Raw genomic sequence first — 222,953 nt, forward strand, 5'->3', positions numbered from 1 at the left:
GCCGGGTCCGGAGCGGCCGCCCCGGACCCGGCATCGCCATCTGCGGCGACACAACAATCCTAACCAACTTCAAACAGACAATTGCGAGGAGGCCGCAAGGCCGACGCGGCAATCCATCGGACGTTGGCGTTCATTTGGATGCGCTCGCTGAACACGCAGCCGTCACCCCGGCCCCCGAGCCGGGCCTATTGCCCCCATCTGCACGGTATGTCGTTCACAGTCGGAATGATGCCCGGCCGAGGGTCAACACCCGCAAAAAGAACCGCGCAGGGCTACCGTTGTCGATGGGGGCAATGGGTCCCGGCTCTCCGCTACGCTCCGGCCGGGATGACGACGGTGTGTGACGCCGGGACAATCGAGCCCAACGGGCTCGCAAGGCCGAACGGCCGCCCGAGCGGATGCGAGGCCCGTCGGAGGCCAGTGAGCGTCGGCGAACGCTCGGCCGTGAGACAAAAAACTCGCCGCCCTCGCGGAGCCATGAACAAAGCGAACCGAGTGCAACATCGAAGCCGTCAGGCTTCGCAAGGCCGAACGGCCGCCGGCGCTGATGCGCCGCCCCCGCGGAGGCTAGCGAGCGAAAACAAGTCCCCCTAATCCCGCTCCATCCGCCGGAACGGGTGGGCCGGGTAGACGCCGAGAATCTTCATGTGGCTGGAGAAGAACTGAGCCTCCTCCAGGGCGAGCGCGACACTGCGCTCGTCGGGGTGGCCCTCGATGTCGGCGTAGAACTGGGTGGCGTTGAAGGTGCCGCCGACCATGTAGCTTTCCAGCTTGACCATGTTGACGCCGTTGGTGGCGAAGCCGCCCATGGCCTTGTAGAGCGCGGCCGGCACGTTGCGGACCCGGAAGAAGAAGGTGGTGATCGCCGGCCCGTTGAGGGAATCGGCCTCGATCTTCTGGCGCGACAGGATCAGGAACCGGGTGGTGTTGTGTTCGGCGTCCTCGATGTTGCGAGCAAGGATCTCAAGGCCGTATTCCGCCGCCGCCAGTTCCGAGCCGATGGCGCCTTCGGTGGGGTTGCCCTGTTCCGCGATCAGCGCCGCCGAGCCGGCCGTGTCGGCATGGATCAGCGCCTTCAGCCCGTGCTTCTTGAGGAATTTGCGGCACTGGCCGAGCGCCACGGTGTGGCTGTGCACGGCCTTCAGGTCTTTCAGCGTCGCGCCCTTCGGCGCCATCAATTGCAGGCGGATGCGCACGAAATGCTCGCCGATGATGTAGAGGCCCGATTCCGGCAGCAGGTGGTGCACGTCGGCGACCCGTCCGTAGAGCGAATTGTCGACCGGGATCATCGCCCGCTTCGCCGTGCCCTGCTTGACCGCCTGGAAGGCGTCCTCGAAGGTCGCGCAGGGCAACACCTCCATGCCCGGAAACACCTCCTCGCAGGCCTGGTGGGAAAAGGCGCCGAGTTCGCCCTGGAAGGCGATGCAGTCGTTGCTGTCGAGGGAAGTGTCGTTGGTCATGGCGGGTCTTTCGTTGCGGGCGGGGGCCGTCAGCCGAGCGCGGCGCGGGCGCGCTCCAGGTCGGCGGGAGTATCTACGCCGAGCGGCACCGTATCGACAAGGGCAACGTCGATCCGCATGCCATCTTCCAGGGCCCGGAGCTGTTCCAGCTTCTCGCGCTTTTCCAAAGTGCTCTGCGGCAACGAGACGAACCGCTCCAGCGCCGCGCGGCGATAAGTATAGAGGCCGATATGGTGGTAGAGCGGGCCCTCGCCATGGGGTGCGGTGGCCCTGGTGAAATAGAGCGCGCGCATGCGCCCGGGCGCCACCTCCGTGCCGACCATCTTGACGACGTTCGGATTGTCGCGCTCCTCGGCGACGGTGATTTCGGTGGCGAGCGTCGCGATGTCCACCTCCGGCGTCTCCAGCGGCCGGAAACAGGCCCGGATCGCCTCCGGCTCGATGGTCGGCAGGTCGCCCTGGACGTTGACGATAACGGAATGCCGGCCCTCCGGATCGACCTTGCCGATCGCCTCGAAGATGCGGTCGGAGCCGGACTGGTGGCCGGGATCGGTCAGCACGGCCTTTCCGCCCGCGGCCGTCACCGCCTCAAGGATGCGGACGTCATCGCAGGCGACCACGACCGGGCCGATCTCCGCCTCCATTGCCCGCCGCCAGACCTGGACGATCATCGGCTGGCCGGCAATGTCGGCGAGCGGTTTGCCCGGCAGCCGCGTGGAACTCATGCGGGCCGGAACGAGGACGAGCGCGGATGCAGACATTAAATAATCCGAATATGTTGTTTTTCCGTGACAGTCCCGCCGTTTATACTATGGACAAGCTTCGGGCAAAGCCTGTAGTTTCCGGCTGCGCAAAAACGCGTACCGCCACGCCATCGCCTGTCCGAAGGCTGCGTAAAACAAATAAGTGACGCTAGGGGAAACAGTAGCGGTCGAGCTCAGCGGCCGCCGACTGGAGCGAAGAATTCATGGACTCATTCACAATCAACAAGGTCATCGGCAGCCTGCTGGCGACGCTGTTCGTGCTGTTCGGACTGTCGTTCATCGCCGAGTTTATCTTCCACGAGCCGGCGCCGGAAACGCCGGGCTACGCCATTGCGGTGCCGGAGCCCAGCGACGAACCGGCCGCCCCTGCCGAGGAGGCGCCGAAGGCGGACGTGCTGGCGATGATCGCCGATGCCGATCCGGCCGCCGGCGAGAAGGTCGCCAAGAAATGCGCGGCCTGCCACACCTTCGAGGAGGGCGGCGACAACAAGGTCGGGCCGAACCTTTACGGCATCGTCGGCCGCAAGCCCGGCGCCCATGAAGGCTTTTCCTACTCCAACGCCGTCCACGACTACGGCGCGGAGCATGACTGGACCTACGCCAACCTCAATGCCTATCTGCACAATCCGAAGGAAGCGGTGCCCGGCAACAAGATGTCCTTTGCCGGCCTGAAGAAGCCCGAGGACCGGGCGGATATCCTCGCCTATCTGCGCACGCTCGCGGCAACGCCGGCGCCGCTGCCGGAAGTGGCGAGCGACGAAGCACCGGCAGAAGAGCCGGCCGCCGAGGGCGCGTCAGAAGAGGCCGCACCGGCAGCCGACAGCGCTTCCGAGACCCCGGCCGATGAGCCCGCCGCGGCGGAGAGTTCCGACGCCCCGGCAGAGCAGCCCGCGGCCGAGGAAAGCTCCCCCGACAGCTCCCCTGATAGCTCCTCCGATAGCTCCGGGGAGACGTCCGGTGAGGCGGCTGGCGACGGCGATGCCCCGGCCGCGGAAGAAAAGACCGAATAGGCCGGGCGCCTTTTCGACAAGAATCGATCGAAGGCCGGGCCTCTGTGTCCGGCCTTTGTCGTTTCATGGACCCGAACCGGCAGCCTGACGGCGTCGAGGCGAGCCTCGCGCGCCCGTTTCGCCTTAATTTTTCGTCATTTTGCGATTTCCCGGTGTCCTTTGGCGGCACCGGTTTCTATCTTAGCTTTCAGAATCCGGCCCTTTGGGTCGGCAAAGCCATTGGAAGGACCGGGTGCATTCATGACGTTGTCACGGGCTCTCACTGCCGCTCTCGTCGGGTTTCTCGCGATCGGGGCGGCGACCGCCCCTGCCGACACCGCCCATGCCGACGACGCCCAATCCGGTAAGGCCCCGCCCTGGCGCCACGCAACGGCGCTGATCGGGGAGCCGAAGCGGCCCGAAGGCTTCAAGCAGTTCGACTACGTCAATCCGGATGCGCCCAAGGGCGGCATCGTCCGGCTCTCCTCCATCGGCTCCTTCGACAGCTTCAACCCGATCCTGTCCAAGGGCGATGCCGCGCCCGGCATCCTTCTGATCTACGAATCCCTCGCCGCGACCGCCCTCGACGAGGCCGACACCTCGACCATGTACGGCCAAATCGCCGAGGCGCTGCAATATCCGGACGACTATGCCTGGGTGAAATACCGCCTGCGCCCCGAGGCGCGCTGGCATGACGGCAAGCCGATCACGCCGGAGGACGTGGTCTGGAGCTTCGAGAAGACCATCGAGCTCAATCCCGGCCAGCGCTTCTACTACAGCCACGTCACAAAGGCCGAGGTGACCGGCGAGCACGAGGTGACCTTCACCTTCGACCAGACCGGAAACCGCGAGCTGCCGCATATCGTCGGCCAGCTCACCGTGCTGCCGAAGCACTGGTGGACGGGTACCGACGCCAACGGCAACACGCGCGATATCTCCAAGACCACCCTTGAGCCGCCGGTCGGCTCCGGCCCCTACAGGATCGGCACATTCGATGCCGGGCGCTCGATTACCTACCAGCGCGTCGACGACTACTGGGGCAAGGACCTGCCCTTCGGCATCGGCCAGAACAATTTCGACGAGATCCGCTACGAGGTGTTCCTCGACCGCACCGTCCTCCTGGAAGCCTTCAAGGGCGACCAGTACGACTGGCGCAGCGAGAACTCGGCGAAGGCCTGGGCCACCGGCTACGACTTCCCGGCGGTGCGCGACGGCCGGGTCGTGCTGGAGAAATTCCCGGACAAGGCCTCGGGCATCATGCAGGCCTTCGTGCCGAATCTCCGGCTGGAAAAGTTTTCTGACTGGCGGGTGCGCCGCGCCCTCAATCTCGCCTGGGACTTCGAGACCGCGAACCGGACCCTTTTCTATAACGAGTACAAGCGCATCGATTCCTATTTCGCGGGCACCAAGCTCGCCTCCTCCGGCGTGCCGGAGGGCCGCGAGCTGGAGATCCTGGAGGAGGTGCGCGGGCTCGTGCCGGACGAGCTCTTCACCGAGCCCTACAGCAATCCGGTGGCGGGCGATCCGACGAAGCTGCGGCAGAACCTGCGCGAAGCCTTGCGGCTCCTGAAGGAGGCCGGCTGGGAGTTCAAGGGGCGCCAGCTCGTCAATACCAAGACCGGCGAGCCCTTCACGATCGAATATCTCGGCATCGATCCGGACTTTGAACGCATCGTCCTGCCCTATGCCCAGAACCTGAAGAAGATCGGCATCGAGCTGAAGATGCGCATCGTCGACACCTCGCAATACATCAACCGGCTGCGCTCCTTCGATTTCGAGATGATCACCTTCTCCTGGCCGGAGAGTCTGTCGCCCGGCAACGAGCAGCGCGACTTCTGGGGCTCTGAGGCGGCAAGCAACCCGGCCTCGCGCAACTTCGCCGGCATCAAGGACGAGGCCGTCGACAAGATGATCGAGCGGGTGATCTTCGCCAAGGACCGCGCGGACCTGGTCGCCGCGACCCACGCCCTCGACCGCGTGCTCCTGTGGAACAACTTCATGACGCCGCAATACTATGTCGACTACGACCGCACCGCCCGCTGGGACCGGTTCGGCCGGCCGCAGACCCTGCCGGAATTCACCCACGGCTTTCCGACCATCTGGTGGTACGACGAGGAAAAGGCCGAAAAGACGGGCAAGCCCTCGTGAGCGGCGCCAGGACGACCCGCGCCACGCCCGGCATGCCCGGCATCGACCGCCGCACCCTGATGAAGCTGACGGCGGGCACGGCTGTCGCTGCGTTGTTGCCAGCCGGTGCCAGAGCCGCCGGGGCAGCGGAGGCGACCGGCCTGCACGGCCTCTCGGTCTTCGGCGACCTTGGCTATCCGCCGGATTTTGCCCATTTCACCTATGTCCGCCCGGACGCGCCGAAGGGCGGAAGGATGAGCTTCCGCCCGCCCTCCTGGGCCTACAACCAGAACCCCCAGACCTTCAACACGCTGCATTCCTTCGTGCTGAAGGGCGATGCGCCACCGCGCATGGAGATGACCTTCACCCGGCTGATGACCCGGGCCTATGACGAGCCGGACGCGGTCTATGGCGAGCTCGCCGAGACCGTCGACATCCTGGAGGACGGCAATCTCTACCGCTTCCATCTGAGGCCGAATGCCATCCACCACGACGGCAGCCCGCTCACGGCCGAGGACGTCGCCTTTTCCCTCAACATCCTGAAGGAAAAGGGCCATCCGCTGGTCAGCCAGACCATCGAGGAGATGGCGAGCGTGGAGGCCGAGGACGAACTGACGACCCTTGTCCGCTTTTCCGGCAAGCAGACCCGCAAGCTGCCGCTGATCGTCGCCGATCTGCCGATCTTCTCAAAGGCCTGGTGGGACGGCCGCGATTTCACCGCCTCGACCCTCGACGTGCCGCTCGGCTGCGGGCCCTACAAGGTCGGCGACTTCCAGGCCGGCCGCTATATCGAATATGAGCGGGTCAGGGACTGGTGGGGCAACGACGCGCCGTCGGCCGTCGGCCACAACAATTTCGACCGCATCCGCGTCGACTTCTATCGCGACCGCACGGTCGCCTTCGAGGCCTTCAAGAAGGGCAACACGCGCATCTTCGAGACCTTCATCGCCAAGACCTGGGCGACCGGCTTCGATTTTCCGGCCTTCCACGCCAAGAAGGTGATCAAGAAGGAGTTCCCGGACCTGACGCCGGCGGGCGCCCAGGGCTGGTTCTTCAACACCCGGCGCGAAAAATTCGCCGATCCGCGCACCCGCGAGGCGATCGGCCTTGCCTTCGATTTCGAATGGACCAACGCCAACCTCTTTTACGGCAGCTATGTGCGCACCGAGTCCTTCTTCGAGAATTCGCCGATGAAGGCGGAGGGCCCGCCGTCCGCCGAAGAACTGGAACTCCTGGAGCCGTTCCGCGACAGCCTGCCGGAAGAGGTCTTCGGCGAGCCCTGGATGCCGCCGGTCACCGACGGCTCCGGCCGCGACCGCTCGCTGCTGCGCCGGGCGGTTCAGCTCCTCACTGACGCCGGCTGGACCCGCCGCGACGGCGCGCTCGTCGACAAGGACGGCAATGCGCTCACCATCGAGTTCATGACCAACGCGCCGACCTTCGAGCGCGTACTGCAGCCCTATGTGGACAATCTCCGCCTCATCGGCGTTCCGGCCTCTATCCGCCTCGTCGATGCGGCCCAGTACCAGGCCCGCCTCGACGGCTTCGATTTCGACGCGGTCGGCCGGCGCTTCACCCTTGAGGCGACGCCGGGCGAGGGCATCCGCCAGATGTTTTCCTCGCGCTCGGCGATGGTCGACGGCTCCAACAACCTTGCCGGCATCCGCCAGCCGGCCGTTGATGCGCTGGTCGAAAAGCTGATCCATGCGAAGAGCCGCGAGGCGATGACGACCGCAGCCCGCGCCCTCGACCGGGTCTTGCGCGCCGGCCGCTACTGGGTGCCGAACTGGTACAAGCCCGTCCACACCGTCGCCCTGTGGGACGAATATGGCTGGCCGGAAACCAAACCCCGTTACGAGTTTCCCGTCGAGACCACCTGGTGGTACGACGAGGAAAAGGCCGCAAGGCTTGATTCGCAATAAAGATCACCGCACCGGAAACGGACGAACGGCAACGTAATGGGCGCCTATATCCTCCGCCGACTGCTGCTGATGATCCCGACCATCCTCGGGATCATGCTGGTCAGCTTCCTCGTCATCCAGTTCGCCCCCGGCGGTCCGGTCGAAAAGGTCATCGCCCAGCTCACCGGCACCGACGTTTCCGCCACCGCGCGTTTCGGTGGCGGGGCGGGCGGCGATTTCGGCGGCGCCCAGCCGGGCTCCCAGGCCGGCGGCGAGGCGGTGACGTCGAAATATCGCGGCGCCCAGGGGCTCGATCCGGAATTCATCAAGGAGCTGGAAAAGCAGTTCGGCTTCGACAAGCCGGCCTATGAGCGCTTCGGCCTGATGATCTGGAACTACGCCCGCTTCGATTTCGGCGACAGCTATTTCCGGGACGTTTCCGTCATCGACCTGATCCTGGAAAAGATGCCGGTCTCCATCTCCCTCGGGCTGTGGATGACGCTCTTGTCCTATTCCATCTCGATCCCGCTCGGCATCGCCAAGGCGGTGCGGGACGGCACCCGGTTCGACATCTGGACGAGCGCCGTCGTCATCGTCGGCTACGCCATCCCCGGCTTCCTCTTTGCCGTCTTGCTGATCGTGCTCTTTGCCGGCGGCTCCTTCTTCGACTGGTTCCCCTTAAGGGGCCTCACCTCGGAGAACTGGGAGGAATTGAGCTGGCCGGCGCGCATCCTCGACTATTTCTGGCACCTCGTCCTGCCGCTGACGGCCCTGGCGCTGTCGGCCTTTGCAACGACGACGCTCCTGACCAAGAACTCGTTCCTCGACGAGATCCGCAAGCAATACGTCATGACGGCGCGGGCCAAGGGCCTGACCGAGCGCCAGGTGCTCTACGGCCACGTCTTCAGGAACGCCATGCTGATCGTCATCGCCGGCTTTCCCGGCGCCTTCATCAGTGCCTTCTTCGCCGGTTCGCTGCTGATCGAGCAGATCTTCTCGTTGGACGGCCTGGGGCTGCTCGGCTTTGAATCGGTGATCAACCGCGACTACCCGATCGTCTTTGCCACCCTCTACATCTTCTCGCTGATGGGGCTTCTGGTGAACCTTCTCACCGACCTGATCTACACGGTCATCGATCCCAGGATCGATTTCGAAAGCCGGGAGGTCTGAGGGCGATGGACGCAACGACCCCGGAACAGACCGCACCGGCCGTGGAGGCGCAAAAGGGCCGCTTTCAGCTCTCGCCGCTGAACGCCCGGCGCTGGTCCAACTTCAAGGCCCACAAGCGGGGCTACTGGTCGCTCTGGATTTTCCTCGTCCTCTTCGTCCTGACGCTGCTCGCCGAATTCATCGCCAACGACCGCCCGCTCCTCGTCTATTTCAAGGGCGAGGTGCTGGCGCCGGTGTTGTTCGATTACCCGGAGGACATGTTCGGCGGCTTTTACGCGATTGCGGACTACCGCGATCCCTACATCCAGAACAACATCAAGGCCGAAGGCTGGATACTCTGGCCGCCGATCCGCTACTCCTACCGCACGGTGAACAACGAGATTCCGGTGCCGGCACCCTCGCCGCCGGCGATCTTCCTCGACCGCAAGGAGCTCTGCCAGAAATATCCGAAGGGCGTGGAAGACCCCAACTGCACCTTCGGCAACTTCAACTGGGCCGGCACGGACGACCAGGGCCGCGACGTGGTCGCGCGGCTGATCTACGGCTTTAGGATATCGGTCCTCTTCGGCCTGGTGCTGACCATCTGCTCCTCGGTGATCGGCGTTGCCGCCGGCGCGGTCCAGGGCTATTTCGGCGGCTGGACGGACCTTTTGTTCCAGCGCTTCATCGAGATATGGACCTCGATTCCGTCCCTCTACCTGCTGCTGATCATTTCCAGCGTGCTGGTGCCGAGCTTCTGGGTGCTGCTCGGGATCCTCCTGCTGTTCTCCTGGGTGGCGCTGGTCGGCGTGGTGCGCGCGGAGTTCCTGCGCGGCCGCAATTTCGAATACATCAACGCCGCCCGCGCCCTCGGCGTCTCCAACGCCACCATCATGTGGCGCCACCTGCTGCCGAACGCCATGGTCGCGACCCTGACCTTCATGCCGTTCATCCTCAACGGCTCGATCACCACGCTGACCTCGCTCGACTTCCTCGGCTTCGGCCTGCCCCCCGGCTCGCCCTCGCTCGGCGAACTCCTCGCCCAGGGCAAGCGCAACATCGAGGCCCCCTGGCTCGGGCTGATGGGCTTTTTCGTGATATCCTTGATGCTGTCGCTCCTCATCTTCGTCGGCGAAGCCGTCCGCGACGCCTTCGATCCGCGCAAGACGTTCATTTGAGGGGCGGGAGGAAGTCTCATGAACAGGATCGTCCACAAGGACCACTATCCCGTCGACAAGCTGCCCGACGACCTGAAGCCGGACCTGCCGGCCGGAAGCCATGTCAGGATCACCGTCGAGGCGGAAGAGCCAAAGCCGAAACCGACCATGACTCTCGAGGAACTATTCACCGCTGTTCCGCCGGAGGAGCGTCTGTCGCGCGAAGAGATTGACGAGCATATCCGCAGGGAACGGGATGCCTGGGATGACTGAGGGCGTGGAGCCTCCGATCTACCTCGACACCAACGTCTTCATCTATGCTCTGGAAGGTGCCGGAGACGCTGCTGTTCCGGCCCAACGTCTCATTGAATATCTGAGGGAAAACGAAGGCCGCGGAGTGACAAGTGAACTGACCTTAGCCGAAGCCGCATTTTCCAAAAGATTGACGCCGCGCGAAATCGAGCGGCAGCGACAGGAGGGCAAGCCGCCTCGACGATTCGCCGGAAAGCGCTCCTACTATGAGCTTCTGCTCTCCAGCGGTGTGGTCACCCTTGAACCTGTTTCGCGGGCGGTCCTTGAAGAGACGATCGAACTGCGTCAGGCGCAAAGCGCGAAGGTGAAACTTCCCGATGCCATCCACCTTGCGACTGCGGTGCTCAGCCGATGCCGCTATTTCGTTACCGGCGACAAGCAAATCCGCGTCCCGGGCCAGATGACGAAGCTCGATGTCTTCGGTGAATTGAGCGAGATGATCGAGAGAGATTTCCATTGAGTTCCGACCCCCTCCTTTCCATCCAGGACCTGTCGGTCAACTTCTCCCAGTCCGGGCGGGTGACGGAGGCCGTCAGGCACGTCTCCTTCGACATCGCCAAGGGCGAGACCGTGGCGCTGGTCGGCGAATCCGGCTCCGGCAAGTCGGTGACGGCGCTCTCCATCCTGAAGCTGTTGCCCTATCCCTCCGCGTCGCATCCGAATGGAAAGATCCTCTTCCGCGGCGAGGACATCCTCGACAATGACGAGCGGGACCTGAGACGCGTGCGCGGCGACGACATCGCGATGATCTTCCAGGAGCCGATGACCTCGCTCAATCCGCTGCACACGGTGGAGCGCCAGGTCGGCGAGATCCTGAAAATCCACCGCGGTATGAGCGACCGCGCCGCCCGCGAGCGGGTGCTGCAGCTCCTCCACCAGGTCCGCATCAAGGACCCGGAATCCCGCCTTGGCGCCTATCCGCACCAGCTCTCCGGCGGCCAGCGCCAGCGCGTCATGATCGCCATGGCGCTCGCCAACGAGCCGGACCTCCTGATCGCCGACGAGCCGACGACGGCGCTGGACGTTACCGTGCAGGCCGAAATCCTCGCTCTCCTGAAGGAGTTGCAGGAAAAGCGCGGCATGGCGATGCTGTTCATCACCCACGATCTCGGCATCGTCCGCAAGGTCTCGGACCGGGTCTGCGTCATGACCGGCGGCGAGATCGTGGAGGAAAACCCGGTCGAGGAGATCTTCGAGCGCCCGCAGCACCCCTATACCAGGCACCTGCTCGCCGCCGAACCGAAGGGCCGCCCGCCGGCCCGCGACGATCACGCGCCCATCGTCGTCGAAGCGGACGACGTCAAGGTCTGGTTCCCGATCCGGCGTGGCCTGATGCGCAAGACCGTCGGCCACATCAAGGCCGTCGACGGCATCGACGTCACCGTCCGCGAGGGCCAGACGCTCGGCGTCGTCGGCGAATCCGGCTCCGGCAAGACGACGCTGGGCCTGGCGCTGCTGCGCCTCATCTCCTCCGAAGGCCGCGTCGTCTTCCTCGGCCGCGACATCCAGGGCTGGAACTGGAAGAAGATGCGGCCCCTGCGGCGCGACATGCAGATCGTCTTCCAGGACCCCTACGGCTCGCTCAGCCCGCGGCTACCGGTCGGCGACATCGTCGCCGAGGGCCTTGCCATCCACGCCCCGCACCTCTCCGCCGCCGAACGCGACGCCAAGGTCGCGAGCGTCCTCAAGGAGGTCGGCCTCGACCCGTCGACCCGCCACCGCTATCCGCACGAATTCTCCGGCGGCCAGCGCCAGCGCATCTCGATCGCAAGGGCGATGGTGCTGGAGCCCAAATTCGTCATGCTCGACGAGCCGACCTCGGCGCTCGACATGAGCGTCCAGGCCCAGGTCGTCGACCTGCTGCGCACGCTCCAGGAGCGCCACAGCCTCGCCTATCTGTTCATCTCCCACGACCTGAAGGTGGTCCGCGCGCTCGCCAATGACGTTATCGTCATGCGCGCCGGCGAGGTGGTGGAGTCGGGTCCGGCCGAGGAGATTTTCGACCGGCCGCAAACCGACTATACCAAGACGCTGATGGCCGCCGCCTTCCACCTGGAAACGGCCGACGGCCGCGTACATGTGGAGTAGGCGTCGAAAATGACCTTTTCCAAGGAAGAGCTGGAGCGCTACGCGCGCCATATCGTGCTGGCCGATGTCGGCGGGCCGGGCCAGCAGAAGCTCGCCGCGAGCAAGGTGCTGGTGGTCGGCGCCGGCGGGTTGGGGGCCCCGGTTCTGGTCTATCTGGCGGCGGCCGGCATCGGAACGCTCGGCACGGTCGACGACGACGTGGTCTCGCTCTCCAATCTGCAGCGCCAGGTGATCCACGACACCGACGCCGTCGGCATTAAGAAGGTGGAAAGCGCCGCAAGGTCGATCGCCCGCATCAATCCGAACGTCGCGGTCGAGACCCATCCGCTGCGCCTTGAGGACGCCAACGCCGACGACATCATCGGTGCCTACGACATCGTCGTCGACGGCACCGACAATTTCGCCACCCGCTACCGCCTGGCCGACCGCTGCGAAGCGCTGGAAAAGCCGCTGGTGACGGCGGCCGTCGGCACCTTCGACGGCTCCATCACCACGCTCGTGCCGTTCATGGACGGCCCGGACGGCGGCAAGAACCCGCGCTACCGGGATCTCTTCCCGTCACCGCCGCCGGACGGGCTGCTGCCGACTTGCGCTGAGGCCGGCGTCCTCGGCGCGCTCACCGGCGTCATCGGATCGCTGCAGGCGCTGGAAGTCATCAAGCTGATCGCCGGCGTCGGCGAGCCGCTCATCGGCAAGCTCCTCCTGTTCGACGCCCGCTCCATGCGGTTCGAGACCATCGGCTATGCCCGCGCGCCCGAAAAGGCCGGCGCCTCCTCCCGATAGGCCCGCGGGGCGCGGACGGCAGAGCCCCGGGCATTTTCCGGCGCCATGGCACCCGTCCGCGCGTATAAACATTATCCTTACGTACACGGAATTTCTTTTGCCGCTTTTAAGAACTCGTTAACCGAACGCCCGCCAACATGCTCCATCGGCCTCGCCAACGGTCCGCGATATCCCGCCTCCTCCCAGGCCGGGATGGGTCGCCGACCAAGGGTTGAAAGCGAGGCGACATGCGAACCGAGGAGACCGCCATGCTCTCGATACTGGCGAACCGGTTCGGCATCTGCGCGCTCGCTGCCGCGTTTGTATCCCTGTCTTCGGCGGCCATCGCTCAAGGTGTCGTTCCCTGCGGCGACCGGGAAACGGTCGTCGGAATGCTGGCCAAACGCTACCAGGAGACGCCGCGCGCCATGGGCCTTGCCTCGCGCTCCGGCGTCATGGAGATCTACGTCTCCAAGACAGGATCCTGGACGGTGCTGATGACCAATACGTCGGGCCGTACCTGCATGATCGCCGTCGGCGAGAATTGGGAAGACCTGAAGCGCATAAGCCTCGATCCGGCTGCCTGAGGGCGGCCGGACGCCCGGCGGCGCCGGTCCCGGAAAAGTGGTAACCTTGATGCCGTTCGGGGCGCGGCGAATAGCGGCTATGCGGGCGTGCGCCTTGCATGGCGCCGGCAAAGGGTCTATCGGTGCAGCCAGCGTCGCGGCCTCTCCCGGCCGCGCCGTGCCCGCCATGTTGCCGATACCCGGAGCCCGTTACGGTGAGTGAAGGCCTGCCGCTTATGCCGACCGTGGCCGAGCGCTACGATGCGCTCGTGCGGGCCGGCGAAATCGAGCGCGACGCGGCCCAGGCCGCCCTGGTCGCCCGGTTCGACAAGCTCTGCGAAGACCTCGCCGAGAGCCGCCTTGCCACCAAGAAGAGCGCGCTCGGCTGGCTGTTCGGCCGCACCGCGCCGAAGGCGTCCACGGTGCACGGGGTTTACGTATGGGGAAAGGTCGGGCGCGGCAAGACCATGCTCATGGACCTTCTGTTCGACCTCGCCCCGGTCAAGCGCAAGCGGCGCAGCCATTTCCACGAGTTCATGGCCGACATCCACGAGCGCGTCCATGCCTTCCGCCAGAAGGTCAAGGATGGCGCGGTCAAGGATGCCGATCCGATCCCGCCGATCGCCGATGCCATTGCCGAAGACACGCGGCTGCTGTGCTTCGACGAATTCTCCGTCACCGACATCGCCGATGCGATGATCCTGCGCCGGCTTTTCACCGACCTGTTCGAGCGCGGCGTTGTCGTGGTCGCCACCTCCAACGTCGATCCTGACGACCTCTACAGGGACGGCCTCAACCGCCAGTTCTTCGAGCCCTTCATCCCGCTCCTCAAGGAGCATGTGGACGTCGTCCGGCTCGATTCGCGCACCGACTACCGGCTGGAGATGATGTCCGGCGAGCCGATCTACTTCACGCCGCTCGGCGAGGAAGCGGATGCGGCCATGGACCATATGTGGCAGCGCCTGTCCGGCGGTGGCCACGAGCGGGCCGAGCGGCTGGAAAACAAGGGCCGCTGGATCGAAATCCCCCGGGTCTCCCACGGCATCGCCCGCATCCCCTTCGCCGACCTCTGCGAAAAGCCGCTCGGCGCGGCCGACTATCTGCGGCTCGCCCACGCCTACCACACGGTTTTTCTTGAGAACGTGCCGGTGCTGCCGGCGGCCAAGCGCAACGAGGCCAAGCGTTTCATCATGCTGGTCGACGCGCTCTATGACGCCCGCGTCAAGCTGGTGGTCTCGGCCGCCGCCGAGCCGACGGAGCTCTACAGGGCGGCGACGGGCACGGAAGCCTTCGAGTTCGACCGCACCGTCTCGCGCCTCATAGAGATGCGCTCGGCCGACTACATCGCCCTGCCGCACAGCGCCGTCGAAGAGGCGGTCGACGCCGCTTCCTGATACGGCAGGCCGCCGGCGCGGGCCTGCGGCGCCCCGCCGCGGCAATGGTCGTAAACTTAAGAAAAACCGAATATTCATCGAATGGGCACGGAACCGCCGCCGGCCCATGATTCTTTCGTTATTTTGCCGCGTCTTCACTTGAACCGACTGCCCATTCGGAGTAGGGACACCTGAAGAGTGAAAGTTTACGCTATATCTACTTTACGTAAAGGGAAGCAAACGACAATGGCGCGCAACAAGATTGCTCTTATCGGCTCGGGTATGATCGGCGGAACGCTGGCTCACCTGGCCGGGTTGAAGGACCTGGGCGACGTCGTCCTGTTCGACATCGCCGAGGGAATGCCCCAGGGCAAGGCCCTCGACCTCGCCGAATCCTCGCCCGTCGAAGGCTTCGACGCAGCGCTCTCCGGCACCCAGGACTATTCCGGGATCGCCGGCGCCGACGTCGTCATCGTCACCGCCGGCGTGCCGCGCAAGCCCGGCATGAGCCGCGACGACCTCCTTGGAATTAACCTGAAGGTCATGGCCTCGGTCGGCGCCGGCATCAAGGAGCACGCCCCCGACGCCTTCGTCGTCTGCATCACCAACCCGCTCGATGCCATGGTCTGGGCGCTGCAGAAGTTCTCGGGCCTGCCCAAGAACATGGTCGTCGGCATGGCCGGCGTGCTGGACTCCGCCCGCTTCCGCTATTTCCTCGCCGAGGAGTTCGGCGTTTCCGTGGAAGACGTCACCGCCTTCGTCCTCGGCGGCCACGGCGACACCATGGTGCCGCTGCCGCGCTACTCCACCGTCGCCGGCATTCCGCTGCCGGACCTCATCAAGATGGGCTGGACCACCGAGGAGAAGCTGGAAGAGATCGTCCAGCGCACCCGCGACGGCGGCGCCGAGATCGTCGGCCTGTTGAAGACCGGCTCGGCCTTCTACGCCCCGGCCGCCTCCGGCATCGCCATGGCCGAAGCTTACCTTAAGGACAAGAAGCGCGTCCTGCCCTGCGCCGCCTATTGCAGCGGCCAGTACGGCGTCGACGGCGTCTATGTCGGCGTGCCGATCGTCATCGGTGCCGGCGGCGTCGAAAAGATCGTCGAGATCGAGCTTCAGGGCGCCGAGCAGGAAGGCTTCGACAAGTCGGTCAATGCGGTGAAGGGCCTGATCGAGGCCTGCCAGCAGATCGAGCCGTCGCTCGCCTGACGGGTTTTCGCAGACAACCAGAACACACTTCCGCAAGAGGGAGCGAACGGATGAATATCCACGAATACCAGGCCAAGGCCCTGTTGAAGGGTTTTGGGGCGCCGGTGGCAAGCGGCGTGCCGATCTTCACGCCCGGTGAGGCGGAGGCCGCCGCCAACACGCTCGGCGGCCCGCTCTGGGTGGTCAAGAGCCAGATCCATGCCGGCGGCCGCGGCAAGGGCAAGTTCAAGGAAGCCTCGGCCGGCGACAAGGGCGGCGTACGGCTCGCCAAGTCGGTCGAGGAGGTCAGGGAATTCGCCGGCCAGATGCTCGGCGCGACCCTCGTCACCAAGCAGACCGGCCCGGCCGGCAAGGTCGTCAACCGCCTCTATATCGAGGACGGCGCCGACATCGCCACCGAGCTCTACCTCTCGCTCCTCGTCGACCGCACCGTCGGCCGCGTCGCCTTCGTCGCCTCGACGGAAGGCGGCATGGACATCGAGACCGTCGCCGAGGAGACCCCGGACAAGATCCACACCATCCCGATCGACCCGGAAGCTGGCGTCACCGACGCCGATGCCGAAAAGGTCGCCGACGCGCTCGGCCTTGAGGGCGTCGCCAAGACCGAGGGCAAGGAGCTTGCCGGCATCCTCTACAAGGCCTTCACCGAGAAGGACATGAGCCTCTTGGAGATCAATCCGTTGATCGTCATGAAGGATGGCCATATCCGGGTGCTCGATGCCAAGGTCTCCTTCGACGGCAACGCGCTGTTCCGCCATGACGACGTCATGGAGCTGCGCGACCTCACCGAAGAGGACGACAAGGAGATCGAAGCCTCCAAGCACGATCTCGCCTATGTGGCGCTCGACGGCAATATCGGCTGCATGGTCAACGGCGCCGGCCTGGCCATGGCGACCATGGACATCATCAAGCTCTACGGCGCCGAGCCGGCGAACTTCCTCGATGTCGGCGGCGGCGCCTCGGCCGAAAAGGTCACCGCGGCGTTCAAGATCATCACCGCCGATCCCAACGTGAAGGGCATCCTGGTCAACATCTTCGGCGGCATCATGCGCTGCGACGTGATCGCCGAGGGCGTCATCAAGGCGGTCAAGGAAGTCGGCCTCAAGGTGCCGCTGGTCGTTCGCCTGGAAGGCACCAACGTGGAAAAGGGCAAGGAGATCCTCAACGGCTCCGGCCTCGACGTCATCGCCGCCGACGACCTCGACGACGCGGCAAAGAAAATCGTCAAAGCCGTGGAGGGGACTGCGTAATGTCCATTCTCGTCGACAAGAACACCAAGGTCCTGGTCCAGGGCCTGACCGGCAAGACCGGCACCTTCCACACCGAGCAGGCGCTCGCCTATTACGGCACCCAGATGGTCGGCGGCATCCACCCCAAGAAGGGTGGCCAGACCTGGGGCGACGTTGAGGGCGGCGCCGAGCTGCCGATCTTCGCCTCCGTTGCCGAGGGCAAGGAAAAGACCGGCGCCAACGCCACGGTCGTCTATGTGCCGCCGGCGGGCGCCGGTGCCGCGATCATCGAGGCCATCGAGGCCGAGATCCCGCTCATCGTCTGCATCACCGAGGGCATCCCGGTGATGGACATGGTCAAGGTCAAGGCCCGGCTCGACCGCTCCAGCTCCCGGCTCCTCGGCCCGAACTGCCCGGGCGTGCTGACGCCGGAAGAGTGCAAGATCGGCATCATGCCGGGCTCGATCTTCAAGAAGGGCAATGTCGGCATCGTCTCGCGCTCCGGCACGCTGACCTATGAGGCCGTGTTCCAGACCACCAATGAGGGCCTCGGCCAGACCACGGCCGTCGGCATCGGCGGCGACCCGGTCAAGGGCACCGAGTTCATCGACATGCTGGAGATGTTCCTCGCCGACGACGAGACCCAGTCCATCGTCATGATCGGCGAGATCGGCGGCTCGGCCGAAGAGGACGCCGCCCAGTTCATCGCCGACGAGGCCAAGAAGGGCCGCAGTAAGCCGATGGTCGGCTTCATCGCCGGCCGCACGGCGCCTCCGGGCCGCACCATGGGCCATGCCGGCGCCGTCATCTCCGGCGGCAAGGGCGGCGCAGAAGACAAGATCGCGGCGATGGAAGCGGCCGGCATCCGCATCTCCCCGTCGCCGGCACAGCTCGGCACGACGCTGGTCGACCTGCTGAAAGGCTAAAAAAAACAACGAGCCGGGCTTTTTCAAAAGAAAAGCCCGGCCATATACCAAATGTCTAGGATTGTTCCAGGAAACTGCCGGACCGCCCGATGGTCCGGAGGACACGTCCGGGGCAGGAGGCAACTCAAGGAGGGAGACGCGGCATGGGGCCGCGTCGACGAGCATACGGAGCGGGCATCCCCGCATCAGCCATGGCACGCCAGGACGCGAACAAGGCCTTCGCACAGACGTCGTTTCTCTATGGCGGCAACGCCGCCTATCTGGAAGATCTTTACGCCCGCTATCAGGAAGAGCCCGCAACGCTCGACGATGCCTGGCAGGATTTCTTCGAAGACCTCAAGGACGAGCGCCAGAACGTCCTGAAGGAGGCCAAGGGCGCCTCCTGGAAACGGGGCGACTGGCCGGTGCCGCTGAACGGCGAGCTGGTCTCGGCCCTCGACGGCGACTGGGCCCCGGCCCAGCAGCGCATCGAGACCAAGGTCAAGGAAGCGGCGCACAAGCGCGGCGTGGAACTGACCGACGCCGACGTCTACCAGACGACGCGCGATTCCATCCGCGCCCTGATGATGATCCGCGCCTACCGCATCCGCGGCCATCTCCATGCCGACCTCGATCCCCTCGGCCTCCAGGTCCGTCCCGACCACGAGGAGCTCGACCCGCGCTCCTACGGGCTGATGGAGGAGGACTGGGACCGCAAGATCTTCCTCGACTACGTGCTCGGCCTGGAATTCGCCACCGTCCGCGAGATGATGGCGATCCTGAAGCGCACCTACTGCTCGACCTTCGCCGTTGAGTTCATGCACATCTCCGTGCCGGAGCAGAAGGGCTGGATCCAGGAGCGCATCGAGGGTCCGGACAAGGGCGTCGCCTTCACCGACATGGGCAAGGTGGCGATCCTCAACAAGCTGATCGAGGCCGAAGGCTTCGAGCGCTTCATCGACGTCAAATACACCGGCACCAAGCGCTTCGGCCTCGACGGCGGCGAATCCGTCGTCCCGGCGCTGGAACAGATCATCAAGCGCGGCGGCCACCTGGGCGTCCGCGAGATCGTCCTCGGCATGGCCCATCGCGGCCGTCTCAACGTGCTCGCCCAGGTCATGGGCAAGCCGCACCGGGCGATCTTCCACGAGTTCAAGGGCGGCTCGATCCACCCCGACGACGTCGAGGGGTCCGGTGACGTCAAGTACCACCTCGGCGCCTCCTCGGACCGCGAGTTCGACGGTAACCGGGTGCACCTGTCGCTGACCGCCAACCCCTCGCACCTTGAGATCGTCGACCCGGTGGTGCTCGGCAAGGTCCGCGCCAAGCAGGACCAGTACGCCGACCAGCCGCGCGGCGAGACCGTGCCGCTGGAACAGCGCGCCCGCGTCATGCCGCTCCTCATCCACGGCGATGCGGCCTTCGCCGGCCAGGGCGTCGTGCCGGAATCCCTCGGCCTGTCGGCCCTGAAGGGCCACCGCACCGCCGGCTCGATCCACGTCATCATCAACAACCAGATCGGCTTCACCACCAATCCGCGCTTCTCGCGCTCCTCGCCGTACCCCTCGGACGTCGCCAAGATGGTCGAGGCGCCGATCTTCCACGTCAATGGCGACGACCCGGAAGCGGTGGTCTACGCCGCCAAGGTGGCGACGGAATTCCGCCAGCTCTTCAAGAAGCCGGTCGTCATCGACATGTTCTGCTACCGGCGCCACGGCCACAATGAGGGCGACGAGCCGTCCTTCACCCAGCCGCTGATGTACCGCAAGATCCGCGAGCATCCGCGCACCACGGACATCTATTCCGAAAAGCTCGTGTCCGAGGGCCTCGTCACCACCGACGAGGTCGAGGGCATGCGGGCCCGCTGGCGCGAGCATCTCGATGCGGAGTTCGAGGCCGGCAGCTCCTACCGCCCGAACAAGGCCGACTGGCTCGACGGCCGCTGGACCGGCATCAAGCAGGCCCAGGCGATCGACGATCCGCGCCGCGGCAAGACCGGCGTCGTCAAGGACGAGCTGCGCGAGATCGGCGAGAAGATCACCGAGATCCCGGAGGGCTTCAAGGCCCACCGCACTATCCAGCGGTTCCTAAACAACCGCCGCAAGGCGCTGGAATCCGGCGAGAACATCGACTGGGCGACCGCCGAGGCACTGGCCTTTGCCTCCCTCGTCAAGGAGGGCCACCCGGTGCGCCTGTCCGGCCAGGACGTGGAGCGCGGCACCTTTTCCCAGCGCCATTCGGTGATCTACGACCAGGAGACCGAGGAGCGCTACAGCCCGCTGTCGGCCTTCGACGAGGGAGGCGCCCGCTACGAGGTCATCAACTCGATGCTCTCCGAGGAAGCGGTGCTCGGCTTCGAATACGGCTATTCGCTGGCCGAGCCGAACGCGCTGACCCTCTGGGAGGCCCAGTTCGGCGACTTCGCCAACGGCGCCCAGGTCGTCATCGACCAGTTCCTGTCGTCGGGCGAGCGCAAATGGCTGCGCATGTCGGGCCTCGCCCTGCTGTTGCCGCACGGCTATGAGGGCCAGGGCCCGGAACACTCCTCGGCCCGCCTGGAGCGCTACCTGCAGCTCTGCGCCGAAGACAACATGCAGGTTGCCGCCTGTACGACGCCGGCCAACTACTTCCACATCCTGCGCCGCCAGCTCAACCGCGACTTCCGCAAGCCGCTGGTGCTGATGACGCCGAAGTCGCTGCTGCGCCACAAGCGCTGCGTCTCGCGGCTCGACGAGATGGCCGACGATTCCACCTTCCACCGCCTCCTGTGGGACGATGCCGAGCTGCACCCCGGGGAATCGGTCAAGCTCGCCGCCGACGACAAGATGCGCCGCGTCGTGCTGTCCTCCGGCAAGGTCTATTACGACCTCTTTGAGGAGCGCGAGCGGCGCGGCATCGACGACGTCTACCTGTTGCGCGTCGAGCAGCTCTATCCGTTCCCGACCAAGGCGCTGCTGCAGGAGCTTTCCCGCTTCCCGCAGGCGGAGGTGATCTGGTGCCAGGAAGAGCCCAAGAACATGGGCTCCTGGTACTTTATCCAGCCCTATGTGGAATGGGTTTTGAGCCAGATCGATGCCAAGCACCCGCGGCCGCGCTATGTCGGGCGCGCAGCGTCGGCGGCAACCGCCACCGGCCTGATGTCCAAGCACCTCGCCCAGCTCCAGGCATTCCTTGACGAGGCTTTTGCGGAATAGCGCGGCAGCCGCTGAATTCTGCCGACGCCATCCTTACCGAAGAAAAGAGACGAGACGAAAATGGCCACCGAAATCCGCGTACCGACCCTTGGCGAATCGGTCACCGAAGCGACGATTGCCCAGTGGTTCAAGAAACCCGGCGACGCGATTTCCGCCGACGAGCCGCTGGTCGAGCTTGAGACCGACAAAGTGACGATCGAGGTGCCGGCGCCCACGGCCGGCGTCCTCGGCGAGATCCTCGTCACCGACGGCGAGACCGTCGAGGTCGGCGCGCTCCTCGGCACCATCGGCGAAGGCGACGGCACTGCTGCCAAGGCCAAGCCGGCCGACAAGAAGGCCGAAGCGCAGAAAAGCTCCGAGCCCGCCAAGGCCGCCGAGCCCGCGAAAAAGGACGACGGCAAGGACGATGGGGCCATGCCGCCGTCGCCGGCCGCCAAGAAGCTGATGGAGGAAAAGGGCCTGTCCGCCTCCGACGTGGAAGGCTCCGGCAAGCGCGGCCAGATCCTGAAGGAAGACGTGCTGGCCGCCGCCGACAAGCCGGCCAAATCCGCGCCGGCTTCCACGCCGCAGACCAGCGCGCCGGCTCCGGAGCCGGTTTCCCTTCGCGTCACCCCGCCTGAGGACGATGAGGCCCGCGAGGAGCGGGTGCGGATGACCAAGCTGCGCCAGACCATCGCAAGGCGCCTCAAGGACGCCCAGAACACGGCGGCGATGCTGACCACCTTCAACGAGGTCGACATGGCCCCGGTGATGGCGCTCCGCAAGGAATACAAGGACCTCTTTGAGAAGAAGCACGGCGTCAAGCTCGGCTTCATGGGCTTCTTCGTGAAGGCCGTCTGCCACGCCCTGAAGGAGATCCCGGCAGTCAACGGCGAGATCGACGGCACCGACCTCGTCTACAAGAACTACTACCACGTCGGCGTTGCCGTCGGCACGGACAAGGGCCTGGTGGTCCCGGTGGTGCGCGATGCTGATCGGCTGTCGATCGCCGGCATCGAGCAGTCCATCGGCGACTTCGGCCGCCGCGCCAGGGACGGCAAGCTCGGCATCGAGGACATGCAGGGCGGCACCTTCACCATCTCCAATGGCGGCGTCTACGGCTCGCTGATGTCGACGCCGATCCTCAACGCGCCCCAGTCCGGCATCCTCGGCATGCACAAGATCCAGGAGCGGCCGATGGTCGTCGGCGGCCAGGTCGTGGTGCGGCCGATGATGTATCTGGCGCTCTCCTACGACCACCGCATCGTCGACGGCAAGGAAGCCGTCACCTTCCTGGTGCGGGTCAAGGAATCCATCGAGGATCCGCAGCGCCTGATCCTCGACCTCTAGACCCTGCCGGCGCGGCGCGATGGTCGCCGCCGCGCCGCGCCGGTCGCCTGTCGCCGGCGCCACACCTCCGTTGCGCCGGAAAAGTCTGTTAGCATTGATCTGACCATGCGGGCCGGACGGCCCGCCAAGCCGAAGGATTGCTTGGGATGACCTACGATCTCGTCGTCATCGGAACCGGCCCGGGGGGCTATGTCTGCGCGATCCGCGCCGCGCAACTGGGCATGAAGGTGGCCGTCGTCGAAAAGCGCGCCACCCATGGCGGCACCTGCCTCAATGTCGGCTGCATTCCCTCAAAGGCGATGCTGCACACCTCCGAACTGTTCGAGGAGGCGGCGCATTCCTTTGCCGGCTTCGGCATCAAGGTCGCCAAGCCGAAGCTCGACCTGCCGGCGATGATGAAGCACAAGCAGGAGACCATCGACGGCAATGTCGGCGGCATCGAATTCCTGTTCAAGAAGAACAAGATCACGGCCTTCCACGGCACCGGCCGCATCCTTTCCGCCGGCAAGGTCGAGGTCGCCCATGAGGACGGCTCGACCGAGATCGTGGAGACCCGCAACATCGTCATCGCCACCGGTTCCGACGTCGCCCGCCTGCCGGGCATCGAGATCGACGAGGAACAGGTGGTGTCCTCGACCGGAGCGCTGGCGCTCGACAAGGTGCCCGGCAAGATGATCGTCGTCGGCGCCGGCGTCATCGGCCTGGAGCTCGGCTCGGTCTGGCGCCGCCTCGGCGCCGAGGTCACGGTCGTGGAATTCCTCGACCGCATCCTGCCGGGCATGGACGGCGACGTCGCCAAGAACTTCCAGCGCATGCTGAAGAAGCAGGGCATGAAGTTCATGCTCTCTTCCAAGCTCGACGGCATCGACAAGAAGGGCAAGAAGCTCGTCGCCACCATCGAGCCGGCGGCCGGCGAGGCCGCGGCCGAGACCATCGAAGCCGACGTCATCCTCGTTGCCATCGGCCGGCGGCCCTACACCGAAGGCCTCGGCCTCGACGATGTCGGTGTTGCCCTCGACGACAAGGGCCGGGTCAAGACCGACGGCCACTTCAAGACCTCGGTCGACGGCATCTATGCCATCGGCGACGTGATCGCCGGTCCGATGCTCGCCCACAAGGCCGAGGACGAGGGCATCGCGCTCGCCGAACAGCTTTCCGGCCAGGCCGGCCACGTGAACTACGAGGTGATTCCGGCCGTCGTCTACACCATGCCGGAGGTCGCCTCGGTCGGGAAAACCGAAGAGGAGCTGAAGGAGGCCGGCACCGCCTATTCCGTCGGCAAGTTCCCGTTCAGCGCCAATGGTCGCGCCAAGGCCATGGCCCAGACCGAAGGCTTCGTGAAGGTGCTCGCCGACCAGAAGACCGACCGCGTCCTCGGCGTCCACATCGTCGGCGCCGGCGCCGGCGAGATGATCCACGAGGCGGCCGTCCTGATGGAGTTCGGTGGTTCCGCCGAGGACCTCGGCCGCACCTGCCACGCCCACCCGACCATGTCCGAAGCAGTCAAGGAAGCGGCACTCGCCGTCGACAACCGTCCGATCCACATGTGACGCGGCCCGGCGCGACCGTTGCGCCTGACCAACGGGCATTGATGTCCCCTCGGCCAACAAAAGCGCATTGACGACCTTCGGACCCACCGGCTCGGGGGATTTGGAAATCAGGGCGTTCCCGCGCGCACCATCGGCCCGGTCAATGCGCGTCCCTACAAAAAAAGCCGGGCCGTCGTTCGACGGCCCGGCTCTTTTTTCGGGACAGACTTTGGTTCAGGAGAAAGCGGACGCGGCCTGTTATTCGGCCGTCGGCGTCACGTCGCTGGTCGCCAGCGAATCCGACTTGGCGCCCTTGGAGCTCGGAAGCGGCGTGATCTGGGCCGACTTCATCGACTTGCCCTCATAGGACGCCGTGGTGTCGGTCTTGGAGTAGGGGCACGCAAGGGCGATCGAGGCGCTGAGCGCGAAAGCCGAAGCGGCGAGAAGCGTGGTGGTGGTGCGGATCATGGCAGTGCCTCCTGTCATGTGCCGGCCTGGAAGATGAAGCGCGCGGTCGGGGGGCGCAGACGAATTGCCGGACTGCGTCAAAAAGTATCATGACGCATCTTTGGGCGACAAATCACAGATTGTTTAGCTGCCGGCCGGGCCTCGCCATCCGGGCATGGGCAGCGGTCCCGCCCGCGCGGATCGATCAGTCCCGTTCCAGCACCACCCTGTAGTGCTCGTCGGCCTTGCGCGTGTCGTGATAGGTGACCATCACGTCGACCTGCATGCGGTGGCCGTAGGCATGCAGCGTCACGTAGCGGGTGCCGAAGAATACCTCGAAGGCGGCGTAGAGCCGTGCCTGGTCGAGTCGCTGACCCGGCGCCCAGCCCCAGGTGCAGTCGCGGGGCGAGCACTCGCTCTTGGCCCGGACGCGCCAGTTGCCCTCAAAGCGGCCCCGGACGCATTCATATTCGACTTCGATGGAGGAGATCACGCCGACCCGCGGCCGCGGGTGGACCCAGGTACCGACTTCCGGCGGCATCTCGCAGTCCTTGGCTTCGGCGCTGGCCGGCATCGCCACCGGCAGGGCCAGCAGGGCGGCGGCGAACATCGCGCTCTTTGCAAATGGTGTCATCGGTCTGTCCCCGACGGAGCGTCCCGGCCTCCCCCACCTTGGGCCGGAAAAAGACCCGTCCTTTCGTTGTCAGGCCCGCGGATGTGCCTTCTGGTAGATGTCGAGGAGCCTGTCGCTTTCGACCGCGGTGTAGATCTGGGTGGTCGACAGGCTGGCGTGGCCGAGCAGTTCCTGGATTGCCCGGAGGTCTCCGCCGGCGCTGAGAAGATGCGTGGCGAAGGAGTGGCGAAGGGCATGCGGCGTCGCGGTCTCGGCAAGGCCGAGCGCGCCGCGCAGCCGCTGGACGGCGATCTGGATGATGCGCGGCGACAGCGGCCCGCCGCGCGCACCGACAAAGAGCGGCCCGTCCTCGGCAAGCGCATAGGGGCAGAGCTTCAGATAGGCCGCAACCGCCTCGCGCGTTGCGGCGAGCACCGGCACCAGGCGGGTCTTGCCGCCCTTGCCGGTCACCCGCAGCGACTCGACGGTATCGACCGGCGCCTCGGCGCGGGAAAGGCCGAGGGCTTCGGAGATGCGCAGGCCCGAGCCGTAGAGCAGCGACAGAACGGCCGCGTTGCGCACGGCGATCCAGGGCTCCTCGTCGAGCGCCTCGTCGGCATCGACCATGCGCCGCGCCGAGGCCGCCGCGATCGGCTTGGGCAACGTCTTGGGCTGTTTCGGCGTGCGGATCGCCTTCAGTGCCGCGGCGTTGGCAAGGCCCTTCCGCTCCAGGAAGGAAAAGAACGAGCGCACGCCGGCAAGCGCCCGGCCCATGGAGCGCGGACCCGCCCCGGCGCGCCGCCGGTCGGCGAGGAAGCCGCGGAAATCGGCCGGTTTCAGGTCGGCAATGTCGGCAATGCCCGGCGCGCCGCCGAGATGCAGCGTCAGGAAGGAGAGGAGCTGGCGGACGTCGCGCTCATAGGCCTCGACCGTCTTTGCCGCAAGCCGCCGCGTGCCGGCGAGGTGGGCGAGCCAGGCGGTCACCTCCGCAGCAAGGTCGGGTCTGGCGGTGATCAGCGGCGCTGCCATGTCTCCTTCCGCAGTTTTATACCAAGTATACAATCAAGACGGGCACGTTGGCGCGTCTACGCCTTTGCAGATCAAGAGGTTACACCAGCAACATTGACAATTCGTCACCAGTTTACTCCGTATTTAATTCCAAGGTGCAACAACGGCGCGGCCGATCATGCCGGAAAATGCTGGATTTATCTAACGCCGTCGGCAAGGAGGCTTTATCCCGCCGGGCCGCCCGCTATCCTCCGGTGTCGTCCCGGCCGGCTGAGTCGCCGTCGGGCATCCAACGTCGCCGACTGCCGGAGCCTGCGTGGCCAACCAGACCGCCTCCCTGCCGGGCCTTGAGCCGGCCCCCGAAGAGCCTGCCGCCACCGTTCCGGTGCTGGTGCCGGTCGCCGTGGAGACGGCCTACAGCTACCGGGTCCCGGCGGGAATGCACCTTGGGCCCGGAACCGTCGTCCAGATACCGCTCGGCAACCGGCAGGTCGTCGGCGCGGTCTGGGAGCCCGGCATCTGGGAGGGCGGCGGCGCAAAGCCGGTCGATCCGTCGAAGCTGCGCGAGATCCTCCACGTCTTCGACGTCCCGTCCATCGATGAGCGCATGCGCCGCTTCATCGACTGGGTCGCCCGCTGGACCATGGCGCCGCCCGGCATGGTGCTGCGCATGGTCCTCCGGGTGCCGGAGGCGCTGGAGCCCGAACCGCCGCTGAAAGGCGTCCGCCTTGCCGGGGCGCCGCCCGAGCGGATGACCAAGGCCCGCGCCCGCGTGCTCGACCTCTTTGAGGAAAACCCCTCCTGGTCGAAGACGGGCCTTGCGACCGCCGCCGGCGTCAGCCCCGGCGTCGTCGACGGCCTCATCGGCGCTGGCACGCTCCAGATCGTGCCGCTGCCGGCGGCCCCGCCGGCGCCCATGCCGGAGGCCGACTGGAACCGCCGCGACCTGAGCCCTGCCCAGGACAAGGCGGCAGAGGAGATCACGGCGACCGTCGCCGAGCGGCGTTTCTCCGTCACGCTGCTGGACGGCGTTACCGGCGCCGGCAAGACCGAGGTGTATTTCGAGGCCGTGGCCGAAGCCCTGCGCCGCGGCCGCCAGGCGCTGGTGCTGTTGCCGGAGATCGCGCTCACCTCGGAATTCCTGCAGCGCTTCGAGGAGCGTTTCGGCTGCCGCCCCGGCGAGTGGCATTCGGATGTGCCGCCGAAGCAGCGGGTGCGGCTCTGGCGCGGCGTCATCGACGGTTCGGTCCGGGTCGTCGTCGGCGCCCGCTCCGCGCTGTTCCTGCCCTTTCCCGAACTCGGCCTCATCGTCGTCGACGAGGAGCACGACCCGGCCTACAAGCAGGACGACCGCGTCGCCTACCACGCCCGCGACATGGCGGTGGTGCGCGGCCACATCGCCGGCTTTCCGGTAATCCTGTCGTCGGCAACGCCCTCCATCGAGACAAGGCACAACGCCGATACCGGCCGCTACCGCCGCATCGAGCTGCCGGACCGGGCCTCCGGCGCCGCGCTGCCGGACATCCACGCCATCGACATGCGCCGGGGTGGCCCGGCCCGCGGCCGCTGGCTGGCCCCGGCGCTGACCCGCGCCGTCGGCGAGGCGCTCGCCCGCGGCGACCAGGCGCTCCTCTTCCTCAATCGCCGCGGCTATGCGCCGCTGACCCTCTGCCGCTCCTGCGGCCACCGCTTCGAATGCCCGGATTGCAGCGCCTGGCTGGTGGAGCACCGGTTCCGCAGCGTGCTCACCTGCCACCATTGCGGCTTTTCCATGCCGACGCCGGAGGCGTGCCCGTCCTGCGGCGACGTCGATTCGCTGACCGCCTGCGGGCCGGGCGTCGAACGCATCGCCGAGGAAGCCGCGGCCGACTTTCCCGATGCCCGCATCATCGTCTTGTCCTCCGACATGCCCGGCGGCACCAGGCGGCTGCGGGCCGAACTGAAGGCGATCGCGGGCGGCGAGGGCGACATCATCATCGGCACCCAGCTCGTCGCCAAGGGTCACAACTTCCCCAAGCTCAAGGTCGTCGGCGTCGTCGATGCCGATCTCGGCCTTTCCACCGCAGACCCGCGCGCGGCGGAGCGCACCTTCCAGCTCATCTCCCAGGTGACGGGCCGCGCCGGGCGCCGCGACGGCGCCGGCGTCGGCTACTTGCAGACCTACATGCCGGACCATCCGGTGATGCGGGCGCTGGTCTCCGGTGACCGCGAGAGCTTCTATGCGACCGAGCTGGAGGCGCGCGAGCGGTCCGCCATGCCGCCCTTTGCACGGCTGGCGAGCCTCCTCGTCACCGGCCCGGACCGGCCCCTGACGGAAGGCTTCGCCCGCGAGCTTGCCCGCGCCGCGCCCCACCAGGACGGTGTCCACGTGCTGGGTCCGGCCGACCCGCCGCTTGCCGTCATCCGCGGCCGCCACCGCCAGCGCCTCCTCGTCCATGCCGACCGGTCGGCGGACATCCAGGCCTATCTGCACCGCTGGCTGGCGGCCGGCCCGGTGCCGAAGAAGGGCGTCCGCCTCGCCATCGACATCGAGCCGCTCAGCTTCATGTGAGCCCCTATCCCGGCAAGGCACTCTTTATATGGGAGGGGGCATTCGCGCCGGACCTGTGCCATGATCGTCGGAACGAAAACACCGACAGGGAGGACCGGGGAATGGTCAGGACAGGGACGATCGTTGCCGCAATGGCCGGTGCCATACTTCTTGCCGGTCCCGGCGCCGGCCGTGCCGCCGGCACGGACATGCTGTTTTCCATCGGCGTCATGACCGGCGGCGACGCCACACAGTACTGCAACTTCATGACGCCGGCCGATGCGGCCGCCTTCAGCTTCGACGACGAGGCGACCTGGCGCTTCGTCTTCGTCTCCGACTACCCGCAGCCCGAAGGGGAGAGCGAGGAAAAGGGTCCGCGCGCCCGCGCCGTCGTCAACGGCAGGCTGCAGACCTTCGTCTTCCGCGGCGAAAAGACCGACGGGGCGGGCATGCTGGTGCGCCGCTATCGCGGCCTTGACGACAGCGACCTGCGTATGGTCGCGCGCCTCAAGCCGGGAACGAAGGGGATGGAAAGCCAGAACTTCGAAGGCCGGATTGTGATCCGCCGCGGCGACTGGCGCGCCGGCGTCGCGGTCAAGGGCGATTGCGGCGTGTGATGCAAACCGGTCGTTGCAGGCGGGCGGCCCGGCCACAGGTCGTATTTTTTCGCCCGAAAAGCGGGAACAATGCACCCCCTTTACGACCAAGGAATGAAATGGCGATGTTGCGTGCCCCTCACCCATGTGCTATGCGAAGCCCGGCTTTCGGGGCACAATCCTGCCAATCGTTTTTGCGGTCGGAAAAAGTCTTCTCTTGCAAGACTTTAGCGATGAGCTTTGGAAGTCGTCAGTGACGATCCGCGTGAGAGACAGAGCCCTTGACTGAGAGTTCATCGACAGTTCCGACGGTTGCGCAGAGATACGCCACTGCTCTGTTCGAGCTGGCCGAAGATGCCAAGGCCATTGAAACGGTTGAGAAAGACCTCGACCGGCTCGATTCCATGATCGATGAGAGCGCCGACCTGAAGCGCCTGATCCGCAGCCCGGTCTATTCCTCCGAGGAGCAGGCCAGGGCGCTGGCCGCGGTATTCAGCCGCGCCGGGATCTCCGGTCTGGTGTCCAACATCGGTGGACTTCTGGCACGCAATCGGCGCCTTTTCGTTCTTCCCGACGTCATCCGCGGCTACCGCGCGCTTGCCGCCGCCCACCGCGGCGAGATGACCGCGGACGTCGTCTCCGCCGAGCCGCTCACCGACGATCAGGCCGCCGCCCTCGGCGATGCCCTGAAGGAGTCGACCGGCAAGGACGTCAAACTGAGCCGGAAGGTCGATCCCGCCCTGATTGGCGGCCTCGTCGTCAGACTGGGCAGCCGCATGATCGACACTTCCCTTCGCACCAAACTCAATTCCCTTAAGATCGCACTCAAAGAGGTCGGCTGATGGACATTCGGGCCGCGGAAATTTCCGCAATCCTCAAGGAGCAGATTAAGAACTTCGGCAAGGAAGCCGAAGTCTCCGAAGTCGGCCAGGTGCTGTCCGTCGGTGACGGCATTGCACGCGTTTACGGTCTGGACAACGTCCAGGCCGGTGAGATGGTGGAGTTCCCGAACGGGATCCGCGGCATGGCGCTGAACCTCGAGGTCGACAATGTCGGCGTCGTGATCTTCGGCGACGACCGCGCCATCAAGGAAGGCGACACGGTCAAGCGCACCGGCGCCATCGTCGAGGTACCGGTCGGCAAGGGCCTGCTCGGCCGCGTCGTCGACGGCCTCGGCAACCCGATCGACGGCAAGGGCCCGATCGAATCCGACGAGATGCGCCTCGTCGACGTCAAGGCGCCCGGCATCATCCCGCGCAAATCGGTGCACGAGCCGATGTCGACGGGCCTCAAGGCCGTCGACGCGCTGATCCCGATCGGCCGCGGCCAGCGCGAGTTGATCATCGGCGACCGCCAGACCGGCAAGTCGTCGCTGATCCTCGACGCCATTCTCAACCAGCGCCCGATCAACGAGAGCGGCGACGAGAGCCAGAAGCTCTATTGCATCTACGTCGCCGTCGGCCAGAAGCGCTCCACCGTCGCCCAGTTCGTCAAGGCGCTGGAAGACAACGGCGCCCTGGAATATTCGATCATCGTCGCCGCCACGGCGTCCGATCCGGCGCCGATGCAGTTCATCGCCCCGTTCGCCGGTTGCGCCATGGGCGAGTTCTTCCGCGACAACGGCATGCACGCCGTGATCGCCTATGACGACCTGTCCAAGCAGGCCGTGGCCTACCGCCAGATGTCCCTGCTGCTGCGCCGCCCGCCGGGGCGCGAGGCCTATCCGGGCGACGTCTTCTACCTGCACTCCCGCCTGCTGGAGCGCGCGGCGAAGCTGAACGAGGACAACGGCCTCGGCTCGCTGACGGCGCTGCCGGTCATCGAGACCCAGGCCAACGACGTCTCCGCCTACATCCCGACCAACGTGATCTCGATCACCGACGGCCAGATCTTCCTGGAGACGGACCTCTTCTACCAGGGCATCCGCCCGGCCGTGAATGTCGGCCTGTCGGTGTCGCGCGTCGGCTCGGCCGCCCAGGTCAAGGCCATGAAGCAGGTCGCCGGTACCATTAAGGGCGAGCTCGCCCAGTACCGCGAGATGGCGGCCTTCGCCCAGTTCGGCTCCGACCTCGACGCCACCACCCAGCGCCTGCTCAATCGCGGCGCGCGCCTCACGGAACTCCTGAAGCAGCCGCAATATTCGCCGCTGAAGACGGAAGAGCAGGTGGCGGTGATCTTCGCCGGCGTCAACGGCTATCTCGACGATCTGCCGGTCTCCAAGGTTGGCGACTTCGAGCAGGGCCTGCTTCTGTTCCTGCGCGATGAGCACAGCTCCCTGCTCGACGAGATCCGCGAGCGCAAGGAGCTCAACGACGAGCTCAAGGCCTCGCTGAAGAGCACCATCGACACCTTCGCCAAGACCTTCGCGTAACGTAGCGCGGGAAAAAACGACTAGCGCGGAACGAAAGCGGACATGCCGAGTCTCAAGGACCTCAGAAACCGCATCTCGTCGGTCAAGGCGACGCAGAAGATCACCAAGGCCATGCAGATGGTCGCGGCGGCCAAGCTGCGCAAGGCCCAGGAGCGGGCGGAAGCCGCCCGTCCCTATGCCGAGCGCATGGGCGCGGTGCTCTCCAACCTCGCCCGCTCGCTGGAAGGCCAGCCCGGCGCGCCGGAACTGATGGTCGGCAACGGCAAGGACGAGACCCACCTTCTGGTCGTGTGTACGGCCGACCGGGGCCTGTGCGGCGGCTTCAACTCCTCGATCGCCAAGCTTGCCCGCCAGCATGCGTTCCGGCTGATCAAGGAAGGCAAGACCGTCAAGATCCTGTGCGTCGGCCGCAAGGGCTTCGATGCCCTGAAGCGGGACCTCGGCAGCTATATGCTCGACGACAAGTTCGAGTTCCGCGGCGTCCGCCAGATCGGGTTCGAGCACGCCGCCGATATCGGCTCCAAGGTGATCTCCATGTTCGAGGAGGGCGAGTTCGACGTCGCCACCCTGTTCTATTCCCGCTTCCGCTCGGTGATCAGCCAGATCCCGACGGCGCAGCGGCTGATCCCGGCCGAGATCGACACCGAGGTGGAGATCGACACCGGCGGCGCGATCTACGAATACGAGCCGGACGAGAAGGAAATCCTCACCGACCTGTTGCCGCGCAACATTTCGGTGCAGGTCTTCCGCGCTCTTCTGGAGAACGGGGCGTCCGAACAGGGTGCCCGCATGAGTGCCATGGACAACGCCACGCGCAACGCGGGCGAGATGATCGACAAGCTGACGCTGAGCTACAACCGCCAGCGCCAGGCGCAGATCACCAAGGAACTCATCGAAATCATTTCCGGCGCCGAGGCGCTGTAACGGCTTAGCGACGAGGACGTAATTATGACCGATAAAATGGTTGGACGGGTCAGTCAGGTGATGGGCGCCGTCGTCGACGTGAAGTTCGACGAACACCTGCCGGAGATCATGAACGCGTTGACGACCGACAACCGCGGCAACCGCCTGGTCCTGGAGGTCGCCCAGCATCTCGGCGAGAACACCGTGCGCACGATCGCCATGGACTCCACCGAGGGCCTGGTGCGCGGCCAGGAGGTCACCGACACGGGCGACGCCATCACCGTTCCGGTCGGCGAGGGCACCCTCGGCCGCATCATGAACGTGATCGGCGATCCGGTCGATCTGGCCGGCGACATCGATTACAGCACCCGCCGTCCGATCCACGCGCCGGCCCCGGAATATGTCGACCAGTCGACGGAATCGGAAATCCTCGTCACCGGCATCAAGGTCGTCGACCTTCTGGCGCCGTACGCCAAGGGCGGCAAGATCGGCCTGTTCGGCGGCGCCGGCGTCGGCAAGACCGTGCTGATCATGGAGCTGATCAACAACATCGCCAAGGCGCATGGCGGCTACTCCGTGTTCGCCGGCGTCGGCGAGCGCACCCGCGAGGGCAACGACCTCTACTGGGAAATGATCGAATCCGGCGTCAACAAGCAGGGCGGCGGCGACGGCTCCAAATGCGCCCTGGTCTACGGCCAGATGAACGAGCCCCCGGGGGCCCGCGCCCGCGTCGGCCTCTCCGGCCTCACCGTCGCCGAGCATTTCCGCGACGAGGGCCAGGACGTTCTGTTCTTCGTCGACAACATCTTCCGCTTCACCCAGGCCGGCTCGGAAGTCTCCGCGCTTCTCGGCCGCATCCCCTCGGCGGTGGGCTACCAGCCGACGCTGGCGACCGACATGGGCGCCCTGCAGGAGCGCATCACCACCACCAACAAGGGCTCGATCACCTCGGTCCAGGCGATCTACGTGCCGGCCGACGACCTCACCGACCCGGCGCCGGCGACCTCCTTCGCCCACCTCGACGCCACCACGGTGCTGTCGCGCTCGATCGCGGAAAAGGGCATCTACCCGGCGGTCGACCCGCTCGACTCCACCTCGCGCATGCTCGACCCGCGCATCATCGGCGACGAGCATTACGAAGTGGCCCGCCGCGTCCAGGAGATCCTGCAGCGCTACAAGTCCCTGCAGGACATCATCGCCATTCTCGGCATGGACGAGCTGTCGGAAGAGGACAAGCTGACGGTGGCCCGCGCCCGCAAGATCGAGCGCTTCCTGTCGCAGCCGTTCCACGTCGCCGAGGTGTTCACCGGCTCGCCGGGCGTCCTCGTCGACCTCGCCGACACCATCAAGGGCTTCAAGGGCCTTTGCGACGGCGAATACGACCACCTGCCGGAAGCCGCCTTCTACATGGTCGGCACCATCGACTCCGCTGTCGAGAAGGCTCAGAAACTGGCCGCGGAAGCCGCGTAACGCATCACGCCCGGCGGGCCGGCAGCGCCGGCCCCCGTGTTGAAAGGATCGTCGCCAGATGGCCGAACCGTTTCAGTTCGAACTCGTCTCGCCGGAAAAGCTCTTGATTTCCGAGCCGGTCGAAGAGGTCGTGGTGCCGGGCGTCGAGGGTGACTTCGGTGTCCTCAAGGACCATGCGCCGTTCATGTCGACCATCCGGCCCGGCTACCTGACCGTCAAGAAGGTCGGCGGCGCGGTTGAGGAAATCTTCGTCTATGGCGGCTTTGCCGATACCGGTCCGGGCGGCCTGACGGTCCTCGCCGAGCACGCGGTTCCGGCCGCCGAGCTCGACCGCGAGGGCATCGCCCAGTCGATTCGCGACGCCGAGGAAGACGTCGCCGATGCCAAGGACGACGTCACCAAGGCGGCCCGCGCCCGCAAGCTGGAACAGCTCCGCGACATCGAGATGGCGCTGAAGAAGTAGCCGCCTGCCGCGTCGACGACCAAGAAACCAAACCGCCCGGCCGGACGCCCCGACCGGGCGGTTTCGTTTGTGGGGTATCCTGTGACGGCGCTTGGCCGGAAACGCCTCCGGCGGCGTGGCCGAAAAAGGGCGTTGACGACCGTCATGCCGAAACGCGCGGAGGGTCGGGAAAACGCCTTCGCTGCATTGACTTCTTCGGTCGCGGTCGATGCCCGTTTGTGTAAAGTTCGAAAAGGAAGCGGGCGGACGGGACAGAAGCTCGTCTGCCAATGCGTTGATGCCAGAGCGGGAAATCGGGAAAATCGTCTCCGTTCTCCGTACCGTCATGCCCGATTGACACGCCCGCTTCCAATTCACGGCATTAACGGGCCCGGCCCCGAAGAGGTTCCATGGATTCCGACAGCAGGGAGCATCTTTTCGAGAGGATCGAGGCGGCGCGCGACGACCTGGTGGCGCTGACCCGCGACCTCGTCCGCGTGCCGACGGTCAATCCGCCGGGCGATGCCTACGGCCCCTGCGCGGAACTGATCGGCGAGCGGATGCGCCGCCGCGGCTTTGAGATTTCCTACATCCGCGCCGAGGGAACGCCCGGCGACAGCGACCGCTACCCGCGCATCAACGTCGTCGCCCGCTACGAGACCGGCCGGCCCGGCCCGTGCCTCCACTTCAACGGCCATATCGACGTCGTCGATGTCGGCGAGGGCTGGACCGTCGACCCGTTCGCCGGCGAGGTCCGGGACGGCCGGCTCTATGGCCGCGGCACCGCCGACATGAAGGGCGGCCTGGCCGCGGCCGTCGTCGCCGTCGAGCAGCTCCTCGCCGCCGGCGTCCCGCTCGCCGGCGCGATCGAAATCTCCGGCACGGTCGATGAGGAGTCGGGCGGCTATGGCGGCGTCGGCTACCTGGCCGAACGCGGCTGGTTTTCTCCGCCCCGGGTCGACCACGTCATCATCCCCGAACCGCTCAATGTCGACCGGATCTGCATTGGCCACCGCGGCGTCTGGTGGGCCGAGGTCGAGACCCATGGCCGCACGGCGCACGGCTCCATGCCGTTCCTCGGCAATTGCGCCGTCCGCCACATGGGCGCGGTACTGGAGCGCATCGAAAACGACCTGCTGCCGCGGCTTTCCGCCCGCTCCACCGTCATGCCCGTGGTGCCGGAGGGCGCCCGCTCCTCGACCCTCAACATTAACGCCATCCATGGCGGCCAGGGCCTCGACTTTTCCGGCCTGCCGAGCCCGATGGTCCCGGACCGCTGCCGCATGGTGCTCGACCGGCGCTATCTGATCGAGGAAGACCCGGCCGAGGTCGAGGCGGAGATCCGCGCGCTCCTCGACGGGCTGGCCGAAACCCGCCCCGGCTTTTCCTACGATCTGCGCGAGGTGCTGGCCTTCGCCCCGACCATGACCGAGCCGGATGCGCCGGTGGCGCGCGCGGTGGCAAAAGGCATCGAGACGGTGCTCGGCCGGCCGGCGACCTCCGTCGTCTCGCCCGGCACCTACGACCAGAAGCACATCGTCAGAGCCGGAAAGCTGAAGGACTGCATCGCCTACGGCCCGGGCATCCTCGACCTCGCCCACCAGCCCGACGAATATGTGGTCATCGACGACATGGTCGCCTCGGCCAAGGTCATGGCGGATGCGGCGATAACCCTGCTCGCGCCGCCCGCCTGATCGTCCGCCATCCACGAAAAGGCCTTGAAGCGCGCGCCCGGATTGTCATCATGCGGGCCTGAAGATGGCAATGGGACCGAAAGACGGGGAGGCAACGTCATGATCATCACCGCAAGGGGGCTCGGCTCCCGCATCCTCGCCGCGGCCGCCCTCGGCGCGGCACTCACGGTCTCGGCAGCCGCAAAAGACACGCTGACGATGGGCATGGTGCTGGAGCCGCCCCATCTCGACCCGACGGCCGCTGCGGCCGCGGCCATCGACGAGGTGGTCTACGCCAACGTCTTCGAAGGCCTCACCCGCATCGACCGTAAGGGCGAGGTGAAGCCGGCACTGGCGGCAAGCTGGGAAATCGCGGAAGACGACGTCACCTACACCTTTCACCTGAGAAAGGGCGTCACCTTCCACGACGGCAGCGACTTCGATTGCGAGGACGTCGCCTTTACGCTGAACCGCGCCCGCGCCGAGGACTCCGTCAACGCCCAGAAGCGGCTCTTTGCCCCGATCGAAAGCGTCGACTGCCCCGACCCGTCGACCGCCGTCGTCAAGCTCAGCGCACCGACCGGCTCCTTCCTCTTCGACATGGGCTGGGGCGATGCGGTGATCGTGGCGCCGGAGACGGCCGACAGCAACAAGACCGACCCGGTCGGCACCGGTCCGTTCACCTTCAAGCGGTGGGTCAAGGGCGACCGGGTGGAACTTGTCCGCAACGAGAACTACTGGGGCGAACCGGTGCCCCTTTCCGCCGCCACCTTCAAGTTCATCGCCGACCCGTCGGCCGCCGCGGCCGCCCTGATGGCCGGCGATCTCGACGCCTTTGCCAATTTCCCGGCGCCGGAGCTGCTGCCGCAATTTGAGGCCGACCCCCGCTTCACCGTGGTCAGCGGCACCACAGAGGGCGAGACGATCCTCGCCTTGAACAACGCCAGGCCGCCGCTGAACGATATCCGCGTGCGCCGCGCCATCGCCCATGCGGTCGACAAACAGGCGATCATCGACGGTGCGATGTTCGGCCAGGGAACGCCGATCGGCTCCCACGTCGCACCGCACAATCCGGCCTATATCGACCTCACCGGCCGCTATCCCCACGACCCGGAAAAAGCGAAGGAACTGCTGAAAGAGGTGGGCGCGGAGACCCTCAAGCTGACGCTCCGCCTGCCGCCGCCGCCCTATGCCCGCCGCAGCGGAGAGATCGCCGCCGCCCAGTTGAAGGAGGTCGGCATCGACGTGGAGATCGTGCCGGTGGAATGGGCGCAATGGCTCGACCAGGTCTTCAAGCGCACCGACTACGACATGACCATCGTCTCCCACACCGAGCCGGCCGACATCGAGATCTACGCCCGCGACAGCTACTACTTCAACTACGAGAGCCGGCAATTCCGCGCCGCCTATCACGACTACGCAACGACGCTCGCCCCGGCGGAAGCCAAGGCCAAGCTCGGCCAGCTGCAGAAGATCCTCGCCGAGGACTGCGTCAACGTCTTCCTCTTCCAGCTCGCCAAGACCGGCGTCTGGAATGCCCATGTCGAGGGCATCTGGGAGAACAGCCCGGTCCAGGCCAACGACCTGACGGATGTGCGGTGGGTGGAGTAGGGGGAACGGCGATGAGGCTTGCGGGACGCGAAGCGGTGGCGGGATTGACCGGAGCGCAAAGGCTCACCGGCCGCGCCTCGGGTGGAGGGTCTGATACGTGCCTTGCCTCCTCCTACGCGTCACCACCGGGCTTGACCCGGTGGTCCATACGGACGCATGGCACAATCTGTACGATGAGACTTGCCCCCGGAAGCCGTCCGTCATTGCCCCTGGCATGGCCCGAACCCGATGACGTTGACGCAAGCGGCACTCGCATCATGGATCACCGGGTCAAGCCCGGTGATGACGCGGTGTGAGCGGCAAATCGGAACAAGGCTCGGCTGTGCTCGGGACACCTTGGCGCCACCCCCTCTTCCGTCACCCCGGGCTTGACCCGGGGCCTAATGTCCGTCTCGGCACGGTAGCCCGTTGCGACTTCTGTCGGAGGCAAGCACCCGCGCGACCGCCTGCTTCCGTCAACGAAGGGCATACCGGGTGGATGGGGGCATTGGGCCCCGGCTCGGGGGCCGGGGTGACGCAGGAGGTTTTGGCTGGTCGGAGCGATCCGTCGGCGAGTTCCGCTCACGCCCGGCCCGACTGTGCCGCCACCCGGCCCGCCCCATGACCCGGTTCCTCCTGCGCCGCCTTGCCGTCATGCTGGCGACGGTGCTGGTCGCCTCCCTCGTCGTCTTCACGGTGCTGGAGGTGCTGCCCGGCGATCCGGCGGAGGTCATGCTCGGCGTCGGGGCGGAGCCGGAGACCGTCGCCGCGCTGCGCCACGATCTCGGCCTCGACCGGCCCGCGCCGGAGCGCTACCTTTCCTGGATCGCCGGCATGGCGATCGGCGATTTCGGCACCAGCTACACCTATGGCGTCCCGGTCTCCGAGCTGATCCTGGAGCGCGCCGTCGTCAGCCTGCCGCTCGCGCTCCTCGCCATTCTTCTGTCCACGGCCATCGCCATCCCCCTCGGCGTAACGGCCGCCGCAAGGCGCGGCAGCGCGGTCGATGCCGCCGTCATGGGCTTTGCCCAGATCGGCGTCGCGGTGCCGAATTTCTGGCTCGGGCTCCTCTTCATCATGCTCTTTGCCGTGACCCTGCGCTGGCTGCCGGCCGGCGGCTTTGCCGGCTGGGAGGCGGGGCCAGGCCCGGCGCTCGCCTCGCTCACCCTGCCGGCCGTCGCGCTGGCGCTCCCCCAGGCGGCGATCCTTGCCCGCGTCACGCGCTCCGCCGTGCTTGAAACCCTCGGCGAGGACTATGTGCGCACGGCCCGCGCCAAGGGCCTGACGCGGCAGGCCGCGCTCTGGCGCCATGCGGTGCGCAACGCGCTCATTCCGGTCGTCACCATCATGGGCCTGCAGTTCTCCTTCCTCATCGCCGGCACCATCATCATCGAGAGCGTCTTCACGCTGCCGGGCCTCGGCCGGCTGATCTTCCAGGCGATCGCCCAGCGCGACCTCATCGTCGTCAAGAACGTCATCGTGCTGCTTGCGATCAGCGTCATCGTCGTCAATTTCCTCGTCGACCTCGCCTATGGCGCCCTCGACCCGCGCCTCCGGAGCCTCGTCGATGATCGTTGAGCGCGCGCGGGAACTGATCGCCGGCGCCTCCCAGAGCCGGTCCTTCCTCATCGGCGGCGCCATTACCTTGGCGCTGGCGCTGACAGCCGCCCTGTCGCTCCTGTGGACGCCCCATTCGGCAACGGCGATGGATATTGCGGGCCGGCTCGCCCCTGCGAGCGCGGACCACCTTCTCGGCACCGACCAGTTCGGCCGCGATGTCCTTTCCATGCTGATGGTCGGTGCGCGCAATTCCATCCTCGTCTCCGTCATCGCCGTCGGCATCGGCATTTTCATCGGCGTGCCGCTTGGAACGCTGGCGGCGGCCCGCGGCGGCTGGGTCGACGAGGCGGTGATGCGGCTCAACGATTTCGCCTTCGCGTTCCCAGCCCTGCTGACCGCCGTGATGATCACCGCGCTCGCCGGCCCCGGCGCGGTCAACGCCATGGTCGCCATAGGGCTCTTCAACATTCCGGTCTTTGCCCGACTGTCGCGCGGCGCGGCGCTCGGCGTCTGGAAGCGGGAGTTCGTGCTTGCCGCCCGCGCCGCCGCGCGCAGCCGGCTCGCGATTACGCTCGACCATGTGCTCCCCAACATTGCCGGGCTCCTGCTCGTCCAGGCGACGATCCAGTTCGCGCTCGCCATCCTTGCCGAAGCCGGGCTTTCCTATCTCGGCCTTGGCACCCAGCCGCCGAGCCCGAGCTGGGGTCGCATGCTGAACGAGGCCCAGACCTTCATCTATCTGGCGCCGCAGCTTGCCATCTATCCGGGGCTGGCGATCACGCTCTCGGTCCTCGGCCTCAATCTCCTCGGCGATGGCTTGCGCGATGCCCTCGATCCGCGCTTGCGGCGGGAGCGCTGACATGGCGTCGCTCCTCGATGTTCGCGACCTGACGGTGACCTTTCCGGGCAAGACCGGCCCGGCCCATGTCCTGGACGGCGTCTCGTTTGCCGTCGCGCCGGGCGAGGCGGTCGGCATCGTCGGCGAGTCGGGCTGCGGCAAGTCGATGACGGCGCTGGCGATCATGGGCCTCCTGCCACCAGGAGCATCCGTGCGCGGCCAACTCTGGCTCGGCTCTGACGATCTGCTGGTGCTGCCCGAGCCCGCCCTCTGCGACCTCCGCGGCCGTCGCATCGCGATGATCTTCCAGGAGCCGATGACGGCGCTCAATCCGGTCAGGACCATCGGCGACCAGATCGCCGAAGGGCTCGCCCTCCATCTCGGCCTCGGGCGCCGGGGGCGCGCCGACCGGGTGCGCGAGCTGCTGGACCGCGTCGGCCTGCCGTCCCCACGCTTTTCGCCGTCGTTCTATCCGCACGAACTCTCCGGCGGTCAGCGCCAGCGGGTGATGATCGCCATGGCCCTTGCCTGCGAGCCGGACCTTTTGATCGCCGACGAGCCGACGACGGCGCTGGACGTGACCACCGAGGCCCGCATCCTCGACCTCATTCTGGAGGTGACGGCGGCCTCCGGGATGGCCCTCCTGATGATCACCCACGACCTCGGCATCGTCGCGGAAACGGCCGAGCGAGTGCTCGTCATGTATGCCGGACGCGTGGTGGAGGAGGGAACGGCGGAACGGCTCTTCGCCGGCATGGCCCACCCCTATACCGCCGGCCTCTTCGCCGCCTCGCCCCATGCCGTGGCAATCGACCCGGGCGTGCGCCGCCCGCGCCTTGCCGCGATCCCCGGCACCGTGCCGGAGCCGGAAGAGCGCCCGACCGGCTGCCCCTTCGCCGAGCGCTGCTCGCGCCGCACACCGATGTGCATCGAACCTCCACCGCTCGCGGCCCTCGGCGAAGGCCACTGCGTCGCCTGCTTCCATCCGTTGGCAGTCGGGGAGGGGGTGTCATGAGCACAGCCCCGCTCCTTGCCGTCGAAGGTCTCGTCCGCGACTACGCCCTGCCGCGCGTGAAGCTCTTTGGCGAACGGCCGATGCTGCGGGCGCTCGCCGGCGTGGATCTGGCGGTGGAGCGCGGCCGCAGCCTCGGCATCGTCGGCGAATCCGGCTGCGGGAAGTCGACCCTCGCCCGGCTCATCCTGGCGCTGGAACGCCCGACCGCGGGCACTGTCCGGCTCGATGGAACGGATATCTTTGCCGCCTCAAACGACGAACTGAAGGCGCTGCGCCGCCACCTCCAGATCATCTTCCAGGACCCCTACGGCTCCCTCGATCCCCGCCAGAAGGTGGCGCGCATCGTCTCCGAGCCGCTGCGCTCGCTGGCGCCGGAGACGGACCGGGTCCGCCGCCGCATGCGGGTCGCCGAGGCGTTGCAGTCCGTCGGCCTGCCGGCCTCGGCGGCGGCGAAATATCCGCACGAGTTCTCCGGTGGCCAGCGCCAGCGCATCGCCATCGCCAGAGCCTTGGTGACAAGGCCCGACCTGATCGTCGCCGACGAGGCGGTCTCCGCCCTCGACGTCTCGGTCCAGGCCCAGGTGCTGAACCTGATGAACGACCTGCAGGCCGAATTCGGCCTTTCCTATGTGGTCATCAGCCACGACCTCAACGTGGTGCGCTGCGTCACCGACGACGTCGCGGTGATGTATCTCGGCCGCATCGTCGAGGAAGGCCCGAGCCCGGAGGTGTTTTCCCGGCCCCGCCATCCCTATACCCGCGCGCTGATCGAGGCTGTGCCGAAACCGGATCCGGCACGGCGCAAGGCCCGGCTTGCCGCAGCGGCGACGCGGGTGGCGGCCGCACCGCTGCCGCCGGAGAGCGGCTGTGCGTTCCGGCCGCGCTGCCCGCTGGCGTTCGAGCGCTGCATCGCCGAGGCCCCGCAATTGCGCCCCGTTTCCGGCGGGGTGAAGATTGCCTGCCACCGGGATCCGGAGGTCTGATCGACAAAACAAAAAACAATCAAAAGGGAGGACAAGACCATGAAACTGGAAGGAAAGATTGCCATCGTCACTGGCGCCGCATCGGGCTTCGGCGACGCGATCGCAAGGCGCTTCGCCGCAGAGGGCGCGCAAGTGATGATCTCCGACATCAACGAGGAGGCGGGGACGCGCGTTGCCGGAGAGATCGGCGCGGCTGCTGGCTTCTGCCGCGCCGACGTCTCGAAACCGGCCGATGTCGCCGCCATGGTCGACGCGACGGTCGAGGCCTTCGGCGGGCTCGACATCATCGTCAACAATGCCGGTACCACCCACCGCAACAGGCCGATGCTGGAGGTGGGCGAGGACGAGTTCGACCGCATCTACGCGGTCAACGTGAAGTCGATCTACAACGCGGCCATTGCCGGCGTGCCGGCCCTGAAAGCACGCGGCGGCGGCGTCATCCTCAACATCGCGTCGACGGCCGGCGTCCGCCCGCGGCCGGGCCTCGTCTGGTACAACGGCTCCAAGGGCGCGGCGATCACGCTGACCAAGGCGATGGCGGTGGAGCTTGCGCCGGACAACATCCGCGTCGTCGCCCTCAACCCGGTCGCCGGCGAGACGCCGATGCTCGCCCTCTTCATGGGCGAGGACACGGAGGAAAAGCGCGCCGCGTTCCGGGCGACCGTGCCGCTCGGCCGGCTGTCGACGCCTCAGGACATCGCTAACGCCGCGGCCTTCCTCGTCAGCGACGAGGCGAACTTCCTCACCGGCGTCTGCCTGGAGGTCGACGGCGGCAGGTGTATCTGAACCCCCAACGACCCTCAGAACCCTGCGCCGTCATCCTCCACATGCACCGTCGCCTTGTAGAGGTGCCAGGTGGTGTGCCCTAGCAGCGGCATGACGACAAGGAGGGCGAGGAAGGCGGTCAGCGTCGAGGCGGCCAGCGTCACCGCGACAAAGAAGCCGTAGCCGATCAGCGGCACCGGATTGGTCTTCACCGCCTTGACGCTGGTCATGATCGCCGTCACCGGATCGATGCCCCGGTCCATCAGCAGCGGATAGGACATGACGCTGATGGAAAACAGCATGACGGCGAAGAAGGCGCCGATGGCGTTGCCGACGACGAGGAACAGGAGCCCCGTCGGCGTCGTCAGGATGTCGATGAAGAGCTGCGGTATCTCCGGCGACTTGACGCCGAAGAAGATGGCATAGAGCGCGGCGGCGACGTCGAGCCAGATGATGAAGCCGAACAGCGTGATCATCGGCAGCCAGCTCAGCCGCTCGCGGCCCTTCTTCAGCGCGCCGCCGATGGTCTCGCCGAAGGGCGCGGGCCGCCCGGCCGCAAGCCGCATGCTGACCTCGTAAAGGACGGTGGCGGTGAACGGTCCGAGGAGGGCAAAGCCCGCCGCGGTCGGATAGGCGAGGTAGATCAGCCCGGCGAATTCCACCATGTAGAAGACGATCCAGCCGCCGGCGGCAAAGAACAGCCCGACGCTGGCGCCGACCAGCGGCGCGGCCCTGAAATCGCGAAAGCCCTTGGCGAGGGCCTGGCGCACGGTGGTGACGGTAATGTCGGCGACGACGAGCCGGCGCGTCGGATCGTCGAGCGCCGCGGCATCCTCAGCGGTCATGGTGTTCCCCCGGTTGGAAATGCGTCTCTGCGGACGTTTGTCGTTGCCGTTATATTAGAGCGTTTCGAGATAAAGGGGAAACGTTCCGGCCGCAGGAGAACCGGTCCTGCCGGTCGGCTCCGGCGGCGCCGTCCAGGTCCTCATATTCACCCGATGTTTTGCATGAAGCCTTGTTTTTTCGGCAGCAAACCGCTTTTTAAAGCTTCTACGCTCCAAATGGTCATCCAATGAACTAGATTGAGTGACGGAATGGGCTCCGGCCGCATTTTGCGGCGGCCGGTCCCGGCCACCTCTCCGGCAAGACTGACGCTAAATGGCGAAGATCAACCAGCGCATCCGCAACGGCAACGGCAACTCGCGCCGGGAGAACGGCTGGCTCGACCGCACCCGCCGGATGATCCGCTACAAGCTGCACATTCCGATGATCCGCAGCCCGCATCCGCCGGAGTTCACCGCCCGCGGCGTCATGATCGGCACGATCTGGGCCATGGTTCCGGTCTTCGGCCTGCAGATGCTTGCGGTCCTGATCACCTGGATCATCGCCGAACGGGTGCTGCGCTGGGAGTTCTCCCTGGTCAACGGCCTTGCCTGGACCTGGACCACCAACATCGTCACCATCATCCCGACCTATTACGTCTACTACGTCACCGGGCAGATCCTGCTCGGCCATTTCGACGACATCAGCGGCTATGACGGCTTCCACAAGCTGTTCACGACCACCACCTCGACCGATGCCGGCTTCTGGGTGAAGCTCCTCAACTGGTTCGAGACGCTGATCAGCGGCTGGGGCGTGCCGATCCTCATCGGCTCCATCCCCTGGACGATCCTGTGCGGCTGGCTCGCCTATGTGATCTCGCTGCGCTTCGTGCGCGAATACCAGCGCCGCCGCGCCGTGCGCATGCAGGACGCCCGCGACCGCAACAACCGCGCCCGCACGACGGCGACCGCCGACACGCCCTCTTCCGGGCAATAGGCGGAAGCCGTGCCGCCGTCAGTCGGCGATGCCGATCCTGGCGTAAAGCTCCTTGCGGAAATCCCCGTCGTCCCAGTCGAGCGGGCCGATATGGCGCCAGGTGACGGTGCCGGCCCTGTCGACGATCAGCGTCGCCGGATAGCCGAAGGTGCGAAAGGCGCTGCCGGTCTTGCGCTCCGCATCCTGCCAGGTCGTGAGCCCGAGGCCCAGTTCGGAGGACAGGAACTGCGCGATCCGGGCATAGGGAAACCGGTCGACGGAGACGACGAGGAGCCGGTCGCCATTTCCGGCCTTGTCGAGGTCGGCGGCGAAGCGGTCCACCGAGGGCAATTCCCTGCGGCAGGGAACGCACCACGTCGCCCAGAAATGGACGATGGTCGGGCCCTTCTCCGACAGCACCTCGCGGACCGGGCGGGCGCCGCCCTCGCCGTTGCGCAACAGGACGCCCTTCAGCGCGACGACGTCCTCGGCCGCCGAAGACGGCAGCGGGGCAACGGCAAGGACCATGAGGACGGCGGCGGCAAGACGGCAAAGGGTAGGGAACGCGGACAATGGGGCAGCCTTTCAAAGGGCAGGTGTGCCCGATGTCCTATCCCATTTTCGATCGATGCGAAAACGCGCGCCTGCCGCGCCGTCACTCTGCAGGCAATTCCGTCCCGGTTTCCGCAAAGCGCTTCGGCTGCGGCGTGCCGGCGATCTCCATGATCAGCTTGCGCCGCACCGCATCGGCAAAGGTCGGGGCGCTGTCGGCGGTGACGACGAAGGCGCCGGGCCCGCCGATGATCTTTTCGGCGAAGGCCGCCTCCAGGTCGTAGGAGATCGGCCGGCCGGAAATGCAGTGGCGGCAGAGGACGGCAAGGCCGTTGATGGTGATGCCGGCCGAGACCACAGTCGCCCGCGCCGATTCGATGCTCGGGCCCGACCATGAGTTGGCGCTGTCGGCGGAGATGTCGATAACCTTGCGGAAGCCCTCGATCTCGTTGTTCTCGATCAGCGCCATGCCGAGGAGGAGGGCCGTGCCGATGGCGTTGTAGCCATGCGCCCTGCGCGGCGGGATCATCAGCGCCTCGGCGAAGGCTGCGGCGCTCTCCGGGCCGTCGACGACGGTCCAGTCGACGACGATGTCCTGGGACTCCGCGTTGCCCCACTCCACATAGGTGACGGCGATCTGGCCGTGCGGCGTGTTGCGGATGGCGGTGATCACGGCCGGGTCGGTGATCGCCTCGGCATAGCCCTTTCGCTGGAAGCGGATCTCCTCGTTGTCGATCGAGCCGGTGGCATCGGCGAGGAGAACGAGCTCCAGCGCCACCTCGGTCGCGGCAGCCCGGGCGGGCGCCAGCGCGAGCGCTGCCAGGAACAGGAAACCGAGGCCCGTCCGGGCCAGTTGGGTGCATACCGACATCGTTGGCGACCTCGATCGCTGCGGCCGGTCCGTCCGGCCGACGGCAAAAGTAGACCATGGGTGGTGCCGGCCGACAACGCAGAGGGCCGTTGCAAATGCCTTCACGGCCGATTGAAGGAGCGCTGAAGGGGTTGATTCGATGGAGCGTTTCGCCGGTTCAGAATGGCAATCAAGATTTCTTGAAAGTCCAAATGCCGCAGACCGACCGTTGCACGAGTGGGTCGCAAGCGGCGCCGACGATGCCATCCAAGTCCGAGCGCGTCATCGGTTCAGCGGGCTCGTGTAACCGCACAAGCGACAACAGAAGGCCCTGGGCCGCAGCGATTTTCTCTCAACGGGCTTACCGTATGGAGAAGGGCAATGGGCCCCGGGTGTCCGCTGCGCGCCGCCCGGGGTGACGGCCATCATTGGAGCGACCGCCAAAACTCATACGAGCCCAATGGGCTCGCAAGGCCGACCGGCCGCCGGCGCCCATGCGCCGCCCCCGCGGAGCCGCGAACGAAGTGAGCTGGCGTGAGCGAAAACCGAAGCCGCAGGCTTCGCAAGCGCGACTGCGCGCCGGCGCCTATGCGCCGCCCCGTCGGAGGCTAGCGGGCGCAGCCCGCGCTCAGCCGCGAGACATGATTTTGAGAGATGGTGGAGCCAGGCGGAATCGAACCGCCGACCTCTTGAATGCCATTCAAGCGCTCTCCCAACTGAGCTATGGCCCCAATCTCTTTGACGAGCGTCTCTTGGGAAAGACGGTCTCTGAGGACCCGGCAGCGGCCGCGTGAAGCCGCGGGGTGCGCCGTCGAGTGGGCGGAAACTATGCGCCGCCCGCGCGATAATCAAGAGCCTTGTTTCAAAAAAACGACAGCCCCTTGCCGCGGCACTTCGGCGCCCGTTCAGCGCTCCTCGTCGTCCTTGGAGACGTCGGGAATGATGTCGTCGACGCTGTCGTCCTCGTCGTCTTCTTCCAGGAAGGTATCGTCGTCGTCATTGACGTCGACGTCGATGTCGGAGTCCTCGATCTCGGGGACCGCCTCGCCGTCATCCTCGTCGTCGTTGTCGACGGTCTCGCCCTCGTCTTCCTCGGCGTCTTCCAGGGAGACCAGCTCGGCGTCCTCGGTCTCCGCGTCCTCTTCCTCGGATTCCTCCGGGTCGGGGTCTTTCTTGGCGGTCGCTTTGCTCGCCTTGGCCGCAACAACGGTCTGCTCGAACACCGCGCCGCATTTCGGGCAGGTGATCGGGTTCCGGTTGAGATCGTAATATTTGGTGCCGCAATCGGCGCACAGCCGCTTTGTGCCGAGTTCCGGTTTGGTCACGTTAGAACCTCGTCGATATAACAGCGCACGTGCTTTAAGGTGCGAAACGATCTGTGTCAAAAACAAATCTTTGCTGTCCGCACAAGCGGGAAATGGCGCGAACCACGCTTTTTTTGTGCGACGATCCGGGCCGAACGCCTCACGGTCGCGTGACCTTCCCGCCTTCGCGTGATAGTCAGGCGCTCCGTCCAGCGCGAAATGCGCGCCCGCCAGAGGCCCGCCGAACGGCTTTTGCCGCGCCGTTACCACGATCAAAGCCATGACAGAACCCACCATGCGCCCGCTCACCGCCCGCTCCGGACCGGCCCTTTCCGGCCGCCTCGCCGTGCCCGGCGACAAGTCGATCTCGCACCGCGCGCTGATCTTCGGCGCCCTTTCCGTCGGCGAGACCGCGATCGAGGGCCTGTTGCAGTCCGAGGACGTGCTGTGCACGGCCGCCGCCATGCGCGCGCTCGGCGCAACGGTCGTCGCCGGCGAGGGCGGCGCCTACAAGGTCCACGGCGTTGGCGTCGGCGGCCTCCTGGAGCCGGCAACCCCGCTCGATTTCGGCAATTCCGGGACGGGTGCCCGGCTCGTCCTCGGCCTCGTCGGCACCCATCCGCTCGCCGCGATGTTCGTCGGCGATGCCTCCCTGTCGCGCCGGCCCATGGGCCGGGTGCTGGAGCCCCTGCGGGCGATGGGCACGGAGGTGATCGCCCGCGACGGCGACCGCCTGCCGCTCGCCGTGCGCGGCCCGAAGACGGCGATCCCGCTGGAATATCGCGTGCCGGTGCCGTCGGCCCAGGTGAAGTCGGCGGTGCTCCTTGCCGGCCTCAACGCGCCGGGCGTGACGACGGTGATCGAGCCGGTCGCCACCCGCGACCATACGGAGCGCATGCTGGAAGGCTTTGGCGCCGACCTCGACATCACCGTCGACGGCGAGGGCGCCCGCACCATCCGCCTCGTCGGCCAGCCGAAGCTGAAGCCGCAGCCGGTCACGGTGCCGGGCGATCCGAGTTCGGCCGCCTTTCCGATCGTCGCGGCCCTGATCGTGCCGGGCTCCGACGTCGTCATCGAAAACGTCATGCTCAACGAAAGCCGCACCGGCCTCTTCACCACGCTCGTCGAGATGGGCGCCGACCTGACCTTCGAGAACGAGCGGGTGTCCGGCGGCGAGACGATTGCCGACATCCATGTGCGCCACAGCAAGCTCAAGGGCGTCACCGTGCCGCCGGAGCGCGCGCCGTCGATGATCGACGAATATCCCGTGCTTTCCGTCGCTGCCGCCTTTGCGGACGGTCGAACGGTCATGGAAGGCCTTGCCGAACTCCGGGTAAAGGAGTCCGACCGCCTTGCCGCAGTTGCCGCCGGCCTTGCCGCCAACGGCATTGCCCACGAGGAGGGCACCGACTTCCTCGTCGTCACCGGCCGCACGGGCGACATCGGCGGCGGCACGGTCACGACCCATCTCGACCACCGCATCGCCATGAGCTTCCTTATCCTCGGCCTTGCCGCCGACCGGCCGGTGACGGTCGACGATGCCGGCGTCATCAACACCAGCTTTCCCGGCTTTGCCGATCTGATGGCCAGCCTCGGCGGCGATCTGCAGCCTGCCGGGGAGGCGCTGCAATGATCATCGCCATCGACGGGCCTGCCGCCTCCGGCAAGGGCACGCTGGCCCGGCGCCTTGCCAGCCACTACGGCCTCAACCACCTCGACACCGGCCTCACCTATCGCGCCGTTGCCGCAGCGCTTCTGAAGGATGGTCTGCCGCTCGACGACGAGGACACGGCAGCCCGTGTTGCCGGCGAGGTCGACCTCGGCGCCCTCGACCGCGAGGCCCTGTCGCTGCACGAGGTCGGCGAGGCGGCCTCGAAGATCGCCGTCATGGGCCGGGTGCGCACCGCGCTTGTCGAGGCCCAGCAGCGCTTTGCCCACCGCGATCCGGGCGCCGTCCTCGACGGGCGCGATATCGGCACGGTGGTCTGTCCCGATGCCGACGTGAAGCTCTTCGTGGAGGCCTCCGCAGAGGTCCGAGCCAGGCGCCGGACCGACGAGATGGCGGGGCGTGGGAAGCCCGCGGATTACGCCGAAGTGCTCGCCGATCTGGAGAAGCGCGACGCCCGCGACCGGGCCCGCGCCGTCGCGCCGCTGAAAAAGGCGGAAGATGCGCACTTGCTCGACACCAGCGATTTGGATATAGAGACCGCGTTCCGTAAGGCGGTTGAGCTGATCGACCGCGTGCGCAACGCCAATTGAGAAGGGAGCGCTGACCGGCGCGCCCTTATCGGCGTTATGTCATCGGGCGAGCGAAACGGGCCTCATGGTCCGGGCCGGTCACCGGTGCGGAGCGAGAATACGAATATCAATGGTCGCCCAGCGCCCGCAATTGCCGGCCCGCGTTTCAACGCGAATGCCCCGAATTGACTGGGGCCGGGTGCGCAGCGGCGACCGACGCAACGCCAACCGCCGGCATTTGAGGGCCAAAAGGCTCTGGGAGATTAGATGAACGCGACCAACCCCACCCGTGAGGATTTTGCCGCTCTTCTGGAAGAGTCCCTCTCGGCGACGGACATGCTCGAAGGCACCGTCGTTAAGGGCAAGATTGTCGGATTTGAGAAGGATCTGGCGGTTATCGACGTCGGCCTGAAGGTCGAGGGCCGTGTCCCCGCCAAGGAATTCGGCGCCCGCGCGCGCAATGGCGAGCTCAACGTCGGCGACGAAGTCGAGGTTTACCTGGAACGCATCGAAAACGCGCTCGGCGAGGCCGTGCTGTCCCGTGACAAGGCTCGTCGCGAGGAAAGCTGGGTCCGCCTGGAAGCCGCGTTCGAGAAGAACGAAAAGGTCACCGGCCAGATCTTCAACCAGGTCAAGGGCGGCTTCACCGTCGATCTGGATGGGGCCGTGGCCTTCCTGCCGCGCTCCCAGGTCGATATCCGCCCGGTGCGCGACGTCGGCCCGCTGATGCACACCCCGCAGCCGTTCCAGATCCTGAAGATGGACAAGCGCCGCGGCAACATCGTCGTCTCGCGCCGCGTCGTGCTTGAGGAAAGCCGCGCCGAGCAGCGCCAGGAACTGGTCCAGAGCCTGGAAGAGGGTCAGGTCATCGAGGGCGTCGTCAAGAACATCACCGACTACGGTGCGTTCGTCGACCTCGGCGGCATCGACGGCCTGCTGCACGTCACCGACATCGCCTGGCGCCGCATCAATCATCCCTCCGAGGTGCTGTCCATCGGCGAGACGGTCAAGGTGCAGATCATCCGCGTCAACCAGGAGACCCACCGCATCAGCCTCGGCATGAAGCAGCTCGAGGCCGACCCGTGGGATGGCATCGAGGCCAAGTATCCGGTCAACGCCAAGTTCACCGGCCGGGTCACCAACATCACCGACTACGGCGCGTTCGTGGAACTGGAGCCGGGCATCGAGGGCCTGATCCACGTCTCGGAGATGTCCTGGACCAAGAAGAACATCCATCCGGGCAAGATCGTCTCCACCAGCCAGGAAGTCGAAGTGATGATCCTGGAAGTGGATGCTACCAAGCGTCGCATCTCGCTCGGCCTCAAGCAGACCCTCGACAATCCGTGGTCGGTCTTCGCCGACGCCCATCCGGTCGGCAGCGTCGTCGAAGGCGAGGTCAAGAACAAGACCGAGTTCGGCCTGTTCATCGGCCTCGACGGCGACGTCGACGGCATGGTGCACCTGTCCGACCTGGACTGGAACCGTCCGGGCGAGCAGGTCATCGAGGAGTTCCGCAAGGGCGACATGGTCAAGGCCCAGGTCCTCGACGTCGATGTCGACAAGGAGCGCATCTCCCTCGGCATCAAGCAGCTCGGCGGCGATCCCTTCGCCGAGGCGAGCGGCGAGCTGCACCGCGGTGCGGTCGTCACCTGCGAGGTCACCGAGGTCAAGGAGAACGGCCTGGAAGTCAGCGTCGTCGGCTCCGACCTGTCGGCCTTCATCCGCCGCGGCGAACTGGCCCGCGACCGCTCCGAGCAGCGTCCGGAACGCTTCGCCGTCGGCGAGAAGTTCGACGCCCGCATCACCCAGTTCGACAAGAAGGCGCGCCGCATGGCCGTCTCCATCAAGGCCCTGGAAGTGGCCGAGGAGAAGGAGGCGATCGCGCAGTTCGGCTCCACCGACTCCGGCGCTTCGCTCGGCGACATCCTGGGTGCGGCCCTCAACAAGGCCCGTGAGGACAGCGACGAGGAATAGGTCCCGTCGTTGCCGGGTTGACCCCCGGATATTCAAGGAAACGATTAAAGGCCTGTTTCGACGGGCCTTTTTTCGTGTATGGTGGCGCCTTGTCATTGCAGGTCGCGGGCTGAGGTCGCCCGCGGCGTCTTACCGGTTCGGGATGCGGAACCCATGATCGATGCCGACCTGATCGTCGACCGCCGCCGTTTGCGGCGTAAGCTCGCCCTGTGGCGGGTGATCGGCGTCGTCGCGGTGGCCGCGCTCATCGCCGGCATCGTCGTCTATGCCACCGGCATCGGCGACGTCGCCGGCCGCAGCCGTTCCCATATCGCGCGCATTTCCATTTCCGGCCTGATCACCGACGACCGCGCCAAGCGCGAGCTGATCGAAAAGGTCGGCAAAAGCGATGCGGTGAAGGCGGTGATCGTCTCCATCAACAGCCCCGGCGGCACCACCGTCGGCGGCGAGGCGCTCTACGAGGCGCTGAGGAAGCTCGGCGAAAGGAAGCCGGTGGTCGCTCATATCGGCACCGTCGGCGCCTCGGCCGGCTATATGGTGGCGCTGGCAACGGACCACATCGTCGCCCGCCGCGCTGCGCTGACCGGCTCCATCGGCGTCATTATCCAGTTCGGCGAGGCCTCAAAGCTGCTCGATACGATCGGCATTTCCGTCGACGAGGTGAAGAGCTCACCGCTGAAGGCGACGCCCAACTTCTACAAGCCGGCGAGCGAGGAAGCGCGCCAGGTCCTGAAAGACGTCGTCGACGACAGCTATGACTGGTTCGTCGACCTGGTGCGCGAGCGCCGCAACATGACGCCTGCACGTGCAATCACGCTCGCCGACGGACGCATCTATTCCGGCGCCCAGGCCCGGGAAAACGGCCTCATCGATGCCATCGGCGGCGAGGACGTCGCCATTTCCTGGCTCGAGACGGACCGCAATGTCGCCCCGGATCTGCCGGTGCGCGACTGGAAAAAGGACGAGGGAATTAACGACCTTCCCTTTTCCGCCGCAGTTATGCAAAAGTTTGCATGGTTGCTCGGCGACACGGCAGCCGCAACGCTCGGACGCGAACTCGGGCTGTTCCGCGACGGTGCGCCGCTTGACGGCCTAATCTCCGTTTGGCAGCCTTCCACCACAACACAAAACAATGAAAGCCAGGGGGCACCTCGATGATCAAGTCGGAGCTGGTCCAGCGGATCGCCGCACAGAATCCGCACCTTTACCAGCGAGACGTGGAGAAGATCGTCAACGCGATCCTCGACGAGGTGGTCGAGGCGCTGATGCGCGGCGACCGCGTCGAATTGCGCGGCTTCGGGGCCTTTTCGGTCAAGAACCGGCCGGCCAGGGTCGGCCGCAATCCGCGCACCGGGGAAAAGGTGAGCGTTACCGAGAAATACGTGCCGTTCTTCAAGACCGGCAAGGAGATGCGGGAGCGTCTGAACGGCGGCTCGGCCGGGGACGAGTGAAGCCGCCCCTATTGTCCTGTTATCAAGATAAGGAACTGGTCCTTTGAAACGATTGCTGTGGCTCCTGGTGGCGATCCCGGTCGGCATCGTCGTCGTCGTGGTGGCTGTTGCCAACCGGCAATTGGTGACCCTGTCGCTCGATCCCTTCGCGACGGACGCTCCGGCGCTGGTCGTCACCCTCCCGCTTTACATGTATCTGTTTGCCGCGCTGTTCGCCGGCCTCATCCTTGGCGGCGTCGGCGCCTGGATGAAGCAGGGCCGCTGGCGCCGCGAGGCCCGCGAGCGCCGCTATGAGGCGGTGCACTGGCACAAGGAGGCCGACCAGCTCCGCGAGGAGAAGGAACGCGCCCGGCCGGGTCCGGCCCTGCCGTCTCCGTCAAATCGCCGGGCGGCCTGACCTGACCCGGGGCAACATGGCCCCGCGCGCTTGCGACAGGACATTTCTTGAAGGAACGGGCGCTCGCAATTGCCGCGAGCGTCCCTTTCGTCGCGTGCCGATGACGGCATAGCGCCGTCCGCGCGGCGCCAGGCGGCACGGCGAAATTGCAGCGCCGCGCGCTGCCACCGCTGTTCTTAATCAAAAAATCGCAAAGCCCGCCAAAGGCCGGTTCTTTTGGCGGAATAAACCGGCTAGGCTCCCTGCACTTCCGAAACACCCGGGTGGAGGGACCCTATGGTTGGCGTCGTTATCGGATTTCTGGCCCTTGGCGTGGGCATCTACCTCTTGTTTCGCGGTGGCGGATCGACGACCCAGCCAACCACCTCCCAGGGACGGCTCGGACGAACGCTTGCCGCCCTCGGGCGCCGCGGCCTCGGCATCGTGCTCGCCGCCGTCGGCCTCTTCCTCCTCGCCTCCACCTCCTTCGTCTATGTCGACCCGGACGGCGTCGGCCACCTGAAGCGCATCTATGCCTTCGAGGAGCTGCCGCGCGGCCGCATCGTCGCGCTGGAGGGCGAAAAGGGTCCCCAGGCGGATATCCTCGGCCCCGGCTTCCATTTCATCCCCTTCGTGCGCGTCCTCTACGACTATGAGGAATTCGAGGTCCTGACCGTCCCGGAGGGCTACTACGGGCAGATCAAGGCCAATGACGGCCTGCCGATGCCGAGCGGCATGTACATCGCGCCGGCCTTCCCGGACGACAAGACCGAGGGCATGCTGGACGCCAAGACGTTCCTGACCTCCGGCGGCTACAAGGGACCGCAGGAGACGGTCCTGAAGCCCGGCCGCTACCGCCTCAACCGCTACCTGTTCGACGTGCGCGTCACCGAGGCGACCGAGGCGACGATCATCCCCAAGGGGTTCGTCGGCGTCGTCAAGTCGAACGTCGCCGCGCCCGGCATCGATTGCCATGAGGAGGTGGTCGCGACCGACGCCGCCCGCGGCGCGCTGACCGTGCCGCTGGTGCCCCGCGGCTGCGTCGGCATCTGGAAGGAGCCGCTTCTCCCCGGCGCCTACTACCTCAACCGCCAGGCCTATGAGGTGACGCTGGTCGACGTGCGGGTCCAGACCTGGGAATACAAGGGCGGCTACGTCAAGCGCATCATCGACCTCTCCGTCGACCAGGAGGGCAACATCCAGCAGGTCGAGCGCCAGGTCACCGAGGCGATCCCGCCGAACGCCGCCGACAAGGCCGTCTTCGTCAAGGTCGAAGGCTGGGACATCCCGCTGGAGCTGCGCGCCCTCGTCCAGGTCAGCCCCGACCACGCGCCGATCGTCGTCGGCTCCGTCGGCGGTCTGGAAGAGATCGAGAACCGCATCCTGACGCCTGCGATCAGGTCCATCGTGCGCAACGTCGCCGGCTCCACCGTGCGCGTGCCGATCAAGGAGGAGGGCGGCGGCATCGCCGTGCCGATCGAATACGAGGTCCGGCCGACCCGCGTCCTCGACCTCATCGAGAACCGCGAGGCGCTGGAGGAGACGATCGAGGCCAAGATCAAGATCGAGGGCGACAAGGCTGGCGTCGACATCCGCGAGATCCGCCTCGGCGAGCCGGCGATCCCGCCGGAGCTCCTGGTCTCGCGCCTGCGGGTCCAGCTCGCCGACCAGCTCTCCAAGGCCTATGACCGCGAGACGGCGGCCCAGCAGAAGCGCATCGAGACCGAGCAGGCCCGCTCCACCGCCAACGAGCAGCCCCGCCTCGTCCAGGCCCAGATCGCCGTCAAGGTCGCCAACCAGCGCGAACAGGAGCGCGAGGCTTTGGGCCGCGCGGAACGCAAGTTCCTGGAAGAACTCGCCAAGGGCCAGATGGCCCAGGCCAACGTCCTCGGCCAGGACCGGGTTGCGCTCCTGCAGGCCCTCGACAAGGTGCTCGGCAGCCTGGAGAGGAAACCCGAACTCGTCCAGATCGTCGGCAAGCTTGTGCCGAACACGGTGGTCGGCAACTCATCGGGTTTGGCCGGCGCCGCCGCCATCTTCGGCTCCAATTTCGGACAGGCGACCAGGGAGATCCCGACCGGCGCCGGAGGACGGTGACCGGCCGAGAGTCGCCCAAACGACGTCATCGCGAGCGCAGCGAAGCGATCCAGTGCGGCGTTTGAGGGTGGTCCCGACGCTCACCACACCCTCCTCCGTCACCCCGGACTTGATCCGGGGCCTATTGCCCACCTCGATGCGGTAGCCCGTCGCGGTTCTTGATGTGACCCACGCCAAGGCCAAGTGCTCTCAACAAACGGCATACCGCGTTGGCAGGGGCAATAGGCCCCGGCTCGGGGGCCGGGGTGACGACTGAGTGTTGGGCACGCGGGGTGCGCCCCAAGCTAACACGGAGCCTGCTGCCGACGCCCTATGGATTGCCGCGTCGGCCTTACGGCCTCCTCGCAATGACGTTGAAAAAACGAGGAAAATCTCTCTACCGTCATTGCGAGTGCAGCGAAGCGATCCAGTGCGGCATTTGAGGAGTGACCCCGGTGACCGCCACACCCTCTTCCGTCACCCCGGACTTGATCCGGGGCCTATTGCCCACCTCGACGCGGTAGCCCGTCGCGGTTCTTGATGTGACGCACGCCAAGGCCAAGTGCTCTCAACAAACGGCATACCGCGTTGGCAGGGACAATAGGCCCCGGCTCGGGGGCCGGGGTGACGGCTGAGTGATGGGCACGCGGGGCACGCCCCAAGTTAACACGGAGCCCGCTGCCAACGCCCTATGGATTGCCGCGTCGGCCTGTCGGCCTCCTCGCAATGACGTTGAAAATACGAGGAAAATCTCTCTACCGTCATTGCGAGCGCAGCGAAGCAATCCAGTACGGCCTCGCCGCCATCGATCCGTTCAAGGAAAAAACAAAGGGCGCCGCGATTGCCGCAGCGCCCTTCTTGATCGAATAGGCCGAACGCCGGATCAGGCCATCTTGTCGACCGTCGCGCCGGGGCCGGCGGCCGACGGGCTCTCATTGGCCTCGCCGCTCTCCGGCGCACCGGCGTCGTTCGCTGCTTCCGCGGGGGCCTCGCTCGCTTCCGGCTTCGGCGCCTTGGGGCCGCCCTTGGCAACGCCGACCATCGCCGGGCGCAGCACGCGTTCGCCGATGACGTAGCCGGACTGCACGACCTGCACCACGGTGCCGCTCGGCACGTCGGGGTTCGGCACCTCGAACATCGCCTGGTGCAGGTTGGGATCGAACTTCTCGCCGGCCGGGTCGAGCTTCTTGACGCCATGCTTTTCCAGCGTCTTCAGCATGTCCCGTTCCGTCATCTCCACGCCCTCAAGCAGACCCGAGAACGCCGCATCGGCGCCCTCGCGCGCTTCCGCGCCGACGGCATCGAGCGCCCGGCGCAGGTTGTCGCTGACGGTCAGCATGTCGCGCGCAAAGCTGGAGGCGGCGTAGTCGCGCGCATCGCGCAGCTCCTTGCCGGTCCGCTTGCGCAGGTTCTCCATCTCCGCCAGGGTCCGAAGGAGCTGGTCCTTCAGCTTGGCGTTTTCCTCGCTGAGCGCTGCGGCCGGATCGGCCGCATCCGCCTCCGGCTGCGCGGCGGTGTCGTCCGCAGCCTCGGTCTCGGGGGTCTTTCCCGTCTCGTCACTCATTGCAGTCCTCTTCGGGGTCCGCGTCCGGAGCCCTCTTTAAGCGGTGTCGGCGTATGAGCCCGTCCGTTGTTGAATATCCGGGTCGCGATATGCGGTCTCGGCCCGCCTCCGTCAAGGTTTGGCCACAAAAAGACACGGCAAAACCCGGGTCGGCGGGCCGGCCCGGGCAGCGACAGGCTGAACTGGAAGCCGGGATCAGACGGCGCCGTTGATCCAGTCGAGGAGGCGGCCCTTCGGCTGGGCGCCGACCTGCATGGAGGCGGGCTCGCCGTCCTTGAACAGGATCAGCGTCGGGATGGAGCGCACCCCGTATTTGATCGCCGTGTTCGGGTTCTCGTCGATGTTCAGCTTCGCCACCTTGACCTTGCCGGCCATCTCGGTGGCGATTTCCTCAAGCGCCGGCGCGATCATCTTGCACGGGCCGCACCATTCGGCCCAGAAGTCGACGACAACCGGCTCCGACGATTTCAGGACGTCGGCCTCAAAGGTCGAATCGGTGATTTTTTCGGTCGTCATGGGTGTCCTTCTTTCATGGCTTGCATCATGCGCGAGGCATGTCGCTCATTAGTTGGTTCGAAAGTAAGAACGCCGGACCGGAGCGTCAAGCACGGGCATTTCCGAAAAAGCGCGATCTTCAGGAAAGGATTTCGCCGGATCCCCCGGCTCTGAGCCGCTGGAGCGCGGCATCGAGCCGCGCCGCCTCGAGTTCGACAAGCGCCGGACCGGCGGTCCACAGGAGCGCGGCGCGGACCGTGCGTCCCGGATAGAGCGCCGACAGCACATGCCGGTAGAGCGCGAGCTGGACCACATAGTCCTCCGGGATCGCCGAATCGCCCGGCACCTCCCGGTTGGTCTTGTAGTCGACGATGAGCACGGCGTTGTCCGTCGCAATCAAACGGTCGATCTGGCCGGAGATCGAGAGCGTCTCGCCGCCATCGGTCCGAAGCGTGCCGACGATGGCGACTTCGGCCCGTCCCTCGGACGCAAAGACGTGGCGGAAGTCGGGATGGTCGAGGACCGAAAAGACCTCCGCGATGAGCCCCGCCCGGTCGGACTCCCCGAGATCCGGCGCGAGTTTCTCGAGCATCTTTGCCGTCATCTCCGGCCGCCTTTCTTCGGCAGGCCCCGGCAGGTGCTGCAGCAGCAGATGGACCAGCCGGCCGCGCTGCAGCGCGTCGATGCCGGGCGAAAGCGCGGCCGCCATCGCTTCCTGGGAGAGCCTGTTCTCATCCGCGGGCGGCGCGGAGGTGCCGCCGAAGGCGCGCGAGGGCGCGAGCGGTCGGATGCGCGGCGGCGGCGGAGCGGGCGTCGTCAACCAGTCGGGCCGCGGCACGGCAGGCACTGCCTCCGCCTCGTCGCCGGTTGCTTCCCGGGGCGGCGCGTCAATCTTGCGCCAGCGCCAGGCGGTCACCGCGCCCTCGGTATCCCGGATCTCCTCGGCCTCCGGCGAGAGCGATGCCTCGATGACCCGGTGCCAGATGGTGTCCGGCGGCGTCCGCGTGCCGCGATAGCCGCAGACGATCAGCCGGTCGCGCGCGCGCGTCATCGCCACATAGAGGAGCCGGCGGTATTCGTCCTCCTGGTCGCCCTTGTAGGCATCGATGGCGGCCCGGTGCCAGTCCGTCGAAGCCGGTTTGCCGGGCGTCCACACCGGTGCCTCGATGCTGCGTCCGCCGACCGTCAGCTCGCGCTGGAGGATCTTCGGCGCGTGGGCATGGCTGAACGGCGCGGAAGCGGGATCGACGAGGAAGACGACCGGCGCCTCCAGCCCCTTGGCGCCGTGGACGGTCATGATCCGCACCTCGCGCGCGACAGAATCCTGCTGGCGCTTGATCTCGGTCGGCGTCAGCGACAGCCACGACAGGAACCCCTGAAGGCTCGGCGTCTGGGTTTCCTCGAAGGACAGCGCCAGCGCCAGGAACGCGTCGAGCACCTCGTCGACCTCTGCGCCGAGCCGGCCGCGGAATTTCGCCCGCCCGCCGAAGGGGCCGAGGATGTCGGCGAAGAACTCGTAAGGCGGCACCCGGTCGGCCCGGCCGATGGCGCGGGCAAGCAGCCCGTGGCCCGCGGCGAATTGCGGCTCCTTGCGCCGAGCGAACAGGGCCTCGGCAAGGCTCGCATCCCGGTCGTGGCCAAGGTCGAAGAGGGTCTCTTCGTCGAAGCCGACGAGCGGGCTTTTCAGCACCTCGGCAAGGGAAAGGTCGTCGGCCGGCAGGAGCGCGGCGCGGCCGAGCGAGATCAGGTCCATGACCGCGATGTGGTCGGTGACGGCAAGCCGGTCGGAGCCGGCGGCCGGCACCTGCCGGTCCTTCAGCGCCCGGTTCAGCGCATCGACGAAGGCCCCGCGCTTGCGCACAAGCACCAGCACGTCGCCGGGGGTAATCCGCCGTCCCGTGCCTTCCAGCCGCGCGCCGGAGGCGATCCAGCCGGCGACAGTGTCGGCGATGCGCTCGGCCAATCGCCGCGCCGGCTCCGCCGGGCCCTCATGGTCGAGCGGCTCGGTCCAGTCCTCCGGTTCGGTGACGGTCTCCGCCTCCATCAGCGGCCAGACCTCGACGAGGCCCGGATCGCCCCGCCGGATCGCCTCGTGGATCGGCGCGGCGGGCGGCTCCGATAGCCCTTCATGGTGTTCCGGCGCGGCAAAGACCGTATCGACGGCGGCGAGCACATCGGGCGAGGACCGGAACGACAGGTTCAGCCGCTCGTCATGGAAGGCGAGGCCGGCGTCCCGTGCCGCCCGCCCGAAGGCCTTGCGCTTTTCGCCGAAGAGGCGGGGGGCGGCGCCCTGGAACGAATAGATCGACTGCTTTTCGTCGCCGACGGCAAAGACCGTCGGCGGCCGCTCGCGCCGCCCTTCGCCGGAAAAGAAGTCGCCGACGAGCTGGGTGATGACGTCCCATTGCCGGGGGCTGGTGTCCTGGCCTTCGTCGACCAGCACGTGATCGAGGCCGAGGTCGAGCTTGTACTGCACCCAGCGCGCGGCCTCCGACGAGGAGAGGAGGTCGGCGGTGCGCGAGACGAGGTCATCGAAGTCGAGGAGCCCGAGGGCGGCCTTCCTGGCCTCGTAGCGGGCGATGACCGCCTCCGCGAGCCGGGAGATCGCGGCGGTCGCCTCCACCGTGATCGCGGCGCGATACCGGTCGAGGACGTCCCCCAGCCGCTCGCACTCGGCCCCCAGCCGCTCTTCCAGGTCGGGAAAGACGTCCTTGATCGCCTTGGTGGCGAATCCCCTTGCCGTGCGCGGGCTTTCGTTCTGCGTGAAAAAGACCTGCGTCCACGCTGCGAGTTTGGCTTCCGGATCGTGCTCGCCAAGGGCGGCCCTGAGGCGGTCCAGAAGCTTGGCATCGGTCGCCTTGTCGGAGGCTTCAAGCTCCGGCAATAGACCGGCGAGGAACCCGGACGAGAACGCCTGCGATTGGTCGGCCTCTGCCGCGATGGCGCGCGGCGTTTGGCCGGACTCAAGCCCGAAATCTGCGGCGAGCGCGGCGATCCCCGCGTCGAGCGAGCCGGACGCTGCGATGAAGCGCGACAGGGTCTCGCGTTTCGCCACAAGTTCGGCAATCGCCTCCTGAAAGCTCCAGTCGCTCGCCCGTGCCATCACCGTCTGCAGGGCGTCTGCCAGCCGGCCCTCGGGCTGCTCGGCTGTCCGGTGGAGGAGGGACGCCTGCGCCTCGGCCAGAAGCTCGGCCTGGCCGCGGTCGTCGAGCACCTCGAAATGGCCGGCGACGTTGGCTTCCAGCGGAAACTGGTGCAGCAGCGCCTCGCAAAACGCATGGATGGTCTGGATTTTCAGGCCGCCCGGCGTTTCCAGCGCCCGGGCAAAGAGGCGTCGAGCGCGGACCAGACCCTCGCGGCCGGGGCGCCGGCCTTCCAGTTTTTCGAGTTCTTCGGCAAGCGCTGCGTCGTCGAGCCGGGTCCAGCCGCTGAGCCGGTCGAAGACGCGGGTCGCCATTTCCGCCGCCGCGGCCTTGGTAAAGGTGAGGCAGAGGATGCGCCCCGGATCGATGCCGGCAAGGAGCAGCCGCACGACGCGCTGGGTCAGCACGAAGGTCTTGCCGGACCCGGCATTGGCGCCGACCCAGGCCGACGCGAAGGGGTCGCAGGCGCGGGCCTGGCGGGCAAGGGTGTCGGCGGGGATCGCGCTGGTCATGCCTCGTCCCCTCCGCCGAGCGACCATTCGGCGACCCGCGCCAGATGGTCGTAGTCGCCGGCAAAGCGCCGCTCGAACATCGGCCGCGCGCGAGAACGATAGCCGGTCGCCGGGTTCCGATAATGCGCGACGAGGGCGGCGAGTTGGGCGACGGCCTGTGCCGCGAGCGCTTCCGCATCGCCGTCCCGGCCGCGGGACTGGAAAAAGTCGACCGCCCGCGCGTCCTTCAGCGCTACATAGGCGATCTCCGCGACGGTTCCGGCGGGAAGGCCGTCGAACCCGCCGCGCTCGGCCATCGCCGCTTCCAGCGGCAATTGCGGGGAAAGCAGCGCATCGACCTGCTTGCCGGAGGGCAGGGTGCCGGTCTTGTAGTCCAGCAGCGCCAGCCGCCCGTCGGCAAGGACGTCGATCCGGTCGGCCCGGCCGCGCAACCGGAACGCGGCGTCCGGTAGCGCGATCTCCATAGAACCGCCGATCTCCACGAAGGAGCGGGCAAGCGTCGACGCCCGCGCGCGCTCCCAGTCGAGGAAGGCGCCGGCGATGCGCGAAAAGCGTGGCCACCAGAGGGCATGGATGTCGGGAAAGACTTCCAGCTCCGCAAAGTGCCGGCGCCCGATTTCCATCAACGCGTCCAAAGCCGTCCCATCGAGCGGCGTCGCCGCTACGCGGCTGCGGATGAAATCGGCGAAGATCGCATGCAGCACCGTACCGCGCTCGGCAAGGTCGGGGACTCCGCCGATCTCGTCCAGGGGATCGAGGCGGAGCACATGCCTTGCGTAGATCGCGTAGGGGTCGCGGATCAGCGTCTCGATCTCCGTGACCGAAAGACTGGCAGGCCGCGCGGCGAGCGGTGGCGCCGGCTCCGGCCGGACGACGGGCCTTGCGGCGTCCGAACTGCCGTCGAGGCCGCGCGCGAACGTCAGATACGTCTCTCCCCGCGCGGTCATCGCCGCGTCCGCCTCCTTGCCGACGACGGCGCGCAGCCGCTGCAGCCAGCGCGAGGCAACGCTCGGCGCGCCCTCCTTGCGCAGCGACCGGGAAAGGACCACGCGCGGCGCGCCGAAGCCTTGCGCGAAATCGTGGGCGGCCAGGCCGATCCGCCGCTCCGGCGCCTCCAGCCCGAGGTCGCGCCGCATCGGCCGCGACAGCCAGGGATCGGAGCGCGTCGCGGCCGGCCAGTCGCCCTCCACGAGCCCGCCAAGCACCAGCCGGTCGACGCTCTGCAGCCGCGCTTCCAGCGGCCCCCAGATGGATATGCGCGGGTCGGCCGGGATGTTGGGCCTGACAGCGATGCCGTCCATCAGCGCGCGCAAGAGCGCCGGCCAGTCGGAAGCAGCGACGGGAAAGTCGGTGACGTCGAGCTCTGAGAGCTCGGTGAGGAACCCGGCGAGCCGCGTGCCGGCGGCGGGATCTGCAAGCTGGGCAAGGGCGCCCGTGTCATCGCAAAGGACCCGGTTGAGGACCTGGATTTGCGCGGAGACGAGATCGCCGACGCTGACGGGGCCTTGGCCGAGCGCTTCCAAAGGCGACAGGGCCTCGGCGATGCGCGCGCCCAGATCGGCGATCCGGTCCCAGTCGGCATCGCAGAGCCGGCACACGGCGCGATGACGGTGTCGCTGTGGAGCCTCCCGCCCGGCTTTCAGGGCCGCGACGGCGGCGCAGAGGCCGGCACTGCCGTCGCGGGTGCGCGGGCCCCGCAGGACCGCGATTTCCAGCAGCCGCGTGCCATGCCTGAGGTCCTCCGCGGACAGCCCGAAGCGGGCAAGGGGGTGTTTTAAAACAGCAAGCAGCGTCACCGGATCGAAGCCGGAAAGGGCGAGGTCTGCGAGCAGCCGGGCCAGCACCGCCGGCGGCGTGCCGGAAAGCGGCCGGCCGGCGGAATCGTCGACGGAAATCTCCCAGCGCAGCAGGTGCCGCGCCACCCGGCGGGCCAGCACGCGGTCCGGCGTGACGAGCGCGGCGGTCTGCTTCTCCGCGACCGCCTCGCGAAGCGCGATGGCGACGGCGAGCGCCTCTTCCTCCTCGCCCCGCGCCTCGATAAGGGCAACGCCGGCAAAGGCATCGGCGATGTCCGCGTCGACAATTCCGAGGTCGCGCCAGCCTTCCGTCGCCTCGGCGGGTCGCAGCGCTTCGTTGACGAGCCGCATGCGCGTGGACCGATCCGCATCGCCGTTCTCCGGTCCGAGCGCCGCGACGTCTTCTCGCCTGATGCCGATGCGGGCAATCAGTTGCCGCATGCCGAATTGCGGATGGCTCGGGGCCGCGGCCTCCGCCTCCCGGTCGCCGATGGCCTCCCAGGCATCGTCCCCCAATCGCCGGTCGAGGCCGGGAAGCACCACGGCGCCGTTCGGCAGATGCGCGATGGCGGCAAGGAGATCTGCGGTCGCCGGCGCCGAACCGGTCGAGCCGGCGGCAATCACCGGACCCGTCGGGGGGTGGTCGCGCAGGCGCCGCGCGGCGGTCTCGATCGCCCGGTCGCGGTGCATTCCGGGATCGGCGAGCCCGCGCTCGGCGAGATAGGCCGGCCAGTGCTCGGTGACGATCTTCAAAAATTCCAGGCTGATCTGCCAGTAGCGGGCATAGTCCTCCGGCACCAGCGAGAACAGGCGATGCCAGTCGGCGCGCTCGGTCGCCACCTGGTCCATGAGCCGGATGAGGTCGTCGGCAAGCCGCGCGGCGTCGGCCGGCGAAGCCGGGATCGAGATCTCGCCCTCGATATGGGGCATCAGGTCCCGCGCGACCCGCTCGGTCCAGGAAAGCACCAGCCGGGAGACGACGAGGCGCCGTTCCAGATCGCCGATATTGGGTGGCAGGGCCGTCTCGTCGGCGAGCGTCGCCTCGTCGATGTCGTCCTCGCCGTCGACGTCGCCGATCGGCGTGATGCGCGGCAGGATAGCCGCCCGGCCGCCGAGCTCGGAGAGGAAGACACCCCGAAGCGCCCGCGCCGCGCGCCGGGTCGGCACGAAGATGCGCACATCGGCAAGCGCCAGCGGATCGTCGTCAAGCGTGAAGCCGGGAACCAGCTCGCCGGAGAAGAGCCCGCGCACCAGCGTCGGCAGGAACGGGGACTCGGGCGGGATCGTCAGGACGCGGGGCCTCGCTCCGCAGTCGCCGCCCGTCGGTCCCTGTTCTCCGGCCATGTCTGTCCCGTCCTTAGCTCATGGCAACCGCGCGGCGTCACGGTCGCCGAATCCCTCGCCGGATGGTACGCGCGCCAAGGGGCACACAAAAGGGGATAGCGATGGGGATGGAACGGGGATTCGGGAGGGATCGGCTGTGGATAGATTGTGGAATCGATGGGGACAAACCGGCGGCGCCTCTCACTCAGCCGTCACCCCGGGCGGAGCGAAGCGGAGACCCGGGGCCTATTGTCCCGATCCGCACGGTATGCCGCGTGGTGATGGAAGGGGAAGCCGCGCGAATGCTGGTCTGCGGCAAGACCCTCAACGGGCTGCCGTGTTGAGGTGGGCATTGGATACCGGGTCTGCGCTGCGCTCCGCCCGGCATGACGACAGAGTACCAACGCGATGTCATTGCGAGTGCGCGCAGCGCGCGTGGCAATCCAGGGGCCGAATACTCAGAGCAAGTGGCTCTGGATCGCCGCACTCGCTACGCTCGTTCGCGATGACGACAACCTCGGGGCCTAGCCGCCCCTACAGCGCGCTCTCCAGGATCGCGGCTTCGGCTTCGCGGATCGCCTTTGGCGTTCCCACATGCAGCCAGATGCCTTCCATGCGCACGCCGAAGAGGCGCTCCGCCTCGATGGCCTTGTCGAACAGGGTGTTGAGCGAGAACGGGCCGTCCGGCGCGCCCTCGAAGAGCCGCGGGTGGAGGATGGCGACGCCGGCATAGACGAAGGGGGCGACGGAGCGCTCCTTGCGCCGGCGCACTTCGGCGTTCGGCGTCATGAAGAAATCGCCATGGCCGTCATAGCCGAAGGCGTTGACCATGGGCGCGAGCAAGAGCAGCGCGTCCATGCGCGCCTCGTCCCAGGCCTCGATCAGGAGCTCCAGATTGGGCGTCGCCCCCTCGACCCAGAAGCTGTCGGAGTTCATCAGCAGGAACGGCTCCGGCCCAAGCATCGGCAGAGCCTTCTTGAGCCCGCCGCCGGTGTCGAGCAACTGCCGGCGCTCGTCGGAGATCACGGGCTTCGGCACGCTGCGGTGCGAGACGTGCACCTCGACGAAATCGGCCAGGTAATGGACGTTGACGACGACGTCGGTGATGCCTGCGGCTGCCATGCGGTCGAGCCCGTGGTCGATCAGCGCCTTGCCGGCGACCTCGATCAGCGGCTTCGGGGTGGTCGCGGTCAGCGGCCGCATGCGCTTGCCGAGACCGGCGGCAAGCATCATCGCCCGGGTCGGGCGAAACGGAGTGCTGGGGGACACCATTCTTTATGCTCTCAGGAACCGGAGGGGCCGTTCAGGTCCGATTGGAGGACGCTGTCATACCAGAGCCGCACGGCTGAGAGAACGGGGTGTTTGAGCGATCGTTTCAAATAGTTTTTCAAACGTGGAAAATGCTTCAGGTAGTCGGGCTTGCCGTCGCGGTCGTTGAGCCGGGCGAAGATGCCGAGCACCTTGGTCGCCCGCTGCGCCGCCGCGATCGCATGGGCGGTGCGGAACGCGGGCTCGTCGAAGCCGGGGTCCTGCTTCCGGCGCAGGGCGATGTAGCGGTCGAGGAGTGCGACCTCCAGCGCCTCCGGCACGGTGATGCGCGCGTCCTGGGTCAGCGAGGCGACGTCATAGGCGGCCGGACCGATCAGCGCGTCCTGGTAGTCGAGGAGGCCGATGTGGGCGATGCCCTTGCGCTGCGGCAGCCAGATCAGGTTGGGCGAATGGAAGTCGCGCAGCACCCAGCTCGACTCGGTCGCCTCCAGCGCGGCGAAGGGCTCTTCCCAGGCGGCAAAGAAGGCCTGGCGTGTCGCCGCGTCGGCCGGGGCGCCGGTGACATGGGGCAAGTACCAGTCGATGAGAAGGCTGATCTCGATGGTGAGCCCCCGTCGGTCGAAGGGCGGCACGCGATGGCTGGTGCCGTCGGCAAGCGCGATCTCCTCCGGCAAGTTGCGCCCGTGCAGAGCGGCGAGCACCTCGACGGCGGCCAGGTAGCGTTCCGGGATCGGGCCGGCCGCATCGATGACGCCCTCGGTGCCGAGGTCTTCAAGGAGCAAAAAACCGGCATCGAGGTCGGCGGCGAGCACCCTAGGTGCCGAAAACCCGGCATCGCGCAGCGTTTCGCCGACGGCAACGAACGGCCGGACGTCCTCGGCGAGATGGGCGATGCGGCTGTAGGGGAGGCCGTCCTGGACCGGCGGGCCGTCCGGCTGGGCGGGCGCGTTCATGGCAACGGCGTTTTGGCTATCGCGCCGGATGCGTTCGTAGCTGCGCGTCGAGGCATCGCCCTGCAGGAATCGGCGGACCGCTGCGGTCCAGCCGGCATCGTCGAGAAACCGGCGCAGGGAAAGACTGCGCTCCAGCCGCGTCTTCCAGCTTCCGGAGGGGGCCGAAAGGGTGACCATGCGGGCGTTCGGATCGTCGCGTTCTTCCAGGGAAAGCTCCAACCGGTCGACGGGCAGCCGCCCCTCGGCCCGGTCCGGCCATTCGATGAGCGCGGCCCCCGTCAGCATCGCCTCGTCGAGGCCGACCTCTTCCAGTTCGTCCGGATCGGCGAGCCGGTAGAGGTCGAAATGGGTGACGGTGAGCCGGCCGAAATCATAGCCTTGCGCCAGCGTGAAGGTCGGGCTCGGCACTTCAAGCTCCGGATCGTCGGCAAGGGCGCGCAGGACGTAGCGGGCAAAGGTCGTCTTGCCGGCGCCGAGATCGCCGGAAAGCGCGATCACGTCGCCCTTGCGGAGCGCCATGGCGACGTCCTCGGCAAGGAGACAAAGCGCCGCCTCGTCGGCAATGAGGATGGTGACGTCGTCGCTGTCCGCCATCGGCTCCTATCTTCGGTCAGGAGCGCCCGGCGCCGGCCGCCGGGACGCCGTTTGCCGCGGTTCCGTCCGGTGCCGCGATCGCCGCCGGGCTCGCATCGCCATGGCCGGGCGCCGGCTCAAAAGGGAACAGGCACGTCACCGTCGTTCCCTCGCCCTCGCGCGAGGCGATGTCGACGACGCCCCGGTGCGCCTCCACGAAGCTTTTGACGATGGCAAGCCCGAGGCCGGGTCCCCGCCGGCGGTTGCCGGTGGTGCGGCTGACGAAGCGGTCGAAGACGTTCGGCATGAAGTCCTGGGGGATGCCGCAGCCATGGTCGCGCACGGTCAGGCTGACGCCCTCGCCGCTGCGCCGGGCGATGATCTCGACCAGCCCGCCATGGTCGGAATAGACGATGGCGTTGGAGAGCAGATTGTAGAGCACCTGGCGGATGCGCTTTTCGTCGGCCGTGAAGTGGCCGATGTCGTCCGGGATGTCGGTCGTAATGCGGATCTCCGACTCCCGGATGCGGTCCTGCAGGCCCTCGATCGCGGCCGTCGCCGTCTCGCCGATGTCGACCTCGCCGAGGTGCAGTTCCATGATCCCGGCATCGAGCGTCGCCAGGTCGAGGATGTCGTTGATGATGGCCAGCAGCGCCGCCGACGAGGAGCGGATATAGTCGGTGTATTCCTGCTGCTTGTCATTGAGCTCGCCGAATTTCGGGTCATTGAGGAGCTGGGCGAAGCCGATGATGTTGGTCAGCGGCGAGCGCAGCTCGTAGGAGACGTGCTGGATGAAGGTGTTCTTCAGCTCGTCGGCCTGCTGCAGCGCCTCGTTCTTGTCGACGAGCGCCCGCTCCACATGGACGGTGTCGGTGACGTCGACGAACGTGACCAGCGTCGCCCCGTCCGGCAGCGGCAGGGTCGCGTAGTCGACGACGGTGCCGTCGCCGCGCTCCATGCGCCCGGCGATCGGGGTGCGGGTTTCGGCAAAGCCGGTGACGGTGGCGTTGAGCCGCTGCCAGGTCGGCGCGTCGTCATGGATGCGCCGGCACTGCTCGATCACCTGGGCGATGTGCGGGCGGTCCTCCAGCGTCGTCTCGTCGAGGCGCCAGATCGCCACGATCGACGGGTTCCAGAGCCGCAGCCGCCCGTTGGAGCCGAACACGGCGACGCCTTCCTGGAGATTGTCGAGGGTTTCCCGCTGCACCCGGATGAGGGCGTTGTAGCGGCTCTCCAGGTCGAGTTTTTCGGTGACGTTCTCATAGACATAGGTGACGCCGCCCTGCGGGTGCGGGTTGGCGACGACGCGCACCGTGCGCCCGTCCGGCAGGTGCCACCAGTGCTCGATCGCCCCGACCTCGCGATAGGCATCGAGGATCGACTTCTTCCAGGACCGGAAATCAGCCTGCTCCGGCAGTTTGCGGTCCTGGCGCAGCCGGTCGAGGATGGCGCTGTCCTCCGGCGCCGATTCCAGGAACGCCGGGTCGAGGCCCCACAGGTCGCGATAGGCGGCGTTGTAGAAGGTGAGCCGCCGGTCGGCGCCGAAGATGGCGACGGCGGTCGCCAGTTCGTCGAGGGTGCGGGCGTGGAAGTCGAGGGTGCGGCGCAGGTCCGCCTGCATCTTTTCCAGTTCGCTGACGTCGATGGCGATGCCCGCCTGGCCCTCGTCGCCGGCGACGTCGAGGACGTCGAACAGCTTGCGGTCGCCGGCGACCACCACCGGCAGCCGCTTGCGGAACACCGGGTCGGTGGCGTGGTGGCCCTCCATCAGCTTGCGCGCCGCACCGTCGAGGAGTTCGTTGCCGGCCCGCGCCGCCTGGACCTGGTTCGGCGCCTCCACGGCCTCGGCATAGGCCTCGTTGACCCACAGGAAGCTGCCGTCCGGATTGCGGATCCAGCACGGGTTCGGCATGGCGTCGAGCAGCGCCCGCATGGTCTCCACCATGCTGGTCAGCTTCTCGTGCTCGGCGACCATCAGCGCATGCGCCTGGCGCTCGCCGGTGAGGTCCCGGAAACGGGCGATGGCGCGGCCGCTGGCGGTGCGCCCGACGGCTTCCACGAGGCCGCCGCTGGTCGTCGTCACGGTGAGCGCGAAGCCTTCGCCGTCATCGCGCAGGTCGGCGAGCGCGTGCTCCAGCCGGGTGGCGGCATCGGGCGTCAGCCATGTGCCGAAGGCCAGGAAGGCGGCCGGGCTCTCCGGCGCGCCGGAGCCGCCGCCGAGGCTGCCGATCACGGTCGGCTTGCCGGTCGACCGGTGCCAGATGACGTTGCGCTGGTCGTCGGTGTCGAGCAGCGCCTCGGCCTGTTCGACGCTCGCCTGGAAGTCGGCGATGCCGCGCTCCAGGCGGGCGATATCCTCCTCGGCCCGGCGCCGGTTGCGGATCAGGATCGCCGCACTGAACACGGCGAAGGTCAGCGCACCGAGCAGCGAGACGATCCACAGCACTTCCAGCGAGCCGAGCTGGGTCGGAAAGCGCTGCGCCAGGTCCTGGGCCCTGGCGGCGGTTATCGGGAGAAAACAGGCTGCGAGCGGCAGGACCTTCAGGGCCGGGTGCGGTGACCCGGATTGTCGCGAGGAGTTCCCCCGACGCCTCCCGCCATGTTTCGGCATATGGAAAGACCTTTCGCCGCCTTCGGTCTTTGCAAGACGTGACACCTGATGAAACGAGCCGGCGCCCCAGCCTCAAGGCCGCCGATTCGATCCACCATAACCGGATTGGGAGGTCAGCCGTAAGAGTCCATAAGGAGAACGAAGGGCATTCTTTGCCGCGAATATGGCCGCGCCCGGAACGCAGCCGGCCGCGGCGATCGGGTGATGCCGCGGCCGGGGCCGGAAAAGCGTTTTGGTTTCAACGCAGAGCGGGCGTTGCCGCCGGAAACCCTAGTATTTGTAGTGATCGGATTTGAACGGACCGGACTTGCCGACGCCGATATAGGAGGCCTGTTCGTCGGTCAGTTCGGTCAGCGTGACGCCGAGCTTCTTCAGGTGCAGCCGGGCGACCTTCTCGTCGAGATCCTTCGGCAGCACATAGACCTGGTTCTCGTATTTGCCGTCATTGTTCCACAGCTCCATCTGCGCCAGCACCTGGTTGGCGAAGGAGGCGCTCATGACGAAGCTCGGATGGCCGGTGGCGTTGCCGAGATTGACCAGCCGGCCCTCCGACAGGAGGATCATGCGCTTGCCGTCCGGGAACTCGATCAGGTCGACCTGCGGCTTGATGTTGGTCCACTTGAAGTTCTTCAGGGAGGCGACCTGAATCTCGTTGTCGAAGTGGCCGATGTTGCAGACGATGGACATGTCCTTCATCGCCCGCATGTGGTCGATGGTGATGACGTCCTTGTTGCCGGTGGCGGTGACGAAGATGTCGGCCTGCGGCGCGGCATTCTCCAGGGTCTGCACGTCGAAGCCGTCCATCGAGGCCTGCAGGGCGCAGATCGGGTCGATCTCGGTGACGATGACCCGGGCGCCGGCGCCGCGCAGGCTCTGGGCCGAGCCCTTGCCGACGTCGCCATAGCCGCACACGACCGCGACCTTGCCGGCCATCATCACGTCGGTCGCCCGGCGGATGCCGTCGACGAGGCTCTCGCGGCAGCCATAGCGGTTGTCGAACTTCGACTTGGTGACGGAGTCGTTGACGTTGATGGCCGGGAACGGCAGCTCGCCGCGCTCCTGCATCTGGTAGAGCCGCATGACGCCGGTGGTCGTCTCCTCCGAGACGCCCTTGAGGGAGTCGCGGATCCTGGAGAACCAGCCCGGGTTCTTTTCAAGCCGCCGCTTGATGGTGGCGAAAAGGGCCTCCTCTTCCTCGTTCGACGGGTTGGCGAGGACGGACGGATCGTTCTCGGCCTTGGCGCCGAGGATGACCATCAGGGTCGCGTCGCCGCCGTCGTCGAGGATCATGTTGGCGGTCTCGCCATTGCCGAAGTCGAAGATCTTGTCGGCGTAGTCCCAGTACTCCTCCAGCGTCTCGCCCTTGACGGCGAAGACGGGCACGCCGGCTTCCGCGATCGCGGCGGCGGCATGGTCCTGGGTGGAGAAGATGTTGCACGAGGCCCAGCGCACGTCGGCGCCGAGCGCCTTCAGGGTCTCGATCAGCACCGCGGTCTGGATCGTCATGTGCAGCGAGCCGGCGATGCGGGCGCCCTTCAGCGGCTGCGCCGCGCCGTATTCCTCGCGGCAGGCCATCAGGCCCGGCATCTCGGTCTCGGCGATGGTGATCTCGGTGCGGCCCCACGGGGCGAGCGAAATGTCCTTGACGGTGTAGTCGGCGGTCATGAAGGGGATCTCCCGGTAATGGGTGTCGCTGGAGCCGGAGGTGCTCACGGTCCCGTCGGTCGGGCGCGGCGCCGGTGCTCCGTCATTGAGGCGAGCCGGATGCGGACGGCAGAAGCCGGCCGGCATCCCGTGCGCGGTCGAACCGGGTTATAGCCAAAACGCCCGCGGCATTCAATAAAGACATAAAGATTTCTTTATGCAGTAATGAATCATTCGTTTCCACAAGGGCTTGCGCCAGGAGAAGGGCCCGCGGAACGGCTCTTTGAAAGAAGGAAGCCGGGTCGGTCAGGCGAAATTGCCGCTATTCGGCCTCGTCGAACCGCCCTTCGACGAGCTGCACGAGCGCGTCCATGGCGGCCTCCGCATCGGCGCCTTCGGCGGTCACGGTGATGGTGGAGCCGGGGGCGGCCGCCAGCATCATCAGGCCCATGATGGAGGTTCCGGGCACTGACTGGCCGTCGCGGCTGACGATGATGTCGGCATCGAAGGTTTCCGCGCATTTGACGAATTTGGCCGAGGCGCGGGCGTGCAGTCCCCGCTTGTTGACGATGGGAAGGCACCGCGAAATCATTTCCGGCGGCGCTCCATGGACGTCACGCTCCTATTGCAGCCCGGCGAGCACCTGGCTCGCCACGCTGATATATTTGCGGCCGGACTCCCGGGCTTCGGTGATCGCGTCCGACAGCGACTTTTCGCCGCGCACCGAGACCAGCTTGATCAGCATGGGAAGATTGACGCCGGCGATCACTTCGACCGACTGCTCCTCCATCACCGAGATGGCGAGGTTGGAGGGGGTGCCGCCGAACATGTCTGTCAGCACGATGACGCCGGAGCCGTCGTCCGCGCCCTTGACCGCGTCGATGATGTCCTGGCGCCGCTTTTCCATGTCGTCGTCCGGCCCGATCGAAATCGCCGCCACCCGCTCCTGGGGTCCGACCACATGCTCAAGTGCAGCTTTGAATTCCTCGGCCAGCCGTCCGTGTGTGACGAGGACGAGTCCGATCATGGGTTCACTCGCTGTTTTTGGTCATTACGCGCCGGCGGCCCGATTGGATTGCCGGACCACTCGCGCTGTCGCGCCGTGAACTGACCATCTTGCGGTTTCGCTTTCGCAGCGCAACAGAAAAATGCGTGCCGCCGCAATTGTCTCCGGCGCTATGGCAGCGGTGCCACTCACGCCGCCGGAATGTCCTGCGGATCGAGGCCGTCAAGGGCCGCGCGGACCAGCCTCGTCGCCTCCGCGCCGCCGTCGCGGACCGGCTGGCGCGGCAGGCGGACGCCGCAAAGGACCGTCGTGAGCTCCGCCGGTTCCGGCATCCGCTCAAGCCCGTCCTTGCCGACGATGTCGACGACGAGCCGGATGACGCAGGCCGGCTCGTGGGCGATCTTCAGGATGCCGCGGCCGCGCAGTTCGATGAGGCCTGCAAGGGGCTTCGGCGCGCGCGCGATCAGACGGCCGTTGACGGCACTGACCTCCACCCGGTCGTCGGCGACGAGCGCTCCGAACAGGCCGTCGCCCGGCCGTTGCAGTAATGTCCAGGCGAGCAGCGACTTGCCGCTGCCCGACGCCCCGCGGATGAGGACACCGGATGGTCCGAGAAGGAGCGCCGTTGCGTGGGTCTGGAAGGGGGCTTCGGCCATGGGGTCATCCCATCCGGAGGCGCGGTTCACGCCGGCAGCCGGACGACCATGCGCGCCCCGGCGATCCGGCTCTCGCCCGTCTCCCGGTCGGTGGTCGTGCGGTTGCGGGCGCGGATGGTGCCGCCATAGGCCTCCACGATCTGCTTGGAGATCGACAGCCCGAGGCCGGAATTGTTGCCGAAGGCATCGCCGTCCGGCCGATCGGTGTAGAAGCGCTCGAAGATGCGGTCGGTGTTCTCCGCCCGGATGCCGGGGCCGTCGTCTTCCACGGCGATCTCCACCATCTCCTCCTTGCGCGACAGGATCACCCGGACGGTGCCGCTCTTCGGCGAGAAGGACTTGGCGTTGTCGATCAGATTGTTGAGCACTTGCGCCAGGCGCCCGTCGTGGCCGGTGACGACGAAGGCGCCCTTCATCGCCGGCTTCGGCTCGTTGACGATGAGGGCGACGACCGGTTCGCCCTCGTGGCGCACCTGGCCGGCCATGTGGACGACGGCGTGGGCGAGTTCGGCCATGTCGAAGGGTTCCGCGTCGACGCGCGAGAGTTCGGCATCGAGCCGCGAGGCATCGGCAATGTCGCTGATCAGGCGGTCGAGTCGGCGCACATCGTGCTCGATCACCTGCAAGAGCCGCTCGCGCGCCTCCGGCTTCTTGGCGAGCGGCAGCGTCTCCACGGCGCTGCGCAAGGAGGTCAGCGGGTTCTTCAGTTCGTGGGCGACGTCGGCGGCGAACTGCTCGATGGCGTCGATCCGGTTGTAGAGCGCGTTGGTCATGTTCCGAAGCGCCTGGGAGAGATTGCCGATCTCGTCCTGGCGGTCGGAAAAGTCCGGGATCTGCTGGCGCGCCGAGACGCCGCGGCGCACGCGCTTGGCCGCCGCCGCAAGCCGGCGCAGCGGCGCCGCAATGGTGCTGGCAAGCAGGACCGAGAGTACCAGCATGACGATGGAGGCGACGAGGAACACCCGGAAGATCGCCATCCGCTCGGCGCTGACGATGGCGTCGATGTCGCCGCCCTGGGTCGACAGGAGGAGCGAGCCGAGGACGGCCCGGAAGCGCTGGATCGGCACGGCGACGGAGACGATCATCTCGCCCTTGTCGTTGACCCGGACGATGCTCGCCGGCGAGCCGGAAAGGGCGGTGTCGACCTCCGGATAGGCGCGCCCGTCGGCGCCGGTCAGCTCCTGGTAGGCCGGCAGCTCGCGCGAGCGGATCCAGAACAGGAACGACTGCCAGAGTTCGCCGAGCCAGCCGATCTCGCCGTCGCGTGCCGGCGGCAGGTCGAAGCGCAGCACCTGGCCGCGCGAATAAAGGTGCCGGCTGTCGAGGATGAGGATGCCGTCGCGGTCATAGATGCGCGCCCGCGTCTTGGTCGGCGTGATCAGCCGGCGCAGGATCGGCGCGATCTTTTCCGGATTGATCGGGAAATCGAGGGCCTGCAGCGTGTCCTCGGCCGGCGCGATGGTCTCGCCGACCTGCAGCTCCAGGAGCCGCTCCGGGTCGACCGTCATGGTGTCGCTGTCGGCGGTCGAAGAGGTGGCGATGGCGCCGGCGATGATCTCGCCCTGGGTGAGCAGGCTCTCCACCCGCGCATCGATCAGCCCGGCGCGGAACTGGTTGAGGTAGAGGATGCCGGAGACCAGCGCCAAAAGGCCGAACAGGTTCAGGATGACGATGCGCCGGGTCAGGTTGGAAAAGACGTGGATGCCGAGGCCGCGGGCGATGCGCGCGGACAGGTGGCGCCACAGCCGGAGCCGACGCTTCAGCCCGCGCTTGTCGTGGGGCGCCTCCGGCACCGTCGCGCCGGTTTCGGCATCGATCGCCATCTGAGAGGGCTATACCTCCTTGAAGCGGTAGCCGACGCCATAGAGCGTCTCGATCATGTCGAAGCTGGTGTCGACCACCTTGAACTTCTTGCGCAGCCGCTTGATGTGGCTGTCGATGGTGCGATCGTCCACATAGACCTGGTCGTCATAGGCCGCGTCCATCAGCGCGTTGCGGCTCTTGACGACGCCCGGTCGCTGGGCGAGCGCGAAGAGGATCAGGAATTCCGTCACCGTCAGCGTCACCGGCCTTCCCTGCCAGGTGCAGGTATGGCGTTCCTGGTCCATGACCAGCTGGCCGCGCTCGATGGTGCCGGCATCCGGCGTCTTCTGCGGGCTGGCGTCGCGCGGCTGCGCCCGGCGCAGCACAGCGCGCACGCGCTCCACCAGCAGGCGCTGGGAGAACGGTTTGCGGATGAAGTCGTCGGCGCCCATCTTCAGGCCGAACAGCTCGTCGATCTCCTCGTCCTTGGAGGTGAGGAAGATCACCGGCAGGTCGGTGAGCTGGCGCAGCCGGCGCAGAAGCTCCATGCCGTCCATGCGCGGCATCTTGATGTCGAGCACGGCAAGGTCCGGCGGGCTCGACTTCAGGCCGTCGAGCGCGGAGGCGCCGTCGGTATAGGTCTCGACCCGGTAGCCTTCCGATTCCAGGGCGATCGACACCGAGGTCAGGATGTTCCGGTCGTCGTCTACGAGCGCGATGGTGGTCATGGTCGCGAACGGGCTCCAAATGCTGATGCGGCTTGACTTTCTCCGCCGGGCCGTCGAATCAGCGCAAAACGGCGCGAAAATGTGGCAAAGGACCATAACGGGTGGCGATCCGTCGCACAAATGGCGGATCTTCGGGGCTCAAGGGTCGCAAAACGCTCTTTCGCGGCCGCCCCGGCCTGCCCGGACGGCAGGAAAAATGGCCCTGTCGCCCGATATTTAGGTGGCGCGACGAAAAGGAGAAGGGGATGGCCAGGGACAATCCGGCCGGCAAGGACGAGGACTTCGACGCCCTCAGGGTCTCGCGCGGCCTTGTCGCCGGCGCCTCAACCGCGACCCTTGCCACCCTTTCCGCCGGCGACGGGGCGCCCTTCGCCTCGCTGGTGACGGTCGCGCCCGCAACCGGAAGCGGGCCGGTGCTCCTTCTGTCGACGCTCGCACGGCATACGCGAAACATTGCCGCAGACCCCCGCGCCTCGCTGCTCTTTGCCGGCGGTGACAAAAACGCCGAGGGGCTGGACGATCCGCTGATGGCGGCCCGCATCACGGTCGTCGGCGAGATCGTTGCCGATCCGGCCCCGGACTTGCGCGAGGCCTTCCTGGCGCGCCACCCGGAAGCGGCGCCCTATGCCGGTTTCTCCGATTTCGCGATCTACCGCCTGGTGCCGAAAAGCGCCCATCTGGTCGCCGGTTTCGGCCGCATCGTCGATGTCGATCCCGGTGAGCTGTTCGACTGAGAGCAATTGCCTGAAATACAGGCAAATTACGCAATGCTGCGTAGCTCTACGGTTGAAATCCGCCCTTTTACGGACCTCACCTGCGGTTTCATGCTATCTACACATAAAGTACTAAGCTTGCGATAATGCAACGTCTTGAATGGCGGATAGCGCTCCCATATGGTCGGACCGATCGCGAGGGAGACAGGGAAGATTTGACGCCACGGCATGAGAGCATCCGTCGCGAGAACGCCTGTGGCAAAAAACGAGAAAATCGGGAGATATTGCGGTGATCGAGACCGGCAAGCGGAATGACGCGGCGGGACCTGAACTCTTCGGCCTGAAGAACCTCAAGGCCGTCAACTGGAACCTCCAGGAGCCCAAGCTGTACGAGGAGGCCATCCGGCGCGGCGAAGGCCGCATCGCCAGCGGTGGTGCCCTTGTGGTTGAGACCGGCGTTCACACCGGACGCTCCGCCAAGGACAAGTTCGTCGTCCGCGACGCCACCACCGAAGACGTCGTGTGGTGGGACAACAACGCGCCGATGAGCGCCGAGCATTTCGACACGCTCATGGCCGACTTCCTCGCCCATGCCGAGGGCCGCGAGCTGTTCGCCCAGGATCTCTTCGGCGGCGCCGATCCGCGCTATCGCCTGCCGGCCCGCATCTACACCGAGCTCGCCTGGCAGTCCCTGTTCATCCGCAATCTCCTGATCCGCCCCGATGCCGAGGCCATCGCCTCCTTCGTGCCGGAACTCACAATCCTCTGCCTGCCGAGCTTCAAGGCCGACCCGGAGCGCCATGGCTGCCGCACCCAGACGGTCATCGCCTGCAACTTCGACCGCAAGATCGTGCTGATCGGCGGCTCGTCCTATGCCGGCGAGATCAAGAAGTCCGTCTTCACGATGCTGAATTACCTGCTGCCGCCGCAGAACGTGATGCCGATGCATTGCTCGGCCAATGTCGGCCCCGACGGCGACGCGGCGATCTTCTTCGGTCTGTCCGGCACCGGCAAGACGACCCTTTCGGCCGATGCCAGCCGCACCCTCGTCGGCGACGACGAGCATGGCTGGGGTGCCGACGGCCTCTTCAACTTCGAGGGCGGCTGCTACGCCAAGATGATCAAGCTCTCCGAAGAGGCCGAGCCGGAGATCTTTCATGCCGTGCAGCGCTTCGGCGCCGTGCTTGAGAACGTCGTCCTCGACGAGGAGACCCTCGTTCCGGACTTCGACGACGGCTCCAAGACCGAAAACACCCGCGGCGGCTACCCGATCGACTTCATCCCGAACGCCAGCGACACCGGCCGCGCCCCGCACCCCAGGAACATCATCATGCTGACGGCCGATGCCTTCGGCGTGCTGCCGCCGATCGCCAAGCTGACCCCGGCCCAGGCCATGTACCACTTCCTGTCCGGCTACACCGCCAAGGTCGCCGGCACGGAAAAGGGCATCACCGAGCCGCAGGCGACCTTCTCGACCTGCTTCGGCGCGCCGTTCATGCCGCGCCATCCGTCGGCCTACGGCAATCTGCTCCGCGACCTCATCGATCACCACGAGGTCGACTGCTGGCTGGTCAACACCGGCTGGACCGGCGGCGCCTACGGCGTGGGCCACCGCATGCCGATCCGCGAGACCCGGGCGCTCCTGACCGCCGCCCTCGACGGCTCGCTGAAGGAGGCGGAATTCCGCACCGATCCGTTCTTCGGCTTCCAGGTCCCGGTCGCGGTCCATCACGTCGACACGTCGATCCTCGACCCGCGCGGCACCTGGGACGACCAGGACGCCTACGACGCCCAGGCGGCCAAGCTCGTGCACATGTTCGTGGAGAACTTCGCCAAGTTCGAGGCCCATGTGGACAACGCCGTGCGCGCGGCTGCGCCGAACGACATCGCCGCCGCGGAGTAGTCCGGGCGCAAGGCCCGGCGACTAGCCGGAAACATCAAGAAGCGCGGTCCGACGGGCCGCGCTTTTTCGTTGGCCGCGCTTGCGCGCCCGGCACACCATTTGCCATTGCGGAAAAATACTTAACCGTCATATTCATGGCCAATTGGCAGTTTTAAGTTGCCCCGCTAGACTTCGGCCGCCGCGCGCAAGGATCCCATCGGCGCGCGGGACTGTTGAAAGTCGATAACTTGAATGGCGCGTGTCAGTCAGGGGCTGATGACGACATCGCCACACCGGAATCTCCAAGCTGTTCCCGGAGGGAAACAACGAACATGATCTGGAAAGCGAAAAAACCCCTGATCGCAGCGATGGCCATCGCCGCAGCCATGTCCCTGTCGAGCGAGGCGTTCGCCCAGCACGCCCGCTGTGACGCCCGTGCCCGCGCGGCGGCAAACGACCGCGTCCCGACCGGCGGCAACGTCATCGGCGGCGCCGCGGCCGGTGCTGTCGGCGGTGCCATCATCGGCGGTATCATCGGCGGCGGCCGAGGCGCGGCCCGCGGGGCCGCCATCGGCGGCGGTGCCGGTGCGGTCGGCGGTGCCGGGCGCTCCTCGATCCAGTGGGACCGCGTCTATCGCCGTGTCTACAATCGCTGCATGAACCGCGCGGCGGATGTCGGCTACCGTGGCAGCGGCCCGAAGCCGTGGTCCCCGGCCTGGTACGACTACTGCTCGTCCAAGTACCGGACCTTCAATCCCGATACCGGCTACTATTTCTACGCCCCGGGCAGGCAGCGCTTCTGCCGCTGACCCAGGCAAGGGGGCCTGAGGGCCCCGCACGATGGGTGTTGGAGAACGCGGGCCTCGGCGCCCGCGTTTTTTTGTTGGCGTTTTTGCAATGCCGGCAAGTGTTGCCCGCTATGGGGTTGCGCTTCTTGCGCTCCCGTTTTTCCTTCACTCAGCGTCGCGACAGGAGACGATCATGTGATCCATGAGATTGATTACGAAATCTCAGCTTATTATTCCACTTCCGCGCATACCGTCTTTCGCGGCGGAAATGAAATTTTCTTCATCATCTTTCTTGAAACCACGGAACGCCGCGATGAACAACGCAATCAAAATAGCCGTTATTGAAATAATAGGGGAGACGACTAGTGCAATCGCATATGTTGCGGGAACAGTCAAAATTGTTCCCCAAATTACATTGTGTGACATGTGAAATAAGGCAAATGACATCATGAATATTATTGCGAGAGCAACAATAACGGCAAGCCAACGTAGATAATAGCGTTGGTCGGCTTCTCGATTTAAATTCTCTTTTGCCTTTGCGCTGGCCTCTAGGAGCCGAAATTCAATGTTAGTCTGTCTTTGAGGTTGCGCTTTTTCTGCTTCAGGCTGCGCATCAATTGGCGGTACATCAATCATTTCTGGGCATTCGCCTGCCGACGCTTGACTATGTAGTGGGATTGAATCAATTCGTTGGGGATCGGTGCATACCACCCGCCGAGACGGGTCGCAGTTTCCCACGGGCCACCTGGTTCATGGGTAATTTCGGATAGCCTAAAGGGCGTCATTGTGCCATAAATGTTATAGATCTGTTCTAAAAGGTTCTCCGTCGTTGGATCGTCAATAGTATCGGGATAATTAGAATCTGGTTTAAAAGGTGTGACACCTTGTGGCCGAAAAGAATTGTAAACGTCCGGAATTACAGGGCCGTATTGCCATGCTTCAATGCGGTTTGGAAATAACGGGGCATTGTTGATTTCTAGGTTCCAGCCATGTGCGATATAGGTGAGCTTTAGCAGCGCCATTATGGATGGACATTGCCCATCACGCTTGGCGCGGCTCAAGAACCAATTGGCAATCTGCCGTGCATCGTATTGCATCTTATTCACCCCGCTAGCTCACTTAATATAATCAATTTCGTTGAGATTTCAATGACTTGCTATCTAATTGATTCGAATCGTTTTTTTGCTGCGCCGCAAGTGATCCCGTCAGTTTTTCCGACCAGCGCTGCATTTGCGTTTTTTGAGCCGGGCAAATACCGCATGTGCCGTTTGCAGTGGTTCCGCTTTTCCTCAGAAGTGGACTATCGCTAGGTTGTAGTACGTAAGCGGCAGCGAAAAAGAATGAATTCAAAAGCCCTCCGGGTTGCCGAGGCAAGCCGGTCTCGATGCGGTGGGGCAGACGAAAGAGTCGTTCGCGCCCCGCACCGGCGAGGATGCTTACCCCGCCGCCAGGTGCTTGAATGCCGCGACGACCTGGACATAGACGTCGCGCTTGAACGGCACGATCAGGTCCGGCAGGCGCTCCAGGCGCTCCCAGCGCCAGGCGCTGAATTCCGGCTTGTGGTCGTCGCCCGGATTGTCGACGTCGATCTCCGATTCCGGGCCGGTGAAGCGCATGGCGAACCATTTCTGCTTCTGGCCCCGGTAGCGGCCCTTCCAGGCAATGCCGATCATCTCGTCCGGCAGGTCATAGGTAAGCCAGTCCCCGGTCTCGCCGATGATCTCGGCCGAGCGCACGCTGGTCTCCTCGAAGAGCTCGCGCTTGGCTGCCTCGGCCGGGTCCTCGTTCTTGTCGATGCCGCCTTGCGGGAACTGCCACCAGTAGCCGGCCCCCTCCGCATCGTCCGGCTCGAAGCGGCGCTCGCCGGCCCACACCAGGCCGTCGTCGTTGAACAAGACGACGCCGACGCAGGGGCGGTAGGGAAGATCGTCCTTGGCGACCATCGGATGGGACCTCGCTGATTTTCTGCCGGCCTCGCGCGGGGCCGCGGGCGGGGGAGAAGAAAAGGCCGTCAGCGCTGGCGCCGGCGCACCACTGCGGAGATCGGTACCAGAACCACCCCCCGGCTTTCCAGCGATTTCGCCCATTCGGAGATGCGCTCCACCGTCACCGGCAGCGCCGAGGCGACGCCGATGCCGGTGCCGTTGGTCCGCGCGATGGTCTCAAGCTCCAGGAGCCGGGTGTCGATATCGGCAGCCGCCGGCGAGGCGTCGATCACGACCTCGCTCTTGGCGTAGGGCGTGCCGGTGGCGTGGGCGATGCTCTGGGACAGGCTGCGCGGCGAGGTGCCGTCGTCGAGATACATCAGGCCGCGCCGGCCGATGTCCTCCATGAAGAAGGCGAGCGCCTTGGGATCGGCGGTGAAGCGCGCGCCCATATAGTTGACGACGCCCACATAGTTGGTCAGCCGCGACAGCACCCAGCGCAGCCGGGCAAGGTTCTCCGAGGGCGCGAGCGAGGTCAGCAGCGTGTGCGGGCCGGGGTCGTTATCCGGGAAGTCGAACGGCTCCAGCGGCACCTGCAAGAGAAGCTCGTGGCCACCCGTGCGGGCCTTCTGCATCCACCTGTCGAGGCTGCCGCCATAGGGCGCAAAGGCGAGCGTCGTCTCCTTCGGCAGCTTGCGGAGCGCTTCCTGGGTGCCGGTCTGGGACAGCCCGAGGTCGCCGACGATGATGGCGATCTGCGGCGCGTTCTTCAGGTTCGGCGAAATCGGTGCGGAGTAGAGGTCGAACGGCCGGCTGCCGTCGACCGAGCGCCGCGGCAGCGGGCCGTTGCGGCCCTGCTCCATGAGTTTGGGGATCGGCTGGGTGGAGAGCGCGCCGTCCGGCCCGACCTCGGGCTCCACGGCGGCGATGTCCTCGCCCGGCGGCTTGATCGCGGTGATCACCGAGCCGTCGCCGAGGGTCGCGGCATCGCCCGCGTCGTCCGTGCCCGCCTCGCCGGGGGCAGGCGCCTCCTTGGGGATGTCGACCACATCGACGGTGGCGGACGGCGATTTGTTGAGGGTCGGCGCGATGTCGACGGTCGCCATCGGCTCGCCGCCATGGGGATCGTCGACCAGCGACAGCCAGGCGGTGACCGTCGAGCCGACGATCAGAAACAGGGCGAAGGCGAGAAGACCGAACGGAAAGCGGCGCTTCTTGCGGTCCGCCTTGGGTTTTCCGCCAAGGGGTGCGGTCAGGTTGTCCGCTGCCATGATCGTCCGCCGCCTAAAGCATGTTTGGGTTTATTTGAGATGCTTTAGTCCATTGTTTCGAGACGATTTCTTATCCAAAAACTTGGTTAATTTTTTGCCAAAACGCTCCGGGATAGGACTCCCGGAAGCGGGCCGCGGACCAGGACAGGTGCAAAACCGATCGGCAAAAGCACGGGGAAAACCAGATCAAACGCCGCGCGTTTGGGGCCCGCCGGATACGGGTCAGGGGAGGCGGCCGGGCCTCGGCCGCCTCTCAGGACCTCTTCGTCAGTTCGGGATCCCTGCATTCGGGTCCGGCGGGAAGGCGCTGTTCTGCTGCAGCCCGCGCAGGAGTTCCAGGGCGTAGGAGAGCTGCGCGTCGTCCTTCGGATCCGGCGGCACATAGGCCTGGGAGGCGGCGACCGCTTCCTTGTCCTCGCCCTCCTCGGAGGTGAGGTGGCCGCGCAGGCCCGCTTCGCCCTTGGTTTCCGTGCGGCCCTTCAGCTCGTCCGGAACCTCCTGCAGGATCTCGATGTCCGGATCGATGCCCTTGGCCTGGATCGAGCGGCCGGCCGGCGTGTAGTAGCGCGCCGTGGTCAGCCGGATGGCGCCGTTGGAGCCGAGCGGGATAATGGTCTGCACCGAGCCCTTGCCGAAGGAACGGGTGCCGAGCACCGTTGCCCGCCGATGGTCCTGCAGCGCGCCGGCGACGATTTCCGAGGCCGAGGCCGAGCCGCCATTGATCAGCACGATCACCGGCTTGCCCTTGGCGAGGTCGCCGGAGCGGGCGTTGTAGCGCCGGGTTTCCTCGGCGTTGCGGCCGCGCGTGGAGACGATCTCGCCGCGGTCGAGGAAGCTGTCGGAGACCGCGATCGCCTGGTCGAGGAGCCCGCCCGGATTGTTGCGCAGGTCGACGACGAAGCCCTTCAACTTGTCTTCCGGCACGTCCTTGGAGATCTCGTCGATGGCCTCGCGCAGCCCGTCGAAGGTCTGCTCGTTGAACTGGGTGATGCGGATGTAGCCGGTGTCGTCCTCGACCCGGCTGCGCACCGAGCGGATGCGGATGATGTCGCGGGTGATGGTGATCTTCAGGGGCTCGGTCGCGCCCTTGCGGATCACCGTCAGCGTCAGGTCGGTGTTGACCGGGCCGCGCATCTTCTCCACCGCCTGGGCCAGCGTCAGGCCGCGCACCTGTTCGCCGTCGAGATGGGTGATCAGGTCGTTGGCGAGGATGCCGGCCTTGTGCGCCGGGGTGCCGTCGATCGGCGCCACCACCTTGACGACGCCGTCCTCCATGGTGACCTCGATGCCGAGGCCGCCGAACTCGCCGCGGGTCTGCACCTGCATGTCCTTGAAGGATTTCGGCGACAGGTAGCTGGAATGCGGATCGAGCGCCGTCAGCATGCCGTTGATCGCCGATTCCACCAGCTTGGTGTCCTCGGGAACCTCGACATAGTCGGAGCGCACGCGCTCGAAGACGTCGCCGAAGAGCTGAAGCTGCCGATAGGTGTCGGAGGCTGCGGCATTGGCGGAGCTGCCGAAGACGATCCTCGTCGGCGACAAGGTCACCGCGACTGCTGCGCCGAGCAGCGCACCGACCATCAGGAGAGAGACTTTACGAATCATCCGTCGACCTTTTGATTTTCCGTATCGACCCACCACGGGGCCGAATCGATTGCCTTGCCGTCCTTGCGAAACTCTATGTAAAGGACTGGCTGGGTGGACCCAATGTCAAGCGTCGCCGCGCTGGCCAGACGCTGCGTCCCCATCACCGCGATCGGCTCGCCGGCCAGAACGAACTGGCCCAGTTCCACGTCGATCGTTTCCATGCCAGCCAGTAGAATATGATAGCCGTCGCCCGCATTTAGGATCAAGAGTTGACCGTAGCTGCGGAACGGGCCGGCATAGACGACCCAGCCGTCCGCCGGGGCGACGATCCGCGCCCGCGGCCGCGTCGAGACGGAAAGGCCCATGGACTCCCCGCCGATGCCGTCGTCATCGCCATAGTGCCGGAGCACCGCGCCGCGCGCCGGCAGCGCGAGGTGCCCCTTGGTCTTGATGAAGGCAACGGCCGGGGCGAGCCGGTTGGCGCTGGTATCGGCGACCGCCTCCTCGCCCTTTTCTTCCCGTTCCTTTGCGGCCCTTGCCGCGGCCTCCGCCGCGTCGCGGGCCGAGGCGATTTCCTTTTCCAGGTCAGCGACGAGGTCCTTCAGGGACGTCGCCTTGGCGGCCAGTTCCTCGGCCTTCTTCTTTTCCGCGGCAAGCGCCTCGTTGCGGGCCCTGAAGCGCGCCTTCTTGTCGGCAAGGAGGACGCCGAGCCGCGCCCGTTCCTCCGCCAGCCGCCGGGCATCGCCGGAAAGCCTGTCGCGCTCCGCCGCCATCTGCCGCTTCAGCGCGGTCAGCTCGGCAAGGTTACCTGCCAGCGCCTCGGCTTCCAGCCGCAGTTCGGGCAGCACGCCGCCGAGGAGAATCGCGCTGCGGACGGCGGCAAGTGCGTCTTCCGGCCGCACCGCCAGCGCCGGCGGCGGCTTCTGGCCGATCCGCTCCAGCGCGGCAAGCACCTCGGCAAGCACCGCCCGGCGCTTGGAGAGCGACAGGCGCACCTCGTCTTCGTTGCCGCCGAGCCGCTCGTAGCGCTCCTCGCTTTCCGCGAGCGCCGTCTCCAGGCGGTGGACGCGTTCCGCGGTGCGGATGAGGGCGGCATTGAGGCTCGCCCGGTCCTGGTCCAGTTCGGCGATCTCGCGGGCGATCGTCTCCTGCCGGTCGCCGGAAATCTCGATGTCGCGGGTGAGCGCGGCCAGTTCCTCCTCGCGCGCGCTCTTGCGCGCGGCGATCTCGGCAACCGCTTCGGGCGCCGCCTCGTCGGCCGGGGCCGCCACCTCTTCCTCGGCCTTCGCCAGCACGTCCGGCGCCGCGAAGCCCCCGGCGCCGGCGACGAGCGCCAGGCTGAAGAGCCCGATCAGGGAGGTGCGGCCGGCCGATGCGGACACGGGTGATGCCAAGTGAGAATCCAATGCCGTTATGAGACCGTTAAGGTTACGCGGCAAGCCGTTAACGATCCGTCAACCATACCGCAGAACATGGAAAAGCCCGGCGACGGCGGCAAGTGTTGCTTCCAATCATGGTTATTTCCAGGCCGCGACCGCTGGTTTCCAACGGAAAGCCGCGGAGATCGGCCACTGGCGAAGGCGCGGCCGCTCCTTTCCTATCCCCCGCGCGCGCCGGCGCGAAGGCCGGGGAGGGCCTTTGCGGGATCACTTATTCGCGATGATAGGGATGGCCGGACAGAATCGTGGTCGCCCGGTAGAGCTGTTCGAGGAGAAGGACGCGGGCGATCTGGTGCGGCCATGTCATCGTCCCGAGCGAGAGCTTCAGGTCGGCGCGGGCAAGCAGCTCCGGCCCGTGGCCGTCCGGCCCGCCGAGGACGAAGGCGATTTCCGGCGCGCCGCCGTCGCGGGTCGCGGCCAGCCAGTCGGCGAACGCCCGGCTCGACATCGACTTGCCGGCCTCGTCGAGGGCGACCACGACGGCTCCGGGCGCAAATGCCCCGGCGAGCGCGGCGGCCTCCTCGGCGGCGCGCTCGGTTGCCGAGCGGGCGCGCGATTCGGCGATTTCCTGAAGATCGAAGCGGGTGATGCCGAGGTTGCGGCCGCTCTTTGCCGTGCGCCCGGCATAGCGCTCGACGAGCTGGCGCTCGGCGCCGGCCTTCAGCCGGCCGACGGCCGCAACGAGAATGCGCATAAACCCTCTTTGCGCGGAGGAGCCGGGAGCCGGCCCTGTCCGCCGCATATTCCACTCAACGACGTTCCGGTCCGCCCGTCACGCGGGGCAGGCGGCCGCGTCGATCGGCCCTCCGCTCGCTCAGGCGAGCGGTGCGGACCTCAGACGAAATACCGGTCGTTCGTCGGCACGTCTGCCGCCCACATCTTTTCCAGATTGTAGAACGCCCGGACTTCGGGGCGGAAGATGTGGATGATGACGTCGCCGGTGTCGATCAGGACCCAGTCGCAATGCGGCAGGCCCTCGACCTTGGCGGTGCCGAAACCGGCCGTCTTCAGGTCGCGCAGCAGGTGGTCGGCGATCGCCCCCACGTGGCGATGCGACCGCCCCGAGGCGACGACCATATGGTCGGCCAGAGCGGACTTTCCGGTGATGTCGATGGGGTTGATGTCCTCGGCCTTGGAGTCTTCCAGGCTCTTGAGAACGGTCTCCAGCGCTTCCCGCACGGTGTCATGCGTACGGCCAAGCGGCGCTTCGGGCGCGCGAGTCATCGCGGCCTCGCCGTCAAGCATCATGCTCAGGGATTTTACCTCTCGCCATGCGATACCGGTTGCTGCATCGGCGGTCTTGCCGATGCTTCGAGACTGCCTGCAACCAAGCGTCAGCCTCATGTATAAAATAAGCGTTTCAGGGTGACGATTTCAAGACGCCTTTGATTCCGTAAGATTGCGGGCCTCGCGCGGCCCTGTCGCCCGGGGAGTGGCGCGCCGCCGATTCGCCTCATCGGTCCGCTCGCAACGGCCCGTGCTGACGCAAAAGGGTGGAGGACAGCGGGTTGAGCGGGGCGTGCAGGAAGGTCCAGGCCGGCGCCGGGCGGAGCGCGAAATCGCCGGCCTCATCCTCCGCGATACGGGCGTGGCGGTAGACCTCGGCCATCGGCGCAAACAGCGGCGAGAGCGACGCCCCCGGCCGGTCGACAATGGCGATCGGCAGCGTGTCGACGATCTGCCGCCAGAACTGCCAGCGGTGGAAGCCGGCAAGGTTGTCGGCGCCCATCACCCAGACGAAGTTGACGCCCGGCCGGCGCCGCCTGAGGAAGGCGATGGTGTCGGCGGAATAGGAAAGCCCCTCGGTCGCCTCGAACGCGGTGACGGTGAAGCGCGGATGGTCGGCGAGCCTGCGCACGGCCGCGACCCGCGCCTCAAGGGCTTCCAGCTCGCTGTGGTCCTTCAGGGGATTGCCCGGGGTGACCAGCCACCAGATGCGGTCGAGGCCGAGCCGCCTGAGCGCCGTCAGCGCCACGTGGAAATGGCCGTCATGGGGCGGATTGAAGGAGCCGCCGAACAGCCCGACCGTCAGTCCGGCATCGCCCGGCGGCACCTGGTAGAGCGAATGGGCTTCGGCAAGATCGATCACGGGCGGAGCATCACGGCCTGGCCACCGGCGGGCGCGTCCTCACGGGCGGACCTGCCCGCTGCCGCGCACCCGGTACTTGAAGCTGGTGAGCTGTTCGACGCCGACCGGCCCGCGCGCATGCATGCGCCCGGTGGCAATCCCGATTTCCGCGCCCATGCCGAACTCGCCGCCGTCCGCGAACTGGGTCGAGGCGTTGTGCATCACGATCGCCGAATCCACCTCCGCCAGGAATTTCTCGGCCGCCGCCGCATCGTCGGTGACGATGCTCTCGGTATGGCTGGAGCCGTAGCGGGCGATATGGGCCATCGCCTCGTCGATGCCGCCGACCACCTTCACGGAGATGATGGCGTCGAGATACTCCGTCGACCAGTCTGCCTCGCTCGCCGCCTCGATGCCATCGACGGCAGAGCATGCCTCCTCGTCGCCGCGCACGGCGCAGCCGGCGGCCTGCAGGTCGGCGACAATGGCCGGAAGGTGGCTGGCGACGACGGACCGGTCGATCAACAGGGTTTCTGCCGCCCCGCAGATGCCGGTGCGGCGCATCTTGGCGTTAAGGACGATGGAGCGCGCCATGGCGAGGTCGGCCGCCTCGTGGATGTAGACGTGGCAAATGCCTTCCAGATGGGCGAACACGGGCACGCGCGCCTCTTCCTGGACGCGGCCGACAAGGCCCTTGCCGCCGCGCGGCACGATGACGTCGAGAGTGCCGCCGAGCCCCTTGAGCATTTCGCCAACGGCGGCGCGGTCGCGGGTCGGCACGATCTGGATCGCGTCCTCAGGCAGCCCGGCTTCGAGCAGCCCGCGGACGAGGCAGCCATGGATCGCCCGCGAGGAGGCAAAGGAATCCGATCCGCCGCGCAGGATCACGGCATTGCCGGCCTTCAGGCACAGCGCGCCGGCGTCGGCGGTGACGTTCGGCCGGCTCTCATAGATGACGCCGATGACGCCGAGCGGCGTGCGCACGCGCTCGATGGCAAGACCGTTCGGCCGCTCCCAGGACGAAATCGTGGTGCCGACCGGATCGGCAAGCTCGGCAATAGCCTCGATGCCGGCAGCTATCCCCTCGATCCGCTCCGGCGTCAGCTTCAGGCGGTCGATGAAGGACGCGGCCATGCCGTCGGCCTTGGCGCGCGAGACGTCCTCGGCATTGGCGGCGAGCAATTGCGCGGCCGAGCAGCGGACCATCCGCGCCATGGCGCGCAGCGCGCGGTTCTTCTCTTCGCTCGGGGCATTCGCCATCACCCGGGAGGCGGCCCGCGCCCTCGCGCCGATGTCGGCCATGACGGCGGCAACGTCGTCCACGGTTTTCGTTGCGGTCTCAAGCATCATTTCACATCCGTTGCGGCGATTTCCTCGCCGTGGAGGACCATATCATCCCGGTGGATCATCTCCGAGCGTCCCCGATAGCCAAGGATCGCCTCGATGTCCCCGCTCTTGCGCCCGGCGAGCCGTTCCGCATCGTCCCGGTCATAGGCGATCAGCCCGCGGCCGACCTCGTGGCCGGTGGGATCGCGCAGGATCACCGCATCGCCGCGGCGAAAGCTTCCCGCGACGGAGACGACGCCGGCCGGCAACAGGCTCTTGCCGGAGCGAAGGGCCGTGACGGCGCCGGCATCGATGGTCACCGATCCGACGATCTTGAGCTGTCCGGCAATCCATTTCTTGCGCGAGGTCACCGGTGAGGTCGGCGCCGGGAACCAGGTGGCCCGCGCGCCGGACGAGATCGCGGTCAGCGGATGCAGCGTCTTGCCCGACGCAATGACCATCGAGGTGCCGGCGCTGGTGGCGATGCGGCCGGCCTCGATCTTGGTCTTCATGCCGCCGCGCGACAGCTCCGAGCCGGCGGCCCCGGCCATCGCCTCGATCTCGGCCGTGATCGCCGGCACTTCGGCAAGGAACTCCGCGTCGGGGTGCTGGGCGGGCGGCGCGGTGTAGAGGCCGTCGATGTCGGACAGGAGCACCAGGCAGTCGGCGCTGGTCATCAGGGCGACGCGGGCAGCGAGCCGGTCGTTGTCGCCATAGCGGATCTCCGCCGTGGAGACCGTGTCGTTCTCGTTGACGACGGGAATGGCGCCAAGGCCGAGCAGCCGGTCGACGGTCTGGCGGGCATTGAGATAGCGCCGCCGCTGTTCCGTATCGCCGGGGGTGAGCAGGATCTGGCCGGCGAGGAGGCCGCGGGCGCGCAGCGCCTCGGTATAGGCGCGCGCAAGCGAGATCTGGCCGACGGCGGCCGCCGCCTGCGCTTCTTCCAGCAGGAGTTCGCCGGGATGGAGGCGAAGCTGGTGCCGTCCGAGGGCGATCGCCCCGGAGGAAACGATGACCAGTTCCACGCCCGCATCGTGCAGGTCGGAAATGTCGTCGGCAAGGCTCTCAAGCCAGGTTCGGCGCAGGTTTCCCTTGGCAGCATCGACCAGCAGCGAGGAGCCGATCTTGACGACGATGCGCCGAAAGCCGGTCAGCTTCCTTACCATTTCAGCCAGTCTCCGGCATCGGGGGCGGGCGCGGGAACGGCCTCTTCGGCCTCGTCCGCGCGGGCCGCATCGATCACCTTGAAGACGGCGCGAAGGGTCGCCTCGACATTCTCGCGGGTTGCCGAGGAAACGCCCAGTACCGGCCGGCCGATGGCCTTGGAAAGCGCCGACATGCGTTCGCTCCGCATCTCCTCGTCGAGCGCGTCGATCTTGGAAAGGGCGACCACCTCCGGCTTGTCGGCAAGGCCGTGGCCATAGGCTTCTATCTCGCCGCGCACGACCTTGTAGTCTTCGACGACGTCCTCGCCGGTGCCGTCGACGAGGTGCAAGAGCACCCGGCAGCGTTCCACATGGCCGAGGAACCGGTCGCCGATGCCGACGCCCTCATGGGCGCCCTCGATGAGGCCGGGGATGTCGGCGAGCACGAATTCGCGATTGTCGACCGCCGCGACCCCGAGATTGGGATGCAGCGTGGTGAACGGATAGTCGGCGATCTTCGGCTTGGCGGCCGAGACCGCGGCAAGGAAGGTCGACTTGCCGGCATTCGGCAGGCCGATGAGGCCGGCATCGGCGATCAGCTTCAGCCGCAGCCAGACCCACATCTCCGTGCCGTCCTGGCCGGGATTGGCGCGCCGCGGCGCCTGGTTGGTCGAGGATTTGAAATGGGCGTTGCCGAAGCCGCCATTACCGCCGCGGGCGATAACGAAGCGTTGGCCCTCCTCGGTCATGTCGGCGATCAGCGTTTCGTTGTCCTCGGCGAGGATCTGGGTGCCGACCGGGACCTTGAGGATGACGTCCGCGCCCTTGCCGCCGGTGCGGTTGCGGCCCATGCCGTGGCCACCGGTCTTGCCCTTGAAGTGCTGGCGGAAGCGGTAGTCGATGAGGGTGTTGAGGCCGCCGACGCATTCCACGATGACGTCGCCGCCGCGCCCGCCGTCGCCGCCGTCCGGGCCGCCGAACTCGACATATTTCTCGCGCCGGAAGCTGACCGAACCGGCACCGCCGTCGCCGGAGCGGACGAACACCTTGGCCTGATCGAGAAATTTCATTGCATGACCCCGAGATGACGGCGGCGCGTCACTTCCGTGTTGATATGCGGCAAGTCCAACCCGCGCGCAAGGCAATGCACGGTGTTTCGGCCGATGATTTCAAACCCGTTTTTCTCCTGAATTCGCAATGATGCGGTATTTCCGGAGAACACGCCGGACCGGACGACATCGTGATCGCCACGGCAAAACAGCCAGTCGAGAACCCGCTCGACCGCTTCGCTCATATATCCGCGCCGCCAATACGGCCGTCCGAGCCAGTAGCCGAGGACCGGATGCCCATCTTCGCTGGTGAACCCGATGCCGCCGATCAGGCCGGCGCCGGCGTCGATGGCGAACTCCGCGCCCGTCGGGTCGCCATCGTGCGGCAGGGCGTCAATCCAGGACGCCGCATCCTCGGGCCGATACGGATGCGGCACCCTGGACAGCATCTTGGACACCTCGAAATCGCCGAGCAGGTCGACCATCCGGCCGATATCGTCCGGCTCCGGTCGTCGCAGGACCAGCCGCCGGCTTTCAAGGGCGATCGCCATCGCTTACCAGGCCTTCAGCGCGGCCCAGACGGGCCGTTCCAGCACGAAGCGCTCGACGCTGACGATGCCGGCGGCGCCAAGCGAATAGATGATGCCGTTGGCGCGGAACTGGAAGCCGCACTTCTCGATCACCCGGCGTGAGGCCGGATTGGTCACCCGACAGGCGGCGTTGATCTCGGTGAGGTCGGTCGACTCAAAGACATGGTCGATGATGCGGTGCGCGGCCTCGGTCGCAAAGCCCTTGCCCCAGAACGGCACGCCGATCCAGTAGCCGATATGGATTTCCTTTTCCTCCATGATCTCCACGACGCCGCAGGCGCCGACGAGATGGCGCGCACCGTTGCCGTCCGGCTGCGTCCAGATCAGGAACTTGCCGAGTGCGGGATGCTTGCCGGCACCCTTTTCCTCGATCCAGCGATGGGCGTCCTCGACCCCGTAGGGGTAGGGGATCGACATCGCCATCTCGGCGATCCGGCGGTCGTTCACGACCGCGGCGATGGTTTCGGCGTCTTCATGGCGCGGCGGCGCCAGTTCGAGCCGGTCGGTGGTCAGAAGAAGGTCGTCTTCGCTTTCAAGGTCTTCCAGTCCGTCGTCGGTGCACATGGCACTCTCCCCGTTGCACCCCGGTCGCTTGCGGCCGGGAGGGCATGCGCTCTGGCTCTCCTTGAAAAGCGCCTTCGGGTGGGGCCCGACGACAAAAGGGGAGCCGGTTTTTCCGACTCCCCTTGTCTCTTTCCGGAGCTTGCTCCGCCGGGTCGTCGGACGCCGGCGAAGTGTTTCTCCGGCTATTCTGCTGCGGCGTTGGCCGGCTCGACCGACACGAAAGTGCGGCCATTTGCCTTACACGTGAAGGTCACAACACCCTCGATGGTGGCGAAGATGGTGTGGTCCTTGCCCATGCCGACATTGTCGCCCGGATGCCACTTGGTGCCGCGTTGGCGGGCGATGATGTTGCCCGGGATGACGTGTTCGCCGCCGAACTTCTTGATGCCGAGGCGTCGGCCCGCGGTATCGCGGCCGTTGCGCGACGAGCCGCCTGCTTTCTTATGTGCCATGGCGTAGTCTCCTCGTTCTGGCCTTGGTTACGCGTCCGCCGCCGTGGCGGGCTCTGCCGTGTCGGCGCTCGCCGGCGTGGCGGTTGCTGTCTCTTCCTTGGCCGGCTTGGCCGCCTTCTTGGCCTTGGCGCCGCCGGTCAGGATGTCGGTGATCCGCACCACAGTCTGGTGCTGGCGATGACCGTTGCGCCGCCGCGAATTCTTGCGCCGGCGCTTCTTGAAGATAATGATCTTGCGGGTCCGCGCCTGCTCGACGATCTCGCCGGTGACGCTGGCGCCCTCGACCATCGGCGCGCCGACCTGGGGCTCGCCGTCGCCGCCGACGAGGAGCACTTCCTCGAAGGTGACGGTCTCGCCGGCATCGCCGGCAACCTTCTCGATTCGAATGACGTCTTCCGGGGCCACATGATACTGCTTGCCGCCGGTCTTGATGACTGCGAACATTGTCTCAATTCCTGCTGTGCCGCGCCCTGTGGCGCCGCGGAAAATCCGCGGACTTTTCAAGGACCTCGATGGTCGGGAGCCTCGGGCTGCGCATTGGGCGGTTTCCCGCCATTTCGCTCACAAGCCGCGCAATATACGGACCGCGCGCGCGAAGTCAACGCGCCCGGCCGACAATTCTCCCTTGATCCATATCAAGGCAATCTGCCGCAGGTTCTATTTAAGAAGAATTCAAACCAAAAAAACGATAATTCGGGCGTGAAACGATAAGGGCGCAGAAAGACGGAACGATGCTCAACTACCATCTGATCCGCAGCGTTCAGGCGGCAACGGAGCCATTCCGCTATTTTGCCGTGCCCCAGGCGCTGCCCGAAACGGCCTTGTGCCGTGTCCAGGCCGATTTCCCGATGATCCGCAATGCCGGCATCTTCCCGCTGTCGGAGCTTTCCTACGGACCGGCCTTTGCCGAGCTGATCGAGGAGATCCGCTCGCCGGAGCTGGAAGAAATCCTGTCGGAAAAGTTCGAGGTCGACCTTTCCGGCAAGCCGATCATGATCACCGTGCGCGGTCGCTGCCGCGCGACCGACGGCAAGATCCACACCGACACCGAATCCAAGGTCGTCACCTGCCTGCTCTATCTGAACGAGCCCTGGGAGGAATCCGGCGGCCGCCTGCGCCTGTTGCGCAACCACGACGACATCGACGATGCCATCGTCGAGATCCCGCCCAATGGCGGCACGCTCGTCGCCTTTCGGCGCTCCGAAAACTCCTATCACGGCCACAAGCCCTATGAGGGACGGCGCCGCTACATCATGTTCAACTGGATCTCCAGCGAAGCGGCGATGAACCGCGAACTCGCCCGCCACCGCATGTCGGCGGCGCTGAAGCGGCTCAACCCGTTCTCCTGAGCCGCTTTTTGCGGCTCAAACCATACGATGCGCCGCTTCGGCGGCTGGTTCGTTTAAAGGCGCCGCCCGTGCGGCAGGATGTTTGCCATGCTCGACACCGCCCGCAGCCAGAGGATCAAGGCCACCTTCCTGAAGGCACTGGCCGCCGCCGATGACGTGGCTGATCCCTATCCCCACTGGCACCTGGACGCGACCATTCCGGACGACGTCGTCGACGCCATTGTCGCGCTGCCCTTCGCGCCCCCCGAGGACGCCGTCTTCGACGGCCGCCGCGAGGCCAACAACCAGACCCGCGTCTTCTTCGGCAAGGAGCTGCAGAAGGAGCACCCGGTCGCCGCCGACCTCGCCGCCGCCCTCGGTGACGAGGAGGTGGTTGCGGCACTGGAAAAAACCTGCGACGTCGACCTCTCCAAGGGCCAGCTCCGCATCGAATACTGCCTCGACACGGACGGCTTCTGGCTCGAGCCGCACACCGACATCGCCGTCAAGCAGTTCACCATGCTGATCTATCTCTCCGGCGAGCCGGAGCTGGCCGACGCCGGCACCGACGTCTACGACACCGACATGAACCTCGTCGCCACGTCCCCTTATGGCAAGGGAATCGGCTTCATCTTCATTCCCTCCGAGACGAGCTGGCACGGGTTCCGCAAGCGTCCCATCAACGGCATCCGCCGCTCGCTGATCGTCAATTTCGTCGCCCCGGAATGGCGCTCCGTGGAGGAACTGGCCTGACGCCGGCAGGCCGCGAAAAGGGTGTCCGCATCGGTGCTTGTCGGGGCAGGCACTTGCGTGTATGGTCCGCCGCGTTTTGCGAAAAGCCCCGCTGCTTTTAGCCGTCGGAGAGGTGCCGGAGTGGTCGAACGGGGCGGTCTCGAAAACCGTTGAGCGCGCAAGCGTTCCGAGGGTTCGAATCCCTCCCTCTCCGCCATTTCACATTTTCCCATATTGATTTCTCCTAACAGTTTGAATGGTAAGGTGGTTTTTGGGGTTCGAAATCCCTGGTTCCGGTCATATGCAGGACGCTCGGCAAAAGCCAGTTTCAGCACCATCCTGCGCCCGTTGATGGGACCCCTTTCCCAAATATTCCAAGGGCTTGACAGGAACTCGCAAGCGAGTTCGAACATTTCGTCGAAGGGGCGCTGCGGACCGGGCTTGTTGGCGAGCTTTTCGGACACCAGTAGCTTGTCCCTTTCAAGCTTGGCGACCCGCCGCTCGTAGGCCGAGATTGATGCCGTCGACGTCGCATCGACAATGCGGTCCAGCAGTTGCTCGATCTGCCGGTCGCGTTTCACGATTTCCGATTTCAGCGCCGTCGCGGCCTGCTTGGCCTGTGCCAACCGCATATCCCAGGCCTGCTTGAACATCGCGCGGACAATCTGAAACGTCCGCTCGCTCGGCGTCAGGTGTTTGAGGAGGGTCTCGAAATCGGCTTCCAATCGGTCGCGCGGAATCGATTTGCGGTGGCTGTCGCAGCTCTTGTTGAAGCAGAGATAATACGGGTGCTTCTTGCCGGTCTTCGACGTCGACCAGCACGCCGTAAGCGGCTTGCCGCAATCGCCGCAGGCAACGAACCCACGCAAGGGGAAATCGGTGTTGATGTCCTTGCGTGCCGGCGCTTTGGCGGCGTCCCTGATACGCGTTTGAATGAGGTCATACTGCTCGAGTGTGATCAGGCCTTTGTGGTGGCCCTTTCGCAGGCTGACGCCCCATTCCGGCTTTTCGATGTAGCCGGCATAATGGGGACGGGTCAGAAAGCGGATCACGTCTTCGTAGCGCAGCTCGCGGTTCCTCCTGCCCGTCATGAAATCGGGCCGGGATTCCAGAAAACGCTTCAATTCGCCCTGGGTTTCGATGCGTCCCGAGGCAAACCCTTCAAGCCCCTCCTGAATGATTGAGGCCATCGGTTCGTCGCGCACCAGCAGATTGCCGTGCCCGGCAACCTTTTTGAACTTGTAGCCGGGCGGCGCATGGAACGGCCAATAGCCGTTCATGGCGCGAGCGCGCATTCTGTGTTTGGTTTGTTCGGCGTTCTTTCGGCGGAAATACTCTGCGCCAAGCGCCTGCATGCCTTCGACATAAAGGCCATCTGAGTCCTGACGGAACTCGACGGACGGGCAATCGATCCGCGCGCCGGTCGCGAAAATCGCATCGCGCAGGTCGAGATGAATTCGGATGTCACGAGCAAGCCGGGAGATATCGTCGAAGACGACGACATATTGCTCAGCGTGTTTTTCGTGCTTCAGGAATTGCAGCAATTCCTTGATGCCGGGGCGGTCCAGAAGTCCGCCGGACTGCGCGCGGTCGAAGACCGTCTTGACGACATCATAACCCTTGTAGGCCGCATATTCGCGGCACCGTGTTGCCTGGGACGCAAGGCCGTCCCCTTTCTTGGCTTGGGCGACAGAAGATATTCGACAGTACAGGACCGCTTTCAGCGGCTGACCGTCTTTTTCATGCCTGTTCCGCCCATAGAACTCATTCATGGCTCCTCCCTTTCCGCGCAGACGCCTTTTCTTCGTCTCGTAGGTCTTGCGCTGCTTTTCCGGTATTGGTTTCTGCTTCGAGGGTAGCGGACTCGGAGGCTCGACCGCACGAGGTTTCGGGATTCTGCCCACAGGCGAGCCCGACCGGATCGATCCCGAATCCGAGGTCGACGAAGCCGACGATGATCGACCAGAGGGTCTCGAGGAATTCGCGCTTCTGGTCCTCGGTGAGATCGCTGTCGGCGAGCATATGCTCGTAGAGCGCCACGTCGAGCGTCAGCACCGGGCGGGACGTCGGTGCTGACGGCTCGGATGTCGTTTCGTCCGGCATGGGGCCGCGGTCGTCACTCATTGGATCGCGCCTCCGTTCATTGAGGGCCAGGCCGGGAACGGTGGCCACCGCGGGGTGTTGAACGGGTGCGCTGCGTTTCCGTCCCGCCTCGATCGGACGGGCGGCTGCGAGATTTCTCCTGACTTCTCTGCGCTTCCCGCTCGGCCTTCTCCGCGTCGATCTGCGGGCGGTAGAAGCGCTCATCGAGGTCCTTGCCCCAGTCGAAGAGCTCGGCGGTCTCGACCGCACGGAACTCCTCGATCATCAGCGACTTGGCATAGGCGTCGGTAATGCCGAATTCCTGGCCGAGGGTCTGGGCCTGATGGGCGAAGGCGCGGTTGAAGCTCAGCTTGTCGCCGTTCTCCACCGTGACGCCGATGTCGACGGCGTATTGGTACGCACCCTGCCTTTGCTCGTCGGTCAGCTTTTCCGCGCGCTCGGCGAATTCCTTGCGCAGGTCGTTCATGCTTTGGCCGGTGCGTTCCTTGAACAGATCGCGCAGAACGGTTTCGGCCTTGGTCGTGTCGAAGCGTTCGGAGCGGGCAAAGGCATAGGAATAGTCGCCGAGCTTGTCCTTGAAGGCGCCCGACTTGACGATTTCCCGCTCGATGATGCCGGTGATCGCCATCGCCTCGTCGAACTGGCGGTCGGACAGCAAGCGGCCCGGGAAGCTTTCGCGGGCGGTGGCCACGCGCTCGTTTTCTTTCGGATCATAGAAGTAATTCACGGTTCTCTCTCCTTTCGTTGGCTGGCGAGAACATTTAGCGAACATAATATGATTATATTCCTAGTATTGCCAAGCAAAACCGGCGCAAGATTGTTGCGTTTTATTTTCCGTAAGCTTGGGTCATCGTGCCGGACCTTTGCGTCGGTCCTGACCGGAGCGGCGGTTCGTTGAGCGCCGGAAGGCGAGACGCAAATCACCGCGAAGATTGTTTTCGCGCATCGACTGCTTGACGATCCTGCCGAGCTCGCGGGCCTCGAAGTCACGGATTTTGTCGAGCCGGACGTGATGGGCGGCCCTGACTTCCCGTTCGGCCTGCCGAAGCGTGTCGGCCGGTGAGAAGCGGTCATGGGCGGCCCGAGGGTGCTGCAGGGTTCTCTTGGGTGTGCCGGCCTCGTTGATCATCCGGCGCCGGGCGACCTCGACACGGGTCGCATGGTTGGTCCGGAACAGATGTTCTTCCCTCGCGACTGCCTTGTCGCAGCGCTGTATGAGGTCATCGGCGCGCCGCCATTGATGAGGCGACTGGATGCCGTGCGCCTCATGGCGTAAGGCCACCCGGTCGAAGGTCCGCCGCAATTCTTCGCTCAGCGTCAAAGCCATGGTGAGCCTCGCTTTCTGGGCAGAATTTGCATGTCGAGCGGCAAATCCGGCAGACTTTCAAGATGCGTTATTTTGAAGATCAACAGGATGTGCGCGATTGGCTCGAACCGCTGACCTATGCGGAATTCTGGCGTGAGGTCTCGACGTTCGATCTGCGTCTGCAATCGAAAGAGAATTGCGACGGACAGATAGCCAGCGGTGCCATCGATGAGGCGACGGTGCTGCGCGTGCTGAAGGGCATGGTGCGCATGCAGGTCATCGATCAGCAGAACCTGCCGCCGCACGATTACGTCGCGCCGCTCTCGATGCACTGAGCGGACGACTTGAGCGCTCATCGCTTTCCCTCCGCTTTGTGGGCGAAGCGGAGCCAGCCGCATGTGCCGTCCGTCGGATATTCGGTGATCGCGCCGTAGGGGCCGAGATAGGTGCAGCGTGTGTAGTGCCGTGCCGAATAGGTCGCATAGCTGTTCGGCCCGGTCGGACGCCAGTCGTGGGACCAGATGACATGTGGCAGGCCGTAAAGCTGGTAGATGCCAAACATGAGCGCCGGCACGACGATCCAGAGGAAGAACGACGGACGGATCAAGCGTGGGGTCTTCATGACGCGTCTCCCCCACCGTCTTTCGGATCGGTGTTCTGAGGCGTGGGATCGAGGGTGATCTTCGGGTCGGGCGTCAGGACGCCGCCTTCGAGCGGGTTCTGCTGGAGATCGAAGCAGTAGGGCGCGATCTGGTGCTGGCCGATCTTTTTGGCATGTATCCAGCCGACATCCTTGACGTGGATGATCTGATCGTCGGCTGGCAGGCGCATCAGTTCGTCGGGCGTGAACAGGCGCTCTTTCGAGATGTTGATGGTGCCGGAGAACGCGTCCCTGTCGGAATTGACCCCGATCGACCGGGAGACGGCGAGCGCTTCGCCCATAGCGCGGGAGACATGCTCCGCTTCCTTGATCGAGGAAAAGCCGAACCACTGCTTGATGACGGCGTTCTCGTCGATGGTGGCGGTTTCCTTGTCGCCGTATTTGCGCTCGATCTCGGAGCGCGATTGCGCAATCAGATGGCAGGTTCCGCCATAGCCGCGCATGGTGGTCAGTTGCGAGATGAGGGCTTTTAAGGGCGCGTTGGTGAACTCGTCGAGGATGAAGCTCACCGGCGGGGCGTTGCCCGACAGGACCACTTCCATGAAGGATTGCAGCTGCAGGGCATAGTCGGCGCCGAGCCGCTCCATGTGGCGGACGGGACCGGCAAGGAAGATGACGAACTTCTCGCGGAGCAGCCGTTCATGGGAATGCGTCGCGGCGACGCCGACCGTGTGGAGCGCGCTTCCCGCACCATAGATACGGACGGATTTGAGGGCAGCGGTCCTGTGCTGGGGGAAGTGCTCTTCGTTCGCGCCCATGCCGATGACATCACGGGCGAGCGCCTGTAGCGCTTCGTCGCCTTCCTCGGCCTCGATCCTGGCCATGGCGAGAAGCATTTCTGGATCGGAGAGCAGCGACCAGACGCCGCCGGGCGTTCCGAGCCTCGGATTGCGCACGAGCAGCGTAGAGAGCGCGAACTCAATCAGGGTGCGGGGACAGTCCATCCAATAGGCGTTCCTCTGGTCCCGCGGCGGCTCCTCGATCAGAGCCTGTGTCGCGTTCTCGGCGGAGAAAATCAGCTCGCCGTTTTCCTTGACGTGGGAGGCAATGACGGCGCCGAAGCGGTTGAGCGAGATACGGTGCGGATTGTCGTGTCCGATCACCCCGAAATCGTCGACGATTGCGACCTTGCGGCCATGCATGACGCACATCTCCGCACATTGGGCGGCGATCTCGCCTTCCTTGGAATCCGCGATGACGATGGCGCGGGCATGATCGGCGATCAGCGACTGCAGCCAGGGCACGGCCCCGCAGGTGGTCTTGCCCCCGCCGGCGGCGGACAGAAGCAGTGAGTGCGCGTGCTTCGGGGCGTAGATCGGCTGGCCGTCATGGCTCACCCCGATGATGCGGCGAACGATCTGGGCCATCAGCGCATCCCCGCCCGTCTTTGGGCGTCGTCATCGGCGAGCGCCGAGCCTTTCGGCTTGCCGCCAATGCGGTCGAGCTCCGTCAGCACGCCTTCGCGTTTTTGCAGGTTCAATACTGCCTTGATCACATCGATCAGGGTGAGGAACGCGCCAAACCCCGTGATGACGCTGAGGAGCCGGAACTGCCACCACGCGTACCCGTCCTCCGGCCACATGGCCCAGGCCATGAAGCCGAACAGGAACGCGCCGAGGAACTTGACGTTGATCCTGATGATCGCCCCGACCTTCCGACGAAACGCCGCCGAGGCCGGCTTTGCCGCAGGTTCGGGGATTGTCGTGCGGTGAGATCGCATCATGACGCGGACCTCCGATATGAGCCAATGGCCCGAACGATCTGACCCCGCTTGGCATTGAGGTCGGCATAGCGGCCCCAGACAACGCCGGAGAGTTCCGATCCCCTCAGATCGCGCGACAGGAGCTTCAACTGTCCCGTTTGCCACCCGGCGACCAACGCCAATGCCGCGCAGGCAAACGCCGTCGCGATCTCTCCGGTGTGGAGCAGGTCGCCGAAGACAGCGGCAATGCCCATGAAGCCGCCGCCGAACAGAAGCCCGCCCGCCAAGAACGGGCGCCGCACCGAAACGACCGTCAGGGTTTCCAGGAGATAGGAATCCCGGTGCGTGTTGACGCTCGCATTCTCCGCATCCACGTCGACAAAGCCGAAGATCATCGCCTCAGCTCCCCTTCGCGGCACATTCGGGAGAGTTGAGCGCGGACTTCAGCTCGCTCTGCAGCGACTTCACCGACCGGGGAACGACTAGCCTGAGCGTCCCGGCATAGAGCGCGAAATCGGTGCGGCGCTTCTCCAGCGTCATCGTCACCGCGCAGTCGCAGCGCGACCCCGCACGCGAGGCCGCGTAGTCCATCCGCTTTTTCCGCACGGCCCGTTTGGCGTTCTGCGCCGCTTCGAGTGTCTGGGTCAGGATGTTGTTGTCGAAGTGGCGCCGTGAACGCGGCAATACTCCTGCCCCGCCCGGCCATAGAGGCCGAAGATGGCGCTGCAACCGAGTTTCGGGATCGCCAGCGCTTCAGGCTCGTCCGCCGTGATCTCGGCCCGGATAAAGCCGTCACACCGTGTCGCCCAACCGGATTTTTCGATCGTTCGCTCAGCAATCACCGGCCCGGTGATAAAGAGGCTCACGCCTCCATAGAGCACCATCGCCATCAATGCCCCGCCGGCAATCGGCAAACCGCCCGTGTCCAGGAACATTTTGGTCTCCTCCCCTAGCGGCGATGCTGATTGTCGCGGCGGCTATGCGACCGTCGACGGGACGGCGCGAGCGGCGTGACGTTGTCGCCGTCGTCGCGGTTGCGGATCAGGCCGTCGTCAAAGGGCCCGCTATCGTCGTCTTCGGCGGGGGCTGCCGGCTCGGGCGGGGCGATCTTGTACCGAGCCCACAGAAGCGCGAGCAGCGTGTAGAGCCAGAGCGCGAGCGGAAAGACCAGTTCCACCACGGCGGTAATCGCCGCGATCGGTGCAAAATGGCCGAGATAGCGGAAGGTGTCCGAGACGCCAGTGCGCCTCGGAAAGCTCGGCGGCACATTGCCACCAAGCGTGACCGTCGAAGCGACCGCCTCAAGGCTCTGACCATGCTTGTCGAGGATGGCGTCGAGCCGCCTTGTGACGACCGGACGGCCTGCGATCTCCGTTCCCAGCTGAAGTTCTTTGCCGTAGGCGGCAATCAGGGTGACCGGAACCGCCTCATCAAGTTCGTTGGCGGCCTGCTGAATCTCCGCATCGATCTTCTGCAGAGCGGTGCGGCGGTCCCAGATGTCCTTGCCGCTGTCGCCGATCACATCCTGATAGGCGCCAAGCAACCGGTTCAGTTCCGCGAGAGCATCCCGGCGGGCCTTTTCGCCTGCATCCAACTGATGGACGATCGCCGATGCGCGACCGGCCTTGTCTTCAAGGGCCCGCGCCACCGGCCCGGGGCCTCCATTGCCGCGCCCCGAAACACAGGACGACCGCAACTCGCAGGCCCGTTTCTGATCCAGGTCCTGGGCGACGGCACGAACGGCCGGCGCGACACGTCCGGCCTGCTGGGCCGCGCGCGAGCGGTTGCCCACATAGTGGGAAAGCTCCGTGCCATATTCCTGGAGCTGCAGTTCGGCGACATCCTTGAAGGTGAGTTCCGCATAGGTTCCGGCGAAAAGGCCGCCGCCGACCACCAGGATGGACCCGACGCTGACGATGCCCGCGCTGACATAGCCAATGGTCGCAAGCGACGCGCCGCGTTCCACGGCCATACGGTTGATGCCATAGGCGACCGCTGTCGCGCTTGCCGCAAGCAGCGCCGCCTTTGAAAAGGCAACGATCCCCGTCCCGCTGATGAGGTTCGGAACCGCCATCATCAGCATCCCGCCCGACGAGGCGGCAAGCGCCAGCAGCGTCACCTTGACGAAGGGCCGCTTCTTGCGCTTCGGCAGGCGGATCGGCGTATCGGGCATGTCGGATTTTGCAGCCATGGTCTGTCCTTTCCGGTCGGCTATCGGGCAATGGGGAGACTGCTTCCGGCGGCCAGCATCAGCCGCTCGCAGTCGGCGCATTTGAGGAGCGCCGAGGGCTTCGCCCAAGCGTTCAATCCGCATTCGGGACAAGTGAATTTGATGCGGTCTTTCTTCTGGGGGTTCGGGTGGTCGACATCGTCGTCGCCGCCCGCATGGAGGCCGGTGAGATTGACGCGGTCGTGCCAGTTGATCTGAAAGCCGGTGTCGAGGAGCGCGCGGCAGGCGATGTCGAACGGGCCGCCGTTGACGATGACGTGGCTCATCCGGTGACCGGTCTTCTTGCCACCCGGCAGCCCGGTGCCCGATGGGGAAAGGCCGATGCTCTCCATCTTCTCGGCCCAGACCTGATCGTGATAGCCGTTAGAACCGCGCCTGCCACGCCGGTTCAGCGGGCCGAAGTCATGCCGCCAGACATGGCATTGCTCGTGAACGAGGGTCGAAAGCGAATCCCGGAGCGGGCGGAGCCCGAGGAAAAGCGGGTTCAGCGCCACCTCGTGGCAGAGCGTTCCGTCCGAGCGTTCGAACCGTTTGGGATAAAAGTGCCCGAGGACGTTCTTTTGCCGTGTATAGCTGATCAGAACGTCGGGAAGCTTGCCGCCGAACAGCGCGTCATTGAAATAGCTGTAGGCGTAGTAGACTTCCGCGCTCGCCTCCAGCGTCGGCGGTAGGTGGCGCTTCGATGCTTCCTCGCTGCTCCGCGAATTGGATCGTACGATCCGTTTCGCGTCGTTCGGTGAAAGGAGTTTTGTTTTGATATCGTGCGCCATCGTGAGCCAGGTGTTCGAAAGTTCAACACCTGGACTCCCTAGGACACTGACGGCCTGCAGGTACCCAACCAAAATCCTGCATTTCAGGTAAACGGTCGGAGCGGAGGTTGTTTTGGCAGAGCGTCCAAAGATCGACTGGCACGACGCCTCGCATAGCGATCGCGCGATCCTCTACACCTTCACAAAGCCGATGCTCGACGAACGCGGCTGGACCGTGCCGGAGTTTCTCAAGGCTGTCGTGACACCCCCCCTTTACCGCGCCGAAGACCTATATCGACAACTTTCGGGCAGGAAAGATCAGCCGCTCGAAAGCCGCCCAGATTGCCAATTGGATCGAGGAAAACGATCCCGAGCGCGCAAGGCAGATGGTCGAGGCGATCTTGCACGCGCGAGCCGACAGATCGGAAACCGAGCCGACCGGGACATGGGAAGCACTCCTGAAATCAAACGGGGTGTTCGATGGCGTGTCGATCATATCTCTGGAGAGCCAACGCCGTGGCTTGACCCGCATTGCTGACAGAGAGCCCGTGGCGGACCGGCCCATCAAACCCGGTGAACACTTCTGCTTTCGGATAGACAGCCCGATTGCCGGTACTCTCATCGCATTCCAGCAATACCTGTCCCTCTGGTATCGGCTGGATTTGACCGAAAGCAAAACGTTTCTCAACGTTGTTGCAGGCATGCAGCATATCCCGTTCGATCCGACGACCAGCGAGATCGTGGCTCTCAGCGAAGAAGAGCATTTTGAAAAGCACAAATACGTCTTTGTGATCTGCGACGCCCAAACCGTCGAGCGGATCGCCGCAATCACGGTATCGAATGCGGCGATCCCACAGGCCGCGATGAACGAAATGGCGGCGGCCCTATCCGTCATCGATGAACGAGCCCGGTCCATTCTGCAGATCAACGTCCTGTTCGCTAAGCCCGGCTAGGAGCCCTTCTGAGGCCCGTCAAGCTCATGAGTTTTTCGTTGACCGACAGCAGCCGGAACCACTCGCGGCCACCTGCGCTCTTGAGATCCGTCTCGCTCAAATCGGTGCCGTACTGGGACGTCTCCAGATCGAAGATCAGCGGGCTGTCCCCGCCGACATCGGCGATGAAGGATCGCGCCTTGGCCGTCACAGCAAGCGCAATCGCATCCTTGACGGCCGGTCCGAGAACCACTCGCGAATAGGCTTGGAGTTCCTCGGCCGTCGGTTCTTTTTCGGGGATGACCATCGTACCGTCATCCGTCTCTTTCAGTTCGGCCCCCGGATAGAGCCACATCTGAAAAAGATGGTTGAGCATCACGAAGAACCGGGTCGACGATAAGGGATGCGTGTTGCCGGGCTCCTCGTGACGCCGGTCCTCCCGTTCGATCAGCGCCATCACCGCAAAGATCGAGGCAGCGCGAAGGCGCAATTCCTCCCACCGATCCTCGTCGTACGCGTCAAGCAGGATATCGATCGCCTCGCTGTCCGCCTGAAGCTCCATGCACGGGAATGCCAGCGTGCGATCTTTCGGGTCCAGGGCATCAACTGGTGCCGCTTCACGCTTCGCAAGACCGGTCAGGGCAAACTGAAGGATTCCGTGTGTTTCGGGCAGGCCGGAATGTCCCGTGAGGTCGAAGTGGAGAAGCCGTACATGGGCCAGTTCGTGCAAACAAAGCCAGACCAGCGACAGATGCGTTACCGCCGCAACGTCATCGGTTATACGTGCGTCCCCCACCATTAACAGATCGGGGTCACGAAGTGCCTCGGTCCAAAGCAGATCGAGCGTGTCGACACAGCCGGTCGTCAAGCAGACGCGAAACCGGTCGCCATCCCGCTCGATCATCGCGCCGAACTCGGGGTCGGCCGTCACATCGAGATAAATGTCGCTCTGCAGAGGGTCCGCGGTGACGGCCGCCAACTGCGCTAGCGCGTCATCCATCGCGAAGCGAAGACGGCGTCGAGAAGCATCGAAATCCATGGGTTCTGCCTCGATCAAGGTCGCACATTCCCGTGGCGTAGATCGGCCTCAAATCCCATCCCGCAACGGCACTCGCCCCGTGGACACCCATTTCTATCCCCGAAATCAAACAGATGATGCGTCAGTTTGCCCAACCTATAATCGGGTAACCGTTGCTCGACAAAAGCCGCGCAAAAACAATGCTCTACCGCAAATAGGTATTTTGCTACCACATACATCGTATTCTCGCGCAAAAATTGTCATGCTACGGTTGAAAGCCAGAGTTAACCTCGCCGTCGACACAACGATTAGGCTGCTGAATGGATAATGGCAGAGTCGAGTATACCCCCGAATTGCTCTCGTCGACGGTGTGCCGTTGTCTGGGGCGAGAAACAGTGAAATGACGGCGACCCGGATGTCGGAAAAAAAGCAATCTGATAACGCGGCTGCAAAGTCGCCGCTTGCGTGGCCGGTTGGTTTGATTTTGTCAGTGCTGCCGCTGGTAGCGGTCGCCGGTGTGTGGTTCGCCTATCCGATCGGCATCTATGTTCTGATTCCGGGCGCTCTTATCCCGGGTCTTATCGCGGTGATGCTCGCTGAACCGGCCTCGGCGCGGCCTCGCTCGAAGAACTGGCCGAAGAGTTTGATCGTCATGCCAATCATAGCGACGATCGTGATCTATATCGTCACCTCGATTTTGTTCGATATGCGGACGGACCAGTTCACCGAAGCTTCTGAAATCTGGCAGCGTTATTGGGTCTTTCCAGGCGCTGCCGAGGCCTCCTTGACGGATATTTCAAAGATGGTTGGATCGCGGGAAAAGGCATTTCACCTCCTTTTCATTTTGTTAACAGGGTATTCTCTGACGATTATTATTATGTTTTCATTCTGCGGAACTTATATTGATATGTATATTTTTAGCCTAGAAAATAGAAATGCCGACAAATCAAAATACATTAAAGGCATATTTGGAATGTTGATCATATTAATAATTTTTGACTATTTAACAATAGACAACTACCATAAGAATTTTTCTAGTAGATTGGATGAAATTAAAACGGATAATGTAAATGTCTATGGACATTACGTAATTGGAATAATTCGATGGTATTCAAGCGGGTCTAAGGTAGCGATAAATTTGCACTTATTTCTTAATGGTCTCATTTACTTCCTCAATATGATGTTTTTTATTGCCATATACGTGGCGTACAAGTCTTTATCGCAGGGCGGTCAGCTATCTCAGCGGGGGGAATGAGGTCGATACCATGGCGTATGATGATTTGTCGACGGAAGAAAAGCGTGACCTTTGGAGTGCTATTGGCGCGACTCTTACAGCTTACTGGAACAAGAATGACGAAATTATTAGATATGCGATACAAACGACTTCTGATGATTCTGTGAGGGCAGAATTAACCCACCTGCGAGGACTTGTTGGAAGTGTTGGTCTTAGTTTTTCAGCTATTTTTGCTGCCGTTGACGAGCTTATTTTAGATGAGACGGCGCGCTCTGCGGAATGGGATGCAGCGCGAATTGCTGTCCGAAGCCTCACCTCATTTGGAACTGGACTTGTCACAGGTGCTGGAGCCGGTGCAGCCTATGGGCTCGTTATTGGTGGTCCAATCGGATCAGGTGTTGCAGCTCTCATTGGAGGTGGCATTGGTGCGTTTTATGGAGACGCTGCCGCATTGGAAGTGCTCAACGAGTTCGAGCAATATCTTCCTGTTGAACTGACCGGCCTTGATCAGGATCCGATTCACTACGTGAATTTGGGTGATTACGGATATATCGTCGGCAACGAGCTGCACAACACGATTTCTGTTCAGGGATCCAGCGGACGTGTTTTCGGCGGCGACGGCAATGACACCATCATAGGCTCCAATTATCCTTCGGAAGCGGATACGCTTGACGGGGGCGCCGGAAACGACAGCATTTCCGGAATGGCCGGCGACGACATCCTTTGGGGTAGCGGCGGTGACGATTTCCTGCGTGGTCAGCTTGGCGACGACTCGATCCATGGCGGCACGGAAAACGATACGATCCACGGTGGTGGCGGATCGGACACGATTTTCGGTGGTGACGGCAACGATGTCATCGAGGGTGGTGGCGACATCGTGGACGGTGCCCAGTCATTGGACGATAGCGATGAGATACATGGCGGCGCAGGCGACGACACGATCACGACTGAAGTCGGCGATCATGAAGTCTATGGTGATGGCGGAAACGACAGCATCACCGGCGAGAACACCGCCGGATATTTCGATGGTGGCGAAGGCGACGATACGATTTCCATCGAAGCTTCGACAAACGCCGGCGGAGCGCAGATCCATGGCGGCGATGGAAATGACACCCTCGAACTTGGGGCAGGTGTGTACCTAGCCACTGGCGGAAGCGGTGATGATCGGATCGAAGTCGTTACAGAGGACGGCACCGGAAGGACGATCTCTGGAGGCGACGGAGCGGATCAAATCACTGGCAGTGATGAAGCCGATCAGCTTTTTGGTGGCGAAGGCGATGATGTATTGATCGGAGGATCGGGAAATGATTCTCTTTCTGGCGGACAGCAAGACGGTGTGGGCGATGAAGACAATGTGCTCTTCGGTTGCGACGGGGATGACAGCCTTTTTGCGGGCTTGGGCGGCGATACTCTGGAGGGGGGCGCCGGCAACGATCAATTGACCGGATCGGACGGTGCGGATGTTTTCATTGTTGGAGAGGGACAGGACACGATCTTTGCCGCCGACGCCGACGATCGGTTGTTCGTCCGCATGAACGTGATCAACGGAACCGATGGCGACCCTGTGCGTGAACTGGTGCCAATACTCGGCGGGTTTATGTTTCGTGATCCTGACGAGCCCGTCCAAAATCTGACACTTCAGGGAGAAGGGGAAGCTTATTTTTATCCGCGGCGATTTGAGGCGGAATTGATTGTTCTTGACGAAAATGAGTACGATATTGAATTTACGGGTGCGTCACCAATTTTTTCCTATCTCGATTTTGGTATTTACTACTCTCTCATCGGTTCAAATCTGCTTATCGAAATATATAATGCATCAAGCGGTCCAAATACAAGCCAAACAATTCTTATAGAAAATTATGCTACTGGTGTTCTGGGGTTGACGTTTGAAGAGCTTCCCGACCCAGCCCAACTTGACGGCAATATTTCTCCCGGCCCCTCACAGCTCACCGATTTCAACGACAGGAACGATGCCTATGTCGCCAAATGTACCGCGCTTTTGAGCGGCGGCGACCTGGGAGAGAGCCCGCTGGTGGAAGATTACCAGCAGGAAGAGACCGGCGGCCCGGACGACGGCACCGATGGCGCCAATAATCTCACGGGAACAACGTCCTCCGAGACCATTATGGCATTTGCCGGCAACGATATGGTGGATGGAATGGGAGGGGACGACACCATCGACGGCGGAGAGGGTGAAGACACCCTCGTCGGCGGTGCCGGCAATGACTCGCTTATCGGGGGCGCAGGAAATGACACCCTCACAGGAGGCCTTGACGATGACACCCTTGATGGCGGCAGCGGCGCCGACAGCATGGATGGCGGTGAAGGGAACGACGTTTTCGTCGTCGATAGCAGCGACGACACCGTGGTCGGCGGCGCCGGTACCGATCTGGTCCGCAGTGCTGTCACTTTCGTGCTCGGCGATACGCTCGAAGACCTGCTGCTCACCGGTGACGCCGATATCGACGGAACCGGCAGTCTGAGCGCCAACGTCCTCACCGGCAATTCCGGTGCGAATATCCTCGACGGCGGCGACGGAGACGACACCCTCGCCGGTGGCGAAGGTGCGGACACGCTTATCGGCGGCATCGGTGCCGATAGCATGGATGGCGGCGATGGTGACGATACGTTTGCTGTCGACGATGCTGGCGACGTCGTCGTTGGTGGCGCCGGTACCGACCTGGTTCAGAGCACCGTCAGCTTCGTGCTTGGCGATACGGTTGAAGATTTGGCGCTTTCCGGCAGCGCCGATATCGACGGAACCGGCAATCTGAACGCCAACGTCCTTACCGGCAATGCCGGTGCGAACATCCTCGACGGCGGTGATGGTGACGACACCCTTTCCGGCGGCGAAGGCGCGGACACGCTTGTTGGAGGCAATGGCCATGACATCGTGACTTACGTGTCGGCGGATGCCGGCGTGAAAGTCCACATGGGCGATCTCACCTTCAATGAAGGTGACGCTGCGGGTGACAGCTATTCCGGCGTGGAGGAAATGATAGGAAGCGCCTTTGCCGATGAGATTATCGTGGTCGATGACAATTTCTGGCTAAGCGGCGGTGCCGGAAACGATACGTTGACGGCAGTCGGCGTGTCGAACGACGTGAAGGGCGGGAGCGGAGACGACGTAATTTACGCCGGGACCGGCAACGACACCCTCTGGGGCGACGATGGGAACGACATCCTTTTCGGTTACGAAGGGGATGACAGCGTCATGGGAGGGCTGGGCGACGACTACGCGATCGGCGGCGTCGGCAACGATGTGCTTTCCGGTGGCGAGGGTGCAGACGAGTTGCACGGCCATGCCGGCGCCGACACACTCTACGGAGGCGCGGGCAGCGACGATTTGTTCGGCGACGAGGGCGACGATCGGATCGAATTTGGCGCAGGCGACGATTTTGCCCTCGGTGGCGCCGGAGCCGATACGTTCAACGGTACGCTAGATTTCGGATGGAACGTCATCGGCGATTTTGTGGCCGGCGTCGACAAACTCGAAATCCACGACGTCGGGATTGGCAGTTTTACCGAACTCCAGGCATTCATGAGCGAGTGGAACGGCAACACCTACATCGAAATCGACGCGAACACCGGCTTCACGCTGGAAAGCGTAACGCTTGCGTCCCTCAGCGCGAGTGATTTTGATCTGGTTGCTTAGGATTTGGTGAAATCGTTGCGCAGGCCTCGCCCGAAATGTCGGGCGGGGCCAGTTAGCCGAAGCCGTCCGTCTTGGGTTCGGAGAATCCGATCAAAAAACTGCCGGACTCGACGGCAGCATCGAAAAGACGTTCTCTGCGTTCGAAGTTCCTGAATTCTCTCGCATTGAGCAAACTGCCTGATCAAAACGAAGACAAATTTTGCGGCTCACTCTCCCAATCCTCGTGGCCATGGCGCACGCGGACAATCAGCACGTCGCCACCGTCTTCGATGAGATAGACGATCAGATGCGCCTTGTGGGGATGGATTCGGACCGGCGGGGAAATCTCGGTGCGCTCGCGGGTGAGCTTCGGATTGTCGGCAAGGAGCTGGAACAGGGCTTCGAGTTCGAAGTGGTAGCGTTCGGCCTGATTGGCCCCGAACAGGATCACGCCCTCGCGATAGATGCGGATGATGTCTTCTTCGGCCTTTTGCGTCAGACGATAGTCCACGCCCGCCTACCGCTTGGCCTCGGCCTGTGCCGTCCGCAGCAGGTCGGCCATGGAGCGGGAACCGGCACCGCTTTCCAGTCCTTCGTCGACGAGCGCCTGCATCCGGGCGATCTTTTCCGCGCGTTCCTGGTCCTTTCGGATCAGGTCGCGGACATAGTCGCTCGTATTGCTGTAGCGCCCGGACCTTGCCTGCGCCTCGACCCAATCCTTCATCGGATCGGGCAGGGAAACATTCATCGTGGCCATCGACTTCTCCATACGTTCAGTATGGCAGATATTGGCAAATATTGTCAAAACAAAGAAGAGGCCGCTGCTTTTGCCAGCGGCCTCCGTGGGGAAGGAATGCAAAAGCACCCTCGATAAAACGATACCGGATGGGCCGGGCGGTTCAAGATGTATTCACACCCGTCAGCTCGCATGCCGATTGTGTGACGTCGCATGGTTCGATGCTGCAGGCACGAGCGCGCCGGCGGCCTCAGCCCTCGCTCTGTTGCTCCCAGGTGCGGTTGATTGCCGTCACCAAATGTCTGATCCGCGTCGTGATGCGTCCGTCGGGAAGCTTTTCAACCGCCGCCACCAGCTTGGTGATTTCCTCGATACGAATTGCCGATTGACCGTCTCCAAGGCTCGTTTCCTCGAAAAAATACGTGATCGGCAGCTTCAGTCTTTGGCTGATCCGGTAGAGGCGCTCGGCCGATATCTGATTCAAACCCTTTTCGTTCTTCTGGATTTGCTGGAAGCTGACGCCGGCAAAGGCCCCAATATCCTTTTGCGTGCAGCCCCGCATGATCCGGGCTTCGCGCAGCCGGCGCCCGAGGCGGCGGTCGAAATCGCTGATGTGTTCATCGTCCATCGGACCCTCCTTCCTTCGAAGGGTTGCCGTTAGCCGCGGCGTCGTTGCTGACGGAACGCATCAAGAGATGTGTCAGGTCGGCATGGTCGCGCCGGGCGTCGAGATAGATCGAGGTCATCGCCCGGGCATGGGCTCGAAGATGTGTGCCTTCCCGGTCGTCGAAGACACCGAACAGCCCGCGAACCGCCTTCTTCAGCTTCCACGCCTTGTAGGCGACGATCGCCTGCTTCGCGTTGTATCGATAGTCGTCGACCCGTTGTTCGGCCTCCTTCAGCGTGAAGAAGTCCACGTCTTTGAAAGTACCGCCCCGTTTCAGGGTGCGGATGGCATCGTTGGCCGCGCTCGTCGGCAGGCGGTTGAGGAAGCGATCCCATAGCGTTTCGTATGTTCTGGTCATTGTAATCCCCTTTGTTAAATTGAATTCCCACAAACAATGCGGGGATTATTAGACATAATTTGTTAATTAATCGTTAAATTCAATGAATATATTTGACTTTTGCAATAAAATATTGTAGTTTTCGAGAATATCTACATTGATACGACATGCCAATTAAGAACACAGATATCCTCACACCCGCCCAATGCCGTGCCGCCCGCGGGTTGCTCGATGTCGGTCAGACCGAACTGGGAGACCTCGCAGGCATTGCCCCGTCCACTGTCAGTATCCTGGAAGGCGGCAGACAGGCCGTCAGCCTTCAATCGCTTAAGAAAATCCGCCGGGTGCTGGAGCAGGCCGGGGCGGTGTTCCTGGAAGGTGAAGGCGTTCGCCGGCGCGAAGAGAAGATCGTGCAGATCGTCAAGGGCGAGGACGCCAATCTCCGGGTCCATGACGACATCTATCACACGCTGAAGAGACGCGGCGGCGAGGTCCTCTGTGCCGGGGTCACCGAACTCGACGAAAGCGCCGGAAAAAAGTTCGCGCTCCTAAAGCGCCATATCGAGCGGCTGCAGGAGGCGGGTATCACCGAGCGCATCCTCCTGAGGGAAGGCGATACGAACCTCGTCGCGCCGCGCGAATGGTACCGCTGGATCAAGGCGGATTACTTCGGCAGGAGCCCGTTCCAGATTTATGGCGACAAGATCGCGCTAAAGGACCTCGCCAACAATCAGATACTGATCATTCGCCATCCGCTCTTTGCGCAAAGCCAGACCGCAGCCTTCAACGCCTTGTGGGACATCGCCAGGCCCGTCGACATCGGGGCGCCCGGCGATGACTAGCCTGGCTCCTATATATGCGGAACGGACCAATGCCCCGCGCTTGACGAAACTCGGGACGGAACACCTGTCCGTGTTGTCATCCATTCTCCGGCACGTCGAGCGGGATGATCCGTTCGGCCGGTCGGCGGCCTACTTCGCCATGACGGGTCGCAAGGGGCTTTGGGCGTATGGCGACGACGAGACCATGATGCTGGTCGCCCGCCATCCCAACCGGGACGATATTCTGTTGCTGTTCCCGCCGATCGGGCGCGATCCGGCGGGGCTTCTGGCAAGGGCCGTCGACGACCCGCTCTCCCTGCCGTCCGGCAGGCTGGAACTCGCCCGCTTCTCCACCGAGGACCAGGCACTGGCCTCCCGGCTTGGGACCATGGGCGTAAAAGAACCGCACCGGGAAAAGGTTCTCGACTGGGCCTATCCCGTTCATGTCGTCAGCCCGAAGCGCATCGTCGAACGGGAGGGCAAACCCTTCGTGTCCTTCCGCGGCCATATCAACCGCGCGATCCGGGACGGATGCCGGGCCGAGCCGATCGATCTTGCCCGGCACCGGGACGACATTCTCCGCATCATCGACCGATGGGCCGACAGCCGCAGCGACAGCGACTTCAGCCACGACGATCTCACCGGGCCGACGCACTCGGTTCTCGGCCTCATGGACCGCACCGACCTCGATATCGGCGGAACCATCTCCTGCGATAGCCACGGTGCTCCAATCGGCTTCTGGCTCTGGGAGCAAGTGGGAAACACGGCCATGTCGCTCGTCCGCGCCTATCTCCGCCACCCCGGCAACGCCGAATACGGCATCCTATCGATGGCCGAGCAACTCTCTAACGCCAACATTCCGGAAATGTGCCTCGGCGGGTCCGAGACCGCCGACCTCGACGCCTTCAAGCGCAAGATGCAGCCCGTCCGCTCCATCGATTTGTCGACCGTCGCTCTCCCTGATCGTACCCTCGCCGCCGGCATTGGCCGATACCCGGTCCCGCTGTTCCCGGCGAGGGTGTGAGAAGACGACCAAAGATGGAGAAAGAAGAAGACGTGGCACTAGCCGATAGGAAAAGTAGCGCTTCGGCAAGTGAGAAGTGGAATAGACGAAAATGGCGCGCCTATGCCATATTAATTTAATATAAAAAACAATTAAGCAAATTTAAACTTCAATAAAAGCTAGTTCAGTTTCCATCATGCTCTAATTCGGCACGCAAAAATAATATTTATTATTCTAACACTTCGAAATCTCCTTTAATTAAATTAGGCGCATCCAGTAATATTTTAGGATCGAATTTATAATATCCTGTTAAGGTACCGTCATTTGTTGACACAAAATCTTTTTCAAAAACGGATGCGGACACCAAATTCAACAAACTCCAAACGGGCTCCTTTACAGCAGAAACAGTTCCAGGAGACAAGCCGATTCTCTTTAAAGAATCCACGTCTGAAACGTACGCATCTTTCAGGCCGAGCTGTTTTTTCACTTTTCTCGTACTTACTTCCATATTACCGGGAACATGAACCGCAACTAGGCCCATTCTTGTTCGATAAATAATCGACTTTAGCTCGTTTTCCAATGCTATATTCTTCGCGGTGGCAGCCTGTTGGCATGTTATTACCTCGCGGTCTAAAGTTGTTGAAATCAATTCTGGTGGTTTATTTCTTTTTTTGGATTCTAGAAAATACACAAGATCCGACTCAGTAACTTTTATTGAAATTTCCCAAAGATTATTAAAGCTTTCCATCAGCCAGCTTTTATCATGATACTCAACGATTCTTCCGCCTCCAATGTGATTCGGGTCGCGCTTCGATTGCTCAGCAATAAAAATTCGGCCGCTATTTGCGTCTTTATTATAAAAAATAACGAAATCCTCTATTCCTGAAATCATTTGTGGCTGTTTTCCAGGAACTCGCCTTAAATGAATGCCATTCCGTAATTGCTTGTTAATTTCGACGTCAATTTTTAACAGATCCGATTCTCCATGTAAAAATATCCTTCTTATTTCTACATCCCTTCTTGATGCCTCGATATTTTTTTCAAGATAAATTTGCTGATCCTGTTCAAACTCCCAAATCTCAGAAGAAAGAGATGCAACTGCACAAATCAACGTTTTCTTATCGGCGCTTTCAATTTGCCTGTACAATTCCGCATAATAATCATCCGAACTAACAAGAACCTCCCCGACTCTCGCATGTGATAAAATTTCTTTAATCTTATTTAGTATATATTTCTCCGATAAATCGTTTTCAATCTTTGATATATTTCCTCGATTGTTATCTATTGTTGAAAATAGCTCGAGAGCGATGCGATCATCTTTGGCCCGTTGCATCATTTGTGCGAACTGTCTCTTTAAGAAGATATTGCTTCTTGCGATGTTTGACTTGTCAAAATTTAAATAAACTACGCCGCCAAGATCGGTTGGTAGTTTAATGCGATCGGTATCAGTATTTTTGCATAAAATAATTGCTGTATTCTTCAATCCCAATTTTGCTGAAAATAACCCAATCTCAAGAATTATATTATCTCTAGGCGACATATATTCGTTTTCTCTGCTAGATGTCATGTCATCAGGCGTGACAATAATAGCAGCTAATTGCACACTTGAAGAAGCGGAAAGTAATTTTTCCAATACGAAATCTCCGGCTTGAAAATATTCTTCCCAATTTATGGTTTTGGCGCCAATCGAATGGATCAACGAAGAAACCTCATCTACGTAAGAGCGCCCCTCAGACGAAGATGCAATAAAAAATGTAATACTTGACATTACCACTTCCAATTTGAACCGCTTGGTTGCCCGCGATCATTCTCATTCTGTTTTTAATCGTGAATTTTCATTTATTTGGGACCATTTGGGAACGACGTATGACCGCTAGCGCGCTTGGTTGTATAGCGGATTTTTCGACAATCGCCAAGCTATGTTCGCTCTTGCGGGCTTTTTCCAATTTTGCTTTTGACACGGTCAATTAGTTCGTCATGTGGCGCGCTGCAAACGTATTCGTGGAGTTTAGTGACCAGCCACTTTCTAACCTCTTTCTGCGATCGTCCAACTCAGACTGGGCTATTGCGCCACATCGATTTAACAAGAAAGTAATCTTTGCAGGTAAACGGCACTGATCGATGACTGGGCTCTAACTTCAACGGATGGTCGCCGAGGGCAATGTCCCATTTGAGCATTGCTATCTGCAATTTGGAACCCTCTAGGCCTTCCTGCGTCATGGCTCGCGAGAGCGTCCAGCCAGAAACGCTGTAGCGTTTGCCAACGGTTTGGAAGCTTTCGCCCGAAGCCGCCAATCGCCGTGCCGCATTGCGCAATTGTCGCTTGCTCAGAATCGGCGGCCGACCAATCCGCTTGCCGCGTTTGCGAGCGGCTGCGAGGCCTTCTTTCGTCCGTTGGGAAAGGAGATCGCGTTCGAACTCGGCCAGAGCGCTGATGAAGATGTAGAGCAGCCTGCCGAAGGGAGACGTGGTGTCGATGCTCATGCTGGCAATGTGAATGCCGACTTCGCGTTTGTTGAGCTTTTCGATCTCGTTCAGCGCGTCCTGCGTCGACCGGTAAGCCCGATCCAAATCCCAGATTACGAACACGTCGCCGTGGCGTAGCCGTCGCATGATCTGCGTGTAGACCGGACGGCGTTTGCTGATGGCCGATAACGTCTCCAGGTGCAGTTCGTCATAAAGTCCCTTGAGACCATCGATTTGACGGTCCGGTCGCTGTTCGCTGGTGGACACACGCATGTATGCTATTCTTTTTCATTTAATATCAGTGTGTTAAGCGGCTTCTCGCTCTCCTTTGCCCGTCACACAATTGACCCTTTCCGCGTAGTTGGGGGAACCGCCGCATCTTTACCGCTTATCCCTTGATATTCTTCAATTTTACCAAATTTCGAAGATCAACTTCAAATATCCGCAAAACCGGTCGGTTATGAGCGGTGCCCCTCATGCCAATACGGTCAAGAAACTTGCTGTCGCCGGGGCATTCGTTCTCGGCATCAATACGGCGTTCGCCAGCGACAATGCGGGTTCGCCGATGACGGCGGGGCTGATCATGGATAAGATGCCGGTACGCGAACGCTTCAGCTATGTCGCCGGGATCGTCGAAGGCTTGGCCTATGCTCGGTTTCGCAAGGATACCGCCGCAAATGGCGGTAACGACACCAGCGGCATGAACTGCATCTATGGCTGGTTCTACACCGACAACACAAAGACGATGGACACCGTGGAGGCGGCATTCCGCAAATATGCCGACCACTACCCGGTAACCTTGCTGGCGGTTCTGATCAAGAGAAAGTGCGGTGAGTGATGGAACTGGTCGTCGCGGGAGCATTGGGACGGAGCTTTCGAAAGGGCGCGAATGAAGAGGCGCATCGCCGCATGCTCTGGCAGCTTCGCGAGCAGAAGGACCGGGACCGCCGACAGAGGGAGGAGCAGGTCGACCAAAGCGAGTCCGAGTTCATCGACCTCGCGACGACGATCATCACCGCCGAGCAGGCCGACCTGTTCCAGTCGGAACTCAACATCTATCACGAGGCGACCTACGAAGCGCTGCGGGACAACGACGAACGGCTCGAAGGCGTCGGAGCCCATATCGATCGGATGTTGTCGCATGCGCATGTGCTGGAAGACGGACGCCGTGTCTTCAAGACGGAAGACGGCACGCGGGTGTTCGACGAGTTCGGCAGGGAACTGGATGCTGAAACGATCTCGCCCGACGACATCGACGATGATCGGCCGCGATGGGAAAGCTACCGCGATGCGATGGAAGAACGGGAACGGCTCCTCCAAGAGCGTGAAAAACTCATCGAATTCCAGTCCGACCTCGACGAGGCGCAGGAGCTGCTCGACAGCGGAAAGATGACGCAAGCGGAGTTCGAGGAACGTCGCCAATACCTGCGCGACCATGCGCCCGATGCGGTGAAAGCCCATGCCAAGGGCATCGACTTCGAAAACGACGCCAAGCCCACCGCCGCCACCAACGCCGAACCGGTCATCGACCTCGACGACGAGCTTGCAGACCTGCCGAAACCGCAGCCTTCCGTACCCGGTCTCGGATGATCCCGGCAAACCTCCGGTTTGGCTTTTATCTCTCGTCCACGGGCAGCCCGGCCAATGTCGTCAGCCCAAGCTGTTCGGCGGCCTTTTCGTTCTCGATATCCTGGTCGATGAGAAACCGGGCGCGTCCCAGTTGCCCCATCGCCCTGGCCGCATCCTCCATGGCCTGGTCGATCAGTTTCAAAATCTCCGGATTGGTCATAACAAAATTCCTTTCGGCAAAAAGCTGGTGAGCCGGACCCTGAAAACCGTTGCACGCAACGTGCGCCTTATTCGAGCTAAGCCTTATATCGACGCGATCCGGCCCGTAGAGCCGATATGCGTGCAAGCGGGTTTCCAGACCGCACCGGGCCAAAACAACCCGGCACAAACATCGTACAGAAAAAGATGGGCCAGTTAAATAAATAAACGCCAAAATAAAATCGTCCGAAAGAATTCAGATAGACGATCGATCAAACCTCCGCGACATCGCGGTCCGGAAACCGACGCCCTTTCATTCGACCAAATAACGTGAAAAGCCGAACGTCGTGAAACGCAACTGAACCTTGAATTGAAACCACCTGACCCAAAGCCGACATAATCCGTTGCGCGCCATACCGGAATTGCAGTGGAGAAATGCGCTTCCGCAAGATGTGCGTGTACTACACGCGATCTTGCCAAAGGGGGCTCAAAGGCCGCCCCCTGTTGGATACCCCGGCTGGGCCAGTGCCCAGTTCTGAGTTTTAGGGGTGCCAGCGCTCACCAAGTGCAGCTCGCTCGTCTTGGTCCTGAGCATCCCTGTCATATCCTTCTGCAATTGAGGTGAGCACCGCCGAAACGCGCGGATGCGAATTCCCGTACCGTGCAGCTAGCCCCCGATACTTCTCCGCCAACACCCGCTCCTGTGCCCCGCCATCGTAGGGCCCGCGGGTCGTCACTCCTCTTGCGTTGTGGACACCTAAAGTGAAGCGTTCTCGAAGGCCGCCATGTTCGGGACGATCGAGGACGTCAAGCATCACCTCGGGTAACCAGTCCTCCCACGAACGGTGGCGAGCAAAATGGGCTATCAGCGCGCCAACATGCAGCTCCGCAACCTCTCGCCGGTCAGCATCAGAAGCCAACCTCAAGGCTTCCTCGGTCCATCCTAGAAACTGCCCCGCATTGATTTTGCCATCCTTGCTCATGCCAGGAATGGCTTTCCAACCTTCAAGCAAGTGACAGGCGGTTTCAGCCAAGAATCGGCGGTGCTCCGTTTCCATTTCTTCAAGTTCTGGTTCTGCTGCTCCATCCCGACGCCCGTAGTGCCAAGTCAGAAGCTGAATGAATAGAGCTGGGTCCCGCGCGAGTTCCTTATGAAGAGCTAGGGTTCTTTCCCCAGTCCTATGGCCGTAGTTGCACAAGAGTGGCACGAACGGCAATTCCAGACTGGCAATCCGGTCGTCTGAAAAGTCGGGAGCATTGTCCAAGCACTCGAATACCTCTTCCAATTCGTATGCTCCGGGAGATGGTCCATTGGGTTCCTCGCCTCGGGAAATAGCTTTGAGGATGCGCTCCCAACGATCCGGCGTGATTTCGTTGCGAAGGAAGATCACGGCGTTAAAAGCTGACCGCGGTCGCTGTGCCGCTAATAATTTTGTCACTGCGAGTTCAACCTCGTCCGCAGGCGTATCATCCCACAATCTGATTGAGACTGAATTCCAATACGCCTGCTCTACATCCGGCCCGAGCGCAGCGGCGACTTCCCAGCCATCGGAGCGGCCCGGAAGTAGCTTGGCGAGTCGCTCACGCTGTGTCGGGTCCTCAAGGAGGCCCTCTTTCTCGAGGGATGCAATGGTGGCTTTTAAGTCACTCAAACCCGCGGTCCAGAAAACTTGTCTCAGAAAGCTATCTGCCGCTTCGGACTGGTTCGCGCGCAAGGCTTTTCTGGCCCATTGTGTTGCGGTTTCGGGAGGTGAATCTTGGGAGACCAGAGCTTGAGCGACTAATTCAGGACGTTTGACATCCAGCGCGAAAGGCAGGATGGCTTCAGGTCCGAGTTCTGCTTCGATTTCAGCAAGCGCTTCGGACCTTTTTTCTTTCACCCGTGCTTCGCGCTCTCGCCAAGAAACGCGTCCATCATCCTCATCATCGATGAGGCCGCGCCACTCAACATGAGTATTTTCGAAAAGCCAACGATGACGCATTGTTGCTTGAGTTGGTTCGAGCGCATTTTCTATGCGCTGAAATGCCTCAGCCAAGTCTCGGTTATCGGGCTCATTCTGAGATGCACGGATGACCTCTCTGCGACGCAGGTCATGTCGCAATTCGGCTTTGTCGCCATCGGATGCAGAGTCACCCCAACGTTCTACCTCGGTGACAAGCCTGCCTAGATCATCGGGGTGAAGCCTCGACGCAACCTCAAGCACCTTGTCGAGTTCGAGCTTGCTATACGGAACCAAGTCTAAGAGTAGATGGCTAGCCCCAACTGCTGCATCCCAAATACCACTATTCGTTGCTTCTGGAACTTCTTTCTCCAATGCCCTCCATCGAGGGCGGGAGGTTCTGAAAGCAAGTCCTGGCCCACCACCAGGCAACAGAGAAATGCACACATCAATTGTCGGTGTTCGGTAGGACCCCGAAAGTTCTCGAAGGACCTTGAGGCGCTCAGTCACGTTCAATGAAGTTGCCGGTAGCCATGCCAAAAACAGGGCCTTTGCGGTGGACGCCGGTGAATTCGTCCAGTTATCATCCGTGGGAAATCGCTGCAAATCGAACACAATTTTGGCGACGCGAGAAAAGTGCTCGGGATGCCATGCCAGAATTTCCAAGGCCCAAAGCAAATTTGTCCGCAAACACTCACCGCCCATGGCGCCGCCAGTGGTACCCATGATTTCTTGAATGGCGGGATCCTTTCCTCTTAGTTCCTCTTCAAGGCAGTCAAGAAACGCATAAGGAGCAGCCTCCGCAAGTGCACGAAGATGGCCGCGAATGCTCAGCCAACGCTCGTCATCAGCGCCGGCTATCAACTCGCGAACAACTTGGCTCGCGCGGTAAGCGAGGTCGACTTTGAGACTACTTCCACAAATTTCGGCTCCGTATACTGAGAGAATGCACAATGCGTCGCTGAGCCCGGATAGCAAAGCCCCTGAATAGCTGCGCGCTTTGCCAAGCACATTTGCCATCCACCATTTGTCCTTGGGGAGGTCTAAGGCAGGATCTCTGTCGCCCAACAATTCTGGAACGAGTTGAAAGAAACGATCCAAGTCGTCCCGGTCTATGTAGGGGCCAATTGCAAACAGCGCGTCTAATTGCGAGACGACAACGTCTACGTTCCCATATCTCGCAATGGGCACGTCATCCAAAGCAAGCAGTTCATCTCTGGCTCGTTCAATCTCGCCATCATCCAGCTCTCCAAGAAGCTGCAGAACCGCCAAATCGTCGAAACTTTCTCGATCGACCCATGATCCCGCAAGCGCGAACGGCAATAGTCTCTTGGCCAAGGCGCGATCGCGAGCCCAAAGAGGGCGTCGGATTTCCGGATCAGGCGACAGGTGCCGCCGGAGAATTGGCACCGAATGTCCGGTCTTCAACGCAAGACTCTCAGCGTCATCGCATGACAACCCCATTGCCTGGAGTTCGTCACGAAAGACCTCAGATGGGACATGCGAAAGCTGCGATGCTTCCCGAACGTCTTGTCGTCCGCGAGGATAGGCCCGCACGATAGTAAGATTGCGTCTGTCGCCAAAATCCGGTTCTTGGCCCTCGGGGAGATCTGCAATTATAATGAGTCGAGCATCGCTCCGAGGAATTGCAATATCGGCTCTCGTCACCACGAGGGTGCGATCAAGGAGATCGTCAGCACTTTCTTCGGTGAGTGCCGCGATTACAAACGCTACCGCTTCGCTTCGATCATCTGCTGCAACCGATACCACAGCGTCGCCGTTACGAAGGTCTCGTAACAACGTTGCCGATTCATCGTGTCGTCGAGTGGCAACCAATCGACGCGAGATCGGCGGATTGGAGGCAGTTGACCATCTTACCCACCACTCATTTGGCGTAAGCAGGCCTGGTTGATCAAAACCGAGAAGTTCCCCGATCCAACGAGAAGTAGCAGGTGCTTCGTCAAGCCAGTTTTCTAGATCTATTGCATCCCACGCCAGAACATTGGCCCAAGAGTTTTCTGCCTGCCGCTCCCTTTGCCATTCATTCTTTGCTGGCCAGCGTCGGGGCGTGACAAAAACGAAACTCGTGGTTGCTCGTTCTTCCTCAGGTGTTTCATCCGTCCGCTTTCGATAGTCGCTATTCGCCTTCGCGAGCGAGTTCTGATTGCAACCCATCTCCCAAATGCTTCGCCCCTGAGGGACCCACACTGTCGCTTGTTCAGCTACGGCCTGCCCATCCAATCCAGCTAGATCGACAGCTTCATTTCCCGGAAAGCGTAGTGATTGCAGGGTTATTGTTGTCTCGCGAACTAGTCGCCGCACCAGAATTGGTAAATTGCTGCGGCATTGGTGGTGATCAGCCCATTGCCTTAGAGCGGTTTCATTGACCGGCATCGACGCCCCCAATGCTGCGGAAACTGAAAGTGTTGTTCTGGCTGACGCTACACTTCTGAAGATTCGTCGGAAAGGGCAGGTTTTGGCAATTTACGGCTGCAACCCGGCGGCTAGTGAGAACTCGCCATTGTCACAACGCGACAGGCGCTGTCGCGGCTCATCAGTCGACAGCCTGCAAATGACCAGGTTGTTAGGTGCCCCGGTGCCGCTCGTCCTTGGCGCTATGGGCCAGAAGATCACGGCGAAGCTGCCGGATATGGTTTTTGATGATCGTGATCATCGCCGCATGGGGGAAGACCGTTTCCCTCACCCCGGCGTAACCAGCGACGTCCTGTTCGTCGCGGGTCTCGAAGCTGCGGAATCCAGATTGGTGAGCAGTCGTTCCACCTCGTTGTCGTTGAGCTTCGCACCTTCGATGCGGGTGGAGAAGCCGATGCTTACAATGGTCGCCACCCGGCGCCAGCGTCCCAAGCTCCCTTGAGCTCGTCGATCTCGGCAATGTGAGTGAGGGCTTCCGGGGCGACGGCCAACTCGTCGATACGGAAGGCCATATCCAATAACTTACCCATAAATACCCGAAAATGGTGATGATTTCGGACTGAGATCCACATTCCGGGTGTTGGCTGTCTTGCGGGCTCTATTTCGCTCCGCTCCACCGAACCCGCCCTTCGGCAGGCCTGCGGGCGGTTTCGGCCCATTCGGGTGACGATCCCGGACAGGAAGAGACGCGGCGGCTGGTCGCCGCCACTCGTCTTTTGCTCGCGCGTTGCACGCGCGTGGACCCCATCAGCCAGCTTACACCGCCGCAGGGTCGCCTGATCCAATAGCCTTGGTCCGGGCTGGCCCGCTCCATTCGGCACACGTGCCTCCCGTGTGGCCCGGACCGCCTTCGGCGCCGCAAGCGGCAAGGCTTTGGGGCGCCCTGCTTGCGGTCATAGCGTCCGTTGCGGTCGCTGCCGTCGGTCCTCCGGCGGCGGCTTTTTTGTTTCCGGGATTTCGGACGCTCGGCGCTGGCCAGGGGGTCATGCGCGGCGGGTTTTCTCTCCTGAGAGCTTCGCCGGATTTGAAACCCAAACCCCAAGCGAGGACATCATGGCCAAGAAAGACATCTATCAGGAGGTCACCAGCAAGATCATTGCCGTTCTGGAGACGGTAGACCTTGCCGACTACCAACCGCCCTTTGCGGCACTGGCAGCTCAAGGACTGCCGCTCAACCCCATCACCGAACATCGATACCAGGGCATCAACATCCCCTCCCTCTGGTTCGATCAGCAGGACAAGGGTTTTTCGTCCAGCCATTGGGCGACTTTCAACCAGTGGAAGGAGCGCGGCGCGAACGTGCGCAAGGGCGAAAAGGGCAGCCCGATCATTTTCTACAAGACGCTGGTCAGGCAAGAGTAGACCGACAGCGGCGAAACGGACGAACGCGCCGTTCCCATGCTCAAGACCTATACCGTTTTCAATGCCGATCAGGTTGACGGATACGACCGCGCCGACCCCGTCCGCCGCGACGACATCGATCTTGTGACCCGCATCCAAGCGGCGGACCACTTCTGCGCCAGTACCGGAGCCGATATCCGTCATGGCGGTGGCAAGGCGTTCTACCACCGGGTGGAGGATTTCATTCAAATCCCGGACACCAAGGCCTTTGTGGAGACCAAACAGGCAAGCGCCACGGAGAACTACTACGCGACGCTGCTGCACGAGCTGACCCACTGGACGGGAGCGGCGCACCGCCTTGACCGCGACAAGGCAAAAACCGGGGCTGAGCGGGACCAATACGCATTCGAGGAACTGGTCGCCGAGCTTGGCGCGGCCTTCCTGTGTTCGGCTATCGGCATCGTGCAGACGCCGCGTGACGACCATGCCCTCTACATCAAGGGCTGGCTGACCGCGCTCCGGAACGACAAGAAGTATGTCTTCAAGGCGGCAGCACAGGCCGCGAAAGCCGCCGAGTTCCTACACGGCCTGCAAACCGAACCCTGCAAAGCATCCGAGCCTGCCCCAGAGCGGCCCCGCTAGGGCCGTTCACGGGTGCGCTTGTGCACCGTTCATTTCAACTCAAACATTTAAGGAGAAAACCCATGAAACTAACCCATTTGACCCTCGACCAACTGAAACCCGCCAAGGTCAACGTCCGCAAGAAGGGCGGCAAGGATGTCGCCGATCTCGTGCCGAGCATCCGCTCGCTCGGCCTGCTGCAACCGCTTCTCGTGCGGCCTAACTGCGAAGGCTTTGAGATCGTCGCGGGACAGCGCCGCTATCACGCCTTAACCAAACTGGCCGAGGAAGTCGAGGCGCAGCCCGTGCCCTGCATCGTCATGGAGGACGGCGACGATGCGAAAGCCATCGAGGCCTCGCTTGCGGAAAATGTCGCCCGCCTGCCGATGGACGAGATCGACCAGTACAAGGCCTTTGCCGTGCTGGGGGAAGAAGGCAAGGACGTTGCCGAGATCGCCAGCACGTTCGGCGTGACGGAGCGGCTCGTCAAACAACGCTTGGCCATTGCCAACATCATCGGGCCGATCCTGACCGCCTATCGCAGGGGCGACATCGGGACCGAGACGCTGCGGACGATGACCCTTGCCACAAAGCGCCAGCAACAGGATTGGTGGGCGCTGTTCAAGGACGAGGACGCATACGCGCCGCACGGCTACGCGCTGCGCCAGTGGCTCTTCGGTGGCCAGCAAATCTCGGTCGAAAATGCTCTGTTCGAGCTCGAAGAGTTTATAGGCGCGATCGTTGCGGACCTCTTCGGCGACGAGCGGTATTTCGACGATACGGACGCCTTCTGGACCTTGCAGAACGAAGCCATCGCCAAGCTGAAAGACGACATCCTCGCCAAGGGCTGGCAGGACGTGGAAATCATGGAGGTCGGCGCATTCTTCGCCAGTTGGGAGTACCGCAAGGCGACAAAGAAGGACGGAGGCCGCGTCTATATTCAGATCGCCAAGGACGGCGAGGTCACGGTCCACGAGGGCTACATCACCGAGAAGGAAGCCAAGCGCCGCGACAAGGCGGAAGCAGGCAACACCGACGAGCAATCCTGCGAACGCCCCGAACTCACCAAGGCCATGCAAAATTATCTCGCCCTACACCGCCACGCCGCCGTGCGGCTCGATCTCCTGAGCGATCCCGCGCTTGCCCTGCGAGTTGTTGCCGCACAGATCATTGCCGGATCGGCCCTGTGGACGGTCTACGGCGAACCACAAAAGGCAAATACCGAGGCCATTGGCGAAAGCCTTGCCGCCAGCACGGCTGAGGCGGCGTTCGCTGCCGAGCGCGAAGCCGTCCGGCTATTGCTTGGCATCGAACAGGACGACAGCGACACGCTCGTCTGCCGCCAGCACGACTACGGTCGGTCGCATGACCTTCTGACCGTCTTTGCCAAGCTCGTCGATCTCGACGACGACAGCGTCCGGCGCATCCTGACGTTCGTCGTAGCGGAAACCCTTCCGAGTGGCAGCGCGCTCGTCGAAGCGCTCGGCATTCTCAAGTCGGCCGACATGGGCGCTCACTGGGCACCGGACGACACCTTTTTCGATCTCTGGAAGGACAAGGAAGCGATCAACGCCGCTGTGAAGGAAGTCGCCGGAAAGGCCACGGCCGATGCTCACGTCACCTCAACGGCGAAGGTGCAGAAGAAGATCATCCGCGATCACATCGATGGAACCCGCAAGCCGCACACGCCCGACTGGCAGCCGCGCTACACGACGTTCCCGATGGGCACCTACACCAAGCGCGGCGGCATCGATGCCGTGGAGCGCGGTAAGGACCTAAAAAGGCGCTTCAAAGCTGCGTAGGTTTCGGCTGCGTTGAAAAAATCGCGCCCGGCGCCAGAAGAAGCCGCCGGGCGCATACCTATGCTCTATCAATGGCAGCTGAGGTTTAAAGAATGGAGGCGTGCCAAAAGCACTTCTTCCCTACATTTGAAACGACCTATAGGGGTGGGAAGCGACAATTTACAACGTCCGAAGTTAATGTCGGCAAGGCAGATGTCGGGCGAGAATTCCAAATCTAGAAAGGTCCCCTTACCCCTAATCACAGAAAAAATAGATTCTTACACTATTTCGGTCGCCGCCTTTTCCACGCTAGCAGCTACACGAAGCACATTTTCATCGCCAAACTGTGGACCAATAACCTGAAGTCCCAGCGGCATACCATTTGTACTCGTTTCGACTGGCAGGCTAATGGCCGGAAGACCTCCCAAATTTATCGGAACAGTATAGACATCCTCGAGATACATCTCGACGGGATTTGTAGAATGCGCTCCAATTGGAAAGGCTGATGATGGCGCCGTCGGCATAAACATTACGTCTGCATTTTCAAATGCCATACGAAATTCATTTGCCACGATGTTTCGCACCTTTTGCGCTTTCAAATAATACGCATCGTAATAACCAGCGCTCAGAGAGAATGTTCCGAGTAATATTCTCCTTTTAACTTCTCTTCCAAATCCCTCGGCCCGTGTCCTCTCATACAGGTCATTAATATCGTTCGGGGCCTTCGCTCTAAAACCGTACCGAACCCCATCATATCTAGCCAGATTCGAAGATGCTTCCGATAGGGCAATAATATAGTACGCCGGGAGCGCATACTTGAAGCTTGGCATTGACACTTCGACGATCTCGGCACCTATGCGCCGCGCAATTTTCTGAGCTTTGTCCCAAACTTTGTCGGCATCGCTGGTCGATTCCAGAGCAATCACTTCTTTAGGAAAAGCAATACGAAGCTTCCTTTGTTCTTTTCCCAAAGCCTGTGAAAACGCGTAAGCTCTTCCATCCACCGACGTTGTGTCTTTTGGGTCTTCTCCTGCGATTACGTCCAAGAGAATAGCAACGTCTTCAACGCATTTCCCGAAAACGCCGGCTTGATCGAGCGATGAACCATAAGCGATAATGCCCCATCGGGAACAAGCACCATATGTCGGCTTCATGCCGACAACGCCACAGAAGCTTGCGGGCTGCCGAATTGAGCCGCCGGTATCAGTACCTAGGGCGCCGGCAGCAAGATTTGCTGCGACAGCGGCGGCCGACCCCCCCGACGAGCCTCCTGGAACCAAATTGCCAAATCCGAGCTTCGTGCCGACCGGATTGATGGTCGGGCCGAAGTAGCTGCTCTCGGTCGACGAGCCCATAGCAAACTCGTCCATGTTCGTCTTGCCGAGAATAACAGCGCCGGCATCGAGCAGCTTCTGGGTAACCGTAGACTCGTAGGTCGGAACAAAATTCTCCAAAATGCGGGACGCTGCAGTGGTCCTAATCCCTCTCGTGCAGTAATTGTCCTTTACGGCAATAGGAATTCCATCCAGCGGCTTTCGCTGGTTCTTCGAAATACGCTCATCGGCCTCCTTGGCTTGCTGAGCCGCCGAATCGCGAGCTTCGGTTATATAAATATTTAGATGTTTATTCTTTGTGATTTCGTCGAAATATTCTGACACCAACTCAGAATTGGAAATCTTTTTTCCTTCAATCAGCGACTTTTGTTCGCTGATCGACAACGCTGTGGGTGCCAAATTGCCATTTTGGGGAAGTTTCAGAGCGGAAAACACTTTGGAGCGCCTCGTTTTCAACAGCGGCTATCTGATTGCATAAAACCACACATTGGAGCACCTGCTTCTAGCCGAATTCTCAGGCGCGCGTAAACATGGACAGTGAGAGTTTTTCAAAGCTGAAAGTGACCCCGGGGGATGGCACGAAGGTCAGCACCACGTCACTGTCGCCAATGATATTTTTGACCTTTTCCTTCGGCAGCTGCTCGACAACGTTAAAAACGCCGCTTTCGGAGAGTTCGATACGGTGCAGCCGCCGTGGATGGCTATCCCTTGCAATCAGATCGATTTTAGGGTTTGGGAAGTTCATATAGAGGTCGATCACACCCTGTTCAGCGCCATCCTCGATCGTCACGTTAACCCCTTTCATCCGCAAAACAGCAGCCGACAAGACGGTCGGATCAAAACGCCGGTCCGGCACGATGAAGTCTGAATAGGGCGCGTCGATTGGTTTGTCGGTTTTCTTGAAGTTGAAATCGAACAAGTTTTGCGATTGTTCACCTCGCTGGCTGATTTGCATCTGAAGCTTGACCTGCTCGCCGATGCGGGTACCCATGGTAACCATCAGCTTTGTCAGCGCTGCCTCAGGAGTCATGTCGAGACCTGAAATAACTCCATTGTCGATGAGGCCGACGCTTGCGGCATAAAGCCCCATTTCGACGGCGCCCTGAGGGCATTGGGTGATGTTGACCACCACCTTGTCGCCATTGCTGATGCCGTCGCCAAGGGCCGCAAGGAAATCAGCGTCTTCCGGTGCGTTGCCGGTGCCATATGTGCGAAAGACAACGCCTTTGACCTCATCGAGGTTGAGGATCTGGTTGAGATGGCTTGCCCTCAGGCCAGGATAGAGCGAAATATCGAGGACATCCGGATTGAGTTCGGTGTGCACCTGAAGGTCGAGCCCGACTGGAGGTGCCGGACGTATCTGGCTTTCGAAGATGCGGACATGCTCGCCGATCTCGCCAAGGGGTGGGCAGTTTGGCGTATCGAATCCGGTCCAGGCACTGGCGCTCATTTTCCGGGTGCGACAACCGCGAAGCACCTTATCGGCAAAGACGACGATGACCTCGGGTATCCTCGGCAAATCCGTTGCCTTGAAACCGGCAATTTGCAGGGCATGACCATAGTTCAAATTGGCATCTGTCCGCGCATTGGTCAGCGGAAGCTGTGAGCCGGTAATAATAACGGGTTTTGCAAGATTTTCCAGCATGAAGCTGAGGGCGGACGCGGTATAGGCGAGCGTGTCTGTGCCTTGAAGAATAATAAAACCATCATGATCTTCATAATTTTCCTCTATCTTACGCGCAATATTGATCCAATCATCTGGCGTCATTGAAGACGAGTCAAGCAATCGGCTAAATCGCTCCAGAGTCACATCGACACCGGGAGCTAATTCAGATGCTTCAGGCAAGGCATCTTCTAAATCCTCAAGCTCTAATGGCTCCAATGGGTGTCCTGGAACTGCACGGTTTGGCGCCATACCGAAGGTGCCGCCCGTATAAAGGACAAATACCTTCGAGATAATGTGATCATTTTTTACTCCATCAACCGCGTTGGAAATTTTTTCATTTGATGTCTTTGGTGACACACTATTTTTACGAGGCATTATTTTTCCTCTCCGTTTTCTATTACATCCAGTTCGCCGACGTAATCAGTTTCCATCATGCGTTTAATCTCGGAGATTTTTCTATCAATCGGCAGGTCACCTTTGTCGACCCGCTCCTGGATCTGCGGCAGGACCCACATGAATTTGGTGACTGCCGCCGGTGGAGCCATGTTGAGTGCCGCCAGGGCCCCTGCCGCCAGCGGAGGACCGGCCGGTTCATAGTTTGCGGTCATGCGAGGCTGGATCGGGAATTGGCTTGCCAACATGACTGGGATGTACCTCTCGGTGGCCGCCTTTATGAACGAGATGAGGCTCCAATGCCCTTCCGTCGGCACGTTGCCGATACCAAGCGTTTCAATAATGATGCCGTCGAGGGTTGGATTTTTCAGCAGTGGCATCAAGAAATCGGGGTTGAGCCCAGGATAAAGGTCGATCTTAAAGACGCCGCGCGAAAATTTATTACGCAGCTCCATCTCCCGGCGCCGATCGATTTTACGTAAATCTTGCGGCCTGATGTCGATATCATCGGCAATTGTGCCGAGAGGTTGCCAAGTCGGTGAGTGCATCCCATCAAAGCGGAAATCGTCCTTCTTTTGAACTCGGACACCGCGATGAATTTGGTCGCCTACAACCGCGACGACTTCCGGAACATTCCGCGTCGCCACCGCCACGGCGCGCGTCAGGTTAATTCGAGCGTCGCCGTGAATCACATCGGTACCGACCTGTGCGCCGACAAAGACGACAGGTACGCGCAGCCCCTCGCCTAATGCAAAAGCAATTGCGGAGGCGGTGTGAGGTAGGGTATCGGTCCCGTGCGCAACGACGAATCCGTCGAATCCGACGTAACGCCGGGCGAATATTGCGTCGGCCAACGTTTCCCAATCATCCGGGTTCATGTCGGAGCTGTCCTTGGCCATCAGGGCGACGGCCGTGACCTCGGCAATCGAATTGAGTTCGGGAAACTTGCGGAAGAAGCGGGTCAAATCCGGCGGGATGGCGTATTTCCCGTCGGGCTGCAATTCGGTGGAGATCATGCCGCCGGTATTGATGATGCAGATACGCTTGCGGGGGGCGTCCAATTTAACGGCAACACCGGGCAGTTGACTGGAAAAAACCTCCTCGCCCAGTTCTTTCTCTATTGTTTTTGCCCACGCCTTATCGAATACGTTGCGGTAGATGTCCGATTTAATTACGAGGTGTTTTTCATCCTTGGGATCGAACCGGACGAGCCCACTCGTCAGAAGCGATGCCCGCACTTCTTTACCCAGTGTCTTGACGGCTATTGGACCCTTCAGCGCCTTTTCGTAAGCTGCAATCACGCGAAAAGCGAGATCCGGTCGCTCAACGATGATGTCTCGCGGGGAGTTGAAATGAGCGCGGCGCCAATCTCCATCCTTGGCGCGGGCTATTCGATCCGACAGGAAAGGGGCGAGTTCCCCCGTGCTTTGGACATTTTCGCTGCGGGCTTCATCAAAAAGGCAAGCGGTAAGATAGGGCTGCCCGCCGGTAGCCGTAAGAATACCTGCCGCTATAGACAATCGCTCTTTTTTGTCCGTGGCGGGATAGCCCTCGGCCCACGCAGCAATGACTGCATTATCTTCGGGATCGAAATCACGGAGATCAACCTGTTTGGCCACTATATTGAACGCTGAGCCTCCCAGAGACTTAAGTAAGTTCTCCGGCGGATTGATGCCGATCAGGACGAAACTTAGGTCCAGTTCGTCGCGCCGCGCCGCGAGGACGCGAACCGCCTCGAATAGGCTATCGGTAAAATAAGAGTAGAGCTGAACAACATCGATCTCATCGAAGGCGACCACAATCGCCCCTTGCAGTCGGCTACGCAAGAATTCGGAAAAGAAAGTGGATATCAGATTGGTCGTCGGCATTTCGCCCTGGGCGGCAAGCCATTTTCCAAGATCACCTAAATCCAGTCGAAACTCACGACACAGCGCCCGAAACAAAGTTTCCGTCCAACCGCGTGCCATACGCGTGCTGTCTTCCGGCAGGCCGAATACTTCGCGGAAGTCAATCGTGCCGAAAGTGATTCCTTTATCTTTTAACGTATGTTGGGTCTTGACCCACAAGCTTGTCTTACCGGTCTGGCGTGGCGCCGTGATGACGAAAACATCCCGCCGTCGTTCAAGCATGCGAGTAAATTCGTGATCGACGCCGCGTTCGACATAGAGCGCTTGGTCGGATCGTACCGGCCCGCCTGAGGATTCATAGATGACAGGGGGGCTTTCTGTATTGGGAGAAGGCACGCGTTACTTTCCTAAACTAGTTTGGTTTCAACTCTGATCGCATGCAAATAGAACCGGCAGACGGTCGGCTCACGCAAATTACCGTCGATGAGCCCGAATTCGCGGAGGCTGCGACCGTATTTCCTCCAGATATCCTCCATCTGCTTCTGGTTTGAGGATTTATCGTTCAAATTGTCGGTCTGAAGGAGAACCGCTTTAAAAAGGTCCTTCAATACATAGTTTCTGCCGATGAGGAAGCTAATTTCCAGCTTCATTCGTTCCCAGTGGGATTCGTAGTCGCTCTCAATCTCAAGCGCCCGTTCTGTCGCCTCTTCGAAATCCTTGCCGCTTCGAATATCCCAGGCATAGAGATGGGTTAGATAGGGATGCCCATGAAAGAGTTCGTACACGTGCTTCGGATCGTACTTATCCGTTGAAACGTCCAGCAATCGAAACAGTTCGACAACATCTGTCTCGGTCAATTTCTCTAAGCGCAGTTCGCTGGCCTGTGTCGCGTAGGGAGATGCGTGGGCAGCCGACCAACTTTTGCCGGAGAATGCTGTAACCAAGACGAGCCGCTTGAATGGCGGCGCGCCGCGGGCGGCGGAGTAGCGCAACTCCGATAACCAATTCACGAGCGCCAACGGGTCGGTGATTGATCCGGCCAGTTTGAACAGCTGGTCGAGCCCGTCGATGACTACCACAACGCGCGCAAATCTCGTCCAAGCCATCTCCGCCCATCGTCGAAACGCCTCCTTCATGTCGTGGGCATCGCCCTGCAGAAGGTCCAACGGCATTCCGATCGCCCGATAAACCGCGCCGAAAATCTCCACCTGGGTTAATTTCTCACCGGCAGCAAAGGCAACATCCAAATTGACCATCACAACACAGCAGTTTTCCATGTTGCGAGCGTAATCGTAGACCCGGTTGAGGAAAGAGGATGTTCCGCCATTAATCGGCGCGACGACGATACTTGCCGGTGCCGTCCCGTTTTCCAAGATTGATTGGATCCTGTCGTCGGCGTCACGCTCCAGATAGTTGATCGCAAAAACTGCCAGTGATCCCCGCGGTTCGACAATCACCTTGGTGGGCGTTTCAGCGTCATTTGTCCCCTCCCCTAAAGCAATGCCGGCCAAAATTTGTTTGAAGGATATGATCTCGCTCGGCTTAATGTCGTTTGCCGCACGGGCAGTTCGCACTTGCCGCGCCTCGTCAAGATCGGCCAGCGCATCAGCTGCCCCAGCTTTATGGGCTTCGATGCGGGCAATCTGAGCATTGAAAGCCACCATGACTTTGGCTTCGTTGTCGGCGGACAAGCCCTGATGCCGTGAGCCAGAAGCGAGAAACTTGCTTATTGCTGCTTTAGAAACGCCAATGTCCGCTGCCAAATCAGTTTGTTGTAGGCCGAGTGATCCCTTCATGAAAACCAGCTTTTTGCGATGGTGGGGTGACAGTGTGGTAGATGGGCGATTCATCGGATAACTCATTTAATGCGCGAAAAAATTGTAATTTCGGGAAATATAGGTAAAAAATTGAGTGGCTGTCATCTGCGTGGTTAACGAATTTCGTTATTCTGTTAACTAATTGACAGTACGTCGCAGATAACCTACAAAAGTGCTCCGGCAGATTTCTCCGCCGGAGCGATTTTCTGGTGGTCTAGCGGCGCTATCCGCTTGGCCTATCGGATAAGTGCGATCACCGCCGCAACCGCGATCACAACGTGCGCGGCGGTGATCAACCACTTATGCGGATCGATGCCCCTCTCGTCCCTCTTAGGCTTGTTGGTGTTTGGGCGGGGTTTCAATGTCCCATCCTCCTTTTTGCTAAATGCCGAAGGCGGGATTGCCTTTGGTGCAAATAATATTAAGGGCCTCGGATGGGCGTTGTCCCTGGAAACTTGGGCAAAGAGTTTCGTGTTTCGGTGACAAATGCTAGAAATTAACCGTGTTGGAAAATTGTTGAGAAATTTTGTTGACAAATAGTAGTTGAGAATCTCTTGCCGTTTTAACGCCGATGAAGATTGTATTCATTTGCCATGCTCGTGGCCTCTGAAAAGCCCGGTCGCACGACTATAGTTTTGGCAAGTTGTCGGCGATCAGTAGATGCCTGCCCTTCGAACTACGATGGCAAAAATCCATGGTCAGTATTGAAGTTGGCTCGACGCTGAATGCGCCTGTCGCGACAGCTGGTCGTAAACAGCATGTCGCAGACGAATGCCTACGGCGCTTGTCATCTTGTTGGTCGGCGCCGATCTGCAAATGCCGGATGGTCACGCAATTGACCGTAAGCGCGGATATCGTCGCGGATTTCCCGCCGCCTCGATGCGAATTCGCGGGCAAGTTCGGCCCGCATATCGACAAGCCGCCGCCGTTCGGCGAGCTGTGCGAAGATCGAAGCGTCAAGTTCTTCCCGGTCCCGTAGCGCGCAGGCAGCCGCCTCCCGCTCGTTGCGATGCTGAATGCGCTTTGTCTCGCCGCGAGCCCAATCCCACAGACCCTTCAAGCCGGAACGAAAGCGAGATTGGCGGATGCGGGCTTCCTGCCATTTGCGGTGTTCGATGGTCTCGATCAGCTTTTGTCGTGTGGCGCGGTGGCGGTGAACCATCGCGCGGCGCTGTTTGTGCAATTGGCTGTTGTACGGCTGAAGATCGCTTAGCAACTGGCCCTTATGCCGCTGCATAGCCTCCTGCATTTCCTCGGCGATCTTTGCCTTTGTGGCCGCCACATCCGGCAGGTCGTCTTCATCACTCAGCCGCTGGCGGACAGCCTTCGTCCTGACGCCAATCCATTTTGGGAGCGCGCAGACCTCACCATGCATGTCGAGGGCAACGAAGCTTCTGCGGTCGCCTTTGGCCAATCGATAGCCGCGCTCCTCCAGCGCATGGATGAAGGACGTCTTCGCGTCAGATATCGCCCAGGCATCCTGCAGGGCCGCTTTGATGGCACGAGGGTCTTTTCCCTGCCGCTTCGCCTGTTGCCATTCGGCGAGCGAAAAGTTGCGCGGATCGCCCGCGTCGCTTTGGACAAGCCCACGTGGCATCGTCCAGCCGTGTTCGAGAAAAAGCTCCCGCGCCATCCCCATGAGAGTCTTCTTGGTATAGGAGAGCTGCACGGCCTTCATGTCGTCGGTCTTGATGCGGCTCCACACCGCATGGGCATGACGGCGCCCTTCTTTCTCATGAAAGACAATCGCGCGTGGCTGGCCGTCGAGGCCTAATTCGTTTTCGATCCGCGCGATTGCCGCTTCGAAGTCCGCCGTCTCGACGACCGCCGAGGACGGCGGATTGAGGGACAGTGAAAACAGATACTGCTTGCACCGCGTGCCACGACTGACCGCGTAGGCTTCGTTCAGCGCGCCGCGCAAATCCTGCGCGACGAAACCGCGAATTTCGTGAACCTGAACATGGTCGTTCTCCTCCTTCAGGAGATGAAGAGCGAGTTGCTTCCCGCCGCCGCGCTGATTGCCGACGAGGATCATTGACCATCGTCCGGCGTGATCCCGAGCGCTTGCATCAAAGCGTCGCGCATGGCGCGGATTTCGGCACAGGCGCGACGAAGCTCGTCGATCAATTCCGGTGTGACCGGAAGCGCGCCCATCCTTGCGGCCTTCGCCATGTCGTAGAGACTACGAGCTAGTTCCGACCGGCCCAAGGCAGCCAGGACCTGTGCCAGTGCGGCCCGGTCCATGCTCGGACGCTGCTGCTTCCGCGAGGGGCGCTTTCCCCGTCGCGGCGATGCTGTCTCACCGAAGAGCTTCCGCCGGATATGGGAGGCGAGCGACACCTTGCCGGCTTCTCGCAACAGCGTCTTCCGCTCATCGTCGCTCAGCCGGATGGAGAACGGTTTGGCGACCGGCTTGCGCCGTTTGGTCCATTTCCCCGCTTTCTCCTGAAAATCCTCTCGCAGTCCATCCGGCTTTCCCGCCGCCGTCACGGCGTCGGCCCCCGGCGGGTCGGTCCGCCGGGTGATCTACCTTCTTGTTTTAATTTGATATTTTCAGACTGGAGATGAGCGTTCCAGTTTTCTAAGATCTCAAAGACGGAGTTCGAAGTTTCTAAATCGATGTCCGCCATCGTCCTTGAAACGTCAATGACATCAAGGAACTCTTCAAAATCAATGGCTTGAACTTCCAGCTGTTCCACCGAACTGTTACAGTGGAGCCATGAAGGACATGCCCAAACACCCCCGTCTGACCAAGCGCGGAGACGTCTACTGGCACCGTGCCTCGGTCCCGGTCGACATCAGGGCGACCTACCCCAAGACCGAGGAGATCTTCTCGCTTGGCACCAGGGACCCGCAGGAAGCCCTTCGCCTCGTCCGCAAGGCCGCCGTCGAGGTCGATGAGCGGTTCGCAGCCCACCGTCGCCACCTCGCCCAGATGTCTCAGCCGCCGCTTGCCGAGCTGACGCAGGATCATCTCCAGCGACTGGAGGAGGCGTATTTCGCTCACCTGCTCGATGAGGACGAGGAGGTTCGCCTCGACGGCTTCTTCGAGGAAGGGGGGCCAGCCTCCGCCGTTCCCGTTCCGACCTTCGAGGAGCGCATCGAGGGCAGCGCGTTTCTGGCCGCCGGTGCACGGCACGAGTTGGCGAGGGGCAAGAGCGACGCGTTCTATCGCGACGAGGCCGACGAGGTCCTGAGCTGGGACGGGCTCGGCATTCGGCTGGCCCCGTCTTCACCGAGCTGGAAACTGGCCACCCGCGCCATCCAGAGGGCCATCGTCAGGGCCCAGCAGGTCATCGAGGCACGCGACAGGGGCGATGTGGTTGACACCCCGGTGCTGCCGACATTACCCGTCAGGGAATCCGTATCGGCCTCCTGCAGCCTTGCGTCTGAGGTCCGGAAGGACTGGATCGCTGAGAAGAGCAAGGCGGCATGGGTCGACAAGACCCGCCGCGAGCACGAGGTCTGGTCCCAGCACTTGATCGACCTCGTCGGCGACCGCCCCATCGACCAGTACGTCAAGGCGGATGGCAGAAGGTTTAAGCTGGCCCTGCAGAAGCTGCCCCCGAACTGGAACAAGCAGGTCGGCCTAAAAGAGCTCACCTTCGCCAAGGCCGCAGAGAAGGCCGGTGCCCTCGGCCTGGCGCCGATGTCCGACAAGAACATCAACAAGATCATTGCCTTCGTCGGCTCATTCTTCAACTGGGCAGCCGGGCAGTATGACGAGGTGAAGAGCAACCCCGTCGACAAGCTGAAGATCAAGATCAGAAGCCGCGCACGGGACGACAGGGACCCCTTCTCCATGAATCAACTGCGGGCCATGTTCGCCGCGCCGCTCTATACCGGGTGCCGGTCGGCCTACCACTGGTCCCGGCCGGGAGACGAGGTGCTTTCGGACAGCGGCCGGTATTGGGTCCCGCTCATCAGCCTCTACTCGGGCGCCCGCATGGGCGAGATCATCCAGCTCCGGACCGAGGATGTTGGGGGAGATGCTGGTGTCACCTTCTTCATCCTCACCGCCGAACACGACGACCAGCGCCTGAAGACCGCCAACGCCCACCGGCGCATCCCCGCGCACCCCGAACTCGTGGAGTTGGGTCTCCTTCAGTGGAGTTGCCCCCGTTTCGCCGGACGGTCCGGCTACTTGGTCCGAGCTCGGATGAACTCCCTGGGGGAACACATCCGGAGCGCTGAGTCGGGATGGACTTCGTTGTAGTCCTCGATCCATCCGGGGATGCGCCGGAGCACGGTTTCAGCATCCGGCAGCGGTTTGACGCGAACATAGTCGCGCTTGAAGGTCTTCACGAACGCTTCCGACATGCCGTTCGATTCCGGGCTCTGAAGTGGCGTGAAGCAAGGAATGAGGTTCAGCGCCGCGGCGAAGTCGCGCGTTTCCCTGGCGGTGTAGGGACTGCCGTTGTCCGACAGGTGTTAGATTGCGTGTGGCGCCCTTGTCATTCCAAGCCGTTTCTCGACAGCCTCCAGCATCATGTCGCGCACATCGGAGCCGCTGATGCCGGCGCCGGTAACGGCGACGAAGGCGATGATCTCGCGGTCGAAGGCGTCGATGATGAAGGCCAGGCGAACGACCTCGCCGCTCCAACAGGGGAACTCCAGGGCATCGGAACACCAGCGCAGGTTCGAGGCCATCACCATGACCTTGCCGTCATGGACGCGCCCGGGCCAGTCGGCGGTATGGCGCTGAAGCAGAAGCAGAAGCCCGTGCCGCTTCATGATCCGATAGCTGCGCTTGTAATTGGCAGCAGACCGGCCGTTTTCCGCTAGTCCCCGGTTCACCAACGCGGTGATACGGCGATAGCCGTAGGTCGGCCGTTCACCGACGAGGCGCCGGATTAGCGGCAGCAGCGTTTCGTCGTCGGCCTTGGCGTAGGGCCCGCGCGATTTGGCCTCGCCGCGCTGCCGTTCGTAGAGATTGGATCGCGACACCTTGAGCACCTCGGCGATGCGGCTCATCGGGAACCGTCCTTTTGCTGCGACAACAGCCGCAAGCTCTGTTTTTTACCCGTGCCTTGTCGAGAGCCTCGCGCAGGATCTCGACTTCCATGGTCTTCCTGCCGAGCAGCCGTTCCAGTTCGCGCACCCGCTCTTCCAGACGGCTCACTTCGGATGCGGCAATCACATCGTCGTCCGAGCCCACGGCTACCGTTCCTCCCTAGGTCATCAGGCGGCGTCAGCGGAACAATAGGTTCGGGGCGACGCCATTGCGCCTTGCCACTTTCGAGACGCTGGCTCTGGCCTCAAAGCTTTCCTCGATGATCCGAAGTTTTTGCTCCGTCGTCCACCGCCGTCGGCGGCCCCTTCCGGTGATCACTTCAATGCGCTGATAGTCGTCCGACATAAGCCTGTCCTTGGGGATATCCCCAAGCCTTCTTGCTTACGCCGGACTGTCCGGTCAAATGGGGGCCAGTTCAATAACCGACGGGGTGATCTCCGGTATTCATCATGTCCTCAAGACAGGATGTCGCTGGCGCGATGTGCCGGCCGACTACGGCCCGGCGACGACGGTCTACAACCGCTATCATCGTTGCGGCTAGGCGCGGTATCTGGCACCGCATATTCGAAAGGATGGCCGCCGCCGGGCCGATGCTCGCCGAACTCTCGATCGACAGCAGGCACGTCAAGGTGCATCGGTCTGCACAAGGCTCAAAAGGGGAGGCGTGGACGCAAGCGATCGACACCTCACGTGGCGGACGAACGAGCAAAATCCTTTGGCCGATGATCAAGGCCGACTGGTCGCCTTCGCACTGACGCCGGGCAACATTGCCGACATCAGCATGGTAATCCTATCGCTTGAAGGGATTGCGCCTCCGAAGCGGCTCATCGCCGACAAGGCCTATGATGCTGACAGGTTCCGCAACTGGTTAAAAGTCCGCAACATTAAAGCCGTCATCCCGTCCAAAGCGATCCGAAACCGACCCTATCCGTTCGACCGCATCGCCTATCGCCGACGCAATGTCGTCGAGCGCATGTTCGGAAAGCCGGAGAACTGGCGCCGCATCGCGAACCGGTACGATCGCCTGGCCAGAAACTATCTCGCCGCCCTGGCAATCGTTTCCATCGTCATCGCCTGGATTTGAATGGGTCCCCAACCTAGCGCAGGATGAACGCGATCTGCGCTTCCGAGAACTTCGACCTCTTCACGAAATTCTCCTTCTCCCGACAATCGGGATTATAAGTGGAAAATTCCAACCCAAAACGGCCTGAAAAGCCGGAGGGATGTAAAGTCCGCAATTACAGCTTTTACGTTGGAACTTCTGACAAAAGCGGGATCTCGTATGCATGCTCTTCCAGGCTACCTATGAGCGATGCAAATTCAGAAGCGATAGTATCGTCTATCCGCACGTTTTTCTGCTCCCGCGCCATTTTAGGAAAACTACGTGTCAGCCGAGTAAGTTTTGTAAGCAAAATAGCATCCTCGCGAAGCCGGATCAGGTTGAGGGGCTTTCCGATACAAGCTGATAGTGCATTAACAGCGGGAAAGGAATCATGGCCGCTATACGCAATAGCCGTAGCCTCCAGAAAGCGTAGCAGTCCACTATAGGCGGTCGAGTCTAGTTGTGAAGTCCCGGAGCGCTCCAAGTCATCGAAGAATGACCAGAACCGGTTCCATGGCCCCCCCATATTTCGATCCTCGGCCGACATTACGAGGTATCGCAGGAGAACTTCCATATGAAAACTGTTAAGAGCCCGCAGGTGTGTTCTTTGGATAATATTGACTAGGCACTTAGCCCACATTTCTTCAACATCTGGCCCAGCGTCCTCCCTTCGCCAGTCTTTTATACGGGTGACATTCTCTGGTTGGCAGGCTTCATGCAATATGACAACTGCCTTGAGAGCTGGAAGAAGCGGAATCCAGGCGTCATAGTCCAATTGGCGATTTAAAGCGCAAGCTGCTCGGCAACCATTCGCCAGGGAGTAGGCTTCGTCCTTCAGATGAAAATAAGCATGGTCCAGCCATTGCGTAACCAACATTCGATCCCAATCCTCGTAATGTCGGTTCAGATCCAGAGGGGAAGGCTCAATTTCCGGATGATCACGCAGCCGAACCAGAAAGTCTCGCGAAGCGCAAGCACGAACGCGGATTTCGTTGCCAAAAAACCAGTCAGGCACGTTCAACAAATAGGGAACATGTCGTTGTAGCGCGGCCGTAATCTCATTACGCTTTCCGGAGACCTTGTCGATAACCTGAACGGTCAGCAACCGGTTGGTCTTCCCGCCGGTGATGTCATCCCAATTGCCTTTGTCGGGAAGGGAGAGAGAGAAGATGGTATCCGTCGTGGCGCTCTCCACCAGCACATGACCGTCAAGCAGGTTGCGCGGGAACAGCGGACGGCACTGTACGGTGCTACCGATCCGCAGATTGCGGAACATCCGCGCTGCCATCCTTTCATCAATCACAGAAATGGGGCTCCGATTGGAATTGAATTTCATTACCGCAGTAACCGGACCGTTAGTTTCCGATATCAATCGTTCGAGTTCAAATTTGTCAAGTGAGGCCCAAGCAAGATCCTGGATGCCGAGCCAGTGAATGGACCTCGTTTTCTCGCATAAACAAATGACACCAAGAGGCGTTTCCGAGCCTTGCAGAGTCACCGGCTCCGCGAGCCATACGTGGAAAGAGGGATCGGCGACCGGTCGGACACCACTTGATGGGCGTCCCTCCTCATTCCAGTGGATCCAAATGGGTTCTTTCCAAGTATCAAGAGAAAAAAGAACTTCGCGGAGCTGTTCGTTATCCCTATCGTTCAGCCCAGTGACAATATCCGTCACGTGGATCAGAAGTAGTTGAGGGCCGCACCTGAGAACAACATCGAAAGTGTCGACGTTAATACCAACAACCTTGGCCTGAGCGTATCCCCTTCTCTTGGGCGCCCAAGCCTTGGCCTGCAAACGTCTGCTTACAAACACAATATTGGAACTAGCCAGTAGATCCTCAACGGTAACTGGAATGGCGCCACCGCAAGCTTCAATCCAGTTTGACACATCGTTGCTGAACTGGACGCGCCCCTTCCATGGTCGGAAAATTCTCTGTGTCAAAAGGTCATTTCTCGCGACCGAATCGTCGAGAGACGCACGGTCGGCAACGACGGAGATACCTGGAACACCGTGGAGGACAGGTTTTTTTAGATCCGCATCGTAGTAGAGGAGCGCAACGGTTCCAGCTTGAATCCGTTCAGTTGCCGAGAACGCTCTGTAATATCCGTCCGTTTCAAAGAAAAGGTTATCGGGGAACCTCTCTCCACGCGCACGCGGTAGCGTGAAAGTGTAGGTTCCCGCACCAAAGACAGTTCCTCCTGAAATGTCCCGCTCCTCATGGAGTGGCACGATTCCCGCGCTGTGATTAAATAGACCCAGTCCACCATACTCCCAACGGACGGACAAACGGTCCACTGCCAGCGGCGTCTCCGTCTCCAGCAAGGCGACAGAAAGTGTGTCACCGATCCCTATTAATTGAATGTCGAAAGCATCCCAAGAGAGTTCGGTGCTCCCGAATTCCCAAAAGCAGATTTTAATTGGTATTTCAACAACATAACCAGGAACAACTTCGACCCAGATGGCATCGTTCTTGACGCTCACGACTGCTACAGGGATCCGGTCTGCTCTCCAGCCATCCCGCCTTCCCCTTAGCCGACGTAGGATCTCGAAAAGATTCCTAACAGGGAAGCCGTGACGGCGCAGCTTCCTCACGTCATAGCGCGCAGTGAGCGACCCGTTCCGTTCAACAAGAAAAACGGGACCGTCGTGACATGAGCCGGGTGGTACATCGTCGATCCCGGGAATATGCCAGTGATCTTCATACCAAGCCCAGCGCGCTGTTGTACGATCATGGAACACCCATTCCACCGCGGACATGCGCCATGCGATTTTCTCACTTTCTTGAAGAGCATAGGTGAATTCAGCCCAATGGGGACGGCGGGTACCGGGATTGTCACTAAGGTTTCCAACCTTCGAGACTTCCAAGTGCAGTGTTTTTTCATCGACGTGAATACGGTAGCTCGCGATGTCCTCATGGATCCTTGTTTCCCTTACTCCAAGACAATCACGTCCGTGCTGGTCCTCAAACTTTTTGATGAGCCCAATCTTAGGGTGGGCCTGCATCATCAGCACGAGGAGGTCGCGGGTTTCACCTTCGCCATTGCGCGAAGGCAAGGGCTGAAGTTCCACGTCGGGAAGACCTCCGGCTGTAAAGATTTTTCCCTTCCCAAGAAGCTGCACCGGATCTCTTTGAGACTGAATTTTTCTATCGTCTAGCAGGCTTTGCTTAGGAAATATAACTGCGGGGCGCTCGGCGTGTCCGACATACCATTCGTCACTGAATGCAGCTCTTTCGACAATCAGATGCGGTTTAGATGCAGCTCCTGACGGCCCATCTGCCAGAGTTATTTTGAGAATGTCCCCCTTGGATAATGATTGCGCCCTAATGTCCGCTTCCCAATGTTTGAAATCGACACGTACACCCGGCTTTAATTCCACGCTGTGATATGTGTTCCCACCCTCTTGGAACTCGCGCATGTAAGAACAGAAAACCCCTTCGCGATCCCTCGTCAGGATTTTGCGCAATACCGACGGAGCCCTGGGAGGCATGTTGTCTTCATAAAGGGAAGCAAAGATTTTTTCATTTGCCGCCGGCCGCTCCAGAGCGACCAGAATCGGACGATCACCGAAATATTTTTTTCCATCATGGATCTTCTTCAACAGGTCCTCGCGCACCGAAAACTTCCGGCGGGTCATCAAAACCGACCTTTGTTCGCGGAACTCATCGCCGATATCTTCGAAATCCAGACCGTCCATCCGTAGCAGAGCGAGACCTAGATCATTGCCGTGTGCGAGCGGATAGATACGGCCCGTTTTCATGAAGACGCGATTGAATCCTTCTAACGGGGGTGTTGATCCCTCGGGTTCATAGGACAGACGAACGTGGTTGAATTCGATGTTGCGGCCTTCCTCTTCCAGGTATTTCAGCACATTCAAAATGCCAAGAACTTTGAATTCAACGGTCGGTTCTCCCGAGGCTTCGATCTTTCGAAGTGTCCGTTCATAAAGCCTGTCGTGGCTTTCAGGGTTGAACGTAATGCGCGAGGCAGAAAAATCATCGACGTCAGTGTCAATGGACCGTGACATGAAACCTTCGACTGTTTTGACCTCGATGCCATCGGCATGTCCTACAACCGTCAACACATGCACGATCTTATATTTGCTGGCTTGACTGTAAAGAGTTCGCCCATCAGACCACTCGACGGATTCGATGGATAGGACCATCCTGTCGTATTGGTTTTCTTCCGATTGCAGCTGACTTTCCCATGACTGCGGGGGGGGCGGTTCAGATACAAAGCGGATCGCCTTTATCCGATCGCCGTAAAACAGGCGAAGTTCACCAGCTTGGAAGGGTTGCCCTTGATACTGAAGGTCTTCTTCCGGCAGCACAATCGTTTGACCATAACCTACCTCGAAACGGTGATAAACGACTTGCCTCTCCTGACCGATTTTCTTATCGGCTCCAACATAGAACATGTCATCGCCGGTATCATCCAAAGAAATCAGGCTATCTTCTTCGAAACCAGAATACTGGAGACGCAACTCTTCTATGCTGTCGATTGGGTCAACGCTGCGTAATGACGCAGCGAGACGGCCAGGCTCTAGTTCGCCCTCAACCAGGACCGCCATGCCGCTGGGGTGGTACTGATGATGCTCCTGGTACGGACCAAGATGAGGTGGGATAGGTAAGTCAATCGGATTGCAGATATTCTCAGCGTCTTCGATTTTGAAGAACAACTGCATTCCGTGATGCGTTACCTGACCACGAAGAGGTCTTGGATCGTTCAGATATTCTTCAAGCCATTCGTCCCAATGTCGTCCCTTCGCCCTTGAACGTACCTGTTTGGTCGGTTGCGTTCGTCCGCTGAGGGTTTGTCTCCGCTTAACGTGGAAAGTGCGTTCCGCATCATAAAAAACTCCGGAATCAGTATTGTACGGCATCAACCGGACGACAATATTTTCAACGACGACATCACCCGATGCGGAATTCTTGTGCGCGCGTCCCCACATGGACCGACGGTTTCGTCTCAAAAAGCAGCGCGGGAACTGTCGCTTGTCCCGCTCCAGGTTGGGCAGGAAAAAACGGCAGCCCTCTTGGCTATCCAGATTGAGAATAGTCCGATAGCTCTCGCGCGGAGTGTCCTGGTCGACGTCAAACCGGGCGAGTTTTCCGGAGCCCAAGATAAATGTGTCTTTTTTACTTTTACTCGAATCACCTTGAACCTGTGTCGGGCCAAGAGGTATCAATTCGCAGTCTTTCAGCTTTTCGTCGGTAAGAGACCACAGCGCCCTGCCGTAAAGAAAGATGTTGCGTGTCGAAATGATGGGGTCGCCAGTCAAGGCGGTGACACGGATCACCGTACCGATATAGAGATCCTTGGTCTCTGCCAGATTCTCGATGTGCATATCGAGACCCACCCAATCCTCGCCGGTTTGCCAATAGATCTCGCAGGCGAGAGGAACGCTCGCCGATGTGTGACTGTCTTCGGACGAATTGCCTTTTCCGGGGTACGGGCGGCGTGTCAGAATGCCCTCGACCTCCTCCGTGCCTTTGCACAGCCGACGTAATGCGTCGATACTCTCGATAGAAAAGCGCGGAGAGCCCCACTTGCCTCGACGATCTTGACGATGAGTAATCACAACCGGGCGATCGCGACCGATCTTCCCATGAAGGTTCGGTTCATTTTCCTCGACCCAATCAAGCAACAGAGAGTCCGTTTCGATATTAAGCAGGACTTTGTGATCACTCAGAGAACGGACATACCCCGAAGAATCGACGGACAACGGCTTGGACAATCTGAACACCGTGCCGCGACCGCTGTGATAATGTTTATCTAGCGCGTCGGACATGCTTGCAGCTTTTGCCTGATTGAACTCTAGTACGGAAACCGCTTCGCCGGCGATCTCCGGCAAGGGATCACGCATAACATTGTGCCTAGAAAGGTTCGGATTCCAGTCCGTGACCTCAACGCCCCACTCTTGGGCGTCCGCCGCTATCCTATGTTGGTCGGAAAGACGTACCGGGACCACCTCGGGAAATCCAGGCACCGAAACCGGAAGAAAGGCTTCCCAACCTCGGTCATCTCTCGTCCGATGGGCGGTCACATATTGAATCAACCTTCCATCGTACTCGTCATCGTTTACGCCATCCCAATCAATATTATGGAATGCATAGCGCCACCGGATATTTCGATCGTCGATGGGGTAGGTTGGATCCTCGAAAGCCTCCAAAGGCGTTAGATCCCTTCCTGCGTCAACCGGATCAAGTTCGACGCGAGCATTTCGGATGATCGGGCGGACCGCGATCAGGAGACCTTCAGAATCGATACTCTTTTGATGGTAAAAAGCGAGTACGTCCTCAATTCTTCCGCTCAGTTCAGATGACATTTCCGTAGTGAATATCTTGAAAAGTTCTCCGGGCCGGGTTGAGAATGTCAGAAATTCTCTGCCCTCAAAATCCTCTCCTTTCTCTCCCGAATAGGCAAGAAAGGCGTAATCAGCGCCATCGCGGCACAACTTCATGACTAGATCAAGAAACGAGCCAAAGCGGATGACAATTTTATTGCTTCCCGTTTCACCCTGTCGGAGGGCCGAAAACGAATAGGCTGTGGTCCTGATCCTGAAAGCGCGAGAAAGGTCGAAATTCCAATTATCAGGTTCCTCGCCCGCCCGGAGCTGCTGCTTGCTGTCCCGCGGCTTGACCGTGACATCCGTTCCTGTGCCATCCAATTTGCCTTTCTCTGTAACGTCAAAGAATACAAGCGTCTGGCCAGCTTCATTCCACCGATGTACCCTAACTTGCCCAGTTTTTTGCGGCGCCCAGTACTGCACCTCCTTCTTTTCTTTATTCACTCTACGAACCAGATCGAGCTCCAGCTCCACGATGTCGCCTAGCTCGGGTTTTGTCGGCACCGATTTTTCAGGAATCCTCAAGTTAAGCGTTGCCGGTGTTCTCAGTCCAGGATTGACGGTCAACTTGAATGCCGGTTGTTTGGCGCCATCTCTCCTGTCAAGATAGGTATCCTCTGCAGCATCCAGAACCATTGGCGCCAAAAAATGAAAAGTTTCATACGCAGGTTTTTGGCTACCCGCATGCATGCGTCTCGATACTTGACTATCGAACTCCTTGAGCTGATTGCGAGACATTGAAAACAGATCAAGGGTTCGGTGATCTACTCCTCCGACCTGGTCGAACGTGACCTCGAACCGGTTTGGATCCCAAACGGCAGCGCGTATGCTCAACACACTCACCCGACCGTCACCAAGAATCCGCAAGGTCGGCAACTTGTCGGGATTAGAGGACGCAATCCTTTCGGTTTGCCTGCGAACGTGAAAATTCACTTCGTTGACTCGTTGGCCGATCAAGTGCTCGCGTGTATCTATAAGTTCCTTGATCGCAGAAATAGTTGTTGAGCCAGCGATACGAACTGCGAGAACCATTAGATCGTTAAGGATTTGCCTCCGCTTCTGTTCCCCCGCCTCTTCATAGATAAAATTAGGTTTTCGAATTCCTACGTCATCGAGATCAGTCTGCCCTCCTTCCAGATAACGCCATATCACGGACGGTAAGTTAATCAGTTGCCTCGTCCCGGCCAATCTTTCACACCACGCGCCTGCCAATCGCTCGGCAAACGCTTTGATTTCGTATGTTCCACCGAATTGAAGTAGAACAACCCAAATAGCATTCCAAAGAGGCCGACGCTCGATGACCGCCGGTTCTCCGAGGAGATCAACAAGAGCTATGCAATGAAATCGATCGAACAACAAACGTTCTCTGGCAGTTAGTAGTGCCGCCTCCAATTCCTGGGCCCAGTCATGCCCGCGCTCCGGTGAGGATTCGCCGTTCTGCCGGCAATATGCTCCCAAACGCAAAGTAAGGAGAAACAGTTCGAACTGCTTTTGCTCAGTATCGCGAACGTGTTCCAGCCATTTCTCGGCATAGCCACCGTTTTCCCAGTCGCCCACCGATGCATCTAAGGCGAAAAGAACACGCCTTCTCGTTTTAGCAAAATTTTTCTTATCATTAATATAGGTATTAACAATTTCTACCTGCTGTTCGCGGCGTTCTATTTCAACAATTTCGGGGTACCCAAGGAATTTCGCAAGTAGCCAATGGATTTGGCGTATCGTCACGGGACGATCCGGGGCGGTCTTTCCATTCTCGCTAGTAGGCAACTTCCGCGTTGCTTCTTCAAAGAGTTCCCCAACGGTCCGGGCTAAGCCAATCCACCGGCCGGGTCCGCTATGGTTGTTCCATGCTTGGCGGTAAGCGTTGGATAGCCATTCGATAAGAACTTCAGGGAGCACCAAGTTTGCAAAGGTCTGCTCTTCATGATCATCGCTGTCTTTCCAGGCCACTGCGAGATCGACAAAGTTACGGGGTTGGATGGCCGGATACCAACCGGCGCCAATATTATCCGCACGTATGGCCGCCCCGCAAAACAGAGATTCCATCTGGACAGAATAATAATCCAGCGGAAGCTTTGAATATTTTTTGGAGTTGCTGCGCTTGCCAAATGTATGCAACACATCGCGCGCATGCACTAAGAAAGCGAGAAAGACATCGCGCTCACCATTTGAACACGGCGCGAGCGTTTCCGAAGTAAGTATCTTCAGGGTTACGTCCAGACCAAACAGCGTCCGAAGTATAGTAAGGTAGTGTTTGTGTTTGTCGCCTACTGGCTTGTGCAAAGGATATCTTTTGTAGTAAGTGCCGGATGACTCGAACCGCATCCATGGCGACAGAAGGTGCCATTGCTCGGTTCTTGCAAATTTAAGTCTCTCACCCCCGGTGATATTGTAGCGTGGCTGAGGGCCGTCATTCGCCCGGTTGAGACCGGCGAAAATTTTCTTGATCTCGCTAGAAGCTTTGCCCCCGTTAGCGTCGGGAATTTGAACCTCAACACTTTCAGGGAAAGCCTTCTTCCGAGGCCGCCAGAAGGGCCCCAAGCTCGCCATAGCAGCGGTTGGATCAATCCTAGCAAGGCGCGTCCACAAACCCCAAAGCCAAAGCGCAGCCAACGTTCCAAGCAGAGATTCATTATCGGCCTTGACGCCTAAGATCCGAAGAGTTCGGATCTGATCCGATATCACTATCTTTTTTTGGCGCTCGCGAAAGACCTTAAATGACACCATCTCCCGCAGTATCTTGTTCGCGACCAATTGCCTGCTTTCCAATCCAGAGTCCCCAGCCAACGGAAACATCAGCTCAAAGTTCAGTAATAAAATATCGGGTGCAAAGACATCGGTGCTGAATTCTTGCGACCATAGAATATCAAGAAGAGCGCCTGCCTCGGCGTCACCGCCTTTGGTCGATCGCATCTCATTCCGGGCTCGCGTTGCAAGTAAGTAGCAATGGCGGCCAAGTTGGTACGATCCGGCGGTCTCTAGCAGGATCCTTATAGGATCCATAGCACCATCGTCCGCGTTGGAAAGGGCTTTCGCGATCTTGGATGGTTCAACGGTAGCTGCGTGTGAAAGGACCGCCAGCAAAAAGGTGGCAGCTTTGGAAGCCGTGATGGATCCATAAGGCGAGGGCTCGCGTTCTTTAGTCTCCAATTTGACCGAGGAAACAACCTCCTCGCTCCTCGCGGCGACAGCCACGAGCTTAAGAATCCTTGAACCCGTAACTTGGTTGAGGACGGCGTCGACAAGGTCCGACATTGGCGTGCCGCCAACTGCATCCTCATATCCTAGGTCCAACAATTCACCGAAGTAGGATTCGCGAAGCTGGGTTGATATGGAAGGAGGTAGGGGAAGTCTTTGGATCTGCCGGACAACTCGAGGAAGAACATAGACCTTGTCGACGATATCCAGGTCGCTGGTTGCTCGTAACGCCTGAAAGACAACCTCCAGGTCCGACCCGCTTGAGTCCAAGCCGTCCGCCGCAGAAAAGAATGCCAGGGTTTGCTCAACGGTCTTGTTCGCGCAGCAACAGAAAAACCAATCAACAATCATCACGATCCACCGCAAACTTTACCGGGTTTCTATTTGCAGTTTTTTGGAAAGTATCCGGAAAATAGAGTTTTCTATTCCGACGCGCTTCCTTAATGCGCGAAAAGGTTAGGTGGTCTTTCCGCAGCTCCAGGTACTCCGCACTCTCAATAAGCCCGAAGACCGCACGGGCCGCTAAATTCTCTGTGGAACGGTTAAGGAGTTTTTTCAACCAGTGCCGCTGAATCTTCAGCCTCGCTAGGTGCCACCAAACATAGGCCTGCTCGATACCGATGGTGTCCAGAACTTCTAAGCTTCCATCGTTGATCAGTCCCACAGCAACCAGGTCGGCCGTGAATTTTTGTGTCATATCAGTCGGATTTAGCTCGCCCGAGCCCACGAGTGCTTTGAAGTTAATTGCATTTTTGGAACAGCAGAGTGCATAGAGTTGGGTGAGATCGCTAAAACAGATGTGCTGGGAAGACTCTGCGCCTGCATCCCTCCCCCTGCCGCTTAGCTGTTGCTGGAGCCAGTCGTTGGCCATCTGCGAAATTGGGCCATCAGCCCCGTCACGGAACAGGATATGGCAATAAGCGACCGCGAGCGTGCACCAGACAGGACGTCCTTCTGCGCCGGGTCGAGAGGTCCACTCCGGCGGTATTGGGCTGCAAAAGTAGGTTTGATGCTGGGTCAACCACTCTGCTAAGCGGACCGGGTCGACAGCGGCGGCGAGGAAACTGTTCTTATGGCCGGGTGCCGAAGACAGAGCTTCCGCTCCCTCCCCGTTTGTCATCTCCGTCGTCTCCGACACCGTCGGGCATTGAATGCGGTCGGGTTGTTCGGGTGCAGCGCGAAAGTGATCAACTCGGCCTGCCAATTGCGGGAGGCGTTTCAGCATCTCCACCAATCTCGACGCTCCAAGTTCAAAGGATAAGATAATCTTAGATTCGCGTCGCTCCCGCAGACCTATCCATTCTGCAAGCTCGCGGCACATTCGTTGCAGTTCGTAGTTCTTTTGACTCGCGATCAGGTCACGCGGAAAGTGTATTATGATCTTGGTCAAGTGGATGATCTCGTCTAAGCGAGGGCGAGCAGCTCCGGACCACCGCGTTGGGAGCGTTTCCACTTGCCATTGGTCGTCGAGGCACGGAAGATTCAGCGCACCTTCCTGAACCGCCCGAGACAGTTCACTCTCGGTGGCGTTCAAGATGCGCGCGATGGTTTCCGGTTTCCCTCCTTCGAGCACCCCCAACAAGTTTCCCCGATCCAACCCCCAGATAGTCGCCAAGTTAAAGTTCAGCCCTTTGCAACTCACGTCATCATTCCCGCACGAGGCAAAAAAGCTGTCTTGCTCCTCCTCGGAAGAATCGAGGGGATAATCTCGACGAAGCGTAGCTTCCAGAGATGGAAAGAAACGGTGGATGTCGATCCCTGGATATGTGTTCAGTTGGAATTCGTCTTCCAACTCCTTCGGCAACGCTTCGGGACGCTTGTCACTGAATGTGGCCCATATCAGTTGCGGCCGCTTGTCTAGTTGCAACACCTGCTCGATGTAGGTCTTCATGAACACATCTTCCCATCCGCCGTAGCCAAAAACTGCGACTTCGGTGGCTTGAATAATTTCCCGAATTCTCTCACCTACCTTTGGTCTTGTTCGCAGCAATTGATGGCGGGTGTGGAGCTGGTCCGTGCTCCTCCAAAAGCCGTGCAGATGCACAATAAGGGGGCCATCTTCAACGCCATTTATTGGAAGAGGGGTGTCCAAAGCGCCATTAATGGTAATTGGAGTGGCACCACAGCGCCTGAAAGCAATCTCAAGAAGTGGGTCGAAATTCGGCGTAAGGATCCGATTAGAGAAAAGTGTCCCGTAGTCGAGTGTCATGCGGGCAATCGATAAGAGAGAGTCGCTGATGTTCCAGTCCGCCTCACGCTTTTCCATGTCGAGTTTATCGTCGTCATCCATGTAGAACGCATTTTTGAATCTAGGGCCGCGATAAACGCCCGATTCCAGGATGCCCTTGGCGAGCAGGTTGTCAGCGGCAACAGGCCCAAGACGTCTGATAGCGAGCTCATAAAGGCTACAGTAGTTTTCCGATGCTTGTCCGCTTTGCGAAGCCTGGGGGAGATCAAAAGAGCAATCAAATTCGGCGAGTGCATCGCGTACGACGCGCGTCATTGCCTCAACCCCCGGCACCCCTTTGTCGTAACCCGTCAACGCTGACCCCAGCAACAAGGTGATTTTTTTGGGGGCAGTAGAATCTCGAAGCTGCTTGAGCTTGAAAGCAACCATCCGTTGGATGAGCTCTCTATAGTTTGACGTTACCAAGCCCCCGCCCTCCCATAAATCGAGTTTCGCAAAATGCGTCCCGGTCTCCTAAAGAAAAGACATTTGATTCAATTGCTTTTATCCCATCGTGGTTTCGACACCAAAATTCCCCGATCAGTACTTTTGCACGAAGTTACCACGGCGTGCAATCTGGGCGCCATGGAGTGGTCCCGGAAATCCGGACTGGTTGCTAGTGCCACATGGCAAGCTGGGCAAACCCCGTGTTGATGACTGGAGTTGCCCCCGTTTCGCCGGACGGTCCGGCTACTTGGTCCGAGCTCGGATGAACTCCCTGGGGGAACACATCCGGAGCGCTGAGTCGGGATGGACTTCGTTGTAGTCCTCGATCCATCCGGGGATGCGCCGGAGCACGGTTTCAGCATCCGGCAGCGGTTTGACGCGAACATAGTCGCGCTTGAAGGTCTTCACGAACGCTTCCGACATGCCGTTCGATTCCGGGCTCTGAAGTGGCGTGAAGCAAGGAATGAGGTTCAGCGCCGCGGCGAAGTCGCGCGTTTCCCTGGCGGTGTAGGGACTGCCGTTGTCCGACAGGTGTTAGATTGCGTGTGGCGCCCTTGTCATTCCAAGCCGTTTCTCGACAGCCTCCAGCATCATGTCGCGCACATCGGAGCCGCTGATGCCGGCGCCGGTAACGGCGACGAAGGCGATGATCTCGCGGTCGAAGGCGTCGATGATGAAGGCCAGGCGAACGACCTCGCCGCTCCTACAGGGGAACTCCAGGGCATCGGAACACCAGCGCAGGTTCGAGGCCATCACCATGACCTTGCCGTCATGGACGCGCCCGGGCCAGTCGGCGGTATGGCGCTGAAGCAGAAGCAGAAGCCCGTGCCGCTTCATGATCCGATAGCTGCGCTTGTAATTGGCAGCAGACCGGCCGTTTTCCGCTAGTCCCCGGTTCACCAACGCGGTGATACGGCGATAGCCGTAGGTCGGCCGTTCACCGACGAGGCGCCGGATTAGCGGCAGCAGCGTTTCGTCGTCGGCCTTGGCGTAGGGCCCGCGCGATTTGGCCTCGCCGCGCTGCCGTTCGTAGAGATTGGATCGCGACACCTTGAGCACCTCGGCGATGCGGCTCATCGGGAACCGTCCTTTTGCTGCGACAACAGCCGCAAGCTCTGTTTTTTACCCGTGCCTTGTCGAGAGCCTCGCGCAGGATCTCGACTTCCATGGTCTTCCTGCCGAGCAGCCGTTCCAGTTCGCGCACCCGCTCTTCCAGACGGCTCACTTCGGATGCGGCAATCACATCGTCGTCCGAGCCCACGGCTACCGTTCCTCCCTAGGTCATCAGGCGGCGTCAGCGGAACAATAGGTTCGGGGCGACGCCATTGCGCCTTGCCACTTTCGAGACGCTGGCTCTGGCCTCAAAGCTTTCCTCGATGATCCGAAGTTTTTGCTCCGTCGTCCACCGCCGTCGGCGGCCCCTTCCGGTGATCACTTCAATGCGCTGATAGTCGTCCGACATAAGCCTGTCCTTGGGGATATCCCCAAGCCTTCTTGCTTACGTTTCGAGCGCTTCGCCGCCATTGCACATCGCGCCGGCGTGCCGGTGGTCGTCGATGCGGCCTCGGCATATGACCCGACGAGCTTCATTGCCAAGGGCGCCGATCTTGCCATCTATTCAGGGCCCAAGTTCCCTGGCGGGCCGACATCGGGCATCGTCACCGGCCGCCGGGATCTGGTGCGTGCCGGCTATCTGCAGAATGTCGGCATCGGTCGGGGCATGAAGATCGGCAAGGAAAGCATCGCCGGGGCAATCGCGGCGTTGAAAAAATGGAAAAAGGCGCGATCATGCCGCCATTCGCAACCGCGAAGATGCCGCTTTGGTATGCTGGGCGAATGCGCTCGCTGATATCGAGGGTCGTACCGTGAGGCGGATCGCCGATCCTACGGGAAATCCCTTGGCGCGCCTTCAGGTCGACGTCGATCCGGCCGGGCTCGGTGCGAGCGCTTCCGCCGTGGCGGCACTGTTGTCGGCGCGGCAGCCCCGGATCATTGTCCGGGCCCATGAGGTCGAACTTGGCAATTTCCAGCTCTATCCATGCAATCTCTTAGAAGGGCAAGCCGAAGAGGTGGCCATAGCCCTGCGCGAGCCCCTGACCGACGGGGCATTGCTCGCGTCCGCACGCTCCGACGATGCGGCGTCGCGCAACGGATATCTGAAATGGGGGACTGTGTGAGAACGCCGCCGCCTGGAACAACGCGCTGGCCTGTGGTTCCGACAAAGAGGAGGGCCCCCGCTGGAGAACGTAAAGGGTCAATCAATGAGTTGCTGCGGAGCCGGAAAGGCGGGGCAGGCCGAAAATGCGCAAGAGGACAGCAATTATCTGGTCGACGCCCGCTCTGTCGCCCCGGCACCGGCCGATGTTCAGGCCGCATTGAAGAGCCGGCTGACGGATATTCCGGGCAGGATCTTCGAAATGGCCGCACGGAAATCCATATTTCCTGAAGACTATGATAACCCGCGGAGGCGTGTCCGCCTTTCCCTCTTCCTGATGTCGCCCTTTGCCTTGACCAACAGGGACTACGCCGACGTCGTCGACGCAACGGGCTACCGGACCGTTGCCGAGAAGGAGGGGTGGAGCTACGTCTTTCATCTTCGCCTTGCCGATGCGTCGGCATGGCCGCAACACCCCGAGGGCTTGCCTTGGTAGCGGCTGGTGCGGGGCGCGAGCTGATGCGCGCCGGAAGGCCCCGGCACCGACTGGCGGGATCGGCCGGACCGTCCGGTGACGCACATGACTTGGTACGATGCAGTTGCCTATGCGACGTGGGCCGGCCTGCGCCTGCCGAGTGAAGCGGAATGGGAAAGGGCTGCACAAGGCGGCCTCGTCAACAACAAGTTTCACTGGGGAATGAAACGCGTTCCCGGACGGTTCGCCATGAATACCTGGCAGGGGCACTTCCCCGATGAGAACACGGCCGAGGATGAGCATGTCGGGACCGCGCCCGTCGATGTCTACGAACCGAACGCCTTTGGCATGTACAACATGACGGGGAATGTATGGGAATGGGTGCAGGACTATTTTCGCGACGGGCCGAGCCCCAACACACGAATCGAGGTCGATCCGACCGGCCTTGAAACGGGTCTGGCACGCGTCCAGCGGGGCGGCTCCTTCCTGTGCCACGAGAGTTATTGCGACCGCTACTACGTCCATAGTAGGACGCGAGGCGAGTCCGACAGCTCGTCTTCGAACAGCGACTTTCGCGTTGCGGCGGATATCGAGACGTGACGGCCTGAACCGCTCTACACTTGCCGTAGGCGGGTTGATTGAAAGTTATTAAGTTATTGACTTAATAAGATCATTTAGGAAGCGGCGGCGCATCCCTCCGGCTCCGCCATTTTTCAACGCCATGACCGCGACCCAGCGGGCGTGCCGGTCGATCGGGTCCAGCGCCGAACGACGATCAGGGCTGGGGCGCGGATGTGTCCCGCCCGGGCTTTGCGGAAATCCATGCCCGGCCCGGGATCGATTTGAACAGCGATTGCGTATAGGGGTCCGCGGGGTTCTCGATGATGTCGGCGGCGGGGCCGTGTTCGACGATCCTGCCGTGGCGCATGACGGCGATGCGGTCGCAGATCTGGGCGGCGACGCACAGATCGTGGGTGATAAACAGCATCGCCAGTTGCAGCCGGTCGCGGATGTCGGCCAATAGCTTCAGCACCTGGTCCTGCACCGAGACGTCGAGCGCGGAGACCGGCTCGTCGGCGATCAGCACTTCCGGGTCGAGGGCGAGCGCGCGGGCGATCCCGATCCGCTGCCGCTGGCCGCCGGAAAACTGGTGCGGAAAGCGCTCCGCCGCCGACGGGTCCAGACTGACGAGGTCCAGAAGGTCCGCCAGCCGGGCGTCCGCCTCGGCCTTCGAGGCTCCCTGCAGTATCATCCCCTCGGTGATGATCTGGCGCACCTTGTAGCGCGGATTGAGCGAGGCGAACGGGTCCTGGAAGACCATCTGGATGCGGCGGCGCTGGCCGCGCAGTTGCCGCCCGGAAAGCGCCAGGAAGTCCTCGCCGTCGAGGGTCACGCTGCCCTTGTCGGCCTCCAGCAGCCGGATGACGAGCCGGGCGAGCGTCGACTTGCCGGACCCGGATTCTCCGACGATGCCGAGGGTCTCGCCGCGCTTCAGCGACAGCGCGATGTCGTCGACGGCGACCACCTTGCGCTGGCTGCCGAACAGGCTGCTGCCGGAGGAAAAGGTCTTGCCGAGGCCGGCGGCCTGCAGGACCGTCGCGCCGTAGGCGCCGGTGCGTGCCGCCGTCGGCGTCAGGCTCGGCACCGCCTCGATCAGTGCGCGCGTATAGGCGTGCTGCGGGCGATAGAGGATGTCCTTCGCCGGCCCGACTTCCAGGAGATTGCCGGACCGCATCACCGCGATCCGGTCGGCGATCTCGGCAACGACGCCGAAATCGTGGGTGATGAACAGGACGCCGGTGTGGTGCTTCCTCTGGATCTCGGCGATCAGCTTGAGGATCTGCGCCTGGGTGGTGACGTCGAGCGCCGTCGTCGGTTCGTCGGCGATGATGACGCGCGGCTCCAGCACCAGCGCCATGGCGATCATGGCGCGCTGGCGCTGGCCGCCCGACAACTGGTGCGGATAGGCCGCGTAGATCGCTTGCGGGTCGGGAAGGTGGACGTCCCTCAGGATCGCGTGGACCTTGTCGCGCCGCAGCCGCGCGGTCAGGCCGGTGTGGACGCGCAGCACCTCGTCGATCTGCCGGCCGATGGTCATCAGCGGGTTGAGCGCGGTCATCGGCTCCTGGAAGATCATGGCGATGAGGTTGCCGCGCAACTCGCGCATCGCGTCATCCGACACGGAAAGGAGATCCTGGCCTTCGAAGTGGATTTCGCCGGTCCGCGTGAAGAGGTCCGGCGACGGCAGCAGGCCCATGATGGCGCGCGCCAGCATCGATTTGCCGGACCCGGATTCGCCGACGACGCAGAGAATCTCGTCGGCGTGCAGATCGAGGTCGATGCCCTCAAGCGCGAACTCCCGCTCGCTGCCGGACGGCAGCCGGACGCTCAAATCGCGGATCTGGAGGCGCGCGGACCCGGTCACGACGAGCGCTCCCTGAGGCGCGGGTTGAGGGCGTCGTTGACGCCTTCCCCGATCAGGTTGATGGCAAGGACGGTGATGAGGATGGCAAGGCCGGGAAAGGTGCACACCCACCAGGCGCTCCTCAGGATCGTCCGTCCGGCGCCGATTAGAAAGCCCCAGCTCATGACGTTGGGATCGCCGAGGCCGAGGAAGGCGAGGCCCGATTCGATCAGGATCGCCGTCGCGACCATGAGCGAGCCGGCAACGATGATCGGCGACAGGCAGTTGGGCAGGATCTGCAGGAAGATGATGCGGCCGTGCGACATGCCGAGCGTCAGTGACGCCTGCACGAATTCGCGCGTCTTCAGCGACAGGAACTCGCCGCGCACCAGGCGCACCACCGGCGGCCAGGAGACGACCGCGATGGCGATGACGACGGACTGGATGGACGGCGACATGATCGCCACCAAAAGGATGGCGAACAGAAACGCAGGGATGGTCTGGAACACCTCGGTAATGCGCATCAGCACGTCGTCGACCCAGCCGCCGAAATAGCCGGCGAGCGCGCCGAGCACGGTGCCGACCGTCACCGCCATCAGCGAGGCGACGAGGCCGATCATCAGCGATGTGAAGGCGCCGTGGGCAATGCCGGCGGCAACGTCGCGGCCGAGGATGTCGGTGCCGAACGGATAGTCGAGGGACGGCGGCAGCATCGGCCGGCCGACGAGCCGGAACGGGTCGCCCGGATAAATGACCGGCGCGAGCGCCGCCAGCAGGATGATGGCGACGAGAAGCGCCAGGCCGATGGCGGCCGAGCGGTTGCGGAAGAAGCGTTTCACGAAGGGGAACATCGCCTGCAGCCTCCTCAGCGCACCTCGATCCGCGGATCGAGGAAGACGTACAGGATGTCGACGACGAGGTTGACGACGACGACGAGGCAGGCCGAGACGAAAAAGATGCCGAGCAGCAGGTTGATGTCGCGCGCGAACAGCGCATCGAAGGCGAGCAGCCCGAGGCCCGGCCAGCCGAACACGGATTCCACGATCACCGAGCCGCCGAGCAGCGCTCCCATCTGCACGCCGGCCATCGTGACGACCGGCAGCAGCGCGTTGCGAAGAACATGGCGGTAGGTGATCGCCCGTTCCGTCAGGCCCTTGGCGCGCGCCGTGGTGACGTAGTCCATGCCCGCCTGTTCCAGCATCGAGGCGCGCATCAGGCGCGTATAGGCGGCGAGATAGAACAGCGACAGGGTCGCCGCCGGCAGGATCAGATGCCTGGCGATATCGACGACCCGGTCCCACCCTTCATAGAAGGCACCGATGGATTCCATGCCGCTCGCCGGCAGCAGGTCGAGGCGGATGGAAAAGACGACGATGAACATCAGTCCGATCCAGAACAGCGGCGTTGCATAGGAAACGAGCGCGAAGACGGAGATCAGGTTGTCGCGCCAGGTGTTCAGCCCGACCGCGGCCATGACGCCGAGCAGGGCACCGACGCCGACGGCAATCACGAGGGTCGCTCCCATCAGCAGCAGGGTCGGCCAGAGCCGGCCGAGGATCAGGTCGGCCACCGGCATGTCCTGGCGGAAGGAGTAGCCGAGGTCGAAGGAGAGGATATTGGTGACGTAGTGCAGGAGCTGGAACGCGATCGGCTGGTCGAGCCCGAACCGTTCGCGAAGCTGGGCGAGATATTCCGGCGTCGCGGACCCCGCCTCACCGGCGAGCACGTCGACGGCGTCCCCTTCGGCAAGCTGCAAAAGCAGGAAATTCAGCACCACGATGGCGAGCACCACGGGAATGCTCTGGAGGACGCGGCGCAGGATATACTGGAGCTGTCGCACGGATCGAGCCCAATCCCTGGCTGAAGGCGATCTACGGGGACGCCGGTGCCGGCACGCGGCCGCACCGGCATCCCATGATCGTATCCGGTCCGCCTATTTGTCGAGCCAGGCCCGGTCGAACGACGCATAGACGCCGAGCGGGCTGACGATGGCGTCCTTGACGAAGTCCCGCTGGACCGTGATGAAGTCCATCTCGAACAGCGGGATCACCGGGACGTCCTCGGCCAGGATCTTCTGGATCTCGGCGTAGAGCTTGCCGCGCGCCTCGCTGTCCGGTTCCGTCGAGGCCTTGTCCATCAGCTCGTCGACGGTCGGATTGCTGTACTGGGCACCGTTGACGAACACCGTCCCCTTGCGGATCTGGCTGGTCAGATACTGCCGGTGCATGCCGAGCACCGGGTCGGCGAGCTGGTAGAAGAACGTCGAGTTCAGCTGGTAGTCGTAGTTGGTGTAGATCCGCTTCAGCCAGGTCGGGACGTCTTCGTAGCGCAGCGTCACCTTGATGCCGACTTCGCCGAGCGCCTGCTTGAGGTACTCGCCGAGGCGCCGCCACGATTCCCCGTAGGGCAGGATGTCGTGCACGATCTCGAACCGCACGCCGTCGGCATCGCGCTTGAAGCCGGCGTCGTCGAGCAGCTTGTTGGCGATGTCGATGCGGTCCGCCACGGCGTAGTCGCGGACATCGGAGCTATAGAGGCCGACCGATCCGAAGCTCGACAGGATCGAGCCGGTCGCCGGCTTGCCGAAGCCGAAGAAGATGTTGTCGATGATGAACTGCCGGTCGATGGCATAGGAGATCGCCTGGCGGACGGCACGGTTGTCCAGCGGCGGGCTCTTGGTGTTGACCTCCAAAAGCATCAGCGGATTGATCATGGTGTAGCCCTCGGTCGTCACCGAGATGCCGTCCATGTCGTCCAGCCGCTTGGCGTCGACGTTTGGAATGGCGTTGAAGGCCGCGAACTGGACCTCGCCCTTTTCCAGGGCGGCAGTGCGGGTGCCGGCATCGGGAATGAACCGCGCGACGAGGCGGTCGAGGTGCGGCAGGCCCTCCTTCCAGTAGTTCGGGTTCTTGTCGAGGCGGATATACTGGCCCTTCTGCCACTCCACGAACATGAACGGACCGGTGCCGACCGGCTTGTTGGCGGTCGGGTTGTCGCGCGGGTCGGTGCCCTCGAACAGCTTCTTGGAGACGATCGGCGACTCGTAGCCGGACAGCGCCCGGATCAGATAGGGCGCGGCGTTCTTCAGGTGGAAGACGACCGTCAGGTCGTCCGGCGTCTCGATGGACTCCAGTTCCTTGAAGGTGAGGGCGGCGCGGGGATGGACTTTGCGCAGCACCTCGTTGATCGAATATTCCACGTCGGCGCTGGTGAACGGCGTGCCGTCGTGGAACGTGACGCCTTCCTGCAGCTTGAAGGTCATGGTCTTGCCGTCGTCGCTGATCTCCCAGGACTTGGCGAGGCCGGGCTGCGGATTGAGGTCGAAGTCGTATTCCAGGAGGCCTTCATAGACCTTGGTGGAGACCTGGCCGATCGGGCCGGAGGTCGACAGATAGGAGGCCAGCGTCGGAGGCTCCGGCTTGACCAGCATGATCAGCGTGCCGCCATCCTTGGCGGCCATGGCGTTCGCGGATAGCAAGAGCAGTGCGGAAAGGGCCGCACCAAGACATGTTATCAGCCGTCTCATTGTTCACTCCTCTGAAGTCCGGTGAAGGTGCGGCTTTGTTTGGCCGCTTTTATTGGCCCTTCGGGTGCGAGGGCATCTTGAACGGGAATTTTTCCTCGTAGGCCTTGGCGGCGCGCAGCACGAGGGCGTCGCCCTCCATCGGTCCGACGATCTGCAGGCCGATCGGCAGGCCGTCGGAGGTGAAGCCGCAGGGGATCGAGCAAGCGGGCTGCTGGGTGAGGTTGAACGGGTAGCTGAACGCCGCCCATTCGGTCCAGCGCTTGCATCCGCTGCCCTCCGGCACTTCCAGGCCGGCCGTAAACGGGCGGATCGGCACCGACGGGGTGATCAGGAGATCGTAGGTGTCGAGGAACTGCCGCATGGTCCGGCCGAGGACGGCGCGCGCGTCGACGGCCGTCATGTAGTCGAGGAGGGAGTAGCCGCGCGCCTCCTCGATGATTTCGGCAAGGCCAGGGTCGAGCTCCTTCAGCGCATCGCCCGAGACGTCGCGACAGCGGTTCAGGGCGCCGGCGAACCAGTGCTTGTGAAAGGTGTCGAGCGGGCAGGCGAAGCCCGGATCGACCGTCTCGACGGTCGCGCCCATGCGCCCGAATTCGGCGACGGCCGCGGCGACGGCGGCGGCGATTTCCGGATCGACATTGACATAGCCGAGGTCGGGGCTGTAGGCGATCCGCAGCCCGCGAACGCCGTCATTGAGCCCGGCGCACGGATCGAAATCCCTGTCGATGCGGGAATACCAGTCGCGGCCGTCCGGCCGGGAAAGGATCTTCAGCATGATGGCGAGATCGTCGACGGTGCGGGCCATCGGCCCGACATGGGCGACGGTGCCGAAGGCGCTCTGGGGATAGGCCGGCACACGGCCGAAACTCGGCTTGATGCCGGCGATGCCGGTAAAGGCTGCGGGCACGCGGATCGAGCCGCCGCCGTCGGTGCCCACATGCAGCGCCCCCATGCCGAGGGCCGCGGCGACCGCGGCGCCGCCGCTGCTGCCGGCAGGCGTCTTCGACAGGTCCCAGGGATTGCGGGTGATGCCGTTCCGCGGCGAGTCGGTCAGCGCCTTCCAGCCGATCTCCGGCGTCTGCGTGATGCCGATGACAATGGCGCCGGCCTCCTTCAGGCGTGCCACGCAGGGCGAATCCTCGGTGGCGGCCTCCGCCATGTCGAGGACCCGGCTGCCATAGGTGGTGGCATGGCCCTTGATCAGGACGATGTCCTTGATGGTGACGGGCACGCCGTCGATCGGGCTCAGCGGCGTGCCGGCGCGCCAGCGCTCCTGCGATGCCCCGGCGGCACTGAGCGCGGCCTCCCGGTCGTGGGCGACGAAGGCATTGACGGCGGCATCGAACGCATCGATGCGTTCGAAGGAAGCGGTCACGGCATCGGCGGGTGTGAGCGATCCGGCCTTGAACAGCCTGCCGAGATCGGTGGCGGAAAGGTTCGCAATATCAACGCCGTCGGCCGGCCGGTCCATATCCAGATCATCCCCTCGTGGAAAGCTTGCGCCGGCTTTGCGGCGTCATTGGGTGGCGCCCTTGGGTGCGCCCCGAGCGATAGCCTACCCACGGGTGGATAAAAGGGATAATATATTTAATCGCTGTAGTTCCTCGGATTTTTAGATGAATCTTTCCGTCCGGCAGCTCAATTACGTCCTGACCGCCGCCCGGCTGCGCAGCATCAGCAAGGCGGCGGAGAGCCTCCACATCTCCCAGTCGTCGGTGTCCAGCGCGATCAACAAGCTGGAGGCCGGGTTCAACGTCACGATCTTCGTGCGCCAGCAGTCGAAGGGGCTGATCGTCACCGCGGTCGGCGCGGAGGTGCTCGGGCGGATCGGCCGCTTGCTTTCGGAAATCGACAGCTTCGAGGAGGACCTGTCGGGGTTCGGCCAGGCCCTGGAGGGGACGATCAATGTCGGCTGCTTTGCGCCCGTGTCGCCGCATTTCCTGCCGACGATCATCAGCGATGTGTCGCGGCAATATCCGAAGGTGCAGGTGAACCTGCACGAAGGCGACCTGCAGCAGGTGCAGGAGTTCCTGCGCGACGGCACCGCCGATATCGTCCTGACCTACGATCTCGGCATCCGCCACCCGTTCAAGACGGAGGCCTTGACCGCGGTGCCGCCGCATGTGGTGCTCGCCCGCAACGATCCGCTGGCCGGGCGGCGCACCGTCTCGCTCGCCGAGATGATGGACCGCCCGATGATCCTTCTCGACCTGCCGGAATCGCGCACCTATTTCGAACTGCTGTTCGACACGGTCGGCGCCCATCCGCGCATCGTCTATCGGACGATGACCTATGAAATGGTGCGCAGCCTGGTGGCGACGGGGCTCGGCTTCAGCGTGCTGAACTTAAGGCCGGTGACCGAGCACACCTATATCGGCGAGGACGTCGTCTGCCTGCCGATCCGCGAGCGGGTCCTGGCGCCGAACATCATCCTCGCCCGCCGCGCGCACGATTTCACGACCCGCCTGATGCGCGCCTTTTCCGACGCCTGCCGGGACTATTTCCGGTCAGACCTGGCAGCGAAGCATATCGTGCTGCGCAGGTGAGACAGCGCCGCTGGATATCGGTCCTTCACATGCCGCCCGCTTAGTGGCAGCTTCGGGTCGCGAACCGCCCGACATCACCAGTGATTGCAAACGGCATTTCGCGGAGGAACGCCCGAGGCACCCCGGGCTCTTCCGCCGGCGCCTTTCCGAGAGTGCGGGCGAGAGGTTTCTTTGTCGGATAAGCAAGACACCGTTGCTCAGGTCTGCAGATCTGTCATCGACAGATCGTATGACACAATTTTGAATAAACAGAAGTTGTCCCGGAATAATTTGAACATCAATTGCCTAACTATTTGAGGAAAAACATATTTATTAAATTAGTCAGCAAGAAAAGAATTCGTAAAACTGAAATCGATCACGAAGCGATCCAAAAAAGCTTCCAAAAGACCTTAACTCGAGTATAATTCCGGAAAAAATAGTAAAAGTGTCATACTTGCTACGGCTTCGGGAGGAGTGAATGAATCGAAAATCTGAAATTCGCAGCCGTCTTGCGCAGATGGAAGAACTCGTCGGCGTATTGCCGACCCGTTTCGAGGCCTCCGAAGGCATGGGCCGCGTAGCATCCAGCCTCAAAGAAAGCGACGTGGAAACCGCACTGACGGCATCACGTCAACAACTTGAAATGGTGACCATCGACACTCCGGTTAAGGACACGGCTCCTGAACTCTACGAAGACCCGGCATTGCGAGAGCAGATGGCTGGGTTCGCGGCCGCCGGGGTCAACTTCTTCCATAGCGACGAAGCCTTCTGGCAAATGTCCCCCGCCGAGCGCGGCGCCCGCGGCGGGAACGGCATAGTGAACCGTGTTTTCGTCGAGAATCAACGCGTCATGCTGGTGACGTCCCGGATCGTGATCCGCCTGGAAGAGGATGTGTCCGATGCCGCCCGCGATGCGGTTCTGGTCCGGCACCCCGTGACGATACTGGGCAGGAACGGCCTGCCGCCGCGTAGCTTCAGGGCCGATGTGCAGGGAACGAACGCGCTTGAGGCCTGTCTTGCGCTCATGGCGGAAAAGGAGATTGAGTACGCCGAGCCCGACTTCGTCGAACATATTGGTCCGCGCTTGACGCCTTCGGACCCGGAATTCGGCCAGCAATGGCACCACGGCAATATTCGCGCCGAGGCTGCCTGGGATGAGACGCAAGTCGCGGGCGTGAGGATTGCGGTAATCGACAACGGTTTCGATATCACCCACCCGGACCTCCGCTTCGGCGACGCGTCGGGATGGTTCCGATCGACGGCGGATTTTGTCGATGCCGATTTCGTTCTCGGAACGGCGAATATGCCGAACGGGAATCACGGCACGGCCTGTGCCGGCATGATCGCGGCGATCGCGAACAACGATAGTGGCGGTTGCGGCGTCGCCTATGGTGCCGACCTCAGCATGGTGGCTTGCCTCCCCGATCAGATCGGCACGCAGGCGACGCTGGCGCGTGCGATCGGCTATGCCGCCGATCCGTCACTCGAAGGCCGCACGGAGGAGGGCGCCGACATCGTCGCCTGTTCGCTCGGCCCGAACAGCGCCGTCTGGACGATGAGCGCGGTCCTCGACGACGCCATCGATTTCGCGGCGACGAAGGGTGGGGGCGGCAGCGGCTGCGCTATCTTCTGGGGGTGCACCAACGGCAACCACCCGATCGAGTCCGATCAGGTCTGCTCCCATCCGCAGGTAATGGCCATCGGTCGGTCCACCCACTCGGACTCGGACCACGGGTCCGGCTTCGGACCGAAGCTGGAATTTCTCGCTCCGGGCGTCGATGTCTGGATTCCGGCCAGCGGCGGCGGCTACCACACGACGACCGGTACGAGTTTCGCCGCCCCTTGTGCGGCGGGAATCGGTGCGCTGGCGCTATCGAAAAAGCCCGATATGACGGCGGGTGAACTGCGGCAGCTTCTTCGCGATACCTGTGACAAGGTTGGTCCGCTCTCCTACATAGAAGGCCACAACATCCGGTTCGGCCACGGTCGCGCAAACGCCGAAACCGCGGTGTCAGAGGCAACAAGGCTTGCGACCGGGGTTTGAGCCAAGCGAGGAGCCATGGACAAAGCGACCGTTATTCATCGTCTGACCCAGATCAGGAAGGTCGAGAACGTCAGCGCGGTTCCTCCCGGAGCCGCGCCGTCCGGCGCCGGAGTTGCCGCGGCCGAGGCGGAAGATGTTCAGCGCCGGCTGGAAGGCGCGTCGAACGAAGCGAAGGACGATCTGCGGCTGCTGCAGGAGGCGGGCTGGACCTTCGGAGCTCCGGAACAGGCGCCTCCCGGTGCGGCGTTCGATGTGCTGATGGATGCCGACGGCCATTTGAAGCTGGCCGGACGCGCGCTGGTCGCCAAGATCGATCCAACCCTCGACCGCACGGCAGTCGAGGCGCTTCTGTCGCGCACGGGCATGAACCTGCGTCGTGAGTTGGGTTTTGCGCCCAACACCTTTCTGCTCGAGGCGCAGGACGGATCCGCCCTGAATGCCGCAAGGACGCTCAACGAGCTGCAGGAAATACTTTACGCGGAACCGAGCCTGGTGGAGCCGATACAGTCGCGCGAGGATTAGTCGCGGTTTTCGTTCCGTTCGATGTTGGAGATGGCAATGGAGCCTTTGTCAGTCGAGCAACTGAAGCGAGTGTCGGCCGCTTATCGCGAACTGATCAAGATCCATCCGGAACTGGAGTTGCGGCCGGCACGGTCGAACGGGATGGCGACCCGGGCTTCCGACGGTCTGGGCAAGGTGGTGCGAAGCGCGCTGCCGGCCGAGAGCGACGCGGCGGTGGCGCGGGTCGTGAACGAACTCGTCGCCTTGTCGCAAGGACGCCCGGCTATCCTGATTAGACACGACGATTTCGACCTTACGCCCCACGAAGCCCTGCCCGACGTCCTGTCGAACCTGCTTAAGCAGAACCGCGCCGCGCTCCGCACCGCAATCCGCGGGGTCGGCCGAATCGAGGTATCGAACCATCCCTTGCGGTCATGGATCGGCACCGGATTCGTCGTAGCCTCTCCGCGCGGCGATGCCATCGTCGTGACCAACCAGCATGTCGCCGCTGAGCTGGCGTTTCGCCGGGATGACGGGACGTTTTCCTTTGTCGAGGGACTTGAGGACGGCAGTCCCGTTGCCGCTTCGCTGGACATGGGCGAAGAAGTATCCAGCGTCTCGGGCGACAATTCGCTCACGGTCCCGATCGCCGAAGTCCTGCACATCGAAGCCGGCGGCGGGCCGGACATCGCGCTGCTGCGACTGGTGGACAGTGCGGCCACAGATGCGCTTCCGCGCATGAATTTGGCCGAAGGGTCCGGCAACGGCACCCCCGTGGCGGCGATCGGCTACCCGGCGAGGGACACGCGCGAGACCGATCTGAACGTCGTGCTCGATCTCCTCGGCGATGTGTTCAACAAGAAACGGCTCGCACCCGGCATCCTGAAGGAGGTGATGGACCGGCGTCTGTCGCATGACTGTTCGACGCTCGGAGGCAATTCCGGCTCGCCGCTGGTGGATCTCCGGTCCGCAACGGTCGTCGGTCTACACTATGGCGGCACGTTTCCCAATCCGATCAACCACGCGGTCCCGGCGCGGATCATCGCTGACAGGCTGGCGGAAAGCGCCCGTCCCGTCCGGCGCCCTCCGGCCGATGTGATCAAAGAGGGAGGTGGAAAGGTCATGGTACCGGTTCCGGGCAGTCGGACGCTTACCGTCGAGGTTCCGCTGCGTATCACCGTCGAGATCGGCGAGCCCGCAGGCGCTGCGTCACCGCGTTCGATCGATGTGGCCGTCGACAGTGCGAATCAGGCCTACGCCGGCATGCCGGGTGTCGTGGCCGTGCGCCGCGGCATCGTCGTGTCGAACGGGCAGTACACGAACGATCCGGCCGTGATCGTCGCCATCGATTATCTCAAGCCCGGTGCCGAAGCGACGATCGCCGCTCTGCCGGCCACCCGGGACGGTTTTCCCCTGCAGGTCCGCGCGGCGACGGCAGAAGAATTGCTGCGGGTTCACCGAAGCCTCGCGGTGGAGGCCGTGCCACGCATCAACTACGTCGTGCCGCAAGATCTGTCGCTCGACCCGGTGGACGAAGAGATGTTCGCGGTCTTCCACGTCAGTCCGGATGCGGGCTGGCCGCAACTGCGGGAGTTCCTCGAACGCACCAACGAGACCTTGACGCTTGGCCTTTACAATTTTGCCACCGACCATGTCCGCCGGGTGCTCGAACAAGCCGTTGCGCCCGAACCGAAGACATTCGACCTCGTCCTCGGCGACGCTGCGATCGACCGGGAGGACACCAAGGAGTTCGAAGAAGAGCTGGTCGATGATTTCAGCGCGCTGATGGGCGACCGGTTCCGCTGCGAGCTGGCGGATGGGCAGCGCCGGTTGTTTGCGGGACACTACCACATCAAGGTCGCCATTCGGGACAGCGAGGCATTTTGGCTCTCCAGCGGCAACTGGGAGCCGTCGAACCAGCCGGAGGTCGACCCTGTCGCCACCGGTGAGACCGGATTTGGCCTATTGCGCGACAGAAACCGCGAATGGCACGCTATCGTCCTCAACAGGCAACTCGCCGAGACGTTCGAAAAGTACATCCGCTACGATCTCGACTCATATCGCGAGATTCGCACCGGCGTGCGCGAACTGCCGCCTGGGCTCGACATGCCGATGGTATTGGTACCGAGAGCGACCACCATTCAGGAACGATCGCCCGGCGAGGCCAGGTATTTCGCACCCCTCGTGGTGAACCGTCGCCTGAAGATCCAGCCGCTCCTGACGCCGGACAATTTCATCGGCCACGTGCAGGCGCTGGTCGATTCGGCGACGTCGTCGATCGACCTCCAGAACCAGACGTTGAAATGGCGGCATAACAACGTCGATCCGAGGTTCGAACGGCTGATGAATACGATCCTCGACAAGCACCGCAATGGGGTAGCGGTCCGATTCATCCTGCGCGGTGATTTCTCGCCGGAGATGAAAGAGCTTCTGGTCGAGCACGGTTTCGATCCTGGCCAGATCCGGTTGATCAGCCGGTGCCACACAAAGGGAATGATCGTCGACGGCAGGCGTGTCCTGTTGGGCAGCCACAATCTCAGCGAACATGGTGCAATCGTGAACCGCGATGCCAGCTTGATCGTGGACGACGAGGAAGTGGCGCAGTATTTCGCCCGGATATTCCAGTTCGACTGGAACCGCGCCTCCTCGCGGGTCCACGAAACGCCGCCGGGCATCATTCTGCATCACCGCGGCGATGCTGTTCCCGAAGGCTACGAGGTAGTTCCGCTGATGGATATCGCGGTTTGACGGGGACGAACCAGACAGTCTTCCGTCATCCGGTTTCCATTTTCGCGGTGTTCGGCGCTTGCTTCCTGGGCTCCACCCTTCGGGTCAAGGTCGCTCGCATATGGCCGGCCGCGGCTCCCTGGAACGCTCACATCTGGCCCGGGAAGATCGCCCTCGTGATGAGATAGCCGGCAAGGGCCGAGACGCCGGTCAGCACCGTGCCCCAGACGATGTCGACGGCGGTGATGATGACCGGCCAGTTCTTCAGCGTCGCGTAGTTGGTCATGTCGTAGGTGGCGTAGGCGAAAAAGCCGAACAGCGCGCCGTAAAGGGCGGCGGTCGTGGCGCCGCCGGGACCCTTCAGCGCTGGAGCGACGGCGAAGATGACGATGCCGACGACGTAGACCGCATAGAAGAGCGCCGCCGCGCCCATCTTCGGCTTGTCGAGGACCATGTCGCCGAGGCGGTCGAAATAGAAGCTCTTGGCGACCCTCGACAACCAGACGTAGTCTATTCCCAGAAACACGATCGCGGTGACGACATAGGCGGTGACCATGCGGGCCATGGAAACTCCTCTCCTCCAGACTTTCGTAGAAATACGTAGAAATGAGGCGGGCGGATCACCAAGTGACAACGGCGCTGGACAGCACCGGTGAAGCCGGCCGGAGCAGAAAACGCTCCCCCGGCCGGTGATCCGGATCGGGAAATGCGTCGTAGATCAAGGGTGTGCGGGGCCAGTCGGGAGTAGCCATGCCAGAGTTGACAATCGCCGTTGTCGGATCCGGGATTGCCGGACTGTCCGCCGCGTGGCTGCTGGCAAAGCGCCACCGGGTCGCGCTCTATGAGGCGGACGCACGGTTCGGCGGCCACGCCAACACGGTCGACGTCACCGGACCGGACGGCACCCATCCCGTCGATACCGGCTTCATCGTCTACAACACCCGCAACTACCCGAACCTCATCGGCCTGTTCGATGCCCTCGGCGTCGAAACGGAACCGACCGAGATGAGCTTTGCCCTGTCGCTCGACGGCGGGCGCTATGAATATGCCGGGGCCGGCCTCAACGGCTTCTTCGGCCAGCGGCGCAACCTCGCCAGGCCGTCCCACTGGCAATTGCTGCGCGACATCGCCCGCTTCTTCCGCACCGCCGAGGAGAGGGTGTCCGCCTATCCGGCCTCCGTCACCCTCGGCGAGTACCTGGAACGCGAAGGCTTCGGAAAGGCGTTCGTCAGGAACCACATCGTGCCGATGGGGGCGGCGATCTGGTCGACGACGATGACCGAGATGCTGGCCTTTCCGGCGCAAAGCTTCGTCAGGTTCTACGCCAATCACGGCATGCTGCAGTTCCGCGACCGGCCGGCCTGGCGCACCGTCAGCGGCGGCAGCCGGAATTACGTCCAAAGGCTCCTCGACGATTCCCCGATCGAGCGCCTCGTCGGCAACCCCGCCGCCCGCATCGAGCGGCGCCCGGACGGCGTCACCGTCGTCGATGCTTCCGGCGCCGCGCGCGGCTTCGACCATGTGGTCATCGCCGCCCATGCCGACCAGGCGCTTTCACTCCTCGACCGGCCGAGCCCGCTGGAAGCCAAGCTCCTGTCGCCCTTCTCCTACCAGACCAACCGCGCCGTGCTGCACCGGGACCGCACCTGGATGCCGAAGCGGCGCCGGCTGTGGTCGAGCTGGAACTATCTGAAGAGCGCTGCCGGCGACGACACGGACTTGTGCGTCACCTACTGGATGAACCGGCTGCAGAACCTTGAGGCTGCCGACGACTATTTCGTCACCCTCAATCCGACCGCGCCGATCGACCCAAGCCTGACGGAGCGGGTCATCGACTACGACCACCCGGTCTTCAACGGCCCGGCGATGGCGGCCCAGGCCGCGCTGCCGGAGCTTCAGGGCGCCAACCGCACCTGGTTCTGCGGAAGCTATTTCGGCTACGGCTTCCACGAGGACGGCGCGGCAAGCGGCATCGCGGTCGCCGAGCGGCTCGGTGGCCTCAAACGGCCCTGGACGGTGACGGGGGAGGAGCGGCTCGTCGCGGTCGCTCCGCCCGCGGCCGAGGCGGCCCAATGACGACCGCCGCGTTTTCGGAAGGCATCTACAACGGCACCGTCGTGCACAAGCGCGTACGGCCGAAGCGCCATGCGCTCTCCTACCGCGTCTTTTCCTGCCTGTTCGACGTCGACCGGCTTTCCGACCTCGACCGGCGGCTGAGGCTCTTCTCCTATAATCGCTTCAACCTCGTCTCCCTCAACGACAGGGACCATTCCGGCAGCGAGCCGCTCGGCGCGTACCTCCGCCGGGTGGCCGAAGAGAGTGGCCATGGCGACGGCGTCACGCGGTTCCTGATGCTGTGCTATCCGCGGGTGCTCGGCTACGTCTTCAATCCGTTGACCGTCTATTACGGGCTCGACGGCGAGGGCCGCGTCGCCCTCATGGTCTACGAGGTCAGCAACACCTTCGGCGAGCGCATGACCTATGTGCTGCCGACGGAACCGGAGGCCGAGGGCGTCATTTTCCAGGAATGCGAAAAGCGGTTCTACGTCTCGCCGTTCAATGCGGTGGAGGGCCGCTACCAGTTCCACGTCACGCCGCCGGCGGAAACGGTGACCGTCGGCGTCGCGCTGCGCACCGGCGAGGGTCCGCTGCTGTCGGCGCATTTTTCCGGCGACTTCGCCCCGTTCACCGACGGGCGGCTCCTGAAGGCGCTCGCCCGCACCGGCTGGCTGACGGCAAAGGTCATCGCCGGCATCCATTACGAGGCGCTGCGATTGTGGCTGAAGGGGTTGCGCCTGAAGCCGCGGCCGGCAGCGCCGAACCCCCCGATCACCTTTGTTCGGCACCCCAGGGAGGAAGGGCAGGAACGATGATTACGGAGTTGACGGCGGGACCGCCGACCCGAACGGATATCTTGACCCGGGCGCTGACGCCCCTCGTCACAAGCAGCGCCCGGCGCATGCTGCGCTGGACCCCGAAGGGCTCGGTGCTGGTGGAGCTTCCGAACGGCCACAAGGCCCTGTTCGGCAAACCCGGCATCGGCGCGGACGCGCATCTTCGCATCAACAGCTACCGGGTGATCGGCAAGGCGCTGCGGCGCGGCACGCTCGGCTTTGCGGAGGCCTATATCGACGGTGATATCGACAGCGCCGACCTCACCGCCCTCTTCCGCTTCTTCGTCCACAACATGGACGGCTTCGAGGAGGCCGGGCGCGGGCTCTTCAAGCGCCGCATCGCCGACAAGCTCGCCCATCGCCTGCGCCGCAACACCAGGCGCGGCAGCCAGCGCAACATCTCCGAGCACTACGACCTCGGCAACGATTTCTACAGGCTCTGGCTCGATGCGGAGATGAACTATTCGAGCGGCATCTATCCGGACCGAGACGGCGGTTCCCTGAAGGCCGCGCAGGACGCCAAGCTCGACCGGGTGCTCGACCTTCTGGAGCTTTCCGGCGGCGAGGAGATTCTTGAGATCGGCTGCGGCTGGGGCGCGTTCGCCCGGCGCGCGGCTTTGCGCCACGGTGCCCGGATCACCGGGCTGACGCTTTCGCGCGAGCAACTCCAGCATGCCGAAGATTCCGCGCAGGCGGCGGGTCTCGACGACGCCTGCACCTTCCGGCTCGAAGACTATCGCGACACCGGCGGCACCTACGACCGCATCGCCTCCATCGAGATGATCGAAGCCGTCGGCGAGGAGAACTGGCCGCGCTATTTCCGCACCCTCCACGACCGCTTGCGCCCGGGTGGTTCCGCGGTCGTCCAGGCGATCACCATCGACGAGGCGCGCTATGAGCGCTATCGCCGCAAGCCGGACTTCATCCAGCGCTATATCTTTCCAGGCGGCATGCTGCCGACGGCGACGATCATCGCCGGCCAGGCGGCGCGTGCCGGCCTCACCCTTGACCGGATCGAGCGCTTCGGCGCGTCCTATGCAAGGACGCTGGCAGACTGGCGCGACCGCTTCGAAAAGGCCTGGCCGCAGATCGCCCGCCTCGGCTTCGACGAGGCGTTCCGCCGCAAGTGGCACTATTATCTCTGCTATTGCGAGGCGGGATTTCTGGAAGGGACGATCGACGTCGGCCTCTACCGCATGAAGAAGGCCTGAGGGCGCGTAAGGAAGCCGGGCCGCGCAACGCGCCCGGCTATTTGGCCTTCGTCAGGATGAATTTCCGCACGATCCAGAAAAAAAGCGCGTTCGGCAGCAGCCGCAAAACCTTCATGCCCATGACGAAGCCGGTCGGAAAGACGATCTCGTAGCGGCCCTTTTCAAGGCCTGAGAGCAGCGCGCGTGCCGCGTCCCTGGCCGGAATGATGCCGGGCATGGGGAACGGATTGTCCCTGGTCATCGGGGTGTCGACGAAGCCCGGATTGACGACCGAGACCTTGATGCCGTGCGGGGCGAGTTCCGCCTTCAGCGTCTCGGCAAGGTTGATCAGCGCCGCCTTCGTGGGTCCGTAGGCGACCGCCTTCGGCAGGCCGCGATAGCCGGCGACGGAGGCAACGATGACGATATGCCCGCTGCCGCGCGAAAGCATGCCCGGCAGCAGCGCGGCCACCGCATTGGCAACGCCCATATAGTTGACCTCCATGCCGGTACGCACGGCGGCGAGATCGAAGTCCTCCGCATCCATCAGCTTCCAGGTGCCGGCGCCGAGGACGGCAAGGTCTATGGGGCCGGCCTCGGCCGTGATCCGCTCGGCGGTGGCCTTCACCGCGTCGGCGTCGGTGACGTCGAGCGGATAGGCGGCGAGCGCGGCATGGCTTGCAGCGGCCGCTTCCAGCGCGTCGGCCGAGCGGGCCGAGATCGCCACATGCGGCGCCTCGTCCGCCATCAGCCGCGCCAGTTCCAGGCCGATGCCGGAGCTGGCGCCGGTGATCCAGACGGAGTTCCAGGGGGTGTCTGCCATACCGTCAGATGCCAAGGACCGGCTGCAGGAGGCGGCCGATCAGGCCCTTGAAGCGGGCCGGTGTCTCGGAGGCGACGACGCTGATGCAGGGCGCGCCGGGGTCGACATGGGGCTGGTGCTCGAGATCGGCGTCGAGGTCGGCAACGTCGCCGGGGCCGTAGCAGCCGAGATGGTCGCTGTAGGAGCCGGACAGCACCATGGTCAGTTCGGTGCCGCCGTGGCCGTGTTCCGGCACCCGCTTTCCGGGGGCGATCTTCAGGAGAAACAGCCGCCCGCGGCTGCCCTTCGGCGTCGGCAGGTCGTGCTTGGCAACGCCGGGGGCAATCGGTTTCCAGCGCACGGCAGAAAGGTCGTCGCCGATCATCGCGTCGAGCGGTGCCGGCACCGAGCCCTCCTGCAATGCGATCGGCCGGTGCGTCGGCGCGTCGGTCGCTTTCGGGGCCGCGTCCAGGGCCGCCAGCGTGCGCTCGCGCAAGGTGGCGGAAACGGGTTCCGGCGCGATCTCGTCGAGGAACACGCCGCCGGCGTCTTCGATCGCGGCGAGCGCGCTGTCGCAGTCCGGGCAGCAGCCGATATGGGTGCGGGCGACGAGGGCCAGCACCGGGTCGAGACTGCCTCCGGCGAGCCTCAGGATCGTTTCGGATTCCAGATGATGAGTCGTCATTACGCTACGTCTCAACGCTTGTTCGTCGGCCCGGTTCCCCCGCCGACCGGCCGGAGCCGCAGCCGGCCGGTCTCGGCGGGGGTGCCCCCGCGTCGGATTGCCACCCCGGCGGGAGGGAAACCGGAGGATGCGCTCCAAAGGGGCCTTCGAGCCTTTTACTCTCCCCTGATTACGCGAGAACGGCGCCATCGGATCAGTTTTCCAGCGCCTGACGCGAATCCTCGCCCCGGCGCCGGCCCGCGGGCAGCCTCTTTCCACCCGAAATCTGCCCCGATGCGGCGGCGCAGTTGCCGGCCGGTTTGCATCTTCGTCGATTTCTGACTAGTTCTTGTCGCAATCAGACCACTAGAGGGAAACTTGTCATGGAGCCGAACAATCCGCTCTTGAAGCGCGCCTATGAACTCTCCGGCGATCCGGAGGAGATCCGGCGCCTTTATGCCGACTGGGCCGACGATTACGATCGCGACACCCTGGAGGGCATGGGCTATGTGGCGCCGGCGATCGCCGCCGAGGTGCTGTCGAAGTCCCTTTCGGGCAGCGACCGGGTGCTCGATGCGGGCTGCGGCACCGGCCTCGTCGGCCAGGAGCTTGCCAAGCGCACCGACGCCGACCTGCACGGCATCGACCTCAGCGCCGACATGCTGGAAGCGGCCGCAAAAAAGGACGTCTACAGCACCCTCAACGAGGCCGACCTGACGCGCCCGCTGGAGATCGCCGACAACAGCTTCGACGGCGTCATCAGCGTCGGCGTCTTCACCAGCGGCCATGTGCGCCCGGACGCCCTCGCCGAACTGGCGCGGGTCGCCAAGCCCGGCGCCCCGGTTGTCGTCACGGTGCACGAAAATGTCTGGGACAAGGACGCCTACGCAAAACAGATCGAGGCCATGAAGGCGGCAGAGCACATCCGCGCCTGCGCCATCACCGACGCGCCCTATCACGACAAGGAGAACTACTCCTGCAAGCTCTGCGTCATGGAAGCGGCCTGAACGGCGGGACCGGTTACGGCCTGATGCCGTAACGCAGGCAAGGTCATTGTCACCATCGACGTCGTGCGCCGATCCACACACGGCACGTCTGCGCGCCGGACATGACGAGGCAGGCATTGCCCACATGCCAACAACCGCCGAAGCACAATGGCTCCGGCGGCTGCGAGGCTGTGGTCTTCAGGTCTTTTGGCCGTGGGAGGAGGCGACCAAAGACCGGTCTGCCTCCTATTCGGGCTGGACGGTCGGGCGGAACAGGATCTCGCTGACGTCCACATTCTCCGGCTGGGAGATGGCGAAGGCGACCATGTCGGCCATGGTCGTTGCCGGCACGGCGATCTTCTTGACGAGGTCGCGCACGGTGTCGCCGAGCTCCTGCTCGGAGATGTGCTGGGTCAGTTCGGTGTCGACCGCGCCCGGCGAGATCACCGTCACGCGCACATTGTAGGGCTTCACTTCCTGGCGCAGGCCTTCGGACAGCGAGCGCACCGCATGCTTGGTCGCGCAATAGACCGCGCCGGTCGCCACTGTCTTGTGGCCATAGACCGACGAGACGTTGATGACCTGGCCGGACTTCTGCTCCTTGAAGATCGGCAGCACGGCGGCGATGCCGTAGAGCGTGCCCTTCATGTTGACGTCGATCATCTGGTCCCACTCGTCGATCTTCAGGCTCTCCAGAGGCGACAGCGGCATTAGGCCGGCATTGTTGAAGATGACGTCGACCCGGCCGAAGGTCTCCCTGGCGGTGTCGACCAGCTTCTGCACCTGGTCCAGCTTGGTGACGTCGGTGGCGACGGCAACGGCCTCGCCGCCGGCGTCCTTGATCTCTTTGACGAGCGCATCGAGCCGGTCGGCGCGGCGGGCGCCGAGCGCAACCTTTGCGCCCTTGGCGGCGAGGTCACGGGCGGTCGCCTCGCCCATGCCGCTGGACGCGCCGGTGATGACGATGACTTTTCCGGTGATGTTGTCTGTCATGGGTGTCTCCTGTGTTTCTGATGTCCGCCGCGCTCATTCGGGCAGCGGAAGGGCCCGGTTCGACGGCGTTAGCGTGACGCGCGCGCCCGACCGGGAGGATTCTTCGATGGCATCGATCAGCCGCTGGATGCCGACGCCGTCCTCGAAGGTCGAGGCGCTGTGGCTGCCGGTGCGGATGTCCCGGGCCATCCGGGCGTAGTTGCGGGCGACGTTGCCCGGCACGGGATCGGCCGTGAGGCCTTCGGCGCAGGCGTCCGGCACCTCGATCGGTGAGAGCGCCCCGGCCCCGGTCTTGGCTCCGGCGAGCGAAAGCTTTGCCATCTGGCCGTGGCCGAAGGGCGCCGTGATGCGGATGTCGCCTTCCGTGCCGTGGATATCCCAGACGAAGCCCTCGGTGCCGTTCGGCATGCCGCCCTGGTAATGGATCGCCAGCGGCGTGCCGCTTTCCATCCGCGCGGTGACGAGGATCTGGTCCGGCGCGGTCATGGCCAGCATGCTGCCGTCGTCCTCGGAACGGACCTCGGACACGCGGGTGTCGAGGAGCGCGGAGACCTCAGTGACGTCGCCGAGCACGTCGCGCAGCGCAGCCAGCGTGTGGCCGAGCGGGATGGTCAGCATGGTGGCGCCGTTGGCGGCATCGAGCAGGTAGCCGAGACGGGCGACGTTGCTCGTCGTCTGGCCCCAGTTGCCGCCCCAGCCGGAGAGGCTGGAGGAGAGCACGCGGCCCACATAGCCATCGTCCAGAAGCTTGCGCAGATGGAAGACCTCCGGCGCGACGCGGGCCTGCAGGCCGACGACGGCGACGAGGCCCTTGTCGCGGGCAAGCGCGGCCATCTCTTCGGCCTCTTCCAGCCCGTTGCCGAGCGGTGCCTCGCAATAGACGTGCTTTCCGGCCTCGAGCGCCGCCTTCACCACGGCAAGGTGTTGCGGCACCGTGATCGTCACGGTGACGGCATCGATTTCCGGCGACGCGATGAGGTCATCGGCGCTGGCGAAGGCATTCGGGATGCCGATCGCCGCGGCAGCGGCCTTGCTGCTGTCGAGAGTGCTGTTGGCGACGCCGGCAATGACGAAGTCGTCGGCCAGCGCCTGCAGCGACGGGACATGGGCGACGCCGGCCCAGCTCGAACCGGGCTTGAGGCCGATGATCCCGACCCTGATTTTCCCCTGTGTCACTTTTTGCTCCTTGTTTTTCTCGTTTGCGCCGCCACGTCGTCCGTCAGTCGGCGAGCTCGAAACGGGCCTGGAACGGCTTGTTCTTGACGAGCGCGTCGATCGGCCCGTCGAAGCTTCCGAGCCGAACAAGGCCGCTCGCCGCCTGGAAGGGCTTGTAGAAGATCGCGATGTTGCCCCAGGGGGCATAGAACGTGATGTCGCCGGTCTTGCCGGCATAGCTTGCGGGCGCGCCGGTGGTGTCGAGAGCCCGCGGCAGGTCGGCGATCTTCTCGTTGCCGTGAAAATCCCTCAGGGTGAGGTCGAGGGGCAGGAGCTTCGCAAAATCGCGCCCCGCGGCGGTGTCGTCGAGGGTCGCGGTGAGCGTGTCATCGCCAACGATGACGGTGATCTTCGTCATGCCGGTTTCTTTCGTTGTTTGCGAATGGGCGGCCGGGCCAAGGGCAAGGCCGGAAAAGAGAACGGCGACCGCAAGGCCCGCCCGGACGGTTTGTCTCCACTGCAAGAGCATTTCCGCAACCCCTTCGCCTGTCTGTGCCTGTCACCATGGAATGTAAGCCAGGCCGCGCACGGGATTAGCCCCTGCGCGTGCCTTTCGCTCATGAGCCATGCTCATCAATGAACCGGCGAAACAGCGCTCGCGACTGATGAATCGTCTTCATGACCGCTTCCCGTCAGCGCCGCATTAAATCCCGCCGCTTCAGGCCCAGCTAAGTCCGATGGCACGGAATGACCCGCTGCCGGAGGCCTCCAGGCCGATCGACGACCTAAGGAGACACACCGTCATGACCCGCATCCTTGCAGCAGCCCTCGGGCTCAGCCTGATCGCACCCGCCGCCCTCGTCGCCCCGCCGGTGATGGCCCAGTCCATGGAAGTCACCCGCGCCGGCGACCGCGAAGGCTTCGTCGGCCCCGCCGACAAGTTCTCCGGCACGGCCTATATCGAGCCGGTGTTCCCCAACACCGACCCGTTCGTCGTCAATGCCGGCAAGGTGACCTTCCTGCCGGGCGCCCGCTCGGCCTGGCACACCCATCCGGCCGGTCAGATGCTGGTCGTCACCTCCGGCACCGGCTGGGTCCAGGAGCGCGGCCAGGAACGCCAGGTCATGCAGGCCGGCGACGTCGTCTGGTGCCCGCCCGGCGTCGAGCACTGGCACGGCGCCACCGACAAGACCGCCGTTTCCCATATTGCCGTCCAGCAGTTCAAGGACGGCAAGAACGTCGTCTGGGGCGATCTCGTCACCGACGCCGAATACGCCGAGTAGCGCCGGCGTCGGCCGGCGGGCACGTCCCGTTGCCGCATAATGAAGTGGACCTATGAGTCCTGCGCATATATCTTGAGGGAAGCCGAAGATGATCCCCGACACCCAGATCAAGGCTTCCCTCATGCTCAAAGAGAACATCAACGACCTGATCGCGCTGGCGACCGTCGCCGAGGAGCGCAGCTTCACCCGCGCCGCCGCGCGGCTGAACGTGTCGCAGTCGGCGCTCAGCCACACCATCAAGGGCCTGGAGGAGCGCATCGGCCTGAGGCTCCTGACCCGCACCACGCGCTCCGTCGCCCCGACGCTGGAGGGCGAGGACCTTCTCGCCACGATCAATCCGTGCTTCGAGAAGATCGAGGCGCGGCTTCAGGCATTGAACGACCGCCGCGCCGAGCCCGCCGGAACGGTCCGCATCGCCGCCACCGAATATGCCATCGAGACCCTGCTCTGGCCGAAGCTGTCGCCGGTCCTGAAGGAATACCCGTCCGTGAACGTCGAAATGGTCATGGACTACGGCTTCACCGACCTTGCCACCTCGCAGTGCGATGCGGGTGTGCGCTACGGCGAGCAGGTCAGCGACGGCATGATCTCCGTGCGCATCGGGCCGGAGGAACGCATGATCTGCGTCGGCGCCCCGGACTATTTCGCCGACAGGGGCGTGCCCCGGACGCCGCAGGAACTCGATAATCATCGATGCATCAATCTGCGCCTGTCCACCCACGGCGCCCTTTATGCCTGGGAGTTCGAGGACGAGAAGGGCCAGGAGATCCGCGTCAAGGTCAAGGGCCAGACCTGCTTCAACACGATCAATCCGGTGCTGCGCGCCGCCCTCGACGGGCACGGCCTCGCCCTGGTGCCCGAACGCCTCGCCGCCGCCGACCTTGCGGCCGGGCGCCTGCAGATCTGCCTCGACAAATATTCGCCCTACTTCCCCGGCTTCCATCTCTACTATCCGAGCCGGCTGCGGCCGTCCTCCGCCTTCGAGGTCGTGCTCGGCGCGCTGAGGGAGCGGGGATAGGGCAGGCCACGCGGTCTCTCGCGGCAGTCGCCGTCTTTCATGAGCCAGCCTCATGAGTGCTTTGGGAGATCGGCGCATTAAGCCCGGCGCCTCGGCACCCCAAATGAATCGGGTCACCGTTCCGCACCAAGGAGACCCCGATGAAAACGCATCTCGCCGCCTCGGTCCTCATGCTGATGAGTTCCGGCGCCTTTGCCGAGGACCTCGGCCGCACCCTGCCCGGCGAGGTCGGCCGCGTCGCCCCCGCGCTCGAGGCCTATTCCAACAACGCCCTGTTCGGCACCGTCTGGCAGAAGGACACGCTGTCGGCGCGCGACCGCGCCCTCGTCACCTTCGCCGCCCTGATGACCCGGCACGAGACCGAGGCGCTCGGCGCCCATGCGGCGCTCGCGCTCGATGCCGGCGTCACCCCTGCGGAGATTTCCGAGACCATCACCCACCTTGCCTTCTACACCGGCTGGGGCAACGCCACCGCTGCGGCCACGGCCGTCGCCCCCGTCTTTGAGGAGCGCGGCGTCAAAGCGGAAGACCTGCCGGCGGTGGAGCCGGACCTTCTGCCGCTCGACGAGGAGGCCGAGGCCAAGCGCCAGGACTTCGTCTCCAGCACCTATGGCGACGTCAGCAAGGGCATTGTCGACAACACCCAGCAGCTCCTGTTCCTCGACCTCTGGCTGCGCCCGGGGCTCGAGCCGCGCGACCGCAGCCTCGTCACCGTCGCCGCGCTGATCGCCGCCGGCCAGCCGGAGCAGATGACCTTCCACCTCAACCGGGCGATGGACAACGGCCTCAGCAAGGAAGAGGCCGGCGCCATGCTCTCGCACCTTGCCTTCTATGCCGGCTGGCCGAAGGTCTTCTCCGCCCTTCCGGTCGCCAAGGAAGTCTTCGCCTCGCGCGCCGAATAACGCGCACCGGCCGGCGGAAACCCATTCCCGCCGGCCGGCACTCCCATAGATACCCCCACGGACATCGGCACAGGTAAGACAGATGAAGATCGGCATTCTCGGATCGGGCCTGATGGGCGCCAAGCTGGGCCGGCTCTGGGCCGCCTGCGGCCACGATGTGACCTTTGCCTATTCCCGCAGCCCGGCAAAGCTGGAGCGGCTGGCGCGCGACTGCGACGCTGCCCACGGCACCGTTGCCGAGGCCGTCGCGGACGCCGACGCGCTGCTTCTCGCCGTCCACTGGTCGCGCATCGACGACGTGCTGCACCAGGCCGGCGACCTTGCCGGAACGGTCGTCCTCAATTGCTGCGTCCCGCTCGACGACAGCAACACCGACATCGTCGTCGGCATGACCACCTCCGGCGCCGAGCAACTGGCCCGCAAGCGCCCGAAGGCGCGCTGGGTTTCGTGCTTCAACACCAGCCCGTCGGAGAGCTTTGCCGGCGTCTTTGCCCGCAAGGCCGAGGAGCCGCGGCCGCACCTGCTGGTCTATGGCGACGATGCCGGTGCCAAGAAGATCGCCGGCGAACTCGTCCTCGACATCGGCTTCGAACCACTGGAGGCCGGCGGCCTCCGCACGGCCCGCTTCGTCGAACCCTTCGCCATGGTGACGGCCGAACTCGCCTATGGTCAGCCGGGCGGTCCGGCCCTGACCTATCGTTTTGACAAGCTGCGCACATAGGTGCGCAGGAAAGGAGAAAAAATGAAAATTGTCAGATCAGGAAGCAACCCTTCCAACCCCGGCCCGGACGATTATTTCTCCGGGACGGCGCGGATCGATCCGCTGTTCGCCGCTGAGGAGCCCGGCCGCACGAGCTGCGCGCTGGTGACCTTCGAGCCCGGCGCCCGCACCGCATGGCACACCCATCCGGCGGGCCAGACGCTGATCGTCACCTTCGGGCGCGGCCGCGTCCAGCGTGAGGGCGGCCCGGTGGAGGAAATCCGCCAGGGCGACGTCGTCTGGTTCCCGGCCGAGGAAAAGCACTGGCACGGCGCGGCCCCGGAGACCGCGATGAGCCACATCGCCATCCAGGAAAGCATCGACGGCAGCCCCGTCACCTGGATGGAAAAGGTCAGCGACGAAGACTACAACGGCTGACCTTGGCCTTGAGACGCCGGGCGCACGCCGCCCGGCGCTCAGTCCATCATCCGGTCGCGGGTGAAGACGTAATCGTTGGCCGCCTCCGAGGCATGGCACGATTCGCAGCGCTTGCCGTCCTCAGCGGCATTCGGCGTCCCGTCGGGCGCGAACTCCCGGTACATCCAACTGCCTGACGCCGACCGGTCGGCCCATTCGGCCCGCTTCTCCATGACGAGGATGCGGGTCAGCTTGCCGCCGCGGAAATCGTCCATGGTGATCACCGTGCCGTCCGGAAACGGCGCTCCGGCCCGCGCCGCGTCAACGGCCTCCTGGGAGGTGTAGATCTCCTCGGTGATGCCGCCGCGCACGAAGGTCGTGTAGTGGACGGCGTCACGGTAGCCGTCCGGCAGCGCGACCTCGTCATTGTGCATCTGGGCAAGAACCGGCATGGCAAAGACGACGCCGCCAAGGACGATGAGGGCTTTTCTGGCAGTCATGGTGGTCTCCTCGGGATCGGGCCCCAAGACTACCCGCGGACGCCCGCAAGGATTATCGGGTGATTGGCGAAGCCGGAGATGAGCTTTGCTCATCAATAGGTCCCGCCGGCGCCGTGCATTCATGAGATGACCTCATCAGTGCCAGCGGCCGTGACCCCATTCCGCTTGCCCGGTTGCCGCTCTATGTCACGCCTATCGCACCGTCCTTGGCGGCGGCGCGAGCAACCCATCGAACCAACGAGCACCCACATGCCGAGACCGGAAATCATCTGCCACATGGTCACGTCGCTGGACGGACGGCTGCTGCCGGACCGCTGGCCGGTCTGCCAGGAGAGCCTTTCGAGCCTCTACGACAGCGTCGCCGACCGGTTCGGCGCCGACGGCTGGATCGTCGGCCGCAAGACCATGGAGCACTACCTTGCCACCGGACCGTGTTCCACGGTGCCCGAGGCGCAGCCGCGCGCCGACGTCGTCGCCGACGCTGCGGGCCGCGATATCGGCATCTGCTTCGACCGCCAGGGGCGCCTGCGCCCCGAAACCGGCGAGGTCGACGGTGACCACCTGGTCCTGGTGCTGTCGGAACGGGTCTCCAAAGAGCACGCGGACGATCTTGCCGCGCGCGGCGTCTCGGTGTTTTTCGCCGGACCCGACGGCGACGACATCGCCGGCGTCCTGCCGCGGATCGCGGAGGCCTTCGGCGCCCGGCGCCTGCTCCTGGAAGGCGGCGGACAGCTCAACGGCGCCTTCCTTGCGGCGGACCTCATCGACGAGACCAGCACGCTGATCCTGCCGGTGATCGACGGCAAGAGCGACGTCCCGGCGATCTACGACAACCACGACGACGCCAGGGCGCTGCACCTCGATCTCATTTCGGTGAAAGACCTCGACGACGGCACCGTCTGGCTGCGCCACAGCGTCAAGCGCGCCTGACCGGTGCGGCGTTTCCCCAGCAAGGACCGAGACATGAATTCTTCCGGCAACGACCGACCCTCGAACGGGCCTCTGGTGGTGGTGGCGCTGGCCACGCTCTTGGCGCTCGTCGTCTTTACCGCCCCGCTGACGACGCTGGAGGCGATGACGGCGACCTTCGGCATGTCGTCCGGACTGCAGGCCTGGGTGATGAGCGGCACGCCGCTCGGCGCCGCGGCGGGGCTGCTCACCGCCGGCGCCCTCGGCGACACGCTCGGCCGCAGGCGCACCTTCATAGGCGGCATCTGGCTGACGGCCGTCGCCTCGGTGGTCGCGGCCCTTGCGCCGGAAGCGGTGTTCCTCATCGCCGCACGGATCGCCCAGGGTCTCGGCACGGCCGGCGTGATGGCCTGCGGCCTCGGCCTCCTCGGCCAGGTCTATAGCGGCGAAGCGCGGCGGCATGCAGCCGGCGTCTGGGCCGCTTCGATTGGCGCCGGCGTTGCCGTCGGTCCGATCCTTGCCTCCCTGACGATGAATTTTGCCGGCTGGCAGGCCATCCACTGGCTGCTCGCCGCGATCTGCGCTGCGCTCGCCGTCCGGGCCGTGTCGATGTTGCCGGAAAGCCCGCGGGCGGACGAGCGCGTCGACATCGCCGGCAGCGTCCTTCTGGTGACCGGCCTCGGCGCCCTTTTGGCGGCGCTGATCGAGGTGCGTTTCGGCCTCACCGTTCCGGTCATCGGCCTCATTGCCGCCGGAGGCATTCTCATCGGGCTCTTCCTCAGGGTGGAGCGCCGCGTCGCCAATCCGATCCTGCGGCTCGACCTCTTCCGGCGGGCCGACTTCACCGGCGCGACCATTGCCGCCTTTGCCTCCGGCGCCGGCGTGCTGGCGCTGATGTCGATGGTGCCGACCCTTCTGGAGCGCGGCTACGGGGTCGCCCCGCTCATTGCCGCTTTCGTGCTTCTGGCGTGGTCCGCCGTGACGATCTTTTCCGCGCTCGGCGCGCGCTATCTGCCCGACACGCTGTCGGCCCGCACGCTTGCCGTCGTCAGCATTCTCGGCTGTGCGGCGGGCCAGCTCCTGCTCATCCTCGCCGATCGTGGATCGGGCTGGTGGGTGGTGCTGCCGGGGCTCTTCGTTGCCGGCGTCTCCAACGGCATCCTCAACGCCTCGCTCGGCCATGCCGCCGTCGAGACCGTGCCGGAAGAGCGATCCGCCATGGGCTCGGCCGCCAACAACACGGCGCGCTATCTCGGATCGGCGATCGGCATTGCGCTGATTTCCATCCTGATCGCCGGGACGCACGGCAAGGGCCTCTTTGTCGGCTGGCACGAATCCGTCATCGCCACCTCGGCCCTCGGTGTTCTCGGCGCGCTGGCGATGGTCCGGCTCTCCGGCGCCGAGGCCGACGCCCGGGCGTCCTGACCGCCGCAGGGCGGGGCGAACAGCCCGGCTTGCCGGCCGCGCCGGCCGCTACGCCTGGCCGCGCTTTTCAGCGATGAAGTCGATGAACGCGCGCAATACCGTCGGCATGAAGCGGCTGGAAAAATAGAGCTTCGGCCCGTCGAACTCCTGCCACCAGTCGGCGAGGACGGGAACGAGCGCGCCGCTTTGCATGTGCGGCTCCAGCCAGTTGCGGAATGTATGCACCATGCCGTGCCCGGCGATGGCGAGGTCGATCATCGCCGCTGCGCCGCCCGACGCCATGACGATCCGCGCCGGCGGATCGACGATCAGAACCTCGCCGTCGCGCTCGAACTCCCACTCCGAAAGCGCGCCGCTGGCAAAGCGGGCGCGGATGCAGTCGTGGTCCATCAGGTCGCGCGGGTGCCGGGGCGTGCCCCGCCGTTCCAGATAGCCGGGCGCGGCGGCCAGCGCGGCCCACTGGGTCCGCGGGCCAATCGGCACCGCGATCATATCCTGGGCCAGGTGCTCGTCGTAGCGAATGCCGGCGTCGCAGCCGACCGCGGTGATGTCGACGAGGCGGTCGTCGACCATGATCTCGGCCTGGACATCGGGATGGCGGGCCAGGAAGCCGTCGAGCAGCGGCGGCAGGATGTCGACCATCACTGCGCCCGGAACGTTCAACTTGATGCGGCCGCGCACCTGGCCCTTCGAGCTTGCCGCCTCGTCCAGCGCCGCACGCGCTTCCGACATCACCGGTTCGATGCGCTCGGCGAGGGCCCGTCCGGCCTCGGTGAGCTGGACGCTCCGGGTGGTGCGCGTGAACAGCGGCACGCCGAGGCCCGCCTCCAGCCGCGACACCGTCTCGCTCACCGTCGACGGCGACAGGTGCAGCCATCGCGCCGCGACGCGAAAGCCGCCGGCACGGCGCACGGCCAGGAAGACGGCGAGGTCGTCCATCGGGGGAAAGGGGCTATTGTTCGCCATGGCGAACAAATTATTCGGCAACAGATCGGTTATCAATGGCAGAGCGAACAAACATCTTTGGGGGGAGACAAAAGGAGCCCCCATGACCGAACACACCTCCGCAGCCTCCGCCGGACGCTTTACCCTTGCCGGCACCGACATCACCGTCAACCGCATGGGCTATGGCGCCATGCAGCTTGCCGGTCCCCAGGTCTTCGGCGACCCCCGGGATCCCGACGAGGCGCGCGCCGTGCTGCGCGAGGCTGTCGATCTCGGCGTCGACCATATCGACACCAGCGACTTCTACGGACCGCACGTGACCAACCGGCTGATCCGCGAGACGCTTCATCCCTATCCGGACAACCTCGTCATCGTCACCAAGATCGGGGCACGGCGCGGCGACGACGGTGCCTGGCTGCCGGCCTTCGGGGCGTCGGAGATCGAGCGCGCGGTGGAGGATAACCTGCGCAACCTCGGGCTCGACGCCCTCGACGTGGTCAATCTGAGGATCATGTTCGGCATCCACGCGCCGGCCGAAGGATCGATCGCCGAACCGCTCACGGTTCTGGCGGGTTTGCAGGAAAAGGGCCTCGTCCGCCACATCGGGCTCAGCAACGTGACCGAAACGCAAATCCGTGAGGGCCGCAGCATTTGCGACATCGTCTGCGTCCAGAACCAGTACAATCTCGTCTTCCGCTCGGATGACGCGCTCATCGAGGCGCTGGCGCGGGACGGCATCGCCTATGTCCCGTTCTTCCCGCTCGGCGGCTTTTCGCCCCTGCAGACCGACGAGCTCAACGAGGTCGCCCGGGAGATCGGCGAGGCGCCGCAGACCGTGGCGCTTGCCTGGCTGCTGCGGCGCAGCCCCAACATCCTGCTCATTCCCGGCACCTCCAGGCGCGCGCATCTGCGCGAGAACATCGCCGCCGCCGGGCTGACCTTGAGCGACGACCAGATGCAGCGGCTGAACGCGATTGCCGCGATGCAATAACGGGGCGCGATGAAAAAAAGCGGGCCGCCCCATGAGGGCGACCCGTATTAGTGTCCGCCACACGCCGCATGCGGCGGTCTCGCTTCCTGCCCTGTCCGAGCCCGCTATTGTCCGGTGCTGGCCTCTTGCGCCGAACAGGCGAATTTGGCCTTCAGCGTGTCGAGCAGGACGGCACCGGCCGGCAGATGGCGGCGATCGTAATCCTCGTTGACATAGCGCATGAAGGCCCAGCGGATCTCGTCGGGCAGGTTCAATTCCGGCAGGCAGATGTCGTGGCCCCGGCCGGTCATGCCGGCCAGTTGCAGGGCGTCGACGAAGCCTGAGATGTACTGTTCGCACTCGGTTTCGGCATAGCTGCCCCAGCGGGCGTCGTTGTCGGCTTCCATGCAGGGCGCCAGGAGGCCGCCGGCCGAATAGGGCAGGCCGGCCTTGCCGTCGTCCTCGGCCAAGGCCGTGCCGGCGAGGACCGTGCTGGCGGCAGCGGCCAGGATCAGGGTTCGAATGGGGACCATCGGGATTTCCTCCCTTCCTCGGTTGTCGCCCCGGCGGCGGGGTTCTTGCGCGCCGCATGCGGGACACCGGACTGTTAGGCGCCGGGGCATCCTGACCCAGGGGGGTGGGCAGGATGCCCCGGCTGCGGTGCGGCGAGGGCCGTCCTACTTGGCGCCTGCCTCCTCGTCGGCAGCCTTCTTTTCGGCATAGGCCTGCAACGCCGCGTTCATGACCGCTTGATGCTGGTCGTTGTTGACGAAGGTCGGCGAGTTGACCTTCGACCACAGTTCCTCATTGGTCATATTCTGGTGGCAGCCCATGCACAGGCCGGTGCGCTCCATCTTGTTGCGCATCTCCTGCGGCAGCGGGCCGGTCAGTGGCCAATGCGAGCCGATCGTCACCAGTTGCTTGCCCTCGCGCGTCACGATCTGCGACAGGTCGTGGTCGAGCTTCGGGATCGGCTGCGACTGCACCTGGGTCTTGGCCGGGATGATCTCGCCCAGCGCCGTTTCCAGGTCGACGGTGAAGCCCTTGTCGTAGCCCTTCAGGTAGCGACCGTCCTGGATGCCATACCCCAGTGTCTTCGGGTTGTTGTGGCAGCTCTCGCAGTCGCGGGCCTGGCGTCCGGCGGTGTGCGGCTGCACGGCGGCGTGGTCGAGACCCTTGGTGCCGCCGGCATCCGGCGTCATCCAGATCTCGTTGTTGGCCACCGTGTTGCCGTCCTTGTCGATCACCGTGGTGATGACTTGGCAGCCGGGCATCAGCGGGCTGACGCGGCCTTCGCCGTTGATGCCGAGGATCGGCTCTTCCCAGCGCAGGTAGGAGCGCGTCTCGGAGACCTTGCCGGCCGACTTCAGGCCGTTGGTGCCGAGCTTGTTGTCCTCGGTCAGGCCGTTTTCCTCACGCGAATTGGCGTTGTGGATCCAGTCGACGTCGGTCTTGCCCTCGGAGTAGTCGACGGTGATATGGCAGCCATAGCACTGGGGCGCCCAGTCCGCGTGGCAGGCATAGCATTCCATCGATTCCATGTGCTTGCCGACATTCATCATGGCGACCTGGGCCTTCAGGTTTTTCCAGGTGTTGTCGGTGGCGATCTGTTTCAGCACCGGGATCTCGAAGTCGAGGCCCGACGCGGAGTGCAGGATCACCTTCTTGCCGCTCTTGACGACGTTGCCGAACGGGTTGCCGCGGGCGGTCAGGAGATAGCCGTCCTCCGGCTCGTAGACCGTGGCGTTGTACATGAAGTCCGGCAGGTCTTCGGTCAGGCCGCGACCCGTGTCGCCGACATCCTTGTTATGCTCCTCGCCATAGCCGACGGGCAGCTCCCAGGGATATTTCGACACCGTGCCGTGGCAGTCCTCGCACTCGATCTCGACCTGGGCGAGGGTCGTGCCCGGCAAATTGCCGTCGCCATGCATGTCGATCGAGGTATGGCAGTCCTGGCACAGGAGCCCACCCTTCGGGTTGCCCGGCCGGCTTTCGATCTGGTGGTGCAGGTCGTCCTTGATGAACAGGTAGTTCTTGGTGTGCAGCTTCGGCTGCTTGCCGCCCTTGGCGTCATAGGGAGAGCCGTAGGGGAACTCCATGATGCCCTGGTAGCTGACGCCGATGCGCTTGCCGCGGTTGTGGCACGAGTTGCAGCTTTCCGACGGGATGCCGGAATATTCCACATCGGCGTGCTTGACCTTGGTCTTGCGGGTCGCCTGCATCTTGTGGATCAAAAGCTTGCCCGGCTGGTCCTTGGCGATTGTCGGATCCTTGCCCTCGTAAAAACCCTCGTTGGAATAGGGCACGTGGCAGGACGAGCAGCCGGAGCCGCGGAAATCGCCGCGCTTCTCGCGGCCGGTAACGCCCACATGGCAGCGCTGGCACTGCTGGCGCGAATAGGTGATGCCGGCCATTTCCGGATGCTTGGAGATGGCGTCGACGTCGACATCCGGCACCTGCTCGACCGCGCTCGGCATCTGGTCCGGGTGGTCGGTGGCGAACTTGGTCATATACGCCTTGTAGACGTCGGTGCCGACCGCGGGGGTCGATCCGTCCTCGTCCTTCAGGTTGTAGTTGGCCCAGACCACCTTGTGGTCCTTCTGCACAGACCAGGACCACAGGTTGCCCTGCAGCTTGCCGGCCTCGGTGTTCATCAGGGCCTTGGAGAGGCGCTCCGAATAATCGCCGTGGCACTGGCCGCAGGCGCGCTCCGAGGCACCCCACAGCGCCCCCGGATCGGGATAGAACATGTGCGGGCCGCCGGCTTCCGTGAGCTCGGCCGGGGCGCCGGTGTGGGCGGCTTTCTTGGTGGTCGCCGCCGGGTCGCCGCCATGGCAGACGACGCAGCCGCCCGGATCGCCATAGTCGACGCCGGTCGCCTCGATGGTCTCCATCATGTCGCCCTCGGAGAACCTCTCGATGCCCTCATGGCAGGACAGGCAGCCCTTTTCCTTGGCGAGTTCGGTCGAGACCGTCTCGAATTTCGGCTTTTCAGCCGGTTTCTCGTCGGCGGCAAGGGCGGGCCCCGCCATCATCGCCGTCAAGACACCCAGAAGCGCAAGTTTGCGTATCACTTGTTTCCCTCCATGCCGGATGGACCTGTTCATGCGCCTGCATATGACCAGCGGCGTGCAAAGAACCGATTCCACAAGGAGAAATGCTAGAGAGGGAACGCGCAAACGACCCTGACGTGGGTCAGGAATTGACGATTCTCAATATGTGAATGGGAGGTCGGCAAGCACGTAGTGCGCGTGGGTCGACTCATTCGCACCAATGACCTTTGAGTCTGAAAACTATCACGTGATATACGCGATCCAATTTCAATAGGAGGATTAAATGCAGCTCAACCCATTGCATCTAACGATCGCAGGCCTTGTAGAAGGACGCTTATTCCGTATCCCCGGTTATCAGCGAGCGTACTCTTGGCAGAAACGACAAAGACAGGACCTTTTTGCCGATATCGATGAGGCTTATCGGTCCGGACGGGAGCATTTTATGGCGACGGTAGTCGCCCTTGCTCGCGAGAAACGGACTATTGTTGCCGACGAGTTCACCGCGGTGGAACTTGTGGACGGCCAGCAGCGCGTCACGACCCTCATCATCCTTCTTAAGGCAATTGAAAAAAGCCTTTCAAGCGTTGAAGATGGGGAAGTCCGTGCCAAACGTGACCTTTGCGATCTTTTGGTCAAAGGGGACGAGCACTCGCTCGTGCTTCTCCAGACCAATCATGACAGTAGCAACGTCTTCACAAGCTACGTTCGTACTGGAAAATTTGATGAAAATTGCATTGCGACTGCCTCGGATCAAAACCTCGTAGAAGCTTTCCAAGATTGCGAGAGGTTCGTAGCCAGTTGGGCTAATAAGGGAAAGCTAATTGAATTACTAGCTACAATTCGTAACCGATTATCTTTAATATACCACGAGCTCTCCAACGAAGCGACTGTCTACCGCGTATTTGAAGTACTTAATAGCCGTGGCCTTGATGTGCGTTGGGTCGATAAGACTAAAAGCCAAATGATGGCCTCAATTTTTGAATTTTCCGAAGAAGGCGCCCGCGACGATAGTCTGTGCGAAATGCGAACCATTTGGCAGGACATATATAGAATTCTGGGTATGAAGCCGTTGTTGGGCACCGAGGCACTCCGCTTCGCTGGCACGTTGTTGGCGGCCTCGCAGCCGAATCGGATCTTAGGTGAAGAGGATGCATCGGTCGCACTAATCCGGCACGGCGGGAAAGAGCTTGCCAAGATCGTCGAAACCGCGGAGTGGCTTCGAAAGGTTGTCCGGTTCGTGAACGAGATCAGTTCCGATGAGCGACGAGCTGCGGTGACCAAGATTGCCCACGCCCGTTTCCTAGCGATTGCGATCATGTTACGCGACTTCAATAAGGAGACCCAAGATCGATTATTACTCGGTTGGGAAAAGGTGACTTTCCGCATCTTTGCTCTTGGCGGGGCGGACTCGCGTATGAAAGTTGGCGAGTACGTCAGATTGGCCTACGATATTTGGGCGAAAAAACTTACAGATACTGAAATCTTCGAAAAACTCAGGATCATTGGTGAGGACTATAACCTCAAGAGCATGTTTAGAGATAAGCATTATTGGGAATACTGCTATGATGGATGGGCTGAAGAGCTGCGTTACCTTCTCTTCCGCTACGACGAGCACCTTTCTGAGCAAGCTGGCGAACAAATAAATATATCGCAATGGAATAAGATTTGGACGGTCGAGCCTTCAAAATCGATAGAACATATCGTGCCACAAAGCGCTGCCCCTGATTTCGAACACCATCTCGGCAATCTGACGATGCTCGCACCGGGCGTAAACTCGTCGCTTCAAAACAAGTCGCCCGACAAAAAAGCTGACGCGTATCTCAGCTGTGGCATTCGTGAGACCATGACAGTCGGCAAGCGAATCAAAGAGACGGGTGAATGGACCGAATCGGAGGTCAAAGATCGGGCGAAACGGATTGAACAGTTTGCGTTAGCGGAATGGGGCGAATGAGCTGTCATGGAAGATCGCTAGTTAAACTAGCATTGTTGCATGAACCTCACTCCCCAATCCCCAACTCCCTCGCCGTCTCATCCAGCGCCGCCAGCACCGTCTCGTTCCCCTCGAAATGCCCTCGCGCCTTTTCAAGTGCCGTGGCGGCGCGCGCGCGTTCGTTCAGGACCGAGTAGGAGCGGATGAGCATGATCCAGCCGTTGGGGTTGTCGGGCTTTTCGCTGAGCTTGGCTTCCAGGCCCTCGACCATGCCGTCGATCATGGCCGCGCGGGTCTCGTCGGTCATCTCTGAGGCGGCGGCGATGTCGGTGGCGGTCGGGCCGTTCACCGCGGGCACCTCAAGATTGTCGAGGCCGAGGCTGCGGGCGGTGGCGTCTAGCTGTTGCAGGATGAAGGGCGCGGCGGCGTAGCGGGTGCGGGCCTTGTTAAGGGCGTCGAGCGCCTTGGCGTTGGCGCCGGTTTCGGCCCGAAGGGTCGCCAGTTCGATCCAGCCCCGAAAGTCCTTGGGCTCGGCCGCGAGCTTTTTCTCAAGCTCTTTGATGCGCGCGGAGGCGTCCTTGCCGCTACTCTCAGACGCGGCGGCATTGCCGGCGCGGGCGAGCTCGGCCTCGGTGGCGTCGGGCATCAGGGCTTTCAGGTCGCGTTTCAGGAACCGCGCCATGTTGGCGATGTCGCGGCGGACCAGCGCCAGCCAGGGCGCGCCCGGTGCGGACTCGGCCTTCAGCGCCATCCAGTCCTGTAGCGCGCCGTCGAAATCCTGCCGCTGGGCCTTCGCCAAAGCGAGGTAGTAGCGGGCGCGCGGGTCCTTCGGCCGCTTCTCGCGGACCTTGTGGAAGCTGATCTCGGCGATTGAACTGACCTTGTTGCCGTTGGCGAGCGTGACGGCCTCGGCATAGGCGGCAAGCACTCCCGGGTCATCGTCGGAAAGTTCCACGGCGTGCTTCAACGCGCCCGCCGCCTCGGTCGGGTTGTCGAGGGCGAGATAGGCGCGCCCGAGCGTCCACCAGGTCTCGAAATCCTTAGGGTCGGCCCTGGTCCGCTCGACGAGGAGCGCGATCTGGGCCGTCCTGTCGCCCCCGGCCGCCCGGCGCTGCAGCACTTCGGCCTTGCGTTCGGCAAGCGGCTGGTCCGGCAGGCCCGGCACGCCGAGGAGGAGATAAAGCCCGAGGGAGCCACCGGCGACGAGGAGCATGACGAGGGCCCCCGCCAGCGGCGCCCGGTGCGCCACATGGGCGACGGGGTCGAGCCGTTTGGCGGCCTTCAGCGTGCGCGCCTCGATCTCGGCGCGCGCGGCCTCGGCCTCGGCCGGCTCGATGCGCCCCTCGGCCTCGTCCCGGTCGATCTCGTCGAGCTGGTCGCGGTAGACCGAGATGGAAAAGTCCGCCTCGCCGACGACGCCGGCGGTGCGGCGCAGGAACGGCCGGCCGAGCCAGAGGGCGGCAAGGACGAGGCAAAGGCCGATGGCGATCCAGAGCGTCATGCGGCATCGCCCTTCAGGATTTCTTTGGCCCGGGCGCGCTCCGCATCGGAAAGGCCAGGTGCGCCGGCGCGCGTCTGGGCGGCAAGCACGCGCTGGCCGAGGAGGAGGGCGAGCACGAGAAACAGCGCCGGGGCGACCCACAGCACATAGGTCAGCGGCTTCACCGGCGGCTGCAGCAGCACGTAATCGCCATAGCGGGCGACGACATATTGCTTGACGCTGTCGGCGTCGTCGCCGGCCGCAACCCGCTCGCGCACCAGCACGCGAAGGTCATGCGCAAGGGTCGCGTTGGAATCGAAGATCGACTGGTTCTGGCAGACGAGGCAGCGCAGCTCCTTGCCGATGTCACGGGCTTTCTCTTCCAGTTTCGGATCGGCGAGGAACTCGTCGGCCTGCAGCCCGGCGGCCGTTGCCGGGTGCGCGGCAAGGACGGCAAGGCCGAGCGCGATGACCGTAATCGTGCCGGCGGCGACCGCCGCATGGCCTCCGCGGCGCCCCAGTTTCGGGCGCGCTCCCTTGCCCGTCCTGGGCCGGGAGGGCGCTCCGACCCTGAGGCGCCGGTCCGTGAGCGACACGAGGCCGCCGAGGGCCATGACGATGGCGCCGACCCACATCCAGGCGACGCCGGCATTGTAGTAGTAGCGGGTGACGAAGCCGCCGTTGCCGTCGGGCTCGCCGATGACCGCGTAGAGATCGCCGTGCCAGCGCGTGTCGATGGCCGCTTCCGTCGTCGCCTTGGCCTCGACCGGATACCAGCGGCGCTCCGGCTTCATGACGCCGTCGATCTCGCCGTGGCGCGCGACCTCGATGGTGGCGATTTCGGAGCGGTAGTTCGGGCCGCTGGCGTTCTTGACGCCGAGCAGCGTGAAGTCGTAGCCGCCGACGCTGACGGTCTCGCCCGGGCGCTGGACCTGGATCGCTTCCTCCGACCACGTGGAGGCCAGGGCGATGCCGCAAATGGCGATCGCAAGGCCGGCATGGCCGAAAAGGAGGCCCCAGGCGGTGCGCGGCAGGCCGATCAGCCGCCTGAGGCCCGTGAGAAGGCCGGCCCTTCGGAAGCCGGCCCGGGAGGAAAGGTCGAAAAGGGTCGCAAGCAGCAGCCAGACGCCGACGGCAAGCCCGGCAACGCCGAAGGGATTCTTGAACCCGTCGAGGAAGGCAACGACGACGGCGCCGGCGACGACGAGGCCGAACAGCGCGCGCAGGCGCCGGGCGAGCGGGCTGAGGTCCGCGCGCTTCCAGGTGAGGAACGGACCGATGCCGGCAACGAAGGCGACCGGCAGGAACATCGGCACGAAGGTCAGATTGAAGAACGGCGCGCCGACGGTGATGCGGGCGCCGGTCGTGATCTCCAGGAACAGCGGATAGAGCGTGCCCATGAAGACGGTGCCGCAGGCGGCCGCCAACAGAAGATTGTTGAGGAGGAGCCCGCCCTCGCGCGAGACCGGCTGAAACAGCCCGCCGCCTCGGATCTCCGCTGCCCGGTAGGCAAAGAGGCCGAGCGAGCCGCCGATGGCGAGCGCCAGGAGACCCAGGATGAAGACGCCGCGCTCCGGGTCCTGGGCGAAGGCGTGCACGGAGGAAAGGACGCCGGAGCGGACCAGGAACGTGCCGATGAGACTCAGCGAAAAGGTCAGGATGGCGAGCAGGATCGTCCATTTCTGCAGGGCATCGCGCTTTTCCGCGACCATGGCGGAGTGGAGCAGCGCGGTGCCGAGCAGCCAGGGCATGAAGGAGGCGTTTTCCACCGGATCCCAGAACCAGAAGCCGCCCCAGCCGAGCTCGTAATAGGCCCACCACGAGCCGAGCGCGATGCCGAGCGTCAGCCCGGCCCAGGCGACCAGGATGAAGGGCCGCATCCAGCGCGCCCAGCTCGGGTCGATGCGCCCGGCAAGGAGCGCGCCGACGGCAAAGGAAAAGGCCGTCGAGAAGCCGACATAGCCGAGATAGAGGAAGGGCGGGTGGATGGCGATGCCCGGGTCCTGCAGCAGCGGGTTCATGCCTTGTCCGTCGATCGGCGGGGTGGCAAGGCGCAGGAACGGGTTGGAGGTGACGAGGATGAAGGCGAGGAAGCCGGTGCCGATCATCGCCTGGACGGAAAGCACACGGGCGCGCATGGAGGTCGGGATGTTGCCGCCGAAAAGGGCGATCAGCGCGCCGAAGAGGGCGAGCATCAGCACCCACAGCAGCATGGAGCCTTCGTGGTTCGCCCAGACGCCTGAGATCTTGTAGAGCAGCGGCTTCGTGGAGTGGGAGTTGGCGGCGACCGTTGCGACGGAAAAGTCCGACTGCACATAGGCCCAGGTGAGCGCGGCAAAGGCGGCGGCGATCGCCAGGAACTGGACCTGGGCGGCCCGGTCGGCAAGCTGCATGGCGCCGGCGTGGTCGCGGGCGACGCCGATCAGCGGCACCACCGCCTGGGCGAGCGCGACGACCAGCGCCAGGCACAGCGCGAAATGTCCGAATTCGACGATCATCCGGGGGCTTCCTCCGCCGGGTCGGCGGCATGCCAGCCGAACAGGATGCGCCCGAACAGCGATTCGGTCGGTTGGCCCGCGGTCGGCAGGCGGCGCTCCAGCGCGGCGAGGTCGTGGACGATGAACTCCGTCGGCGAGATGAAGGTCACCAGGCGCGTCTTGCGGATGCGGCTGAACAGCCGGCTGACGGTCTCGGAATTGAGGCCGAGATAGTCCGCGATGTCCTCGCGGCTCATCGGCAGGTCGACCCGGTAGCCGCCGACGCCCTGCCGGCCGAGCCGCCGCGTGATCTCGACCAGGAACTGCCAGACCCGCTCCATGCCGTCGAAGCGGCCGAGCATGACCATGTTGCCGTTGTGGCGTTCGAGCTGGCGGTGGGTGTGGCGGAAGAGCCCGGCCATCAGGCTGTGGGCGTGGCCGTTGAGCGCCATCAGGTCGCCGAGCGCGACCTGGCAGACGATGGAGGCACCGAGGGCCTCGACCCAGCTTTCGGCGCCGATGACGGCGCCGACCGGGCAGATGACGTCGCCGGGTGCGCTGAGGTCGGTGATCTGGCGCCGGCCGTCGGGCAGCACGGTGGCAAGCGCCACGAGGCCCTTGACGACGACCCAGATGCGCTTGCAGGACGGGCCGTCCTCGATGATGCGTTCGCCGCGCGAAATCGCGTACTGGTGCTGCGGCCGTGGGGTCCGGCGCGCCGCCGCCTCGGCGACGACCGCGCGAAAGCTGCAACCCGCGAGCGGACAGGCCGGACAGTCGTGGCCGGCCGTCACCGAACGGGCAAGCCGATCTGGCTCTTCCTGCGGCACGGCGGGATCTCCAACGAATTGTTGTTCTGGTTGGCGCCCCTGGCGCTTTTTCGGCCGGCCCCGTTTGCCGGCGCCTGGCGGCATTTCGGAACTTTTGGGAGCGTTCCGTAGAGACGACGATCGGCCGCCAGGCGCCTGCTGCTGCGGGGGAGGCAACGGAAGCCATGCTAAGTCTTGCATGTAACGCCGGTTTTTCCGGCGAAACGCCCAATTGTTAAAAAATGTTACGGGTGGTGTCGCCGGGTTTCGGCGTCGCTCGCGGCGGCGCTATCGGTATTGCCCGCGGCGGCATCGAGGAGGCCGCGCAGGGTGCGGGCGAAGTGCCCCGGATCGGCCGGTTTTTCCAGGAACGCCACATGTGGCCCGGCAATCTCGCCCGGCGACTCCGGATGGTAGGCCGAGGCGATCAGCACCGGGCAGTCGGGCCTGAGGCGCCGCACCTCCTCGACCACCTCCTCGCCCGACATTTCCGGCATCACCATGTCGGTGATGACGGCATCGAAGCGGCCGGGCACGGCGGCAAAGGCGGCCATCGCGACGCGCGGCTCGGTATAGGCCTCGACCTGGTAGCCGAGGCGGATGAGGATGCGCCGGTAGGTCGAGACGATGTCGACCTCGTCGTCGATGAGGAGCAGGCGTTCCCGGCCGCCCGGCAGCCCCGCGCTGCGGCTTTCGGCCGTCGCCAGGGCCTCGCATTGCGGCAGGTAGAGGGAGAAAGTCGCCCCTTCCCCGGGGCCGGTCTTGAGGGTGATCCGGCTTCCCATCTCGCGGGCGAGCGTCGCCACCATGGACAGGCCAAGGCCGGTGCCCTTGCCGACCGGCTTGGTGCTGTAGAACGGCTCGAACACCCGGCCGGCGACATCTTCCGGCATGCCGGGCCCGTCGTCGGCGACGCTGAGCCGGACCCAGCGGTCGCTGTCGGCCGGCAGGCTGTCGACGAGGACGGCGGCGGCATCGGCGTCGCCGGGGTCCGGATCGGGCCGGTCGCAGGTCTCCGCGGTGATGGAGATGGTGCCCTTGGCGGTGCCGATCGCCTCGGCGGCGTTGCGGCAGAGGTTCATCATCACCTGGTTCAGGTGGCTCGGATCGACCATCACCGTGATGTCGGGATCGGCGATCCGGACGTCGAAGCCGACATTGACGGGGATTGAGGCGCGCAAGAGCCGCACGTCCTCCTCGATCGCCTCGGCAAGGCGCAGGCGTGCCGGCGTCGCCGGCTGCCGGCGGGCGAAGGTGAGGAGCTGCTTGACGAGACCCTGGGCGCGCTTGGCGGCCAGTTCGGCATGTTCGAGCTCCTCATCGAGGCTGCCGTCCCTGGGCGCATCGAGGCGGGCAAGGTGCAGGTTGCCGAGGATCGACGTCAGGATGTTGTTGAAGTCGTGGGCGATGCCGCCGGCGAGCAGGCCCACCGCCTCCATCTTCTGGACCCGTGCGATCTGCTCGCGGGCACGGCGCTTTTCGGTGATGTCCTCGCCGGCGCTGATGAAGTTGATGATCTGGCCGTCATCGTCCTTCAGCGGCAGGATGGTGGTCTCGACCCAGTAGTGCTCGCCGGACTTCTTGCGGTTGCGGAAGATGCCGCGCCACTCCTTGCCGGACAGCAGTTGCAGGCGCAGGCGCCGGTAGGTTTCGTCGGCGGTGTTGCCGGAGCGCAGCATCCGCGGCGTCTCGCCGATGACCTCGGCGCGGGAATATTCGGTCAGGGTCTCGAACTTGCGGTTGACGTATTCGATGCGCCCGTCCGTGTCGGTGATGATGATGGTCGCCGGGCTCTGCTCGATGGCGCGCGAGAGCTTGCGCTCGGCCTGTTCGGCGCGGCGGCGCTCCGCCAGTTCTTCCGTCAGGCGCACCACCGTACCCTGCAATTCGCGCAGCAACGCGAACAAGAGCCCGATCAGCACCAGGGCGACGACGCCGAGCGCGAACAGGAACAGGAAGCCCATGGTGATCAGCCGTTCGCCCTCGCCGACGGCGGTGACGATATCGCGGGTGGCGTCGTCACGCTTGGCGGTCCAGATCGCCTCCAGCCGGACCAGCGCCGCGATGGCCGCCGTGTCGTCGACCTTGACCAGCCGGTCGGTCTCCGTCACCGGCCAGTTCTCGCGGTCGGCCTGGCGGGCGATCGGGATTTTCTCCTCGTAGCGGCGGATGGTCCCCTCGATCGTGGCAAGGGCCTGGCGTTCCTCGCCGGCCGGCAGGCTCTCCCGATAGACCCGCATCGTGGCGTGGAACGGAACGAGCTGCTCCTCGAGCCGTTCAAGATAGGCATCGTCCTTGCGCAGGACATAGTTCTTGAAGTTGTGGATGATGCCGCCATAGCCCATGAGGCCGCGGATCTCGCTGATCCAGGCGCCCTTGCGGTCGGCTTCCTCGGAAAACTGCACCCAGCTCGTCTTGATCGCCTGCAGGCGCCGGTTGGTCTCAAGGCCGAGATAGAGGCCGAGCAGGACGGTCGACACCAGGAGGGCGACGGCATAGACGACAATGAGGACGGAGCGCAGGCGCCGATTGGCAGCAAGAGAGGCCATGCCGGTTCCTTCCGTGGATCGCAAAAGAAGCGCATGCTTTGCACGCGGACGCCGCTGAAGGTGTCGGACCCGTCCGGCGGGCTCTCCAAATCCTTTGCCGGATTTCACCGGCTGCGTTTATCCTCGCAAGACGGAGCGGAAATGCAAGCCCGCCGACGATACGACCAAAGCGTGCAATGTCCGAATATAATGCGCGCAAAGAGGGCGCACACCTGAATGGCCGACCACATCCTCGTCGTCGACGACGATCCACAGATCACCGACTTCCTGCAGCGGTATCTCACCAAGCTCGACTACCGGGTGACGACGGTGGCGACCGGAGAGGCCATGCTGGAGGCATTCGAGGCGACGCCCGTCGATCTCGTCATCCTCGATATCGGCCTGCCGGACCGCGACGGGTTCGAACTGACGCAGGAGCTGCGCCGGCGCTCCAACCTGCCGATCGTCGTGCTGTCGGCCCGCGACGAAGCCTTCGACCGCGTGATCGGGCTGGAATTCGGCGCCGACGACTATGTCACCAAGCCGTTCGAGCCGCGCGAGCTCGCCGCCCGCATCAAGTCGGTGCTGAGGCGCTACCGGGCGCCCGAGCAGGAGGCGCAGGAGGCCGCGGCCGAAGCGGAGCGGGTGTTCGGCCCGTGGTCGCTGAAGCTGGCGCAGCGGGCCCTGGTCAATCGGGAGAGCGGCATGGATGCCGGCCTGACGACGGCGGAATTCGACATCCTCGCCGCGCTCCTGGAGCATCCGGGGGCGGTGCTGAGCCGCAACCAGCTCCTCGACATCGCCCGCGGCCGGGCCTCCTATGTGGGCGACCGGTCGGTCGACGTCCACATCATGCGTCTGCGGCGCAAGATCGAGGAAGACCCGGCCAATCCGCGCTACGTCAAGACCGTGCACGGCGTCGGCTACGTCTTTCCGGCCGGGGGATGAGGGCGGTGTCCGGGAAGGGCGGCAAGACGCCCGGATTGCGCCGGGGCTTGTGAATTTTGCCGAACGCCATTATTTAGACCGCATGGATATTGGCCGGATGGCTGGGCCGCTTTGCTCCACCCTGTCGGGGCGCGCTCGTTTCAGACTTCCCTCCAGAATGCATTCATCCGGGTATTGGCCGCGACCCGCGCGTGCCAGTTCGTATCCAGACCGTGTTCGAACGCGATAGGGGCGCCGCCCGCGAATAGGGGCAGCTTGGGGTTTTCGCCGGCCGGGCCGGCCGCAACCCCATACGGCCCGAGGATGGCGACCGGACGCGGACACACAGACCGGACACCGACCGGGGCGCTGCCGACGGGCAGGCCGCCCCGCCACGCATAGCCAAGTTAGGAGAGAATTTGCAGATCCTCGTCAGAGACAACAACATCGACCAGGCGCTCCGCGTCCTGAAAAAGAAAATGCAGCGCGAAGGCGTCTTCCGCGAGATGAAGGCACGGCGCGCCTACGAAAAGCCGTCCGAGAAGCGCGCGCGCGAAAAGGCCGAGGCCGTCCGGCGCGGACGCAAGGCGGCGCGCAAGCTCGCCCAGCGCGAAGGCCTCATCCCCGGACGCAAGAAGAAAGCTCCGGCACGACGGGCCGGCGGCGCGTCGTAATTGCGGGCGCGGCGGACGCCGGGCGCTGCCCGGCGCCGCCCCCGCGGGCGGGCAAACTCGGTCTCTCATGGGGACGGCCGCCCCATTCATGTCCTGCATTCATAAATCAAATCAATTTTTGCCGGATTATCCGACGCCCCGATCGCATTAGATAGGGAGCATGGATCCGGACGACCCGCATCCGGCACGCATCGGCCCGCCGCCGCGCTGTTTTTGAAAGCGCGCCCTGCGGCCACGGATATTTCCGTTCCGATGCCGGCTGCCGGCAGGGCGGTCCGACGCGGCGCACGCGTACCGGGCCGCCGGATCCGACTCGCGATTCGGTCACACACCTTGAGACGAAAGACAGTCACATGATCCTGCAAGAAACCTTCACCCTCGCCAATGGCGTCAAGATCCCCAAGCTCGGGCTCGGCACCTGGATGATCGACGACGGCGCGGTTGCCGACGCCGTCCGCACCGCCGTCGACCTCGGCTATCGCCACATCGACACGGCCCAGGCCTATGCCAATGAGCGCGGCGTCGGCGACGGCATCCGCAATTGCGGCGTCGCCCGCGACGAGCTGTTCGTGACGACCAAGCTGGCCGCCGAGATCAAGGACTATGAGGGCGCCAAGGCCGCGATCGACGGCTCGCTGAAGACCCTCGGCCTCGACCGCATCGACCTGATGATCATCCATAGCCCCAAGCCCTGGGCCGAATTCCACGGCGACGATCACCATTTCGCCGGCAACCTTGAAGCCTGGCGGGCGCTGGAAGAGGCGTATGAGGCCGGCAAGCTCAGCGCCATCGGCGTGTCGAACTTCCAGAAGGAGGATCTCGACAACATCCTCGACAACGGCTCGGTCAAGCCGATGGTCGACCAGATCCTCGCCCATGTCAGCAACACGCCGTTCGACCTGATCGACTACGCCAGCGGCAAGGACGTCCTCATCGAGGCCTATTCGCCGATCGGCCACGGCAAGATCCTGAACAATGCCGAGATCGCCGCGCTCGCCGAAAAATACGGCGTCAGCGTCCCGCAGCTCTGCATCCGCTACGTCCTCCAGCTCGGCCTCGTCGCCCTGCCGAAGACGGCGAACCCGGAGCACATGAAGACCAACGCCGCCGTCGATTTCGAGATCTCCGGCGCCGACATGGAAACGCTGAAGAATGCCGAGCCGATCAAGGATTACGGCGATGCCAGCGTCTTCCCGGTCTATGGCAAGGTGTAAGGCAACGGCACCCTCCGATCGCTGGCGGTCGACCGCCAGCGATCACACCCGCGTCCCGGAGCGTTCTTCCGGTCACTCTCCTCACCGCACCATCGTCGCGCGGTCCCAGCTCGCATAGTCGGGCGCGTTCTCGGCCCACAGTTCCCCGTCATAGCCGAATTCGACCATGTGCACGGTGACGTAGTCGTCGGCGACGAAGGCGACGCCATAGGCCGGCGGCAGGTCCGAACCGGTCAGCAAGCTCATTTCCGCAAAATTCGCAAAGCCGGCGTGGTTGGTGCCGCGCAGGCTCGTCACCGGCACGCCGCCGGCCGAGCCGGCCATCGGCAGGTGGCAATGGCCGTGGAAAACGTGGCGGACCTTGTCCCGGTGGCGGGCGACGATCCGCCGGAACGCGACATCGTCCTTGAGGCGGATCTCGTCGAGCGGCGCGACGTGGGTCGGCACCGGATTGTGGTGCATGAAGAGGAACACCGGCCGCTCGCTCGCCGCCAGTTGCTCTTCCAGCCAGGCCTGCCGGGCCGCGCAGTAATGGCCCTCATGGGTCTGAGGTCCCCAGGTGTCCAGGAAGAGGCAGCGCCCGGCCGAGGTCTCGCGGACGGTCTGAACGAATCCCCCCTCACCGGCATATTCCGGAAACACCTCAAGGAAGGTCGGCCGGTCGTCGTGGTTGCCGATGCACAGCGCCACGGGCATCGGGATGCCCTCGATCAGCTCCCGCAGGCGCTCATAGTCCGCGCGGTCGCCCCAGTCGGAGAGGTCGCCGGTGATCGCCATCAGTTCCGCATCCGGATGATGCGCCAGCGCGTGGTCGACCGCGGCCTGGAAATTGGCGTTGGGATCGCGGCCGGCAATGGTCTGGCCCGGCGTGGTGAGGTGGATGTCGGTGAGGTGCAGCAGCTTCATCGGCATGTCGGAAACGCATTCCTTGTCGTGCGGGCGGCGGCCCGCCGGTCAATCGGCGGTCGGAGGATCGGGGAAAGGCAAACGGGCAGGCGCGGACGCGTCGGCGTAGGGGGCCGGCACGATCTAGCCGGCCCCTGTCGCCTGTCTTGCGGACGCCCGCTGCGGGCGCGGCCTACTTCTTCGGCAGCAGGTCCGAGACTTCCTCGACCATTTCTTCCTGCAGCTCCTGCATGTCATCGTTCTCGCCGGTGACGATGCCCTCGATGCCGTCATAGATGACCTGGGTGATGGCAAGGCCGTTGTCGCCCGGATAGGCGATCCAGTCCTTCAACAGGTCGGCCTGGCGCACCGCGGTCTCCTTGCTGGGGTTCTTCTTGTAGAAGTCGGCAAGGAGATCGTTGGCGGCCTTGTTCGGCGGCATGTAGCCGGTGGTCTCGGCAACGACCGAGGCGCCGACGCCGGAGGTGATGAACTTCAGGAACGTCCAGGCCGCGTGCAGCCGGGCGGGATCTTCGGAGGTGGAAACCAGCATCGCCGCGTTGCCGCCCGCCGGCAGGCCCTTCGGCGGCGCGCCGATGCCCGGGAACTCGTGGGTGACGAGGGGGAAATCGCCCTTCGTGCGCTCGATCGCGCCGACCGAGGAGGTCGACCAGTAATACATGGCGATCTCGCCGGCGGCGAAGGGCAGGCCGGCCTCGGTGCCCGACAGGTTCTTCATGTGGCACTCGCGGAACAGCTTGTGCATGGTCTTGAATGCGGTCAGGCCGGCCTCGCCGTCGAAGTTGACGCGGCCGTCGGCGGTCAGGATCGGCTCGCCCTGGGACCACATCAGCGCCTGCAGGAACCAGTTGCCGGTGATGCTCCAGCCCCAGAACAGCGGGTTCTCGATGCCGATCTCGTGGAATTTCTTGCAGTTGTCGGTGACCTCGTCCCAGGTCTTGGGCAACTGCGAGGCCTCGGTGATGCCGATCTTGGCCATCAGGTCCATGTTGTAGTAGCCGACCGGCAGCGACACGGCGAAGGGCAGGCCGTAAACCGCGCCGTCGAAGGTGCCGAGGTCGAGCATCGCCTTGTGGTAGCCGTCCCTGGCGAAGTCGGCTTCCTTGGCGATGAACGGCTCGAGCGAGCGGGCGATGCCCTTTTCGACGAGGATCGCCTGGCGGTTGAGGCCCTGCATGGTGACGTCCGGCAGGGTGCCGGCGACGGCCTCGCGCAGGATCGTGTTGGTACCGTCCTCGTAGTCGTCGTAGGTTGCCCGGAATTTCACCTCGATGTTAGGGTATTGTTCGTTGAACATCGGCATGATCTTCTCGAACGTCACATCGAACAGGGCCGAATACGGGTAGCCCACTTCGATGGTGACCTTGTCCTGCGCAAGCGCGGTCGAGGACAGGGCGGCTGCAAGGATTGCAGCGATCGTCAAACGCTTCATGTGTTGCTCCTTCGCTGTAAAGAGACCCTGATTGGCTTGCCGGCGGTCAGGGTCTCGCCGTTCAGCCGCCATCGGCGGCCGATTGTTGTGCGACCGGGCGGGGCGCGTCATTTCATGCCGGTCAGGGTGATGCCTTCGATGAACCGCCGCTGGGCGATCAGGAACGCCACCACCAGCGGCGTGACGATCACCGTGGCGATCGCCATCATCGGACCGTAGTCGTTGCCGTCGAGATCGCCCCGGAAGTCCCTGAGCCCGAGCGGCGGGGTGAACAGGTCCTGGTTTCCGGTGATGACGACGCGCGGCCAGAAATAGTCGTTCCAGTGCGCGACGACGGAGAAGATGGCGAAGGCCAGTAGCGCCGGGACGGCCGTCGGCAGCATCACCCGCCAGACGATCGAGAACTCGCTCATGCCGTCCATCCGCGCAGCATCGATCAGCTCGTCCGGGACCGTCATGAAGAACTGGCGCATCAGGAAGATGCCGAAGACCGAGATCGTCCACGGCACGATGAGGGCGGCGTAGGAATTGATGAGGCCGACCTTCGACAGCATGATGTAAAGCGGCAGCGCGATCGCGTGGACCGGGATCAACAGGCAGAACAGCACCAGCGAGAACACCACGTCGCGGCCGTAGAAGGTCAGCTTCGACAGCGCGTAGGCGCAGGGCAGGGCGACGACGACCTGGATCAGGAAGATCGAGACGGTGACGACGACGCCGTTGAGGAGGTAGCGGAGGAGCGGTGCCTTGGAGAACGCGGTGACGTAGTTGTAGACGGCCGGACGCACCTTGCAGGCGGTCTCCGGATTGCCGAGCTTGACGCAGTACTCGTCGACGAAGGGCTGTTGGCTGCCGGCGAAACCGCCCGACCCGGTCTGGATCTCCGACGGACTTTTCAGCGAATAGCTGACCATCATGTAGAACGGCGCGATGACGATCACGACGCCGATCAGAAGCACAATGTGCTTGAAGGTTTCCCCGACCCCGGACCGCATCATGAGTAGTGCACCCGCTTTTCGACGTAGTGTCGCTGGATCAGCGTCACGACCATGACGAAGATGAGGAACACCACCGTGATCGCCGCGCCGATGCCGATGAGGTTCTGCCGGATCGCCTTTTCGTAGATCGCGTACATCATCACATAGGTGGACTTGGACGGGCCGCCCGCGGTCAGCGCCTCGACGGAATCGAAGACCTGGAACGAGCGGATCGTGGTGATGGTGACGACGAAGACGGTGGTCGGGCCGAGCAGCGGCCAGGTGACCAGCCGGAACCGGTCCCAGGCCGAGGACGCGCCGTCCATCTCGGCCGCGTGGTAGAGCTCGCGCGGGATCGCGGTCAGCCCGGCGAGGTAGAGCACCATGTTGAAGCCGAAGGCCTGCCAGACGCCGATGAAGCACAGCGTCCACAGCGCATAGGCGCGGTCGCCCAGCCAGAGCGGAAAGCCGGTGGCGCAGGCATTGCCGTACCACGTCGTCGCCGGGTCGATGCCGAGGAAGGCGCCGGTGAGGAGGCCATGCCAGAACGGGCTGCCGCAGCCGGCCGACAGCAGTGCGTTGATCGAGCCGATGGTCGGGTTCAGCATGAATTCCCAGACGATCGCCATCGCCAGCAGTGCCGCCATGGTCGGCAGGAAGAACACGGCCTTATAAAAATCCTGGGCAAAGCGCAGCGAGGAAATCAGCAGCGCCGCGCCGAGGCCGATGGAGGCCGGCACCACGACGCCCGCATAGAGGAGAGACGAGGCGATCATCTTGCCGTAGGTGCGGCGGCTGAAGATGTCCTCGTAATTGTCGATGCCGACGAAGGAAAAGTCCGCATTGCCGAGGCTGTAGTCGGTGAACGACAGGAGGACGGCAATCGCCACCGGCACCAGCAGGATGACCACCATCAGCGCCACCGCCGGGGCGACGAAGAGATAGGGGACCGTTCTTGCGTGCGCCCCGGCCGTCATTGCGCGGCCCCGGCCGGCGCGAGAGATATGTCCGCGGCCGCAAAACCGCGCGGCTCGTCGCTGGCGTAGATGCGGCGGTTGTCGCTGCTGAACACCACCGCCCGGTCCTCTTCCGACCAGATCTCCGCCGCGCCCTGCAGCGGCAGGGCCTGCGCCGTGTGCGGCTCGGTGCGCACGATCATGGTGTGGTCCGTGTCGCCGACATTGGCGTGGATGTAGAAGTCGGAGCCGAGGTTCTCCTTGTGCCGGACGGTGACCTTGATGGCGCGCCCGTTCGGGGCCTTTGGCGCGATCGCCAGGTGCTCCGGCCGCAGCCCGACGGTGACCGTTTGCGGCGGCCCGTCGAAGGCGCGCGCGAAGGTGTAGCCGCCGACCGTGGAGACGGCGCCGCCGCTGCCGAGCGCACCGGGCAGCGTGTTCATCTTCGGCGAGCCGATGAACTGGGCGACCCGGAGGTCCGCCGGGTCGTGATAGACCTCGTCGGGCGAGGCGAACTGCAGCACCTCGCCGTCCATCATCACCGCGATGCGGTCCGACATGGTCAGCGCCTCGGCCTGGTCGTGGGTGACGTAGACGAAGGTGGTGGCAAGGTCCCGGTGCAGTTCGGCGATCTCCGCGCGCATATGGACGCGCAGCGCGGCGTCGAGGTTCGACAGCGGCTCGTCCATCAGGAAGGCGACGGGCTTTCGGACCATCGCCCGGCCGACCGCCACGCGCTGGCGCTGGCCGCCGGAAAGCTGGCCGGGCTTGCGCGCCAAAAGGTCGCCGATCTTCAGCGTCTCGGTGGTCTCCTCGACGAGGGCGCGGATGCGGCGCATCTTCTGCCGGCGGCTCGGCATCAAATGGCCGAGGCCGGGCATCAGTTCCAGCCGGGTCAGGCGGCGCAGCTTCAGCGGCACCATCAGGTTTTCCTCGACCGTCAGATGCGGATAGAGCGCATAGGACTGGAACACCATGGCCAGGTCGCGCCGGCTCGGCCGGATGTGGTTGACCACGCGCCCGCCGATGGCGACGTCGCCGCTGTCCTGGGGCTCCAGGCCGGCGAGGATCTTCAAGAGAGTAGACTTGCCGCAGCCGGACGGGCCGACGAGCGACACGAACTCGCCGTCGGCGATGTCGAGCGAGACGCCCTTCAGGACCTCGGTGGTGCCAAAACTCTTGCGGATATTGTGAAGGGTGACGGTTGCCATGCTGCCCCATCCGTTGTCGCCGGTGCTGCGATCGCGGCTGTGGTAGCAAGTACGATTGACATTCCTGTGAAGTGTTATTAGCGGAGCTAATGGCCAGCCGGACCCCCGCTTGTCCGCCGGCGGCGGTCTCTGCTTGCCAGGGCCGGGTCACCCGAGCACAAGCCCTTGGAGGACATCGTGAAAGTGAGTTCGCCGCAGATCGCCGCCTTCACCCATGCGGCCCGCGAACGCAGCTTCTCCAAAGCCGCCGAGGTGCTTGGCATCACCCAATCGGCGGTGACCCAGCACGTCGCCAGGCTCGAGCGGCAGATGGGAACGCAGCTTTTCCTGCGCACGCGGGGCGGCCTGGAGTTGACCAAGCCGGCGCTGGAACTGTTCGCCCTGTCGGACCGCATGCGCACCGCCGAGCAGCTCATCGCGGAAAAGATCGCCGCCTACGGCACCCTGTCCGCCGGCCATCTCGACGTCGTCGCCAACGCGCCGCGGCCGGCGCTGCCGCTGATCCGCAGCTATTGCCGGCGCTTCCCCGACGTCAAGCTGACCTTCACGCTGGCGAGCTGGACGCTGGCGATGGACAAGCTGCGCAAGCGCGAGATCGACGTCGCAGTCATCACCGAGCCGGACCTGACCGACGACCTCGTCGCGGTCGAGCTGGCGCGGGTCCGCTACATGGCCTATATGCGCGCCGACCATCCGCTCGCCGGGCGTCCCGAAATCTCGCTGCGCGAGCTGGAGAACGAACCGCTGGTGCTGCCGGAAGCCGGTTCGCTGACCCGGCGCATCGTCGGCGAATGCCTTGCCGCGCACGGGCTGCAGCTCCGGCGCATGATCGAGATGACGACCTTTCCGGTGGTCAAGGAGGCGATCCTGCACGGCATCGGCGTCGGCATCCTCCTGGAGGAGAGCTTCTATCCGTCCGGCCAGCTCGTGATGCGCCCGATCCGCGAGCTGCCGGAGAGCTACCGGACCTGCCTCGTCGCCGCCGCCGACCGCAGCGAATTGCGGACCGTGCGCGAATTCATCGACATCGCCGAGGAAGCGCGGCCCGGGGAATAATCGGCGCGGAGCGGGCAAGCGGTCGCGGACCGGCCCGTTTCGCGGGGCCGATCCCGGCCGAGGTCTGCGCTCGGCGTCCTCCGCTTGCTCCCGTCGCGCCGCCTGTCCTGCCCCTCCGGCACACGCGGAGGGCGATCCGTCGCAGTGACAAACCCCAACTTGTCTGATGAGTAGACAAGTTAACAAGAAAATCTTCACCGTGCTTGAAGCCTGGGAGGGGCGACGGCATGGACCGGGTCATCAGAGTCAGGCTATCCCAAAGCGCCGTCGACGCTATCAAGCAGATGATTGCGGATGACGGCTTTGCGCCGGGTGACAAGTTCTATTCGGAAAACGACCTCAAGACCCGTCTCGGGGTCAGCCGGTCGTCCGTTCGCGAAGCCGTCCGCATTCTGGAAGCCCAGGGCCAGCTTTCGGTCAAGCACGGCAAGGGCATCTTCATCACCGACAATGAGAGCCAGTCCTTCGACGCCTTCGTCGAGTGGCTGAAGACCAACGAGGTCTCGCTGCGCGAGAACTTCGAGGTCCGCCTGATGATCGAGCCCCAGGTCGCGCGGCTGTCGGCGATCAATGCGACGCCCGAGGACATCGCGCAGCTCTCCGCCGCCCATGAGCAATTGCTGTGCACGGCGAATGCGGGAAATGCGGCCGAGACGATCGTCCACGACCGCGAGTTCCATCGACTGCTCAGCCAGGCGACCCGCAACAAGGTGCTGTTCGCCCTCGTCCGCTCGCTGGTGCGCTCGCAGATCGACGGCTGGATTTCCAGCCTGCACATACCGAACCGTCTTCAAAAAACCATGGTCGAGCACAGCCGCATACTTGACGCCGTCAAGGACCGCGATGGCGAGAAGGCCATGCTGGAGATGACGGCCCATCTCAACAACGCATTGGAGGACGTCATCGCTTCGTCGAAGCGGTGACCCGTCCGGCTTGGAGGATTGCATGATCCAGATCACCACCGTCGTCGAAAACAGCCCGGGAGAGCACAAAGCGCTCCGGCACGAGCACGGGCTCTGCTTCCACATCGATACGGGTAGCGACCGGATCCTGTTCGACACCGGCGCCTCGGACGCGCTGCTTCACAATGCCGAGCACCTGCGCCTCGACCTCAAGCGCGTCGGCACGGTCGTCCTCAGCCACGGCCATTACGACCATACCGGCGGTCTGCGCCATCTGGCCTCGGTGAATGACGGCTTCGAACTCGTCACCGGCAAGGGCTTCTTCGTTGAAAAATATGCGGCCCTCGATGCGGCCTATGAATTCCTCGGCAACGATTTCGACGAGGCGTGGCTGGCCGCCAAGGGCATCACGTGCAGAACCGTCTCCGAGCCGATCAGCGAGCTCGTGCCGGGCGTTCACATCATCACCGATTTCGAGCGCACCCATGGCGATGAGGTCGTCAATCCGCGCTTCAAGCTGCGCACCGACGACGGATTCGTCAACGACACGTTCTCCGACGAGGTGATGCTGGCGATCGAGACGCCGCCCGGCATCGTCGCCGTGGTCGGCTGCTCGCATCCGGGCATCAGAAACCTGCTCGACACCGCCGAAAAGCGGCTGGGGCGGCCGATCCACGCCGTCCTCGGCGGCACCCACCTGATGGAGGCGACGCCGGACCGCATCGCCGCGACGCTCGACTATCTCGACCGGAAGGGAATCTCGGTGATCGGCGCGTCGCACTGCACCGGCCCGAAGGCCACGGAACAGATGAAGGCCCTCGGCGCCCGCCACTACCACAACCGCACCGGCACCTCTCTGGTCTTCCACTAGGTGCCGGAAAAAGGCGTCGCGAGAGCAGAAATCCGCGGCGAACAGACAGCATGACCAAGGAGGAAATGAAATGCTGACGAGAAAACAATTCCTGCGCTTCGGAGCCCTGGCCGGCGCCGCGCCGCTGGCCGCGCCGTTCGTCGTCACCGCCAAGGCGGCCGACAAGATCACCTGGCGCTCGTCGGGCCATGGCCCCGCGTCCGATCCCTCGCAGATCTACCACGACATGCTGTGCAAGGCGATCACCAAGGCCAGCGACGGCCGCCTGACCGTGAAGCCGTTCGTCGGCGGCTCCATCGTGCCGGCCTACCAGGAACTCGACGCCGTCGAGCAGGGCGTCCTGCAGATGGCCTACACCTGCCCGATGTACAATCTCGACAAATGGCCGGCCGCCGGTCTGATCAGCTCGCGTCCGGGCTGCCTTGCCGGCAATGCCCTGAGGAGCTGGTTCGACTTTGCCGGCGGCGCCGACCTGATGAACAAGATGATGGGCGACAGCTACAACGCCATCACCTTCCCGGGTGCCCTGTCGCCGCTGCCGCCGGAGGTCTTCTTCCACTCCAAGGTCGAACTGAACAGCATGGACGACGTCAAGGGCCTGAAGGCCCGCTGCATGGGCGACGGCGGCGAGATCTTCAAGCGCCTCGGTGCGGCCACCGTCATCATTCCGGGCGGCGAGCTCTACGAGGCCATGCAGCGCGGCACCATCGACGCGTTCGAATACTCCACGCTGGCGTCGAACTGGAAGATGCACTTCAACGAGGTGGCGAAATACGTCTACGTCTCGCCGGCCCGCGCGCCGAGCGATCCGCAGGTGTTCTTCGTCAACAAGGAGGCCTGGGCGGCCCTGCCGGAAGACCTGAAGGAACTCGTCCAGGGCCTGGTCGCGCGCTTCACCCAGGACCAGCACGAGTACCTGGAATACGAGTCGATCAAGGCGGTCGAGGAGTTCCGGGCGGCCGGCAACGAAGTGCGCCGCGTACCGGACGAGATCGTCGCCGCCCTGACGGCCGAGGCCGACACCTTCTACGCCGAAAAGAGCGAGAAGGAATCGCCGATCTTCAAGGAGATCTACGATTCCATGACCTCGTATCGCTCGGCCTACGAGGCGGCCAACGCCTGACGCGCGGAAGGACTTTCCGGACAATCAATCGCGTGAAAACGACGGCCCGAAGCGTGCCGCGCCTTCCAGACGAAGCGCGACACGCTCCGGGCCCGCAAGCCAGCCAGCAGAAAAACGTCCGATAAGGGCAGGGAGGACCATGTGACCTTCATACGAAAGCTACCGCGAATGATCGACCGCCTGAGCGCATTGTCAGGCGCGGTGGGCAAGTGGTTCGCCGTTCTCCTCGTCCTTGTCGGCACGTTCGAGACCGTCTCCCGGCACTTCTTCAACGCGCCGACCATCTGGGCCTACGACTCCATGTGCATGGCCGGCGGCGCGATCTACCTGCTCGGGGCGTCCTACACCTACATGAAGGACTCCCACACCCGGGTCGACCTCCTCTACAGCCGCTGTTCGGACCGGACCAAGGCGCTGATCGACGTCATCGGTGCCGCCGTCTTCCTGTTCCCGCTGATGATCGTGATGTTCCAGATGTCGGTCACCTGGGCGATCCGGGCCTGGCGGATCAACGAGGTCATGTTCAACAGCTTCTGGTATCCGCCCGCCGCCCCCTACCGCACCCTGTTCGCGATCGGGTTGTTCCTGCTTCTCCTGCAGGCCGCCGCGAAATTCGCGCGTGACCTCTACTTCCTGGTAAGGAACGAGACCCTTGATTGAGCTCAGCCCCGAACTCGTTGCCATCCTCATGCTGGGTGGCGTCTTCGTTCTCGCCCTGTCCGGATTTCCCATCGCCTTTGTCATCGGCAGCATCGCCTTTTTCATCGGCCTTGTGACCTTCGGCACGACGACGACCTTCCACATCCTCTATTCCCGCTTCTACGACCTGTCGCTCAACTATCCTTACCTGGCGGTGCCGCTGTTCACCTTCATGGGCGTGGTTCTGCAGAAGTCGGGCATTACCAAGGAGCTCTACCAGCGCCTTTACGAGGCCCTCGGCTCGTTCCGGGGCGGGTTGCTGCTCGTCACCATCATCTTCGGCACCATCCTCGCCGCCTGCCTCGGCGTCATCGCCGCCTCGGTGACGATCCTCGCCCTGATCGCACTCAGCCCGATGGTCAGCCGCGGCTATGACCGCTCGCTGGCGGCCGGCACCATCGTCGCCTCGGGTACCCTCGGCATCCTCATTCCGCCGAGCATCATGCTGGTCGTCTATGCGCCCCAGGCAGGCCTTTCGATCGGCCAGATGTTCATGGGTGCGGTGTTCCCCGGCCTCATCCTGTCGAGCCTTTACATCGTCTATGTGGTGACCCGCTGCCAGCTCAATCCCTCCCTCGGACCACCGATCCCGGCCGAGCAGATGACGCCGTTCACCGTTGACAAGGTCGGCAAGCTGCTGATGGCGCTGGTGCCGCCGGTGGCGCTGATGGTGGCAGTCCTCGGCACAATCTTCGCCGGCGTCGCGCCGCCGACGGAGGCCGCCGCCGTCGGCAGCTTCGCCTCCATCCTGCTCGCCGTCGTCTACGGCAAGTTCAGCTGGGGCATGATCCGGGACGCCAGCATCGAGACGCTGAGGGTCAGCGCCTTCGTCGTGCTGATCGCGGCGCTCTGCTACGCCTTCGTCGGCATCTTCATGAATGCGGGTGCGGGCGACGTCGTCGCGGAAATGATCCTCGCCGTCCCGGGCGGCAGGTGGGCGTCGTTCCTCGTCATCATGATCATCGTCTTCATGCTCGGCATGTTCATCGAGTGGATCGGCATCGTCTTCATCATCGTGCCGATCTTCTCGCCGATCCTCGCCCAGCTCGGCTTCGACCCGCTGTGGGCCGGCATGATGATCTGCATCAACCTGCAGATGGCCTTCCAGACGCCGCCGATGGCGATGTCGATCTTCGTCCTCAAGGGCGCCGCGCCCGAGGAGGTCGGCCTGACCATGGGCGAGATCATCCGGGGCGTCCTGCCCTTCGTCGGCATCATCGTGTTCTCGCTGATTCTGTTCACCCTGTTCCCGGAAATCATCACCTGGCTTCCGGCCCAGATGATCGGACCCTCGCATTAACGCGGCCTTGGCGACGAGCCCGCGGCCCGTTCGCTACCGACTGCGCATGTACCGCGCCGGAACGCTCCGGCGCGGTCATCGTCGCACCGGTCAGGCGAACATGTTCTCGTCGGAGTAATGCGGATTGAGGCGGCTGAGGACCGGCAGGATGGCCGCCCCCTGGATCACCGCGTCGGCACCGAGCTCGGCCTTCATCAGGCGGGGGACCTTGCGGCTCTCCTGGGAGACGGACGGATAGAGCGGCTGCGTGCGCTCGATGAACGCATCGATCAGCCAGTCCGGAGCGTCGCCGCCGAGCATGATGGTCTCCGGGTCGAACAGGTTTTCCAGCGCGTTGACGCCGATGCGCAGGGGCTCGGCGCCGATGTCGATCCATTCCGACACGGCCGGCATGTCGGCTGAAAGGGACTCCAGCTCGCCGACATTGGCGATGCCGTGGCCGCGTTCCTCCAGGAACCGCCCCAGCGAGTCGATCGACACATAGGTCTCCAGGCAGCCGCGCTTGCCGCAGATGCAGGGATGGCCGTCGGTGATGGCGATGGTGTGGCCGAGTTCGCCGGCATTGCCGTTGCTGCCGCCGAAGGCCGCGCCGTCGACCATGATGCCGGTGCCGAGGCCGTTGCCGAGATAGATGTAGACGAAATTGTCGAGGGTGCGCGCCGTCTCGCCGAACCGCCCTTCCGCGGAGACCGCGCACTGGCCGTCATTGGCGAGCGCGACCGGAACGCCGGCGACCCGGCGCAGGTGCTCGGCGAGCGTGACGCCGTCCCAGCCGGGCAGGCGGGGCGGGCTGATGCCGGCAACGCCGAACGGTCCGGGGGTCGCAAGCCCGATGCCGTAGAACCGGTCGCGGTCCATCTCCACCCGTTCCAGCAACCGGTGGGCGATACCGGCGAGCTTCTCCGCGACCCGGTCCGGCTCGAACTCGGTCAGCGAGGCGCCCTCGCGGTCGAGGATCTTGCCGCCGAGATTCATGGCGATGCCGGACATGCGGCCGAAGTCGACATGGAGGCCGATGGTGAAGGCGCCGTCTTCGTTGAGGAACACCGGTTTCGGCGGTTTGCCGACCCGCCGTTCCTTCGATTTTTCTTCCCTCACGAAGCCGATTTCCAGCAACTGGTCGACGAGCACCGACGCGGCCTGCTTCGACAGGCCCGTGACCTCGGCGATGCGGGTGCGCGACAGCGGGCCGTGTATCCGGGCCGCCTCGAACACAACCCAAAGGTTGTTGAGCTTGGCCTGGACGTTGTTGGTGCCTTTGAGCATCGCGGAATTCTGCCCTTTCGAATTAATATGTCATAATGACAGACAAACTATTGACAGGGATTAACGGGCCGCCTCAAGATCGTCAATGTCTGGTTCCGGTACGATGGAGAGCATGCAATGTCCTTGAAGCTTACACGTAGAAACGCCCTGACGGGCGCCGCGGCCCTCGGGGCTGCCAGCCTGTTGCCAAACGGTTTTTCCCGCCCGGCCGCTGCCGAGGATACCACCCTTGGCGTCTTCGGCCCGTTGCCGCCCGATCCCGCACCTCCGGGAGCCGCCAAGTTCGCCGGCGCAGAGTTCGATGCCTGGAAGGCGGCGAACGGCGCCGACGTGACATACGACCTCGTCGCCTGGCCGCAACTGCACGATCGCATGGCGACGGCTTTTGCCTCCGGCTCCGCCCCCTGGGACGTGATGTACAATTGCGGCTGGGTGCCAGAGTTCGAATCCTTCCTGCTGCCGTTCGTCGACGACCTGCCCAAGGAACTGGTCGATGACATGCCCGGTTCGAGTTTTTCGACCGTGACCTGGAACGGCAAGAGCTACGGGGCCATCTTCACCCTGTCGCTGTTGACCCTCTTCTACAACAAAGAACACCTCGATGAAGCCGGCCTCGGCGCACCGCCCAAGGACTGGGACGAGTTCCTGCGCTACACCAAGGAACTGACCCGCGACGGGCGCTACGGCTTCGTGTCGAACTACGGCGAGCCGGCCGGCATCGGCGGCACCGCCTCTTACTGGATGGCGTTCCTGCAGCAGGCCGGCGGCACCATGTATGCCGAGGACGGCAGCCCCGCCTTCAACACCGAAGCGGGCGTTGCCGCCCTGCAGATGATGATCGACCTTCAGGAGGCCGGCACCGATCCGGGCTCGATCTCCTATGTCGGCATCAACGACGCGACCAACGTGCTTTTGTCCGGCCGCGCCTCGATGATGATGAACTGGCCGTTCATGTGGAAGCCGGCGCAGGACCCGAAGGGCTCACAGATCGTCGGCAAGCTCGCCGCATCGGTGCTCCCGGCCGGTCCCGCCGGCACCGCCTCGATCGACGGCACCGATGCCTGGACCATCGGCAAGTCGACCAAGGATGCCGAAAAGGCGCGCAAGCTGATCGAGTTCTATCTCGATCCGGTGATCCAGAAGAAGCAGGCCCTCGACACCGGCTGGCTGCCGATCCGCCTGTCGGTCCTCAATGATCCGGACGTGCAGGCCGCCATGCCGCTGGCCAAGGTCGTGCTCGACCAGGCCCAGCACCCCTATGACAGCTTCGTCACGCCCGACTACAACGAGATCAGCCAGGCGGTGGGCACGGAGGTCCAGAAGGCCCTGCAGGGCCAGAAGACGGCCGCCGAGGCGATCGCCGAGGCAGAGTCTCTGGCTTCCGCCATCATCGCGCGGCGCGGATGATCCATGCCGTCGACCAGCTTTGAACGACGCCGGCGCAGGGCCGGCCTCTTGTTCGTGGCGCCAGCAGCCATCGTGCTGCTGGCGATCCTCGCCTATCCGATCGTGGAGAGTTTCATCCTCTCCACGCAGAGCGTGAGGCTGGTCGCAGGCGGTGTCACCAAGGAGTGGAATTCGTTCGGCAACTACATCCGTCTCGCCGGCGACGAGACGTTCCGCCGGGCGGTTGTCAACACCGTCTTCTTCTCCTTCGGCGAGGTGGCGCTGGTCGTCAGCATCAGCCTCGCCGTCGCCCTTTTGCTCAATCATCCGCTCGGGCGCTGGGGCTTCTTCCGCATCATGCTGGTCATCCCGTGGGCGATCGCGCCGGTCGCCAACGCCGTGCTGTGGAAATGGATCCTCAATTCCAACTACGGCATCCTCAACGGGCTCCTGAAATCCCTTGGCCTCATAGAATATTACCAGGTCTGGCTCGCCCGGCCGTGGTCGGCCTTCGGCTTTCTCCTGTTCATCGACGTCTGGAAGTCGGTGCCGTTCATCGCGCTGCTGCTCCTTGCCGGCCTGCAACGGGTGCCCTCGAGCCTATACAAGGCCGCCTATATGGACGGCGCCGGCCGCTGGCAGGCGTTCCGTCACGTCACCCTGCCGACCATGCGCGGCGCGCTGGCGATCGCCGTCGTCCTGCAGACCATCTGGTCGCTCCGGGTGTTCGAGATCATCTTCGTCCTGACCCGCGGCGGGCCGGCCGACGCGACCGTGCTGATGAACTTCCTCGCCTACCGCGTCACCTTCAACTTCCTCGACATCGGCTATGGCGCCGCGATCGCCAACATCATCTTCGCGCTCACCTTCCTCCTGGCGATCACCTATGTCTGGCTGATGCAGCCGCGCAAGCGGAGGGTCTCGTCATGAGCTTTGCCTCCGCGCGCGGCCGGGGCCGCGGCTTCAGGCTGCTGGTCGTCGTCGGCCTGATCCTGTTCGTCGTCTGGTCGGCGGCGCCGATCCTCTGGCTGATCGTCTCCAGCCTGATGCAGCAGCAGGCGCTGATCGTCCAGCCGCCCGATTTCTCGCCGTCGAATTTCACCCTGGAGAATTTCACCGAGGTGATCCTCTCGGCCGCCTCTCTCGGCCGTGGCATCCTCAACTCCTTCATCGTGGCGCTGTTCTCCACGGCCGTCGCGCTCGTCATCGGCGCGCCGGCCGCCTACGCGCTCGCGCGCCTTGCCGTGCCGCGCGCCAACGCGCTGGCCTTCCTCGTGCTCGCCACCCAGATGCTGCCGGGCATCGCCATCGCCATCCCGCTGTTCCTGGTGATCAGCCGGCTCGGCCTGATCGACAACGTGCTGGCGCTCGGCATGGTCTATCTGTCGTTCAACCTGCCGATCGTCATCTGGATCCTGCGCGGCTTCTTCCTCGCCATTCCCGAAGGGATCGAGAAGGCGGCGGCAGTCGACGGGGCCGGCGTCGTCGGCACGTTCCTGCACATCGTGCTGCCGATCTCGATCCCGCCGCTCGGCGCGGCGGCCGTCTTCGCCTTCGTGGAGGCCTGGAACGAATTCTTCTTCGCGCTCATCCTGACCCGCCAGGACGCGCAGACCGTGCCGCTGGTGATCGCCCAGTTCGCCGGCCAGTACCAGACGCTGTTCGGGCAGATGATGGCCGCCGCCACGATCAGCATCGCGCCCGTCATCGCGCTCGCCATCATTTTCCGCAACCAGATCGTCCGCGGCTTCGCCGACGGCATGATGAAGGGTTGAGCTTCCCATGTCCCGGATCGAACTTCGACATGTCGACAAGTCCTTCGGCGCCGTCGGCGTCTGCCACGACATCAACCTGACGGTGGAAGAGGGCGAGTTCGTCACCCTGCTCGGCTCGTCCGGCTGCGGCAAGACGACGACGCTCAACATGGTCGCCGGCCTGGAGGATCCGTCCAAGGGCGACATCCTGATCGGCGGGCGCCGGGTCAACGACCTGTCGCCGGTCCAGCGCGACGTCGCCATGGTGTTCCAGAACTACGCGCTCTACCCGCATATGACGGTCGCGGAAAACCTCGGCTTCACCCTGAAGATGCGCAAGATGGCGAAGCCGCAGATCGCCGAGCGGGTGGCGACCGTTGCCGCCTCGCTGGAGCTGACGCCACTGCTGGAGCGGCTGCCCTCGGCGCTGTCGGGCGGCCAGCAGCAGCGCGTCGCCATCGGCCGCGCCCTGGTGCGCGAGCCGCGCGTGTTCCTGTTCGACGAGCCGTTCTCCAACCTCGATGCTTCGCTCCGGGTGAAGATGCGCGCCGAGGTCAAGCAGCTCCACCAGCAGCTCGGCGTCACCACCCTGTTCGTGACCCACGACCAGGAGGAGGCGATGTCGATCTCCGACCGCATCGCCGTCCTCAACCGCGGCAAGGTCGAGCAGTTCGGCACGCCCGAGGAGATCTATTCCCGCCCGGCAACGCGCTATGTCGCGCGGTTCATCGGCAACCCGCAGATCGACCTCGTCCCCGGCGAGCTGGAACGCGGCGCCGACGGCACGGTGCTGCGGCTTGCCGGCGTCGCGCTGACATTGCCGGATTTCGTGCCGCCCCCCGGCGCCGGCCCGGCCGTCGAGGTCGGCGTCCGGCCCGAACATATCCGGCTCACCGAGACCGGCATTCCGGCAAAGGTGCAGCTCGTCCAGCCCGTCGGCGCGGCAACCCATGTGGTGCTCGGCTGGGAGGGCGGCGACCTCATCGCCAGCGTTCCCGGCTTCGTGCACCTCAGCGTCGGCGCGGCAATCCATTTCGAAATCGATCCCCGGCACGTCCTCGTGTTCGACGCGCAGAGCGGGGACAGACTGGTCTGACCCACGGAAGAGAAAAAGACATGAACGAAGCACTCCGTCCCAATTCCATCGCCAAGCGCGACGTCGCGGTGCACCTGCACTCGCAGACCAACCCGAAATATCTGGCAGAGCATGGCCCGCTCGTGGTCTCGGAAGGCTCCGGCGTCCACATCACCGACAGCGACGGCAAGGCGTATCTCGACGCCATGGCCGGGCTGTGGTGCGCGACCCTCGGCTTCACCAACGAGCGCCTCGCCGCGGCGGCGAGCGAGCAGTACAGCAAGCTCGGTTTCTACCACACCTTCTTCAACCGCACGATGGACAAGGCGACCGAGCTCGCCGAGAAGCTCGTGGACCTGACCGGGATGGCCGGCGGCAAGGCCTATTTCGCGACCTCCGGGTCGGAAGCCAACGAGACCATGATCAAGCTCGCCTGGGTCTACCATACGGTCCGCGGCAAGCCGACCAAGCGCAAGGTGATCGCCCGCGAGCGCGCCTTCCACGGCTCGACCATCGTCGGTGCCTCGCTGTGCGGGCTCTCCTTCATGCACCGCGAGTTCGGCCTGCCGCTGCCCGGCTTCCTGCACACCTCCGCCCCGTTCCCCTATCGCGGCATGCGCGAGGGCGAGGACGAGGCGGCCTATGTGGCGCGGCTCTGTGCGGACCTGGAGCGCCTGATCGTCTCCGAGGGGCCGGACACCATCGCCGCCTTCATCGCCGAGCCGATCTATGCTGGCGGCGGCATCATCGTGCCGCCCGAGACCTATTTCGCGGAAATCCAGAAGGTCCTGAAGAAATACGACATCCTGGCCCTGTCCGACGAGATCGTCTGCGGCTTCGGGCGCACCGGCAACTGGTTCGGCAAGGACACGGTCGGCTATGAGCCAGACATGATGGCCCTCGCCAAGGGCCTGTCCTCCGGCCACTTCCCGATCTCGGCGGTGGTCGCCAAGGGCGAGATCTACGACGCCGTCTACGCGTTCAACGAGGCCGGCGGCAATTTCGGCCACGGTTTCACCAATTCCGGCCATCCGGTCGGCCTTGCCGTGGCGCTGGAAGCGATCGCCATCTACGAGGAAATGGACGTCGTCGACCACGTGCGCAGGATGGGCGCGCGGCTCTCCGGCCATTTCAACGAACTCGCCAAGACCTCGCCGATCATCGGCGAGGTGCGCGGCGCGGGCCTGATGTGGGGCATCGAGCTGGTCGAGGACAAGGACACCAGGGCACCGTTTGCGCCGGACCTCAAGGTCGGCCTCTCCTTCGACCACATCGCCTATGAGAACGGCCTGATCTGCCGCTGCATGGACGACACGCTGGGCTATGCCCCGCCGCTGATCGTCGGCGAGGCGGACGTCGACGAGATCGCCGAGAAGACCGAAAAGAGCCTCAGGGCGCTCGAGAAGCAGCTCGGCGTCCGCTAGCGCGGGCCCGCGGCCAACCGCATTCACGCGCCATGCGTCAGCCCGCTGCCATGGCGCGTGTCTTTGTCCCGGAACCGGCTTCCGTTTTCGGGAGACGCGCGCCAGCCCCTTGCGCCGGAGTCCTCCAGCAAAACCGGCCATTGACGGCGAGACGCGCGTCCACGGCGCCAGAACCATAGATCACCGGCGCAACAACGGCCGGGGGCGTCCGACGACGCCCCCGGCAAACCGTTCCCCGACAAATCATTCCAGATCATCGGCCATCGCTGCGGGACATGCGCCACCACGCGCCCGAGGCTCCGTGCAGGGGTCTTCCGGCGCATCGAAATTTCCCGGTATTACTTCGGTTGAATTTTGAAAGAACTATCGAAAAAGGCGCCAAATACAAGTTATACGAAGTAAAACACAGCAGTTTCGGCGATATTTTCACCAACCGTTAATGCTGGTGCAGCGTAGTGCAAGGGTTCGGAGTCTTCCTCTTGCTTCAGGTTGCACGACCCATGATCCAACGCCTTCTTCAGCGGATTGCCATCGGTCCGCGCATCGCCGCCCTCTGTCTTGTGCCCATCATCGCTTTTGTCGGGGTCGATGTCGTGGAGATCATGGAGGAATGGGAGAGCGCCGAAGAGGCCGCCCTGGTTGCCGAAGTGGTGGAGTTGGCGCCGGCGATTTCCGGTCTGGTGCATGAATTGCAGAAGGAGCGCGGCACCTCGGCCGGCTTCATCGGCTCCAAGGGCAAGGCTTTCGCCGACACCATCGGCGCCCGCCGCGCCGACACCGACCGCGCGCTGGCCCGCTTCCGGTCCAGCATCTCCGCGCCGACCGGCAAGCTCGACACGCCGTCCTTCACCGAACCCTTCGCGGAGGCGCGCAAGCGCCTCGCCGAGCTTGAGGCAAAGCGCGGCGAGGTCGACCGCTTCGAACTCACCGTGCCGCAGATGGCGGGCTTCTATACCCCGCTGATCACCGACCTCCTCAACATGATCGAGAGCACCGTCGGCGTCATCAACGACGGCTCGACGCTGCGCCCGGTGCTCGGCTATGTCGCCCTCCTGCAGGCCAAGGAGCGCGCCGGCATCGAGCGGGCGATGGGCGCCGCCGGCTTCGGTGCCGGTATGTTCAAGGAAGGCATCTATCGCAACTTCATCCGCCTCGGCGCCATGCAGGACACCTATTTCGCCCTGTTCCGCCGCTTCAGCCCGGCCGAAGACGTGGCGTTTTTCGACCAGACCCTGAAGGGTGCCGTCGAGGAGGACGTCGTCGCCCTGCGCAAGCTCGCCACCGGAGCCCCCTTCGGCACCGACATTTCCGGCGTCACCGGCCCGCAATGGTTCAAGACCTCGACGGCGCGCATCGATGCGCTGAAGACGGTGGAGGACCGGCTCGCCGAGGGCATTGCCGCAACCGCCCGCAGCGCCGGGGCGACCGCGCGACTGGAGTTCTGGGGCCTTACCATCTCCCTTGTGGTCCTCCTCATCGGCGCTCTTGTCGTCTCCTATGTGGTGGCGCGCTCGATCATCGATCCCGTGAAGCGCCTGAATTGCACGCTGAGGCGGCTTGCCAGCCACGACTACGACGCGGAGATCACCGACAGCGACCGCGCCGACGAGATGGGCGCGATGGCACGCTCGGTGGCGATCCTCAAGGACAACGCCCTGGCCCGGGTCGACCTGGAGGCAAGGGCCAAGCGCGAGCGCGACCGCGAGCGCGACCGCCAGGGCCATATCGAGGGCGTCGTCGGCGCTTTCCGCCACAGCATCGACACCACCATGCGCGAGGTCTTCGAACGGGCGAGGGAAATGAGCAGTTCCGCCGGCCGGCTCGCCGATGTCGCCAAGACGGCGACCGGAAAGGCATCGGAGGTCGACGCCGCCTCCGGCAATGCGGCCGAGAACGTCGAGCAGGTCGCCGCGGCGGCCGAAGAACTGAACCACGCCATCCATGAGATCGCCCAGCAGACCGGCAAGGCGACCGACCTCGTCTCGACCGCCGCCGAGACCGCTGCCGCCACCGACCGTGACGTCTCGACCCTGTCGGAGGCGGCCGTGCGCATCGGCGAGGTCATCACCCTGATCCAGGGCATCGCCGAGCAGACCAACCTCCTGGCCCTCAACGCGACCATCGAGGCGGCCCGTGCCGGCGAAGCGGGCCGGGGCTTTGCCATCGTCGCCTCGGAGGTCAAGACGCTCGCCAACCAGACCTCCCAGGCGACCGAGGAAATCGCCGCCCAGATCACCGGCATCCAGCAATCGACGGAAGGCGCCGTTGCCGCCATCGGCCGCATCACCGACGTGGTCGGCGAGATCCGCGACCTCACCGCGATCATTTCCGGCGCCGTGGAGAAGCAGCAGGCCGTCACCGGCAACATCGCCCGGTCCGTCGCGGCCGCGTCCGACGGCACCGGGGAAGTCGCCCGCAATGTCGGCTCCGTCTCCGACGCCATCGGCCAGACCGCCCAGGAGGCGCACGCGGTCAACGACTTCTCCGATGAGCTGTTCAAGGCGATGGAGCTGCTTTCCGGCAACATCGAGGACATCCTCGGCAACATCTCGCGCGACGTCGAGGACCGCCGCGCCGCGCTCCGCGAGAAGCTGCGCGAGGTCGTCGTCATCGACGGCGACGGCCGCCATTTCAACACCTCGCTCACCGAGGTGACGGCGACCGGAGGACGCATCGAGGCGGTCGGCGGCATCAAGGCCGGCGACGTCGTCGGCATCGAGATGTTGGGCGGGCGGATTGTCTCGGCCACCGTTTCGGGCGGTGGCACCGGCGGGCTCGAACTGCGCTTCGCCGAGGACGTCTCCGACGTCGCCGCGGCCCTGGCGGCCTGAGCGCCGGGGCCGATGACCGCGCGCACCCCCGCCAGGCTCTTCCTGCCGCCCGCCGGCACCGTGCCGGCCGGCCCGAGCACCATCTTCGCCGCAACGCCCCTCGACAAGTCCTTCGGCGTCTTCGGCCCGGCCCACTCCTGATTATCGCGGGTGGCGGCAAAAAACCGTCGGCGTATTCTTGAAAAGCCAAGTCTTTCCCGGCTATCCATTTGCCGGGCCGATGTCGTTAACGTGCGGCAACGCCAGAACGGGCAGCGACAGGCCCGAAGGGAGGCCGTTTGTCGAGACGGAAAGAAGCGCCGCAAAAGGAAACCGGCGAAAAGGACTATCGCTTCATGTCGGCGCTGGCGCGCGGGCTGTCGGTGCTGCGCGCCTTCGGGCCCGACAACCGGCCGCTCGGCAATGGCGAGATCGCCGAGCGGGTCGGGCTGCCGAAGCCGACCGTCTCGCGCATCACCTTCACGCTGACCGAACTCGGCTATCTCGATTATGTGGAGGACTCCGGCCGCTACCGGCTGGGGCCCGGGATCCTGACTCTCGGCTACGACGTGCTGGCGCAGATGGAAATCCGCGACATCGCCCGGCCCTACATGCAGGAGCTCGCCAACTACGCCAACGCCTCGATCTATCTCGGCGTGCCGAACGGGCTGGAGATCATCTATATCGAGGCCTGCCGGGCGCCGGCCTCCATGGCCATCCGCCTCGGCGTCGGCTCGCGCATTCCGCTGCCGACGACCGGCATGGGGCGGGCCTATCTGGCGGCGCTTCCCGAGGCCGACCGCAAGGCCCTGATCGCGCGGCTGAAGGTCTCCTATGGCGACGACTGGAAGACCGTCGAGCCGGGCATGACGAAGGCGATCGCCGAGACGACCGAGCGCGGTTTCTCGCTCGCCATCGGCGAATGGGTGTCGGAGGCGAATTCCGCCGGCGCCGCCATCCGCCGCTCCGACGGCTATCCGGCCTACGCCATCAATGTCGGCGGCCTGCGCTCCATCATCACCCGCGAGCGCCTGGAAAAGGACCTCGGCCCCCGCGTCCTCGGCGTCGCCCGCCAGATCGAGCTGGTCGCGCGCGGCCTGTTGTGAGGCAAGAGTATCTGGCGACCCGGTAAGGCCCGCGCCACCGCCGAACTGGATTGCTTCGCTGCGCTCGCAATGACGGCGAGTGGAGATTCCCTAAATATTTCAGCGTCATCAACACAGTTATGTCTTTGGTTGGATTTGATCGCGGATTCTGGCGTTTATGATTGTGATGAGCTTTCTTGCGATGGCGATGAGGGCGACCATTTTGGTTTTTCCGTTTTCGC

General features: G+C 63.5%; 188 protein-coding genes, 2 tRNA genes and 5 pseudogenes. 98 read left to right on the forward strand and 97 right to left on the reverse strand.

Translation table 11 applies throughout. The features are described 5' to 3' along the window. Positions 1-590: 590 nt before the first annotated feature. Both M2319_RS15390 and M2319_RS15395 read right to left on the reverse strand, forming a co-directional pair. On the reverse strand, positions 591-1,460 hold the full coding sequence (locus tag M2319_RS15390; RefSeq protein ID WP_264602356.1) for a prephenate dehydratase: 870 nt from the start codon (positions 1,458-1,460) through the stop codon (positions 591-593). Positions 1,461-1,489: 29 nt separating this feature from the next. Continuing rightward, positions 1,490-2,221, reverse strand: coding sequence for a 3-deoxy-manno-octulosonate cytidylyltransferase (locus M2319_RS15395; RefSeq protein ID WP_264602357.1), 732 nt, complete (start codon positions 2,219-2,221; stop codon positions 1,490-1,492). 206 nt (positions 2,222-2,427) lie between these two features. Between M2319_RS15395 and M2319_RS15400 the strand changes: the two genes are divergently transcribed. The 17 genes from M2319_RS15400 (at position 2,428) to lpdA (ending at position 24,064) form a co-directional block, all read left to right on the forward strand. Beyond that, a complete protein-coding gene (locus M2319_RS15400) occupies positions 2,428-3,234 on the forward strand; it encodes a c-type cytochrome (RefSeq protein ID WP_264602358.1) in 807 nt (268 codons plus the stop codon). Positions 3,235-3,474: 240 nt separating this feature from the next. Continuing rightward, the gene (locus M2319_RS15405) at positions 3,475-5,361 is read left to right on the forward strand and encodes an extracellular solute-binding protein (protein ID WP_264602359.1); all 1,887 of its coding nucleotides are present in this window, start codon (positions 3,475-3,477) and stop codon (positions 5,359-5,361) included. Continuing rightward, positions 5,358-7,262, forward strand: a complete 1,905-nt coding sequence (locus M2319_RS15410) for an extracellular solute-binding protein (RefSeq protein ID WP_319801788.1) — start codon at positions 5,358-5,360, stop codon at positions 7,260-7,262. Before M2319_RS15405 ends, M2319_RS15410 begins: the two co-directional genes overlap by 4 nt. Positions 7,263-7,298: 36 nt before the next feature. After that, positions 7,299-8,411: a microcin C ABC transporter permease YejB gene (locus tag M2319_RS15415; protein ID WP_264602360.1), complete on the forward strand. Its 1,113-nt coding sequence runs from the start codon at positions 7,299-7,301 to the stop codon at positions 8,409-8,411. A gap of 5 nt (positions 8,412-8,416) precedes the next feature. After that, positions 8,417-9,568: an ABC transporter permease gene (locus tag M2319_RS15420; RefSeq protein WP_264602361.1), complete on the forward strand. Its 1,152-nt coding sequence runs from the start codon at positions 8,417-8,419 to the stop codon at positions 9,566-9,568. Between the two features lie 18 nt (positions 9,569-9,586). Beyond that, positions 9,587-9,820, forward strand: a complete 234-nt coding sequence (locus M2319_RS15425) for a hypothetical protein (RefSeq protein WP_264602362.1) — start codon at positions 9,587-9,589, stop codon at positions 9,818-9,820. After that, positions 9,813-10,319, forward strand: coding sequence for a type II toxin-antitoxin system VapC family toxin (locus M2319_RS15430; protein WP_264602363.1), 507 nt, complete (start codon positions 9,813-9,815; stop codon positions 10,317-10,319). The genes M2319_RS15425 and M2319_RS15430 overlap by 8 nt, the downstream gene beginning before the upstream one ends. Continuing rightward, entirely contained in the window at positions 10,316-11,947 is a 1,632-nt protein-coding gene (locus M2319_RS15435) for an ABC transporter ATP-binding protein (protein ID WP_264602364.1), read from the forward strand. The genes M2319_RS15430 and M2319_RS15435 overlap by 4 nt, the downstream gene beginning before the upstream one ends. A gap of 9 nt (positions 11,948-11,956) precedes the next feature. Next, on the forward strand, positions 11,957-12,730 hold the full coding sequence (locus M2319_RS15440; protein WP_264602365.1) for a molybdopterin-synthase adenylyltransferase MoeB: 774 nt from the start codon (positions 11,957-11,959) through the stop codon (positions 12,728-12,730). A 248-nt stretch (positions 12,731-12,978) separates the two neighbouring features. Further along, a complete protein-coding gene (locus tag M2319_RS15445; RefSeq protein ID WP_264602366.1) occupies positions 12,979-13,296 on the forward strand; it encodes a hypothetical protein in 318 nt (105 codons plus the stop codon). A 215-nt stretch (positions 13,297-13,511) separates the two neighbouring features. Then, the gene (zapE, locus tag M2319_RS15450; RefSeq protein ID WP_264602529.1) at positions 13,512-14,669 is read left to right on the forward strand and encodes a cell division protein ZapE; all 1,158 of its coding nucleotides are present in this window, start codon (positions 13,512-13,514) and stop codon (positions 14,667-14,669) included. Positions 14,670-14,894: 225 nt separating this feature from the next. Further along, complete coding sequence (mdh, locus tag M2319_RS15455; RefSeq protein ID WP_111435216.1) at positions 14,895-15,857, forward strand: malate dehydrogenase; 963 nt, start codon at positions 14,895-14,897, stop codon at positions 15,855-15,857. Continuing rightward, complete coding sequence (gene sucC / locus M2319_RS15460; protein WP_264602530.1) at positions 15,854-17,107, forward strand: ADP-forming succinate--CoA ligase subunit beta; 1,254 nt, start codon at positions 15,854-15,856, stop codon at positions 17,105-17,107. The genes mdh and sucC overlap by 4 nt, the downstream gene beginning before the upstream one ends. Next, positions 17,107-18,012 carry a succinate--CoA ligase subunit alpha gene (gene sucD, locus M2319_RS15465; protein ID WP_264602367.1) on the forward strand — a complete coding sequence of 302 codons (906 nt, stop codon included), beginning with the start codon at positions 17,107-17,109 and terminating at the stop codon, positions 18,010-18,012. Before sucC ends, sucD begins: the two co-directional genes overlap by 1 nt. A gap of 191 nt (positions 18,013-18,203) precedes the next feature. Beyond that, complete coding sequence (locus tag M2319_RS15470) at positions 18,204-21,185, forward strand: 2-oxoglutarate dehydrogenase E1 component (RefSeq protein ID WP_264602368.1); 2,982 nt, start codon at positions 18,204-18,206, stop codon at positions 21,183-21,185. Positions 21,186-21,245: 60 nt separating this feature from the next. After that, on the forward strand, positions 21,246-22,514 hold the full coding sequence (odhB, locus tag M2319_RS15475; RefSeq protein ID WP_264602369.1) for a 2-oxoglutarate dehydrogenase complex dihydrolipoyllysine-residue succinyltransferase: 1,269 nt from the start codon (positions 21,246-21,248) through the stop codon (positions 22,512-22,514). Between the two features lie 146 nt (positions 22,515-22,660). Further along, entirely contained in the window at positions 22,661-24,064 is a 1,404-nt protein-coding gene (lpdA, locus tag M2319_RS15480; RefSeq protein WP_264602370.1) for a dihydrolipoyl dehydrogenase, read from the forward strand. A 237-nt stretch (positions 24,065-24,301) separates the two neighbouring features. On the opposite strand, the gene M2319_RS15485 is transcribed toward lpdA, so the two are convergent. The 3 genes from M2319_RS15485 to M2319_RS15495 all read right to left on the reverse strand — a co-directional run bounded on the left by M2319_RS15485 (position 24,302) and on the right by M2319_RS15495 (position 26,132). After that, positions 24,302-24,511 (reverse strand): hypothetical protein, encoded by a 210-nt coding sequence (locus M2319_RS15485; RefSeq protein WP_264602371.1) that lies wholly within the window; start codon positions 24,509-24,511, stop codon positions 24,302-24,304. A 184-nt stretch (positions 24,512-24,695) separates the two neighbouring features. Continuing rightward, positions 24,696-25,124: a hypothetical protein gene (locus tag M2319_RS15490; RefSeq protein WP_264602372.1), complete on the reverse strand. Its 429-nt coding sequence runs from the start codon at positions 25,122-25,124 to the stop codon at positions 24,696-24,698. A 69-nt stretch (positions 25,125-25,193) separates the two neighbouring features. After that, positions 25,194-26,132, reverse strand: a complete 939-nt coding sequence (locus M2319_RS15495) for a tyrosine recombinase XerC (protein ID WP_264602373.1) — start codon at positions 26,130-26,132, stop codon at positions 25,194-25,196. Positions 26,133-26,427: 295 nt separating this feature from the next. Here M2319_RS15495 and M2319_RS15500 point away from each other — a divergent pair, with 295 nt between their 5' ends. From M2319_RS15500 to M2319_RS15565, 14 genes are all read left to right on the forward strand, one after another. Further along, positions 26,428-28,662, forward strand: a complete 2,235-nt coding sequence (locus tag M2319_RS15500) for a primosomal protein N' (protein WP_406682171.1) — start codon at positions 26,428-26,430, stop codon at positions 28,660-28,662. Positions 28,663-28,763: 101 nt separating this feature from the next. Beyond that, positions 28,764-29,258 (forward strand): hypothetical protein, encoded by a 495-nt coding sequence (locus M2319_RS15505; RefSeq protein WP_264602374.1) that lies wholly within the window; start codon positions 28,764-28,766, stop codon positions 29,256-29,258. Between the two features lie 260 nt (positions 29,259-29,518). After that, positions 29,519-30,079: a F0F1 ATP synthase subunit delta gene (locus tag M2319_RS15510; RefSeq protein ID WP_264602375.1), complete on the forward strand. Its 561-nt coding sequence runs from the start codon at positions 29,519-29,521 to the stop codon at positions 30,077-30,079. Continuing rightward, positions 30,079-31,608: a F0F1 ATP synthase subunit alpha gene (gene atpA / locus M2319_RS15515; RefSeq protein WP_264602376.1), complete on the forward strand. Its 1,530-nt coding sequence runs from the start codon at positions 30,079-30,081 to the stop codon at positions 31,606-31,608. Before M2319_RS15510 ends, atpA begins: the two co-directional genes overlap by 1 nt. 42 nt (positions 31,609-31,650) lie before the next feature. Continuing rightward, positions 31,651-32,532 (forward strand): F0F1 ATP synthase subunit gamma, encoded by an 882-nt coding sequence (locus M2319_RS15520; protein WP_264602377.1) that lies wholly within the window; start codon positions 31,651-31,653, stop codon positions 32,530-32,532. Between the two features lie 24 nt (positions 32,533-32,556). After that, entirely contained in the window at positions 32,557-33,981 is a 1,425-nt protein-coding gene (gene atpD, locus M2319_RS15525; RefSeq protein WP_264602378.1) for a F0F1 ATP synthase subunit beta, read from the forward strand. A 58-nt stretch (positions 33,982-34,039) separates the two neighbouring features. Continuing rightward, the gene (locus tag M2319_RS15530; protein ID WP_264602379.1) at positions 34,040-34,444 is read left to right on the forward strand and encodes a F0F1 ATP synthase subunit epsilon; all 405 of its coding nucleotides are present in this window, start codon (positions 34,040-34,042) and stop codon (positions 34,442-34,444) included. Positions 34,445-34,833: 389 nt separating this feature from the next. Further along, positions 34,834-36,117: an acetylornithine deacetylase/succinyl-diaminopimelate desuccinylase family protein gene (locus M2319_RS15535; protein ID WP_264602380.1), complete on the forward strand. Its 1,284-nt coding sequence runs from the start codon at positions 34,834-34,836 to the stop codon at positions 36,115-36,117. A 99-nt stretch (positions 36,118-36,216) separates the two neighbouring features. Next, positions 36,217-37,707: an ABC transporter substrate-binding protein gene (locus M2319_RS15540; protein WP_264602381.1), complete on the forward strand. Its 1,491-nt coding sequence runs from the start codon at positions 36,217-36,219 to the stop codon at positions 37,705-37,707. A 600-nt stretch (positions 37,708-38,307) separates the two neighbouring features. Next, positions 38,308-39,264 (forward strand): ABC transporter permease, encoded by a 957-nt coding sequence (locus M2319_RS15545; protein WP_264602382.1) that lies wholly within the window; start codon positions 38,308-38,310, stop codon positions 39,262-39,264. Beyond that, on the forward strand, positions 39,254-40,105 hold the full coding sequence (locus M2319_RS15550) for an ABC transporter permease (protein ID WP_264602383.1): 852 nt from the start codon (positions 39,254-39,256) through the stop codon (positions 40,103-40,105). Before M2319_RS15545 ends, M2319_RS15550 begins: the two co-directional genes overlap by 11 nt. A gap of 1 nt (position 40,106) precedes the next feature. Then, positions 40,107-41,099, forward strand: coding sequence for an ABC transporter ATP-binding protein (locus tag M2319_RS15555; protein WP_264602384.1), 993 nt, complete (start codon positions 40,107-40,109; stop codon positions 41,097-41,099). Next, complete coding sequence (locus M2319_RS15560; protein ID WP_264602385.1) at positions 41,096-42,082, forward strand: ABC transporter ATP-binding protein; 987 nt, start codon at positions 41,096-41,098, stop codon at positions 42,080-42,082. The genes M2319_RS15555 and M2319_RS15560 overlap by 4 nt, the downstream gene beginning before the upstream one ends. A 39-nt stretch (positions 42,083-42,121) precedes the next feature. Further along, on the forward strand, positions 42,122-42,868 hold the full coding sequence (locus M2319_RS15565) for an SDR family oxidoreductase (protein WP_264602386.1): 747 nt from the start codon (positions 42,122-42,124) through the stop codon (positions 42,866-42,868). A 14-nt stretch (positions 42,869-42,882) separates the two neighbouring features. Here the strand turns inward: M2319_RS15565 and M2319_RS15570 are convergent, their stop codons facing one another. Beyond that, the gene (locus M2319_RS15570; RefSeq protein WP_264602387.1) at positions 42,883-43,692 is read right to left on the reverse strand and encodes a DUF2189 domain-containing protein; all 810 of its coding nucleotides are present in this window, start codon (positions 43,690-43,692) and stop codon (positions 42,883-42,885) included. A gap of 313 nt (positions 43,693-44,005) precedes the next feature. Here M2319_RS15570 and M2319_RS15575 point away from each other — a divergent pair, with 313 nt between their 5' ends. Further along, a complete protein-coding gene (locus M2319_RS15575) occupies positions 44,006-44,665 on the forward strand; it encodes a DUF2062 domain-containing protein (RefSeq protein WP_264602388.1) in 660 nt (219 codons plus the stop codon). 18 nt (positions 44,666-44,683) lie between these two features. Here M2319_RS15575 and M2319_RS15580 read toward each other — a convergent pair whose 3' ends face one another. The 4 genes from M2319_RS15580 to M2319_RS15595 form a co-directional block, all read right to left on the reverse strand. Further along, positions 44,684-45,217 (reverse strand): TlpA family protein disulfide reductase, encoded by a 534-nt coding sequence (locus M2319_RS15580; RefSeq protein WP_264602389.1) that lies wholly within the window; start codon positions 45,215-45,217, stop codon positions 44,684-44,686. Positions 45,218-45,299: 82 nt separating this feature from the next. Further along, on the reverse strand, positions 45,300-46,067 hold the full coding sequence (locus tag M2319_RS15585) for a DUF1194 domain-containing protein (protein ID WP_264602390.1): 768 nt from the start codon (positions 46,065-46,067) through the stop codon (positions 45,300-45,302). A 634-nt stretch (positions 46,068-46,701) separates the two neighbouring features. Beyond that, positions 46,702-46,777, reverse strand: a tRNA-Ala gene (locus tag M2319_RS15590). 174 nt (positions 46,778-46,951) lie between these two features. Then, positions 46,952-47,371 (reverse strand): TIGR02300 family protein, encoded by a 420-nt coding sequence (locus M2319_RS15595; protein WP_264602391.1) that lies wholly within the window; start codon positions 47,369-47,371, stop codon positions 46,952-46,954. Between the two features lie 259 nt (positions 47,372-47,630). Between M2319_RS15595 and aroA the strand changes: the two genes are divergently transcribed. The 8 genes from aroA (at position 47,631) to M2319_RS15635 (ending at position 56,335) form a co-directional block, all read left to right on the forward strand. Then, on the forward strand, positions 47,631-48,983 hold the full coding sequence (gene aroA, locus M2319_RS15600; protein WP_264602392.1) for a 3-phosphoshikimate 1-carboxyvinyltransferase: 1,353 nt from the start codon (positions 47,631-47,633) through the stop codon (positions 48,981-48,983). Further along, positions 48,980-49,609 carry a (d)CMP kinase gene (gene cmk, locus M2319_RS15605; RefSeq protein WP_264602393.1) on the forward strand — a complete coding sequence of 210 codons (630 nt, stop codon included), beginning with the start codon at positions 48,980-48,982 and terminating at the stop codon, positions 49,607-49,609. Before aroA ends, cmk begins: the two co-directional genes overlap by 4 nt. Before the next feature lie 246 nt (positions 49,610-49,855). Next, the gene (rpsA, locus tag M2319_RS15610) at positions 49,856-51,562 is read left to right on the forward strand and encodes a 30S ribosomal protein S1 (RefSeq protein WP_264602394.1); all 1,707 of its coding nucleotides are present in this window, start codon (positions 49,856-49,858) and stop codon (positions 51,560-51,562) included. Positions 51,563-51,715: 153 nt separating this feature from the next. Next, a complete protein-coding gene (sppA, locus tag M2319_RS15615; protein WP_264602395.1) occupies positions 51,716-52,720 on the forward strand; it encodes a signal peptide peptidase SppA in 1,005 nt (334 codons plus the stop codon). After that, positions 52,717-53,013 carry an integration host factor subunit beta gene (locus tag M2319_RS15620; RefSeq protein ID WP_111436638.1) on the forward strand — a complete coding sequence of 99 codons (297 nt, stop codon included), beginning with the start codon at positions 52,717-52,719 and terminating at the stop codon, positions 53,011-53,013. The genes sppA and M2319_RS15620 overlap by 4 nt, the downstream gene beginning before the upstream one ends. Positions 53,014-53,056: 43 nt before the next feature. Beyond that, entirely contained in the window at positions 53,057-53,410 is a 354-nt protein-coding gene (locus M2319_RS15625) for a lipopolysaccharide assembly protein LapA domain-containing protein (RefSeq protein WP_264602396.1), read from the forward strand. 276 nt (positions 53,411-53,686) lie between these two features. Continuing rightward, positions 53,687-55,486, forward strand: coding sequence for an SPFH domain-containing protein (locus M2319_RS15630; RefSeq protein ID WP_264602397.1), 1,800 nt, complete (start codon positions 53,687-53,689; stop codon positions 55,484-55,486). A gap of 705 nt (positions 55,487-56,191) precedes the next feature. Continuing rightward, the gene (locus tag M2319_RS15635; protein ID WP_264602398.1) at positions 56,192-56,335 is read left to right on the forward strand and encodes a hypothetical protein; all 144 of its coding nucleotides are present in this window, start codon (positions 56,192-56,194) and stop codon (positions 56,333-56,335) included. 13 nt (positions 56,336-56,348) lie between these two features. On the opposite strand, the gene grpE is transcribed toward M2319_RS15635, so the two are convergent. The 13 genes from grpE to M2319_RS15700 form a co-directional block, all read right to left on the reverse strand. Continuing rightward, entirely contained in the window at positions 56,349-57,029 is a 681-nt protein-coding gene (gene grpE / locus M2319_RS15640; RefSeq protein ID WP_264602399.1) for a nucleotide exchange factor GrpE, read from the reverse strand. Between the two features lie 195 nt (positions 57,030-57,224). Continuing rightward, on the reverse strand, positions 57,225-57,545 hold the full coding sequence (trxA, locus tag M2319_RS15645) for a thioredoxin TrxA (protein ID WP_111436642.1): 321 nt from the start codon (positions 57,543-57,545) through the stop codon (positions 57,225-57,227). A 118-nt stretch (positions 57,546-57,663) separates the two neighbouring features. After that, entirely contained in the window at positions 57,664-61,179 is a 3,516-nt protein-coding gene (gene addA, locus M2319_RS15650) for a double-strand break repair helicase AddA (protein ID WP_264602400.1), read from the reverse strand. Then, positions 61,176-64,319, reverse strand: coding sequence for a double-strand break repair protein AddB (gene addB / locus M2319_RS15655; RefSeq protein WP_264602401.1), 3,144 nt, complete (start codon positions 64,317-64,319; stop codon positions 61,176-61,178). The genes addA and addB overlap by 4 nt, the downstream gene beginning before the upstream one ends. Positions 64,320-64,832: 513 nt before the next feature. Beyond that, positions 64,833-65,570: a nucleotidyltransferase family protein gene (locus tag M2319_RS15660; protein ID WP_264602402.1), complete on the reverse strand. Its 738-nt coding sequence runs from the start codon at positions 65,568-65,570 to the stop codon at positions 64,833-64,835. A gap of 11 nt (positions 65,571-65,581) precedes the next feature. Then, positions 65,582-67,114, reverse strand: a complete 1,533-nt coding sequence (tsaE, locus tag M2319_RS15665) for a tRNA (adenosine(37)-N6)-threonylcarbamoyltransferase complex ATPase subunit type 1 TsaE (protein ID WP_264602403.1) — start codon at positions 67,112-67,114, stop codon at positions 65,582-65,584. A gap of 16 nt (positions 67,115-67,130) precedes the next feature. After that, positions 67,131-69,704, reverse strand: a complete 2,574-nt coding sequence (locus tag M2319_RS15670; RefSeq protein ID WP_264602404.1) for a sensor histidine kinase — start codon at positions 69,702-69,704, stop codon at positions 67,131-67,133. A gap of 270 nt (positions 69,705-69,974) precedes the next feature. After that, a complete protein-coding gene (gene ahcY, locus M2319_RS15675) occupies positions 69,975-71,369 on the reverse strand; it encodes an adenosylhomocysteinase (protein ID WP_264602532.1) in 1,395 nt (464 codons plus the stop codon). A gap of 301 nt (positions 71,370-71,670) precedes the next feature. Further along, positions 71,671-71,940 carry an HPr family phosphocarrier protein gene (locus M2319_RS15680; RefSeq protein WP_264602405.1) on the reverse strand — a complete coding sequence of 90 codons (270 nt, stop codon included), beginning with the start codon at positions 71,938-71,940 and terminating at the stop codon, positions 71,671-71,673. A gap of 30 nt (positions 71,941-71,970) precedes the next feature. Then, entirely contained in the window at positions 71,971-72,375 is a 405-nt protein-coding gene (locus tag M2319_RS15685) for a PTS sugar transporter subunit IIA (RefSeq protein WP_111436694.1), read from the reverse strand. Positions 72,376-72,542: 167 nt separating this feature from the next. Then, positions 72,543-73,010: an HPr kinase/phosphorylase gene (locus M2319_RS15690; RefSeq protein ID WP_264602406.1), complete on the reverse strand. Its 468-nt coding sequence runs from the start codon at positions 73,008-73,010 to the stop codon at positions 72,543-72,545. Positions 73,011-73,036: 26 nt separating this feature from the next. After that, positions 73,037-74,833, reverse strand: a complete 1,797-nt coding sequence (locus tag M2319_RS15695; protein ID WP_319801789.1) for a sensor histidine kinase — start codon at positions 74,831-74,833, stop codon at positions 73,037-73,039. 9 nt (positions 74,834-74,842) lie between these two features. Continuing rightward, positions 74,843-75,541 carry a response regulator transcription factor gene (locus M2319_RS15700; protein ID WP_264602407.1) on the reverse strand — a complete coding sequence of 233 codons (699 nt, stop codon included), beginning with the start codon at positions 75,539-75,541 and terminating at the stop codon, positions 74,843-74,845. A gap of 245 nt (positions 75,542-75,786) precedes the next feature. Between M2319_RS15700 and M2319_RS15705 the strand changes: the two genes are divergently transcribed. The 3 genes from M2319_RS15705 to M2319_RS15715 all read left to right on the forward strand — a co-directional run bounded on the left by M2319_RS15705 (position 75,787) and on the right by M2319_RS15715 (position 78,945). Then, entirely contained in the window at positions 75,787-76,275 is a 489-nt protein-coding gene (locus tag M2319_RS15705; protein WP_264602408.1) for a HugZ family pyridoxamine 5'-phosphate oxidase, read from the forward strand. 268 nt (positions 76,276-76,543) lie between these two features. Beyond that, positions 76,544-78,157 (forward strand): phosphoenolpyruvate carboxykinase, encoded by a 1,614-nt coding sequence (locus tag M2319_RS15710; protein ID WP_264602409.1) that lies wholly within the window; start codon positions 76,544-76,546, stop codon positions 78,155-78,157. A gap of 311 nt (positions 78,158-78,468) precedes the next feature. Further along, on the forward strand, positions 78,469-78,945 hold the full coding sequence (locus tag M2319_RS15715) for a BA14K family protein (RefSeq protein ID WP_264602410.1): 477 nt from the start codon (positions 78,469-78,471) through the stop codon (positions 78,943-78,945). A 201-nt stretch (positions 78,946-79,146) separates the two neighbouring features. On the opposite strand, the gene M2319_RS15720 is transcribed toward M2319_RS15715, so the two are convergent. The 16 genes from M2319_RS15720 to rplU form a co-directional block, all read right to left on the reverse strand. Then, on the reverse strand, positions 79,147-79,560 hold the full coding sequence (locus tag M2319_RS15720; RefSeq protein WP_264602411.1) for a hypothetical protein: 414 nt from the start codon (positions 79,558-79,560) through the stop codon (positions 79,147-79,149). Further along, on the reverse strand, positions 79,557-80,021 hold the full coding sequence (locus M2319_RS15725) for a Panacea domain-containing protein (RefSeq protein ID WP_264602412.1): 465 nt from the start codon (positions 80,019-80,021) through the stop codon (positions 79,557-79,559). The genes M2319_RS15720 and M2319_RS15725 overlap by 4 nt, the downstream gene beginning before the upstream one ends. A gap of 339 nt (positions 80,022-80,360) precedes the next feature. After that, positions 80,361-80,867 carry an RNA pyrophosphohydrolase gene (locus tag M2319_RS15730; protein WP_264602413.1) on the reverse strand — a complete coding sequence of 169 codons (507 nt, stop codon included), beginning with the start codon at positions 80,865-80,867 and terminating at the stop codon, positions 80,361-80,363. 68 nt (positions 80,868-80,935) lie between these two features. Beyond that, positions 80,936-82,120: a divergent polysaccharide deacetylase family protein gene (locus M2319_RS15735; protein WP_264602414.1), complete on the reverse strand. Its 1,185-nt coding sequence runs from the start codon at positions 82,118-82,120 to the stop codon at positions 80,936-80,938. Between the two features lie 267 nt (positions 82,121-82,387). Continuing rightward, the gene (locus M2319_RS15740) at positions 82,388-83,725 is read right to left on the reverse strand and encodes a S41 family peptidase (protein WP_264602415.1); all 1,338 of its coding nucleotides are present in this window, start codon (positions 83,723-83,725) and stop codon (positions 82,388-82,390) included. Continuing rightward, positions 83,722-85,101: a murein hydrolase activator EnvC family protein gene (locus M2319_RS15745; protein WP_264602416.1), complete on the reverse strand. Its 1,380-nt coding sequence runs from the start codon at positions 85,099-85,101 to the stop codon at positions 83,722-83,724. The genes M2319_RS15740 and M2319_RS15745 overlap by 4 nt, the downstream gene beginning before the upstream one ends. Before the next feature lie 256 nt (positions 85,102-85,357). Beyond that, complete coding sequence (gene rlmH, locus M2319_RS15750; RefSeq protein ID WP_264602417.1) at positions 85,358-85,840, reverse strand: 23S rRNA (pseudouridine(1915)-N(3))-methyltransferase RlmH; 483 nt, start codon at positions 85,838-85,840, stop codon at positions 85,358-85,360. Positions 85,841-85,980: 140 nt separating this feature from the next. Beyond that, complete coding sequence (gene rsfS, locus M2319_RS15755; protein WP_111433646.1) at positions 85,981-86,370, reverse strand: ribosome silencing factor; 390 nt, start codon at positions 86,368-86,370, stop codon at positions 85,981-85,983. Positions 86,371-86,599: 229 nt separating this feature from the next. After that, the gene (locus M2319_RS15760; RefSeq protein ID WP_264602418.1) at positions 86,600-87,235 is read right to left on the reverse strand and encodes a nicotinate-nucleotide adenylyltransferase; all 636 of its coding nucleotides are present in this window, start codon (positions 87,233-87,235) and stop codon (positions 86,600-86,602) included. A gap of 39 nt (positions 87,236-87,274) precedes the next feature. After that, positions 87,275-88,561, reverse strand: a complete 1,287-nt coding sequence (locus tag M2319_RS15765; protein ID WP_264602419.1) for a glutamate-5-semialdehyde dehydrogenase — start codon at positions 88,559-88,561, stop codon at positions 87,275-87,277. Continuing rightward, complete coding sequence (gene proB, locus M2319_RS15770) at positions 88,561-89,706, reverse strand: glutamate 5-kinase (RefSeq protein ID WP_264602420.1); 1,146 nt, start codon at positions 89,704-89,706, stop codon at positions 88,561-88,563. Before proB ends, M2319_RS15765 begins: the two co-directional genes overlap by 1 nt. Next, positions 89,700-90,755, reverse strand: coding sequence for a GTPase ObgE (obgE, locus tag M2319_RS15775; protein ID WP_264602421.1), 1,056 nt, complete (start codon positions 90,753-90,755; stop codon positions 89,700-89,702). The genes proB and obgE overlap by 7 nt, the downstream gene beginning before the upstream one ends. Further along, positions 90,752-91,285, reverse strand: a complete 534-nt coding sequence (locus M2319_RS15780; RefSeq protein ID WP_264602422.1) for a GNAT family N-acetyltransferase — start codon at positions 91,283-91,285, stop codon at positions 90,752-90,754. Before M2319_RS15780 ends, obgE begins: the two co-directional genes overlap by 4 nt. Positions 91,286-91,288: 3 nt before the next feature. Then, positions 91,289-91,888 carry a GNAT family N-acetyltransferase gene (locus M2319_RS15785; RefSeq protein WP_264602423.1) on the reverse strand — a complete coding sequence of 200 codons (600 nt, stop codon included), beginning with the start codon at positions 91,886-91,888 and terminating at the stop codon, positions 91,289-91,291. A gap of 182 nt (positions 91,889-92,070) precedes the next feature. After that, positions 92,071-92,340: a 50S ribosomal protein L27 gene (gene rpmA, locus M2319_RS15790; RefSeq protein WP_264602424.1), complete on the reverse strand. Its 270-nt coding sequence runs from the start codon at positions 92,338-92,340 to the stop codon at positions 92,071-92,073. Between the two features lie 27 nt (positions 92,341-92,367). Then, positions 92,368-92,784: a 50S ribosomal protein L21 gene (rplU, locus tag M2319_RS15795; RefSeq protein WP_264602425.1), complete on the reverse strand. Its 417-nt coding sequence runs from the start codon at positions 92,782-92,784 to the stop codon at positions 92,368-92,370. Positions 92,785-93,071: 287 nt separating this feature from the next. Here rplU and M2319_RS15800 point away from each other — a divergent pair, with 287 nt between their 5' ends. From M2319_RS15800 to M2319_RS15810, 3 genes are all read left to right on the forward strand, one after another. After that, positions 93,072-93,689, forward strand: a complete 618-nt coding sequence (locus M2319_RS15800) for a 2OG-Fe(II) oxygenase (RefSeq protein ID WP_264602426.1) — start codon at positions 93,072-93,074, stop codon at positions 93,687-93,689. Positions 93,690-93,776: 87 nt separating this feature from the next. Further along, positions 93,777-94,421 carry a 2OG-Fe(II) oxygenase gene (locus tag M2319_RS15805; RefSeq protein ID WP_264602427.1) on the forward strand — a complete coding sequence of 215 codons (645 nt, stop codon included), beginning with the start codon at positions 93,777-93,779 and terminating at the stop codon, positions 94,419-94,421. 106 nt (positions 94,422-94,527) lie between these two features. Further along, positions 94,528-94,617 (forward strand) — tRNA-Ser (locus M2319_RS15810). Positions 94,618-95,158: 541 nt separating this feature from the next. Here M2319_RS15810 and M2319_RS15815 read toward each other — a convergent pair. The 4 genes and pseudogenes from M2319_RS15815 to M2319_RS15830 all read right to left on the reverse strand — a co-directional run. Beyond that, positions 95,159-96,172 (reverse strand): annotated as a pseudogene (locus M2319_RS15815) (recombinase family protein); the annotation flags it as partial. Next, positions 96,165-96,524 carry a hypothetical protein gene (locus M2319_RS15820; RefSeq protein WP_264602428.1) on the reverse strand — a complete coding sequence of 120 codons (360 nt, stop codon included), beginning with the start codon at positions 96,522-96,524 and terminating at the stop codon, positions 96,165-96,167. The gene M2319_RS15820 and the pseudogene M2319_RS15815, both read right to left, overlap by 8 nt. A gap of 16 nt (positions 96,525-96,540) precedes the next feature. Further along, positions 96,541-97,230: a hypothetical protein gene (locus tag M2319_RS15825; protein WP_264602429.1), complete on the reverse strand. Its 690-nt coding sequence runs from the start codon at positions 97,228-97,230 to the stop codon at positions 96,541-96,543. A 120-nt stretch (positions 97,231-97,350) separates the two neighbouring features. Then, on the reverse strand, positions 97,351-97,830 hold the full coding sequence (locus M2319_RS15830) for a hypothetical protein (protein WP_264602430.1): 480 nt from the start codon (positions 97,828-97,830) through the stop codon (positions 97,351-97,353). Between the two features lie 62 nt (positions 97,831-97,892). Here M2319_RS15830 and M2319_RS15835 point away from each other — a divergent pair, with 62 nt between their 5' ends. After that, positions 97,893-98,144 (forward strand): hypothetical protein, encoded by a 252-nt coding sequence (locus M2319_RS15835; protein WP_264602431.1) that lies wholly within the window; start codon positions 97,893-97,895, stop codon positions 98,142-98,144. A 17-nt stretch (positions 98,145-98,161) separates the two neighbouring features. Here M2319_RS15835 and M2319_RS15840 read toward each other — a convergent pair whose 3' ends face one another. From M2319_RS15840 to M2319_RS15875, 8 genes are read right to left on the reverse strand one after another with little or no spacing between them, the layout of a single operon-like run. Beyond that, the gene (locus M2319_RS15840; RefSeq protein ID WP_264602432.1) at positions 98,162-98,431 is read right to left on the reverse strand and encodes a hypothetical protein; all 270 of its coding nucleotides are present in this window, start codon (positions 98,429-98,431) and stop codon (positions 98,162-98,164) included. Beyond that, positions 98,428-99,837: a type IV secretory system conjugative DNA transfer family protein gene (locus M2319_RS15845; RefSeq protein WP_264602433.1), complete on the reverse strand. Its 1,410-nt coding sequence runs from the start codon at positions 99,835-99,837 to the stop codon at positions 98,428-98,430. Before M2319_RS15845 ends, M2319_RS15840 begins: the two co-directional genes overlap by 4 nt. Further along, positions 99,837-100,193 carry a hypothetical protein gene (locus tag M2319_RS15850; protein WP_264602434.1) on the reverse strand — a complete coding sequence of 119 codons (357 nt, stop codon included), beginning with the start codon at positions 100,191-100,193 and terminating at the stop codon, positions 99,837-99,839. Before M2319_RS15850 ends, M2319_RS15845 begins: the two co-directional genes overlap by 1 nt. Beyond that, complete coding sequence (locus M2319_RS15855; RefSeq protein WP_264602435.1) at positions 100,190-100,567, reverse strand: hypothetical protein; 378 nt, start codon at positions 100,565-100,567, stop codon at positions 100,190-100,192. The genes M2319_RS15850 and M2319_RS15855 overlap by 4 nt, the downstream gene beginning before the upstream one ends. A 4-nt stretch (positions 100,568-100,571) precedes the next feature. Next, positions 100,572-100,856: a hypothetical protein gene (locus M2319_RS15860; protein ID WP_264602436.1), complete on the reverse strand. Its 285-nt coding sequence runs from the start codon at positions 100,854-100,856 to the stop codon at positions 100,572-100,574. After that, positions 100,817-101,107 (reverse strand): hypothetical protein, encoded by a 291-nt coding sequence (locus M2319_RS15865; protein ID WP_264602437.1) that lies wholly within the window; start codon positions 101,105-101,107, stop codon positions 100,817-100,819. Before M2319_RS15865 ends, M2319_RS15860 begins: the two co-directional genes overlap by 40 nt. A gap of 14 nt (positions 101,108-101,121) precedes the next feature. Next, on the reverse strand, positions 101,122-102,363 hold the full coding sequence (locus M2319_RS15870; RefSeq protein WP_264602438.1) for a hypothetical protein: 1,242 nt from the start codon (positions 102,361-102,363) through the stop codon (positions 101,122-101,124). A gap of 20 nt (positions 102,364-102,383) precedes the next feature. Beyond that, on the reverse strand, positions 102,384-103,244 hold the full coding sequence (locus M2319_RS15875) for a SprT-like domain-containing protein (protein WP_264602439.1): 861 nt from the start codon (positions 103,242-103,244) through the stop codon (positions 102,384-102,386). Positions 103,245-103,537: 293 nt separating this feature from the next. Between M2319_RS15875 and M2319_RS15880 the strand changes: the two genes are divergently transcribed. Beyond that, positions 103,538-104,104: a hypothetical protein gene (locus tag M2319_RS15880; protein WP_264602440.1), complete on the forward strand. Its 567-nt coding sequence runs from the start codon at positions 103,538-103,540 to the stop codon at positions 104,102-104,104. Here M2319_RS15880 and M2319_RS15885 read toward each other — a convergent pair. Further along, the gene (locus M2319_RS15885; RefSeq protein WP_264602441.1) at positions 104,091-105,140 is read right to left on the reverse strand and encodes a hypothetical protein; all 1,050 of its coding nucleotides are present in this window, start codon (positions 105,138-105,140) and stop codon (positions 104,091-104,093) included. The genes M2319_RS15880 and M2319_RS15885 overlap by 14 nt on opposite strands. Before the next feature lie 361 nt (positions 105,141-105,501). Between M2319_RS15885 and M2319_RS15890 the strand changes: the two genes are divergently transcribed. Then, positions 105,502-106,356 carry a hypothetical protein gene (locus M2319_RS15890; protein ID WP_264602442.1) on the forward strand — a complete coding sequence of 285 codons (855 nt, stop codon included), beginning with the start codon at positions 105,502-105,504 and terminating at the stop codon, positions 106,354-106,356. Between the two features lie 10 nt (positions 106,357-106,366). Then, the gene (locus tag M2319_RS15895) at positions 106,367-109,990 is read left to right on the forward strand and encodes a calcium-binding protein (protein ID WP_264602443.1); all 3,624 of its coding nucleotides are present in this window, start codon (positions 106,367-106,369) and stop codon (positions 109,988-109,990) included. A 181-nt stretch (positions 109,991-110,171) separates the two neighbouring features. Here the strand turns inward: M2319_RS15895 and M2319_RS15900 are convergent, their stop codons facing one another. The 4 genes from M2319_RS15900 to M2319_RS15915 form a co-directional block, all read right to left on the reverse strand. Then, the gene (locus tag M2319_RS15900; RefSeq protein WP_264602444.1) at positions 110,172-110,480 is read right to left on the reverse strand and encodes a type II toxin-antitoxin system RelE/ParE family toxin; all 309 of its coding nucleotides are present in this window, start codon (positions 110,478-110,480) and stop codon (positions 110,172-110,174) included. Between the two features lie 6 nt (positions 110,481-110,486). Beyond that, on the reverse strand, positions 110,487-110,726 hold the full coding sequence (locus M2319_RS15905) for a type II toxin-antitoxin system ParD family antitoxin (protein WP_264602445.1): 240 nt from the start codon (positions 110,724-110,726) through the stop codon (positions 110,487-110,489). Positions 110,727-110,955: 229 nt separating this feature from the next. Then, positions 110,956-111,333: a helix-turn-helix domain-containing protein gene (locus M2319_RS15910; RefSeq protein ID WP_264602446.1), complete on the reverse strand. Its 378-nt coding sequence runs from the start codon at positions 111,331-111,333 to the stop codon at positions 110,956-110,958. Then, positions 111,323-111,730: a hypothetical protein gene (locus M2319_RS15915; RefSeq protein WP_264602447.1), complete on the reverse strand. Its 408-nt coding sequence runs from the start codon at positions 111,728-111,730 to the stop codon at positions 111,323-111,325. The genes M2319_RS15910 and M2319_RS15915 overlap by 11 nt, the downstream gene beginning before the upstream one ends. A 323-nt stretch (positions 111,731-112,053) precedes the next feature. Here M2319_RS15915 and M2319_RS15920 point away from each other — a divergent pair, with 323 nt between their 5' ends. Together M2319_RS15920 and M2319_RS15925 are read left to right on the forward strand one after the other, a co-directional pair. After that, positions 112,054-112,551 (forward strand): hypothetical protein, encoded by a 498-nt coding sequence (locus M2319_RS15920; RefSeq protein WP_264602448.1) that lies wholly within the window; start codon positions 112,054-112,056, stop codon positions 112,549-112,551. A gap of 70 nt (positions 112,552-112,621) precedes the next feature. Then, positions 112,622-113,554 (forward strand): DUF2156 domain-containing protein, encoded by a 933-nt coding sequence (locus M2319_RS15925; RefSeq protein ID WP_264602449.1) that lies wholly within the window; start codon positions 112,622-112,624, stop codon positions 113,552-113,554. Positions 113,555-113,762: 208 nt separating this feature from the next. On the opposite strand, the gene M2319_RS15930 is transcribed toward M2319_RS15925, so the two are convergent. Then, positions 113,763-115,301, reverse strand: coding sequence for a TIR domain-containing protein (locus M2319_RS15930; RefSeq protein ID WP_264602450.1), 1,539 nt, complete (start codon positions 115,299-115,301; stop codon positions 113,763-113,765). A 284-nt stretch (positions 115,302-115,585) separates the two neighbouring features. Next, on the reverse strand, positions 115,586-116,272 hold the full coding sequence (locus M2319_RS15935; RefSeq protein ID WP_264602451.1) for a recombinase family protein: 687 nt from the start codon (positions 116,270-116,272) through the stop codon (positions 115,586-115,588). A gap of 187 nt (positions 116,273-116,459) precedes the next feature. Here M2319_RS15935 and M2319_RS15940 point away from each other — a divergent pair, with 187 nt between their 5' ends. After that, the gene (locus tag M2319_RS15940) at positions 116,460-116,837 is read left to right on the forward strand and encodes a hypothetical protein (RefSeq protein ID WP_264602452.1); all 378 of its coding nucleotides are present in this window, start codon (positions 116,460-116,462) and stop codon (positions 116,835-116,837) included. Further along, positions 116,837-117,589: a hypothetical protein gene (locus M2319_RS15945; protein WP_264602453.1), complete on the forward strand. Its 753-nt coding sequence runs from the start codon at positions 116,837-116,839 to the stop codon at positions 117,587-117,589. The genes M2319_RS15940 and M2319_RS15945 overlap by 1 nt, the downstream gene beginning before the upstream one ends. A gap of 25 nt (positions 117,590-117,614) precedes the next feature. Here M2319_RS15945 and M2319_RS15950 read toward each other — a convergent pair whose 3' ends face one another. Both M2319_RS15950 and M2319_RS15955 read right to left on the reverse strand, forming a co-directional pair. After that, the gene (locus M2319_RS15950) at positions 117,615-117,788 is read right to left on the reverse strand and encodes a hypothetical protein (protein ID WP_170138497.1); all 174 of its coding nucleotides are present in this window, start codon (positions 117,786-117,788) and stop codon (positions 117,615-117,617) included. Between the two features lie 520 nt (positions 117,789-118,308). Then, positions 118,309-122,100: a hypothetical protein gene (locus tag M2319_RS15955; protein ID WP_264602454.1), complete on the reverse strand. Its 3,792-nt coding sequence runs from the start codon at positions 122,098-122,100 to the stop codon at positions 118,309-118,311. On the opposite strand from M2319_RS15955, the gene M2319_RS15960 reads away from it, so the two are divergent. From M2319_RS15960 to M2319_RS15975, 4 genes are all read left to right on the forward strand, one after another. Continuing rightward, positions 122,090-122,581 carry a hypothetical protein gene (locus tag M2319_RS15960; RefSeq protein ID WP_264602455.1) on the forward strand — a complete coding sequence of 164 codons (492 nt, stop codon included), beginning with the start codon at positions 122,090-122,092 and terminating at the stop codon, positions 122,579-122,581. The two genes, M2319_RS15955 and M2319_RS15960, sit on opposite strands and share 11 nt — an antisense overlap. A gap of 611 nt (positions 122,582-123,192) precedes the next feature. Beyond that, a complete protein-coding gene (locus M2319_RS15965; RefSeq protein WP_264602456.1) occupies positions 123,193-123,501 on the forward strand; it encodes an ArdC family protein in 309 nt (102 codons plus the stop codon). Positions 123,502-123,537: 36 nt separating this feature from the next. Further along, positions 123,538-124,122 carry a zincin-like metallopeptidase domain-containing protein gene (locus M2319_RS15970; RefSeq protein ID WP_264602457.1) on the forward strand — a complete coding sequence of 195 codons (585 nt, stop codon included), beginning with the start codon at positions 123,538-123,540 and terminating at the stop codon, positions 124,120-124,122. Positions 124,123-124,184: 62 nt separating this feature from the next. Next, positions 124,185-125,903: a ParB/RepB/Spo0J family partition protein gene (locus M2319_RS15975; protein WP_264602458.1), complete on the forward strand. Its 1,719-nt coding sequence runs from the start codon at positions 124,185-124,187 to the stop codon at positions 125,901-125,903. A 257-nt stretch (positions 125,904-126,160) separates the two neighbouring features. Here M2319_RS15975 and gatA read toward each other — a convergent pair whose 3' ends face one another. From gatA to M2319_RS16010, 7 genes are all read right to left on the reverse strand, one after another. Next, positions 126,161-127,651 carry an Asp-tRNA(Asn)/Glu-tRNA(Gln) amidotransferase subunit GatA gene (gatA, locus tag M2319_RS15980; protein ID WP_264602459.1) on the reverse strand — a complete coding sequence of 497 codons (1,491 nt, stop codon included), beginning with the start codon at positions 127,649-127,651 and terminating at the stop codon, positions 126,161-126,163. A gap of 79 nt (positions 127,652-127,730) precedes the next feature. Beyond that, positions 127,731-129,257, reverse strand: coding sequence for an asparaginase (locus M2319_RS15985; RefSeq protein ID WP_264602460.1), 1,527 nt, complete (start codon positions 129,255-129,257; stop codon positions 127,731-127,733). After that, complete coding sequence (locus M2319_RS15990; protein WP_264602461.1) at positions 129,257-131,518, reverse strand: asparaginase domain-containing protein; 2,262 nt, start codon at positions 131,516-131,518, stop codon at positions 129,257-129,259. The genes M2319_RS15985 and M2319_RS15990 overlap by 1 nt, the downstream gene beginning before the upstream one ends. Positions 131,519-131,529: 11 nt before the next feature. Continuing rightward, on the reverse strand, positions 131,530-132,918 hold the full coding sequence (locus M2319_RS15995) for an AAA-like domain-containing protein (RefSeq protein WP_264602462.1): 1,389 nt from the start codon (positions 132,916-132,918) through the stop codon (positions 131,530-131,532). 808 nt (positions 132,919-133,726) lie between these two features. Then, positions 133,727-134,974 (reverse strand): relaxase/mobilization nuclease domain-containing protein, encoded by a 1,248-nt coding sequence (locus M2319_RS16000; RefSeq protein WP_264602463.1) that lies wholly within the window; start codon positions 134,972-134,974, stop codon positions 133,727-133,729. Continuing rightward, complete coding sequence (locus M2319_RS16005; protein WP_264602464.1) at positions 134,971-135,429, reverse strand: hypothetical protein; 459 nt, start codon at positions 135,427-135,429, stop codon at positions 134,971-134,973. The genes M2319_RS16000 and M2319_RS16005 overlap by 4 nt, the downstream gene beginning before the upstream one ends. Then, entirely contained in the window at positions 135,426-135,638 is a 213-nt protein-coding gene (locus M2319_RS16010; protein ID WP_264602465.1) for a hypothetical protein, read from the reverse strand. The genes M2319_RS16005 and M2319_RS16010 overlap by 4 nt, the downstream gene beginning before the upstream one ends. Before the next feature lie 20 nt (positions 135,639-135,658). On the opposite strand from M2319_RS16010, the gene M2319_RS16015 reads away from it, so the two are divergent. Further along, positions 135,659-137,155: a DUF6538 domain-containing protein gene (locus M2319_RS16015; protein WP_264602466.1), complete on the forward strand. Its 1,497-nt coding sequence runs from the start codon at positions 135,659-135,661 to the stop codon at positions 137,153-137,155. Here M2319_RS16015 and M2319_RS16020 read toward each other — a convergent pair. After that, positions 137,080-138,298: pseudogene (locus tag M2319_RS16020) on the reverse strand (IS3 family transposase). The gene M2319_RS16015 and the pseudogene M2319_RS16020 sit on opposite strands and share 76 nt — an antisense overlap. Positions 138,299-138,356: 58 nt before the next feature. Here M2319_RS16020 and M2319_RS16025 point away from each other — a divergent pair. Together M2319_RS16025 and M2319_RS16030 are read left to right on the forward strand one after the other, a co-directional pair. Continuing rightward, complete coding sequence (locus M2319_RS16025; protein WP_264602467.1) at positions 138,357-138,494, forward strand: transposase; 138 nt, start codon at positions 138,357-138,359, stop codon at positions 138,492-138,494. Positions 138,495-138,515: 21 nt separating this feature from the next. After that, on the forward strand, positions 138,516-139,037 hold the full coding sequence (locus M2319_RS16030; protein WP_264602534.1) for an IS5 family transposase: 522 nt from the start codon (positions 138,516-138,518) through the stop codon (positions 139,035-139,037). 163 nt (positions 139,038-139,200) lie between these two features. Here the strand turns inward: M2319_RS16030 and M2319_RS16035 are convergent, their stop codons facing one another. The 3 genes and pseudogenes from M2319_RS16035 to M2319_RS16045 form a co-directional block, all read right to left on the reverse strand. Next, complete coding sequence (locus M2319_RS16035) at positions 139,201-148,953, reverse strand: hypothetical protein (protein ID WP_264602468.1); 9,753 nt, start codon at positions 148,951-148,953, stop codon at positions 139,201-139,203. Continuing rightward, on the reverse strand, positions 148,943-151,219 hold the full coding sequence (locus M2319_RS16040; protein ID WP_264602469.1) for an SIR2 family protein: 2,277 nt from the start codon (positions 151,217-151,219) through the stop codon (positions 148,943-148,945). The genes M2319_RS16035 and M2319_RS16040 overlap by 11 nt, the downstream gene beginning before the upstream one ends. Before the next feature lie 300 nt (positions 151,220-151,519). Next, positions 151,520-152,738 (reverse strand): annotated as a pseudogene (locus M2319_RS16045) (IS3 family transposase). Between the two features lie 84 nt (positions 152,739-152,822). Here M2319_RS16045 and M2319_RS16050 point away from each other — a divergent pair. The 3 genes and pseudogenes from M2319_RS16050 (at position 152,823) to M2319_RS16060 (ending at position 154,506) form a co-directional block, all read left to right on the forward strand. Then, positions 152,823-153,125, forward strand: a complete 303-nt coding sequence (locus M2319_RS16050; RefSeq protein ID WP_264602470.1) for a PLP-dependent aminotransferase family protein — start codon at positions 152,823-152,825, stop codon at positions 153,123-153,125. A 49-nt stretch (positions 153,126-153,174) separates the two neighbouring features. After that, positions 153,175-153,453, forward strand: a complete 279-nt coding sequence (locus tag M2319_RS16055) for a hypothetical protein (RefSeq protein ID WP_264602471.1) — start codon at positions 153,175-153,177, stop codon at positions 153,451-153,453. 84 nt (positions 153,454-153,537) lie between these two features. Beyond that, positions 153,538-154,506: pseudogene (locus M2319_RS16060) on the forward strand (SUMF1/EgtB/PvdO family nonheme iron enzyme). 175 nt (positions 154,507-154,681) lie between these two features. Here M2319_RS16060 and M2319_RS16065 read toward each other — a convergent pair. The 5 genes from M2319_RS16065 to M2319_RS16085 form a co-directional block, all read right to left on the reverse strand. Further along, positions 154,682-156,331, reverse strand: coding sequence for an ABC transporter ATP-binding protein (locus M2319_RS16065; protein ID WP_264602472.1), 1,650 nt, complete (start codon positions 156,329-156,331; stop codon positions 154,682-154,684). Beyond that, on the reverse strand, positions 156,328-157,161 hold the full coding sequence (locus tag M2319_RS16070; protein ID WP_264602473.1) for an ABC transporter permease: 834 nt from the start codon (positions 157,159-157,161) through the stop codon (positions 156,328-156,330). Before M2319_RS16070 ends, M2319_RS16065 begins: the two co-directional genes overlap by 4 nt. A 14-nt stretch (positions 157,162-157,175) precedes the next feature. Beyond that, on the reverse strand, positions 157,176-158,150 hold the full coding sequence (locus tag M2319_RS16075; RefSeq protein ID WP_264602474.1) for an ABC transporter permease: 975 nt from the start codon (positions 158,148-158,150) through the stop codon (positions 157,176-157,178). 93 nt (positions 158,151-158,243) lie between these two features. After that, a complete protein-coding gene (locus tag M2319_RS16080; RefSeq protein WP_264602475.1) occupies positions 158,244-159,836 on the reverse strand; it encodes an ABC transporter substrate-binding protein in 1,593 nt (530 codons plus the stop codon). 49 nt (positions 159,837-159,885) lie between these two features. Further along, positions 159,886-161,307: an amidase gene (locus tag M2319_RS16085; protein ID WP_264602476.1), complete on the reverse strand. Its 1,422-nt coding sequence runs from the start codon at positions 161,305-161,307 to the stop codon at positions 159,886-159,888. Between the two features lie 145 nt (positions 161,308-161,452). Between M2319_RS16085 and M2319_RS16090 the strand changes: the two genes are divergently transcribed. The 4 genes from M2319_RS16090 to M2319_RS16105 all read left to right on the forward strand — a co-directional run bounded on the left by M2319_RS16090 (position 161,453) and on the right by M2319_RS16105 (position 167,654). Further along, positions 161,453-162,382: a LysR family transcriptional regulator gene (locus M2319_RS16090; RefSeq protein ID WP_264602477.1), complete on the forward strand. Its 930-nt coding sequence runs from the start codon at positions 161,453-161,455 to the stop codon at positions 162,380-162,382. Positions 162,383-162,839: 457 nt separating this feature from the next. Further along, positions 162,840-164,405: a S8 family serine peptidase gene (locus M2319_RS16095; RefSeq protein WP_264602478.1), complete on the forward strand. Its 1,566-nt coding sequence runs from the start codon at positions 162,840-162,842 to the stop codon at positions 164,403-164,405. A gap of 15 nt (positions 164,406-164,420) precedes the next feature. Further along, positions 164,421-164,927, forward strand: a complete 507-nt coding sequence (locus M2319_RS16100) for a hypothetical protein (RefSeq protein ID WP_264602479.1) — start codon at positions 164,421-164,423, stop codon at positions 164,925-164,927. A 36-nt stretch (positions 164,928-164,963) separates the two neighbouring features. Continuing rightward, a complete protein-coding gene (locus tag M2319_RS16105) occupies positions 164,964-167,654 on the forward strand; it encodes a phospholipase D-like domain-containing protein (protein ID WP_264602480.1) in 2,691 nt (896 codons plus the stop codon). 127 nt (positions 167,655-167,781) lie between these two features. On the opposite strand, the gene M2319_RS16110 is transcribed toward M2319_RS16105, so the two are convergent. Next, the gene (locus M2319_RS16110) at positions 167,782-168,198 is read right to left on the reverse strand and encodes a DUF2177 family protein (RefSeq protein ID WP_264602481.1); all 417 of its coding nucleotides are present in this window, start codon (positions 168,196-168,198) and stop codon (positions 167,782-167,784) included. A gap of 185 nt (positions 168,199-168,383) precedes the next feature. Between M2319_RS16110 and M2319_RS16115 the strand changes: the two genes are divergently transcribed. Genes M2319_RS16115 through M2319_RS16125 form a run of 3 tightly spaced genes read left to right on the forward strand, consistent with a single transcriptional unit; the run spans position 168,384 to position 171,738 of the window. After that, on the forward strand, positions 168,384-169,709 hold the full coding sequence (locus tag M2319_RS16115; RefSeq protein ID WP_264602482.1) for an NAD(P)/FAD-dependent oxidoreductase: 1,326 nt from the start codon (positions 168,384-168,386) through the stop codon (positions 169,707-169,709). Next, positions 169,706-170,506: a DUF1365 domain-containing protein gene (locus tag M2319_RS16120; protein ID WP_264602483.1), complete on the forward strand. Its 801-nt coding sequence runs from the start codon at positions 169,706-169,708 to the stop codon at positions 170,504-170,506. Before M2319_RS16115 ends, M2319_RS16120 begins: the two co-directional genes overlap by 4 nt. Positions 170,507-170,547: 41 nt before the next feature. Continuing rightward, positions 170,548-171,738 carry an SAM-dependent methyltransferase gene (locus tag M2319_RS16125; RefSeq protein WP_264602484.1) on the forward strand — a complete coding sequence of 397 codons (1,191 nt, stop codon included), beginning with the start codon at positions 170,548-170,550 and terminating at the stop codon, positions 171,736-171,738. Positions 171,739-171,775: 37 nt separating this feature from the next. On the opposite strand, the gene M2319_RS16130 is transcribed toward M2319_RS16125, so the two are convergent. Both M2319_RS16130 and M2319_RS16135 read right to left on the reverse strand, forming a co-directional pair. Further along, the gene (locus M2319_RS16130) at positions 171,776-172,540 is read right to left on the reverse strand and encodes an SDR family NAD(P)-dependent oxidoreductase (RefSeq protein WP_264602485.1); all 765 of its coding nucleotides are present in this window, start codon (positions 172,538-172,540) and stop codon (positions 171,776-171,778) included. Between the two features lie 4 nt (positions 172,541-172,544). Further along, the gene (locus tag M2319_RS16135) at positions 172,545-173,204 is read right to left on the reverse strand and encodes a ChrR family anti-sigma-E factor (RefSeq protein ID WP_264602486.1); all 660 of its coding nucleotides are present in this window, start codon (positions 173,202-173,204) and stop codon (positions 172,545-172,547) included. A gap of 362 nt (positions 173,205-173,566) precedes the next feature. On the opposite strand from M2319_RS16135, the gene M2319_RS16140 reads away from it, so the two are divergent. Then, the gene (locus tag M2319_RS16140) at positions 173,567-174,190 is read left to right on the forward strand and encodes a class I SAM-dependent DNA methyltransferase (RefSeq protein ID WP_264602487.1); all 624 of its coding nucleotides are present in this window, start codon (positions 173,567-173,569) and stop codon (positions 174,188-174,190) included. A 225-nt stretch (positions 174,191-174,415) separates the two neighbouring features. On the opposite strand, the gene M2319_RS16145 is transcribed toward M2319_RS16140, so the two are convergent. The 3 genes from M2319_RS16145 to M2319_RS16155 are packed head-to-tail and all read right to left on the reverse strand — an operon-like array spanning position 174,416 to position 176,735. Continuing rightward, positions 174,416-175,162: an SDR family oxidoreductase gene (locus M2319_RS16145; protein ID WP_264602488.1), complete on the reverse strand. Its 747-nt coding sequence runs from the start codon at positions 175,160-175,162 to the stop codon at positions 174,416-174,418. 33 nt (positions 175,163-175,195) lie between these two features. Beyond that, positions 175,196-176,338: a Gfo/Idh/MocA family protein gene (locus M2319_RS16150; protein ID WP_264602489.1), complete on the reverse strand. Its 1,143-nt coding sequence runs from the start codon at positions 176,336-176,338 to the stop codon at positions 175,196-175,198. 43 nt (positions 176,339-176,381) lie between these two features. Further along, positions 176,382-176,735, reverse strand: a complete 354-nt coding sequence (locus M2319_RS16155) for a cyclophilin-like fold protein (RefSeq protein WP_264602490.1) — start codon at positions 176,733-176,735, stop codon at positions 176,382-176,384. Between the two features lie 385 nt (positions 176,736-177,120). Here M2319_RS16155 and M2319_RS16160 point away from each other — a divergent pair, with 385 nt between their 5' ends. From M2319_RS16160 to M2319_RS16180, 5 genes are all read left to right on the forward strand, one after another. Then, complete coding sequence (locus tag M2319_RS16160; protein ID WP_264602491.1) at positions 177,121-177,600, forward strand: (R)-mandelonitrile lyase; 480 nt, start codon at positions 177,121-177,123, stop codon at positions 177,598-177,600. Positions 177,601-177,721: 121 nt separating this feature from the next. Continuing rightward, positions 177,722-178,618: a LysR family transcriptional regulator gene (locus M2319_RS16165; protein ID WP_264602535.1), complete on the forward strand. Its 897-nt coding sequence runs from the start codon at positions 177,722-177,724 to the stop codon at positions 178,616-178,618. Between the two features lie 140 nt (positions 178,619-178,758). After that, positions 178,759-179,520, forward strand: coding sequence for a carboxymuconolactone decarboxylase family protein (locus tag M2319_RS16170; RefSeq protein WP_264602492.1), 762 nt, complete (start codon positions 178,759-178,761; stop codon positions 179,518-179,520). A gap of 49 nt (positions 179,521-179,569) precedes the next feature. Then, positions 179,570-180,241 (forward strand): NADPH-dependent F420 reductase, encoded by a 672-nt coding sequence (locus tag M2319_RS16175; RefSeq protein WP_406682176.1) that lies wholly within the window; start codon positions 179,570-179,572, stop codon positions 180,239-180,241. A 21-nt stretch (positions 180,242-180,262) separates the two neighbouring features. After that, positions 180,263-180,658 carry a (R)-mandelonitrile lyase gene (locus M2319_RS16180; RefSeq protein WP_264602494.1) on the forward strand — a complete coding sequence of 132 codons (396 nt, stop codon included), beginning with the start codon at positions 180,263-180,265 and terminating at the stop codon, positions 180,656-180,658. A gap of 38 nt (positions 180,659-180,696) precedes the next feature. Here M2319_RS16180 and M2319_RS16185 read toward each other — a convergent pair whose 3' ends face one another. After that, positions 180,697-181,137, reverse strand: a complete 441-nt coding sequence (locus tag M2319_RS16185; RefSeq protein ID WP_264602495.1) for a cytochrome P460 family protein — start codon at positions 181,135-181,137, stop codon at positions 180,697-180,699. A 249-nt stretch (positions 181,138-181,386) separates the two neighbouring features. Between M2319_RS16185 and M2319_RS16190 the strand changes: the two genes are divergently transcribed. After that, a complete protein-coding gene (locus M2319_RS16190; protein WP_264602496.1) occupies positions 181,387-182,067 on the forward strand; it encodes a dihydrofolate reductase family protein in 681 nt (226 codons plus the stop codon). 33 nt (positions 182,068-182,100) lie between these two features. After that, positions 182,101-183,471: an MFS transporter gene (locus tag M2319_RS16195; RefSeq protein ID WP_264602497.1), complete on the forward strand. Its 1,371-nt coding sequence runs from the start codon at positions 182,101-182,103 to the stop codon at positions 183,469-183,471. Between the two features lie 48 nt (positions 183,472-183,519). On the opposite strand, the gene M2319_RS16200 is transcribed toward M2319_RS16195, so the two are convergent. After that, entirely contained in the window at positions 183,520-184,437 is a 918-nt protein-coding gene (locus M2319_RS16200) for a LysR family transcriptional regulator (RefSeq protein ID WP_264602498.1), read from the reverse strand. 82 nt (positions 184,438-184,519) lie between these two features. Here M2319_RS16200 and M2319_RS16205 point away from each other — a divergent pair, with 82 nt between their 5' ends. Then, positions 184,520-185,407, forward strand: coding sequence for an aldo/keto reductase family oxidoreductase (locus tag M2319_RS16205; protein ID WP_264602499.1), 888 nt, complete (start codon positions 184,520-184,522; stop codon positions 185,405-185,407). A 104-nt stretch (positions 185,408-185,511) separates the two neighbouring features. On the opposite strand, the gene M2319_RS16210 is transcribed toward M2319_RS16205, so the two are convergent. Together M2319_RS16210 and M2319_RS16215 are read right to left on the reverse strand one after the other, a co-directional pair. Beyond that, positions 185,512-185,919, reverse strand: coding sequence for a Rap1a/Tai family immunity protein (locus M2319_RS16210; RefSeq protein WP_264602500.1), 408 nt, complete (start codon positions 185,917-185,919; stop codon positions 185,512-185,514). Between the two features lie 144 nt (positions 185,920-186,063). Continuing rightward, the gene (locus M2319_RS16215) at positions 186,064-188,460 is read right to left on the reverse strand and encodes a hypothetical protein (protein WP_264602501.1); all 2,397 of its coding nucleotides are present in this window, start codon (positions 188,458-188,460) and stop codon (positions 186,064-186,066) included. A gap of 262 nt (positions 188,461-188,722) precedes the next feature. Here M2319_RS16215 and M2319_RS16220 point away from each other — a divergent pair, with 262 nt between their 5' ends. Continuing rightward, a complete protein-coding gene (locus M2319_RS16220; protein WP_264602502.1) occupies positions 188,723-190,390 on the forward strand; it encodes a DUF262 domain-containing protein in 1,668 nt (555 codons plus the stop codon). Positions 190,391-190,436: 46 nt separating this feature from the next. On the opposite strand, the gene ccmI is transcribed toward M2319_RS16220, so the two are convergent. The 5 genes and pseudogenes from ccmI to M2319_RS16245 form a co-directional block, all read right to left on the reverse strand. Beyond that, complete coding sequence (ccmI, locus tag M2319_RS16225) at positions 190,437-191,870, reverse strand: c-type cytochrome biogenesis protein CcmI (protein ID WP_264602503.1); 1,434 nt, start codon at positions 191,868-191,870, stop codon at positions 190,437-190,439. Further along, the gene (locus tag M2319_RS16230) at positions 191,867-192,370 is read right to left on the reverse strand and encodes a cytochrome c-type biogenesis protein (protein ID WP_264602536.1); all 504 of its coding nucleotides are present in this window, start codon (positions 192,368-192,370) and stop codon (positions 191,867-191,869) included. The genes ccmI and M2319_RS16230 overlap by 4 nt, the downstream gene beginning before the upstream one ends. Positions 192,371-192,385: 15 nt before the next feature. Next, positions 192,386-194,347 (reverse strand): annotated as a pseudogene (locus M2319_RS16235) (heme lyase CcmF/NrfE family subunit); the annotation flags it as partial. Then, the gene (locus tag M2319_RS16240) at positions 194,344-195,156 is read right to left on the reverse strand and encodes a Crp/Fnr family transcriptional regulator (RefSeq protein WP_264602504.1); all 813 of its coding nucleotides are present in this window, start codon (positions 195,154-195,156) and stop codon (positions 194,344-194,346) included. The gene M2319_RS16240 and the pseudogene M2319_RS16235, both read right to left, overlap by 4 nt. Before the next feature lie 224 nt (positions 195,157-195,380). After that, positions 195,381-197,684 carry a hybrid sensor histidine kinase/response regulator gene (locus M2319_RS16245; RefSeq protein WP_264602505.1) on the reverse strand — a complete coding sequence of 768 codons (2,304 nt, stop codon included), beginning with the start codon at positions 197,682-197,684 and terminating at the stop codon, positions 195,381-195,383. Between the two features lie 216 nt (positions 197,685-197,900). On the opposite strand from M2319_RS16245, the gene M2319_RS16250 reads away from it, so the two are divergent. The 3 genes from M2319_RS16250 (at position 197,901) to M2319_RS16260 (ending at position 200,478) form a co-directional block, all read left to right on the forward strand. Continuing rightward, positions 197,901-198,611 (forward strand): response regulator, encoded by a 711-nt coding sequence (locus M2319_RS16250; RefSeq protein ID WP_264602506.1) that lies wholly within the window; start codon positions 197,901-197,903, stop codon positions 198,609-198,611. Between the two features lie 377 nt (positions 198,612-198,988). Beyond that, entirely contained in the window at positions 198,989-199,264 is a 276-nt protein-coding gene (rpsU, locus tag M2319_RS16255; RefSeq protein WP_264602537.1) for a 30S ribosomal protein S21, read from the forward strand. Between the two features lie 353 nt (positions 199,265-199,617). Beyond that, entirely contained in the window at positions 199,618-200,478 is an 861-nt protein-coding gene (locus M2319_RS16260; protein ID WP_264602507.1) for an aldo/keto reductase, read from the forward strand. 81 nt (positions 200,479-200,559) lie between these two features. On the opposite strand, the gene M2319_RS16265 is transcribed toward M2319_RS16260, so the two are convergent. From M2319_RS16265 to M2319_RS16285, 5 genes are all read right to left on the reverse strand, one after another. Continuing rightward, positions 200,560-201,390: a phosphodiesterase gene (locus M2319_RS16265; RefSeq protein WP_264602508.1), complete on the reverse strand. Its 831-nt coding sequence runs from the start codon at positions 201,388-201,390 to the stop codon at positions 200,560-200,562. 166 nt (positions 201,391-201,556) lie between these two features. Further along, entirely contained in the window at positions 201,557-202,816 is a 1,260-nt protein-coding gene (locus M2319_RS16270; protein WP_264602509.1) for an ABC transporter substrate-binding protein, read from the reverse strand. Positions 202,817-202,923: 107 nt separating this feature from the next. After that, positions 202,924-203,814, reverse strand: coding sequence for a carbohydrate ABC transporter permease (locus M2319_RS16275; protein WP_264602510.1), 891 nt, complete (start codon positions 203,812-203,814; stop codon positions 202,924-202,926). After that, entirely contained in the window at positions 203,811-204,770 is a 960-nt protein-coding gene (locus M2319_RS16280) for a carbohydrate ABC transporter permease (protein WP_264602511.1), read from the reverse strand. The genes M2319_RS16275 and M2319_RS16280 overlap by 4 nt, the downstream gene beginning before the upstream one ends. Continuing rightward, positions 204,767-205,960, reverse strand: coding sequence for an ABC transporter ATP-binding protein (locus M2319_RS16285; RefSeq protein ID WP_264602512.1), 1,194 nt, complete (start codon positions 205,958-205,960; stop codon positions 204,767-204,769). Before M2319_RS16285 ends, M2319_RS16280 begins: the two co-directional genes overlap by 4 nt. A gap of 177 nt (positions 205,961-206,137) precedes the next feature. Here M2319_RS16285 and M2319_RS16290 point away from each other — a divergent pair, with 177 nt between their 5' ends. From M2319_RS16290 to M2319_RS16315, 6 genes are all read left to right on the forward strand, one after another. Next, positions 206,138-207,016 (forward strand): LysR substrate-binding domain-containing protein, encoded by an 879-nt coding sequence (locus tag M2319_RS16290; RefSeq protein ID WP_264602513.1) that lies wholly within the window; start codon positions 206,138-206,140, stop codon positions 207,014-207,016. A gap of 227 nt (positions 207,017-207,243) precedes the next feature. After that, positions 207,244-207,939, forward strand: coding sequence for a FadR/GntR family transcriptional regulator (locus tag M2319_RS16295; protein ID WP_264602514.1), 696 nt, complete (start codon positions 207,244-207,246; stop codon positions 207,937-207,939). Between the two features lie 22 nt (positions 207,940-207,961). Then, positions 207,962-208,789 (forward strand): MBL fold metallo-hydrolase, encoded by an 828-nt coding sequence (locus M2319_RS16300; RefSeq protein WP_264602515.1) that lies wholly within the window; start codon positions 207,962-207,964, stop codon positions 208,787-208,789. Between the two features lie 70 nt (positions 208,790-208,859). Beyond that, positions 208,860-209,912, forward strand: a complete 1,053-nt coding sequence (locus M2319_RS16305) for a TRAP transporter substrate-binding protein (RefSeq protein ID WP_264602516.1) — start codon at positions 208,860-208,862, stop codon at positions 209,910-209,912. Between the two features lie 168 nt (positions 209,913-210,080). Further along, positions 210,081-210,572 carry a TRAP transporter small permease subunit gene (locus M2319_RS16310; protein WP_264602517.1) on the forward strand — a complete coding sequence of 164 codons (492 nt, stop codon included), beginning with the start codon at positions 210,081-210,083 and terminating at the stop codon, positions 210,570-210,572. Next, the gene (locus M2319_RS16315) at positions 210,565-211,911 is read left to right on the forward strand and encodes a TRAP transporter large permease (RefSeq protein ID WP_264602518.1); all 1,347 of its coding nucleotides are present in this window, start codon (positions 210,565-210,567) and stop codon (positions 211,909-211,911) included. Before M2319_RS16310 ends, M2319_RS16315 begins: the two co-directional genes overlap by 8 nt. Before the next feature lie 90 nt (positions 211,912-212,001). Here the strand turns inward: M2319_RS16315 and M2319_RS16320 are convergent, their stop codons facing one another. Next, complete coding sequence (locus M2319_RS16320; protein ID WP_264602519.1) at positions 212,002-213,177, reverse strand: ROK family transcriptional regulator; 1,176 nt, start codon at positions 213,175-213,177, stop codon at positions 212,002-212,004. A gap of 117 nt (positions 213,178-213,294) precedes the next feature. On the opposite strand from M2319_RS16320, the gene M2319_RS16325 reads away from it, so the two are divergent. From M2319_RS16325 to M2319_RS16360, 8 genes are all read left to right on the forward strand, one after another. Continuing rightward, a complete protein-coding gene (locus tag M2319_RS16325) occupies positions 213,295-214,584 on the forward strand; it encodes an ABC transporter substrate-binding protein (RefSeq protein WP_264602520.1) in 1,290 nt (429 codons plus the stop codon). Positions 214,585-214,587: 3 nt separating this feature from the next. Next, positions 214,588-215,493: a carbohydrate ABC transporter permease gene (locus tag M2319_RS16330; protein ID WP_264602521.1), complete on the forward strand. Its 906-nt coding sequence runs from the start codon at positions 214,588-214,590 to the stop codon at positions 215,491-215,493. Further along, positions 215,490-216,338 (forward strand): carbohydrate ABC transporter permease, encoded by an 849-nt coding sequence (locus M2319_RS16335; RefSeq protein WP_264602522.1) that lies wholly within the window; start codon positions 215,490-215,492, stop codon positions 216,336-216,338. Before M2319_RS16330 ends, M2319_RS16335 begins: the two co-directional genes overlap by 4 nt. 7 nt (positions 216,339-216,345) lie before the next feature. After that, positions 216,346-217,413: an ABC transporter ATP-binding protein gene (locus M2319_RS16340; RefSeq protein WP_264602523.1), complete on the forward strand. Its 1,068-nt coding sequence runs from the start codon at positions 216,346-216,348 to the stop codon at positions 217,411-217,413. Between the two features lie 20 nt (positions 217,414-217,433). Then, positions 217,434-218,816 (forward strand): aminotransferase, encoded by a 1,383-nt coding sequence (locus M2319_RS16345; protein ID WP_264602524.1) that lies wholly within the window; start codon positions 217,434-217,436, stop codon positions 218,814-218,816. Positions 218,817-219,316: 500 nt separating this feature from the next. Continuing rightward, a complete protein-coding gene (locus M2319_RS16350) occupies positions 219,317-221,647 on the forward strand; it encodes a methyl-accepting chemotaxis protein (protein ID WP_264602525.1) in 2,331 nt (776 codons plus the stop codon). A 12-nt stretch (positions 221,648-221,659) separates the two neighbouring features. After that, positions 221,660-221,788: a hypothetical protein gene (locus tag M2319_RS16355; RefSeq protein WP_264602526.1), complete on the forward strand. Its 129-nt coding sequence runs from the start codon at positions 221,660-221,662 to the stop codon at positions 221,786-221,788. Between the two features lie 137 nt (positions 221,789-221,925). Next, positions 221,926-222,732 (forward strand): IclR family transcriptional regulator, encoded by an 807-nt coding sequence (locus M2319_RS16360; protein WP_264602527.1) that lies wholly within the window; start codon positions 221,926-221,928, stop codon positions 222,730-222,732. Positions 222,733-222,953 lie beyond the last annotated feature (221 nt).

This window comes from Rhodobium gokarnense (assembly GCF_025961475.1).
GTDB lineage: Bacteria > Pseudomonadota > Alphaproteobacteria > Rhizobiales > Rhodobiaceae > Rhodobium > Rhodobium gokarnense.

What these genes read in the sequence shown, in the direction of transcription:
- M2319_RS15390 (WP_264602356.1), bottom strand. Translation starts at nt 1,460, where the DNA reads ATGACCAACGACACTTCCCTCGACAGCAACGACTGCATCGCCTTCCAG.
- M2319_RS15395 (WP_264602357.1), bottom strand. Translation starts at nt 2,221, where the DNA reads ATGTCTGCATCCGCGCTCGTCCTCGTTCCGGCCCGCATGAGTTCCACG.
- M2319_RS15400 (WP_264602358.1), top strand. Translation starts at nt 2,428, where the DNA reads ATGGACTCATTCACAATCAACAAGGTCATCGGCAGCCTGCTGGCGACG.
- M2319_RS15405 (WP_264602359.1), top strand. Translation starts at nt 3,475, where the DNA reads ATGACGTTGTCACGGGCTCTCACTGCCGCTCTCGTCGGGTTTCTCGCG.
- M2319_RS15415 (WP_264602360.1), top strand. Translation starts at nt 7,299, where the DNA reads ATGGGCGCCTATATCCTCCGCCGACTGCTGCTGATGATCCCGACCATC.
- M2319_RS15420 (WP_264602361.1), top strand. Translation starts at nt 8,417, where the DNA reads ATGGACGCAACGACCCCGGAACAGACCGCACCGGCCGTGGAGGCGCAA.
- M2319_RS15425 (WP_264602362.1), top strand. Translation starts at nt 9,587, where the DNA reads ATGAACAGGATCGTCCACAAGGACCACTATCCCGTCGACAAGCTGCCC.
- M2319_RS15430 (WP_264602363.1), top strand. Translation starts at nt 9,813, where the DNA reads ATGACTGAGGGCGTGGAGCCTCCGATCTACCTCGACACCAACGTCTTC.
- M2319_RS15440 (WP_264602365.1), top strand. Translation starts at nt 11,957, where the DNA reads ATGACCTTTTCCAAGGAAGAGCTGGAGCGCTACGCGCGCCATATCGTG.
- M2319_RS15445 (WP_264602366.1), top strand. Translation starts at nt 12,979, where the DNA reads ATGCTCTCGATACTGGCGAACCGGTTCGGCATCTGCGCGCTCGCTGCC.
- zapE (WP_264602529.1), top strand. Translation starts at nt 13,512, where the DNA reads ATGCCGACCGTGGCCGAGCGCTACGATGCGCTCGTGCGGGCCGGCGAA.
- mdh (WP_111435216.1), top strand. Translation starts at nt 14,895, where the DNA reads ATGGCGCGCAACAAGATTGCTCTTATCGGCTCGGGTATGATCGGCGGA.
- sucD (WP_264602367.1), top strand. Translation starts at nt 17,107, where the DNA reads ATGTCCATTCTCGTCGACAAGAACACCAAGGTCCTGGTCCAGGGCCTG.
- M2319_RS15470 (WP_264602368.1), top strand. Translation starts at nt 18,204, where the DNA reads ATGGCACGCCAGGACGCGAACAAGGCCTTCGCACAGACGTCGTTTCTC.
- odhB (WP_264602369.1), top strand. Translation starts at nt 21,246, where the DNA reads ATGGCCACCGAAATCCGCGTACCGACCCTTGGCGAATCGGTCACCGAA.
- lpdA (WP_264602370.1), top strand. Translation starts at nt 22,661, where the DNA reads ATGACCTACGATCTCGTCGTCATCGGAACCGGCCCGGGGGGCTATGTC.
- M2319_RS15485 (WP_264602371.1), bottom strand. Translation starts at nt 24,511, where the DNA reads ATGATCCGCACCACCACCACGCTTCTCGCCGCTTCGGCTTTCGCGCTC.
- M2319_RS15490 (WP_264602372.1), bottom strand. Translation starts at nt 25,124, where the DNA reads ATGACACCATTTGCAAAGAGCGCGATGTTCGCCGCCGCCCTGCTGGCC.
- M2319_RS15495 (WP_264602373.1), bottom strand. Translation starts at nt 26,132, where the DNA reads ATGGCAGCGCCGCTGATCACCGCCAGACCCGACCTTGCTGCGGAGGTG.
- M2319_RS15505 (WP_264602374.1), top strand. Translation starts at nt 28,764, where the DNA reads ATGGTCAGGACAGGGACGATCGTTGCCGCAATGGCCGGTGCCATACTT.
- atpA (WP_264602376.1), top strand. Translation starts at nt 30,079, where the DNA reads ATGGACATTCGGGCCGCGGAAATTTCCGCAATCCTCAAGGAGCAGATT.
- M2319_RS15520 (WP_264602377.1), top strand. Translation starts at nt 31,651, where the DNA reads ATGCCGAGTCTCAAGGACCTCAGAAACCGCATCTCGTCGGTCAAGGCG.
- atpD (WP_264602378.1), top strand. Translation starts at nt 32,557, where the DNA reads ATGACCGATAAAATGGTTGGACGGGTCAGTCAGGTGATGGGCGCCGTC.
- M2319_RS15530 (WP_264602379.1), top strand. Translation starts at nt 34,040, where the DNA reads ATGGCCGAACCGTTTCAGTTCGAACTCGTCTCGCCGGAAAAGCTCTTG.
- M2319_RS15535 (WP_264602380.1), top strand. Translation starts at nt 34,834, where the DNA reads ATGGATTCCGACAGCAGGGAGCATCTTTTCGAGAGGATCGAGGCGGCG.
- M2319_RS15540 (WP_264602381.1), top strand. Translation starts at nt 36,217, where the DNA reads ATGATCATCACCGCAAGGGGGCTCGGCTCCCGCATCCTCGCCGCGGCC.
- M2319_RS15545 (WP_264602382.1), top strand. Translation starts at nt 38,308, where the DNA reads ATGACCCGGTTCCTCCTGCGCCGCCTTGCCGTCATGCTGGCGACGGTG.
- M2319_RS15550 (WP_264602383.1), top strand. Translation starts at nt 39,254, where the DNA reads ATGATCGTTGAGCGCGCGCGGGAACTGATCGCCGGCGCCTCCCAGAGC.
- M2319_RS15555 (WP_264602384.1), top strand. Translation starts at nt 40,107, where the DNA reads ATGGCGTCGCTCCTCGATGTTCGCGACCTGACGGTGACCTTTCCGGGC.
- M2319_RS15560 (WP_264602385.1), top strand. Translation starts at nt 41,096, where the DNA reads ATGAGCACAGCCCCGCTCCTTGCCGTCGAAGGTCTCGTCCGCGACTAC.
- M2319_RS15565 (WP_264602386.1), top strand. Translation starts at nt 42,122, where the DNA reads ATGAAACTGGAAGGAAAGATTGCCATCGTCACTGGCGCCGCATCGGGC.
- M2319_RS15570 (WP_264602387.1), bottom strand. Translation starts at nt 43,692, where the DNA reads ATGACCGCTGAGGATGCCGCGGCGCTCGACGATCCGACGCGCCGGCTC.
- M2319_RS15575 (WP_264602388.1), top strand. Translation starts at nt 44,006, where the DNA reads ATGGCGAAGATCAACCAGCGCATCCGCAACGGCAACGGCAACTCGCGC.
- M2319_RS15585 (WP_264602390.1), bottom strand. Translation starts at nt 46,067, where the DNA reads ATGTCGGTATGCACCCAACTGGCCCGGACGGGCCTCGGTTTCCTGTTC.
- aroA (WP_264602392.1), top strand. Translation starts at nt 47,631, where the DNA reads ATGACAGAACCCACCATGCGCCCGCTCACCGCCCGCTCCGGACCGGCC.
- cmk (WP_264602393.1), top strand. Translation starts at nt 48,980, where the DNA reads ATGATCATCGCCATCGACGGGCCTGCCGCCTCCGGCAAGGGCACGCTG.
- rpsA (WP_264602394.1), top strand. Translation starts at nt 49,856, where the DNA reads ATGAACGCGACCAACCCCACCCGTGAGGATTTTGCCGCTCTTCTGGAA.
- sppA (WP_264602395.1), top strand. Translation starts at nt 51,716, where the DNA reads ATGATCGATGCCGACCTGATCGTCGACCGCCGCCGTTTGCGGCGTAAG.
- M2319_RS15620 (WP_111436638.1), top strand. Translation starts at nt 52,717, where the DNA reads ATGATCAAGTCGGAGCTGGTCCAGCGGATCGCCGCACAGAATCCGCAC.
- M2319_RS15630 (WP_264602397.1), top strand. Translation starts at nt 53,687, where the DNA reads ATGGTTGGCGTCGTTATCGGATTTCTGGCCCTTGGCGTGGGCATCTAC.
- M2319_RS15635 (WP_264602398.1), top strand. Translation starts at nt 56,192, where the DNA reads ATGACGTTGAAAATACGAGGAAAATCTCTCTACCGTCATTGCGAGCGC.
- grpE (WP_264602399.1), bottom strand. Translation starts at nt 57,029, where the DNA reads ATGAGTGACGAGACGGGAAAGACCCCCGAGACCGAGGCTGCGGACGAC.
- trxA (WP_111436642.1), bottom strand. Translation starts at nt 57,545, where the DNA reads ATGACGACCGAAAAAATCACCGATTCGACCTTTGAGGCCGACGTCCTG.
- addA (WP_264602400.1), bottom strand. Translation starts at nt 61,179, where the DNA reads ATGACCAGCGCGATCCCCGCCGACACCCTTGCCCGCCAGGCCCGCGCC.
- addB (WP_264602401.1), bottom strand. Translation starts at nt 64,319, where the DNA reads ATGGCCGGAGAACAGGGACCGACGGGCGGCGACTGCGGAGCGAGGCCC.
- M2319_RS15660 (WP_264602402.1), bottom strand. Translation starts at nt 65,570, where the DNA reads ATGGTGTCCCCCAGCACTCCGTTTCGCCCGACCCGGGCGATGATGCTT.
- tsaE (WP_264602403.1), bottom strand. Translation starts at nt 67,114, where the DNA reads ATGGCGGACAGCGACGACGTCACCATCCTCATTGCCGACGAGGCGGCG.
- M2319_RS15670 (WP_264602404.1), bottom strand. Translation starts at nt 69,704, where the DNA reads ATGCCGAAACATGGCGGGAGGCGTCGGGGGAACTCCTCGCGACAATCC.
- ahcY (WP_264602532.1), bottom strand. Translation starts at nt 71,369, where the DNA reads ATGACCGCCGACTACACCGTCAAGGACATTTCGCTCGCCCCGTGGGGC.
- M2319_RS15680 (WP_264602405.1), bottom strand. Translation starts at nt 71,940, where the DNA reads ATGATTTCGCGGTGCCTTCCCATCGTCAACAAGCGGGGACTGCACGCC.
- M2319_RS15685 (WP_111436694.1), bottom strand. Translation starts at nt 72,375, where the DNA reads ATGATCGGACTCGTCCTCGTCACACACGGACGGCTGGCCGAGGAATTC.
- M2319_RS15690 (WP_264602406.1), bottom strand. Translation starts at nt 73,010, where the DNA reads ATGGCCGAAGCCCCCTTCCAGACCCACGCAACGGCGCTCCTTCTCGGA.
- M2319_RS15695 (WP_319801789.1), bottom strand. Translation starts at nt 74,833, where the DNA reads ATGGCGATCGATGCCGAAACCGGCGCGACGGTGCCGGAGGCGCCCCAC.
- M2319_RS15700 (WP_264602407.1), bottom strand. Translation starts at nt 75,541, where the DNA reads ATGACCACCATCGCGCTCGTAGACGACGACCGGAACATCCTGACCTCG.
- M2319_RS15705 (WP_264602408.1), top strand. Translation starts at nt 75,787, where the DNA reads ATGGCCAGGGACAATCCGGCCGGCAAGGACGAGGACTTCGACGCCCTC.
- M2319_RS15715 (WP_264602410.1), top strand. Translation starts at nt 78,469, where the DNA reads ATGATCTGGAAAGCGAAAAAACCCCTGATCGCAGCGATGGCCATCGCC.
- M2319_RS15720 (WP_264602411.1), bottom strand. Translation starts at nt 79,560, where the DNA reads ATGATTGATGTACCGCCAATTGATGCGCAGCCTGAAGCAGAAAAAGCG.
- M2319_RS15725 (WP_264602412.1), bottom strand. Translation starts at nt 80,021, where the DNA reads ATGCAATACGATGCACGGCAGATTGCCAATTGGTTCTTGAGCCGCGCC.
- M2319_RS15730 (WP_264602413.1), bottom strand. Translation starts at nt 80,867, where the DNA reads ATGGTCGCCAAGGACGATCTTCCCTACCGCCCCTGCGTCGGCGTCGTC.
- M2319_RS15735 (WP_264602414.1), bottom strand. Translation starts at nt 82,120, where the DNA reads ATGGCAGCGGACAACCTGACCGCACCCCTTGGCGGAAAACCCAAGGCG.
- M2319_RS15740 (WP_264602415.1), bottom strand. Translation starts at nt 83,725, where the DNA reads ATGATTCGTAAAGTCTCTCTCCTGATGGTCGGTGCGCTGCTCGGCGCA.
- rlmH (WP_264602417.1), bottom strand. Translation starts at nt 85,840, where the DNA reads ATGCGCATTCTCGTTGCGGCCGTCGGCCGGCTGAAGGCCGGCGCCGAG.
- rsfS (WP_111433646.1), bottom strand. Translation starts at nt 86,370, where the DNA reads ATGACTCGCGCGCCCGAAGCGCCGCTTGGCCGTACGCATGACACCGTG.
- M2319_RS15765 (WP_264602419.1), bottom strand. Translation starts at nt 88,561, where the DNA reads ATGCTTGAGACCGCAACGAAAACCGTGGACGACGTTGCCGCCGTCATG.
- proB (WP_264602420.1), bottom strand. Translation starts at nt 89,706, where the DNA reads ATGGTAAGGAAGCTGACCGGCTTTCGGCGCATCGTCGTCAAGATCGGC.
- obgE (WP_264602421.1), bottom strand. Translation starts at nt 90,755, where the DNA reads ATGAAATTTCTCGATCAGGCCAAGGTGTTCGTCCGCTCCGGCGACGGC.
- M2319_RS15780 (WP_264602422.1), bottom strand. Translation starts at nt 91,285, where the DNA reads ATGGCGATCGCCCTTGAAAGCCGGCGGCTGGTCCTGCGACGACCGGAG.
- M2319_RS15785 (WP_264602423.1), bottom strand. Translation starts at nt 91,888, where the DNA reads ATGTGCACCGACGACGGACTGGAAGACCTTGAAAGCGAAGACGACCTT.
- rpmA (WP_264602424.1), bottom strand. Translation starts at nt 92,340, where the DNA reads ATGGCACATAAGAAAGCAGGCGGCTCGTCGCGCAACGGCCGCGATACC.
- rplU (WP_264602425.1), bottom strand. Translation starts at nt 92,784, where the DNA reads ATGTTCGCAGTCATCAAGACCGGCGGCAAGCAGTATCATGTGGCCCCG.
- M2319_RS15800 (WP_264602426.1), top strand. Translation starts at nt 93,072, where the DNA reads ATGCTCAACTACCATCTGATCCGCAGCGTTCAGGCGGCAACGGAGCCA.
- M2319_RS15805 (WP_264602427.1), top strand. Translation starts at nt 93,777, where the DNA reads ATGCTCGACACCGCCCGCAGCCAGAGGATCAAGGCCACCTTCCTGAAG.
- M2319_RS15820 (WP_264602428.1), bottom strand. Translation starts at nt 96,524, where the DNA reads ATGAGTGACGACCGCGGCCCCATGCCGGACGAAACGACATCCGAGCCG.
- M2319_RS15830 (WP_264602430.1), bottom strand. Translation starts at nt 97,830, where the DNA reads ATGGCTTTGACGCTGAGCGAAGAATTGCGGCGGACCTTCGACCGGGTG.
- M2319_RS15835 (WP_264602431.1), top strand. Translation starts at nt 97,893, where the DNA reads ATGCGTTATTTTGAAGATCAACAGGATGTGCGCGATTGGCTCGAACCG.
- M2319_RS15840 (WP_264602432.1), bottom strand. Translation starts at nt 98,431, where the DNA reads ATGAAGACCCCACGCTTGATCCGTCCGTCGTTCTTCCTCTGGATCGTC.
- M2319_RS15845 (WP_264602433.1), bottom strand. Translation starts at nt 99,837, where the DNA reads ATGGCCCAGATCGTTCGCCGCATCATCGGGGTGAGCCATGACGGCCAG.
- M2319_RS15850 (WP_264602434.1), bottom strand. Translation starts at nt 100,193, where the DNA reads ATGATGCGATCTCACCGCACGACAATCCCCGAACCTGCGGCAAAGCCG.
- M2319_RS15855 (WP_264602435.1), bottom strand. Translation starts at nt 100,567, where the DNA reads ATGATCTTCGGCTTTGTCGACGTGGATGCGGAGAATGCGAGCGTCAAC.
- M2319_RS15865 (WP_264602437.1), bottom strand. Translation starts at nt 101,107, where the DNA reads ATGTTCCTGGACACGGGCGGTTTGCCGATTGCCGGCGGGGCATTGATG.
- M2319_RS15870 (WP_264602438.1), bottom strand. Translation starts at nt 102,363, where the DNA reads ATGGCTGCAAAATCCGACATGCCCGATACGCCGATCCGCCTGCCGAAG.
- M2319_RS15880 (WP_264602440.1), top strand. Translation starts at nt 103,538, where the DNA reads ATGGTCGAGGCGATCTTGCACGCGCGAGCCGACAGATCGGAAACCGAG.
- M2319_RS15890 (WP_264602442.1), top strand. Translation starts at nt 105,502, where the DNA reads ATGACGGCGACCCGGATGTCGGAAAAAAAGCAATCTGATAACGCGGCT.
- M2319_RS15895 (WP_264602443.1), top strand. Translation starts at nt 106,367, where the DNA reads ATGGCGTATGATGATTTGTCGACGGAAGAAAAGCGTGACCTTTGGAGT.
- M2319_RS15905 (WP_264602445.1), bottom strand. Translation starts at nt 110,726, where the DNA reads ATGGCCACGATGAATGTTTCCCTGCCCGATCCGATGAAGGATTGGGTC.
- M2319_RS15910 (WP_264602446.1), bottom strand. Translation starts at nt 111,333, where the DNA reads ATGGACGATGAACACATCAGCGATTTCGACCGCCGCCTCGGGCGCCGG.
- M2319_RS15915 (WP_264602447.1), bottom strand. Translation starts at nt 111,730, where the DNA reads ATGACCAGAACATACGAAACGCTATGGGATCGCTTCCTCAACCGCCTG.
- M2319_RS15930 (WP_264602450.1), bottom strand. Translation starts at nt 115,301, where the DNA reads ATGTCAAGTATTACATTTTTTATTGCATCTTCGTCTGAGGGGCGCTCT.
- M2319_RS15935 (WP_264602451.1), bottom strand. Translation starts at nt 116,272, where the DNA reads ATGCGTGTGTCCACCAGCGAACAGCGACCGGACCGTCAAATCGATGGT.
- M2319_RS15940 (WP_264602452.1), top strand. Translation starts at nt 116,460, where the DNA reads ATGAGCGGTGCCCCTCATGCCAATACGGTCAAGAAACTTGCTGTCGCC.
- M2319_RS15945 (WP_264602453.1), top strand. Translation starts at nt 116,837, where the DNA reads ATGGAACTGGTCGTCGCGGGAGCATTGGGACGGAGCTTTCGAAAGGGC.
- M2319_RS15950 (WP_170138497.1), bottom strand. Translation starts at nt 117,788, where the DNA reads ATGACCAATCCGGAGATTTTGAAACTGATCGACCAGGCCATGGAGGAT.
- M2319_RS15955 (WP_264602454.1), bottom strand. Translation starts at nt 122,100, where the DNA reads ATGCCGGTCAATGAAACCGCTCTAAGGCAATGGGCTGATCACCACCAA.
- M2319_RS15965 (WP_264602456.1), top strand. Translation starts at nt 123,193, where the DNA reads ATGGCCAAGAAAGACATCTATCAGGAGGTCACCAGCAAGATCATTGCC.
- M2319_RS15970 (WP_264602457.1), top strand. Translation starts at nt 123,538, where the DNA reads ATGCTCAAGACCTATACCGTTTTCAATGCCGATCAGGTTGACGGATAC.
- M2319_RS15975 (WP_264602458.1), top strand. Translation starts at nt 124,185, where the DNA reads ATGAAACTAACCCATTTGACCCTCGACCAACTGAAACCCGCCAAGGTC.
- M2319_RS15985 (WP_264602460.1), bottom strand. Translation starts at nt 129,257, where the DNA reads ATGCCTCGTAAAAATAGTGTGTCACCAAAGACATCAAATGAAAAAATT.
- M2319_RS15995 (WP_264602462.1), bottom strand. Translation starts at nt 132,918, where the DNA reads ATGAAGGGATCACTCGGCCTACAACAAACTGATTTGGCAGCGGACATT.
- M2319_RS16000 (WP_264602463.1), bottom strand. Translation starts at nt 134,974, where the DNA reads ATGATCCTCGTCGGCAATCAGCGCGGCGGCGGGAAGCAACTCGCTCTT.
- M2319_RS16015 (WP_264602466.1), top strand. Translation starts at nt 135,659, where the DNA reads ATGAAGGACATGCCCAAACACCCCCGTCTGACCAAGCGCGGAGACGTC.
- M2319_RS16025 (WP_264602467.1), top strand. Translation starts at nt 138,357, where the DNA reads ATGGGGGCCAGTTCAATAACCGACGGGGTGATCTCCGGTATTCATCAT.
- M2319_RS16035 (WP_264602468.1), bottom strand. Translation starts at nt 148,953, where the DNA reads ATGATTGTTGATTGGTTTTTCTGTTGCTGCGCGAACAAGACCGTTGAG.
- M2319_RS16040 (WP_264602469.1), bottom strand. Translation starts at nt 151,219, where the DNA reads ATGGTTGCTTTCAAGCTCAAGCAGCTTCGAGATTCTACTGCCCCCAAA.
- M2319_RS16070 (WP_264602473.1), bottom strand. Translation starts at nt 157,161, where the DNA reads ATGTTCCCCTTCGTGAAACGCTTCTTCCGCAACCGCTCGGCCGCCATC.
- M2319_RS16080 (WP_264602475.1), bottom strand. Translation starts at nt 159,836, where the DNA reads ATGAGACGGCTGATAACATGTCTTGGTGCGGCCCTTTCCGCACTGCTC.
- M2319_RS16085 (WP_264602476.1), bottom strand. Translation starts at nt 161,307, where the DNA reads ATGGACCGGCCGGCCGACGGCGTTGATATTGCGAACCTTTCCGCCACC.
- M2319_RS16090 (WP_264602477.1), top strand. Translation starts at nt 161,453, where the DNA reads ATGAATCTTTCCGTCCGGCAGCTCAATTACGTCCTGACCGCCGCCCGG.
- M2319_RS16095 (WP_264602478.1), top strand. Translation starts at nt 162,840, where the DNA reads ATGAATCGAAAATCTGAAATTCGCAGCCGTCTTGCGCAGATGGAAGAA.
- M2319_RS16100 (WP_264602479.1), top strand. Translation starts at nt 164,421, where the DNA reads ATGGACAAAGCGACCGTTATTCATCGTCTGACCCAGATCAGGAAGGTC.
- M2319_RS16105 (WP_264602480.1), top strand. Translation starts at nt 164,964, where the DNA reads ATGGAGCCTTTGTCAGTCGAGCAACTGAAGCGAGTGTCGGCCGCTTAT.
- M2319_RS16110 (WP_264602481.1), bottom strand. Translation starts at nt 168,198, where the DNA reads ATGGCCCGCATGGTCACCGCCTATGTCGTCACCGCGATCGTGTTTCTG.
- M2319_RS16115 (WP_264602482.1), top strand. Translation starts at nt 168,384, where the DNA reads ATGCCAGAGTTGACAATCGCCGTTGTCGGATCCGGGATTGCCGGACTG.
- M2319_RS16120 (WP_264602483.1), top strand. Translation starts at nt 169,706, where the DNA reads ATGACGACCGCCGCGTTTTCGGAAGGCATCTACAACGGCACCGTCGTG.
- M2319_RS16130 (WP_264602485.1), bottom strand. Translation starts at nt 172,540, where the DNA reads ATGGCAGACACCCCCTGGAACTCCGTCTGGATCACCGGCGCCAGCTCC.
- M2319_RS16135 (WP_264602486.1), bottom strand. Translation starts at nt 173,204, where the DNA reads ATGACGACTCATCATCTGGAATCCGAAACGATCCTGAGGCTCGCCGGA.
- M2319_RS16140 (WP_264602487.1), top strand. Translation starts at nt 173,567, where the DNA reads ATGGAGCCGAACAATCCGCTCTTGAAGCGCGCCTATGAACTCTCCGGC.
- M2319_RS16145 (WP_264602488.1), bottom strand. Translation starts at nt 175,162, where the DNA reads ATGACAGACAACATCACCGGAAAAGTCATCGTCATCACCGGCGCGTCC.
- M2319_RS16155 (WP_264602490.1), bottom strand. Translation starts at nt 176,735, where the DNA reads ATGACGAAGATCACCGTCATCGTTGGCGATGACACGCTCACCGCGACC.
- M2319_RS16160 (WP_264602491.1), top strand. Translation starts at nt 177,121, where the DNA reads ATGACCCGCATCCTTGCAGCAGCCCTCGGGCTCAGCCTGATCGCACCC.
- M2319_RS16165 (WP_264602535.1), top strand. Translation starts at nt 177,722, where the DNA reads ATGCTCAAAGAGAACATCAACGACCTGATCGCGCTGGCGACCGTCGCC.
- M2319_RS16170 (WP_264602492.1), top strand. Translation starts at nt 178,759, where the DNA reads ATGAAAACGCATCTCGCCGCCTCGGTCCTCATGCTGATGAGTTCCGGC.
- M2319_RS16180 (WP_264602494.1), top strand. Translation starts at nt 180,263, where the DNA reads ATGAAAATTGTCAGATCAGGAAGCAACCCTTCCAACCCCGGCCCGGAC.
- M2319_RS16185 (WP_264602495.1), bottom strand. Translation starts at nt 181,137, where the DNA reads ATGACTGCCAGAAAAGCCCTCATCGTCCTTGGCGGCGTCGTCTTTGCC.
- M2319_RS16190 (WP_264602496.1), top strand. Translation starts at nt 181,387, where the DNA reads ATGCCGAGACCGGAAATCATCTGCCACATGGTCACGTCGCTGGACGGA.
- M2319_RS16195 (WP_264602497.1), top strand. Translation starts at nt 182,101, where the DNA reads ATGAATTCTTCCGGCAACGACCGACCCTCGAACGGGCCTCTGGTGGTG.
- M2319_RS16200 (WP_264602498.1), bottom strand. Translation starts at nt 184,437, where the DNA reads ATGGCGAACAATAGCCCCTTTCCCCCGATGGACGACCTCGCCGTCTTC.
- M2319_RS16205 (WP_264602499.1), top strand. Translation starts at nt 184,520, where the DNA reads ATGACCGAACACACCTCCGCAGCCTCCGCCGGACGCTTTACCCTTGCC.
- M2319_RS16210 (WP_264602500.1), bottom strand. Translation starts at nt 185,919, where the DNA reads ATGGTCCCCATTCGAACCCTGATCCTGGCCGCTGCCGCCAGCACGGTC.
- M2319_RS16220 (WP_264602502.1), top strand. Translation starts at nt 188,723, where the DNA reads ATGCAGCTCAACCCATTGCATCTAACGATCGCAGGCCTTGTAGAAGGA.
- ccmI (WP_264602503.1), bottom strand. Translation starts at nt 191,870, where the DNA reads ATGACGCTCTGGATCGCCATCGGCCTTTGCCTCGTCCTTGCCGCCCTC.
- M2319_RS16245 (WP_264602505.1), bottom strand. Translation starts at nt 197,684, where the DNA reads ATGGCCTCTCTTGCTGCCAATCGGCGCCTGCGCTCCGTCCTCATTGTC.
- M2319_RS16250 (WP_264602506.1), top strand. Translation starts at nt 197,901, where the DNA reads ATGGCCGACCACATCCTCGTCGTCGACGACGATCCACAGATCACCGAC.
- M2319_RS16260 (WP_264602507.1), top strand. Translation starts at nt 199,618, where the DNA reads ATGATCCTGCAAGAAACCTTCACCCTCGCCAATGGCGTCAAGATCCCC.
- M2319_RS16265 (WP_264602508.1), bottom strand. Translation starts at nt 201,390, where the DNA reads ATGCCGATGAAGCTGCTGCACCTCACCGACATCCACCTCACCACGCCG.
- M2319_RS16270 (WP_264602509.1), bottom strand. Translation starts at nt 202,816, where the DNA reads ATGAAGCGTTTGACGATCGCTGCAATCCTTGCAGCCGCCCTGTCCTCG.
- M2319_RS16275 (WP_264602510.1), bottom strand. Translation starts at nt 203,814, where the DNA reads ATGATGCGGTCCGGGGTCGGGGAAACCTTCAAGCACATTGTGCTTCTG.
- M2319_RS16280 (WP_264602511.1), bottom strand. Translation starts at nt 204,770, where the DNA reads ATGACGGCCGGGGCGCACGCAAGAACGGTCCCCTATCTCTTCGTCGCC.
- M2319_RS16285 (WP_264602512.1), bottom strand. Translation starts at nt 205,960, where the DNA reads ATGGCAACCGTCACCCTTCACAATATCCGCAAGAGTTTTGGCACCACC.
- M2319_RS16295 (WP_264602514.1), top strand. Translation starts at nt 207,244, where the DNA reads ATGGACCGGGTCATCAGAGTCAGGCTATCCCAAAGCGCCGTCGACGCT.
- M2319_RS16300 (WP_264602515.1), top strand. Translation starts at nt 207,962, where the DNA reads ATGATCCAGATCACCACCGTCGTCGAAAACAGCCCGGGAGAGCACAAA.
- M2319_RS16305 (WP_264602516.1), top strand. Translation starts at nt 208,860, where the DNA reads ATGCTGACGAGAAAACAATTCCTGCGCTTCGGAGCCCTGGCCGGCGCC.
- M2319_RS16310 (WP_264602517.1), top strand. Translation starts at nt 210,081, where the DNA reads ATGATCGACCGCCTGAGCGCATTGTCAGGCGCGGTGGGCAAGTGGTTC.
- M2319_RS16320 (WP_264602519.1), bottom strand. Translation starts at nt 213,177, where the DNA reads ATGCTCAAAGGCACCAACAACGTCCAGGCCAAGCTCAACAACCTTTGG.
- M2319_RS16325 (WP_264602520.1), top strand. Translation starts at nt 213,295, where the DNA reads ATGTCCTTGAAGCTTACACGTAGAAACGCCCTGACGGGCGCCGCGGCC.
- M2319_RS16330 (WP_264602521.1), top strand. Translation starts at nt 214,588, where the DNA reads ATGCCGTCGACCAGCTTTGAACGACGCCGGCGCAGGGCCGGCCTCTTG.
- M2319_RS16335 (WP_264602522.1), top strand. Translation starts at nt 215,490, where the DNA reads ATGAGCTTTGCCTCCGCGCGCGGCCGGGGCCGCGGCTTCAGGCTGCTG.
- M2319_RS16340 (WP_264602523.1), top strand. Translation starts at nt 216,346, where the DNA reads ATGTCCCGGATCGAACTTCGACATGTCGACAAGTCCTTCGGCGCCGTC.
- M2319_RS16345 (WP_264602524.1), top strand. Translation starts at nt 217,434, where the DNA reads ATGAACGAAGCACTCCGTCCCAATTCCATCGCCAAGCGCGACGTCGCG.
- M2319_RS16350 (WP_264602525.1), top strand. Translation starts at nt 219,317, where the DNA reads ATGATCCAACGCCTTCTTCAGCGGATTGCCATCGGTCCGCGCATCGCC.
- M2319_RS16355 (WP_264602526.1), top strand. Translation starts at nt 221,660, where the DNA reads ATGACCGCGCGCACCCCCGCCAGGCTCTTCCTGCCGCCCGCCGGCACC.